Source organism: Pseudomonas sp. m6p (genome assembly GCF_055760375.1).
In genome coordinates, this window is record NZ_CM147084.1 from 5,743,644 (window position 1) to 5,968,966 (window position 225,323).

General features: G+C 57.9%; 210 protein-coding genes and 5 pseudogenes (2 of these 215 cut by a window edge). 89 read left to right on the forward strand and 126 right to left on the reverse strand.

Going from position 1 to position 225,323, the window contains the following annotated elements; translation table 11 throughout:
• From uvrD to ACYZUM_RS26265, 4 genes are all read left to right on the forward strand, one after another.
• Positions 1-811, forward strand: the final stretch of a protein-coding gene (uvrD, locus tag ACYZUM_RS26250; protein WP_041073860.1) for a DNA helicase II. The gene continues 1,373 nt to the left of window position 1, outside the view; only the last 811 of its 2,184 coding nucleotides appear in the window; its start codon lies beyond the left edge, outside the window; it ends in the stop codon at positions 809-811.
• Positions 812-952: 141 nt separating this feature from the next.
• Entirely contained in the window at positions 953-1,393 is a 441-nt protein-coding gene (locus ACYZUM_RS26255; RefSeq protein ID WP_027610340.1) for an EamA family transporter, read from the forward strand.
• A gap of 176 nt (positions 1,394-1,569) precedes the next feature.
• The gene (locus ACYZUM_RS26260; protein WP_041073858.1) at positions 1,570-2,445 is read left to right on the forward strand and encodes a Tim44 domain-containing protein; all 876 of its coding nucleotides are present in this window, start codon (positions 1,570-1,572) and stop codon (positions 2,443-2,445) included.
• 136 nt (positions 2,446-2,581) lie between these two features.
• Positions 2,582-2,989: an SMI1/KNR4 family protein gene (locus tag ACYZUM_RS26265; RefSeq protein WP_108184257.1), complete on the forward strand. Its 408-nt coding sequence runs from the start codon at positions 2,582-2,584 to the stop codon at positions 2,987-2,989.
• Positions 2,990-3,010: 21 nt separating this feature from the next.
• Here ACYZUM_RS26265 and ACYZUM_RS26270 read toward each other — a convergent pair whose 3' ends face one another.
• On the reverse strand, positions 3,011-4,774 hold the full coding sequence (locus ACYZUM_RS26270; RefSeq protein WP_041073855.1) for a cation:proton antiporter: 1,764 nt from the start codon (positions 4,772-4,774) through the stop codon (positions 3,011-3,013).
• A 282-nt stretch (positions 4,775-5,056) separates the two neighbouring features.
• Between ACYZUM_RS26270 and ACYZUM_RS26275 the strand changes: the two genes are divergently transcribed.
• A complete protein-coding gene (locus ACYZUM_RS26275; RefSeq protein ID WP_003229693.1) occupies positions 5,057-5,539 on the forward strand; it encodes an acyl-CoA thioesterase in 483 nt (160 codons plus the stop codon).
• A gap of 95 nt (positions 5,540-5,634) precedes the next feature.
• Here the strand turns inward: ACYZUM_RS26275 and pdxY are convergent, their stop codons facing one another.
• Positions 5,635-6,507: a pyridoxal kinase PdxY gene (pdxY, locus tag ACYZUM_RS26280; RefSeq protein ID WP_047297339.1), complete on the reverse strand. Its 873-nt coding sequence runs from the start codon at positions 6,505-6,507 to the stop codon at positions 5,635-5,637.
• A 117-nt stretch (positions 6,508-6,624) separates the two neighbouring features.
• On the opposite strand from pdxY, the gene ACYZUM_RS26285 reads away from it, so the two are divergent.
• Entirely contained in the window at positions 6,625-7,038 is a 414-nt protein-coding gene (locus ACYZUM_RS26285) for a DUF3301 domain-containing protein (RefSeq protein ID WP_086792506.1), read from the forward strand.
• 1 nt (position 7,039) lies between these two features.
• Here ACYZUM_RS26285 and ACYZUM_RS26290 read toward each other — a convergent pair whose 3' ends face one another.
• Complete coding sequence (locus tag ACYZUM_RS26290; RefSeq protein WP_108184258.1) at positions 7,040-8,011, reverse strand: CobW family GTP-binding protein; 972 nt, start codon at positions 8,009-8,011, stop codon at positions 7,040-7,042.
• A gap of 28 nt (positions 8,012-8,039) precedes the next feature.
• Here ACYZUM_RS26290 and ACYZUM_RS26295 point away from each other — a divergent pair, with 28 nt between their 5' ends.
• The gene (locus ACYZUM_RS26295) at positions 8,040-8,396 is read left to right on the forward strand and encodes a hypothetical protein (protein WP_047297341.1); all 357 of its coding nucleotides are present in this window, start codon (positions 8,040-8,042) and stop codon (positions 8,394-8,396) included.
• Positions 8,397-8,400: 4 nt separating this feature from the next.
• Here ACYZUM_RS26295 and ACYZUM_RS26300 read toward each other — a convergent pair whose 3' ends face one another.
• Together ACYZUM_RS26300 and zigA are read right to left on the reverse strand one after the other, a co-directional pair.
• A complete protein-coding gene (locus ACYZUM_RS26300; protein WP_108184259.1) occupies positions 8,401-9,051 on the reverse strand; it encodes a DUF1826 domain-containing protein in 651 nt (216 codons plus the stop codon).
• Positions 9,051-10,256 carry a zinc metallochaperone GTPase ZigA gene (gene zigA / locus ACYZUM_RS26305; RefSeq protein ID WP_108184260.1) on the reverse strand — a complete coding sequence of 402 codons (1,206 nt, stop codon included), beginning with the start codon at positions 10,254-10,256 and terminating at the stop codon, positions 9,051-9,053. The genes ACYZUM_RS26300 and zigA overlap by 1 nt, the downstream gene beginning before the upstream one ends.
• Before the next feature lie 233 nt (positions 10,257-10,489).
• On the opposite strand from zigA, the gene ACYZUM_RS26310 reads away from it, so the two are divergent.
• The gene (locus ACYZUM_RS26310) at positions 10,490-10,867 is read left to right on the forward strand and encodes a glutamine synthetase (RefSeq protein ID WP_108184261.1); all 378 of its coding nucleotides are present in this window, start codon (positions 10,490-10,492) and stop codon (positions 10,865-10,867) included.
• Here the strand turns inward: ACYZUM_RS26310 and ACYZUM_RS26315 are convergent.
• Positions 10,864-12,066 (reverse strand): N-acetylmuramoyl-L-alanine amidase, encoded by a 1,203-nt coding sequence (locus ACYZUM_RS26315; RefSeq protein ID WP_473061203.1) that lies wholly within the window; start codon positions 12,064-12,066, stop codon positions 10,864-10,866. The genes ACYZUM_RS26310 and ACYZUM_RS26315 overlap by 4 nt on opposite strands.
• Before the next feature lie 84 nt (positions 12,067-12,150).
• On the opposite strand from ACYZUM_RS26315, the gene folE2 reads away from it, so the two are divergent.
• Genes folE2 through ACYZUM_RS26345 form a run of 6 tightly spaced genes read left to right on the forward strand, consistent with a single transcriptional unit; the run spans position 12,151 to position 17,345 of the window.
• Positions 12,151-13,047, forward strand: a complete 897-nt coding sequence (folE2, locus tag ACYZUM_RS26320) for a GTP cyclohydrolase FolE2 (protein ID WP_108184263.1) — start codon at positions 12,151-12,153, stop codon at positions 13,045-13,047.
• Positions 13,044-13,712, forward strand: coding sequence for a metal ABC transporter ATP-binding protein (locus tag ACYZUM_RS26325; protein WP_142579864.1), 669 nt, complete (start codon positions 13,044-13,046; stop codon positions 13,710-13,712). The genes folE2 and ACYZUM_RS26325 overlap by 4 nt, the downstream gene beginning before the upstream one ends.
• A complete protein-coding gene (locus ACYZUM_RS26330) occupies positions 13,712-14,578 on the forward strand; it encodes a metal ABC transporter permease (protein ID WP_108184264.1) in 867 nt (288 codons plus the stop codon). The genes ACYZUM_RS26325 and ACYZUM_RS26330 overlap by 1 nt, the downstream gene beginning before the upstream one ends.
• An 11-nt stretch (positions 14,579-14,589) precedes the next feature.
• The gene (locus ACYZUM_RS26335; RefSeq protein ID WP_108184265.1) at positions 14,590-15,465 is read left to right on the forward strand and encodes a metal ABC transporter substrate-binding protein; all 876 of its coding nucleotides are present in this window, start codon (positions 14,590-14,592) and stop codon (positions 15,463-15,465) included.
• Complete coding sequence (locus tag ACYZUM_RS26340) at positions 15,462-16,022, forward strand: gamma carbonic anhydrase family protein (protein ID WP_108184266.1); 561 nt, start codon at positions 15,462-15,464, stop codon at positions 16,020-16,022. Before ACYZUM_RS26335 ends, ACYZUM_RS26340 begins: the two co-directional genes overlap by 4 nt.
• Before the next feature lie 3 nt (positions 16,023-16,025).
• Positions 16,026-17,345, forward strand: coding sequence for a dihydroorotase (locus ACYZUM_RS26345; protein ID WP_108184267.1), 1,320 nt, complete (start codon positions 16,026-16,028; stop codon positions 17,343-17,345).
• Between the two features lie 94 nt (positions 17,346-17,439).
• Here the strand turns inward: ACYZUM_RS26345 and ACYZUM_RS26350 are convergent, their stop codons facing one another.
• Positions 17,440-17,958, reverse strand: coding sequence for a DUF3617 domain-containing protein (locus tag ACYZUM_RS26350; RefSeq protein ID WP_027610324.1), 519 nt, complete (start codon positions 17,956-17,958; stop codon positions 17,440-17,442).
• Positions 17,959-18,090: 132 nt separating this feature from the next.
• Between ACYZUM_RS26350 and cls the strand changes: the two genes are divergently transcribed.
• On the forward strand, positions 18,091-19,530 hold the full coding sequence (cls, locus tag ACYZUM_RS26355) for a cardiolipin synthase (RefSeq protein WP_108184268.1): 1,440 nt from the start codon (positions 18,091-18,093) through the stop codon (positions 19,528-19,530).
• A gap of 42 nt (positions 19,531-19,572) precedes the next feature.
• Here the strand turns inward: cls and cfaB are convergent, their stop codons facing one another.
• The 5 genes from cfaB to hflK (ACYZUM_RS26380) all read right to left on the reverse strand — a co-directional run bounded on the left by cfaB (position 19,573) and on the right by hflK (ACYZUM_RS26380) (position 26,938).
• Positions 19,573-20,760: a C17 cyclopropane fatty acid synthase CfaB gene (gene cfaB, locus ACYZUM_RS26360; RefSeq protein WP_047297352.1), complete on the reverse strand. Its 1,188-nt coding sequence runs from the start codon at positions 20,758-20,760 to the stop codon at positions 19,573-19,575.
• A gap of 211 nt (positions 20,761-20,971) precedes the next feature.
• A complete protein-coding gene (locus ACYZUM_RS26365; protein ID WP_108184269.1) occupies positions 20,972-22,879 on the reverse strand; it encodes a heavy metal translocating P-type ATPase in 1,908 nt (635 codons plus the stop codon).
• Positions 22,876-23,937, reverse strand: coding sequence for a protease modulator HflK (gene hflK / locus ACYZUM_RS26370; protein WP_108184270.1), 1,062 nt, complete (start codon positions 23,935-23,937; stop codon positions 22,876-22,878). The genes ACYZUM_RS26365 and hflK (ACYZUM_RS26370) overlap by 4 nt, the downstream gene beginning before the upstream one ends.
• Positions 23,934-24,980 carry a protease modulator HflC gene (gene hflC, locus ACYZUM_RS26375; protein WP_108184271.1) on the reverse strand — a complete coding sequence of 349 codons (1,047 nt, stop codon included), beginning with the start codon at positions 24,978-24,980 and terminating at the stop codon, positions 23,934-23,936. Before hflC ends, hflK (ACYZUM_RS26370) begins: the two co-directional genes overlap by 4 nt.
• On the reverse strand, positions 24,977-26,938 hold the full coding sequence (hflK, locus tag ACYZUM_RS26380) for a protease modulator HflK (protein ID WP_473061373.1): 1,962 nt from the start codon (positions 26,936-26,938) through the stop codon (positions 24,977-24,979). Before hflK (ACYZUM_RS26380) ends, hflC begins: the two co-directional genes overlap by 4 nt.
• 210 nt (positions 26,939-27,148) lie before the next feature.
• Between hflK (ACYZUM_RS26380) and lpdA the strand changes: the two genes are divergently transcribed.
• Entirely contained in the window at positions 27,149-28,549 is a 1,401-nt protein-coding gene (gene lpdA, locus ACYZUM_RS26385; protein ID WP_108184273.1) for a dihydrolipoyl dehydrogenase, read from the forward strand.
• 157 nt (positions 28,550-28,706) lie between these two features.
• On the opposite strand, the gene ACYZUM_RS26390 is transcribed toward lpdA, so the two are convergent.
• Positions 28,707-29,180: an Lrp/AsnC family transcriptional regulator gene (locus ACYZUM_RS26390; RefSeq protein ID WP_007960832.1), complete on the reverse strand. Its 474-nt coding sequence runs from the start codon at positions 29,178-29,180 to the stop codon at positions 28,707-28,709.
• Positions 29,181-29,324: 144 nt separating this feature from the next.
• On the opposite strand from ACYZUM_RS26390, the gene ACYZUM_RS26395 reads away from it, so the two are divergent.
• Positions 29,325-29,954 carry a LysE family translocator gene (locus ACYZUM_RS26395; RefSeq protein WP_108184274.1) on the forward strand — a complete coding sequence of 210 codons (630 nt, stop codon included), beginning with the start codon at positions 29,325-29,327 and terminating at the stop codon, positions 29,952-29,954.
• Here the strand turns inward: ACYZUM_RS26395 and ACYZUM_RS26400 are convergent.
• The 7 genes from ACYZUM_RS26400 to ACYZUM_RS26430 are packed head-to-tail and all read right to left on the reverse strand — an operon-like array spanning position 29,951 to position 39,082.
• Positions 29,951-32,083: a hypothetical protein gene (locus ACYZUM_RS26400; protein ID WP_108184275.1), complete on the reverse strand. Its 2,133-nt coding sequence runs from the start codon at positions 32,081-32,083 to the stop codon at positions 29,951-29,953. The two genes, ACYZUM_RS26395 and ACYZUM_RS26400, sit on opposite strands and share 4 nt — an antisense overlap.
• Positions 32,070-33,260: a DUF3142 domain-containing protein gene (locus ACYZUM_RS26405; RefSeq protein WP_108184276.1), complete on the reverse strand. Its 1,191-nt coding sequence runs from the start codon at positions 33,258-33,260 to the stop codon at positions 32,070-32,072. The genes ACYZUM_RS26400 and ACYZUM_RS26405 overlap by 14 nt, the downstream gene beginning before the upstream one ends.
• 60 nt (positions 33,261-33,320) lie before the next feature.
• Complete coding sequence (locus ACYZUM_RS26410; RefSeq protein ID WP_108184277.1) at positions 33,321-34,142, reverse strand: class I SAM-dependent methyltransferase; 822 nt, start codon at positions 34,140-34,142, stop codon at positions 33,321-33,323.
• A complete protein-coding gene (locus tag ACYZUM_RS26415; RefSeq protein WP_108184278.1) occupies positions 34,136-35,290 on the reverse strand; it encodes an acyltransferase family protein in 1,155 nt (384 codons plus the stop codon). The genes ACYZUM_RS26410 and ACYZUM_RS26415 overlap by 7 nt, the downstream gene beginning before the upstream one ends.
• A complete protein-coding gene (locus ACYZUM_RS26420) occupies positions 35,287-36,177 on the reverse strand; it encodes a class I SAM-dependent methyltransferase (RefSeq protein WP_108184279.1) in 891 nt (296 codons plus the stop codon). The genes ACYZUM_RS26415 and ACYZUM_RS26420 overlap by 4 nt, the downstream gene beginning before the upstream one ends.
• Positions 36,174-37,478, reverse strand: coding sequence for a glycosyltransferase (locus ACYZUM_RS26425; protein WP_108184280.1), 1,305 nt, complete (start codon positions 37,476-37,478; stop codon positions 36,174-36,176). The genes ACYZUM_RS26420 and ACYZUM_RS26425 overlap by 4 nt, the downstream gene beginning before the upstream one ends.
• Entirely contained in the window at positions 37,472-39,082 is a 1,611-nt protein-coding gene (locus ACYZUM_RS26430; RefSeq protein WP_108184450.1) for a glycosyltransferase, read from the reverse strand. Before ACYZUM_RS26430 ends, ACYZUM_RS26425 begins: the two co-directional genes overlap by 7 nt.
• 427 nt (positions 39,083-39,509) lie before the next feature.
• On the opposite strand from ACYZUM_RS26430, the gene ACYZUM_RS26435 reads away from it, so the two are divergent.
• From ACYZUM_RS26435 to ACYZUM_RS26470, 8 genes are read left to right on the forward strand one after another with little or no spacing between them, the layout of a single operon-like run.
• Positions 39,510-40,424: a GDP-mannose 4,6-dehydratase gene (locus ACYZUM_RS26435; protein WP_108184281.1), complete on the forward strand. Its 915-nt coding sequence runs from the start codon at positions 39,510-39,512 to the stop codon at positions 40,422-40,424.
• Entirely contained in the window at positions 40,421-41,389 is a 969-nt protein-coding gene (gene gmd / locus ACYZUM_RS26440; protein WP_047297367.1) for a GDP-mannose 4,6-dehydratase, read from the forward strand. Before ACYZUM_RS26435 ends, gmd begins: the two co-directional genes overlap by 4 nt.
• Positions 41,390-41,392: 3 nt before the next feature.
• Positions 41,393-42,835, forward strand: a complete 1,443-nt coding sequence (locus ACYZUM_RS26445; RefSeq protein WP_108184282.1) for a mannose-1-phosphate guanylyltransferase/mannose-6-phosphate isomerase — start codon at positions 41,393-41,395, stop codon at positions 42,833-42,835.
• Positions 42,835-43,632, forward strand: a complete 798-nt coding sequence (locus tag ACYZUM_RS26450) for an ABC transporter permease (protein WP_041073796.1) — start codon at positions 42,835-42,837, stop codon at positions 43,630-43,632. Before ACYZUM_RS26445 ends, ACYZUM_RS26450 begins: the two co-directional genes overlap by 1 nt.
• A complete protein-coding gene (locus ACYZUM_RS26455; protein WP_041073794.1) occupies positions 43,632-44,897 on the forward strand; it encodes an ABC transporter ATP-binding protein in 1,266 nt (421 codons plus the stop codon). Before ACYZUM_RS26450 ends, ACYZUM_RS26455 begins: the two co-directional genes overlap by 1 nt.
• A complete protein-coding gene (locus tag ACYZUM_RS26460; RefSeq protein WP_086792543.1) occupies positions 44,894-46,270 on the forward strand; it encodes a glycosyltransferase family 4 protein in 1,377 nt (458 codons plus the stop codon). Before ACYZUM_RS26455 ends, ACYZUM_RS26460 begins: the two co-directional genes overlap by 4 nt.
• A complete protein-coding gene (locus ACYZUM_RS26465) occupies positions 46,254-47,384 on the forward strand; it encodes a glycosyltransferase family 4 protein (RefSeq protein WP_108184283.1) in 1,131 nt (376 codons plus the stop codon). The genes ACYZUM_RS26460 and ACYZUM_RS26465 overlap by 17 nt, the downstream gene beginning before the upstream one ends.
• Positions 47,385-48,515: a glycosyltransferase family 4 protein gene (locus ACYZUM_RS26470; RefSeq protein WP_108184284.1), complete on the forward strand. Its 1,131-nt coding sequence runs from the start codon at positions 47,385-47,387 to the stop codon at positions 48,513-48,515.
• Between the two features lie 115 nt (positions 48,516-48,630).
• On the opposite strand, the gene ACYZUM_RS26475 is transcribed toward ACYZUM_RS26470, so the two are convergent.
• From ACYZUM_RS26475 to ACYZUM_RS26500, 6 genes and pseudogenes are all read right to left on the reverse strand, one after another.
• A complete protein-coding gene (locus ACYZUM_RS26475; protein WP_108184285.1) occupies positions 48,631-50,661 on the reverse strand; it encodes a pyridoxamine 5'-phosphate oxidase family protein in 2,031 nt (676 codons plus the stop codon).
• A gap of 60 nt (positions 50,662-50,721) precedes the next feature.
• The gene (locus ACYZUM_RS26480; protein WP_041073785.1) at positions 50,722-51,348 is read right to left on the reverse strand and encodes a glutathione S-transferase family protein; all 627 of its coding nucleotides are present in this window, start codon (positions 51,346-51,348) and stop codon (positions 50,722-50,724) included.
• A 102-nt stretch (positions 51,349-51,450) separates the two neighbouring features.
• The gene (locus tag ACYZUM_RS26485) at positions 51,451-52,377 is read right to left on the reverse strand and encodes a LysR family transcriptional regulator (protein ID WP_108184286.1); all 927 of its coding nucleotides are present in this window, start codon (positions 52,375-52,377) and stop codon (positions 51,451-51,453) included.
• A 253-nt stretch (positions 52,378-52,630) separates the two neighbouring features.
• Complete coding sequence (locus tag ACYZUM_RS26490) at positions 52,631-53,023, reverse strand: DUF6957 family protein (protein WP_140396033.1); 393 nt, start codon at positions 53,021-53,023, stop codon at positions 52,631-52,633.
• 107 nt (positions 53,024-53,130) lie between these two features.
• Positions 53,131-53,690: pseudogene (locus ACYZUM_RS26495) on the reverse strand (arsinothricin resistance N-acetyltransferase ArsN1 family B).
• A gap of 141 nt (positions 53,691-53,831) precedes the next feature.
• The gene (locus ACYZUM_RS26500) at positions 53,832-54,005 is read right to left on the reverse strand and encodes a hypothetical protein (protein WP_230679402.1); all 174 of its coding nucleotides are present in this window, start codon (positions 54,003-54,005) and stop codon (positions 53,832-53,834) included.
• A 326-nt stretch (positions 54,006-54,331) separates the two neighbouring features.
• Between ACYZUM_RS26500 and ACYZUM_RS26505 the strand changes: the two genes are divergently transcribed.
• Entirely contained in the window at positions 54,332-55,657 is a 1,326-nt protein-coding gene (locus ACYZUM_RS26505; protein ID WP_042561899.1) for an OprD family porin, read from the forward strand.
• Positions 55,658-56,030: 373 nt separating this feature from the next.
• Here the strand turns inward: ACYZUM_RS26505 and ACYZUM_RS26510 are convergent, their stop codons facing one another.
• The 5 genes from ACYZUM_RS26510 to ACYZUM_RS26530 form a co-directional block, all read right to left on the reverse strand.
• On the reverse strand, positions 56,031-56,363 hold the full coding sequence (locus ACYZUM_RS26510; RefSeq protein ID WP_042561900.1) for a DUF2790 domain-containing protein: 333 nt from the start codon (positions 56,361-56,363) through the stop codon (positions 56,031-56,033).
• A gap of 151 nt (positions 56,364-56,514) precedes the next feature.
• On the reverse strand, positions 56,515-56,712 hold the full coding sequence (locus ACYZUM_RS26515) for a co-regulatory protein PtrA N-terminal domain-containing protein (protein ID WP_042561901.1): 198 nt from the start codon (positions 56,710-56,712) through the stop codon (positions 56,515-56,517).
• A 142-nt stretch (positions 56,713-56,854) separates the two neighbouring features.
• Entirely contained in the window at positions 56,855-60,022 is a 3,168-nt protein-coding gene (locus ACYZUM_RS26520) for a CusA/CzcA family heavy metal efflux RND transporter (RefSeq protein ID WP_042561902.1), read from the reverse strand.
• Between the two features lie 26 nt (positions 60,023-60,048).
• Positions 60,049-61,272, reverse strand: a complete 1,224-nt coding sequence (locus ACYZUM_RS26525) for an efflux RND transporter periplasmic adaptor subunit (protein WP_042561903.1) — start codon at positions 61,270-61,272, stop codon at positions 60,049-60,051.
• Positions 61,273-61,360: 88 nt separating this feature from the next.
• Positions 61,361-62,647 (reverse strand): TolC family protein, encoded by a 1,287-nt coding sequence (locus ACYZUM_RS26530; protein ID WP_140396034.1) that lies wholly within the window; start codon positions 62,645-62,647, stop codon positions 61,361-61,363.
• Between the two features lie 352 nt (positions 62,648-62,999).
• On the opposite strand from ACYZUM_RS26530, the gene ACYZUM_RS26535 reads away from it, so the two are divergent.
• On the forward strand, positions 63,000-63,674 hold the full coding sequence (locus ACYZUM_RS26535) for a heavy metal response regulator transcription factor (RefSeq protein WP_080896080.1): 675 nt from the start codon (positions 63,000-63,002) through the stop codon (positions 63,672-63,674).
• A complete protein-coding gene (locus tag ACYZUM_RS26540) occupies positions 63,671-65,110 on the forward strand; it encodes a heavy metal sensor histidine kinase (protein WP_042561904.1) in 1,440 nt (479 codons plus the stop codon). The genes ACYZUM_RS26535 and ACYZUM_RS26540 overlap by 4 nt, the downstream gene beginning before the upstream one ends.
• Positions 65,111-65,706: 596 nt before the next feature.
• Here ACYZUM_RS26540 and ACYZUM_RS26545 read toward each other — a convergent pair.
• Positions 65,707-66,384 carry a heavy metal response regulator transcription factor gene (locus ACYZUM_RS26545; RefSeq protein WP_047297377.1) on the reverse strand — a complete coding sequence of 226 codons (678 nt, stop codon included), beginning with the start codon at positions 66,382-66,384 and terminating at the stop codon, positions 65,707-65,709.
• 952 nt (positions 66,385-67,336) lie between these two features.
• Between ACYZUM_RS26545 and ACYZUM_RS26550 the strand changes: the two genes are divergently transcribed.
• The gene (locus ACYZUM_RS26550; RefSeq protein ID WP_155401178.1) at positions 67,337-67,480 is read left to right on the forward strand and encodes a hypothetical protein; all 144 of its coding nucleotides are present in this window, start codon (positions 67,337-67,339) and stop codon (positions 67,478-67,480) included.
• A gap of 56 nt (positions 67,481-67,536) precedes the next feature.
• On the forward strand, positions 67,537-69,222 hold the full coding sequence (locus ACYZUM_RS26555; RefSeq protein WP_047297378.1) for a phosphoethanolamine transferase: 1,686 nt from the start codon (positions 67,537-67,539) through the stop codon (positions 69,220-69,222).
• Positions 69,223-69,461: 239 nt separating this feature from the next.
• On the opposite strand, the gene rloA3 is transcribed toward ACYZUM_RS26555, so the two are convergent.
• The 4 genes from rloA3 to ACYZUM_RS26575 form a co-directional block, all read right to left on the reverse strand.
• A complete protein-coding gene (gene rloA3 / locus ACYZUM_RS26560; RefSeq protein ID WP_155416825.1) occupies positions 69,462-69,947 on the reverse strand; it encodes a retropepsin-like aspartic peptidase RloA3 in 486 nt (161 codons plus the stop codon).
• A 91-nt stretch (positions 69,948-70,038) separates the two neighbouring features.
• Positions 70,039-70,953 (reverse strand): cation diffusion facilitator family transporter, encoded by a 915-nt coding sequence (locus tag ACYZUM_RS26565; RefSeq protein WP_042561907.1) that lies wholly within the window; start codon positions 70,951-70,953, stop codon positions 70,039-70,041.
• Positions 70,954-71,111: 158 nt separating this feature from the next.
• Positions 71,112-71,468, reverse strand: a complete 357-nt coding sequence (locus tag ACYZUM_RS26570; RefSeq protein WP_080896081.1) for a TFIIB-type zinc ribbon-containing protein — start codon at positions 71,466-71,468, stop codon at positions 71,112-71,114.
• A gap of 177 nt (positions 71,469-71,645) precedes the next feature.
• Positions 71,646-73,739: a heavy metal translocating P-type ATPase gene (locus tag ACYZUM_RS26575; RefSeq protein ID WP_473061374.1), complete on the reverse strand. Its 2,094-nt coding sequence runs from the start codon at positions 73,737-73,739 to the stop codon at positions 71,646-71,648.
• Between ACYZUM_RS26575 and ACYZUM_RS26580 the strand changes: the two genes are divergently transcribed.
• Positions 73,681-74,205, forward strand: a complete 525-nt coding sequence (locus ACYZUM_RS26580) for a hypothetical protein (protein ID WP_162184570.1) — start codon at positions 73,681-73,683, stop codon at positions 74,203-74,205. The genes ACYZUM_RS26575 and ACYZUM_RS26580 overlap by 59 nt on opposite strands.
• 81 nt (positions 74,206-74,286) lie before the next feature.
• On the opposite strand, the gene ACYZUM_RS26585 is transcribed toward ACYZUM_RS26580, so the two are convergent.
• A complete protein-coding gene (locus ACYZUM_RS26585; RefSeq protein WP_042561909.1) occupies positions 74,287-74,931 on the reverse strand; it encodes a DsbA family protein in 645 nt (214 codons plus the stop codon).
• Positions 74,928-75,368, reverse strand: a complete 441-nt coding sequence (locus ACYZUM_RS26590; RefSeq protein WP_047297380.1) for a disulfide bond formation protein B — start codon at positions 75,366-75,368, stop codon at positions 74,928-74,930. Before ACYZUM_RS26590 ends, ACYZUM_RS26585 begins: the two co-directional genes overlap by 4 nt.
• A 95-nt stretch (positions 75,369-75,463) precedes the next feature.
• On the opposite strand from ACYZUM_RS26590, the gene ACYZUM_RS26595 reads away from it, so the two are divergent.
• Positions 75,464-75,871, forward strand: a complete 408-nt coding sequence (locus ACYZUM_RS26595; RefSeq protein ID WP_042562261.1) for a MerR family transcriptional regulator — start codon at positions 75,464-75,466, stop codon at positions 75,869-75,871.
• Positions 75,872-76,159: 288 nt separating this feature from the next.
• Here ACYZUM_RS26595 and ACYZUM_RS26600 read toward each other — a convergent pair whose 3' ends face one another.
• A complete protein-coding gene (locus ACYZUM_RS26600; RefSeq protein WP_080963325.1) occupies positions 76,160-76,792 on the reverse strand; it encodes an antitoxin Xre/MbcA/ParS toxin-binding domain-containing protein in 633 nt (210 codons plus the stop codon).
• A gap of 294 nt (positions 76,793-77,086) precedes the next feature.
• On the opposite strand from ACYZUM_RS26600, the gene tnpA reads away from it, so the two are divergent.
• The 3 genes from tnpA (at position 77,087) to tnpC (ending at position 79,339) form a co-directional block, all read left to right on the forward strand.
• Positions 77,087-77,419, forward strand: coding sequence for an IS66-like element accessory protein TnpA (gene tnpA / locus ACYZUM_RS26605; protein WP_108184288.1), 333 nt, complete (start codon positions 77,087-77,089; stop codon positions 77,417-77,419).
• The gene (gene tnpB / locus ACYZUM_RS26610; protein WP_042561913.1) at positions 77,416-77,751 is read left to right on the forward strand and encodes an IS66 family insertion sequence element accessory protein TnpB; all 336 of its coding nucleotides are present in this window, start codon (positions 77,416-77,418) and stop codon (positions 77,749-77,751) included. The genes tnpA and tnpB overlap by 4 nt, the downstream gene beginning before the upstream one ends.
• A gap of 61 nt (positions 77,752-77,812) precedes the next feature.
• The gene (gene tnpC, locus ACYZUM_RS26615; RefSeq protein ID WP_047297381.1) at positions 77,813-79,339 is read left to right on the forward strand and encodes an IS66 family transposase; all 1,527 of its coding nucleotides are present in this window, start codon (positions 77,813-77,815) and stop codon (positions 79,337-79,339) included.
• A 25-nt stretch (positions 79,340-79,364) separates the two neighbouring features.
• On the opposite strand, the gene ACYZUM_RS26620 is transcribed toward tnpC, so the two are convergent.
• Positions 79,365-80,327, reverse strand: coding sequence for an arsenic resistance protein (locus ACYZUM_RS26620; protein ID WP_108184780.1), 963 nt, complete (start codon positions 80,325-80,327; stop codon positions 79,365-79,367).
• A gap of 91 nt (positions 80,328-80,418) precedes the next feature.
• Between ACYZUM_RS26620 and ACYZUM_RS26625 the strand changes: the two genes are divergently transcribed.
• Both ACYZUM_RS26625 and ACYZUM_RS26630 read left to right on the forward strand, forming a co-directional pair.
• Positions 80,419-80,853, forward strand: coding sequence for a MerR family transcriptional regulator (locus ACYZUM_RS26625; protein WP_080896083.1), 435 nt, complete (start codon positions 80,419-80,421; stop codon positions 80,851-80,853).
• 170 nt (positions 80,854-81,023) lie between these two features.
• Positions 81,024-81,572 (forward strand): 3'-5' exonuclease, encoded by a 549-nt coding sequence (locus ACYZUM_RS26630; RefSeq protein WP_010565120.1) that lies wholly within the window; start codon positions 81,024-81,026, stop codon positions 81,570-81,572.
• Between the two features lie 26 nt (positions 81,573-81,598).
• Here the strand turns inward: ACYZUM_RS26630 and ACYZUM_RS26635 are convergent, their stop codons facing one another.
• From ACYZUM_RS26635 to ACYZUM_RS26690, 12 genes are all read right to left on the reverse strand, one after another.
• Positions 81,599-82,081, reverse strand: a complete 483-nt coding sequence (locus ACYZUM_RS26635) for a Mov34/MPN/PAD-1 family protein (protein ID WP_042556859.1) — start codon at positions 82,079-82,081, stop codon at positions 81,599-81,601.
• The gene (locus ACYZUM_RS26640; RefSeq protein WP_047297383.1) at positions 82,078-83,862 is read right to left on the reverse strand and encodes a ThiF family adenylyltransferase; all 1,785 of its coding nucleotides are present in this window, start codon (positions 83,860-83,862) and stop codon (positions 82,078-82,080) included. Before ACYZUM_RS26640 ends, ACYZUM_RS26635 begins: the two co-directional genes overlap by 4 nt.
• A complete protein-coding gene (locus tag ACYZUM_RS26645; RefSeq protein ID WP_047297384.1) occupies positions 83,846-85,096 on the reverse strand; it encodes a nucleotidyltransferase domain-containing protein in 1,251 nt (416 codons plus the stop codon). Before ACYZUM_RS26645 ends, ACYZUM_RS26640 begins: the two co-directional genes overlap by 17 nt.
• Positions 85,097-86,263, reverse strand: coding sequence for an SAVED domain-containing protein (locus ACYZUM_RS26650; protein ID WP_042556862.1), 1,167 nt, complete (start codon positions 86,261-86,263; stop codon positions 85,097-85,099). It lies immediately after the preceding gene.
• A gap of 354 nt (positions 86,264-86,617) precedes the next feature.
• Positions 86,618-89,761, reverse strand: a complete 3,144-nt coding sequence (locus tag ACYZUM_RS26655; RefSeq protein WP_042556863.1) for an efflux RND transporter permease subunit — start codon at positions 89,759-89,761, stop codon at positions 86,618-86,620.
• Positions 89,758-91,242: an efflux RND transporter periplasmic adaptor subunit gene (locus ACYZUM_RS26660; protein WP_042556864.1), complete on the reverse strand. Its 1,485-nt coding sequence runs from the start codon at positions 91,240-91,242 to the stop codon at positions 89,758-89,760. Before ACYZUM_RS26660 ends, ACYZUM_RS26655 begins: the two co-directional genes overlap by 4 nt.
• Positions 91,239-92,495 (reverse strand): TolC family protein, encoded by a 1,257-nt coding sequence (locus ACYZUM_RS26665; RefSeq protein WP_042556865.1) that lies wholly within the window; start codon positions 92,493-92,495, stop codon positions 91,239-91,241. The genes ACYZUM_RS26660 and ACYZUM_RS26665 overlap by 4 nt, the downstream gene beginning before the upstream one ends.
• Before the next feature lie 99 nt (positions 92,496-92,594).
• Complete coding sequence (locus ACYZUM_RS26670; RefSeq protein WP_080896087.1) at positions 92,595-92,936, reverse strand: hypothetical protein; 342 nt, start codon at positions 92,934-92,936, stop codon at positions 92,595-92,597.
• A 73-nt stretch (positions 92,937-93,009) separates the two neighbouring features.
• Positions 93,010-93,948, reverse strand: coding sequence for a copper homeostasis membrane protein CopD (copD, locus tag ACYZUM_RS26675; protein WP_042556867.1), 939 nt, complete (start codon positions 93,946-93,948; stop codon positions 93,010-93,012).
• 3 nt (positions 93,949-93,951) lie between these two features.
• Positions 93,952-94,335, reverse strand: a complete 384-nt coding sequence (gene copC, locus ACYZUM_RS26680; protein WP_042556868.1) for a copper homeostasis periplasmic binding protein CopC — start codon at positions 94,333-94,335, stop codon at positions 93,952-93,954.
• A gap of 363 nt (positions 94,336-94,698) precedes the next feature.
• Positions 94,699-96,087, reverse strand: a complete 1,389-nt coding sequence (locus ACYZUM_RS26685; protein ID WP_042556869.1) for a heavy metal sensor histidine kinase — start codon at positions 96,085-96,087, stop codon at positions 94,699-94,701.
• Positions 96,084-96,773, reverse strand: coding sequence for a heavy metal response regulator transcription factor (locus ACYZUM_RS26690; RefSeq protein WP_042556870.1), 690 nt, complete (start codon positions 96,771-96,773; stop codon positions 96,084-96,086). Before ACYZUM_RS26690 ends, ACYZUM_RS26685 begins: the two co-directional genes overlap by 4 nt.
• 204 nt (positions 96,774-96,977) lie before the next feature.
• On the opposite strand from ACYZUM_RS26690, the gene ACYZUM_RS26695 reads away from it, so the two are divergent.
• From ACYZUM_RS26695 to ACYZUM_RS26710, 4 genes are all read left to right on the forward strand, one after another.
• Positions 96,978-97,331 (forward strand): co-regulatory protein PtrA N-terminal domain-containing protein, encoded by a 354-nt coding sequence (locus ACYZUM_RS26695; RefSeq protein WP_042556871.1) that lies wholly within the window; start codon positions 96,978-96,980, stop codon positions 97,329-97,331.
• Between the two features lie 167 nt (positions 97,332-97,498).
• Positions 97,499-98,035: a cupredoxin domain-containing protein gene (locus ACYZUM_RS26700; protein WP_042556872.1), complete on the forward strand. Its 537-nt coding sequence runs from the start codon at positions 97,499-97,501 to the stop codon at positions 98,033-98,035.
• Positions 98,036-98,114: 79 nt separating this feature from the next.
• Positions 98,115-98,366 (forward strand): DUF2933 domain-containing protein, encoded by a 252-nt coding sequence (locus tag ACYZUM_RS26705; protein ID WP_080895976.1) that lies wholly within the window; start codon positions 98,115-98,117, stop codon positions 98,364-98,366.
• A 2-nt stretch (positions 98,367-98,368) separates the two neighbouring features.
• Positions 98,369-100,726 (forward strand): heavy metal translocating P-type ATPase, encoded by a 2,358-nt coding sequence (locus tag ACYZUM_RS26710; protein ID WP_080895977.1) that lies wholly within the window; start codon positions 98,369-98,371, stop codon positions 100,724-100,726.
• A 149-nt stretch (positions 100,727-100,875) separates the two neighbouring features.
• On the opposite strand, the pseudogene ACYZUM_RS26715 reads toward ACYZUM_RS26710, so the two are convergent.
• The 4 genes and pseudogenes from ACYZUM_RS26715 to ACYZUM_RS26730 all read right to left on the reverse strand — a co-directional run bounded on the left by ACYZUM_RS26715 (position 100,876) and on the right by ACYZUM_RS26730 (position 102,695).
• Positions 100,876-101,057: pseudogene (locus ACYZUM_RS26715) on the reverse strand (DUF1289 domain-containing protein).
• The gene (locus ACYZUM_RS26720) at positions 101,050-101,430 is read right to left on the reverse strand and encodes a hypothetical protein (RefSeq protein ID WP_042556874.1); all 381 of its coding nucleotides are present in this window, start codon (positions 101,428-101,430) and stop codon (positions 101,050-101,052) included. The pseudogene ACYZUM_RS26715 and the gene ACYZUM_RS26720 overlap by 8 nt, the downstream one beginning before the upstream one ends.
• A 39-nt stretch (positions 101,431-101,469) precedes the next feature.
• Complete coding sequence (gene dmeF, locus ACYZUM_RS26725; protein WP_047297385.1) at positions 101,470-102,399, reverse strand: CDF family Co(II)/Ni(II) efflux transporter DmeF; 930 nt, start codon at positions 102,397-102,399, stop codon at positions 101,470-101,472.
• Between the two features lie 20 nt (positions 102,400-102,419).
• Positions 102,420-102,695: a metal/formaldehyde-sensitive transcriptional repressor gene (locus ACYZUM_RS26730; protein WP_042556876.1), complete on the reverse strand. Its 276-nt coding sequence runs from the start codon at positions 102,693-102,695 to the stop codon at positions 102,420-102,422.
• A gap of 139 nt (positions 102,696-102,834) precedes the next feature.
• On the opposite strand from ACYZUM_RS26730, the gene ACYZUM_RS26735 reads away from it, so the two are divergent.
• Together ACYZUM_RS26735 and ACYZUM_RS26740 are read left to right on the forward strand one after the other, a co-directional pair.
• Entirely contained in the window at positions 102,835-103,047 is a 213-nt protein-coding gene (locus ACYZUM_RS26735) for a hypothetical protein (RefSeq protein ID WP_140396035.1), read from the forward strand.
• 6 nt (positions 103,048-103,053) lie between these two features.
• Positions 103,054-103,254 (forward strand): heavy-metal-associated domain-containing protein, encoded by a 201-nt coding sequence (locus tag ACYZUM_RS26740; protein WP_080895979.1) that lies wholly within the window; start codon positions 103,054-103,056, stop codon positions 103,252-103,254.
• A gap of 115 nt (positions 103,255-103,369) precedes the next feature.
• On the opposite strand, the gene flgB is transcribed toward ACYZUM_RS26740, so the two are convergent.
• Positions 103,370-103,783: a flagellar basal body rod protein FlgB gene (flgB, locus tag ACYZUM_RS26745; RefSeq protein WP_042556877.1), complete on the reverse strand. Its 414-nt coding sequence runs from the start codon at positions 103,781-103,783 to the stop codon at positions 103,370-103,372.
• A gap of 350 nt (positions 103,784-104,133) precedes the next feature.
• Here flgB and ACYZUM_RS26750 point away from each other — a divergent pair, with 350 nt between their 5' ends.
• From ACYZUM_RS26750 to ACYZUM_RS26775, 6 genes are all read left to right on the forward strand, one after another.
• Positions 104,134-104,340 carry a co-regulatory protein PtrA N-terminal domain-containing protein gene (locus ACYZUM_RS26750; RefSeq protein ID WP_042556878.1) on the forward strand — a complete coding sequence of 69 codons (207 nt, stop codon included), beginning with the start codon at positions 104,134-104,136 and terminating at the stop codon, positions 104,338-104,340.
• Positions 104,341-104,516: 176 nt separating this feature from the next.
• Entirely contained in the window at positions 104,517-106,478 is a 1,962-nt protein-coding gene (locus ACYZUM_RS26755) for a copper resistance system multicopper oxidase (protein ID WP_042556879.1), read from the forward strand.
• A 12-nt stretch (positions 106,479-106,490) separates the two neighbouring features.
• A complete protein-coding gene (locus tag ACYZUM_RS26760; RefSeq protein ID WP_176393382.1) occupies positions 106,491-106,739 on the forward strand; it encodes a hypothetical protein in 249 nt (82 codons plus the stop codon).
• Positions 106,711-107,685: a copper resistance protein B gene (locus ACYZUM_RS26765; RefSeq protein WP_042556880.1), complete on the forward strand. Its 975-nt coding sequence runs from the start codon at positions 106,711-106,713 to the stop codon at positions 107,683-107,685. The genes ACYZUM_RS26760 and ACYZUM_RS26765 overlap by 29 nt, the downstream gene beginning before the upstream one ends.
• 9 nt (positions 107,686-107,694) lie before the next feature.
• Entirely contained in the window at positions 107,695-108,510 is an 816-nt protein-coding gene (locus tag ACYZUM_RS26770; protein WP_142580102.1) for a c-type cytochrome, read from the forward strand.
• A complete protein-coding gene (locus ACYZUM_RS26775; RefSeq protein WP_042561924.1) occupies positions 108,500-108,967 on the forward strand; it encodes a DUF411 domain-containing protein in 468 nt (155 codons plus the stop codon). Before ACYZUM_RS26770 ends, ACYZUM_RS26775 begins: the two co-directional genes overlap by 11 nt.
• Before the next feature lie 440 nt (positions 108,968-109,407).
• Here ACYZUM_RS26775 and ACYZUM_RS26780 read toward each other — a convergent pair whose 3' ends face one another.
• From ACYZUM_RS26780 to ACYZUM_RS26790, 3 genes and pseudogenes are all read right to left on the reverse strand, one after another.
• Positions 109,408-110,733, reverse strand: a complete 1,326-nt coding sequence (locus tag ACYZUM_RS26780) for an OprD family porin (RefSeq protein WP_042556881.1) — start codon at positions 110,731-110,733, stop codon at positions 109,408-109,410.
• Between the two features lie 220 nt (positions 110,734-110,953).
• Positions 110,954-111,286 carry a DUF2790 domain-containing protein gene (locus ACYZUM_RS26785; protein WP_042561925.1) on the reverse strand — a complete coding sequence of 111 codons (333 nt, stop codon included), beginning with the start codon at positions 111,284-111,286 and terminating at the stop codon, positions 110,954-110,956.
• Positions 111,287-111,453: 167 nt separating this feature from the next.
• Positions 111,454-111,579, reverse strand: a pseudogene (locus ACYZUM_RS26790) (IS5/IS1182 family transposase); the annotation flags it as partial.
• Positions 111,580-111,806: 227 nt separating this feature from the next.
• Here ACYZUM_RS26790 and istA point away from each other — a divergent pair.
• Both istA and istB read left to right on the forward strand, forming a co-directional pair.
• Positions 111,807-113,492: an IS21 family transposase gene (gene istA, locus ACYZUM_RS26795; RefSeq protein ID WP_473061204.1), complete on the forward strand. Its 1,686-nt coding sequence runs from the start codon at positions 111,807-111,809 to the stop codon at positions 113,490-113,492.
• On the forward strand, positions 113,380-114,129 hold the full coding sequence (gene istB, locus ACYZUM_RS26800; RefSeq protein ID WP_003460139.1) for an IS21-like element IS1474 family helper ATPase IstB: 750 nt from the start codon (positions 113,380-113,382) through the stop codon (positions 114,127-114,129). Before istA ends, istB begins: the two co-directional genes overlap by 113 nt.
• A gap of 95 nt (positions 114,130-114,224) precedes the next feature.
• On the opposite strand, the pseudogene ACYZUM_RS26805 reads toward istB, so the two are convergent.
• The 27 genes and pseudogenes from ACYZUM_RS26805 to rpmH all read right to left on the reverse strand — a co-directional run.
• Positions 114,225-115,082, reverse strand: a pseudogene (locus ACYZUM_RS26805) (IS5-like element IS1384 family transposase); the annotation flags it as partial.
• Positions 115,083-115,314: 232 nt separating this feature from the next.
• Positions 115,315-116,946, reverse strand: coding sequence for a TnsD family Tn7-like transposition protein (locus tag ACYZUM_RS26810; protein ID WP_224450881.1), 1,632 nt, complete (start codon positions 116,944-116,946; stop codon positions 115,315-115,317).
• Between the two features lie 382 nt (positions 116,947-117,328).
• Positions 117,329-118,996, reverse strand: a complete 1,668-nt coding sequence (locus ACYZUM_RS26815; protein ID WP_042556882.1) for a TnsD family Tn7-like transposition protein — start codon at positions 118,994-118,996, stop codon at positions 117,329-117,331.
• Between the two features lie 16 nt (positions 118,997-119,012).
• Complete coding sequence (locus ACYZUM_RS26820) at positions 119,013-120,473, reverse strand: ATP-binding protein (protein WP_042556883.1); 1,461 nt, start codon at positions 120,471-120,473, stop codon at positions 119,013-119,015.
• Positions 120,470-122,638 carry a Mu transposase C-terminal domain-containing protein gene (locus ACYZUM_RS26825; RefSeq protein ID WP_042556884.1) on the reverse strand — a complete coding sequence of 723 codons (2,169 nt, stop codon included), beginning with the start codon at positions 122,636-122,638 and terminating at the stop codon, positions 120,470-120,472. Before ACYZUM_RS26825 ends, ACYZUM_RS26820 begins: the two co-directional genes overlap by 4 nt.
• On the reverse strand, positions 122,635-123,489 hold the full coding sequence (locus ACYZUM_RS26830) for a TnsA endonuclease N-terminal domain-containing protein (protein ID WP_042556885.1): 855 nt from the start codon (positions 123,487-123,489) through the stop codon (positions 122,635-122,637). The genes ACYZUM_RS26825 and ACYZUM_RS26830 overlap by 4 nt, the downstream gene beginning before the upstream one ends.
• Positions 123,490-123,770: 281 nt before the next feature.
• Positions 123,771-125,603 carry a glutamine--fructose-6-phosphate transaminase (isomerizing) gene (gene glmS, locus ACYZUM_RS26835; protein ID WP_108184344.1) on the reverse strand — a complete coding sequence of 611 codons (1,833 nt, stop codon included), beginning with the start codon at positions 125,601-125,603 and terminating at the stop codon, positions 123,771-123,773.
• 2 nt (positions 125,604-125,605) lie between these two features.
• Positions 125,606-126,382 (reverse strand): DeoR/GlpR family DNA-binding transcription regulator, encoded by a 777-nt coding sequence (locus ACYZUM_RS26840; protein ID WP_041073573.1) that lies wholly within the window; start codon positions 126,380-126,382, stop codon positions 125,606-125,608.
• Positions 126,383-126,540: 158 nt separating this feature from the next.
• Positions 126,541-127,908: a bifunctional UDP-N-acetylglucosamine diphosphorylase/glucosamine-1-phosphate N-acetyltransferase GlmU gene (gene glmU, locus ACYZUM_RS26845; RefSeq protein ID WP_108184345.1), complete on the reverse strand. Its 1,368-nt coding sequence runs from the start codon at positions 127,906-127,908 to the stop codon at positions 126,541-126,543.
• A gap of 117 nt (positions 127,909-128,025) precedes the next feature.
• Positions 128,026-128,451 carry a F0F1 ATP synthase subunit epsilon gene (locus ACYZUM_RS26850; protein ID WP_007954164.1) on the reverse strand — a complete coding sequence of 142 codons (426 nt, stop codon included), beginning with the start codon at positions 128,449-128,451 and terminating at the stop codon, positions 128,026-128,028.
• 45 nt (positions 128,452-128,496) lie between these two features.
• Positions 128,497-129,873: a F0F1 ATP synthase subunit beta gene (gene atpD / locus ACYZUM_RS26855; protein ID WP_007954162.1), complete on the reverse strand. Its 1,377-nt coding sequence runs from the start codon at positions 129,871-129,873 to the stop codon at positions 128,497-128,499.
• Positions 129,874-129,900: 27 nt separating this feature from the next.
• Entirely contained in the window at positions 129,901-130,761 is an 861-nt protein-coding gene (atpG, locus tag ACYZUM_RS26860; protein ID WP_007954161.1) for a F0F1 ATP synthase subunit gamma, read from the reverse strand.
• Between the two features lie 50 nt (positions 130,762-130,811).
• Positions 130,812-132,356: a F0F1 ATP synthase subunit alpha gene (gene atpA / locus ACYZUM_RS26865; RefSeq protein ID WP_041073579.1), complete on the reverse strand. Its 1,545-nt coding sequence runs from the start codon at positions 132,354-132,356 to the stop codon at positions 130,812-130,814.
• Between the two features lie 21 nt (positions 132,357-132,377).
• Positions 132,378-132,914: a F0F1 ATP synthase subunit delta gene (locus ACYZUM_RS26870; RefSeq protein WP_007911956.1), complete on the reverse strand. Its 537-nt coding sequence runs from the start codon at positions 132,912-132,914 to the stop codon at positions 132,378-132,380.
• A gap of 12 nt (positions 132,915-132,926) precedes the next feature.
• On the reverse strand, positions 132,927-133,397 hold the full coding sequence (locus tag ACYZUM_RS26875) for a F0F1 ATP synthase subunit B (protein WP_011336718.1): 471 nt from the start codon (positions 133,395-133,397) through the stop codon (positions 132,927-132,929).
• Between the two features lie 59 nt (positions 133,398-133,456).
• Positions 133,457-133,714: a F0F1 ATP synthase subunit C gene (gene atpE, locus ACYZUM_RS26880; protein ID WP_003097235.1), complete on the reverse strand. Its 258-nt coding sequence runs from the start codon at positions 133,712-133,714 to the stop codon at positions 133,457-133,459.
• Positions 133,715-133,847: 133 nt separating this feature from the next.
• Complete coding sequence (gene atpB, locus ACYZUM_RS26885; protein WP_047297389.1) at positions 133,848-134,717, reverse strand: F0F1 ATP synthase subunit A; 870 nt, start codon at positions 134,715-134,717, stop codon at positions 133,848-133,850.
• A 16-nt stretch (positions 134,718-134,733) separates the two neighbouring features.
• On the reverse strand, positions 134,734-135,141 hold the full coding sequence (locus ACYZUM_RS26890; RefSeq protein ID WP_003229783.1) for a F0F1 ATP synthase subunit I: 408 nt from the start codon (positions 135,139-135,141) through the stop codon (positions 134,734-134,736).
• 148 nt (positions 135,142-135,289) lie between these two features.
• Complete coding sequence (locus ACYZUM_RS26895; RefSeq protein WP_003229785.1) at positions 135,290-136,162, reverse strand: ParB/RepB/Spo0J family partition protein; 873 nt, start codon at positions 136,160-136,162, stop codon at positions 135,290-135,292.
• Between the two features lie 9 nt (positions 136,163-136,171).
• On the reverse strand, positions 136,172-136,969 hold the full coding sequence (locus ACYZUM_RS26900; RefSeq protein WP_041073588.1) for a ParA family protein: 798 nt from the start codon (positions 136,967-136,969) through the stop codon (positions 136,172-136,174).
• Between the two features lie 18 nt (positions 136,970-136,987).
• Positions 136,988-137,632 (reverse strand): 16S rRNA (guanine(527)-N(7))-methyltransferase RsmG, encoded by a 645-nt coding sequence (gene rsmG, locus ACYZUM_RS26905; RefSeq protein WP_108184346.1) that lies wholly within the window; start codon positions 137,630-137,632, stop codon positions 136,988-136,990.
• The gene (mnmG, locus tag ACYZUM_RS26910; protein ID WP_108184347.1) at positions 137,629-139,527 is read right to left on the reverse strand and encodes a tRNA uridine-5-carboxymethylaminomethyl(34) synthesis enzyme MnmG; all 1,899 of its coding nucleotides are present in this window, start codon (positions 139,525-139,527) and stop codon (positions 137,629-137,631) included. The genes rsmG and mnmG overlap by 4 nt, the downstream gene beginning before the upstream one ends.
• Positions 139,528-140,078: 551 nt before the next feature.
• Positions 140,079-141,449, reverse strand: coding sequence for a tRNA uridine-5-carboxymethylaminomethyl(34) synthesis GTPase MnmE (gene mnmE / locus ACYZUM_RS26915; protein ID WP_108184348.1), 1,371 nt, complete (start codon positions 141,447-141,449; stop codon positions 140,079-140,081).
• Positions 141,450-141,530: 81 nt separating this feature from the next.
• Entirely contained in the window at positions 141,531-143,213 is a 1,683-nt protein-coding gene (gene yidC, locus ACYZUM_RS26920) for a membrane protein insertase YidC (RefSeq protein ID WP_108184349.1), read from the reverse strand.
• Between the two features lie 2 nt (positions 143,214-143,215).
• A complete protein-coding gene (gene yidD, locus ACYZUM_RS26925) occupies positions 143,216-143,461 on the reverse strand; it encodes a membrane protein insertion efficiency factor YidD (RefSeq protein ID WP_080921994.1) in 246 nt (81 codons plus the stop codon).
• Positions 143,454-143,855 carry a ribonuclease P protein component gene (gene rnpA, locus ACYZUM_RS26930; RefSeq protein WP_218191430.1) on the reverse strand — a complete coding sequence of 134 codons (402 nt, stop codon included), beginning with the start codon at positions 143,853-143,855 and terminating at the stop codon, positions 143,454-143,456. Before rnpA ends, yidD begins: the two co-directional genes overlap by 8 nt.
• Positions 143,856-143,871: 16 nt before the next feature.
• Positions 143,872-144,006 carry a 50S ribosomal protein L34 gene (gene rpmH, locus ACYZUM_RS26935; RefSeq protein WP_003213577.1) on the reverse strand — a complete coding sequence of 45 codons (135 nt, stop codon included), beginning with the start codon at positions 144,004-144,006 and terminating at the stop codon, positions 143,872-143,874.
• Positions 144,007-144,572: 566 nt separating this feature from the next.
• Here rpmH and dnaA point away from each other — a divergent pair.
• The 4 genes from dnaA to gyrB are packed head-to-tail and all read left to right on the forward strand — an operon-like array spanning position 144,573 to position 150,780.
• The gene (gene dnaA / locus ACYZUM_RS26940; protein WP_041073598.1) at positions 144,573-146,096 is read left to right on the forward strand and encodes a chromosomal replication initiator protein DnaA; all 1,524 of its coding nucleotides are present in this window, start codon (positions 144,573-144,575) and stop codon (positions 146,094-146,096) included.
• Positions 146,097-146,135: 39 nt separating this feature from the next.
• Positions 146,136-147,239 (forward strand): DNA polymerase III subunit beta, encoded by a 1,104-nt coding sequence (gene dnaN / locus ACYZUM_RS26945; RefSeq protein ID WP_003220202.1) that lies wholly within the window; start codon positions 146,136-146,138, stop codon positions 147,237-147,239.
• A 14-nt stretch (positions 147,240-147,253) separates the two neighbouring features.
• Entirely contained in the window at positions 147,254-148,357 is a 1,104-nt protein-coding gene (gene recF, locus ACYZUM_RS26950; protein ID WP_003220208.1) for a DNA replication/repair protein RecF, read from the forward strand.
• A 5-nt stretch (positions 148,358-148,362) separates the two neighbouring features.
• The gene (gyrB, locus tag ACYZUM_RS26955; RefSeq protein ID WP_007960764.1) at positions 148,363-150,780 is read left to right on the forward strand and encodes a DNA topoisomerase (ATP-hydrolyzing) subunit B; all 2,418 of its coding nucleotides are present in this window, start codon (positions 148,363-148,365) and stop codon (positions 150,778-150,780) included.
• Between the two features lie 97 nt (positions 150,781-150,877).
• On the opposite strand, the gene ACYZUM_RS26960 is transcribed toward gyrB, so the two are convergent.
• Positions 150,878-151,597 carry a response regulator transcription factor gene (locus tag ACYZUM_RS26960; protein ID WP_108181231.1) on the reverse strand — a complete coding sequence of 240 codons (720 nt, stop codon included), beginning with the start codon at positions 151,595-151,597 and terminating at the stop codon, positions 150,878-150,880.
• Positions 151,598-151,765: 168 nt separating this feature from the next.
• Here ACYZUM_RS26960 and ACYZUM_RS26965 point away from each other — a divergent pair, with 168 nt between their 5' ends.
• On the forward strand, positions 151,766-153,298 hold the full coding sequence (locus ACYZUM_RS26965; protein WP_108181232.1) for a sensor histidine kinase: 1,533 nt from the start codon (positions 151,766-151,768) through the stop codon (positions 153,296-153,298).
• 166 nt (positions 153,299-153,464) lie between these two features.
• Here the strand turns inward: ACYZUM_RS26965 and ACYZUM_RS26970 are convergent, their stop codons facing one another.
• The 4 genes from ACYZUM_RS26970 to glyQ all read right to left on the reverse strand — a co-directional run bounded on the left by ACYZUM_RS26970 (position 153,465) and on the right by glyQ (position 157,875).
• On the reverse strand, positions 153,465-154,244 hold the full coding sequence (locus tag ACYZUM_RS26970) for a lysophospholipid acyltransferase family protein (RefSeq protein WP_108181233.1): 780 nt from the start codon (positions 154,242-154,244) through the stop codon (positions 153,465-153,467).
• A gap of 82 nt (positions 154,245-154,326) precedes the next feature.
• A complete protein-coding gene (gmhB, locus tag ACYZUM_RS26975) occupies positions 154,327-154,866 on the reverse strand; it encodes a D-glycero-beta-D-manno-heptose 1,7-bisphosphate 7-phosphatase (protein ID WP_177325594.1) in 540 nt (179 codons plus the stop codon).
• Between the two features lie 4 nt (positions 154,867-154,870).
• Positions 154,871-156,925, reverse strand: coding sequence for a glycine--tRNA ligase subunit beta (glyS, locus tag ACYZUM_RS26980; protein WP_108181234.1), 2,055 nt, complete (start codon positions 156,923-156,925; stop codon positions 154,871-154,873).
• On the reverse strand, positions 156,922-157,875 hold the full coding sequence (gene glyQ / locus ACYZUM_RS26985) for a glycine--tRNA ligase subunit alpha (protein ID WP_003187265.1): 954 nt from the start codon (positions 157,873-157,875) through the stop codon (positions 156,922-156,924). Before glyQ ends, glyS begins: the two co-directional genes overlap by 4 nt.
• 81 nt (positions 157,876-157,956) lie before the next feature.
• Here glyQ and ACYZUM_RS26990 point away from each other — a divergent pair, with 81 nt between their 5' ends.
• The 3 genes from ACYZUM_RS26990 (at position 157,957) to ACYZUM_RS27000 (ending at position 159,792) form a co-directional block, all read left to right on the forward strand.
• Positions 157,957-158,514: a DNA-3-methyladenine glycosylase I gene (locus ACYZUM_RS26990; protein ID WP_108181235.1), complete on the forward strand. Its 558-nt coding sequence runs from the start codon at positions 157,957-157,959 to the stop codon at positions 158,512-158,514.
• 40 nt (positions 158,515-158,554) lie between these two features.
• Entirely contained in the window at positions 158,555-159,442 is an 888-nt protein-coding gene (locus tag ACYZUM_RS26995; protein ID WP_041073613.1) for a lysophospholipid acyltransferase, read from the forward strand.
• A gap of 110 nt (positions 159,443-159,552) precedes the next feature.
• Positions 159,553-159,792, forward strand: coding sequence for a PilZ domain-containing protein (locus ACYZUM_RS27000; protein ID WP_041073615.1), 240 nt, complete (start codon positions 159,553-159,555; stop codon positions 159,790-159,792).
• A gap of 1 nt (position 159,793) precedes the next feature.
• On the opposite strand, the gene ACYZUM_RS27005 is transcribed toward ACYZUM_RS27000, so the two are convergent.
• The 5 genes from ACYZUM_RS27005 to def form a co-directional block, all read right to left on the reverse strand.
• Complete coding sequence (locus tag ACYZUM_RS27005; protein WP_007960748.1) at positions 159,794-160,108, reverse strand: tetratricopeptide repeat protein; 315 nt, start codon at positions 160,106-160,108, stop codon at positions 159,794-159,796.
• A gap of 167 nt (positions 160,109-160,275) precedes the next feature.
• Positions 160,276-161,652, reverse strand: coding sequence for a Trk system potassium transporter TrkA (trkA, locus tag ACYZUM_RS27010; protein WP_003220233.1), 1,377 nt, complete (start codon positions 161,650-161,652; stop codon positions 160,276-160,278).
• A gap of 22 nt (positions 161,653-161,674) precedes the next feature.
• Positions 161,675-162,985, reverse strand: a complete 1,311-nt coding sequence (gene rsmB / locus ACYZUM_RS27015; RefSeq protein WP_108181236.1) for a 16S rRNA (cytosine(967)-C(5))-methyltransferase RsmB — start codon at positions 162,983-162,985, stop codon at positions 161,675-161,677.
• The gene (gene fmt / locus ACYZUM_RS27020; RefSeq protein ID WP_108181237.1) at positions 162,982-163,941 is read right to left on the reverse strand and encodes a methionyl-tRNA formyltransferase; all 960 of its coding nucleotides are present in this window, start codon (positions 163,939-163,941) and stop codon (positions 162,982-162,984) included. The genes rsmB and fmt overlap by 4 nt, the downstream gene beginning before the upstream one ends.
• Before the next feature lie 57 nt (positions 163,942-163,998).
• Positions 163,999-164,505: a peptide deformylase gene (gene def / locus ACYZUM_RS27025; RefSeq protein WP_027610272.1), complete on the reverse strand. Its 507-nt coding sequence runs from the start codon at positions 164,503-164,505 to the stop codon at positions 163,999-164,001.
• Positions 164,506-164,664: 159 nt separating this feature from the next.
• On the opposite strand from def, the gene ACYZUM_RS27030 reads away from it, so the two are divergent.
• The 4 genes from ACYZUM_RS27030 (at position 164,665) to ACYZUM_RS27045 (ending at position 168,398) form a co-directional block, all read left to right on the forward strand.
• A complete protein-coding gene (locus tag ACYZUM_RS27030; protein ID WP_041073622.1) occupies positions 164,665-165,690 on the forward strand; it encodes a LysM peptidoglycan-binding domain-containing protein in 1,026 nt (341 codons plus the stop codon).
• Between the two features lie 79 nt (positions 165,691-165,769).
• Positions 165,770-166,870: a DNA-processing protein DprA gene (gene dprA, locus ACYZUM_RS27035; protein WP_108181238.1), complete on the forward strand. Its 1,101-nt coding sequence runs from the start codon at positions 165,770-165,772 to the stop codon at positions 166,868-166,870.
• 55 nt (positions 166,871-166,925) lie between these two features.
• The gene (gene tsaC / locus ACYZUM_RS27040; protein WP_007962683.1) at positions 166,926-167,483 is read left to right on the forward strand and encodes an L-threonylcarbamoyladenylate synthase type 1 TsaC; all 558 of its coding nucleotides are present in this window, start codon (positions 166,926-166,928) and stop codon (positions 167,481-167,483) included.
• Between the two features lie 240 nt (positions 167,484-167,723).
• Positions 167,724-168,398, forward strand: coding sequence for a hypothetical protein (locus ACYZUM_RS27045; RefSeq protein ID WP_108181239.1), 675 nt, complete (start codon positions 167,724-167,726; stop codon positions 168,396-168,398).
• A gap of 65 nt (positions 168,399-168,463) precedes the next feature.
• On the opposite strand, the gene ACYZUM_RS27050 is transcribed toward ACYZUM_RS27045, so the two are convergent.
• Positions 168,464-169,441: an NADPH:quinone reductase gene (locus ACYZUM_RS27050; RefSeq protein WP_108181240.1), complete on the reverse strand. Its 978-nt coding sequence runs from the start codon at positions 169,439-169,441 to the stop codon at positions 168,464-168,466.
• Between the two features lie 163 nt (positions 169,442-169,604).
• On the opposite strand from ACYZUM_RS27050, the gene hemF reads away from it, so the two are divergent.
• Entirely contained in the window at positions 169,605-170,519 is a 915-nt protein-coding gene (gene hemF, locus ACYZUM_RS27055; protein ID WP_108181241.1) for an oxygen-dependent coproporphyrinogen oxidase, read from the forward strand.
• Positions 170,520-170,528: 9 nt separating this feature from the next.
• Positions 170,529-171,350, forward strand: a complete 822-nt coding sequence (aroE, locus tag ACYZUM_RS27060; RefSeq protein WP_108181242.1) for a shikimate dehydrogenase — start codon at positions 170,529-170,531, stop codon at positions 171,348-171,350.
• Between the two features lie 126 nt (positions 171,351-171,476).
• On the opposite strand, the gene ACYZUM_RS27065 is transcribed toward aroE, so the two are convergent.
• From ACYZUM_RS27065 to betC, 3 genes are all read right to left on the reverse strand, one after another.
• Positions 171,477-173,045: a SulP family inorganic anion transporter gene (locus tag ACYZUM_RS27065; RefSeq protein WP_108181243.1), complete on the reverse strand. Its 1,569-nt coding sequence runs from the start codon at positions 173,043-173,045 to the stop codon at positions 171,477-171,479.
• Positions 173,046-173,249: 204 nt separating this feature from the next.
• The gene (gene choX / locus ACYZUM_RS27070) at positions 173,250-174,170 is read right to left on the reverse strand and encodes a choline ABC transporter substrate-binding protein (RefSeq protein WP_108181244.1); all 921 of its coding nucleotides are present in this window, start codon (positions 174,168-174,170) and stop codon (positions 173,250-173,252) included.
• Between the two features lie 15 nt (positions 174,171-174,185).
• Positions 174,186-175,700 (reverse strand): choline-sulfatase, encoded by a 1,515-nt coding sequence (gene betC / locus ACYZUM_RS27075; protein ID WP_108181245.1) that lies wholly within the window; start codon positions 175,698-175,700, stop codon positions 174,186-174,188.
• 114 nt (positions 175,701-175,814) lie between these two features.
• Here betC and ACYZUM_RS27080 point away from each other — a divergent pair, with 114 nt between their 5' ends.
• Positions 175,815-176,765, forward strand: coding sequence for a choline sulfate utilization transcriptional regulator (locus ACYZUM_RS27080; RefSeq protein ID WP_108181246.1), 951 nt, complete (start codon positions 175,815-175,817; stop codon positions 176,763-176,765).
• A gap of 61 nt (positions 176,766-176,826) precedes the next feature.
• Here the strand turns inward: ACYZUM_RS27080 and ACYZUM_RS27085 are convergent, their stop codons facing one another.
• Positions 176,827-177,492 carry an NAD(P)-dependent oxidoreductase gene (locus ACYZUM_RS27085; RefSeq protein ID WP_108181247.1) on the reverse strand — a complete coding sequence of 222 codons (666 nt, stop codon included), beginning with the start codon at positions 177,490-177,492 and terminating at the stop codon, positions 176,827-176,829.
• 83 nt (positions 177,493-177,575) lie between these two features.
• Between ACYZUM_RS27085 and ACYZUM_RS27090 the strand changes: the two genes are divergently transcribed.
• A complete protein-coding gene (locus tag ACYZUM_RS27090; RefSeq protein WP_108181248.1) occupies positions 177,576-177,902 on the forward strand; it encodes a DOPA 4,5-dioxygenase family protein in 327 nt (108 codons plus the stop codon).
• Positions 177,903-177,918: 16 nt separating this feature from the next.
• Here the strand turns inward: ACYZUM_RS27090 and ACYZUM_RS27095 are convergent.
• From ACYZUM_RS27095 to ACYZUM_RS27105, 3 genes and pseudogenes are all read right to left on the reverse strand, one after another.
• Positions 177,919-178,319 (reverse strand): annotated as a pseudogene (locus ACYZUM_RS27095) (GFA family protein).
• The gene (locus ACYZUM_RS27100) at positions 178,316-178,840 is read right to left on the reverse strand and encodes a hypothetical protein (protein WP_108181249.1); all 525 of its coding nucleotides are present in this window, start codon (positions 178,838-178,840) and stop codon (positions 178,316-178,318) included. Before ACYZUM_RS27100 ends, ACYZUM_RS27095 begins: the two are co-directional and overlap by 4 nt.
• Positions 178,837-179,850 carry an AAA family ATPase gene (locus ACYZUM_RS27105; protein ID WP_108181250.1) on the reverse strand — a complete coding sequence of 338 codons (1,014 nt, stop codon included), beginning with the start codon at positions 179,848-179,850 and terminating at the stop codon, positions 178,837-178,839. Before ACYZUM_RS27105 ends, ACYZUM_RS27100 begins: the two co-directional genes overlap by 4 nt.
• 415 nt (positions 179,851-180,265) lie before the next feature.
• Between ACYZUM_RS27105 and ACYZUM_RS27110 the strand changes: the two genes are divergently transcribed.
• The 9 genes from ACYZUM_RS27110 to ACYZUM_RS27150 all read left to right on the forward strand — a co-directional run bounded on the left by ACYZUM_RS27110 (position 180,266) and on the right by ACYZUM_RS27150 (position 190,788).
• A complete protein-coding gene (locus ACYZUM_RS27110; protein WP_041073646.1) occupies positions 180,266-181,573 on the forward strand; it encodes a CitMHS family transporter in 1,308 nt (435 codons plus the stop codon).
• Positions 181,574-181,643: 70 nt separating this feature from the next.
• Positions 181,644-182,411 carry a TerC family protein gene (locus tag ACYZUM_RS27115; protein ID WP_108181251.1) on the forward strand — a complete coding sequence of 256 codons (768 nt, stop codon included), beginning with the start codon at positions 181,644-181,646 and terminating at the stop codon, positions 182,409-182,411.
• Between the two features lie 379 nt (positions 182,412-182,790).
• Positions 182,791-184,449, forward strand: coding sequence for a Na/Pi cotransporter family protein (locus ACYZUM_RS27120; protein WP_108181252.1), 1,659 nt, complete (start codon positions 182,791-182,793; stop codon positions 184,447-184,449).
• 166 nt (positions 184,450-184,615) lie between these two features.
• Complete coding sequence (locus ACYZUM_RS27125) at positions 184,616-186,007, forward strand: M16 family metallopeptidase (RefSeq protein ID WP_108181253.1); 1,392 nt, start codon at positions 184,616-184,618, stop codon at positions 186,005-186,007.
• 189 nt (positions 186,008-186,196) lie between these two features.
• Positions 186,197-187,225: a DUF5924 family protein gene (locus ACYZUM_RS27130; protein WP_041073653.1), complete on the forward strand. Its 1,029-nt coding sequence runs from the start codon at positions 186,197-186,199 to the stop codon at positions 187,223-187,225.
• 54 nt (positions 187,226-187,279) lie between these two features.
• Positions 187,280-188,428: an ABC transporter permease gene (locus ACYZUM_RS27135; protein ID WP_108181254.1), complete on the forward strand. Its 1,149-nt coding sequence runs from the start codon at positions 187,280-187,282 to the stop codon at positions 188,426-188,428.
• Entirely contained in the window at positions 188,425-189,228 is an 804-nt protein-coding gene (locus ACYZUM_RS27140; RefSeq protein ID WP_041073657.1) for an ABC transporter ATP-binding protein, read from the forward strand. The genes ACYZUM_RS27135 and ACYZUM_RS27140 overlap by 4 nt, the downstream gene beginning before the upstream one ends.
• A gap of 1 nt (position 189,229) precedes the next feature.
• A complete protein-coding gene (locus ACYZUM_RS27145) occupies positions 189,230-190,168 on the forward strand; it encodes an MlaD family protein (protein WP_041073659.1) in 939 nt (312 codons plus the stop codon).
• Complete coding sequence (locus ACYZUM_RS27150) at positions 190,165-190,788, forward strand: ABC-type transport auxiliary lipoprotein family protein (RefSeq protein WP_108181255.1); 624 nt, start codon at positions 190,165-190,167, stop codon at positions 190,786-190,788. Before ACYZUM_RS27145 ends, ACYZUM_RS27150 begins: the two co-directional genes overlap by 4 nt.
• An 84-nt stretch (positions 190,789-190,872) precedes the next feature.
• Here ACYZUM_RS27150 and ACYZUM_RS27155 read toward each other — a convergent pair whose 3' ends face one another.
• From ACYZUM_RS27155 to ACYZUM_RS27175, 5 genes are all read right to left on the reverse strand, one after another.
• Entirely contained in the window at positions 190,873-192,102 is a 1,230-nt protein-coding gene (locus ACYZUM_RS27155) for a nucleoside recognition domain-containing protein (protein WP_108181256.1), read from the reverse strand.
• A 186-nt stretch (positions 192,103-192,288) separates the two neighbouring features.
• Positions 192,289-193,620, reverse strand: coding sequence for a glutamate/aspartate:proton symporter GltP (gene gltP / locus ACYZUM_RS27160; protein ID WP_047297447.1), 1,332 nt, complete (start codon positions 193,618-193,620; stop codon positions 192,289-192,291).
• Positions 193,621-194,320: 700 nt separating this feature from the next.
• On the reverse strand, positions 194,321-194,785 hold the full coding sequence (locus ACYZUM_RS27165) for an inhibitor of vertebrate lysozyme family protein (RefSeq protein ID WP_108181257.1): 465 nt from the start codon (positions 194,783-194,785) through the stop codon (positions 194,321-194,323).
• Between the two features lie 2 nt (positions 194,786-194,787).
• Positions 194,788-194,952, reverse strand: a complete 165-nt coding sequence (locus ACYZUM_RS27170; protein ID WP_003177151.1) for a DUF1328 domain-containing protein — start codon at positions 194,950-194,952, stop codon at positions 194,788-194,790.
• 72 nt (positions 194,953-195,024) lie between these two features.
• The gene (locus ACYZUM_RS27175; RefSeq protein ID WP_047297449.1) at positions 195,025-195,309 is read right to left on the reverse strand and encodes a hypothetical protein; all 285 of its coding nucleotides are present in this window, start codon (positions 195,307-195,309) and stop codon (positions 195,025-195,027) included.
• A 426-nt stretch (positions 195,310-195,735) separates the two neighbouring features.
• Here ACYZUM_RS27175 and algB point away from each other — a divergent pair, with 426 nt between their 5' ends.
• Positions 195,736-197,082, forward strand: a complete 1,347-nt coding sequence (algB, locus tag ACYZUM_RS27180) for a sigma-54-dependent response regulator transcription factor AlgB (protein WP_047297450.1) — start codon at positions 195,736-195,738, stop codon at positions 197,080-197,082.
• Positions 197,083-197,092: 10 nt separating this feature from the next.
• On the forward strand, positions 197,093-198,883 hold the full coding sequence (locus tag ACYZUM_RS27185) for a KinB sensor domain-containing domain (protein ID WP_086794093.1): 1,791 nt from the start codon (positions 197,093-197,095) through the stop codon (positions 198,881-198,883).
• On the opposite strand, the gene ACYZUM_RS27190 is transcribed toward ACYZUM_RS27185, so the two are convergent.
• From ACYZUM_RS27190 to ACYZUM_RS27220, 7 genes are all read right to left on the reverse strand, one after another.
• Positions 198,880-200,493 (reverse strand): EAL domain-containing protein, encoded by a 1,614-nt coding sequence (locus ACYZUM_RS27190; protein ID WP_198758040.1) that lies wholly within the window; start codon positions 200,491-200,493, stop codon positions 198,880-198,882. The genes ACYZUM_RS27185 and ACYZUM_RS27190 overlap by 4 nt on opposite strands.
• Positions 200,494-200,569: 76 nt before the next feature.
• On the reverse strand, positions 200,570-201,349 hold the full coding sequence (locus ACYZUM_RS27195) for an N-acetylmuramoyl-L-alanine amidase (protein WP_108181260.1): 780 nt from the start codon (positions 201,347-201,349) through the stop codon (positions 200,570-200,572).
• A 101-nt stretch (positions 201,350-201,450) separates the two neighbouring features.
• Complete coding sequence (locus tag ACYZUM_RS27200; protein ID WP_142579958.1) at positions 201,451-203,517, reverse strand: diguanylate cyclase; 2,067 nt, start codon at positions 203,515-203,517, stop codon at positions 201,451-201,453.
• Positions 203,514-204,392, reverse strand: coding sequence for an endonuclease/exonuclease/phosphatase family protein (locus ACYZUM_RS27205; RefSeq protein ID WP_047297455.1), 879 nt, complete (start codon positions 204,390-204,392; stop codon positions 203,514-203,516). Before ACYZUM_RS27205 ends, ACYZUM_RS27200 begins: the two co-directional genes overlap by 4 nt.
• Before the next feature lie 14 nt (positions 204,393-204,406).
• A complete protein-coding gene (locus ACYZUM_RS27210; RefSeq protein ID WP_007962741.1) occupies positions 204,407-205,048 on the reverse strand; it encodes a thiol:disulfide interchange protein DsbA/DsbL in 642 nt (213 codons plus the stop codon).
• Between the two features lie 200 nt (positions 205,049-205,248).
• Positions 205,249-205,860 carry a c-type cytochrome gene (locus tag ACYZUM_RS27215; protein ID WP_041073681.1) on the reverse strand — a complete coding sequence of 204 codons (612 nt, stop codon included), beginning with the start codon at positions 205,858-205,860 and terminating at the stop codon, positions 205,249-205,251.
• A 32-nt stretch (positions 205,861-205,892) separates the two neighbouring features.
• Positions 205,893-206,198 carry a c-type cytochrome gene (locus tag ACYZUM_RS27220; protein WP_041073683.1) on the reverse strand — a complete coding sequence of 102 codons (306 nt, stop codon included), beginning with the start codon at positions 206,196-206,198 and terminating at the stop codon, positions 205,893-205,895.
• A gap of 191 nt (positions 206,199-206,389) precedes the next feature.
• Between ACYZUM_RS27220 and yihA the strand changes: the two genes are divergently transcribed.
• Positions 206,390-207,034 (forward strand): ribosome biogenesis GTP-binding protein YihA/YsxC, encoded by a 645-nt coding sequence (yihA, locus tag ACYZUM_RS27225; protein ID WP_108181262.1) that lies wholly within the window; start codon positions 206,390-206,392, stop codon positions 207,032-207,034.
• Between the two features lie 409 nt (positions 207,035-207,443).
• Here the strand turns inward: yihA and polA are convergent, their stop codons facing one another.
• Complete coding sequence (polA, locus tag ACYZUM_RS27230; RefSeq protein WP_108181263.1) at positions 207,444-210,248, reverse strand: DNA polymerase I; 2,805 nt, start codon at positions 210,246-210,248, stop codon at positions 207,444-207,446.
• 74 nt (positions 210,249-210,322) lie between these two features.
• Here polA and ACYZUM_RS27235 point away from each other — a divergent pair, with 74 nt between their 5' ends.
• Together ACYZUM_RS27235 and ACYZUM_RS27240 are read left to right on the forward strand one after the other, a co-directional pair.
• Positions 210,323-210,619, forward strand: coding sequence for a DUF2782 domain-containing protein (locus tag ACYZUM_RS27235; RefSeq protein ID WP_041073689.1), 297 nt, complete (start codon positions 210,323-210,325; stop codon positions 210,617-210,619).
• Between the two features lie 62 nt (positions 210,620-210,681).
• On the forward strand, positions 210,682-211,635 hold the full coding sequence (locus ACYZUM_RS27240; protein WP_108181264.1) for a homoserine kinase: 954 nt from the start codon (positions 210,682-210,684) through the stop codon (positions 211,633-211,635).
• 83 nt (positions 211,636-211,718) lie between these two features.
• On the opposite strand, the gene ACYZUM_RS27245 is transcribed toward ACYZUM_RS27240, so the two are convergent.
• The gene (locus ACYZUM_RS27245) at positions 211,719-212,639 is read right to left on the reverse strand and encodes a zinc ABC transporter substrate-binding protein ZnuA (protein WP_108184350.1); all 921 of its coding nucleotides are present in this window, start codon (positions 212,637-212,639) and stop codon (positions 211,719-211,721) included.
• A 66-nt stretch (positions 212,640-212,705) separates the two neighbouring features.
• Here ACYZUM_RS27245 and ACYZUM_RS27250 point away from each other — a divergent pair, with 66 nt between their 5' ends.
• From ACYZUM_RS27250 to ACYZUM_RS27265, 4 genes are read left to right on the forward strand one after another with little or no spacing between them, the layout of a single operon-like run.
• Positions 212,706-213,188: a Fur family transcriptional regulator gene (locus ACYZUM_RS27250; RefSeq protein WP_041073695.1), complete on the forward strand. Its 483-nt coding sequence runs from the start codon at positions 212,706-212,708 to the stop codon at positions 213,186-213,188.
• Entirely contained in the window at positions 213,188-213,973 is a 786-nt protein-coding gene (gene znuC / locus ACYZUM_RS27255) for a zinc ABC transporter ATP-binding protein ZnuC (protein WP_041073697.1), read from the forward strand. Before ACYZUM_RS27250 ends, znuC begins: the two co-directional genes overlap by 1 nt.
• Complete coding sequence (gene znuB, locus ACYZUM_RS27260) at positions 213,966-214,754, forward strand: zinc ABC transporter permease subunit ZnuB (protein WP_042556960.1); 789 nt, start codon at positions 213,966-213,968, stop codon at positions 214,752-214,754. Before znuC ends, znuB begins: the two co-directional genes overlap by 8 nt.
• 37 nt (positions 214,755-214,791) lie before the next feature.
• Positions 214,792-215,505 (forward strand): PA5502 family lipoprotein, encoded by a 714-nt coding sequence (locus ACYZUM_RS27265; RefSeq protein WP_108181265.1) that lies wholly within the window; start codon positions 214,792-214,794, stop codon positions 215,503-215,505.
• A gap of 76 nt (positions 215,506-215,581) precedes the next feature.
• Here ACYZUM_RS27265 and katE read toward each other — a convergent pair whose 3' ends face one another.
• Positions 215,582-217,723 carry a catalase HPII gene (katE, locus tag ACYZUM_RS27270; protein WP_108181266.1) on the reverse strand — a complete coding sequence of 714 codons (2,142 nt, stop codon included), beginning with the start codon at positions 217,721-217,723 and terminating at the stop codon, positions 215,582-215,584.
• A gap of 260 nt (positions 217,724-217,983) precedes the next feature.
• Between katE and ACYZUM_RS27275 the strand changes: the two genes are divergently transcribed.
• From ACYZUM_RS27275 to ACYZUM_RS27285, 3 genes are all read left to right on the forward strand, one after another.
• Entirely contained in the window at positions 217,984-218,991 is a 1,008-nt protein-coding gene (locus tag ACYZUM_RS27275) for a methionine ABC transporter ATP-binding protein (RefSeq protein ID WP_027610230.1), read from the forward strand.
• The gene (locus ACYZUM_RS27280; RefSeq protein ID WP_041073706.1) at positions 218,991-219,665 is read left to right on the forward strand and encodes a methionine ABC transporter permease; all 675 of its coding nucleotides are present in this window, start codon (positions 218,991-218,993) and stop codon (positions 219,663-219,665) included. The genes ACYZUM_RS27275 and ACYZUM_RS27280 overlap by 1 nt, the downstream gene beginning before the upstream one ends.
• Before the next feature lie 78 nt (positions 219,666-219,743).
• Positions 219,744-220,514, forward strand: a complete 771-nt coding sequence (locus ACYZUM_RS27285) for a MetQ/NlpA family ABC transporter substrate-binding protein (protein WP_041073708.1) — start codon at positions 219,744-219,746, stop codon at positions 220,512-220,514.
• Between the two features lie 190 nt (positions 220,515-220,704).
• On the opposite strand, the gene ACYZUM_RS27290 is transcribed toward ACYZUM_RS27285, so the two are convergent.
• The 5 genes from ACYZUM_RS27290 to ACYZUM_RS27310 are packed head-to-tail and all read right to left on the reverse strand — an operon-like array spanning position 220,705 to position 224,613.
• A complete protein-coding gene (locus ACYZUM_RS27290) occupies positions 220,705-221,340 on the reverse strand; it encodes an SCO family protein (protein ID WP_007962772.1) in 636 nt (211 codons plus the stop codon).
• Positions 221,337-222,236 (reverse strand): heme o synthase, encoded by a 900-nt coding sequence (cyoE, locus tag ACYZUM_RS27295; protein WP_047297465.1) that lies wholly within the window; start codon positions 222,234-222,236, stop codon positions 221,337-221,339. Before cyoE ends, ACYZUM_RS27290 begins: the two co-directional genes overlap by 4 nt.
• A complete protein-coding gene (locus tag ACYZUM_RS27300; RefSeq protein ID WP_108181268.1) occupies positions 222,224-223,303 on the reverse strand; it encodes a COX15/CtaA family protein in 1,080 nt (359 codons plus the stop codon). The genes cyoE and ACYZUM_RS27300 overlap by 13 nt, the downstream gene beginning before the upstream one ends.
• A 10-nt stretch (positions 223,304-223,313) precedes the next feature.
• Positions 223,314-223,907 (reverse strand): hypothetical protein, encoded by a 594-nt coding sequence (locus tag ACYZUM_RS27305; RefSeq protein WP_108181269.1) that lies wholly within the window; start codon positions 223,905-223,907, stop codon positions 223,314-223,316.
• Entirely contained in the window at positions 223,873-224,613 is a 741-nt protein-coding gene (locus tag ACYZUM_RS27310; protein WP_108181270.1) for an SURF1 family protein, read from the reverse strand. Before ACYZUM_RS27310 ends, ACYZUM_RS27305 begins: the two co-directional genes overlap by 35 nt.
• Positions 224,614-224,684: 71 nt before the next feature.
• Here ACYZUM_RS27310 and ACYZUM_RS27315 point away from each other — a divergent pair, with 71 nt between their 5' ends.
• Complete coding sequence (locus ACYZUM_RS27315) at positions 224,685-224,888, forward strand: twin transmembrane helix small protein (RefSeq protein ID WP_041073718.1); 204 nt, start codon at positions 224,685-224,687, stop codon at positions 224,886-224,888.
• A gap of 7 nt (positions 224,889-224,895) precedes the next feature.
• Here ACYZUM_RS27315 and ACYZUM_RS27320 read toward each other — a convergent pair whose 3' ends face one another.
• Positions 224,896-225,323, reverse strand: the 3' end of a protein-coding gene (locus ACYZUM_RS27320) for a cytochrome c oxidase subunit 3 (RefSeq protein WP_108181271.1). The gene runs 460 nt beyond the window's last position; the window shows 428 of its 888 coding nt (coding positions 461-888); its start codon lies off the right edge, out of view; it ends in the stop codon at positions 224,896-224,898.

Genomic DNA, 225,323 nt, shown 5'->3' on the forward strand with positions numbered 1-225,323 from the left:
CGCCTTGGGGGCGTTTATCGAGCTGATCGAAAATCTCGCTGCCAAGTGCATGGAGATGCCGTTGCATTTGATGACCCAGACCGTCATCGAGCAATCGGGGCTGATCGCCTATCACGAAGCGGAAAAAGGCGAGAAAGGCCAGGCCCGGGTAGAAAACCTTGAGGAACTGGTCAGCGCCGCGCGCAACTTCGAAAACACCGAAGAAGACGAAGAGCTGACGCCACTGGCGGCATTCCTCGGCCACGCGTCGCTGGAAGCCGGCGACACTCAGGCCGACGAGCATGAAGACAGCATTCAACTGATGACCCTGCACAGCGCCAAAGGCCTGGAATTCCCTTACGTGTTCCTGGTGGGCATGGAAGAAGGCCTGTTCCCGCACAAGATGAGCCTGGAAGAACCGGGGCGCCTTGAAGAGGAACGCCGTCTGGCCTACGTCGGCATCACCCGCGCCATGCAGAACCTGGTGATGACCTATGCTGAAACCCGACGCCTGTACGGCAGCGAGACCTACAACAAGGTTTCGCGTTTCGTCCGTGAAGTGCCGAAGGGGCTGATTCAGGAAGTGCGCCTGTCGAACAGTGTCAGCCGACCGTTCGGCGGCAACCAGTCGATGAGCGGCAGCAACCTGTTCAGCGGTAGCGAGATCCCGGAAACCGGCTTCAGCCTGGGTCAGGCAGTGCGCCATTCAATCTTCGGCGACGGCGTGATCCTCAACTTCGAAGGTTCCGGCGCGCAGGCACGGGTGCAGGTGAATTTCAGCGAAGGCAGCAAGTGGCTGATGCTGGGGTACGCCAAGCTGGAAGCGATCTGACGCCGTTTTCGCTTTTCTGTGGGAGCGAGCCTGCTCGCGAATGACATCACCGTGGTTGATCTGATAAACCGCAGTGTGGCTTTCGCGAGCAGGCTCGCTCCCACAGGGGTCGGCGTTGGATGATCTAACAAGGACATATCCATGGGCTCAGGCTTCTTCTCTTCCTGGACATTCTGGGCTTTGCTCTCGGCGACGTTCGCCGCGCTGACGGCGATCTTTGCCAAGATCGGCATCGAAAACGTCAATTCTGACTTCGCCACTCTGCTGCGTACTATCGTGGTACTGGTCAGTCTGGCCTTGATTTTGTACGCGACGGGCCAATATCAGTCATTGGGATCAATTTCCGCCAAGAGCTACCTGTTCCTGCTGTTGTCCGGCCTGGGTACCGGCGCGTCGTGGCTGTGCTACTTCCGCGCGCTGAAAGTCGGCCCGGCTTCGCTGGTCGCGCCAGTGGACAAGCTCAGCGTGGTACTGGTGGCGGTGCTCGGCGTGATCCTGCTGGGCGAGAAACTCGACCTGCGCCAATGGGGCGGTATCGGCTTGATCACCGCGGGTGTAGTGATGTTGGCGTTGCGTCGATAAGCAGGTTTCCCGCTGAACCTATCCCATTTTCCTACAGACAAAAGTACATGGCCTGATTGCTTCGACGGAGCTGAACGTAACCTGTCAGGCAAAAGCCCGAAACACTCTCTCGCTAGCCAGTAACACTTCAGCTGTGCAACATGGCGCGCGTGTCTCCACAAACGGGAATTCCCTTTATGAAACGTTTTCTTAGCATCGCCATGGCGTTGTGCATCGGCCTGACGATGAGCCTCGACGCCAACGCCAAGCGCTTTGGTGGTGGCAAAAGTGCCGGCGCTGCGCCGACGCACCAGACCAGCCAGATGGCTCCTTCTTCCCCAGGCATGGGCGGCGCAGCAGCGACCGCTGGTGCAGCCGGCGCTGCCGGTGCCGCGGCCAAGGCTGGCGGCGCTTCGAAATGGCTCGGCCCTCTGGCCGGTATCGCCGCCGGTGGTCTGCTCGCGTCCATGTTCATGGGCGGCGGCTTCCAGGGCATGCAGATCTTCGACATCCTGATCATGGCCGTGATCGCGTTCGTGATCTTCCGCTTCATCGCCGCTCGTCGACGCAAGCAGCAGGAGCACCTGGCTCCGGCCGGCGCGCCGATGCAGCGTGAAGTATTCGAACAGAAGCCTGCTGCCATGGGTTCGATCTTCGGTGGTTCGGCTGCTCCGGCTGCCGCTCGTCCGGTGATCAACGCGCCAGCCTGGTTCAACGAACAGCGCTTCCTTGAAGCCGCGCGCAGCCACTTCCAGTCGCTGCAGCAGCACTGGGACGCCAACGAAATGGACAAGATCGCCGAGTTCGTGACCCCGCAGATGCTCGAGTTCCTCAAGCGTGAGCGTGCGGATCTGGGCGACGGCTTCCAGTCGACCTACATCGACAACCTGCAAGTGCAGCTGGACGGCGTGGATGATCGCGCCGACAAGACCATCGCCACCCTGACCTTCAGCGGCGTGTCGAAGACCTCGCGTTTCGACCAGGGCGAAGTGTTCAGCGAGAGCTGGAACATGGAACGTCCACAGGGCGAGAACCAGCCTTGGCTGGTGGCCGGTATCCGCCAGAACGGCTGATCCCCATCGCGTTACGCATGTGGTAATAAAACCCCGGCTCAGGCCGGGGTTTTCTATTTCGCGGTTGCATCTATAGCGAGCTACTGTATAAACCGGCCCATATAAACCGCGCCATTCAAGCAAGAGGATCCCGGACGTGGAAGAAATCATCGAACAACTGCGCGAAGCCAACGAACCCGTACCGGTTCCCCTGGAGCTGCCTGACGAAGACCAGTTGGTGGAGATCGAAGAAGAACTCTTCATCAACATCCCGTTCGTCTTCAAAGAGTTTCTGCTGACCGTCAGTGATGTGGTTTACGGCAGCCTCGAGCCGGTGACCGTCACCGACCCGCAATCGCACACCTACCTGCCGGAGGTTGCAGCCAACGCCTGGGACATCGGTGTGCCGCGCGACCTGATCCCGATCTGCCAGGACGGCGACGACTACTACTGCGTGGAGGAAGACGGCACCGTCGTGCTGTGGTCCGGCGAAGAAGAGCTGATCACCGAAGAGTCCTGGGAATCGGTGTGGCACTGGGCGCGGGACGTCTGGCTGGAAAGCTGATTCGCCAGACGCCCGGGTCGGTCAGTGCCCCGACGACTCCTTGTGATTGTCGAGGGTTTCCAGCAGGGCCACCTGCATCCGCGTGTGCACACGGATGAACCAGCGCCAGAGCAGCGCCGCCACGGCGGCAGCGACTACGGCGACCAGCACCAGCAACTTGTTGGTCGGCAGGATACTGGCCGACAAGGCTGCCAACAGCAGGAAGATCACCAGCAGCGAGAGGATCGGGATCACTTCGGAGATCACCCGCCGCACTCGCTGCGTGTGCCGTCCGGCCATCTCCGGCTTCACGCCCATCTCCGCCAGCAGCATCGACAGCGCCTTGAGCTTGCGATACGCCGCGATCAGGAACGGCAGCGACAGCAGCAGCGCCCCGCCCCAGATCAACGCCTTCTGCCAGCTCGGATCAGCGACCCAGTCCTGCATCCACTCCGACAGCCGTCCGGCAAAGAACGCACCGCTGAAGAAGATCGCGATCACCAGCGCCAGGTTGACCCCGACCTGCAACAGAATCCGCCGGATCATTGCCGCCAGCATCGCGCCCTCGCCTTGCGGCTGAATGCTGCGCAGCCACTCGCCGTACATGCCGAATACTCGGCCCAGACGCTTGGGTACCGCCGCAGAGAGTTTGATCGACAGCGGATCGGCCGCGCGGATCAGGTACGGCGTCAGCAGCGTGGTGATCACCGACACCGCCACCGCCACCGGATAAAGAAAGTTACTGGTGACCTGCAGCGTCATCCCGAGTGCGGCGATGATGAAGGAAAATTCGCCAATCTGTGACAGTCCCATCCCGACCCGCAGTGAGGTGCGTCCATCATTGCCGGCGATAAACGCCCCGAGGCCACAGGACAACATCTTGCCGAGCACCACCGCCACGGTGATTACCGCGATCGGCCAGGCGTATTGCAGCAGGATCATCGGATCGAGCATCAGGCCGATAGCGACGAAGAAGATTGCACTGAACAGGTCGCGAACCGGTTCGATCAGGCGCTCGATTTTCAGCAACTGCCGCGACTCGGCCATGATCGCGCCGATCAGGAAGGCGCCGAGCACCATGCTGTATTCGAGCTTGACCACCAACAGACAAAAACCGAAACACAGGCCGAGCACGGTGATCAGCAGCATCTCGTTGCTTTCGAATTTGGCGACGTACGCCAGCAGGCGCGGCACCAGCAGAATGCCGATCACCAACGCGACGATCATGAACAGCGACAGCTTGCCGACCGTGGAAAACACTTCGCCCGAACTGACCGTGCCGCTGACTGCGATGCTCGACAGCAAGGCGATGATGCCGATGCCGAGGATGTCCTCGACGATCAATACGCCGAAGATCAGCTGCGCGAAGCGCTCGTTCTTCATCTTCAGGTCGTTGAGCGCCTTGACGATGATAGTGGTCGAGGAGATGGCGAGGATTGCGCCGAGGAACAGCGAGTCCATGGTGTTCCAGTCGAACCAGCGGCCGATTTCATAGCCGATCCAGATCATCAGGACAATTTCGAGGAACGCCGCGATAAACGCCGTGGCCCCGACCTTGAACAACTTGCGCAGGCTGAACTCCAGCCCGAGGCAGAACATCAGGAAAATCACCCCCAGCTCGGCGAGGGTCTTGATGGTTTCTTCGTCGTGAATCAGACCGAATGGCGGGGTGTGCGGGCCGATGATGAAACCGGCGACGATGTAGCCGAGCACCACCGGCTGCTTGAAACGGTGAAACAACACGGTGACCACACCTGCGACCAACATGATCACTGCCAGGTCCTGAATAAAGCTGATGGCATGCATGGTGTGGGCTCCTTGTATGACGTGACTCGCCGTCAGACTTCAGAAAGCTCTGAGCGAGTTGGGTAAAAATCCACTTTTCGTGTAGGAATTGCCCTTGGACAGGGCCTTTTGCAGGTTAACACCGCGACTTCCGGCTGAAAGGCGGTGCAATATAAGGAAACAGATCGGTCGCGGCGTGACGGCAGCCAGCCGTCTGGCGTCCCGATAACGGTGCTTTTGAAAAAGCCACCAGGCACCCGCAGAGGTGCGTCCAGCCATCCAGCCTTGATCCGTGAGAACGTTATGGAACCCGGAAACGCCCAACTGTCGATGACGGTATTGATGACCCCCGACATGGCCAACTTCTCTGGCAATGTCCACGGCGGTACCCTGCTCAAATACCTCGACGAAGTGGCCTACGCCTGCGCGAGCCGCTATGCCGGCCGCTACGTGGTGACGCTGTCGGTGGATCAGGTGATTTTCCGCGAGCCGATCCATGTCGGCGAACTGGTGACCTTCCTCGCGTCGGTCAACTACACCGGCAACACCTCGATGGAAGTCGGTATCAAAGTGGTGACCGAGAACATCCGCGAGCGCTCGGTGCGCCACACCAACAGCTGCTTCTTCACCATGGTTGCGGTGGATGACCAGCGCAAACCGGCCGCCGTGCCGCCGCTGCAACCGCAGAACAGTGAGGACAAGCGTCGTTATATGCAGGCGCAGCAGCGTCGGCAAATTCGCCAGGAGCTGGAGAAGCGTTATCAGGAGATCAAGGGCGACGCCTAAAGCAAAAGATCGCAGCCTGCGGCAGATCCTACAGAGGATTAATGTTCACCCTGCAGGAGCTGCCGCACGCTGCGATCTTTTGAACAATAACGCGATTACAGACTGATCGCCGTCGCCTCGAACTTCACCCGCGGATGCGCGATCCGGTCCTGCGCCCGCACCAGTTGCAGCTCATAACTGGCACACGCCTGGGTCTCCAGCAGTACTTCATGCACCGCCGCTGCGGTGAACTCGAACGCCGCCACCAGGCTGTCACCCAGCAGCACCCGCGCGAGGAACAGCCCGGACGTCAGATCGCCCACGCCCACCGGCTGACGCGGAAACGCCAGCAGCGGACGACGCAAGTGCCAGCTTTCATCAGCGGTCACCAACAACATCTCGAAACCGTCCGCCGGCTTGCCCGGATAATCCAGATGCTTGACCAGCACCGCTTTCGGCCCGCGCGCCAGCAGCGCCCGAGCCATCGCCAGGCAATCGAACAGCGACTGCGGCTTGCGCCCGGAGAAGCTGTCCAGCTCCAGTTGGTTCGGGCACATGATGTCCGCCACCGCCGCGGCTTCTTCCAGCAGAAAGTCGCTGACTTCGGCCGGCACACTGCAGCCCTTCTCCGGATGGCCCATCACCGGGTCGCACAGGTACAACGCCTTCGGATTGACCGATTTGATGCGCTCGACACCACGGAGAATCGCCCGACCCTGCGCCGCGCTGCCCAGATAGCCGGAGAGCACAGCGTCGCAGTTGCCCAGTTCGCCAATGGCGGCAATGCCGTCGACCAGTTCGGGGATCTGCTGCGGCGCGAGCACTTCACCGGCCCATTGGCCGTACTGGGTATGGTTGGAGAACTGCACCGTGTTGAGCGGCCAGACATTCACCCCGACCCGCTGCATCGGAAAAACCGCAGCGCTGTTGCCGGCGTGGCCGAAGACCACATGGGACTGAATGGCGAGCAGATGAGGCGTACGTTTCATTCGGGTTATTCCGTAAAACGATTGAAATTCAAGCCGCGCAGTATGCGACGAAACACAGCCTGTACGACAGACCGGCGACGCAGTTAAGCTGAGCTTATCTTTTGGAGTTTCCTGTTGATGCTGACCCTTGAAAACATCTTCGTGCTGATGCTGTTCGCCGCTGCCGGCGCATGGCTTTGGCACAACCACGGCTTGCGCGAGCGGGCGCTGGAGCGGGTCAAGCAGCATTGCATCAACGTGGGCGTTGAACTGCTGGACGGTAACGTCGCGTTGAAAAAAATCGGCTTGATCAAGGATGCCAGCGGTCGGCGGCGTCTGGCCCGGGTTTACAACTTCGAGTTCACCGTGACTGGCGAAACCCGGCACAACGGCATCATCACCCAGTTTGGTGCGCACAGCGCTCAGATTGAACTGGCGCCCTATCCGGCGCCGTTCGACGACACGCCACCGGTGGTCGAAGTTACCCGCCCACGGGCCGAAGTGATCGAACTGAGCCAGTGGCGTCAGGAACACAATAAGTGGAAGCCGTAAGCTAATCCGCTTGAACTCGACATTGCGTCAAGCCTGACTGCAAAGCATCGATACTTCGCGCATCGGCAAAGATCAGCTCTATACGCGAATCCCGTCGCCACTCGCTGGGCTGCCAATCCAGTTCAGCGTTATCCACGGCATTGGCCGACACCCAGCCCTCGACGCTATGGATAACCAGTTTCGCCCGCCGCCAGTTCAGGCTCTGCAGCCATTGGCTCAGACGATGCGTATCGAACGTCTGCCCCGGGTGCCAACGCCAGCCGATGCTCCAACCGCCCTCTTGTGCCTGACTCAGGCAGATCGGCGATGCCGGGTCGCTCCAGAGCGCCGGAATCGGTCCCGCCCCCTGCGGCACAACAAGGTTATCCACACCCGCCATTGCTTGCGCCGTCACACCCGGCAACTCGCGTAAAGACAGGTGCGCCTGCTGCGTCCAGATCAATTTGACCGCCGGCAAACGCTCGGCGATGGTCTGCCGCACAGCCTCATCCAGACCTTCTGCCTTGTTCAGCAACAGCAGACCGGCGCTGCCCAAAGCGTCCTGCTGAGCGGGGGGCAACGCTTTCCCGGCGGCCAGCGCCTGGGCATCCAGCACTAACACGCAGGGCTGCAGCGCCAGCACACCCAACCACGGCGCCTCGCCTAACTGCTTGAGCAATTGCGCCGGATGGCCCAGTCCGGACGGCTCGATGAACAGCCGATCCGGTCTGGCCTTGCGCAGCAAACGGCCGAGGCCGATTTGAAACGGCGCACCGTTCACGCAACACAAACAGCCCCCGGCAACTTCGCCCAGTGCGATACCATCGCCATCGCGGGTCAGCAGCGCCGCGTCGAGGCCGATCTGACCGAACTCGTTGATCAGCACCGCCCAGCGCTCGCCCTCCGGCCGTTGGGCCATGAGCTGGCGAATCAGACTGGTCTTGCCGGCGCCCAAAGGGCCGGCGATGACATGGGTAGGAATGTTCTGCAACATGACTGGGCGTTTTCTGAGGGGATTGGACATGCGTTGGATGGGATGGTCGTTGCTGTTGATGTTGCTGTCGAGCGAAGCCTTGGCTCAAGCCTGCGTTGTGCACAGTCAGGGCGAGCGACTCGACGTCAAGGTTTGCCAGCAAAACCGCAGTATTCCCGAGAAGCTGTTCAGCGACGGGTTCTGCCAACCGACCCTGGCCGGGCAGAAAGTCGAGGTGCAGTACGTCGATCAATGCCCGAGCGGCGCGTTCGGCGTGTGCAGCAACGCGCAAGTCGCCAATATGCCCTATCGCCAGGATATCCACTATTACGGCGTGGCTTCAGACATGGCGTATTTGAAGCCGTATTGCGAAGGCCAGAGCCAGGGTAAATGGCTCAAGCCTTGAGCCGTCAACCGAGCCAGTCGAGCGTCAGCAGCAACCGTCGTTCACCCGCTGGCAGTTGCGGAGAACGATGGATCAGACCGAAGCCTTCGTTGCCGTGCCATTTCTCGCCTTTCAATAGCGCCACGTCGCCACTGCGCAGTTGCTGGATGTTTGCCATGTCGTTTGGCTCAGCGTTCGCCTGACCCAATTGCTCGCGGTCCATCGCGCCCTCCTTGAGCCACTGACTGCCGATTCCGCCATACGTGGTGATCAGGCGCACCGGCACATGATCGACGTGGAAACGCGGACACATGGCCTTGTCCAGCACCCGCAGGCGCAAGCCGATACGCCGTGCACCCAGCAGGCAGGCGAAGGCACTGACCAGCCATCCCAGATCAGCGACAAAGCCTTCATAGCCTTCCAGGTCACGGAACCCGGCGGCCAGTCCACTGAGATCAGGCTCGCCGTCTTCATCCGGCAATTCGAGGCAGAGCGACTGCGCCAGTGGCTCGTTGAGCGACAGCAACAACGCTGCGAAATCGGCGATGTGCAGCGGCAGTTGACGCTGCCAGACCGCAAGATTGACGTCGTCTTCGAGGATTCGCGTCAGCGTTTTCGGCGTCGCCCCCTGATGCTGATGACGTACTCGATTCTGCTGCAGTTTGAGCGCAAGCATCAGGCGGCCTCATCGTGCCAAGGGCCGAAAGGGTCCGGCAGCGTGCGCCAACGGTCTACGCCAGCAGCCATTTCTTCGTCAGTCAGCAGGCAGGCATCGAGCTCCGACTTGAGCTGTACGAAATCGATGTTCTGGCCAATGAATACCAGCTCCTGACGACAATCTCCGACACTCGGCGTCCAGTTTTCCATGATTGCTGCGGTACTGTCCTGATCCTGCGGCCATTGGTTTTTCGGCACGAAACGCCACCAGCGTCCAGCGAAACCGTGGCGCATCAGGCCGCCCGCCTGCGACCAGCTGCCCGCATCCGTGACCTTGCTGGCGAGCCAGAAAAAACCCTTGGAGCGCAGTAATTTACCGTTCGTCCATGGACGATCAATGAAGCTGTAAAAGCGCTGCGGGTGGAACGGGCGGCGTGCGCGATAAGCCGTGGAAGCAATGCCATACTCGGTGGTTTCCGGCACATGCTCACCGCGCAATTCCTGCAGCCAGCCCGGGGCTTGGGCGGCTTTGTCAAAATCGAATCGGCGCGTGTTGAGGATCTTCTCCAGCACCACCTCGCCCATCACCATCGGGATAATTTCCGCCTGGGCATTGAGGCGCTTGAGAATTGCCGTGAGTTCGTCGCGCGCCTGGTGGCTGATGAGGTCGATCTTGCTGATCAGCAATACGTCGGCGAACTCGATTTGTTCGATCAACAGGTCGGTGATCGAGCGTTCATCTTCATCGCCCAAGGTCTCGCCGCGGGACGCGAGGCTCTCGGCAGCCTGATAGTCGAGGAGAAAGTTCACGCCGTCGACTACCGTGACCATGGTGTCGAGTCGAGCAACGTCGGCGAGGCTCTGACCCAGCTCATCGCGGAAGGTGAAGGTTTCGGCGACCGGCAGCGGCTCGGAAATACCGGTGGATTCGATGAGCAGATAATCGAAACGACCTTCACGAGCAAGTTTGCTGACCTCTTCCAACAGGTCCTCGCGTAACGTACAGCAGATACAACCATTGCTCATCTCCACCAGTTTTTCTTCAGCACGGTTCAGGCGGACATCGCGCTGGACTTCGCTGCCATCAATGTTGATCTCGCTCATATCGTTAACGATGACTGCAACGCGCAAGCCTTCTCGATTACGTAGTACGTAATTCAAAACCGTACTTTTTCCGGCGCCGAGAAAGCCCGAAAGAACGGTCACGGGAAGCGGAGATGACATTGGATAATCCTCATCAGATGGTGGCCGATGGGCGTTTATGCCGGATTTGGCGTAACGCGCCGCGTTCTAGAGCTTCGAGACAGAGTGACGGCAGAAGCTGACGCTTTAAATCGGCGGACTCAGGCTCAATAAAATTGATGTTATAGTATAACAATATGAATTAGCCAGACCTGCTCTTGCCCAAACCGATAAAGAGCATGAAGCTGCATGCCATATGCCCGTCGGGAACCGTGATGAAAAATGTCCTGAAATGCTCGCTAATGAGTCTGGCATTGCTGTCGGGTGCCAACGTATGGGGACAAGCGCCGATGCTCGCCAAGTGCACACACAGCGCTAACCTGCTGGCATGTGTCGATGCGCAAGGCAACGCCTACAGCGTGAATACGGTGGGCAGCACGATTTACCTGCGCGGCTTTGAAAAGGACGGCAAACGCTACTGGGCGCAGACCAACAGTCGGTTCGGCCAACTGACGTTCTTCACCGGCATCGCCTCTGACGGCGAAGCCTGGGTCGGCTACACCCGTCGCGTTGGCTGGACGACGATCAATCGCTTCTCCAGCTCAGGCGGCAGCAGCGCGAAGTTCACCTGCAGCCGGATCACCGGCTGCTAAACCTGCACCTTTTTCTGCGTCTGCTGCCAGGCGATGTAACTATCGATTGGCGGGTTCTGCTGGAAATAGCGCTGCAATCCTTCAAACAACCCGTTAGCGATAGCCTGTTGATGTCGAGTTGTCACCAGGCGCTGGCTGTCACGCGCATTGGAAATAAAGCCGGTTTCTACCAGGATCGACGGCACATCCGGCGACTTCAGCACCGCAAACCCCGCCTGTTCCACGCGCTTTTGATGCAATGTGGTGATGCCTTGCAGACTGCCCAATATGCTGCTGCCGAGTTGCAGACTGGCGGCGATGGTGGCGTTCATCGACATGTCGAGGATCACGCCGGCGAGCATCGGATCCTTGTCCTTGAGATTAAGCAGACTGGTCGCGCCGAGCAGATCCGCGCCGTTCTCGCGCTGTGCCATGAAGCGTGCAGTCGCTGACGTCGCACCCCCTTCTGACAGGCAATACACCGAAGCTCCCGACGCCGTCAGACGCGGCGCTGCATCGGCGTGCACGGAGATAAACATGTCGGCCTTGTGCTGACGGGAAATGTCTACACGCTTGCGAAGGGGCACGAAAAAATCGTCATTGCGAACCAACTTCACGTCGAAGCCCTTCTCCTTTTTAAGACGTTTGGCGAGCAATTGTGCGATGGACAGCACCACGTCCTTTTCCCGCTCACCCTTGGCGCCGACGGCACCAGGGTCTTTACCACCGTGTCCGGGATCAACCACGACAATGATGTCGCGTTTAAGGTGATGGTTATTCGTGGATGTTTCACGTGGAACTACTGCGGTGCTCAGGACTTTATCGGCGTTCACCAGATCGAGCACCAAACGGTGGCCTTGACCATCCTGCGGTGCCAAAACAAAGCTGTTCAATAGAACGGGAGTGTTCAGATCGAGAACGATCCGGGTATCGCCTAGACCAACATGCCCGGCGCGGATCGAGCGAATGGCCGTATCTGCTAACGGCAATTGACTGAAATCACCACTCAGACTCGCCCCGGACAGGTCAATGATCAAACGCTCTGGAGCACTCAACGTGAACGTTTTGTAGCGCACCGGGCCGCTCAAATCGAAGACCAGTCGCAGCTTTTCACGCGAACGCCAGAGCCGCGCATTTCGCACTTGGGTTGCTGAGACACTGAAGGGCAGAGCCAAGGCTGCGCTGGTCAAAAACAAACTGAGCAAGTGGCGTCTGTGCATATGAAAACCCGTTCATGAAAAAAGCATCGTGATTTGAATTGTTATAATGTAACATCCAATTCAGTCAACACGATGGTTCCGAACATGAATTCGCTGACACTTCCGGATATCGCCACTCAAGCCTCTCGACAAGCATTACCGCTTGAGTGGGTGGGAATGCGCGGCATTGCCTTGCCGGTATTATTGGATGGCCAACGTCTGAGCGCGAAGGCAGATGCAGGCGTCAGTCTTGACGATGGTGAGGCGCGTGGCATTCACATGTCGCGTTTGTATCTGGCCTTGGCAAGGCTTGAGCAGCAGAACCTTTCTCCACGGGTTTTGCATCAGGTACTGGACGATTTTCTGGCGAGCCACGAGGGCTTATCCAGCAATGCTTACCTGAATATCCACAGCGAAGTGCTGCTGAAACGACCCGCGTTGGTCAGCCCACTGGCGGGGTGGAAAAGCTATCCAGTGAGCATTTCTGCCAGCCTCAAAAACAAAGTGTTCCACGTGGAACTCAAGATCGATGTGCCCTACTCCTCGACCTGCCCGTGCTCAGCCGCATTAGCAAGGCAACTGATCCAGCAGCAGTTCATCGATGATTTTGCCAATAAGCCACTGCAGCACGCTGAAGTTCTGGCTTGGCTTGGCTCAAGCCACGGCATCGTTGCCACTCCGCACAGCCAACGCAGCACCGCGCAATTGCACATGCATCTGGAGGAGTTTATCGATGAGTTGCCCCTGAGCGTGATCATCAACGACGCTGAAGCCGCACTGGGCACCGCCGTGCAAACCGCCGTGAAACGCGCCGACGAACAAGCCTTCGCGCTGGCCAACGGGCAGAACCTGATGTTCTGCGAGGACGCCGCGCGACGACTCCATCTGGCCCTGCGTCGCTGCCCTGGTGTCAGCGGGTTCCACCTGCGAGTGATCCACGCTGAAAGTCTGCACGCCCACGACGCCGTCGCCGAAAGCCACTGGCATCGAGAACACGCATGATCCGCTGCCATTCCTTGAGCTGGGGCGCCCCCGGGCAACCGCTGACTTCACCACTGACGGTCACGCTGGAAAGCGGCAGTCTGAGCGCTATCGTCGGCGCCAACGGCTGCGGTAAAAGCAGCCTGCTGAAAGTCATCGCCGGGTTGCAGAAACCCTTGAGCGGAAAAGTCGCGCTAGGCGTCCCCCGCCAAGGAGGATTGTCATTCCTGCCGCAACAGCAACACCTCGACCGACAGTTTCCCATCAGTCTAGAAGAACTGGTGGCTGCCGGGTTCTGGGGCCGTCGATTGTCGACGCAATTGCGCGCACAGCGCCTCACTCACGCACTCGACAATTGGCACTTGAGCGGACTCGAGAAACGCCCGCTGATGGCGCTCTCCGGTGGCGAACTACAACGCGCATTGCTCGCCCGTTTGAGTCTGGCTGACGCGCCGCTACTCCTGCTTGACGAACCCCACGCTGCGCTCGACGAACTGGGTCAGCAATTGCTTTGGCAACACATCCAGGCCTGGCACGCCGAAGGTCGAACCTTGTTGGTGGTCTGCCACGACCTGGCCGCCGTCCGCCAACACATCCCGCAGACACTGCTGATCAAAAACCACGAATGCGTGTTTGGCGCCAGCGTCGAACTGATCCAGCAAACACCCGGCACGCAGGTGGCTTGATGCTCACCGTCGCCCACCTTTGGCAACCGTTCAGCGAATTCCTGTTCATGCGCCGAGCGCTGCTCGGCGGATTGGTCTTGGCCTGCAGCACAGCACCGCTCGGCGTTTTTCTGATCCTGCGGCGCATGAGCCTGATCGGCGACGCCGTCGCTCACGGCATTCTTCCCGGCGCCGCATTGGGCTTCTGGTTCGCCGGTCTGAGTCTGCCCGCGCTAACGTTCGGCGGTCTGGGTGCGGGCCTGAGCATGGCCGGGCTGGCTGCGTGGATTACCCGTCGCACCGGTTTGCGCGAAGATGCCAGCCTCGCCGCGATCTACCCGATCTCACTCGCCAGCGGCGTGCTGATTCTCGGCATCGCTGGCAAACGCCTCGACTTGCTGCACTTGCTGTTCGGCTCGGCGCTCGCGGTCGACGGCCCGACCCTCAACGGCATGTTATGGGTCTCGGCCCTCAGCCTGATCGCCATGGCCGTCATCTACAAACCGCTGCTGCTCGACACCCTCGATCCTCTATTCCTGCAAACCGTCAGCCGCCTCGGCCCTCTCGCCCACGGCGTGTTCCTGACCCTGGTGGTGCTCAATCTGGTGATCGGTTTCCAGGCCATCGGCGCGTTGATGGTGGTCGGTCTGATGATGCTGCCTGCCGCTGCCTCACGGTTCTGGAGTCGTCGCCTGCCGAGCCTGATTGCCATCTCGGCGCTTATCGGCTGCCTCTCGGTGTGGTGCGGATTGTTGATCTCGTTCTACTACTCGCTGCCCAGCGGTCCGGCGATCGTGCTGGTGGCCGGTATCGGTTATCTGCTGTCCGTGGTGTTCGGACCGGTTCACGGGCTGCTGCGCCGCCCGCCTTTGCTCACATCCCAATGAGGTGTTTCCCGATGCGCGTTCTACTCGTGTTGTTCAGCTTGCTGCTGTCGATGTCGTTATCGGCGGCGGAAAAATTGCCGGTGGTCACCAGCTTCAGCATCCTCGCCGACATGGTGCATCAGGTCGGCGGCGAGCATATCCAGATCACCAACATGGTCGGCCCGGACGCCGATGCGCATACCTATGAGCCAACACCGGACGACGCCAAAGCGCTGCTCAAAGCCAAGCTGATCATCAAGAACGGCCTCGGTTTCGAACCATGGCTCGATCGACTGGTGACCAGCACCGGCACCCAAGCCCCGCTCATCAGTGCCAGCCACGGTGTGATTCCGCGCTCGCTCGATGAAGACGGTGAAACCATTCCCGACCCGCACGCTTGGCACAATCTGGCCAACACCGAGCTGTACATCGCCAACATCACCAAGGCGCTGATCGCCGCCGATCCGGCGAACAAGGCCGATTATCAACGCAACAGCCAGACCTACCTGAAACAGATCTACGCCCTGCTCGCCGAAGCCAAGACCAAGCTCGGCTCGCTGCCACCAGGCAATCGCAAGATCGTCACCAGCCACGACGCCTTCGGTTATCTCGGGCAGGCCTACGGCATCGACTTCATGGCGCCGCAAGGTCTTTCCACCGAGCGCGAACCATCGGCCGCCGAAGTCGCTGCACTGATCACGCAGATCCGTCAGGCCAAGGTCAAAGCGGTGTTCATGGAAAACATCAAGGACGCGCGCCTGCTCAAGCAGATCGCTGATGAAAGCGGCGCGCATATCGGCGGCACGTTGTACTCCGATGCCCTCGCCGCCAGAGGCCCGGCCAGCACCTTTACCGGACTGTTCGAATACAACCTCAACACCCTTTACGACGCGCTGAGCCAACCATGATCCGCAAAAATCCCTCAGGCGATTTGCCGCAAATTGCCGAGTCGGCCTACGTCGACAAAACCGCGATCATCTGCGGCAAGGTGGTCATTGGCGAGAATGTGTTCGTCGGCCCCTACGCGGTGATCCGCGCCGACGAAGTAGACGCTTCGGGCACGATGGAGCCGATCACCATCGGCGCCAATTCGAACATCCAGGACGGCGTGGTGATCCATTCGAAATCTGGTGCTGCCGTGACCATCGGCGAATTCACCTCGATCGCTCACCGCTCGATCGTGCATGGCCCGTGCGTAGTCGGCGACCGGGTGTTCATCGGATTCAACAGCGTGCTGTTCAATTGCGTGGTCGGTGACGGCTGTGTGGTGCGGCACAACTCGGTGGTCGATGGCCGCGATTTGCCGGACGCGTTCTACGTGCCCTCCACCACCCGCATCGGCCCCAGCACCGACCTCTCGCAGTTCCCGCCGGTGAGTGTCAGCGCCTCGGAGTTTTCCGAAGACGTGGCGCGCACCAATGTCGATCTGGTGCGCGGTTACAAAGCCTTGCAGAACGAGTTCTGAACCATGAGCAGCGTGTTGATTCGCAACGCCAGACTGGTCAATGAAGGGCGCGAGTTCGACGGCGATCTGTTGGTCAGCCATGGTCGCATCGTCAAGATCGCAGGCCGCATCGACGGTGAAAATGCCCGTGTGGAGATCGACGCCAATGGCCAATGGCTGTTGCCGGGGATGATTGATGATCAGGTGCATTTTCGCGAACCGGGAGCGCCGGCCAAGGGCAGTATTCACTCCGAGTCGCGCGCAGCGGTGGCGGGTGGCATCACCAGTTTCATGGACATGCCCAACACCCAACCGGCCACCCTCAATCTCGAAGCGCTGGCGGATAAAAAACGCCGGGCGGCGATCAACTCCGTGGCCAACTACGGATTTCACTTCGGTGTCAGTCAGGACAACCTCGACACCGTGGCCGCGCTCAACCCCTGCGAAGTGGCCGGGGTCAAAGTGTTCATGGGCGCCTCCACTGGCAATATGCTGGTGGATGATCCTAAGATTCTCGAACGTTTATTCGCCGAAGTGCCGACGATTCTGCTGGCGCATTGCGAACACACACCAAGCATCGAGGCCAATGCAGCACGTCTGCGCGAACGCCTGCCGGCGAATATCCATGCACTGATTCGCGATGCCGAGGCTTGCTACCGATCCTCTTCGCTGGCGGTGGAACTGGCCAGACGTCACGGCACCCGCCTGCACGTTTTGCACCTGACTACCGCTCGCGAGCTGGAGCTGTTCGAAGACAAACCTCTCACTCAAAAGCACATCAGCGCTGAAGTCTGCCTGCACCACCTGCTGTTCGATGACCGCGACTATCCAGCACTCGGCAACCTGATCAAATGCAACCCGGCGATCAAGACCCAGGCCGACCGAGACGCCTTGCGCGCGGCGCTGCTGAGCAACCGGCTGGATGTGATCGGCAGCGATCATGCACCGCATACCTGGGCGGAAAAACAGCGTCCTTACACCGAAGCACCGTCCGGGTTACCGCTGGTGCAACACGCCCTGCCGGCACTACTCGAGCTGGTGGCCGATGGCGTGCTGCCGATCACCACGTTGGTGGCGAAGACCAGCCATCGCGTGGCGGATCTGTTTGCGATTCCGGATCGGGGTTATTTGCGCGAGGGGTATTGGGCGGATCTGGTGCTGGTTGAGCCCGCGGCCATGGAGGTGTCGCGGCAACCGATTCTGTCGCAGTGCGGATGGACGCCGTTTGCTGACAAGACTTTCCGCTATCGGGTGAATACCACGTTGGTGTCGGGGCAGATTGCATGGCGGGAGCAGCGCATCAACGAAAGCTGTCAGGGGCTGCCGCTGCGGTTTATGCGTTAAATGATCAGGTGTCTGACAGAACGTCTTCGCGAGCAGGCTCGCTCCCACAAGGAGTCGCGCTGGCCCTGTGGGAGCGAGCTTGCTCGCGAAGCTTTTAAGCTCTTGGCTTCACGGTGCCGCAATCCTGACCCAACCACACCGCACGGGTTTCCAGACTGCCCTTCTGGTTGATCCCGATCGCATTGAACGTGCCGTTGGCCACGGTGGTGAACTCACGATCACTGAGGAACGTCGCGACACCCGTGCCTTGCGCTTTCGGGCAGCTGAAGCGGAATTTCCACTGGTTGCCGGTGCGCTCGGTAATCTGCTGTTTGCAGCCCGACTGCGGATCGGCCAGCGGAATATCGTTGGTCGCCACTTGCTGCGGCGTCAGACAGGCACGAATGCCCTTACCACCGATGTTGATCCCGTTCTTCTCCAGCGCCGCGCGTTGTTGCGGGGTCATCTGGCCTTGCAACTGGCCGAGGATCGATTGCACATCCATGGGCTGGTCATCGACCTTGACGTTGCTTGAGGTCATTTCCCACAACCCCGGCTGCAGCATTTGCGCCTGCGCAACCACCGGCATTGCCAAACCCAGGCCCAGCGCCAAACCCAGCAGACGAACGTTCATCGAAAAAACTCCTGATCAGTAGTGGCCGTTAGACGTCGGCCGATTGCTTCGGTTCATGCACCAATTAAATAGCGACATTCGCCTCGGAACATGGTCTGTTACGCATTGAGTCTTCAGGAGCAAGGCTGCCCCATGGATTATTTTGGACCGCACATTTTCGGCTATCTGATCGCCCTGATACATAGCCTCGGCTTGATCGCCGCGATCCACGCGGTGCTGACCGTTCGCACCGCCCAAGGCTCGATCGCCTGGGCATTGTCGCTGATTTTCATTCCCTACCTGACACTCATCCCTTATCTGGTCTTCGGCCGCAGTACCTTCGACGGCTATATCAAGGCACGGCGCCAGGCCAACGAACAGATGCGCCAGGCGATCTCCGAGTTGAACTGGCGTCCGTGGGTCGAAGAAGCCCTCACCGCCCGCGCCTCAAATGCCTATGCCTCGCTACGGGCCATGCCCAAACTGGGGCGGATGCCATGCCTGGCGAATAACGAAGTGCAACTGCTGGTGAATGGCCACGCGACCTTCGAGGCGATTTTCCAGGCCATCGATCAAGCGCGCGAAGCCGTACTGATCCAGTTTTTCATCATCCATGACGACCGCCTCGGGCAGCGCCTGCGCGATCTGTTGCTGAAGAAAGCTGCCGAAGGCGTGGCGATTCATCTGCTCTACGACCGCATCGGCAGCCACGCCCTGCCCCACAGTTATGTACAGGCGTTGCGCGATGGCGGTGTCGAGGTCAAAGCCTTCGCCACACGTAGCGGCTGGCTCAATCGCTTCCAGGTGAATTTCCGCAACCACCGCAAAATCGTCGTGGTCGATGGTGTGCTCGGCTTTGTTGGCGGGCACAACGTTGGCGATGAATACATGGGCGAGAAGCCGCCGTTGGCGCCATGGCGCGATACCCATGTGCAAGTGCGCGGGCCGGTGGTGGCCTGCATGCAGGAGTCATTTGCCGAGGATTGGTTCTGGGCCGCGCGCACATTGCCGCCGCTGATCCTGCCGGACGTTTACCCGGACGACGGCGTGCTCTGTCAGTTGCTGGCCAGCGGCCCGGCCGACGCCTACGAAACCTGTTCGCTGTTCTTCGTCGAAGCGATCCACGCCGCAACCGAGCGGGTGTGGATCACCAGCCCGTACTTCATTCCCGATGAAGCCGTGTTCGCCGCGTTGCGTCTGGCGGTGCTGCGCGGCGTCGACGTGCGCCTGCTGCTGCCATCGCGCCCCGATCACCGCATCGTCTACGCCGCGTCCAGCCTGTATGCATTCGAAGCGGTGCGCGCCGGCGTGCGGGTGTTCCGCTACGAACCGGGGTTCCTGCATCAGAAAGTGGTGTTGATCGACAGCGAAATCAGCGCCGTCGGCAGCGCCAATCTGGACAACCGTTCGTTCCGGCTGAATTTCGAAGTGATGCTACTGACCGTCGACAGCGAATTCGCCGCCCACATGGAACGTATGCTCAACGATGATTTCGAGCAGGCTTATGAGGTTGCCAAAGAAGAAAGCCGGGAGATCCACCGCCTGCAACAGCTCGGCATGCGAATCGCCCGGCTTATTTCACCGATTCTCTAGAAGCCCATCACCCTCTCCAAGGGAGAGGGCAGGGTTCAGGCATCAAGGATTGTAGATGTCGTCACGGGTCCAGGGCAGTTCATGACTGCCGTCCGGATGAGCCTTCACTGCCAGAATCTGGTGCAGGTTGATCCAACCACGCGCGAACGCGTAGGCACATCCAGCCAGATACAGCCGCCAGATACGCAACGCCTGATCCGGTACCAGTTTCCCGGCCGCTTCGAGGTTATCCTCCAGCCGCTCGCTCCAGTGATCCAGCGTGCGCGCGTAATGCAGACGCAGGCTTTCGACATCGACGATCTCCAGCCCGGCTTCGCTGATCTCGGCCGAGATCATCGCCAGGTGTGGCAACTCGCCGTTGGGGAACACGTATTTCTCGATGAAGTCGCCAGCGCCGCGTCCTACCGGACGACCATCGGTGTGTTTGGCGGTGATGCCGTGATTCATCACCAGACCGCCCTCCTTCACTGCACCGAACAGGACTTTGCAGTATTCAGCGAGGTTGGCGTGACCGACGTGTTCGAACATGCCGACGCTGACTACCTTGTCGAAACGCCCGTCCTGCGGCAGATCGCGGTAGTCGAGCAATTGCAGCTCAACCTGATCTTCCAGGCCCTCGGCCTTGACCCGCTCGCGGGCCAGTTCCAGCTGTTCCTTGCTCAGGGTGATGCCGAACACTTTGGCGCCGAATTCACGTGCGGCGTAACGCGCCAGACCACCCCAGCCGCAACCGACATCCAGCAGGTAATCGCCCGGCTGCAAACGCAGCTTGCGGCACAGATGGCGGAATTTGGCTTGCTGCGCCTGCTCCAGGGTTTCGCTGCCCGTTTCGAAATACGCGCAGGAATACGCCATGTCGCTGTCCAGCCACAGCTGATAGAACGCGTTGGACAGGTCATAGTGATAGGAAATGGCTTTGGCGTCGGTTTCCTTGTCGTGCACTGCACGCACTGGCTGAGCGCCTTCATCTTCATCGAGCAAGGCGCTGCTCAATTCGTCGCAGACCCGGATGACCTCGCTGATCGAGCCCTCCAGTTCGAGCTTGCCTTCAACAAACGCCGCCCCCAGCGCGTCGAGGCTTGGATGGGTGAACTGGGTGACCATCGTCGGGTCCTTGACCACGATGGTGACGCTGGGCGTCGGCCCCAGGTTGAACTCATGGCCGTCCCAGAGTCGCAGGCGAAGCGGAAGCTGCAGATTCTGTAAGGCCGGTGGAAGTTGCGCGAGCATGGAAAATCCCCCCTTGTTTCAGACGTCAGATCTGAGGGTAGACCATCCTTGAAAAATAGCAGGCTATCGATTTAATTAGCCGAGACTATCGTTTCAGACGCGCCAGCAGGCCGGAATGCAACCCGTGCTTTCGACACGGAAACCGGCAATGACGTGTGCGCCTTCTATATAGATGACTGCCTATTCGGCGCACAGTTCGCTGCAAATCATTTCAATGACCGTCCTTGAGCTTGAGCAATGGCTCCTGAAACCGCAGCAGCCGTCCGGCATTGCCCAACACCAGCAACGTGCTGAGGTTGTGCAGCAGCGCGGCGATCATCGCCCCGGCCGCGCCGAGCCAGCCAAATGCAGCAAAGATGACAATCGCCAAGGTCCAGCCCAGACCGATGATCACGTTAACCTGCAAGGTTCGTCGGCATTGGCGGCTGAGCCGCACACAGGTTCCGAGGCGGCGCAGATCACTGCCGATCAAGACGATATCCGCCGAGGCCAGTGCGATGTCAGCGCCGCCCGCGCCCATTGCGACACCGACCACACCAGCCTTCAGCGCCAGCGAATCATTGATGCCGTCGCCCACCACCATCGGCCGAAATCCGTTGTCGATTTCCTTCAGTACGCGGTTGAGTTTGTCCTCGGGCAGCGCCTGCGCTTCCAGCTCTTGCAGGCCGACCTCGCGGGCCAGGGTCTGCGCGACACTCAGGCGGTCGCCGGTCAACAGCAACTGGCGACCCAGACCGAGCTCGCGCAATTCGCTGAGGGCAAAGCGGGCTTCCGGTTTGACGCTGTCGGCCAGCAACAGCCAGGCGACAAATTCGCTGTTCAGTGCCAATCCGGCAATCGGCCCATCGTGCTCGGGAACGGTGGTGGTGACGATATCCAGTTGCGCGAACAACTCGGGCCGGCCCAACGCCGCCTCGCCTTGGGCAGTCGTGGCGACTACACCGAGACCCTGACGCTCATGAATATCAGTCAGCGGCAGGCTCTGTTCCTGACTGACCAGCCCAGCCAACGCGCGGCTGACCGGGTGGCTGCTGGCCGCCCCGAGGCTGGCGGCCAGTGCCATTACCGAGGCCTGATCCAGTCGTGGGCTGCTGATCGATTGCAAACGCAAGGTGCCGTAAGTCAGCGTGCCGGTTTTGTCGACCACCAGTGAAGTGAGATCTGCCAACTCCTCAAGGAACGCCGAACTGCGAATCAGAATGCCGTGGCGCGCCGCCACTGCCACGCCGGCAATCGCCGTGGCCGGTGCCGACAGCACCAAAGCGCAGGGACATGCCGCCACCAGCACCGCGAGCATCGCCTGCGCGTCATGGGTGACAAACCAGGTCACCGCCGCCAGCAGCAACACCAGCACCATGTAGCTACCGGCATAGCGCTCAAGCAGGCGCATTATGGGCGGCTTCGAGCGCTCGGCGTTCTGCATCAGCGCAATGACTTTGCCCAGCGTCGATTGATCGCCGGTACGGGTCACCTCGATGCGCAGCAAGCCGTCGAGGTTGATCGCGCCACCAAACACCGTCATGCCCACCGCCGTTTCCACCGGAACCGACTCACCGGTAATCGACGCCGTGTCAAGGCTGGCCTGGCCGAACAACACTCGACCATCCGCTGGCACCCGATCTCCGGCCCGCACCTCAACCGTGTCGCCGGGTTTCAGCGTGCCGTTATCGACTTCGATGATCGAGCCATCGGACTGAATCTTGCGCGCGTGACTGCGGGTCAACTGGCCGAGGGCGTGAATCGCTTCCTGCGAGCCGATCACGCTGCGCTCTTCCAGCACGTGGCCGAAGATCATGATGATCGGCAGCAACGCGGCGGTCAGCAGATCGCCGGTCGCCCACGCACCGAGCATCGCCAGGGCGATCAATTGATCGGTGATGCCGTGCAGGCTTGGATAGCGCAGGCTGTACCACGCCGAGCGCATCACCGGCACCGCCACCAATAGAGAAGCGAAACCCAGCAGCAACTGACTGACACCGGTTTGCTCCGGTAACAGCCAGCGCCAGAGCAGACCGAGGCCGAGCAAGCCAAGGGCGAGCATCGCCAAGGTCAATTGCCGTGCGGCGCGGCGCTGTTCGGCCGAGGACAACAGGCTCGGTGCGGCAGTGGTCGCAGTCATTTGCTGGCTCCCTGAATGATCAGGCGGGAATCGTCTTTCGGATCGACCGTGGTCACTGAACCGGCCTGGCCAAGAATCTTCGGCATGCGTTCACGGTACAGCCGCAGGAGCATCTGCGGGTCGGTACCCTGTTGTTGCGCCTTGGCCAGGCTCAGCACCGTGGCGGTATCGGCAGCGGCTTTTGCCAACCGTTCGCCGGCCTGCGCGTGGGCCACTTGCAGGATGCGGTCGGCTTGTTCGTTGGCGGTCTGGGTAAGTTTTTCTGCTTCGGTGCGTGCGTTGGCAACGGCTTTGTCGGCTTGCTGGCTGGCGGTCAGAACCGCATTGAAAGCGCTGACCGCAGGGTCCGGCAGACTCGACTGCACGTCGACCCGCGCCACTTCAATGCCGATGCCCTGCCCGCTCGCCTTCAACTCAGCCAAGCGCTTGTTGATGCCTTGCACCAGATCACCGCGCAGACGCTCACGTCTTTCGGCGGCCTGGTTATCAGTACCGATCAACTCCGGACGGGCGACCAGAATCGTGTCCAGATCCCGGGCAGCGGTCAAAGCCACAGCGCTACGGGTGACCAGCCGATCCAGTGCCGGCAGCACATGACCACCCTGCAGGACGAAGTCGTAAGGGTCGGTCACTTTGTAAAACACCCGCACATCCAGTTGCACCACGCCGGCGTCCCCCGTCAGCAAGTAACCGGAACCGGCCAATGCATCGCTTAGCGGTGTGGCGAAAGTCGCTACACGATCAGCCTTGATCGCCTCACTGCTGCGCAGCAGGTTTTCCACTCGACGCTCGATCACCCGATCCGCTGCCGGTAGTAAAACCACCTGCTCGAACGGCTGTGGCCAAGCCAGTAACAGCCCGGCATTCTGGATGCGTTCCAGTGCGCCAAAGTGCAGAACCACGGCGCGATTCTGCGGATCGATCTGCCGCACATTGGAAAACGCCCACGCCAACGCGGCCAACACCGTGACCGCGTACAAGGCAAAAAACGCCAAACGTCCGGCCTGAATCCACGGACTGCTCAGCGAATGTGTTCCACGTGGAACTTCATCACTCATGGCTGCGATCCGGATTTGTTTTCGACATTCGGCGGGCCGTCCACCAGCACGCGGAATGGCGCGGCGTCGGTGCGCAGGATTAGCTTGGTGTCCGGCGTGACGATAGTGCCCAGGGTGTCCAGCGAACGCAGCAGGTTGTACAACTGCGGCGACCCAGCGTAGGCACGGCCATAAATTTGCGCCGCTTCGACTCGGGATTGCGCTTCGATTTCTGCGGCTTTAACTGTCGCGTCAGCCTGAACAATTCGTGCATCGCGCTCGGCAGCAGAACGAATTTGTGCAGCTTCCCGCTTACCGATGGCGGTGCGTTCGGTGGCAATTGTTTCACGCTCCGCGCGCATCCGATCGACCGTGGCGGTGAGCGTGACCGAAGGCAAGGTCAGGCGTTCGATGCCCACCTGCACCACGCGCACACCGTAAGTGGCCAGCAACTGCTGGTCGATCTGCTGACGCAGTTGCGCCTCGAAATCGGCAATACGCACTTTGCCGGCATCAGTATTCACCAGATCCGCCAGGTCGAAACTGCTGGCGGTGGTTTCCAGCGCAGAGCCGACAAAGGTACGAATCTGCCGCGCCGCTTCGTCCGGCTGGTTCTGCACCGCGCGCATGAAACGCTGCACGTTATCCGGATCGCCCTGCACCTGCCACGCCACGTAGGCCTGGACGATGATGCGCAAACCGTCGCGAGTGCCGACATCCTGCAAACCGCTGGAGGTGGTGCGCAGGCGCAGATCCACCGGGATCGCCGCTTCGAACGGCGCCGGCCAGCGCCAGCTCAAACCGGGTTCAAGCAGCACCCGTGAAGGATTGCCGAAACGGGTGATGACCGTGGCTTCACCCGAGCGCACTTGCACCAGGCTCGCCGCCGCAATGGCAAACGCCACCAGCAACAGCGCCCAGCCCATCCGCCGCCAAGGGAACGGTCCCGCGTCCTCCGGCGCACCGTGGTGATGGTGATGATGCCCATGATGATGGTGATGCCCGGCGTGGCCGTGATCGTGGCCGCTGTGATCATGGGAATCGTGAGTGTGCGACTGGCTCAAGGGGCAACTCCTGGTTGAGCGGTGGTGCGCGCAGGCGTCGGATCAGCCGGCAGCGTGAACGTACGCAGGTCGATGGTCGGCGCATTGCTGCTGCCGCCTAATCGGTGGTCGAGTACCAACAGTTTGGCTTTGCTCAGACCGTGGCTAAGTTGGCTGAGGTATTGCTCCAGCACGAATGCCTGACCAGCGCTGGCATAAGCTTTCTGTTCAGCGCTGAACTTCAGGTCTGCCGCCTGCGCCGTGGCGTTGATTTCGCGAGCGCTGGCACTGGCCTGATCACGGGCAAGGCTGGCCTGCAACAACGCCTGGTTACTGGCTTCAGCCGCAGCGCCGCGCTCACGGGAGATCAACGCCTGCGCGCCGATCTGTGCCGCTTGCACACCGTGATAAGCATTGGCGGCGCCGGCTGGCGGGTGAATCGCTTCGACCACGGTGGCGAGAATTTCCACGCCGCTGTTGAGCTTCTGCAGATCGCCTTGCACCGCGCGACCGATTTCTTCGCCCAGCCCAACCCGGTCAGCACCGAGCAGACCGTCGAGGGTACGCGAGGCAAAGTTGTGCACCAGAATCCGGCTCGCGGTGCTGCGAATCAGCGTCGGCACATCGGCATTGTTGTAAGTCGCGGCCAAAGTATCCTGATCACTCAGACCAATGCGATAAACGAAGCGCACGTCCATGTTGACGATCTGAAAGCTCTGCTGATCGCCACGGCTGCTGGCGATCACTTGGGATTTGTCGTTAACGTGGCTGGCATCCCACAAGCGGTTGGCGCTCATCGGCGCCGGGCCTTCGGCGGGGTCAGCCTGTGTCGGCGCAGGCGCATCGCCGACGCTGGTTGCCAATTCGTGCACCACACCGTTCTCGACGCTCAATACACGGCCCAGTGGCCACGGCAAACCGGCGTGCAAGCCAGGGCCAAAGACTTGTACCGGTTTGCCGAAGCGCTCGTAGATACCGCGCCCTTGCAGCGGGATTTCGTGGATCCCGGTCAGCAGCCATCCGAAGGCGGCGACCAGCGCCAGCACCGGCAGAAAAGCGCGGCGCATGTAGCTGAACGCCCAGATCTGACGCAAATCGATGCCGAACCGGTTGTGCAGTTCGTGCTGCAAAGCGAGTAATGGCTGTGGTGGCCAACGCAGCATATCGGCAACAAAACTGCGCGCCAGCAGAGTCGGTTCCAGCTGCTCGCGTCGAGGGCTGAATACCGACAAAACTGCGCGCAATAGCAACTCGATCGCGATCAATCCCGGCAAGATCCCGATCAATACCGCAAGGCGCACGGGCCACACCGAAGCCTCGCTGGCGAACAGCAGGCACAACGCCCCCAGTACCAGACTGATGATCGCCACCCGCGTAAGTTGCGCAAGGGACCCGGCTTCCGGCCATTGCGCGGGGTTTTCCTGAGCCAGTTGCCGCTCCAGCACCAACAGGCCGAAACCCAACAGCAACATCAGCACGGCGCCCACCGTAGCCGACAGCCCAACCGCAGCTGGCGGCAACGCAAGGTTCCAGACTTGTTCGATGCCGATAATCACCAGCACTGACCAGCCGCCCAGCCACAACGTGGCCACGCCAATCTGACCGAGCAGGTGCAGACCGCGCTGACTCAATCGCTCCAGCACCCGTTCGTACCAGCCGTCAGGAGCGGTTTGCTCGACCTCGTTCAGCGGTTGCTGCGCCACTGGGTGCATGACCCGTGCGCGCCATTGCGTCACCCACCACGCCGACTGCAGTCCGGCGACCAGCACCAGCAACGCCGCGCCCAGATTCACCAGCAAGGCCGGCCATATCGATTGCGCGGCAAACAGCTCGACAAACAACGCCAGCACCCACCCTGCCCCGGCCAATCCACCGAGGCCAAAGGCCAGACGGCGCAATCGTCGCCCCTGCGCAGCCGCTTGCTGAAAGCGCGGCAACCCGGTCACTTGCGTGCCATCGACATCCAGATCGACTTGCATATCACCCCAAAGCCATTGATTCACCGGTCCAATCGTTACGATATAACGAAAAGCGTGAAATATTCGTACACAAATTCGCTTATCTAAAGATGCGCAACCTGTCGCTTGCCTGAAGCCTTGACCGAAATGTCCGGAAACGCACATATTACGTTCGTAATTTTAATCGCCTACTACTTTTAGCGATCCGCATCCCCAACGAGGAGCAAGAGCATGAGTCACTACGACGTGGTCATTCTGGGCGGCGGCCCCGGTGGTTATAACGCGGCGATCCGCGCCGGCCAGTTGGGCCTGAAAGCCGCGTGTGTGGAAGGCCGCGCCACCCTCGGCGGCACGTGCCTGAACGTCGGTTGCATGCCGTCCAAGGCCTTGCTGCATGCTTCGGAGCTGTACGACGCGGCCATGGGTGCGGAGTTCGCCAACCTCGGCATCGAGGTCAAACCCACGCTCAACCTCGCGCAAATGATGAAACAGAAAGACGACAGCGTGAGCGGCCTGACCAAAGGCATCGAGTTTCTGTTTCGCAAGAACAAGGTCGACTGGATCAAAGGCTGGGGCCACATCAATGGACCGGGCAAAGTCACGGTGACCGACGATCAGGGCAACAAGACCGAGCTGAGCGCCAAGGACATCATCATCGCCACCGGCTCCGAACCCACGCCCCTGCCCGGCGTCGAGATCGACAATCAGCGCATCCTCGACTCCACCGGCGCGCTGTCGCTGAGTGAAGTACCCAAGCATCTGGTGGTCATCGGTGCAGGAGTGATCGGCCTGGAGCTGGGCTCGGTCTGGCGGCGTCTCGGCGCCCAGGTGACCGTGGTCGAATACCTCGACCGCATCTGTCCGGGCGTCGATGCCGAGGCCGGCAAGACCCTGCAGCGTTCGCTGAGCAAGCAAGGCATCAGCTTCAAATTGAGCTCGAAAGTCACCCGCGCCACGACCTCGGCCAACGGGGTGCAGCTCAGCGTCGAACCTGCAGCGGGCGGCAGCGCCGAGTTACTGGAAGCCGACTACGTACTGGTCGCGATCGGCCGGCGCCCGTACACCAAAGGCCTGGGCCTGGAGAACGTCGGGCTGAGCACCGACAAGCGTGGCATGCTCGCCAACCGCCAGCACCGCACCGAAGCCAATGGCGTCTGGGTAATCGGCGACGTAACGTCCGGGCCGATGCTCGCGCACAAAGCTGAAGACGAAGCGATGGCCTGTGTCGAACAAATCGTTGGCAAGGCCGGCGAGGTCAATTACGAATTGATTCCCAACGTCATCTACACCCGGCCGGAACTGGCCAGCGTCGGCAAGACCGAAGAGCAACTGAAGGCCGAAGGACGTGCCTACAAAGTCGGCAAATTCCCGTTCACCGCCAACAGTCGGGCGAAGATCAATCACGAAACCGAAGGCTTTGCCAAAGTCCTCGCCGACGAACGCACAGACGAAATCCTCGGTGTGCACCTGGTCGGCCCGAGTGTCAGCGAAATGATTGGTGAATATTGCGTGGCCATGGAGTTCAGCGCCTCGGCCGAAGACATCGCGCTGACCTGCCATCCGCACCCGACCCGCTCCGAGGCGCTGCGTCAGGCGGCGATGAATGTCGAGGGGATGGCAACGCAGATGTAGGTGGTCACCTAAACCCTGTGGGAGCTGGCTTGCCAGCGATGGCGTCAGTCCTGTAACCGTTGCGGTCGCTGACACACCGCTATCGCTGGCAAGCCAGCTCCCACAGTTGACCGTGTTCCTGCTGGAGGACTGCGGTCGAATGTGGGAGCAACCCGCTCTACAGCGGCAGATGCCCCAACGGCAACGCACCCGGCGTCTTCACGGTGTGAATCGCAAAGTTGCTGCGAATGTCACTCACCCCCGGCAGCTTCAGCAGACAGCCGCTGAGAAAGCGGTCATACGCGCGCAGGTCCGGCACTACCACTTGCAACAGAAAGTCCGATTCCCCGGACACCAGAAACGCTGAAATCACCTCCGGCAGTGCCGTGACCGCCGCGTAAAAGGCTTCGGCCTGCTCATCGTTGTGGCGCTCGACCTTGACCCCGACAAACACCGTCAGCCCCAACCCCACCTCATCGCGATCGAGGTTGGCCTGATAGCCACGAATCACCCCGGCCTCCTCGAGCATCCGCACCCGACGCAGGCACGGTGACGCCGACAGGCCGATCTCATCCGCCAGTTCGACGTTGCTTAGCCGGCCGTTGCGTTGCAGCGCCGCGAGAATCTTGCGGTCAAAAGCGTCGAGTTTCATGGTTGGCAGATCCTGCTGGTCAAGTGGCAAAAAGAAAGCAGGTTATGCCAATCCTGTGGCTTTTTGAAGCTGACTTCGCAAGCACCTGCCCCGCCCTTGCGCCATAAACTTTGCTCACCGAATCGACAACGAAAGGGCTGCGACATGACAAGTATCTGGCTGTTTTTTCTGGCATTGGCGGTGGTCTTCCTGTTGCCGGGGCCGGACATGATCCTGTTGCTGCAAACCGGTGCCCGACAGGGTCGCGGTACGGCGCTGGCGACCGCCGTTGGCTTGGCGATCGCCCGAGGCTGTCACGTGGCATTGGCGGCATTGGGTCTGGCGGCGCTGTTCAAGGCGGCACCGTGGACGTTTGATATGGTGCGTCTGGCCGGGGCGGCGTACCTGCTGTGGATCGGCATTCAATGCTTGCGCAGCAGCTTGCTGCCGAACCTGAACACGCCTGCCGTGACACACACCCAAGGGCAATGGCGCGAGGCGATTCGCCGTGGCCTGCTGACCAATCTGCTCAACCCCAAGGCGTTGCTGTTCTGCTCGGTGCTGTTGCCGCAATTCATCGTCAATGACGGCGCAGCGGTACTGACCCAATTTGCCACCCTCGGCGTGTTGCTGGTGGGCGTCGGGCTGCTGTTCGACAGCGCCTATGCCCTGACCGGCGCGGCGCTGGGCCGTTGGCTGCAACACAGTCCAACCGCCCAACGCGTTCAGCAATGGCTGTTCGGCAGCCTGTTGATCGGCTTTGCCGTGCGCCTGACGTTTATCCAGCAGGCTTAGGGCTTGCGTGCCTTGCGCCGACGACTGAGCAACACCAAGGCGCCCGCACTGAACAGCACCAGGACACCGACCACCGGCCATTTATACGGGCGCAACGTATTGCGTACGGCATCGGTCACCTGGGTGACGTAACGCTTGTCGGCGTTTTCGAAATCCGGGTACGGGCACTGATTGCCGAAGTCCACCGCCCAAGGCACGTATGGGCCTTCGTTGACGTAGCGTCGATACAACGCGCTCTGTTCTTCAAGGCTGCTGTTGAAACCGGCGGCATTGCACAACACCGCAGCAAACGCCTGACTGGTGTGCGGCAAGTTGTCGGCAGCCCGGCTGGCCAGCGCGGTAGCGACAAAACGGTAGTGATAACGCTCGTCCGGTTGCGCCTGGCTGGCCTTCTGGCGCTGGACTTCAGCCTCGGCCACCAGCGGCCCGACTTTCAGCTCGGTGCTTTCCAGACTGTAATTGCCGCCAAACGTGGCGTAATCCGGCGCCATCTCGTAACCGAGAATGTCCATGCCCCATTCACGCGCGGTCCACGCCGCGTTGTACAAGGCGCTGGCGCGTTTGGTCGGCCACCACGCAGCGTCGGCCTTCATCCGTTGTTCGCCGTAGAGCCGGGCCTTGTGCTGCAGGTCGGGATTGTCGAAATAGCCGACCGCTTCCTCGTAATGCCCTTCACGCAGCAAGCGCCGGCCCAGCAGATTGCGCAGGCTGGCGGCGACCGGCAGCGGCACATAGTTGTCGCGCTGCTGCTGGGTCAGCGCCGGCGGCGCCGGCACGTTGTCATCGACATAGCGCTTGAGCTCATCGACCGTCAGCACGCGCTCGGCCACCGTCGCCGCGTCGAACCAGTAGATGCTGTTGCTGCGATACAACTGCACGAACGCTTGCAGGTATTCGCCACGTTGCAGCGCGAGAATCGCGCTCTCGCCTTCGACCCGGCATTTCGGCTGGACGGTTTCAAAGTCCCAGTCCGGGGTGCGCCGGTAGCCCCAATCCTCGCTCTGCGGGAAAGCCTGCGCAGCTTTGGAATAGGCGGCAGCCGCGGCATTTTTATCACCGTCACGCACCGCCAGCTTGGCCCGCAACCACCACGCCAATCCGCCATCACCGGCATTTTCAAGGAAGGCTTTGGCGCTGGCGTAATCACCTTGTTGATAGTTCATGGCCGCCAGTCGATCGGCGTTTTCCAGGCTGCCACGGGTGCTGTCCTGCAGCAGCTTGATCAGCTTCTTCTCGTTCGGCGGTTGTTCGTCGAACGACCAGCCCATCCGGCTGATCAACGAGGCGGTAACCAATTGCTGCACAGCCTTGCGCTCCAGCAACTTGGCCAGTTGCGGCTCGGGCAGTTCGGCCAGCTCATTCATCAGTTGTTTCAGCGAGGTATAACCCACGGCCGAGCCGTGCAGGTTCTGCGCTTCATACAGTTCGATGGCGCCGTTCCAGTCACCGGCGTTGCGCAGCACTCGCGCCTCCTCACCGAGACTGGCGACACCGAGTTCCAGCGGATCGCTGAAGCCATCGATGCTCAATTGTCGGGCCTGACGGAAGGCTGCGCGTGCGTCCTCCAGCACTTCAATGACATCGTCCGCCTCGGCACTCATGGCAAACCAGGCGCGGCCCAGGGAGTATGCCGCCCAAGTGCTGCGCAGCGGACGCTGATCGGCCGGCAGCGCCAGCACTTTGTTGAAGTATTCGATCGCCAGCGGATGATCGCCAGTGGCAAACGCCACCGCGCCGGCCACGTACAAGCGGATTTCCGCCGGCAGGCTGGCGCCCTGCGCCTCGACCTGACGCGCGTCGGTCAGGCCGCGCAGTTGCTTGACCAGTGCTTGCTGCTCGGCGCTCAGACCCACCTGTTCGGCTTTTTCGCGAAGCGCCGCAGGCTCGTTCTCGTCGCCGTACATGTCGTCGGGATTCTGCGTCGCGGCGGTAACGTTCTTCAGTCCGGCAATGGTTTTGCCGAGGCGGCTGATCTCGAAGTTGAAGTTGCCCTCCGGCAGCTCGGCCAGGCTTTGCCCACGATTGTCGAGCAGGCGCATCGGAAAGTCCGGGCCGCAGGCCAGCGCCGAACCCAGCGGCAGGCTGAGGCTCAGGCAGAGCAGATGGCGGGGCCAGTTACGGGTCAACATGCGAACCTCCTTGATCAATAAATGCACAGCGCGCCCAACCGATGGCACGTTGTCCACCCGCCGGCAGACGACCGTCGCGCAGGCGGGTGAAGGTAAGCAGATCCGCGCTCTGTTGCAACGCGTAACCGGCAAGCGCATCGGCGCCCTCGCAAGCGCTGGCCTTGACGGTGATGCGCGTGGGCCAGGCACTGTCGAGGTTACCGACATTGCGCAGGGCGATGTCCTGCAGGCCATCGTGGTCGCTGAACGTCAGACCGAGCCGGCTGCTCAACGTATCGCCACGGGCCACAGCGCGCAGCGTACTGAGGCTCCAGGCGCGGCGATCATTGGCCAGCGGCAGACGAAACCAGATCAACCCGGCCAGATGTTCCGGGCGATCCTCGCGCATGTCAGTGGCCAGTCGGCTCAGTTGTTGCGGATCGGCGAGCAATTCGCGCCGCTGGCCGCCGCGCTCGAGTGGCACTTCACTTTCCACCACCGGAACGCCATCGGCATCCGGCAACAGCGCCACGCCGTAGGCCGGCAGCGCCAGATAAAACGGTTTGTCGCTCACTCGCCCCCAGGCCTTGGCCCAGCGCCGCGCCTGCTCGGGGTCGAACAGACCACGACGCGGATCGCTGACCGCGTGCACCTGCAGCACACTGCTGTCGACGCTGGCCAGCAGTGCCGGCAGTTGCGAACTGTCGAGCCACGCCGGCAACGCAGTGATGCTCAGCGGCAAGTTGGCCGGCAATGCGCCACGCAGATGCACGAGAAATTCGCTGTACGCCAGCAAACGCGCATTACCGGCGTCGTGATCGATCTCGACCCCGCTTACCGTCAGGCCCTGCGCTTGCCAGTCAGCCAGCATCTGAAGGATCTGTGCGCTCACCTGTTGCTGATCGAGCGCCTTGAGCTGACCGTCGAGACGAACCACCGCAATCAGCGGTCGGCCATCGTGCTTGAGCAACGGCGCATCAATTTGCGCCCGATGCCAGCCGTCATTGGGGAATGCCTGCAAGGCCAGCACGCGCAGTGTCGAGAAACTCTCGCGGCTTTCGCGCAGGGCGGCGTCATGGGCCGGCGTCCATTGACGTTGCCAGATATAAAGTTGTTGATCGAGGGCGGGGGCATCCTGCCGCTCGCAAGCAGCGAGCAGCAGCGTTGCCGCGATCAAAATCGAAAAGCCGAACCGCATGAAATGTTTATTCCCTGCCGATGCAAAAATGCAGGGTACACAAATCCCTGGTGGAGCGACTCAAGGCTTGCGGGCAATGATTACCTGACTCTTCGCCACGACCGCGTCCAGCGCCTGCTTGATCTGCGCACCCCGGGGCGAATCGAGCACCGCTTGCCAGGTGTTGGCCCAATGCTCGAGCAACGGGTGATCCGGGTTGCTGAAATCGACCTTGGCTTCCCAGAACAACAGCATCCACATCGACCAGTAAAAACCGTACTGGCTGTGGCTGATGATCTCCAGCCCGGCGTCGCTGACCAGCGTCTTGAACTGCGCTTCGCTGATGATGCGAATGTGGTTGGGCTTCTGGAAATACTCCGGCGCCGCAATGTCCTTCTGCAAATCTTCAGAGCTTGGGTGCGGCACGCTCAGCAGGTACAGCGCACCGGACTGGCCGACCCGCACCAGCTCGGCGAGAAACTGCGCCGGGTCGTCGACGTGCTCGATGACTTCGGTGGAGACCACACGGGTAGCGGTGCCGTCGGCGATCGGCAACGGATTACAGTCAGTGACGTGGCACTCGACGCTGCGCGCCGGGGTATCGCTCAGGCGTTGGCGGGTGGCCTCGACCTTGGCGCCTTCGATGTCGGCGATGATGATCTTCGCCCCGCGCATGCCGCAAAAATGCACGTTGCCGCCGTCACCACAGCCGACATCGAGCAAGGTGTCATTGGCGGTCACCGGGAAGCCCTTGAACAGCTCGCCGGTCTCCTGGTTGAACCAGCCGCTGAGCTTGGCATCGTAGAGGCCGAGCATGTACGGATCGACCTTGTCCGCCACCGGGGCGACAGGTTGCGCGGGGGCCGGTGCAGGCGCCGTGAGTTTTTTCAATAGGCTCAGCATGAGGTGGCTCCGGGGGTTGAAACGGCAGTTCGGGACGTGTCGAGGCGCCGTACCAGGGCGGCACCGCGATTACGCATCGGCATTTCGATGAAGCGGTAGTTCAGCTCGCTGAGCAGCACGATCAGGCCGAAGGCGATCAGCACAGTCAGCATCGGGTGCCCGGCCGGGCTCGGCAAACCGGCAGCCTGCAGCCTGAAAATCAGCTCCCGCACCAGCAGATAGGCCGGGATATGAATCAGGTAAATGCCGTAGGAACGACTGCCGATCCACGCCATCAGCCGCTGCAGGTGGCCTGCCGGCAGCAGGTAATCGCGGTTGTACGAAGCGATCCACACCAGCAGCGCGCCGAGCACGGCAATCGAGCCGATGCGATAAGGCGCGAAAGTGAAACGGTCGGTGGCCATGAAACTCATCAGCAGCGCCACGCCGATCAACACTGACACGCCAGCCCACGGTCGCCGCAGAAACGTCGGCTGCCAGCGCTGGTAAGAAGGTTGCGCACTCCACAGCGCCAGCAGCACGCCGAGCGCCAGGGCATCAGTGCGCACCACCATCAGCAACGGCGTGCGCAGGGTGAAAAGTTGTACCGCCACCAGCGCCAGCAAGGCCCAGACCAGATGCTTGCGGCACAGCACAATCAGCAGCGGGAACAGCAGGTAAAACTGCTCCTCCAGCGCCAGGCTCCAGTAGACGAAACTGCTGCCGTACTCGTAATGAAAGAAACTGTCGGCAAAACGGAAATTGGCGTACTGCAACACCCCCGCCAGCGTCGCCTGCAGGTTGGCGTGCAAGCTGCCAAAGGCACCGGAGCGGTTGAGAAACACACACGCGAGGAGAATCAGCGCCAGCCACAACCAGGCCGACGGCAACAGGCGAAACACCCGGCGCAGCCAGAAATTGCGCGTCTGCTGCCAGTACTCCTGACGCGTGGTGCAGCCTTGCAGCGCGGGGATCAGGCTGCGCGCGATAACGAAGCCGGAGATCGCAAAAAACAGATCAACGCCCCACCAGGGTTGCGCCCAGGCGTGGATTTTTTCCAGCAGCGGCACGGTGTCGGTGAACAGGCTGCCCTGCAAGTGATGGAACAGCACGCCGAGCACGGCGATGGCACGCAGCACCTCGATGTCCATGATCCGCCTGGCGCTCATGGCTGGCCCCCGGTGCAGGTTTCGCCAGCCAGCGGTTTGCGGGCGATGATCACCTGGCTCTTGGGCATGAAGCGGTCGAGCATCTGCTTGATCGCCAAACCGTCAGGCTGCGCCAGCAGGTCTTGCCAGGTCCGTGCCCAGCTTTCCATCAGCGGCGGATACGGCGCCTGAATCCGGTCGCGTACCGCGCCACCGAGGTCCCGGCCAGCAGCGCGTTCGCTGGCCCAGAAGAAGATCATGCCCATCACCCAGAAGAAGCCGCTGGCCTGCCGATGCTCGATCACCAGCCCGGCGTTCTCCACCAGTTCGGCAAAGCGCTGCTCGGTGAAAATCTGCACATGATTGGGCGTCTGGTAATAACTGGCCGGGGCTATACCTTGTTGCAGGTGCTCGCCCACCGGTGCCGGCACACTCAGCAGATACTGCGCACCGGGGCGGCCCATGCGCACCAGTTCGGCCATGAACGGTTCCGGCTGATCGATGTGCTCCAGCACTTCCATGCACACCACTTTGCTCGCGCAACCAGCGGCCAGCGGCAATGGCAGGCTGTTGCTGACCAGCCCCAGATTCGGCTTTGTGCTCTGCGCCTCCACCTGCCGGGCCAGATCGCGAACCTTGTCATGTTCGCTGTCGGTGAAGATCACCGAGGCGCCCTGCCGCACAGCGAACAGCGTCGCCACGCCCTCGCCGCAACCGACGTCGAGCAAGGTGTCGTCAGCCGTGATCGCGAAGCCCTTGAGCAACTCGCCGCTGCCCGGCAAAAACCAGCCGTCGAGAATCGCGTCATGCAACCCCACATCCCGTGGCGAGACCTGCGCGCTTGGCTCAGGTGCAGGTGCAGCAGGCGACGGAGCCGGGAGCAAGCGTGCGAGCAGACGCCGGATCATGCGCCCGAGGCTTCCACGGACAACGGCTTGAGGGCCTGCGCGCGCTGCGCAAAAAACCTCCGCAGGCGTTCTTCTGCACTCGCCTGACTGCAGAACTTCTGCAGGTTGTGAACGGCATGCCCGGACATTCGCGCATAGCGTTCAACGTCGTTTTTCGCCACCTCATAACTGTCGCGGTACGCAGCGCACAACGAGTCCCAATCGGTCATGTAGCGCAAGGTACGGTAAGCCGCGCGTGGGTCGTGGGGCCATGCCGTAAGCTCGTCGGTGGAATCAACGATGAACGCGTTGTCGCTGTCGACGTAGTCGGCCATCGCCGTGTTCAGCGGGGCGATCGCCGGTTTGCCGCAGGACATGAACTCCATCAGCGGCAGGCACTGCCCTTCGCCATAGGAGCTGTTGACCACATAGCTGGTGGCCTGCACCAGCGCTTCGTAATCGGCGTCCGCCAGATAACCGTGGATCAGCACGATCCGGCACTGGTAGGACTGGTTCTTGTACAGGTGATGCAGCATGTCATTCAGGGCATTGGCGATGTCATGGTGCGTGAGCTTCAGCACCAGGGTGGCATCGGCGACGTCACGGAACGTGGTGCAGAAGGCACTGATCATGTCCTGCCAGTTCTTGCGCCCGTCGTACGGGTTGAACACCGAGGTGTAGACCACGCCGTCCAGTTGCAACTGGCAGTCCTGCGGTGGCCCGGCAAATGACATTGGCGTGCCTTCGCACAACCCCGGCGGACCGTACGCGCGCAGATCCACCGTGCGGCTGTCGAGCAACAGGCCACGCAACTTCAACTGCACCGCTTCGACCACAGGCTGCTTGCGCAACTGCGCACCGCGTGCGGCAAAACGGTCCCAGACTGGCGCGGGTATCGCGCAGATCGGATAGTCCGCGCCCATCACGTCGCAGACCGCGTTCACCGTGAAACTCGAATGGGTAATCGCCATGCCGCAGGCGTTCAACACCACGCGCCAGTCGTGACGTGGCTCGCCCTGCCAGCTCTCGGTGGGGATAGTGCTGAATTCCCAGGCAAATACCGGGATGGTCGGGCAGGCGTAATGAATCGGTGTGCGATGCGGCGGCGAGAACGACAGGAACACGCACGCTTCGCCACGGCTCAGACAATCGAAGTACAGGCGATCAACCAGTTCGTCCGGGTTGCTCACTTCAATGACTTGCCCGAGGCGCTCCAGCACCGGGCGGAATTCCTTGAGCACGAAGTAATAGCTGTACTCGGGCCGGCCGAGGTTCTGCTGGATGTTGCTCTTGTTGGTTTCCGAATGAATGATGATCAGCATGATGCAGTCCCCGCCTCGGCGATCAACTGTGGGCCTGCACTCGGCGTCAGTTGAAAAAACTGCGCCAGACGCTGCTGCACCGGGGCAAAACTGCAGTAATCGCGCATTCGCTCATTGGCCGCCAGGGCCATGGCCTGATAAGCCACCGGATCGTTTTTGGCCATGGCGTAACTGTTTTCGTAAGCGGTTTTCAACGAGCCCCAATCCGGACGATGGCGCAGGGTGCGGTAGAGGATCCGCACGTCATCCGGCCAGATCGTCGGCTCACGGCTGGACTTGACGATGAAGCCGACGCGCTCGTCGACGTAGTCGTGCATTGCCGTGTGGTCCGGCGCGATCACCGGACGAGCGCAGGACATGAATTCCATCAGTGGCAGGCACAAACCTTCGCAGCGGGACGCGTTGACGTAGAAACTGGCAGCACCGTAGAGCCTGGCGAACTCTTCGTCCTCCAGATAGCCGTGCATGACCACCACCCGGCAGGCGAAGGGCGACAGCTGCGACAACAAGGTGATCAGGTGCACGTAATAAGTCGCCAGCTCGTTCTGCGTCATCTTCAGCACCAGCGTGGCATCTTCGACATCGCGCATGGCCCAGCAGAACGCCGTGATCAGGTGATGCCAGTTCTTGCGTCCATCTTCAGGGTTGAACACGCTCACATAGACCACACCGCTGACCTCGGTCTGTACCGTGGCACTGGTGTCCGGCAGGCTGGCCTGCGGATGCTCGACCACCGGCGGTGTTTCGACGATGACGGCCGGCGGCAATGGCTCGGGGGCCGGGGTACGCAATCGGAAGAGCTGGCGGCGCAGGGCGAGCGGCAGCAAGTCGCGAACGGCTTCGCGATACCACAACAACAGATTGTGCTTGAGCAAAAACAGCGGCCCGTGGTCAGTCGGGGTCGCGGCGGCGCGATAACTTTCGCGCAGGTAGTGTTTGGTGATGAACGCACGTCGGCGCAAGGTCAGTGGCGGTAATGGCGCTGCTTCGGGCGTAACCACCGCGTCGGGCTGCGGCTCCTGCACATCGACGGCGGGTGCGATCAGCCCATCGGCGGACAAACCGAGCGTGCGGCTGTCGATGATGCAGCCCTTGATCTGCAACACCGCGCCCGGGTTCACCGCAGCAGGCGGGAACTGCCGGCGCACCCCGGCGAAGCCTTCCCACAAAGGTGTCGGCAATACCAGTACCGGGAAATCTTCGCCCATGGTCCGGCGAATGGCTTGTGCGGTGTGACTGGACAACGTGATCGCCCGACCATGGCTGGCCAGCAGCCGGCTCCAGTCGTGCCGCGTATCGTCATCGCGAGGGTCATCCGGGATCGAATCGTACTCCCACGCGATCACGCAGACCACGGGGCACTGCAGGTCGGTCGGGGTTTTATGCGGCGGCGCAAACGAAAGAAAAAGGCAGTCCTGACCGGCAAGTTGCAACTGCCGATACAACGGGTCGACTTCAGCCGCCGACGACACGACGTGCACCTGTCCAAGGCTTTCCAGCACAGGACGGTAGGCCTTGAGCACGAAGTAATAGCTGTATTCCGGACGCCCCAGACTCTGGCTGATGGAGCGGTCATTGACGTCCGAGTAAAGAATGAAATTCATGGCATCCCACGGTGACACCACCATCCCGGCAGTTTCACGCTATGACGGCCAGGCGCTGAATCGAGTCGGGATCACCGCTGCTCGTCCTTCGTCCTGAGCTCGTCTTCGTTCTTGTTTTATTGGCTGGTTTCACCCTGTTGCGCAACATCCCCGGCGAATCCGGGGAGATGGCGACGAGGGCCATTCTAAACACATCCTTTGCGAATCCGGGAACCGCCCGACAAGAATAAATAGGGCTACGCTGACGAGAACTGACCGGTCACGGTTTGCGGTGTTGAAATTGCCGAGCATTTGGCACAGATTGGTAACAAATAACTACAACAATGACTTCGCCGATTGTCCTGTCAGACTTTTTTATCCGGCCTGACGACTCCTCCCCCAAAGCCTATGGGAAAGTGGCGAATGTTAAAGACCAAGGGGTCAGTGTTTGAAAAAACGTCTGTTCATCACGGGCCTCAGTGGGTTCGTGGGACAACATCTCCAGTCGCATCTGGAACAGCCTGGCTCGACGTGGGAACTGCTGTCTGCGGCGGCGCCCTACGATCTCACGGCTGCGACCAGCCTCACCGATCTGTGGCCACAATTGCCCGACGCGGTGATTCACCTGGCCGGTCAGACCTTCGTTCCCGAAGCTTTCCGTGACCCGGGCCGAACGCTCGAAATCAATCTGCTCGGTACCCTCAATCTGTTGCAGGCCCTCAAGGCGCGCGGATTTCAGGGGACTTTCCTGTATGTCAGCTCCGGCGACGTCTATGGACAAGTCGACGAGAGCGCCCTACCCATTACCGAACTGCAACCGCCCTGCCCGCGCAATCCCTACGCCGTGAGCAAACTGTCGGCGGAATTCCTCTGCCTGCAATGGGGCCTGAGCGAAGGCTGGTCGGTGCTGGTGGCGCGGCCGTTCAATCACATCGGCAGCGGGCAGAAAGACAACTTTGTCATCGCCAGTGCTGCACGCCAGATCAACCGCATCAAACAAGGCCTGCAAGTCGCGCAACTGGAAGTCGGTGACATTGACGTCACGCGCGATTTCCTCGATGTCGGCGATGTGATCGCGGCGTATTTCGCCTTGCTGGAAAAAGGCACGCCGGGGCAGGTCTACAACATCTGCTCGGGACGCGAGCAAAGCATCCGCAGTTTGATCGAGCAAATGGCCGACCTTGCCGAGGTCGACCTGCAACTGGTCCAGGATCCGGCGCGCATGCGCCGCGCGGATCAGCGTCGCGTTTGCGGCAGTCATGCAAGGCTTGCCCAAGTCACGGGATGGGCGCCGAAAATTACAACACAACAATCCCTGCGGGCGATCCTGTCCGACTGGGAGCAGCGAGTACGACAAGAATGAAAAGTGCACTGATCACAGGGATCACCGGCCAGGACGGCGCTTATCTGGCCAGACTGCTGCTCGACAAGGGCTACAAGGTTCACGGTCTGGTCGCACGGCGCAGCAGCGATTCACGCTGGCGCCTGCGCGAGATGGGCGTCGAAGGCGACATCGTCTACCTTGACGGTGACATGGCCGATGCCTGCTCGGTGCAACGCGCGGTGATCAAGTCGGCGCCGGACGAAGTCTACAACCTGGCCGCGCAAAGCTTTGTCGCCGCGTCCTGGAATCAGCCGGTGACCACCGGTATCGTCGATGGCCTGGGCGTGACCCACCTGCTCGAGGCGATCCGCCAGTTCAGCCCGCACACCCGTTTCTATCAGGCCTCGACCAGCGAAATGTTCGGCCTGATCCAGGCTGAGCAGCAGGACGAGAACACGCCGTTCTACCCGCGCAGCCCCTATGGTGTCGCCAAACTCTACGGCCACTGGATCACCGTCAACTACCGTGAAAGTTTCGACCTGCACGCCAGCAGCGGCATCCTGTTCAACCATGAATCGCCGCTGCGCGGCATTGAATTCGTCACCCGCAAGGTGACCGACGCCGCTGCCCGCATCAAACAGGGCAAGCAGCAGGAACTGGCCCTGGGCAACATCGACGCCAAACGCGACTGGGGTTTTGCCGGTGACTACGTCGAAGCCATGTGGCTGATGCTGCAGCAGGACAAACCTGACGATTTCGTGGTCGCCACCGGCATCACCACCACCGTGCGCGAGATGTGCCGCATCGCTTTCGATCACGTCGGTTTGAACTACCGCGATTACGTGAAGATCGACCCGGCGTTCTTCCGCCCCGCCGAAGTCGAAGTGCTGCTTGGCAACCCGGCCAAGGCGCAGCGCGTGCTGGGCTGGAAACCGAAAACCGACCTCGACACCCTGATCCGCATGATGATGGATGCGGACATGAAACGCGTCGCCAAGGAGTAGGCCATGCTGATCCCCGTGATTCTGTCCGGCGGCGCCGGCACTCGTCTGTGGCCGGTGTCCCGCGAGGGCCATCCCAAGCCGTTCATGACCCTGCCCGACGGCCAGTCGCTGCTGGGCAAGACCTATCAGCGTGCCGCCGCATTGCTGGACGGCTGGGGCGACATCGTTACGGTGACCAACCGCGAATACTACTTCCAGAGCAAAGATCACTATTGCGCCGCCCACGTGTCGCGCCATCGCGGACATTTCCTGCTGGAGCCGACCGGGCGCAACACCGCCCCGGCGATCGCTGCGGCGGCCTTGTCACTGCAAGCGTTGCACGGTGACGACGCGATCATGGTGGTGATGCCCGCCGACCATTTGATCGTTAATCAGCAAGCCCTCAAAAGCGCCGTCGAACACGCGGTCAACCTGGCGAAGGACGGTTATCTGGTGACCTTCGGCGTGCTGCCGACCGCCCCGGAAACCGGCTTCGGCTACATCGAAACCGGCGCGCCACTGGATGCCAAAGGCGCGGCAAAAGTGCAGCGTTTCGTGGAAAAGCCTGACCTGCAAACCGCCACGCATTATTTGGAAAGCGGCAACTTCCTGTGGAACTCGGGCATGTTCTGCTTCACCACCGCGACCCTGATCAACGAGTTGCAATTGCACGCGCCGGAGTTGCTGGAGCAGACCCGCGCCTGCATGGAGGCCAGCGCCCCGGTGGAAACCGTCGGCTGTCTGCAACAGGAACTGTCAGCAGCGCTGTTCGCTGAGATCACCGACATCTCCATCGATTACGCGTTGATGGAACGCTCGGACAAAGTCGTGGTGGTGCCCGCCGGTTTCGACTGGAGCGACATTGGTTCATGGGGCGCCGTGGCAGCACTGGTACCGGCCGATGCCGACAACAATCGCGCCAGCGGCGAAGCGGTGTTCATCGACAGTCACAACAACTTCGTGCAGAGCGAAGGCCGGCTGGTGGCTGCCGTGGGTGTGGATAACCTGATCATCGTCGACACCGCCGATGCCGTGCTGGTGGCCCATGCCGACCGTGCCCAGGATGTGCGGCGCGTCGCCAAGCAGCTCAAGGACAAGTCCCACGAAGCCTACCGCCTGCATCGCACGGTCAGCCGTCCGTGGGGCACCTACACCGTGCTCGAGGAAGGCCCGCGCTTCAAGATCAAGCGCATCGTGGTCAAGCCCGGCGGCAAGCTGTCGCTGCAAATGCACCATCACCGCAACGAACACTGGGTGGTGGTCGAAGGCATGGCCAAGGTCACCAACAACGGTACCGGCACGCATTTGGTGGCAAAGAACGAATCAACGTTCATTGCCGCCGGGCACCGCCATCGCCTGGAAAACCCCGGCGTGATCGACCTGGTGATCATCGAGGTGCAAAGCGGCGAATACCTGGGTGAAGACGATATCGTGCGCTTCGAAGACCAATACGGCAGGACGGTTTGATGCTGCTTTCCCTGTATCGCTCGCTGCGCAGCTACCGCGGATTCATCCTCGGCAGCGTCAAGCGGGAGTTTCAGGCGCGTTATCGCAATTCGCTGTTCGGCGCGCTGTGGACCGTGCTCAACCCGTTGTCGATGATCGTCGTGTACACGGTGATCTTTTCCCAGATCATGCGCGCGCGCCTGCCGGGTGTGGATGACGGCCTGGCCTACAGTGTGTACCTGTGCGCGGGCCTGCTGACCTGGGGACTGTTCGCGGAAATCACCTCGCGCAGCCAGAGCATGTTTCTGGAAAACGCCAACCTGCTGAAGAAAATCAGCTTCCCGCGGATCTGCCTGCCGGTGATTGCGCTGCTCAACGCCGGGATCAACTTCGCGATCATTCTCGCGCTGTTCTTCGGTTTTCTGCTGATCAGCGGGCGCCTGCCCGGCATGGCCTTGCTGGCGCTGATTCCACTGTTGCTGGTGCAGGTGATCTTCGCCGCCGGGCTGGGGATGATCCTCGGCATCCTCAACGTATTCTTCCGCGATGTCGGACAGATGTTCGGCATCTGCCTGCAATTCTGGTTCTGGCTGACCCCCATCGTTTACCCACTGTCGATCCTGCCGCCGGGCATCCAGCACCTGATCAGCCTCAACCCGATGACGGCGTTGATGACCAGTTACCAGAACGTGTTCCTCTACAACCAGTGGCCAAACTGGTCATCGCTGCTGCCGTTGCTGATCCTCGGCCTGCTGTTCTGCGCCATGGCCCTGCGCCTGTTCCGGCAACGTGTCGGCGAAATGGTGGATGAACTCTGATGGGACATATACGCGTCAGTGGCCTGGGCAAGGCCTACAAGCAATACCCCAATCGCTGGAGCCGGTTGTTCGAGTGGCTGGTGCCGTTTTCCGGCACGCGGCACCACTTGCACTGGATCCTGCAGGACATCGATTTCGAGATTCAGCCCGGCGAAGCCGTCGGCATCGTCGGGGTCAATGGCGCGGGCAAAAGTACGCTGCTGAAGATGATCACCGGCACCACGCAACCCAGCTGCGGGCAGATTCAACTGCAAGGTCGCGTGGCCGCGCTGCTGGAGCTGGGCATGGGTTTCCACCCGGATTTCACCGGGCGTCAGAACGCGTTCATGGCCGGCCAGTTACTGGGCATGCAGGTCGAAGAGATCGAAGCCTTGATGCCGCAGATCGAAAGCTTTGCCGAAATCGGCGAAGCCATCGATCACCCGGTGCGCACGTATTCCAGCGGCATGCAGATGCGCCTGGCCTTCAGTGTCGCCACCGCGCGCCGTCCGGACATCCTGATCGTCGATGAAGCGCTGTCGGTGGGCGATGCCTACTTCCAGCACAAAAGCTTTGAGCGCATCCGCAACTTTCGCAAGGCTGGCACCACGCTGTTGATCGTGTCCCACGACCGTTCGGCGATTCAGTCGATCTGCGACACCGCGATCCTGCTGGAGAACGGCCGCCTGGCCATGCGCGGCAAACCCGAAGAGGTCATGGATTACTACAACGCCATGCTCGCCCAGCGCGAAGGGCAGATCGTGCGCCAGGAAATGCTCGCCAACGGCCAGGTGCAGACCATTTCCGGGACCGGTGAAGCGGGGATCGTCAGCGTGCGCCTGCTCGACGCTCAAGGGCGCAGCCTGGAAGTGGCGGAAGTCGGCCAGCCAGTGGTGCTGGAAGTGCAGACCGAGGTGCGCGAGGACATCGAGCGTCTGGTGTTGGGCTTTCTGATCAAGGATCGCCTCGGCCAGGCGATCTACGGCATCAATACCCATCGTCAGGACCAGGCAATCAGCGACCTGAGCGCCGGAGAACAGGTGACGTTCCGCTTCGCCTTCGACATGCGCCTGGGCAAGGGCAGCTATTCGGTGGCGCTGAGCCTGTCGCGTCTGGATTCGCATCTGGATCGCAATTTCGAATGGCGCGATTACGGTCTGGTCTTCCACGTCATCAACAACCGTCAGGAAGACTTTGTCGGTTGCTCGTGGCTGCAAGCCCGGACCGAGATCAGCCGCTCCAGCGAACACCCAACGCCGCAGCCAGACAGGGAGATCTCGCGATGACACGACTGTTGATGGAGTGCACCTACGTTTTCGAACACCCGTCCGCCAATTCGGGCATTCAACGCGTGGTGCGCAACGTTATTCAACAGTTGCCAGAAGCCAATGCCGAGCGCGAATGCATCCCGGTGGTGATGCTCGACGGTGCCCTGTATGAGGTGAAAAGCCTGGCGCCGATCAAAACCCCGAGAATCAATCTGACCAGCCTGCGGGTGAAGCTGGAACAGTGGGCCAACAGCTTCTGGTTGCGCCATCGCGCTCTGGAACGACGCCGGCCTTTCAGCCAGTCGCATTTCGCCCGGCGGGTGTTGTATGTGCTCTGCCGGCTCACGGCGTTTGCCTGTTTCAGCCTGCCGATGCGCGTACTCGGGCGCCTGCTCAAGGGCAAACCGATTCCGGAACGTTGCGTGCCGCTGCAACATCGGGCCGGCGATCAACTGGTGTTGCTCGATTCCTCCTGGCACGCCAACTTTTTCCCCTTGGCCGAACAACTCAAACGCGATGGCGTGGGTATCGTTTCGGTGATCTACGACCTGATCCCGCTGACCCATCCGCAGTTTTGCGACGCGGGTCTGGTCAAGGTGTTCAATGACTGGTTCGACTGGATTGCACGCACGGCCGATGGCTATGTCGCGATCTCGACCACCATTCGTGATCAGGTGCGCCAGGAGATGTTGCGCCGGATCGGCACGCAACAGGTCCAGCAGCGCTGGTTCGACTACTTCCACCTGGGTTCCGAACTGGATCTGACCGACGCCGCAGCCGAGGTCGATCGCAACCTGCTGAACCTGTTCAAGACCCCGGAGCCGGTGTTCCTGATGGTCAGCACCATCGAGCCGCGCAAGAACCACGCCTACCTGCTCGATGCGTTCGAACGTGCCTGGGCGGCTGGCTCCACAGCGCGCTTGTGCATCGCCGGGAAAATCGGCTGGAAGTGCGAAGCCCTGATCGAGCGGATTCGCCAGCACCCACAACTGAACCGTCGCCTGTTCATGTTCAACTCGCTCTCGGACAAAAGCCTTGAGCACGCCTACTCCCACGCCACCGCGCTGGTATTCCCGTCGCATGTCGAAGGGTTCGGCCTGCCTCTGGTGGAAGCCATGCAACGCGGGCTGCCGGCGATGGCCAGCGACATCCCGGTGTTCCGCGAAATCGGCGGCGATTACATGGCGTATTTCGATCTGCACAATCCGCAGAGCCTTACCGACCTGGTGCTCGGGATGGAGCGCTCGGGTGAGTTTCCGGCACCTCTGAGCCTCGACCAATGGCGCTGGCTGAGCTGGCGCGAAGCAAGCGCACAACTGGTGCAGCGCATCGAGCGCAACCTGAACCATCCACTGCCCGCATCCGAAGGCCAGCATGCGCATTGCTCTTAACGCGCGGATTCTTCAGGCGCCACGCACTGGCATCGGCCATTACGTCGCCGAACTGGTCCGCGCCCTGCGCGCCAGCACTGAAGTCGAGGTGGCGTTGTTTCACGGCTGGGGCTGGAGCTCGGCCCTGCCGGAAGCGGCCATGCCCGGCTACTCGCGCTTGACGCCACTGCTGCGGCAGATCCCCGGGGCCTATCAAGCGCGGCGCTGGCTGGAGCAGAAACGTTTCGATCAGGGCCGCACGCAAGGCATCGACCTGTATCACGAGCCGAGCCTGTGGCCGCTGGCCTTCGATGGCCCGACCGTGATCACCCTGCACGACCTGACCCATCTGCATTTCCCTGAGACCCAGCCCTTGGCGCGCCTCAAGGAAATCGAACGGCGTCTGGCGGCTGGCGTGCAACAGGCGCAACGGATCATCACCGACTCGCAGGCGATTGCCGACGAGGCGCAGGCTTATTTTGGTCTGCCGGCCGAGCGTTTCGTGGTGGCGCCACTGGGTGTGGCCGAGCGCTTCCACCCACGGCAACCCGACGCTATCGAAGCGGTGCTCAAGGCACATGCCGTTGCCCCGCGCGAATATTTCCTGTGTGTCGGTACTCTGGAGCCGCGCAAAAACCTCAGCCTGGCATTGCGCGCCCATGCCCTGCTGCCGGAGGCCGTGCGCCAGCGTTTTCCGCTGCTGATCGTCGGCATGGCCGGTTGGCAACAGGCCCAGTTCAGCGATGAACTGCGTCAGGCCCTCGCGTCGGGGCATGTGTGCCTGCTCGGCTATCTGCCGGATGAACAGGTCGCACAACTGCTGGCCGGCGCCCGGGCACTGGTGTTTCCGTCGCGGTACGAAGGCTTCGGATTGCCGGTACTGGAAGCCATGGCCAGTGGCACTCCGGTGATTCTCACCCGTTCTTCAGCCATGCCGGAAGTCGCCGGCGCGGCGGGCAACTACATTGAACCTGATGATGCACAGTGCTTGCGTGATGCGCTGATCCGCCTGATCGACGATCAAGCGCATTGGCAGGCCTGCCGAGAAGCCGGATTGCACCGGACGCGGCTATTTTCCTGGGAACGTTGCGCACAGGCCACCGCCGGTGCCTACCGCCAGGCCATGGGAGGCTGAATGCGAGTTCTTCATTTTTTCAAGACGTACCTGCCAGATTCGGTCGGCGGCATCGAACAAGTGATCTTCCAGCTCTGCGAAAGCGGCGCGCATCACGGCATCGACGGTCAGGTGCTGACCCTCAGCGCCGACCCGACCCCTCCTGTGATGCAACTCGGCTCACACGAGGTGCATCGCGCCAGACTCGACATCCAGTTCGCCTCCACCGGGTTTTCCTGGAGCGTGTTCAAACAGTTTCGCGAGCTGGCCGCCGAAGCCGATGTGGTCAACTATCACTTTCCGTGGCCGTTCATGGACCTGGTGCACTTTGCCAGCGGCCTGAACAAACCGAGCGTGGTGACCTATCACTCGGACATCATTCGCCAGAAGCATCTGCTCAAACTCTACCGCCCGCTGATGAACCGCTTCCTGGCCAGCGCCGACCGGATTGTCGCGGCCTCGCCGAACTACCTGCACACCAGCGACGTGCTGCAGCAGTTTCAGAACAAGACCCGGGTGATTCCGTACGGTCTGAACAAGGCCGGTTATCCACAGGCCGCCAGCGAACGGATGAATCGCTGGCGCCAGCAGCTTGGGGATAAGTTTTTCCTGTTCGTCGGGGTCATGCGTTATTACAAGGGTCTGCACATCCTGCTCGATGCTTTGAAGGACGTGGATTATCCGGTGGTCATCGTCGGTGCCGGGCCGCTGGAACTGGAACTGCATGCCCAGGCCGCCGCGCTGGGCCTGCGTAATATCCACTTCCTCGGGCGTCTGGGCGATGAAGACAAAGTTGCCCTGCTGCAACTGAGCTACGCCATCGTGTTCCCCTCGCATCTGCGCTCCGAAGCGTTTGGCATTTCGCTGCTCGAAGGCGCGATGTACGGCAAGCCGATGATCTCCAGCGAGATCGGCACCGGCACCAGCTACATCAATATCCACAACGAAACCGGGTTGGTGGTGCCACCGAGTCATCCACAGGCGTTTCGCGAGGCGATGCGTACCCTCTGGGAAAACCCCGAACGCGCGGCGGCCATGGGCGTCAAGGCCGAGGCGCGTTACCGGCAGTTGTTCACCGCCGACGAGATGGGCCGCAAGTGGACCGCGTTGTATCAGGAGCTGCTGGAAGAGAAAGACCTGTCTTACGCCTGATCCACCACAACACATCAATCCTCTGTAGGAGCTGCCGCAGGCTGCGATCTTTTGATTGTAAAAACCCAGTATCAAAAGATCGCAGCCTGCGGCAGCTCCTACAGGGGGAGTTGCGTTACAGATCCAGCACCAGCAATTGTTCGCTCTGCGCCGGCACCGCGCAGCAAATCAGCACCTGCCCCGCTTCCGGCATGTCCGCCGGGGGCTGTGGATAATTCACCGCGCCACTGACCAGGCGTGTCTTGCAGGTGCCGCACGAACCTCCCCGGCAACTGAACTCGGGGCGCAAGCCACGGCTTTCTGCGAGCTCCAGCAGACTGCCGCCGTCCGGCTGCCAGCGCGCCTCCTTGGCAGAACGTTCGAACATCACCGGCACTGACGTGATCGCGGCCGGTGGCTGCTCGATGACCACCGCATCCGGGTCTGGCTGGCGCTTGAGCGTTGAAGGGCCGAAGGTTTCGGCGTGAATCCGTGCGTCGCGAATGTCCAACTCCCGCAGTCCGTCGTAGACACTTTGGGTGAAAGCGCCGGGGCCACAGACGGCAAAATCGATCTGGTCGTAATCCTCGACCTCCAGCAGATCGCGCAGCAGTGCCCCGTCGACACGCCCACGGCGGTCGAAATCCACGCCTTCATGCACATCGGCTTCCGGCTGGCTGAGCAGGCGAATCACCCGAACCGCGTCGCCAGCACTGTCCAGCAAGCGATCAAGTTCCTGGCGAAACGGTTGATCGGCCAGGCTGCGCGAACTCTGCAGCAACCACGTCGGCCGAATCCGCCGGGTGCGCAGACCTTGGTACACCACCTCACGCAGCATCGACAGCAACGGCGTGATACCAACCCCCGCCGCCAGCAGCACCAGCGGCCGGTGTTCCAGCGGCGCCACTGTGAAGTGCCCCTGTGGCGCCCGTGCCTCAAGGACATCGCCGACCCGGACCTGCTGGTGCAAGTGGCCTGAAACCAGGCCCTCGCGTTTCACACTGATGCGCAGGAAATCATCCGATGGCGCACTCGACAGGCTGTAGGTGCGGATATGCGTTTCTCCACCCAGAATGAAGCGCAGCGGCAGATGCTGGCCGGCCTGAAACACTGGCATCCCTGCACCGTCGTCCGGTTGCAGATAGATCGAGCGGATGTGCTGGCTCTCCCTTTCGATACGGGTTACCCGCAGCGGCCGCCAGCGGTCACCGAGAGCCTTGGCCTGCAGACGTGCATCAGCCTGGGCCCAGGTGCCGGTCAGCAGGCTGGTGGGCGACATGCCGTCGAAGCGCCAGCGCAGGGCCAGTGCCGCCGGACGCCGCACGAGTTTCTCTACCTCGAATGTCCACAGACGCTCGGCGCCCTGGAACGCTTCAATCTGCGGCCCTTCAAGGATGATCTCGGTCCGCCCGCTCAGTTGCAGCACATCGCCTGTGGAAAAGTCGATGAACAGCAGGCCAGCCTTGGGATTGAGCAGCAGATTGCCGAGCGTGTTGAAGTGCAGATTGCCGGCAAAATCCGGGATGGTCAGGCGATGACCTTCGACCCGGACAAATCCGGCCTGCCCGCCGCGATGGGAAACATCCACCGCACGTTGTCCGTCGGTATCGACGTAACTGGCGACAAAGAAGGTGTCGGCGCTTTCGATCATCGCCCGGGCCGCGTCATCAAGACCGTTGCCGTGCTGCGCTGGCCGCGTCTGCGGATCGGTCAGCGGTACGCGCTGAAACTGGCGTAGCTGGATGTATTGCGGACAGTTGCCGAAAGCCTGATCCACGCTCACCTCGAAATCCTGCTCGGTGAGATTGGCGACATGACCGTTGAGGCGATTGCGGCGGCGGGTATGCAATTCAATGCCGAGCAACCCGATCGGTTCGCCATTGCGCAATTGCGCTGGATCATCAGCAGCGGGTTGGCTGGCGAAATGCAGATGCCCGGGATCAGGCGAATGAGCAAACCCTGGCGCGCCCTCGAGCACACTGGCCCATGGACGCCCGTCACCATCGACCGCGCCGTACAGCATGAACGGCAATTGCTCATAAAAGGCGCGGTGTTGATCCGGCATCCAGTCGCGAATCACTTTTCGGCCAAAGGCCTCCATGCGCTCGGCAACGCCGACATGGGCCTGCAGTTGTTGCTCGCCAGCGTGCCACGGTGAACGTTCCATCACGCCTCTCCCCGCGCCGCCGGCGCATTGTGGATAACTCGATCAGATCAGGGCTGAACCTCAGGCAGTCTTTTGCAGACCAGCGACCGTGCGTGGCATGCCGACAAAACCGGGCAAGGCTTCAACCCGCGCCAGCCAGGCACGCACGTTGGTGTAGTCGTCCAGCGACACGTTGCCTTCCGGCGCATGGGCGATGTAGCTGTAGGCGGACACGTCGGCGATGGTCGGCTCGCTGCCGGCCAGGTACGGGGTCTTGCCCAGTTCCACGTCCATCACTTTGAGCAGGTTGTGCGCACGGGTAATCGCTTCTTCAGCATTCAACTGTGCGCCAAACACCGTCACCAATCGGGCAGCAGCAGGTCCGAAAGCAATCGGCCCTGCTGCGGCCGACAGCCAGCGCTGAACCCTTGCAGCGCCCAGCGGATCGGTCGGCAGCCAGCGACCATTGCCATACTTGAGCGCCAGGTACACCAGAATCGCGTTGGAGTCGGCCAGCACTACACCGCCATCATCGATCGCCGGCACCTGGCCGAAGCTGTTGATCGCCAGATACGGCGCCTGCTTGTGCTCACCCTTGGCCAGATCGACCAGGATCAGTTCGGTCGGCAGTTGCAGCAGGGACAACATCAGCTCCACCCGATGGGCGTGGCCGGAACGCGGGAAGTTGTAGAGTTTGATCGCTTGCATGGTCGACTCCGCTGGAGGTGGCGCCGTTCGGGATGGCAGCGCCGATGGAGGCCATCTTCCACCCATCTTCAAAGCAACAGAATCACCAGCAATCGCAATCGATTATTTCACTGGATGAAATAACGCTGCGTTCTGCAGCGCCGGGTGCTCTCGCAAGGCTTTCACTGCATGGTCGACAAAACTGCGTACCCGCGCCGGAGCCTTGCGCCCGCCTTGATACACCACATGGATCGGCAGCGGCGGCAGTTCGAAGTCGGCGAGGACAATTTCCAGCTCACCGCAGGCCACCTTGCCGGCGACCTGATAAGACAACACCCGGGTCAGCCCCAAGCCCAGGCAAGCCGCAGTAATCGCCGCCTGGTTGGCGGTGACCACCAGCCTCGGTTCTGGCCGCACGCTGATCGCTTCGCCCTGATCCACAAACGGCCAACTGCGCAACTGGCCGATGGCCGAGGTCGCCACCACCGGCGCGCCGGCCAGCGCCTGTGGATGCTCGGGGCGGCCGTACCGGGCCAGATAAGCCGGCGACGCACAGATCACCCGCCGCACTTCGCCAACCCGGATCGCGTGCTGATTGCTGTCCGGCAACTCACCGATGCGCACCGCGACATCGATGCCCTCCTCGACCATGCTTACCACTCGATCAACCAACAGCGCATTGATCGAAACGTCCGGGTATTGCGTCAGATAACTGGTCATCAGTGGCGTGACAAACAACTCACCGAACAAAACCGGCGCAGTCACCGTCAATTGCCCACGGGGCTGGGCGTGACTGCCGGCCGCCGAATCCTCGGCTTCCTGCACTTCGGCGAGAATTCTCCGACAGTCTTCCAGATAACGCTGACCCGCTTCGCTCAGATGCACACTGCGTGTGGTACGGATCAGCAACTGCGTGCCGATACGCTGCTCCAGCGCTGCAACCGCGCGAGTGACACTGGCGGCGGACAAGCCAAGGCGTCGCGCCGCTGCCGAGAAGCCCTGCTCCTGAGCCACCGTGGCGAAGATCTGCATTTCCTGGAAGCGGTCCATGGATGCCCTCGAGTCGGATACAAAAATCGCAGCCGAGGCTGCGATTTTTGCGGGTCTGGGTACCAACAACATAGTTTGACACAACCCATCGCGTAAATCGGGGTCTGTAGGATGATTCGCGATAAAGACAACAGCAACATAGATTGACACAGATGGGCTGCGCTTCAAATACAGGGCCGGGCTGCTCCCAACATAGTGTGACACCAACAACTGAAGTAAGCGGTCAGGAGGGGAGCAGCATAATCTGCGGTCTTCAGCACAAGCTCAGTGCGATGTCTAAATCTGTGCGCAACCTACGGCCGGCTCCCATAAGCACATAAACCGTATTTTTCGTCTCAAACAAGCAGTTGTGAGTGAAGGAAACCCCCAACGTTGATCTGACCCAATCACCAGGCGCAAAACGACCTTTTCTATCTTGGATAACCGTCAATGCGTAAACCAAGGCAGGGATAAGCCCTCTATCGGTGATGGCTATTCGTTGACGTGTTGTAACTTCGAGATCCAAGATTACCCAATCAGCAACAAGGCAATATGCACGGGAAGGAAAATGCAGACCTGCGAATGTCACTGCATCTAAATCGGGGAGTGGGCACCCGTTTATGTTTTCGCCTGCGGAAAGCAGCGAGGTAAACGCCGCCAAATTCATTCATCCCTCCAGCCGGTCGGTAAACTGACTCGAACGTGAATCATCCATAAGCATAGCTCTCAGCGAACAGCCTGGTACCGATGGCGACGAATAGTAGCCAGGTCGCCTCACACCTGGTTTCTCAACTCTCCCTTTATCTCACTGAACGGGATGATTTCTATTGGCGGCGTCACAGCACAAATCGGTTTACGCCAATAATCCACGCTATGCCATTGGCCGTGCTTGAACCCAACCTCTGGGTAGGTGCCGATGTGGGTGAACCCGAGTGCTTCATGGATACCTATACTTCCTGCGTTGGGTAAGGCAATGCCGGCATAGGCTGCATGAATCCCCTGTTTCTCTAGAACTGGTAGAAGCTGCTGATAAAGCGCACGACCAACCCCTTTTCGGTGCACAGCCGGATCAACATACACGGTGACATCCGCCGACCATCGATAGGCTTCTCTCGCTCGATGCTCGCTTGCGTAAGCGTATCCAACGACGTTGCCCTCCACCTCGGCTACCAGATAGGGATGCGGCGGTAGTGTTGCGGTTATTCTTGATGCCATCTCATCAACAGTCGGTGGTATCAGCTCGAACGAGATGACTGAGTTCAAACCATTGGAGCATAGATAATCTGGATGGCAGGGGCATCAGATGGTGTAGCAACCCTCACTTTGTAATTCATGTCTTTCCTTACTGCCCCTTTAAAAAATCGCGTTTGAAAGGCTGAACCACCTTAAGGCCTAGCCCTTCAGGATGTCGCGATAGGAACGTGAACTACGCCTTGAGCGGGCTTACCGCATCCACGAACCGTAGAGAGCATCGTTCAGTGAATTGTGAGCTTTTGCTCATGGGGACTAGGCTGCGGGATATCCACGACAACGTCTTTAGCACCGAGAACCTTCGCCAGGAACAGCGCCGTTAACCCACCGAAAAACTGCGCGATGATGAACAGCGCTACGTCTGACATCCGTATCCCCGAGAATGTATTGGTGAACACGCGAGCAATCGTCACCGCCGGATTCGCACTTAAAAACCAGTCGGACCCTACGCATGCGCTTCAAGTTTAAATCATGCCGCCCGTCAGGAGACACATGCGAAGATTCGTTGTAAATAGGAGCCACTCATCGGTGGGTATGTGCCGCAGAAATATTTTTTTGAAAAAAAATACAGACATTACAGAATTGTAATTCTTCAATCATCTCCCTGTTATCTTCAAATTGCAACGATACAAGTCGGCGACGATACGAAAGCGCAACGCGCTTTCCGTAAACAATAATTCCAGCCGAAGAACTTACTAGTTCTGCCAAACCTAAGGAGTGATTAATGGATAACAATACAAAATTCTCAATGGCCGCTTTAGCGTTGGTTGTCAGTTCTGGGCCTTCCATGGCATTCGCAGAGGAAAAGACTGGGGGATTTATCGAAGATAGTAGTCTTTCCGTGCTAAATCGAAATTTCTACTTCAATCGTGACCATCGTAACGGGCAATCAAGCCCCACAGGCAATGGTTATTCAGAGACTTGGTCGCACGCGATCATCAGTAAATTTGAATCCGGTTTTACTCAAGGCACTGTCGGTGTGGGCGTCGATGCTTTCGCGATGATTGGGTTGAAGCTTGATACGGGTGACGGTCGAAATGGTGGTCGTAGTTCGTTCGATGTACTGCCTGTCAATGGCGATGGTGAGGCTCGAGATGAGTACACAAAAGTCGGTGGGGCAGCAAAGGTTCGCGCTTTTGACACAGTAGTGAAAGTTGGTGATGTTTTTCCAGCGAACCCCGTCGTGGCTTCTGGCGACTCAAGACTACTACCCGAAAGTTTCCGCGGTGTAACCGCGACCAATACCAGCATTGAAGGACTGACTGTTCAAGGTGGTCGCCTGCACGCCATGAGCCAACCAGTCTCCAGCAATATGCGCGACAACTTCGCGACATTCTATGCAGGGCCTGTTAATTCACCTTGGGTAGGCTATTTCGGCGGCGACTACAACGTTAACAAAAATATCATCGTTAGTCTCTATTCCAGTCGCCTCAAAGACGCTTGGAATCAATACTATGCGGGCACGGGATTGAATTACTCACTGTCTGATCAGCTTTCTGTATTCGGTGGCGTGAATTACTACAAGGCCGTTGATGAAGGAAAGAAACTGCTGGGAGAATTCGACAACAATATTTGGAGCGCTAAAGTTGGCGTGAAGTATGGTGCGCACTCACTTGCACTTTCTCACCAGCGAAATAATGGTAATGACGACTTCGACTATCTGCGTCAGTCGGACTCTATCTTTCTCGACAACTCGATCCAATACAGCGATTTTAACTCGCCAAAAGAACGTTCGTGGATGGTTCGCTACGACCTCGACATGAGCTCGTACGGCGTACCAGGCCTGTCGTTTATGACACGTTATGGTCGCGGCACCGACGCTGACTATTCCAACGCTAACGCAACATACATGAGGCGCGATGCAGACGGGAACCCGTTGACAGATCAGAAACGTTGGGAGCGCGACATTGAGGTGAAGTACGTCGTTCAGACAGGTTCCTTGAAAGATATGTCTTTCCGCTTGCGGCAAGCGAATACTCGCGCAACCGCTTTTGAATCGGATCTGGATGAGGTCCGTGTGATTGTTGAGTACCCACTCGCCATTCTGTAATACCTAAACGGGAAAATTCTCGGTTCTTCTAAATTGTCCCATTTTTGATTGAAAATTTCAAAATTGTAATTTTTCAATCATCTCCACGTTAACTAGGATTGCTTATAGTGAGTGGGAGTTATTAGGAATCTAGCTAGCGCATCTGGTTAGATCTCTACAGACAAGTAGCAAGCCTGTGAAAATCTGGAAACTCATTGTTGCTCAGTTAAAGCTACAATTTCACCTTTAGAAGCTCCTTCGGAAAAGGGTGAATTTTTAAGACGTCCCTCGGGACGTCTTTTTTATACCTGTTCGAAGCGAATCTAAAAAACGCCCGATTCCTATTTTTCATATCAGTCGAGCGTTATAGATTGTTCAGATAGTAGGATAGCTACTAGCCACCACGTTTGCGACACTCTCCAGCCACAGTGTACCTAATCGTATTTAGCTGCCCATTTGAATCTTCATAAGTCATGGCGGCTGGCACCACCGCGCAGACTTTTGCAGGCCGCACCACACTGATCACTTTCACAACATCCATCTTCATTCCGTACTCGTATTGTTTCGCTACAGGTGCGCTTTTCCCTTGGCTAATAGCATACTGCTCCATAGCTTTAGCATTAGCCGCCATCATTTTCTCAAAGGTTTTGTCTCCTCCCCCTTCAGCAGAGACAAGAGAGGATAACGCCAGAGTTCCAGCGAGAGTAATAATGCTCATGAATTTCATATTGAGTACCTCATATATTAACAGTTACCAGAATATCAACTAGAACATTGCGTAGGTGTGGCGCCAGGATTACCGATGTCCAATCTGCCATCCAAAAAAAACCGCAACCGGAAACCGGAAGCGGTTTTTTTTATTCAGCGTACTGCTACATTTACATTTCATCAGTCTCATCTTTAGCATCACTTGACACTACTGGCTCGATTTTTCCTTCTTTAGCCACGTACTTCTCCATTGCTAGATCATTTGCGACCATCATTTTCTCAAAGGTTCTGTCTCCGCCACCTTCGGCTAAAGCAACTGAAGAAAGGACTAAAGCACTCGCAAGAGCAAAAATTTGAGCAATTTTCATACTGACACCTCATCTAGTTGACACTCTTAGGGTATCAATTCGAACCTATCAACACGGTGGCGCCTAGATTACAGATTCGTTATGTTGCGCACATAAAAAAGCCCCCCATCGAATCTCGATAGGAGGCTTTGAGAAAACTAAATTATATGGATGCTATTTTGTCGTCTTTGGTTTCTTCCTCGTCTCGGCGGTGCACCCATTGATAAAGAGCAGGCAGTATCAGCAGAGTCAACACAGTTGAGGATAGGATTCCCCCGATTACTACGGTAGCTAGGGGTCTTTGAACCTCTGCCCCCGTTCCGGTTGCCAGTGCCATCGGAATAAACCCAAGAGAGGCCACGAGAGCTGTCATCAACACCGGACGTAAACGTGTGAGAGCCCCTTCATTAATTGCGGAACTTAAAGAATGTCCTTCCTCGCGTAGATTACGTATGAAAGCGATCATCACCAGACCGTTTAGCACCGCCACTCCCGACAACGCGATGAAACCAACACCTGCCGAGATCGATAGCGGGATGTCTCTCAGCCATAAAGCCATGACACCCCCTGTCAATGCGAACGGAATACCAGTAAACACCAGTAGGCCATCCTTGAGGTTGTTGAACATCATGAACAAGAGTGCGAACACCAGAAGCAGGGCAACCGGCACTACAATCTGTAGTCGCTTGGCAGCGGATTGGAGCTGCTCGAACTGCCCTCCCCAAGTGGTCCAGTAACCGGATGGGATTTGCACTTCCTTATCAATGGCGCTACTGGCCTCCTGTACAAAAGAGCCGATATCACGCCCACGCACGTTGGCGCTGACGATCACCAGACGCTTGCCGTTTTCTCGGCTGACCTGGTTAGGTCCCAACACTAGATCGAGGGTCGCCACCTCTGAAAGAGCTATGAATCCGATCTGGTCAGCATTGGTGTTGAGCAACGCCGGTACCGGGATTAGCAATGTGGACAATCCCTCGAGATCCTTACGCATCGCGTCGGATAAACGCACCACCATGTCAAATCGGCGGTCTCCCTCATACATCGTACCGGCTTGTCGACCGCCAACTGCCACCGCAATGGTGTCTTGCACGTCGCCTACGTTGAGTCCGTAACGGGCGGCTTTGTCGCGGTCGATGTTGATGGTCAGTACCGGCAGTCCCGACGTTTGCTCAACTTTGACCTCGGAGGCACCATTGATCTTCAGCATTGATGCGGCGATTTTTGCAGCGGTGCCGTTGAGCACCGCCATGTCATCACCGAATACCTTGACCGCCACATCACTACGTACGCCTGAAATCAACTCGTTGAAACGCAGTTGAATAGGCTGAGAAAGCTCATAGTTGCTTCCGGGCATCGCAGCTGCAGCTTTTTGAATATCGTCTATCAATGCCTCCCTTGATTTATTCGGATCAGGCCATTGACTCTTCGGCTTGAGCATCACATAGCTGTCAGAAATGTTTGGAGGCATTGGATCGGAGGCAATTTCGGCAGTACCTGTACGACCAAACATCCGTTTGACCTCCGGTACTTTTGCCAATACCAGGGTTTCAAGGCGTTGCTGCATCTCTACCGATTGCGTCAGGCTGGTACCTGGGACACGCAATGCTTGCAACGCGAAATCGCCTTCGCTGAGACTCGGCACAAACTCACTACCCATCCGACTTGCGACCACACCGCATATTGTGATCACGCCTAATGCCATGGCGAATGCCAACGATCGATGGCCCATGACCCAGTCCAAAGCTGGAGCATACATCCGGCGGGCGCCACGCATGATGACGTTTTCTTCTTCCTTGACCTTGCCGGTCACGAACATCGCAATCGCAGCAGGGACAAAAGTTACTGACAACAACATCGCCCCCAGTAAGGCGATCACTACGGTGAAGGCCATCGGGTGGAACATTTTTCCTTCGACGCCAGTAAGCGCAAAAATCGGTAGGTACACGACCATAATGATCAACTGACCGAAAATTAATGGTCGGCGTGCTTCCTTGGCAGCAGCGAATACTTCGTGAAAACGTTCAGAGCGAGTGAGGATGCGCCCGTGGTGTTGCTGCGCATGGGCCAAACGCCTGATGGCGTTTTCAACAATTACCACCGCACCGTCGACGATGATGCCAAAGTCCAAAGCCCCAAGGCTCATCAGGTTGGCGCTAACTTTATTGGTAAACATGCCGGTGAATGTGAACAACATAGCGAGCGGGATAACCATGGCAGTGATCAGCGCTGCACGTATATTTCCCAAGAACAGGAATAGAATCGCAATCACTAGGATTGCACCTTCGATCAGGTTCTTTTTTACCGTGGCAATCGCCTTGTCCACAAGATTGGTACGGTCATAGACAGTGACTGCTACAACCCCTTTTGGCAGTGAACGGTTGATTTGCTCAAGCTTGTTGGCAACGGCCTGCGCCACGGTGCGGCTGTTCTCGCCGATTAGCATGAACACTGTGCCGAGCACCACTTCACGACCGTTTTCGGTCGCTGCTCCCGTGCGCAATTCACGGCCGATATCCACGGTTGCAACATTCTTCACACGTATTGGCGTACCGTCGACATTGGCCATGACGATATTGGCGATATCGTCGGTGGTTGCTACTTGACCAGGTGCACGAATCAGTAACTGTTCGCCGCTGTGCTCGATGTAACCGGCACCGACGTTAGCGTTGTTGCGCTCCAGCGCTGTAACAAGGTCAGTCAGCGTGAGCTTGTAAGCGGCCAAGCGTTTTGGATCGGGCGCAATCTGATACTCCTTGGCAAACCCGCCAATGGTATTGATTTCGGCGACCCCAGGAACATTGCGCAGTTGAGGCTTGATGATCCAGTCTTGAATCACCCTCAGGTCGGTCGGCGTATAGGGACTGCCGTCCTCCTTGACAGCCCCCTCTTCAGCCTCGACCGTCCACAGGAAAATCTCACCAAGACCGGTTGAGATCGGTCCCATGACAGCTTCCACACCTTCTGGCAGTTGCTCTTTGGCCACCTGTAATCGTTCGTTGACCAATTGCCGAGCGAAGAAGAGGTCCGTGCCCTCTTTGAAAATAACAGTAACTTGCGACAAACCCGAGCGTGACAGCGAACGAGTTTGTTCTAGAGCCGGTAAACCAGCCATTGCTGTTTCGATGGGGAACGTGATGCGTTGTTCGGTTTCCAGTGGTGAAAAACCTGCTGCCCCCGTGTTGATTTGCACCTGGACGTTGGTGATATCGGGAACCGCGTCGATCGGCAGCTTCTGATAGCTTGCTATACCGAGGCCGGCCATGAGGAAAACCGCGAGCAGTACGATAATGCGCTGCTCGATGGCAAATTGGATCAGGCGTTCGAACATGAGAACCTTCTCGTGGAAATGGCGGATCAGTGGGCGTGTTCAGCCGAGGCTTTACCCAATTCTGATTTCAAAATGAAACTACCGGCGGCGGCGATTTGAGCTCCGGGCTCCAGGCCTTCCTTGATCTCGACCAGACCCGCCGAACGACCACCTGTCTCCACTGGCTGAGCTCTAAACCCGTCCTCCGTTCGAACGAAAACAGTTTGCTTGTCCTCGACCGTCTGAAGAGCCGCCTCTGGTACAGCGACCTTTGTCTGCCGAGTACCGGTGTCAACCTGCACGGTCACAAATAGCCCCGGACGCCATGCACCTTGTGGATTTTCCAATGTCACGCGGACCGTGGCTGTACGGGTTTGCTCGCCCAACAAACTGCCGACATAGGCCACGGTTCCAGTGACTTCAGCATTCAACTCCGGCGCACTGACCTTGACCGATTTGCCTACGAGTACCTTGTTCAAATCCTTTGGTGAGACTCCAAAGGTCACCCACACACGCGACAAGTCGGAGAGCGTAAAGGCATTGGTGGTTTCGCTGACAACTTCACCGAGGGCCAAATGTTTCTCGACTACAACCCCGTCAAACGGCGCACGCAATTCATATCGATTACCCCCGCTGGCGACCGAGCTACCACTCAGTACGCTAATTTTTTGCCGAGCATTGCTGAGAGCAATTTCAGCTTCTTGCAAAGCCTGGCGGGCTTGCAGGAAGTCCTGTTCTGCAGAGATTTTGTCCTGCCATAACTGTCGCTCTCGCTCGTAGGTAGTACGCGCCAACTCAAGACGACGTTGCGCAGCGGCTTGTTCACTGCGCTGATCAGAAATTTGTTGGCTAGCGATTACGGCCAGCAACTGACCTTTTTTCACTGGTTGACCAAGATTGGCATGAACCGACTCAACGACACCAGGTACGCGGGGCACCACGTGCGCAGTGCGGTCTTCATCAAAACGGATTTCTCCAGGAAAGGGCAATGAAAGGCTGATGCTCTGCGCTTTCGCTTCAACCAGTTGGATGCCGGCAGAGCTGATCTGCTCTTCGCTCAGAGTCAAATGACCCTCTTCAGCTTCGCCTTCTGCGTGTTCGCCCTCGGCCGGTTTTCCGTCAGCAGTTTCATCGCCGTGATCGTCATAGCCTTTGCCCTCCTGAGTCTGAGCTTCAGCTGAAGGCACCGATGGGCTTGTCATCCAAAACGAACCGATGCCTATACCTATTGCCAAGGTTAGTGCCGAGACGAGGATTAGTTTTTTATCCATGGAGACTCCCTGCGCAACCCAGTCGGCATTCACGGATTAACGTGGTATTGCGATACTGAGCAGCGGTAAAAAAAGCGTTATATGAAATTCACGGGGTACGAGTGAGAATGGCAACATCACCGAAAATTCGCTCGATACGCACCCAGGCGTCTGTCGCCTCGGCGATGGCTTGGATGTATTGCGTGCGAGCGCTAATCAATGTGCGCTGAGCATCGAGCACGTCGAGAAAGTTAAACTTACCCATTTCGAAACCTCGGGTAGCGGTATCGACGGCACTTTGCGCTGCAGGCAGGATGGTTTGATTGAACGACGCCACTTCAGTGTTAGCAGTCAGCCACTGATCTAAGGTGGTTTGGATCTCTGTGCGCAGTCGTAACTCACTGGCATTCCGAAGGTCGCGAGATTGATCGGCACGGCGGGCTGCGGCCAGTACGTTGCCTTGGTTACGGTTAAACAACGGGATGGGCATAGATAGCCCTACGACATTCACCCGCTCGCGCTCACGCTCGTCGTATTGACTCCCGATACTCACGGTCAGGTCCGGAATTCGACGAGCCTTCTCAAGACCAAGAGAGGCTTCCCGCTGATCTATTTGCAGTTTTGCTAATCGTAGCTCTGCAGTTTCACCAATTCGGCTAAACAGCAGCGACGAATCGGGCACGGTTGGCATCGACCGATTTGGATCACCTACGGACACAAATGCAGGCAAAGGCGCCCCCATGACCTGAGCGAGTCTCTGGTAGGCACTGGCCTCATCCCGCTCAGCCCGCCTCAACTCTAGGCGCACTTCTGATAGCTGAACCTCTGCGCGCGTACCTTCAACGGGTGAGGATTTGCCACTCTTGATGCGACCTTGCGCTGCACGCAAACCGCGCTCGGCGAGCTCAAGTGATTGACGTGACAGCAGCAGTCTTTGCTGAGCCGTTGAGGAACTATAAAAAGCCTGAATGACATCGGCACGCAGAACGTTACGCTTGCGCTCCAACTCAATCCCCGCTGCGTCCTGAGCTCTATTGGCCACTTCAATCCTAGCTCCACGCTTACCGCCAAGCTCTATCGGCTGGCTGATCATTACCGTCGTGGTGCGCGAGTTTCGCCGAGTATCTTCAGCCTCCCAGGAAACCTCAGGGTTTGGAATCAATCCAGCCTGCTGTCGCTCTCCCTGAGCAATACCTGTCTCCCATTGAGCGGCCGCTAGGTCTGGGTTGTTGGAAAATGCAGTTTCAAGCGCTTGATCCATTGTGAGCATTTGAGCGTTTGCGGCTAACAAAGGAGCATTCAAAAGAGCAAGGATCGAAATAAGACCTGCTTGTAGCATGGTTTTATGCGTGATTGGGTGAGCAATAAACTTTCTAAACCGAAGTAATTCCATCATTCCCCAAAACCTTTATACAAAAAGAATTTCCCATGAGGCAAATATAATTCCGTACACCTATCAACAAGGTGACTGAAGAATTACAAATACGTTATCTAACGAATAAGCCTCACTTAATGCATTAGGATTAGGGCAATAAGTGCTCGCACCAAGCGACATCCCTAGACAAAAACGGGAGGCGGCTCTTGTACTACAGGGTGACGAGGGTCGCACGAAACCTTGTTAGTTTTAAACTCTATGATCCCAGAAAATTAAAAATGCAACCAGAATCCAACGTTTAAACAGATGGTTAACTTTAAACAGATTCTACGAAAAGAGCCATTACGAACCACTTTAAGAAGGGTTAATTCCTATGCGTATTCTTGTGATAGAGGACGAGCCAAAGACTGCTGAATACTTACATCAGGGTCTAACTGAAAGTGGCTATATTGTAGATTGCGCATCGACAGGAGCTGATGGACTCCATCTGGCACGGCAGCAAGCTTATGATCTGGTATTACTTGACGTAAATCTTCCTGAAATGCACGGATGGGACGTTCTTGAAAATATTCGGCGGTCTAGCAGTACTAGGGTAATGATGCTTACTGCAAGAGGACGCTTAGAAGATAAAATTAGAGGATTGGATCTGGGGGCTGATGACTATCTTGTCAAGCCATTTGAATTTCCAGAGTTGCTGGCAAGAGTACGCACTCTAATGCGTCGTAGCGAACACATACCAATTCAAGAAGTGTTAAAAGTTGCTGATCTTGAACTTGATCAAGGAAGGCATCGCGCATTTCGCGGAAAACAACGCATAGATTTGACGACGAAAGAATTCGCACTGCTCCATCTATTAATGCGTCAATCTGGAGAGGTGTTATCTCGTACTCAGATCATTTCATTGGTTTGGGACATGAATTTTGATTGCGACACCAATGTTGTCGAAGTTTCGATACGTAGGCTCAGAGCTAAAATAGATGACCCATTTGAAACTAAATTAATCCATACGCTCCGCGGCGTAGGTTATGTACTGGAGGAGAGAAAATGAAGCAAGTCAGCCTGTCAATGCGATTGGGTTTGACAGTAAGTATAATGGGAGCAGTACTAGTAGTTTCTTTAGCGATTCTGGCCTATTTAGCGCTTACCCACGAGCTTGATTTGCGTGCAAAAAACAGCTTAGAAAAGAAAATGAATCAAATTGAGCACAGTTTACTGATGGATATCAGTACTAGCAACATGAGCCTAAAGCCACACGCACTATTAGATCAAGTGCTAGGGCATGACAATCTTAATCTCACTATTTTTGATGATGAAAATCTGAGTGTCCCTGTCCTGAGTTTTGGAGCAGATATAACCGTAGTTTCTAGGAGCAAAATCGGAGCAACCGATAGCACTAAGATTTCTTACTACTCCTCGGCACAGGAAAGCGAAAATCACATCCTCACAGCAGCGAAACTCATGAGGCTAAAAGATGGTGAATTCGTATCAGTCTTGCTGACTATGGACCGCTCGAATGATGAATCACTGTTAAGCTCTTATTTGAGTTCAACCATCGTAGCGGTTCCGCTGTTGTTGATCCTTATTGGTATCAGTGCTTGGGCGATAGTGCAACGCGGATTGTCCCCACTCCGGGAATTCTGTGAAGTTGCGGGAATGGTATCAACCCAAGATCTCAGTCACCGACTCTCCGTTGTCAATATGCCCCAAGAGATCAGTGAGCTAGCTCATGGCATAAATTTCATGCTTCACCGACTTGATAGCGGAGTCCAACAACTCACTCAGTTTTCAGATGATTTGGCGCATGAGTTGCGGTCACCGATTACGAACCTTATGGGGAAAGCACAGGTAACTCTTTCTCGTGATCGCTCAGTAAAGGAGTATAAGTCTGTACTAGAGTCTTGCACCGAAGAGTTGGGGCGAGTCACTAGAATTATATCTGATATGCTTTTTTTAGCCCAAGTAAGTCACCCAGCCGCACTTGTACCATTCGAAAACATTTTGCTGGAAGACGAAGCTTTAAAAGTAATTGATCTTTTTTCTCTTTCGGCTGAAGAAAAGTGCGTCGGCATAACCGTCAGTGGTCAGGGTAAAGTTTCAGGCGATCGACTCATGATTCAGCGCGCCATTTCGAATCTTTTATCAAACGCCATTCGTCACTGCCCGATAGAAGAGTCGGTTGTTATTTCCATTGAAACGCGAACCGAAGAAGTCTCCCTTTCAATAAGCAATCCCGGAGTGGGAATTGAACGCCATCACTTGCTTAATATCTTCGATCGTTTCTATCGAGTGGATAATAGTCGCTCACGAGCTGAAGGTGGCACTGGATTAGGATTGGCTATTGTCCGATCTATCATGAGCCTCCATCATGGAACAGCAGATGTCTTTAGTATACCAGGGCATCCGACAACCTTCAGAATTACATTCCCGAAGAACATTTCAACTAGTAACTTAAACTCTCAAAGACCGGGGGAGGTTTTTAGTTAGGATTTAATTTAATCAAAAGCAATATAAAACAGCTTGGCTGCACGAGTCAGATCACTAGGTAATATATAAGTGGGGATCGATGCTTAAAAACCCAAAGACAACATTACTCTTTTTGCTCAGCCAGAGATGAAACCGATGACTCACCAATGGATAGTGAAGATTTAATAGCCCTGTGCAAAATATAACCTTCGTCAAGATACATTACTAGTGCCCAAGAGCAATCCAACGTGAACATCTATTGGTACCGATCTTTGTGATACCCACCTATTACGCAGGTTGATCATGCCTTCATGGATAATCACTCGAGAGTGTGTGGTCTTGCAGATATAGCGTCGCAACCCCCTACTTCGGAATTAAGCTAAATTCAGCATGTTTATTCTAAACTGCAAATCGTATAGACTTTCGTGCAATCTAGATTTTAACGTTATCTTAAGCGCTTGGTGCAAAATTAAATCCCTACTGCAGAACCATTCCGCTTCCTGAGACAATTTTAGAGATTACATAACTGCTTTTCTATAATCAATATTTTCAGCGCGTTTAATTTAGTGCAATCCAATTATTTCGCACAATATCAAAATAAGAATGGCTAAACGGGGTTAATGGGCACGCGACTCAAGGACATATCCAGCACCTCGCAATGTATGGATAAGCTTGTCGTCAAAAGGATCATCAATTTTAGCTCGAAGCCTCCTCATTGCTACTTGAACAACGTTCGTGTCGCAATCACTACTCAGACCCCAGACAGAAGACTTAATCTGCGTGCGCGATAGCGTCGTGCCTGATTGACACATCAAAAAGTGTAGCAAGGCGAACTCCTTGTTAGTCAGGTCAATTCGCTGGTTAGCGCGAAAGGTCCTGTGCCTACCCAGATCGAGCTCCAAATCGCCAACGCGAAGCACATTTAGCGATGCCGACGACCCAGTTCGACGCATTAAAGTACGGACTCTAGCTAACAACTCAGGAAACTCAATTGGTTTGACCATGTAATCGTCAGCGCCTAGATCAAAACCCAAGACTTTATCCTCAACACTACCTTTCTCGGTAAGCATCATGATCGGGGTAATAATTACCTCGCGAATACTTACAAGTAGATCCCAGTCGTCACTTTGCGGGGGGTTTACGTCTAGTACTACAAGGTCATAAGCCTGTTGGGAGACTAAGTTTATGCCATCGATTCCGTTTTGTATGCAATCAACGATAAAGCCGCTTTCAGTCAGACCCTGGCGCAAATAATGAGCGGTTTTCGGATCGTCTTCTATTATCAAGATACGCATTTATTATAAAGTCTCGATACTAATTGAAAATACCACCACACTCATTTAGGCAACTTTACTCACCGGTTCACTTTAGCATCTCAACTGGATGAGTTAAGCCATTACAGAATATCGCGCATTTTTTCAGTTTCTGTTAAATGAGTGAATTGAGACACACGACCATACGGCAAATAGATTTTAGACTACTTGATGACGATAGATGGTCTTATTACAAATTTGTAATTCTTCAGTCACCCTCGCGATAACTCTTATGCAGTACATTGAGCATGCAATATATCTAAACACTCTAGACGCTGCAGATGTCCCTACTGTTAAACGATGAAAACGGCGCGCCTTGGGGGCGAAAATTTTGTGATGCCATCTCGCATTAGAAAAATGTTGTGGTCGGCTGATTCCCTGCCTCGGGAATCATTGATGACGACCGCGCATGAGCCAGCCAATGTAAGACGAGGAACAGTCACCAACCCGTATTATCAAATGAGCCAAGACTCGCAGACGCCGAGCGGGAAATACAGAATAGCGCAGCCAGGCTTTAACAGAGTTTGAACCCCGATGCCGTACTAAAAACGGCTGCCAAAGCTTTCAACGAATATTTGAAATCAACTGCAAGGCGTCGCCTGACTCCGAGGAGTGTGCGTTATGCGAGTACGGCGATGTTTCGCGCAATGAGGATTATCGGCATTCGAAAGTGGTGAACTTGGTAAGCGCATCAAGACCGCTTTGGTCTCTCATCCGCAACTAGAATTCCTTTTTAGACAACTAGTCGCGCCTATCAGAATAGTGATCTAAACAATTTCATCACCTATGCCTTCGATACTAAGACAGATGCGCAACGTCAGCAAGAAAACCATACCCCCGCGACCCAACCACCATCATTTCGCTCCAAAAAAAATTGTTTTTTAAGTCAAGTCGAGCGGATCTATCAGTACAACACTTACTTGGGGGGCATCTCATGAAAAAAATCCTCATCGGTTTTGGCGTTTTGGCGGTTTGGCTAATCGTGGAGCTTCAACCAACCGAGGAAAGCGTTGAGGGTCACTGGTGCATCCATGAATTACATCGCTCTGTTGCTGATTTTTTCTTCCCTAAAACGTAGCGGCAGTCCAGTGACAGTTTGCGCGCACGATCATGTCGAGATATTCCGAGATACCCATGAATAAAAAAATACCAATTCTGAGTACGAAAATTATACTCAGTAGCAATCAATTAATTATTGCAGTTTCAACTTGGCTTCTGTTGTTCAGTAACTGGCCATTTTGGCGAGTTGTTTGGAAAAGCGTGGGAGGCCTACAAGACGGAAGCATCTTATTTGTGCTTAGCCTGCCTTGGTTCGTGTTGATGTGGCTGTACGTGTTACTCAGCGCGATGGCTTGGGGACGCTTCATAAAGCCTGTGCTAGCCATTGTTCTGTTGGTTGCGGCAGCAGCGAGTTACTTTATGAATAGCTACGGCATTGTAATTGACTACAGCATGCTAACGAATGTTATTCAAACAGACATCTCTGAGACCACGGACCTGCTGAACTGGGAGTTACTGCGATGGATGCTGGGTTTTGGTGTTCTACCGGTGCTGCTTATCACCCGAGTCCGTTTGATACAACGATCGCGCACCCGCGCGCTTGCTCATCGATTGATGGGGCTGGCGGCAGCACTTACCTGTTTGGCAATCATCGTATTTACGCTTTACCAATCTTATGCATCGCTCGTACGTAACCATCGCGAACTCAGATTGATGTTAGTTCCTTCGAATGTGGTTTCGGCAATCCATGGGTATATGCGTCGCCAGCTAGCACAGCCCACAGAACTAAAAATCATTGGTGCTGATGCCCGCCAAGGAGAAACTACTGCGAGTGTAAAAAAATCACGCCTGACGTTGTTAATTGTGGGTGAAACCGCTAGGTCCGCGAACTTCTCGCTTAATGGCTACACACGCGATACCAATCCGGAATTGACTCGGCGTGGTGTCTTAAGTTTTACCAATGTCAGTTCATGTGGAACAGCTACGGCAATCTCCTTACCTTGCATGTTCTTGGATGCGGGTAAACAAGGCTATAAAGACGGTATGGCGTTACGGAGAGAAGGCTTATTAGACGTGTTGCAGCGGGCCGGAGTATCGGTACTTTGGAGAGATAACAATTCGGGTTGTAAAGGTATTTGTGACCGAGTAAAAAATGAGAAATTGAACAATCAGAAAACATCAGGATTATGCAGAGCAGGCGAGTGTTACGACGAAGTCTTATTGCAAGACCTGCAAGCTTACTTGGATCAACAACAGGGTGATTCAGTCGTGGTTCTCCACATGAAAGGTAGTCACGGCCCATCCTACTACAAGCGCTACCCACGCGAATTCGAGCGATTTGGTCCCGTTTGTGATAATAACCAACTAGAGCGATGTACGCGCGAGAGCATAGTCAGTGCCTATGATAACAGTATCGTCTATACAGACTATGTACTTGGACAAACGATTGACTTGCTAAAGCGCAACGCTGAGCGCTTTGATACGGCTATGCTTTACGTCTCTGATCACGGTGAGTCTCTCGGCGAGAACGGGATATACTTGCACGGACTGCCTTATGCTATGGCGCCCAAAGAGCAGACTAGCATTCCCATGGTTCTCTGGATCTCCAAAAACATGCAATCTCGTCAAAAACTAGACGTTCAATGCTTGAGGGAACAGCGAGGCGCATCACTATCCCATGACAACTTATTCCATTCGATATTAGGATTGATGAATATCCAAACTTCGGCATATCGACCTGAGCTTGATCTGTTTAGCGCATGTCAATCCAAAGCCTTGGCCTCATTAAAACTTACTTCAATGACTGGCCAGCAGCAGTAATAGCAGCCAACTAGTGGCAAGAATGAAGTCTAAAGATCATCATTAAAATTAACGCACACTCCACTCAGAGCCATTCATATTAGAATGGTAAGTTTTCAAGCATCTAAAAAAACTGCGACCGACTGTCCGTCTTTTTATTTGACGATTCAGTCGGCCTTTGCAACACTCAATACGAGTATGCCTTCCAGGTGCTTTGCAAATAAAGTAACTCTAAAACTATAATATAAATATATTTAAAATTAACTGCAGTGGGGTTCCTCGGTGAATTTGCGCGAAACATCGACCGCTCCCAAAGCTTCCAATGTTCGGCGTCCTATCAGTACGGGATAGTTCATCTCGCCTCGATCTTTCAGAGAAAATTCCTCTTTATAAATTTTATCTCCTATGCACATCGTCATCATGACGACTGGACGATGTTCAGCGCCGCCGGCACCTCTAACTTTTACATTTCGTTCAATCCGTCGTTCGAAGAGTGCGCTACTCACCTTCTTAGTTTTGGTGTCTTTGACTTTAACGTTAAACCGAATCCATTCTTCTCCATCTTTTTGGAATCTTTTTAAGTCCTTCGCATCCATGGATGACGTAAGAGCCCCAGTATCCAACTTTATTTTCACGGCGATATTTTCTGGTAAAAGTATCCCTTCTTCAATCCACCCGAATACCTTTTCTGGTCTAGCCGGGCTCGACAAAACCGGCTCTACTGTTAGAGACAAAAGCATTATCATGCAGAGCACAATTTAAAATAATTTTTTCATTTTAACTAGCCCTCTGGGGTGGATCCCCGAAATAACAACTTGTCTTAAAAGTGGAACTCAATTAGTGGACCTTGCCTTCATAATCGTCAACTAATTGGCTATGGAAATCTGCTTTTTCCATTTGTACAGTAGTATGACTGATCTGAAACTCTTCACTCATAAGCGACGTGACTTCAGTTAAAATATCTTGTTCACTGCGGGAGGTATAGTCAGCGACCAGGTGAACGCTCATTACACTCTTACCACTGGTTAAAGCCCATATATGCAAATCGTGCACATTTTTTACTCCTACGATTCCGTATATTTTCGCCTCCACCTTTTGAATATCGATGCCCTCTGGAACGCCCTGCAGTAATATATTCATGCTTTCCTTGAGCAGTGACCAAGTCCTAGGCAGCACCCAGAATCCGATACCTGCTGCAACAAGTGAATCAACCCAACTCCAACCGGTGAAGCGGATTACAAGCGCTGCAATGATGACGCCAATAGACCCCACCATATCGCTCCAAACCTCTAAATAAGCGCCCTTCACATTGAGACTTTCCCCACTAGCGGCACTCAACAGACGCATTGAAATGAGGTTAACTATCAGTCCCATCACTGCAATTACTAACATGCCCGTCGACTGAATTTCTGCGGGGGCGTTAAGTCGAAGATACGCTTCATAGACAATGTATATAGCGACTAAAAACAACAAGACAGCATTGAATGTGGCTGCAAGTATTTCGAATCGTGCATACCCGAACGTGCGCTTCCTGTCAGCAGAGCGTTTGGCAATATGAATAGCCAGCAAGGATATTGCCAAAGCCACAACGTCTGTCAGCATATGCGCAGCATCCGACAGTAAGGCTAGGCTGCCCGTGACAAAGGCTCCGATGACCTCAGCAATCATAAAACTTGTCGTCAGGGCGAGTGCGATCCATAACATCTTTTCATGACCCGCACGTACTTGACCGTGACTGTGCCCTGAACTCATGATTTTTCCCCAAATGTAGCCTAATGAAGATCCAACGAGTGGACTGTAGAATATAAAGACCTACTAGCACCCAAACCGTTCCATATCATCAAACCAATCATTCAAAGGTGGATACTGGTTTGATGTAGTATTCAGATCATAAGCGAGAAATCGCCATCTTAATCAAATAGTTCCTGCAAAAACGATTTTTTGCGACTCGGTTGTCCCTGATGCCCACTTTGACTTTGATGGCCACCTTCTTTCCATCCACCGCTGTGGCTCCCTCGATCTCCATGACCATGCTTATTCCCGTACTGGTTGTAACCAGGTTGTTCTGCTGGCGTCGAACTTTGGACAGGTGATGTGAGGTTCTGTGGAAGCAATCTAACGGTCTCTTGTCGCTGACTACGCTCAATAATCTTGTCGAGTTCACCTCGGTCAAGCCAGACACCGCGGCATTGCGGGCAATAGTCAATTTCTATGCTCTGGCGCTCAGTCATTACTAAAGCTATATCTTTGCAGATAGGACATTGCATATTTAATTCCTTATGTGAGTAATCAATTTTGACAATGTAGCTTTCGAATCAATACCGCAATAGTTGTGGTCCATTGAATACCACAAGCGGGCTCGTCCCCATATCGGCGAAAAGAGCCATCCACAAAGTTGCTTGGCCGGGCGAAGACGCTTTTATCTTTCATCCTCACCTCGCGATCTACTTCTTTAGCAATCGAAGTCCATTGAGCACGACAAGTATGCTCACTCCAACGTCTGCAAAAACAGCCATCCACATGGTGGCCAAACCCATGAGGGTGAACACAAGGAAAATGGCCTTAATACCTAAGGCGAACAAAATGTTTTGCTTAAGAATCACAGCTGTCTCGCGTGACAGGCGGACGAAGGCCGGAATCTTGCGCAGATCATCATCCATTAAAGCAACGTCAGCCGTTTCAATAGCGGTTCCCGTGCCAGCCGCGGCCATGGCGAATCCGATCTGAGACTTGGCCAATGCAGGTGCATCGTTTATCCCATCACCGACCATCCCCACCACGTGCTTACGGCCCTTCAATTGATCAATTACTGAAAGCTTGTCGCTGGGCAACAAGTTTCCCCGCGCCTCATCTATCCCAACTCGTTTGGCAATCGCATCAGCCGTGTACGAATTGTCGCCTGTAAGCATCATGGTCTTGATACCCAATGCATGCAGCTCCTTGATCGCTGTCTGGCTTGAGTCCTTTACGGTATCGGCTACAGCAAACAACGCAAAAACCTGACTGGCGCTGGTCAAGGCTACGACTGTTTTGCCTTGGCGCTCCAGGCTAGTCAGAGATTCGTCCAACTGCGAAGTACCGAGCCCCAACTCCTGGATCAGTCGGTGATTGCCCAGGTAGAAGAGCTGGCCTTCAATCATCCCCTTTACCCCGCGACCGGGAAGGGCCTCAAAACTCTCCACTTGCAGGAACGTTGATGCGTCCGAGCCTTCGTACTTGGCAATTGCCTGTGATACGGGGTGATCCGAGCGTGCACTGAGGCTGGCGGCAACAATCTGAGGATGTACCTCTGAGTCTTCGGCTACCGGAATGTAGTCTGTCTGAACCGGTTTCCCATGGGTAATGGTGCCGGTTTTATCGAGCGCGACGAAACTCAGCTTGGCGCCTATTTCCAGGTAGATGCCGCCTTTAACCAAAATGCCTTTGCGAGCCGCTACCGCCAGACCACTGACGATGGACACCGGAGTGGAAATGACCAGCGCACAAGGGCAAGCAACCACCAGAAGCACCAGTGCACGATAGATCCAGTCAGTCCACAATCCGCCCATAAACAGTGGTGGGAATACCGCAATCGCGACGGCGAAAAAGAACACCCCTGGCGTATAAATTTTGGCAAACTTATCAACGAACCGCTGGGTTGGAGCTCGCGAACTTTGGGCTTCTTCAACCGCGTGAATGATTCGAGCAAGGGTCGTATTGTTGGCCTCAGCTGTCACTCGATACTCGAAGGAGCCGGATTCGTTAATGGAGCCGGCATAGACAGGATCATCGACATCTTTTTCGATGGGCAAGCTCTCGCCCGTGATGGGCGCTTGGTTAACAGTAGAGTTACCAGAAGAGACTTTACCATCCAGGCCAATTCGTTCGCCGGGGCGGACACGAACCAAGGCCCCAATCTCGACCGTTTTTACATCGACTTCCAGCCAACTACCGTTGGGTTGGCGCACGGTAGCTCGTTCAGGGGTCAAGTCCATCAGCCCCTTGATCGCATTGCGCGCACGATCCAGCGATTTCGCTTCGACCATTTCCGCAACGGTGAAGAGAAACATGACCATCGCGGCTTCTGGCCACTGTCCGATCAACACCGCTCCGGTAACCGCGATGCTCATCAGCGCGTTGATGTTCAGGTTGAGGTGTTTGATCGAGATCAAACCCTTCTTGTAGGTCGTAGGCCCGCAGAGCACGATGGCGAACAAGGCTATGACCGCTATCACCCATTCAGGCGCGGAGTTAGTGAAGTGCAGGACTTCAGCACCCACGGCAGCGACACCGGAAAGCGCTAATGGCCACCATGTGCTCTTAGGTGATTCCGCCTGGGGAAGGACTTCTGGCGTATCTGCGCTGGTTGCATTGCCATTAGCCCTCAAAGGTTCGGCGTGCATGCCCAGCGATAGCACTGCTGCCTCGATACCCAAGGTGTCGGGTAGCTCGTGCCAGACAGCCATCGTGCGGTTCATCATGTTGAACTCGAGCTTTTGAATGCCGCTCATCTTCGCGAGCTTGTCCTCGATCATGGTCTGCTCGGAAGGACAGCACATCTGCCCAATCCTGAAACTGCTGAAACGAGTCGCTTCGTCGGTATTGGTGGGAGACACGTTTTCGATGCCGACTTTGGGACTACCCGCAGCAGATGGTGGGCAGCAAGCATCGATAAAAAGGTCATTATCAACCGTAGCAGCAGGCTGGCTCGGCTCGGCAAGGCTGTACAGGGCAGATGGCGGTGCTACGACAGCGCAGTTCGATTTACTGATATCGGAGCCGGGGGAGCAGCAACCCGCGCCCTTTACTGAAGAAGGCGCTGAGCTGACGTCCAAAGTTTTCGCGGAGCAGCAACTACTGTTGGACTGTGCTGTAGTTGTATTACACATAGTCGCGGCAGGTGCACAGCAGCCGGTCGGTGCTGCCGGGTCAAATACCTCAACGGCGGCGTCACTTTTCGGTGTTTGTTCATCACCGCAACAGCTTTTCATAAAGGCACTCTCCACAATTTATTGTGAAGAGTGAACACCCTATAGCCACTATAAGGTCAAGCGGATTGTCGAGCCCGGTGAGCTTTTTTCATTCCGCATTCCGCACGCGCCCTTATTAACGAGCTTGGTTGATTTCGCTCCAAATCAGATCGTAGAGCTGTTGAGCGCCGAAGTTAGTCAGGGGTTTACCGTTAACGAAAAATGTCGGTGTTCCCTTCACACCTACAGTTTTGGCATCAGCGGCATCTCTTTCTATCGTGGCGGTGATCTCCGGCGACATCATGTCCTCACGAGCCTTAGCCACGTCCAAGCCCGCTTGGGCCGCTACGTCCCAAGCTGCTGATGCTTTCGCATCGTCATGCCACTGCGGTTGAGCAGCGAGGACAGCTTCAAGTACCGGCACAAAAACACCCTGCTTACGTGAAGCCTCGAGCAGACGTATGGCTTCTTCAGACCCTACGTGAAGCTTCACATAGCGCAGCACTAAGCGAACATCGCCTGGGTGTTGTGACATCATCTTTTTGACGATGGGGTAGAAGGCACGGCAGCTTTCACAAGATGGATCGAAGAATTCTACGATTGTCACCGGGGCGTCGGCAGGGCCGAAGCTTGGTGAGTTAAACCGCACTAGCGCGCTGGTTTGCGGTACAGGTGCTGTAGCCTGGGGCACAGTGGCAGCACGATTGTAGAAAAATGCTGCGACGGCAAAGCCTACGATGGCTAGCACGCTGATGGAGAGGACGACGGCGCGTCTGCTCATACGGTAAATCTCCGACGGATAAGAACGAGAAAAATGATCAGCAGGCTGAACGCGCCCAGCGATAAAAGTGGCAGCGGAACACCACTGAGGATGGTCATGTCGGCACCGGAGCAGGAAGGGCCGGCCCCGCAAGGTTTGATGCTTTCAGGAATCAGTCCGAAATAAAGCAGGTTGTGATACAGAGCGATGAGCCAACCCATGACTGCTAATGGCAGTGCATAGCGCCAAACACCGGTGTCCGATAAACAGCAGGCGACGCCCAATACCAGGACGAGTGGAAACATGAAGGCTCGTTGAAACCAACAGAGCACACAGGGCAGTTGCCCCATGACTTCACCAACGAATAGCACGGCGATTGTTGATACCAGAGCAAGCAACCAGGCACAGAGCAACAGCGCCCAAGCTCCGGATTGATGTTGTTTTAAGGGGGCTTCCATAGGATTCAGTCCACTTTTCTATTGAGCGCACGCAGATTTGCTTATCGCCTAAGGCGCGTAGAATGAAGATTCTAGCAACTATAAGGTCAAGCGAAATGAGTTCGACCAAATACACAGTCGGTGATCTGGCGAAGGCGACTGATACCAAAGCGGTGACCATCCGCTATTACGAGCAGGTCGGCCTCCTGCCTTCTGCAGGGCGTTCAGCATCAGGCTATCGCTTCTACACCGACGAGGAGCGCGACCGTCTATTGTTCATCCGACGTAGCCGCACACTGGGCTTCAGCCTTGACGATGTTCGAGAGTTGCTGGGCTTTGCGGATAACCGCGACGCTTCCTGCGCCAGGGTGGACGCAAAAATCGAGGGGCAGTTAGAGCAGGTTCGAATGCGCATCCGAGACCTGCAAGGCTTGGAGGTGGAGTTGGAGCGTTTGATTGCTTGTTGCGAGGGCGGCGTGATCGAGCAGTGCCGTATTATCGAGTCGATGTCCAATCCCCGTTAAGGATGCTAACCGGCCACCCCACAATTTTGGCGGGAGTCCTGTTGAATGAACTGATCATTTATATCGACTATGTGGTGGTTTCGACTCCGTCTTGGCGGTATCAAGAGTCGCAGGTGCAATGACGTAACGCACGCCGTTGAGGGATGAACCAACGCTTGGGCTTTGATGCCTATACCGGCTAGAGCGTTTGCGTTGATCATAGTGATTGACTCTCAGATTCAGTGATAGTCATAGAAGTGGGCATGCTGCTGCCCGTTATTTCCGTCCACACTGTTAACTGTGGCAGGATTAAAATGACATGCCTTCAGACACCTGAATCAGCATTTCTTCAACTAGATGTGTGCCGTGAGACGTAGTGACCATTGCCAGTGGGCTTTTTCCCAAAAAACGGGCTTTGGGTTTGGAAAGCCATTGTTTGGCCTTCCCTTCGTCCCCGAACATGATCTCGGCCATGGCGGTAATGTGTGCGAACCGGAACAGGCGATCGCTCTCATCCGACGTTAAAAGCTGATCGCTTGCCAATTTTGTTTTGAGCGTTTTGGGGTGAATGATTATGTCGCGTTCTTGCGGATTTACGGTGCCATCAGCACAAAGCGATGAAATCAGGCCGGCCGAAAAGCCAGCTACTATCATGTCGTGAATGTCTTGATCCGAAGCGTTGGAAGGGATATGGAGATACGCAGCCAACCGCTTGCGGTAAGCATGATAGGCATCCTCACGCAGGACTCCAGCAAACATCGGCCGTACTGATATTGCACTGTTCATGGGCGTCAGCACTAATGTGCCATTCGCTATCGTTAGCTCTAAATGATCACCAACACCTAACCCCATTTGGTCAAGCAACTCTGGAGGTAGGTCAATGATGATGTCGCCAGTACCGTCCTCAGTATTCTGGCACTTGACTATCCAATGCTCGCTCATGATTGTCCGGCCCTCATCCGCGACTAGAGAATGACACACATCATTATGCTCGGGCGCAGAGCTGACCAAAGGAACGTGCACTCCTCCAGTAGACATGCACTGCCGCTGCTCGAACGCCGGATAGCGAGTGCAACAGCAAAAAATGGGGCAATGGCTTTGCCGCCTTTCCACCGTCACATGGTTACGAGCTTGGTAACCGTCCGGCCAAGTCATCTACCCAGCCCTGCAAAGCGAAGACATGGTGTGCACTTAAATTAAGTGGACACCAGTTCTAGCCTTTTAAGCGGGTATTTCATGCAGCCAACACGCCGTTCCTATTCCAAATCCTTTAAAGCCCAGATCATTCAAGAGTGCGCCCAACCAGGCGCTTCGGTTGCCAGCGTCGCGCTCGGTCATAGCCTCAACGCAAACCTCGTCCACAAATGGATTCGGCTGCAAGCGCAGAAAATCCCGGCGCCGCCACCTGCATTTATTCCGTTAGCCATGCCGCTGGCCGGGGCGAACTCCCATCCAGCATCATCGAATATCTGCGTTGAAATACAGCACCCGCGCGGCATCATCAAAGTGAACTGGCCCACTGAAAGTGCTGCCGCCTGCGCGGCTTTTCTTCGAGATATTCTGCGATGATTCGCATCGACTCTATCTGGCTCGCCACCGAACCGATGGACATGCGCGCAGGCACCGAAACGGCGCTAGCCAAGGTGATCGCGGTGTTCGGTGCGGCGCAGCCGCACTGCGCTTATCTGTTCGCCAACCGTCGCGCCAATCGCATGAAAGTGCTGGTGCATGACGGCTTCGGAATATGGCTGGCGGCGCGCCGGTTAAACCAAGGCAAGTTCCACTGGCCTGGCATTCGCCATGGTTCTGAGATGGAACTGGATGCCGAGCAACTTCAAGCATTGGTGCTGGGGCTGCCATGGCAACGCGCAGGTTCTGGAGGCTCGATCATACTGCTTTAACGGCTGCCATTAGCCTATCGGTCTATCGTCGCGAAACGCCTGCTCTGGCAAAGTCCGGCGTATGACTTCTTCGCCCAATCTCGACCAACTGTCTCCCACTCAACTGCGCGTCCTCGCAGCGCAGTTGCTCTCGCAAGTCGACACTATGGGCAAGAAAATCAACCGTGATCAAACAGTCATTGAGAAAGTGACCCATGAGATCGCCCAGCTCAAGCGTTTGAAGTTTGCCAAGCGCAGCGAGCAGATGAATCCTGAACAGGCCAGCCTGCTAGATGACCTGATCGATACTGATATCGCGGCGATTGAGGCCGAGCTTCAGGCGTTGCAAATAGCACCAACGGCGACCGAGGAAAAGCAAAAGCCCAAGCGCACGGCATTGCCGGCAGAATTTCCGCGAACGTTGATCCATCACGAACCGGACAACACTCACTGCCCATGCGGCTGCGCCCTCAAGCGCATAGGTGAGGACGTTAGCGAGAAGCTGGACTACACGCCCGGCGTGTTCACCGTCGAGCGCCATGTCCGTGGCAAGTGGGTCTGCGATAACTGCGAAACGCTGATCCAGGCACCGGTTCCGGCGCAGGTCATTGATAAGGGCATCCCGACTTCGGGCCTGCTCGCACAGGTCATGATCGCCAAGTTTGCTGACCATCTGCCGCTTTACCGTCAGGAATCGATCTTCGGTCGAGCGGGCCTGGCGATTCCACGTTCAACCTTGGCTCAATGGGTTGGCGTGACCGGAGTTCAGTTGCAGCCGCTGGTCGATGCGCTGCGCGAAGTAGTGCTTGGGCAACAAGTCATCCACGCAGATGAAACACCGGTGCAGATGCTCATGCCGGGAACAAAGAAAACCCATCGCTCCTATGTGTGGGCCTACGCTACCAGCCAGTTCTCGGATGTGGCAGCGGTGGTTTATGACTTCAGCTCCAGTCGCGCCGGAGAGCATGCTCGCAACTTCCTTCAGGACTGGAAGGGCAAGTTGGTCTGCGACGATTTTGGCGGCTACAAGGCCAGCTTTGAACTCGGCGTGACAGAGATCGGCTGCATGGCCCATACACGGCGCAAGTTCTTCGAACTGCACGCTACGAATAAAAGCACGCTCGCCGAGCAAGCCCTGCGCTATATCCAGTTGTTGTACGAAATCGAAAGAGAAGTCAGAGACCTGGAGCCGGATTTACGGCGCCGAATACGGCAAGAAAAAGCCGTACCGGTGATGGATAGGCTGCATGCCTGGATGATCGCGCAGCGTGATCTTGTGCCCGAAGGTTCGGCCATCAGCAGAGCACTCGATTACAGCCTTAAACGCTGGGCAGCGCTGTCGCGCTACCTCGATGACGGGGCGGTTCCCATTGATAATAATTGGGCGGAGAACCAGATCCGGCCATGGGCTCTTGGGCGCAAGAACTGGCTCTTCGCCGGGTCGCTACGCAGCGGAAAACGGGCTGCGGCGATCATGAGCTTGATCCAGTCAGCACGGCTGAATGGCCATGATCCGTACGCCTATCTAAAGGATGTTCTCATGCGCCTGCCGACGCAGCGCGCGAGTGAGATTAACAAGCTGCTGCCGCACATGTGGGCGCCTGTTTAATCGCGCAGGGTGTCTGCCCTGGCATCTACATTTTGCGCCACACCAAAGCAGGAATTGCTCGGATGTAAATTAGTTCGCTGACCAACTCAATCAGCGTTTGAGTAATGACTGCTGCCGCAGCGAGCCCTCTGATTTCCTCGGGCAAGGCCAATGCCAATGGCAGAACCACTAATGAGTTTCGTGTCGAACTGCTGAAAGCGACTGATCTTGCCGTGCTGGCCGGTAACTTAAACGCCCGAGCCACCAGCGCACCTACCACCGGTGCCAAGAGCGTGAAACCAATGTAGGCGGGAATAACAGGCAGCAGCTTGTCGATGTCTCTGACCACCGTTGAAATCTGAGCGCCGATCACTACGACCAATACAGCCGCCATAGCCGGTACAGGCATCCAGGCCCATGCGTTGTTCCAGCTTTCAACGATGCGTGATCTCTTTGCCCCGGCAGCTGTTGCTACCGCTAAGACCAAAGGCAAAGCGATCAGCATCACAAAGGCCTCAACAAATGGGCCTATAGAAATGACCACTGTTGAGTCGTTACCCAGCATGAAGGTCAGGTACACCGGCAGCAGCACAAGCTGCATCAAAAGAAGCAATGGGGTGGCCGCCAGAGTGAGTTTGGAGTCGCCTTTACCGATATGGGTAAAAACCACCACATAGTCGATACAAGGCGTCAGCAAGACCAACAGGGCACCCACCAAAATCGCCGGGTGATTGGTTATCCCCATCGTCAATGCCCAAACCAGCAAGGGGATGGCCACGAAGTTGGCTGTGAGCAGCGCTGCCATGAAACGCTTATTTGCGAGGCCATTACGGAGATCCAAGAACGGGATCTGTAGAAACATGGCGTACATCAGCACTGCGATGGTGGGTGTCACCGTCGACCCTAATGCTTCAGACGCATTGGGGGCGAGCAGGCCTCCGAGGGCCGCGACAATGACCGCGACGAAGTAAATGGGAATCTGGTTAGTCTCTAGCTGTTCTCTGTCCACAAAATGCCCTTCAAGCGCGTGAAATTATTTTCTGAAGACAGGTTAATATCTGTAGCTGCTACAGGTTCAAGAAAATGCTTGGGGAGTTTGCATGTCAGGAATCGGGGCGCTGTCGAAATCAACGGGTTGCCACATTGAAACGATTCGCTACTACGAGAAAATAGGCCTTTTACCTCCCGCCCTGCGGTCGACTGGGCGGCATCGAATCTATACTGAAAAGCATCGATCAAGACTCGTCTTCATCCGGCAGAATCGTGAATTGGGTTTCCCGCTCGAAGATATCCGAGAACTCATCGCGCTCGCAGCAGATGCTGATCGTCCGTGCGCTGACGCGCTTTCGGTGGTCAAGAAGCACCTAGCGGAAGTAGAGTCGAAGGTAGCAAAGCTTCAGCAAATCCGGGTAGAGCTGCTCTCAATGGCAGGTATGTGTGAGTCAACATGCCTAGGTTTGAACACTCCAGACTGCACGATTGTTGAGTCACTTTTTGAACCTGCTGCTGGGGTTCGCTCTGGTTGCTGCTCCTAGACGAGTCAAGAGCATAGGGGGAGCAAGCTGCCATCGAAACCGAATAGCGCGATAGCCTCGACAGGGTGTTTCGAGCGTCCGTCTACACCAAACGGGCTGGTACAAGATGTGTTCGGCAGACGCTTACCGAGCTTGAGCGTGATCTGGCAACTACACGAAAAGGATATGACATGAACCCTGATGAGCTTTATGTTTCCGTCGACGTCGAGACTTCTGGACCTATACCAGGCGAATACAGCCTGCTTTCCATTGGAGCTTGCCTTGTAGATCAACCTGCCACGTCCATCTATCTTGAACTACGACCTGACAGTCCAAAACACGACCCAGAAGCACTGGCAGTATCGGGGCTGAGTCTGGAGAAGCTGGAGCGCGAAGGACTCACTCCGCAACAGGCGATGCTGACATTTGGTGAATGGCTGAAATCATCCTGCCAAACGGGGCAGAAGGTCATTTTCGTAGGACTCAATGCACCGTTTGACTGGTCATTCGTCAACTACTACTTCCACAAATACTTGGAAACCAACCCCTTTGGTTTTACCGCTATCGACATGAAGGCCTACTTCATGGGAGCTGTAGGTTGCAGCTGGCAGGAAACAAAATCATCCAAGATGACCGCTGCGCTGAAGCCACTCAGCGAACCGAACCATAACGCATTGGATGATGCTCGCTTTCAGGCAGAGCTCTTCGCGCTAATGCTGGCGGGTAAGGGTAACCGCTGACGCCTCCCATGGCACTGACTTGAAGCTTATCTAAGCCAAGTTGCTTCAACATATCTGCCGCCCCTGAACGACCAAGCCTTGATGCCTTCTGGTTTTTCGGACTTGCCAACGATAACGGCTATTGGGTGCGGTAGATCCTGCGTGTAACGCGCAGCAAATCTGGAGAAACTTCCTATGTCTGCCGGAGAAATCACCGGAACAGATTGGGGATGCGTATGCCAATAGCCCACCAGACGTAACCCTTGTTCGTTGGCAGCTTGGATCTCCTGACGGCACCGCTCCGCATCCAACTCTAGCCAAGACCAGCCTGACCGATCGGCGCGATGAGGCAACGTGGCCAAGGCCAGCAGCAACCCTTTCGGATTAACCGGGTTGACGAATAACTGTCCCCCTCGCTCCACGCCAAAGAGGCCCTGCCGATGACTATCCAAGATGTCCGCGACAGCTTGCGACACCAATAGCTCGGAATCCACCTCCGCCCATCTCCAGCGCCAAGCGATATCCGTCATACCATTTCATCCTTATGTTCCGGCCATCCGCGCTCGAGTAGGAGTTGCTGCGCCCCCTCTGGAAGTTTGGGCCCATGGTATTGGCCTCCTAGGCTCGGCACATCTTCAGGCCTGTAGATACTGCTGACCCAAGATGCAGTGGTGATGTTGCAGGTCAATGCACGTAAAGCCGTGTGCGACACCATAGAGGCGATATTGGTCATCCCCAGCGATCCGCCTGGAATAAAGCTCTCCCCACAAGCGGGCAGTGGAACCACACCTCCTCCCGGCCACTCGGTAAACTTATGAAGAAAATCGCCGATGTCCGTGAATAAATGACGGCCATCAAAGGTACCGGCTGGTGCGAATAGCGCGTGGCCTACCTGGGTATACGGTTCGCTCCAGGCTTGTAAAAGTCCCCAAGAAACGCCGCTGGATTTGGCTCGCCATACAGTGACCTCCGACTGCCAGTCCGCTGTCGTAATCACCACAAGATCTGCGTTATCGAACACTTCTGGTTTGCTGCTCATAACTACTTCGGCGAAAGTCGAATAAGCGGTGCATTCTGTAGTCGGAAGATCTAACAGAATCTTGTCCCTCAACGCTGAGGCTTTCAGTCTCCCTAGGCTATCCGCTCCCAGAACGTGCCGCCCCAGATTGGCTGACACCAAAGTGTCAGGATCGATGAGGGTAAGGTGGCCGACACCGGATCGTGCCAATTGTATTGCCACCGCACTGCCTAATGAGCCAACGCCAACACAAACGACTCGAGCATTTTCAAGGTGCTGTGCAGTGCCACTTATATCGCGGGACAGAATGGACGCTCGATCAAGCACGTCCAGGGCAGTTGCGCGGACAAGTGCCGGAGGATGTGCATTTGCGATAGCTGGCCGCCGGCGCGCTGTACGCAAGCCGAATTTTGCCCCCCGCTCCTGCTGTACGCCGAGCGAGCGCACATTGAGACAATATGTTGGAGCACCTGCCCCTCCTGGAAGCTCCAGAACAATCCATCGACTCGCCAACGTTCCATGCAGCTCAAACCATGCCAGCAATTGCTCGGCATCGTCAGGTTGAAGGTGTGGCTTTAGCCACAGCAATAAATCTTCTGGATCCGGGGTGCGGATATCCGGATAAGTCTGAAGCTTGACGTAAAAACCGGGAGTTTCGGCCGCGCGAATGACAGCGGAGCGCCCGACAACCCGCCGGTAATGCCCTTTGAGTGCTGCTACATTCGATGCTAACCAAACCGTTTCCTGACCGGATGGCACAGCCCGGCGCGGATCGCTGAGCGCAAACAACTGCGAGGCAGTCTGAGGTCGATCCAACAGTAAGAGGTTCTGGAATGACTGACCGTGCTGAAACGACCAGTAGGTAGTGATCTCATTCTGAAATTCGATATCGCGCGTTGCCTGGCTTGATCCCATCTTGGACAACGAAACAATCTGGGCCAAGCGAGCAAGGCTGTCCTCTACCACGACCTCTGGGGAGCCCATGATGGGGCGTTCCTGAAAGCCATGAAGGCAAAGCCCCGACTTGGTGGCATGCGGCCAAACCAGCCATGGAGAGGGTTCGACGTTCAGCCGCAAGAGTCCACGGGGAAAGTTGGAGGGGAAACCAATACGCAGACGCCGCTCCTGCCCCGTGTAATCGATGGGCAAGGGGAAGTGAAAGCACGCCGCTTCGTCAGCCCGCATGGGTGCGAGCTGGAGCAATGCATCGGCTGCATCCTGACCTAGGGTATTTCGCAGCGCGGCGATTCCGCGCTGCAATGGCGTCTTAAGAGGATCAGCCAAGGCGTCCAACTGGCTTTACGCTCGACTGAGAGGTTCCGCCACCGCTGGCCCCTCCGAAGAGCGAACCCATCGAAGCAGAGTTTCGAGTAGTGCCATCCGGTCGGCCGGGCATAGTCCAATTCGCAGGGATCTCATTGTTCACTGCCGTAATGAATGCCGGTGCAATACCGAAATTCTTTTTCACTGCCTCGGCAAAGGAATCGTTGGATTCAAAACTTTCCAAACCCAATGAAACAGATGCACTGGCGTCCGCATGCCATTTGGCAAATGCTTGGCGATAGCCTTGCCCCTCGCCCGGTCGATTCCACTTCTCTGCAAAGTTTTCGCCGTTATCGGCAGGGTTGCAGACATAGCAGTCGCTACCTCTCTGCCCGATGTGCTGCGGCATCCTGCGAACGATTTCCAAAATTGCATCGAGCGGTGCCAGAGGCTTCGCCTGCGACTCCTTTACGACATCCAGGTATGCGTGCGTGGCCAGGGTGGTGATGACCGCAGATATTGGGCGAGTATCAGCGCTCCTTGTCTTAATGGCCCATTCATCGCGATGCCGCTTGAGCAGCTTAATGGTTGCACGCAGGGGATCTTGATCGATGTAATCCTGATAATGCGGCAAAGGATCTTGTGTCGCGGCATCAAGCATCCGCTGGCTTTTGGCAACTACCAAGCTTTCCAGAGAGATCTCTTGGGCAGAAGCAACCTGCAACCAATTCGAGTAAGGGATAGGGCTGCTTGCTTTCCACCCTGTGACCCGATCCGGAACCTCCAGCTTACCTTCGCCGTTTGCTTCGCCATTTCCGTTGATCGCGCGGGCAGGCGTGACATCGATGTGGAAACCTGGATTTTCGTCGGCATAAACGATCCGGATGCCACGACGTAATTGCTTAACTTCTTCTTGGACGCGGGAGCCTTCCCTAAAACGCTGCTCAATCGCTTCTAGAACTTCCTTCGCACTAGCGCCTTGAGCGTGAGGGAGCCAGATAATCGCGTCCGCATCAATGGTGTCCAGATCCGCAGGCGCGCCGGGGATTGGCTTGATGGTCGTTTTCAGCCGCATCGAGCCTTGCACAAAGATATGGGCCTCAGCGAGCAGCGGGTTGTCGGAAGCCGAGAGGATTTTTTCCAGTTGGGAGTAGCGGTCATTAATTTTTTCGTACTGCGCTTCCGACAGCGAGATTTCCCGCGCAGCGCGAAGCAGAAAATATTCCCAACTGCTGCGCTTGGTCTGTTCGTTGCTCAAAAGCATTTACCTAGCCTCCTGGGCCACCAAGCCCAATTGCAGTGTTTGCGTAAACCGATCTTGGTTTTCTTTGTCCCGATCGAAGATCAGGTATGTATGTTGATGCTGTGTTGTGAGCAACGCGCCAAACTCGATGGCCAATGCCGCAGGAATGGCGGCGAAGACGTGGATAGGGTCAGGAGTCAGAGCCTCAAGCTGGCTCAGTCGTATTTGAAGTGCGTCACGAAAGGCATGAATCACCCGACGGTTTTGTACCATCGCATAGCTTGGCTCTGGGATCGACAGCTCTGCAATACGTGCACCGGGCAGAGCTTCGGCCACGTCGCGAACTGGAACTTGCGCAGAAATGGAGAGCACAAGCGCCAGTGGCCCGTCGCCGTCGGGGGGAGGTGTAAACAAAAAAGCGGGCGGCTCAGCGGACTGATCTGGCCAGCGCAAAAGATGCTCGCGGTGAAAGGAGAAGATCAAGCGCTTGGAACGGTCGCCGATACTCTGGCCCAACATCATCAAAGCCGGAATGTCGGCCAAGCCGACTACTGCTAGCGCAGGCGAGTCGCCATAGGTGCCGCCGCGACGCTTGAGTTGCTGCTCCAGCTCATACTGGACGCTGTCTTTGACGTTCTGCCAATAGGTAGTGTCCCTGCCACGTGGTCCGGGCGCAGCGAAGGTGATTTTGATGCCTTGATCGAAGGCGGTTAATCCCTCGGCGGACATCGCAGTCAACAGATCGCGAACGGGGATATCGTTGATCGTCTGAAAATGCTGACTCTGGACGATGAGCGGAATGGCTCTGCCACCATCGGGGGTCGTTGCCGCGAGCCGGATGCGTTCCAGGTACGCTTGGTGTAAACCACTCAAATCATTTTCAGGATACCCATCTGCGTCACGATCAATTTTGTCATGACAACCTGGGCACAGGAGCATCAGATTAGCGGTATTGTTTGTGTGCGCCTCAGCATCATGATCCGCGCGTCCCCGAGGGCCTTTGGGACTGGCGGGCAGGATATGCGCCACTTCGCCCCATTTCATTGGCTTGCCGGCACGATAATCGAACGTCAGATCCGTGCCGCACAGTTCACAATGACCAGCGGTCTGTGTCCATACGATCCGCTTCGTCTCATCATTTGTGTTGAAGCGCCCGCTTGCGGGTTTAGCGTCTTCTTGTTCTGCCATTCCGACCTACCCCAGAGAAACATCCATGATTGAAAACGATGATGGCAAGATAAGATCATATTAAGGTCATTCGCCTCGATTTCAAGAGTGATCTGAGGGTGACGAATGCTGAGTCGGCTTTGAGCAGGATGCTGTTTGTGGCTCATCGAAACACAGTAGGGCAGCGTTCGTTTTTCTGGCAAGTGCTGGTGGGTAACGGCACTGACCACAGCGTATGTATCGAAATTAGCGAGTTTATGCAAAAGACATAAACTTGCTAATTTCGATACATACCGCGCGTAGGACTGATGAAAACGGGCTGTGCAGTTCAAACGAGGCTGCAAGCGCAGCCCCTTTTGTATGCATTTTTACGCGTCAGTGCTTGCCAGGCTCAACGGACAAGTGTCGACGACGCATGAGGTGATAGGCCGCCGGGATCACAAACAGCGATAGCAAGGGCGCCGTAACCATACCTCCAATCATCGGGGCGGCAATGCGGCTCATCACCTCGCTGCCGGTACCGCTTCCCAAAAGTATTGGCAACAAACCAGCGATAACCACCGCAACGGTCATGGCCTTGGGTCGAACGCGCTGCACAGCGCCTTCACGAATCGCGGCCATTAACCCGTGTTCTGTGTTGTCACCGAGGTCTTGACGCTCGGCCCAGGCATTTTTCAGGTAGAGCAGCATGATCACGCCAAATTCTGCAGAAACACCGGCCAAGGCGATAAAGCCGACCCCGGTGGCGACCGACAGGTTGAATCCCAACAGATAGAGAAACCATGCCCCGCCCGTGAGAGCGAATGGCAGCGTGGCCATAATCAGCAAAGCCTCATCAAGGCGTGCAAATGTCAGGTAGAGCAACACGAAGATGATCAACAGCGTGGCAGGCACCACCAGTTTGAGTCGTGCGTTGGCCCTTTCAAGAAACTCGAACTGACCTGAGTAGCTTAAGCTCATGCCGGGCTGCAACTTTACCTGCTCACTGACGACCCGGCGTAGATCGGCCACCACGGAGGCAATGTCCCGGCCATGCACGTCGATGTACACCCAGCCTGAAGGCCGTGCGTTCTCACTCTTGAGCATTGGCGGCCCGTCGTTGACCTTGATCTTCGCCACGGTGCCAAGGGTGATCTGGCTGCCTAGTGGGGTGTAGATCGGTAACTGCTCCAAAGCACCGAGCGAATCCCGCCACTCCCGAGGGTAGCGGACGTTGATTGGGAAGCGTGCAAGCCCTTCAATGGTCTCGCCGACATTTTCACCGCCGATAGCGCCGGCCACGATCGACTGCACATCGGCGATATTCAGTCCGTAGCGGGCGGCGGCTTTTCGGTCGATATCCACGTCGATGTAACGCCCACCGGTTAATCGCTCGGCCAAAGCCGAACTGACACCGGGTACGCCCTTAGCCACTCGCTCGACCGCCTGAGTCGCGGCATCAATCTCCGTCAGATTGGTGCCGGCAACTTTCACCCCAACAGGACTCTTGATCCCCGTAGCCAGCATGTCGATACGGTTGCGAATCGGCGGTATCCAGATATTGGTCAGCCCAGGAACTCGCACCACTCGATCCAGCTCTTCCACTAGCTTTTCCTGAGTCATGCCTGGACGCCAATGCTCCTGCGGCTTGAACTGGATGGTGGTTTCGAACATCTCCAACGGCGCCGGGTCGGTGGCAGTTTCAGCACGACCGGCTTTACCAAAGACATGTTCGACCTCCGGCACGGTCTTGATCAGGCGGTCGGTCTGTTGCAGCAGTTGCGACGCTTTCTGCGCCGACAATCCCGGCAGAGCCGAAGGCATATAGAGCAGGTCGCCCTCGTCCAACGGTGGAAGAAACTCGCCACCCAAGCGCGACATTGGCCATAATGCGCTGATAAAAACCAGCAACGCGACCAGCAGCGTGATCTTCGGTCGTCGCAAGACTGCATCCAGAGCCGGCTGGTAGATCCGGATGAGCCAGCGGTTCAACGGGTTCTGTTGTTCACTGGGAATTCGTCCCCGAATCCAGTAGCCCATCAACACCGGCACCAAGGTCACTGACAATCCCGCCGCCGCGGCCATGGCGTAGGTCTTGGTGAAAGCCAGCGGGCCGAATAGCCGCCCCTCTTGCGCTTGCAGGGTGAACACCGGAATGAACGACAGCGTGATGATCAACAAACAGAAGAACAGTGCTGGTCCTACCTCCGCCGCCGCTTCAGTCATCACGTGCCAATGACGTTCACCTTTCAGTTCCTCCCCAGGATTGGCCGCGTGCCAGGCCTCAACCTTCTTGTGCGCGTTTTCAATCATCACCACGGCAGCGTCGACCATGGCGCCGACGGCGATGGCAATCCCGCCCAGGGACATGATGTTGGCGTTGATCCCTTGATAGCGCATCACGATGAAGGCAATCAGTACCCCCACCGGCAGGGAGATGATTGCCACCAGAGATGAACGCAGGTGCCAGAGAAAGATCCCGCAGACCAACGCGACGACGATGAACTCTTCGATTAGCTTGTGGCTGAGATTTTCCACGGCGCGGTCGATCAGCTTGCTGCGGTCGTAGGTGGTGACGATTTCCACCCCCGCCGGCAAGCTGCTTTTCAACTCGTCGAGTTTGGTCTTGACCGCCGCAATGGTTTCGCGAGCATTCTTGCCGCTGCGCAGAATTACCACACCGCCAACCGTCTCGCCTTCGCCGTCGAGTTCGGTGATGCCACGCCGCATTTCCGGACCCAACTGGATCGTGGCGACATCGCTAAGGGTCACCGGCACACCGCCCGATCCCAGCTTGAGTGGGATCGCCCGAAAATCATTGAGCGTTTTCAAGTAGCCGGAAGCCCGCACAATGAACTCGGTCTCTGCCATCTCTAGGACGGCGCCGCCGGTTTCCTGATTGGCCTTGCCGATCGTTTCGGTCACCTCGGCCTGCGTGATACCGAGGCTGGCCAATTTGAGTGGATCAAGCTGCACCTGGTACTGCTTGACCATCCCACCCACGGTGGCCACCTCGGCAACATTGGGCAGAGTCTTGAGTTCGAACTTGAGGAACCAGTCCTGAAGTGCACGAAGTTGCGCCAGATCGTGTCCGCCACTGCGATCTACCAGCGCGTACTGGAAAATCCAGCCAACGCCTGTCGCATCTGGCCCCAACGCCGGTTTGGCGCTGGCCGGCAAGCGACTTTGTATTTGGCTCAGGTACTCCAACACCCGCGAGCGGGCCCAATACAAGTCAGTACCGTCTTCGAACAGCACATAGACAAAGCTGTCACCAAAGAAGGAGTAGCCGCGCACGGTCTTGGCGCCAGGCACCGAAAGCATGGTGGTGGCCAACGGATAGGTCACCTGGTTCTCGACAATCTGCGGTGCCTGTCCCGGATACGGGGTGCGGATGATCACCTGAACATCGGAGAGATCCGGCAGCGCATCAATGGGCGTGCTCTGCACCGACCAGATGCCCCAAGCCGTGACAAAAAGTGTCGCCAGTAGCACCAGGAATCGGTTGGCCACTGACCAGCGAATCAGGGCGGCGATCATGGCTGGCTCCCCGATTTGTCTAGACGCTCAACACGCAGGCCATCGTCGGTCTGACTCACCGCAACCCGAACCTTATCGCCCGTTTTGAGGCCCAGCATCAGCGCCGGAGTAGCGAGTGGGAACGTCATCGTCATGCCAGGCATGCCCAACGTTTTGAAGGGACCATGGGCGAGTGTGACTTCTTTGTCGTTGATCTCAACGATCTGCCCATCCGCCTCATGAAAACTGGAGACTGCTGCGCTGGGTGGTGACTCTTCCTCCGAGCTTGCAACGATGCCCTTGAGACTGGCCTCCGAGTCGAGCAGGAACTGGCCAGAGGTAACCACCTTCTGGCCCTCTTCCAGACCTTTCAAGATCGCCGTCTTGTCATCGTTTTCCTGCCCGATCAACACTTCAACAGGACGATAGCGGCCAGCGTCTTCAGCAAGCATCACCAGAGCACGTCGACCGGTGCGAATGACGGCCTCGCTCGGCACCCACAACACACTTTGCTCCGTTGAACGATTGAGGCTCACTCGTGCGGTCATACCCGGCCTGAGACGGCCTTCTGGGTTGGGTAACTCGACGCGTACGCGAAGGGTGCGGCTATCCGGATTGGTTTCCGGAAGAATCGCGCTGACGACGCCCTTGAGCACAACCCCAGGGAACGCGGGCAAATGCGCCTCTGCCGTTTGCCCCATGAGGATCGATCCAGATTCAGTCTCCGGAACGGCCAAGGCCAGCCAGACGCTACTCAAACCATTAACGCGTGCCAGTGTCTCGCCGGCGGCCACCGTCATACCCTCGCGCACATTGAGCTCTTGCAGCACACCACTAATAGGGCTGGTGAGGGTCAGGTTTGGTTGGACTTTGCCACTGCGCTCTACTTGAGCAATTGATGCCGCCGGCATCCCGGTGAGCCGCAAGCGCTGGCGAGCCACTGCCAGCAAGCCTGTATCGCCACTGCGCTTGAGTGCGAGAAATTCCTCCTGAGCCGCAGCCCACTCAGGTACAAGGATATCCGCCATGGCGGCATTGGCTTTGATCACGTCGCCAGGAGCATGGGCATACACGCGCTCGACGAAACCCGCCGTACGGGCTTGAATGACGGCGACGTCCCGTTCGTTGAAAGCCAACACTCCGACAACGTCCAGACTCGAAGCAAACACACCTCGACTGACGGTAGCCAGTCGCACACCGAGGTTCTGGGTCAGGCTTGGATCAATGCGAACAGTGTCACTGTCCCCCTTGCTATCCGCGTACTGAGGGACCATTTGCATGTCCATGAAGGGCGACTTACCCGGCTTATCGAATTTCTGTTGTGGGTACATGGGGTCGTACCAATACAGAACTTTGCGATCGACTGATGACTCAGGCTTCTGCTCCGGTGCTGCATCCGGTACCGAGCTCACCCTCGGTTGGGCCAACCAGTAACCACCGGCAACCCCCAAAGCAACTGAGATGCTGACAACAAATACCCCTTTCCGTGTTCTAGAGATCATTGAGCGGACTCCCCATAGGCGAAATACAGGCGAGCGCTGGTGAGAGCACGCTGCTCTTCAACATCAATCTGCTTGAGACGGGCTTCGATAAGCTCGCGCCGAGCAGCCACGACGGAGTTCAAATCGCCTTTGCCGGCGCGGTAGCTGGCCATGCTGAGCTCGACCTTCTCCTTGGCCAGAGGCAGCAGACTGTCCAGGGTTCGGCGAACGGCACGATTCAAGCGTTCATAATCGGCCAGATCGTCCTCCAGTTGCTGGGTATGCTTGCGTGACAGGGCTTCCCGCTCGGCCTCTAGCTGGTTGAGTTCAGCGTGCTTGGCCGCAATTTTGGGGTTTTGCCGAGAGTCAGGAAACAGTGGTAGATCCCAGGAAAATTGCACGCTGACCATGTCGCCGAACTGTCGGCCGCGATTCTGATAGTCGACTTCCCAGCTCCAATCCGACTGTTTTTCCGCTTCGGCTTCACGGACCTTGGCTTGCGCTTCGCGGGTCATTGGCGCAAAAGCTGCCAATTCTGGGTGATGTTGCAGCTTATGAGAGTAGTCAGAGGCTTCGACAGGCCATTCAGGCAAGCTGCCCACAGGTTTGTCATTGGCGGCTGGTCCAATCCAGCGCTTCAGGGCAGCTCGGGCCTGCGCTCTCTGACGAATCAGATCGTCCTGCTGCTCTTCCAGTTGTGCCGCTTCCTGTTTGGGCGTTACTGCATCAGCAGGTTGAGCGCGGCCACCGGCAATTTGTGCCCGGACGGTATCGGCCAGCAGACGGTTTTCTTTGTAGAGGTCCTGAAACAGAGTGTCTTTACGCTCAACCGAGTAGCTGTTGATCCAGGCCAACGCCGTGGCCTGACGAACCTTTAGACGTTCGACCCGGCGCTCAGCGGCGGCGCGTTCAATGGCCGCATCAGCGACCTCGATTCGGGCTTTGCGCTTAGCGCTGCTGGGCATCTCCTGACTGACTCCGACCATTCGCATAGTCATGAAGTCTTGGTCGATGCTCCAGCGATCCGGCCCCCCAATGGGGTAGTTCTGTACGCCTAGCAGCAACTTGGGATCGGGTAGTTCACCAGCGGGGATGGCCGCACTACTGGCAGCCTGAATTTTCGCGTCTTGTGCAGTCAGCGACGGCGCATTGTTTTCAGCCAGCTGCAAAGCTTCATCGAGTGTCAATGCGGCAGCGAGACTCGGCAATGCCAGTACGCTTGCCGCCAGGCCGGCCACGAGGGACCACCCTGTGCAATAGCACTTGGAGTTCATGTTCACGATTCCTGTGATGATCCACTGCGCGCTTCATCAGACATGCACGCAGATATGCCATCCCGCTAACGCGGAATGAGGCTCAGTGTGGTACAGGAATCAAATGCGGGGCGGTCGCCATACCCCTGAAGGGGTTTGGACAGGATGGGAGTCTATGGAGATGGACGCTTCGAGGGGGCTAGATAGGGGGACCAGAGGCTTGATGATAGAGACTTGCAGCATGCCGCCGGTCTTACACTCCTGGCCCGGCTTGCAGGGTTTACCATGCTCGGTGGGACTTTTCATGTCATGGCAGCAGTCTTGGCCCATGCCGTCCATCATCGCCATGCCCATGGTTTGCATGGGACACGGCTCTGTCGGCGCCTGAACACCCGCCATCCCACTGAGGGGAAGCGCCAAGCTAATCAGGAATATCAGGCAAAACCGTACATAGCGTGTCATGGACTGAAGTGTAGCCAGTAGAAATGGTGCTAACAATCCCGTTCCCGGCTTCTTGGTTAGCTGCCAGAAACCTCTATTGCGCGCTCATTTCCATTTCAGGACTTAGCGTGCCTAACCATGCGACCAGACAGATGATGAGGATTGCCATCAGGAATTCGAATTTCATGCTGCGGCGCAAGGCATTAACCGCTACAGAGTATTGACCATTGCGAACTGAGCGCTCCAACTGCGGGCTTAAGTGAAAGCGGTTCAGTGTGGCTAAAACGATCATCCCGGCAAAGAGCAGGATCTTCAAAAACAGCAGCTGACCATAGGTACTCAGCATGACCTCATCAAGGTTTGGACCGACGATGAAAAGGTAATTCACGACTCCCGTTACGCTTATGATCGCAACAATCACACCGCCGGCCGACTCAAAGCCAGTCAGCACGCGGGCAAGAATTCGTGCTTCCTCCTCGCCCTTCAGCGATTTCAACCGCAGCAGTAGAGCGAAGGCCGCTAGAGCACCCAACCAGCCACCTGCCGCTAATAAATGGAAAATATCGCTCAGAAAATGCCAGTAGCGGCGGCTGCCTTCGTCCATGGCACCGTGCCCTGTCCAGGCTAGCGTGGCCAACGCGATTGCTCCACACACGGTGACGATCCAGAGGCTGGGTGTCGGAAATCGTTTGTTCAACGCGACGCCCATAATTGCCCCAACCAAGGCGGCTATTCGGACCATCCAGGTCAACCCAACGTCGGTGCCCATGATGACCATTTCAAAAATGTGGTGATGTAGCTCCATAAGCTCCGATACACCGCTCATTGCTTTCGCAAGCAACAACATCGAGGCAAGGGACAGAGCTACACCTGCAACAGAAGTACCGTAAAGAAGCGACTCAAAATTCAAGACCGTGCCCGATACCCTTTCTTTTCCCCTGAGACTGTACAAGCCAAATATGGCCAATCCAAATAACAACATCAGGTCAAAATAGAGAGCAAAGCGAACCACAATATTTATTGAGTCGCTCATGGATCATTTCACTTTGAAGGAAAAGTTGCCGGTGATCGGGTGGGTGTCCGAGGAGACTGCACGCCATTCAACTTTGTAGGTACCGGTCGTCAGAGGTGCAGCCGGCGTAATCACCATCGTTTTCGGATCACCGCCAGCAGCGACGGCGGCCTTTACACCCATTGGAGAGTTCGGCATGCCAGGCATATCAGTCATGATCAGTTTTGCACCGGAAAACTGAGTGGTGAGATTCTCGGAAAAGTGCAGTTCAATTTTCGAAGGGGCCGCCGCATCCGAGCCTTCCGCCGGAGTGGAAGAAAGGAGCTTTGGATGTGCTTGAGCTACGGCACTCAGAAGCAAACCAGCAGTAAGTGCAACAGCTACGGTCGTAGTTTTAAGGAATGACATGCAAGACTCCTCACAGCAAGAGCTGTTGATTTGAGGTTTGTTTGGGAAGAACTAGTTTGTAATTTTCAATTTAAAACCACTGATGGTTAACTCGGAGCTTCCATCTCTAGTGCAGGTTGAACACGAAAATCTCGCTAAGCCCCAACGTCACAGTGCAAGAACACGATGCCACACGAACGCAAACTGTTCGATTACATTTCAGTCAGCTTGACACGCTGTTTGGGATCGAATTGGCGAAGGTCGCAAGTCTTAGAAACGAGACCGCACGCCGCAAATACTGGGGTATTCACTCATTCAAAAAATTACGAAACTGGATGCAGGCCCAAGTCGCGCTAACGCCGTTGATCACAAATGCGGCATTGCTCAGCTGACCTGCAAGTCAACACTAGGAAACTCGAGATGAAAGGCCGTTTTACCGTCACATGACGTACACCAGATTTTGCCATCATGCGCCTCAATAATTGATCGGGTAATCGACAAACCTAGCCCTGCGTTGCTTGGGCTTCCTTCCCTGCGCGCTGGGTCCACGCGATAAAAACGATCGAAGAGCTTTTCAAGATGTTCGGGGGCAATGGGTTCACCCTGGTTCTCCACGACGACCAATACCGACATCTCCTTCTGGAGGATTTCGACACTGATCATCTTCCCTTCCGAGGTGTAGCGAAGCGCATTAGAGAGCAGGTTAGATATAGCTCTGTGGAGCATAAGGACATCGCCTCGGACGCTGCCCCTTCCTGAAACCTTCAGTTCTATCCCTCGCTCATCTGCCAAAAGACGGTAGTATTCAAGCAGTTTCTCCACGACTTCCACCAAATCTATTGGTTTGTTCTCGTGGGTGATCAGACCATTGTCTGACTTCGCCAGAAATAGCATGTCATCAATCATCCGACTCATACGCTTCAAGTCATCAAGATTTGAGTACAGGTTGTCTTCGTAGTCTTCTATATTCCTTTTTCTTGAAAGCACGACTTCGGTGTGGGTCATCAAGTTGCTTACAGGAGTCCGTAGTTCGTGGGCAATGTCTGCGGAAAAATTCGATAACCGGACAAATGCATCGTCGAGTCTGGACAGCATTGCGTTAAAGGACAGCACCATTTGCTGAAGTTCTTTAGGAACAGGCGCTAAAGGGATGCGCTCTTTTAGTGATTTTGCTGACATAGAGGCGGCGACCCGCGTGACCTGGCGAATAGGCCGCATGCCACTGCTTGCTACCATCCAGCCAAGCGCCGCACTGACCAGCGCGCTAATTACCAGCCCTATCCAAAACCAGCGCTCAAGCGTCTCGAAAAAGGACATATGCTGAGTAACGTCAAAGATCAAAATGACTGTCAACGGCTTGTCTTGCCCCGTCACAACGGCTTGTGCTGTCACGCCACGGAACATCTGCTCTTGCTCCCGCCACTCCCAGACGTTGTTGTTTGTGGTTGTGCGGAACTCCTTCGGAATATCTACCGGACCGGGATCTGCGAACAGCAGCTTGCCTTCACCATCGATTATTAGGGCCGTCAAATCCCGGTGAGCACCCAGCAGCGCTTCCAGCTCAGGCTTAAATTCGCTGAATTGATCGATGGTGTTCAACCCGGACAAAATTCTCTGGGTCGAGTGGAGCTTTTCGTTCAATGCCTGCTGATCCAGCATCTTAAAGTGATGCCGACTGAGGTTGTTGAAACTAAGTCCGGCGACCGTAAGCACGGCCGTTACCGCGAGCATGAACATCAGACTCATGCGAGTTGTCAGGGACATCCGATTCATTCCGACTCCGAATCAGGCGCGTCTAGCATGTAACCCATTCCCCTCGAGGTATGAATCAACTTGACCTCAAAGTCGTCATCTATCTTGGCCCTCAACCGTCTAACCGCAACCTCGATAACGTTGGTGTCGCTATCGAAGTTCATATCCCAAACCTGGGAAGCGATAAGTGACTTTGGCAGCACCTCCCCACGACGTCGCAGCAACAGCTCAAGCAACGCAAACTCTTTGGCCGTAAGGTCGATGCGCTTACCTGCACGAATGGCCCGACGCTTGAGTAGGTCCACCTCCAGATCAGCCAATTTCATGTAGGTTTGCGAAGGCGCGCTGTTACCGCGACGCAGCAACGTTCTGACTCGAGCAAGCAATTCAGAAAATGCGAAGGGTTTGATCAGGTAGTCATCTGCGCCGAGTTCAAGTCCTTTAACTCGATCTTCAACGCGGTCTCTCGCTGTGAGAAAGAGTACGGGGACGTCTTTCCCGGAAGCGCGAACCTTCTGCAGAACTTCCCAGCCATCCAATCCAGGCATCATGACGTCGAGAATCAACAGGTCATACGCTTCGCTCAAAGCGTGCTGAAGCGCCTCTTTTCCATTAGTAAAACGATCAACATTGAACCCCGCCTCGGTGAGTCCTTGCTGCAAATAGATACCTATTTTTGGTTCGTCTTCAGCGACAAGAAGTCTCATGAGGTCGTTCTCTGATAGTGATGAAGCGGAGTCTGCAACGAAAACCGGCAGCCAACCAGCAACTGACAGAAAAGTAATATTGGCTTCAGGTAGATGTCAGCGAGCGCTGTCTAGGGTTCAAGCATGAGTACTTCCTAGTGCTCGACCGACTCTTCAGCATGAAACGTTTAGGAGCCGGAAAACAATTCCATAAGGAGTTGCCCCATGAATCGCCTGAAAATTCTGTTTTTTGTGAGCTCAATACTCGTCTCAGCTTCTGTATGGGCTGAAAGTGGCGGAGACCGGGTTATAGAGCGTATGGAGGGTCTGCGCAACAAGGCAGAAGCTGTCCTGATACAAGCTGAAAACGCTCCTGAAGGTCAGCGTCATGTCCACATGACTGAGCATATGAAGATGCTGGGAGAGCTCATGAGCCAACTCCATAAAGATCATCCAGACGCCTCAATGTCTCCTCAGCAGCACCTCGCCTGGATGGAAAAGCACGACAAAATCGTCGATGACGTTTTGAACCAAATGCAGCGCGAGCACAAATTGATGCTTTCAGAGAATCATCAGTGAAAACCGGCTTCCAATGGGCTTTTTGAACAGTAACGTTAAATACGGCGTCATTTGGACGCCGTGCTTTTTTGAAAACTGACAGAAATGTAGTGTTCAGGTCAGTTAACTGGCAGCTCCATGTCTTTAGCATAGCCAGTGCTCCCACTCCTCTTACTCTCGAGGTCACTATGAAAGCTAAGCTCGTTACCCCTGTCATCGCAGCAATCACTCTCCTCTTCGGTGCTACGGCTATGGCCAGCGCAGGGCATGGGAAAGAGGACATCGGCCAGCCTGGAGTCGCCTCTCAGGTTACTCGTACGGTGGAGGTCGAGATGGGCGATATTTTCTTCAAACCTGAAAGCATCGACGTTAAGCCTGGTGAAACCATTCGATTTGTCCTTCGCAATGATGGTTCGCTGCTGCACGAGTTCAACATCGGCAAAGCCTCTGCTCATGCAGCACACCAAAAAGAAATGGCAAGCATGTTCCAGAACGGGACGCTTAACCCCACCGGTACCGGAAAAACGATGAGCGGTATGAGCCACAGCATGGGTGGAATGAAGATGGTCGGAATGGAGCACAACGACCCGAACAGCGTCCTGATTGAGCCTGGCGCAACCCAAGAGCTGATCTGGACCTTCAACAACAGCACAGGCCTTCAGTTTGCCTGCAATGTGCCCGGACATTACCAATCGGGAATGGTCGGTCAGTTTGACCTGAAATAAGCCTAAGCCGGCTTCTCCCACCGCTTCGACACAGGAGTTGGCTACGCTCTGTTGCAGAGTACACAGTGAGGCTTAGATCATGAGTAACCATCAGCGCCTGGATGGAAACACCACCGCACCATATTGGAGGCGCAAAACAGGCGTTGTCCTAATCATGCTCATTGCGATTGGTGCCTTCTACGTGTTGCGGGAGCATTTCAGCCACGTTTATCCATTTTGGCCTTATCTGATTCTGTTGATCTGTCCATTAATGCATTTTTTTGGACATAGCCATGGCGGACATAGCCATGGCGATCAGGCAGCAACCCACAAGGACAAAGAAGGGAAATAGACATGCCTAACATATCGAGCCACCACGACCACAGTCACGCCCATGCTGCTCCGCTAAATGACGATGATCTACGTGACCCGGTGTGCGGAATGGCAGTCACTTCATCAAGTAAATTTGGTGAGTCTTATCAGGGACAGAAGTATCAATTCTGTAGCCTGAAATGCCAGGAGAAGTTTCGAGCTGATCCTGAACGCTTCAGCAGTAATGTTTCGAGCGCCGAGTCCCGCGTCACCACTCCAGAGCCTGCGGTACAAACAGGCACTGAGTTTACCTGTCCGATGCACCCGGAAATACGCCAGCCCGGACCCGGCAACTGCCCTAAATGTGGCATGACATTAGAGCCGGTCATACCCGCGCTCGATGAAGAAGAAAATCCTGAACTCCGGGATTTCGCCCGCCGCTTTTGGTGGTCGCTGCCATTAACCGTGATAGTGACCTTGCTCGCCATGGCGGGACACACGTTACAACTTTTCCATGGCCCGATCCAAAACTGGATCGAGCTGGCTCTGGCGACACCGGTGACCTTGTGGGCAGGTTGGCCTTTTTTTGTCAGAGGCATAGCATCTATTAGAAATCGCAGCCCAAATATGTGGACACTGATTGGGTTGGGTACCGCCGCAGCATACCTTTACAGCGTCATGGCAACGCTCTTACCTCAAAGCTTTCCGGCCACCTTCATGCAAGATGGACGCATCGGCGTCTACTTCGAAGCCGCAGCGGTCATCATCTCACTCACCTTGCTTGGGCAGATTCTTGAGCTCAAAGCACGATCGCAAACCTCCGCCGCCATCAAGTCCCTTCTCGGCCTGTCGCCCAAGACAGCACGCCGGATCAATACCGATGGACAGGAAGAAGACATTCCTCTCACCCATGTCCACCTTGGAGACCATCTACGGGTCAGACCCGGTGAAAAGGTTCCAGTTGATGGCTCAGTACTGGAAGGTGAAAGTGCGGTGGATGAGTCCATGCTTACTGGCGAACCAGTGCCGGTAATGAAGAGAGCTGGAGATAGTCTGATCGGTGCCACGCTCAATACACATGGGAGCTTAGTAATGGAGGCGCAGAAGGTCGGCGCCGAGACCATGCTGTCACAGATCGTACAGATGGTCGCTCGGGCTCAGCGATCCAAAGCACCAATGCAACGAATGGCCGACTCGATTGCCGGCTACTTTGTGATGGGTGTTATCGCGATTGCGATACTGACATTTGTTGGTTGGGGGCTTTTTGGCCCTGAGCCCAGCTGGGTGTTTGGTCTGATCAACGCTGTCGCCGTGCTGATCATCGCTTGCCCCTGTGCGTTGGGTCTTGCTACGCCCATGTCGATCATGGTTTCGACAGGTAAAGCAGCCAGCATGGGCGTGCTGTTCAGGGATGCCAGTGCCATCGAAAACCTATGCAAGATCGACACACTGATTGTCGATAAGACAGGCACCCTGACAGAGGGACGGCCAGTGTTTCACAGTGTGGAGGCCACACCCAGTTTCAATCCCCACGATGTTCTTCAGCTTGCTGCCAGCCTTGATCAGGGCAGCGAACATCCCTTGGCTCATGCAATCGTCGATCACGCCCGAACCGAGAACATTAAGCTCACCAAGCCAGGATCCTTTGAGTCTGGTTCAGGTATCGGGGTCAGTGGCATCGTTGATGGCAAGAAGATCCAACTGGGGAACACCGCGTTGATGGAAGCCGCAGGTGTCAGCACCAAGCCCCTACAAAAGCGTGCAGAGTTGTTGCGACTTGACGGCATCAGCATCATCTACCTCGCAGTCGACGGGGTATTGGCAGGGTTGTTGGCAGTATCAGATCCGATTAAGCCGACCTCCAAAGAAGCAGTCACCAAGCTCAAGGCTGATGACATCAAAATCATCATGGCTACTGGCGACGGGCTCACCACCGCTCGGGCTGTCGCCAGGGAGATGGGGATTGAAGAAGTCCACGGTGAAGTGAAACCTCAGGACAAGGAGCGTCTGGTCGCAGACCTTCAGCAAAACGGCCGGAAGGTCGCCATGGCCGGTGACGGTATCAACGATGCACCAGCCCTGGCGCGAGCAGATGTGGGCATTGCCATGGGGACAGGGACTGACGTTGCGATGAATAGCGCGCAACTCACGCTAGTAAAAGGCGACCTGATGGGGATTTTGCGAGCAAGGGCTCTTTCGGTCGCAACAGTAAAAAACATGCGGCAAAACTTGGGTTTCGCCTTTCTTTACAACTCGATGGGTATCCCCCTTGCCGCAGGCTTGCTCTATCCACTGACGGGACACCTCTTGTCGCCAATGATCGCTGCCATAGCCATGAGCGTCAGTTCTGCATCTGTAGTTTTCAATGCATTGAGACTGAGGAATACCCGAATTGACTGAACTTCAAAATTGCAGCGCACTTGCCATGCGTTTGCATAGAACCTGACCAGTCATTCGCATTTGACTGATCTGTGATTGAGAATTTGACCAACCAGACATCAAAGCTGAGGGGCTCATAACGACCCAAAGCGGTAAATCTGGGCAAGGGACTACCCATGTGTTTTCTTCAGTCCTTCAAGCGCACACTCGCCCTTTGCACAGCGGCCATTTTTTCAGGCCGCTTCATGCGTTTCCATTTTCTGATGTCTTCCTTGCTTCGCCCACAGCTCATACACAGATCACCACTGAGTTGACAAACTGAGATGCAGGGATTCTCGATTTCTTTAGCCATTGTCAGCCACCTTTGGACACACGTATTGAGTCAGGCGGGTGTTCCAGTAACCTCCGTGAGTTCGCTGACACTCCTCCTCAGAGTCGAAGTGGACGCTGTGGTCTGAAGGGGTCAGGACGATGTCGGCCTCCTTCAACGCGATAGCCGTCAGCTCAAAGATGCGCGCCTTCGCGTCAAACAAGGCGAGCTTTCTATCCGCCAAGGTTTCGAATACCCAGATGACCTTCAGGGTTTCAGCCAGCGCGTTGAGGTCAGCGGTATGGGTGAGCCAGATAAAGCCTTTGATTTCACCTTTTGCTGTTTCACACGCTTCGGTGAGCCTGGTAATCAACCGGCGTTCTATCCGCGCCAGTTCGCGTTTCCCTGGTGGCATTGCGGGTTCCTTTGGAGACAATGGAGGGCAGGCTCTGAATCAGGCCGGTCGAAACTCGACCGTCAGATGGCTGACTTCGTGAACCGGCTTGAGACGTTCACGAATGCTGTCGGCGTTCGCAGTGGCCTTACCAACGACGCTGACGATGGCCGCATGGGCTTGCGGCCCAATCCGCCAGACATGCAAGTCAGTGATGATGGCATCCCCCGGCTTCTCAACCAGTTCGCGGATTTCCTCGGCAACGTGCGCATCTGTCTGATCCAGCAGCACACCTGCGGTGCCCCCCATCAAGGTCCAGGCCCAACGCGCGATAACAATGGCGCCGATGATACCCATGACCGGATCCAGCCAAACCCAACCGAGATAACGCCCGGCGAGCAGTGCCGCAATGGCCAGAACTGAAGTGAGCGCGTCCGCGATAACGTGGACGTACGCAGATTTCAGGTTGTTGTCGTTCCCGTGACGGGCATGGGCATGGGCATGGGCATGATCATCATGGTCGTGCTCATGACTGTGCCCGTGGCCCAGCAACAACGCACTGACAATGTTGACAATCAAACCGGTAATCGCGATGAGCGTAGCGGTGCCGAACTGAACTTCCGTTGGCTGCAAGAGGCGCATGACAGACTCAATGCCAATTCCCAGGGAGACCATACCGAGAACCAGTGCCGAGGCGAATCCGCCCAAGTCTCCAACCTTTCCGGTACCGAAACTGTAGCGCTCGCTGGAAGCATGGCGTTTTGCATATCCGTAAGCGGCCGCCGCGATGCCTAATGCGCCGGCATGGGTTGCCATGTGGAAGCCATCGGCCAGTAACGCCATCGAACCCGTAATATAGCCGGCGGTGATCTCGCCGACCATCATCAGCACCGTCAGTGCCACAACCCAAAGCGTACGCTTGGCATTTTCGTCGTGCGCTGAGCCAAGGAACACGTGGTCGTGTGTGTAATTGATGTTGGTGTTGCTCATGAGTGTGTACCTAGATGCGTTCACTTAGCGTAACGGCGAATGGCTTCAAGAAGCTCTTCGACGCCCCTGTTACGCTCTTCTTCGCTGAGCGCAGGGTTCGCGACATGCTCCCGCGCGTGGTCCTCGATGATTTCCTCCATTAAGCCGTTGATTGCTCCGCGAGTGGCAGCAACAAGGTGTAATGTTTTTGCGCAATCGAGATCCGATTCCAATGCTCGTTCAACGGCTTGGATTTGTCCGGCTATGCGTTTTACGCGTTTGAGAAGATTTTCTTTGTTTGCTGCAATATGGCCCATGGGATACCCCCCCTACCTATGTATTGCGCATGATAGGCATACCCCCTATGCCTATGCAAGATCATAGAGCGGAGAGAGCATCTACAGTCCCTGGCAGAAAAGAGGCCTCAAGTGCGAGCGAGGAGCGAGAGGAGCTGTAATGTCCGCCTCTAACCGTTCTCTGCCGGCGATGGCCAAAGTCGAATACGCTGCAAATGGTTGGTCAGGTCAAATGCAAACGAGTGGTCAAGTCTGCCCAACTACCCATCACAATGACGGTCACAACCCGAAACAGATAACTGTTGACCTTGCCATCGTGTCAACGTCGATGCTGTTGGTGCGGCGAAAAGAAACCGCTCAGCTTGAGAGGTAAAAAACCATGTTCGTTTTAAATGTTTCCGGCATTGGTTGCGGCAGTTGCGTCAGCAAAATCACCAAGGCGATTCAGTCAATGGATAACGAAGCTACGGTTTCCGTGGATCGGTCAGCCGGTAAGGTGAGAGTTGAAAGCAGCGAAAGCCCAGAGCAGATTCGTAAAGCTGTCGAGGCGGTAGGTTTTCCTTGCCAGATCAGCGCTTGAAGCGCTGACAGCTGCCCCTGGTCAGACGCCCGTTGCAGGGGGGATCCACTTGGTGAACATTCAGGGATACCATAGCAGCGTCGACCACAATTACCGCTCGCAAGCCCCTGCGCTACTAATCACCTCGCAGAGCTTTGAGCAAACCTTTGAATGCTCCATTCAACCGAGTAAAAGCGGCGTCGAAACGTATTCCATTTTCTGTGTACTTTGCGACCTCAACCTGCTGATCGACAGTATTTTGGTCAATGGCAGGTTGAGCCGGTGTACTGTAAAGCAAACTAATTCCATAAATATCGCTTACGGATTCTATTCCGGCAATGTGTTTTACATTTGTTGTTTCCAAAGAAAATAGAGTGGCAGGTGTTTTTTCTATTTCGCGGGCGAGCACAGTAGAAAAATCTAAATCTCGGGCCTTGTAGTTCGGCGTATCAGCATTTGCGATGTTGTTACTCAGGATTTCGGCTCTTTGGCTACGAAGATTCAAAGCTCTTTCCGCTACGCCGACCGCTTTTTCGAAACTAATACTCAAGCAATAATCCTCAACAAGCTCACTTATTTACTACGCGATACCTCCGGATTCACATCTCCGACCAATAGAGGTTCAAAGACATAGTCACCTTGAGTAACGAAAACCTACAAAGGTTCGCCCGTTGATATTATTGGTGAGTAATATCGATGCGCGCTGGAAGACCGAGACCTTAAGGACTAAATACGATGTTCTTCAAGAGAAATATCACAACCTGACGCAACTGTAATATTGGCCTAAGCTTCCCGACAGCGGGTGACCCTTATAGTCCTATTGAGCCTAATGCTCACCCGCTACGAATCAATGCACGATTGGATTCAGGGGCGGCCAGTACTGATCTGAGGAAACCCCAAATGAACACTATCAAATCCTTGTTCGTCATCGCTGCTCTGAGCATTTCATCTTTGGCTATGGCTGAGGGCGGTGGTGATCGGACTTTCGCACGTATGGAATTGGCCAAAAATAATTCGATGGAATCGTACCAGGTAGCTCAAACGCAGAGCTCTCAACCGCCTGTCGCTGAGAGCAAAGCGAAAGCGATGGATCATAAAAACTGCTGAACGATTAGGCACGCGGCCAACCTGACAGAAATGTAATCACTAAGGTGGTTTAGATGTGGCAATTTCTGAGCTCGCTTGCTGTAAAAATTCGTCTTTTTAACGGTAAGCGAAGCTCATCTTGCCAACTCACGGGTTGTTTTGAACGGCTCCCTTTTGACTGATTGGAAATAAACGGCATGCATTCCAAAACCTCTAGACGGACATTCGTTAAAGGCCTGGCCGCCGGTGGCATCCTTGGCGGCCTTGGTCTGTGGCGCACTCCTGTATGGGCAGTGACCAGTCCAGGCTTGCCGAGCGTCCTCACCGGCAACGAATTTGATCTGTTTATTGGTGAAACCCCTGTAAACATCACCGGCTCGCCGCGCACGGCCATGACCATCAATGGATCATTGCCAGGACCCTTGCTGCGTTGGCGCGAAGGAGAGACAGTCACACTGCGTGTGAAAAATCGTTTGGACCAGGACACTTCCATCCATTGGCACGGGATCATCCTGCCGGCCAATATGGACGGCGTACCCGGATTAAGCTTCCATGGCATCGCACCCGACGGTATGTACGAGTACAAATTCAAGATCCATCAGAACGGTACGTATTGGTATCACAGCCACTCGGGCTTACAGGAGCAGGCAGGCGTTTACGGGCCAATCGTTATCGACTCGAAAGAACCTGAACCTTTTCAATACAACCGCGACTACGTGGTGATGTTGACTGACTGGACCGATGAAGATCCTAGTCGCGTCATGGCGAAGCTTAAGAAGCAATCTGACTACTACAACCACCACAAACGTACCGTTGGCGATTTCATCGACGATGTCAGCAAGCAAGGCTGGTCATCTACCGTAGCCGACCGAAAGATGTGGGCAGAAATGAAAATGAACCCCACTGACCTCGCAGACGTCAGTGGAGATACTTACACCTACCTCATGAATGGCCAGGCGCCCAACGGTAACTGGACCGGTATTTTCAAACCAGGTGAGAAGCTGCGCCTTCGTTTTATTAACGGCTCGGCGATGAGCTATTTCGACGTTCGAATTCCTGGCTTGAAAATGACCGTTGTGGCCGCCGACGGCCAACACGTCAAACCGGTCAGCGTCGACGAATTCCGCATCGCCGTAGCTGAAACGTATGACGTGATAGTTGAGCCCGCCAGTGAAGAGGCTTACACCATCTTCGCCCAGTCTATGGACAGAACCGGGTATGCACGCGGAACCCTCGCAGTTCGCGAAGGATTAAAGGCACAAGTGCCTGCGATCGACCCTAGGCCTCTTTTGTCCATGGATGACATGGGAATGGGCGGTATGGCTGGTATGGACCATGGCAGCATGGCTGGTATGGGCAGCGGCGACATGTCCGGCATGGCTGGCATGGATCACAGCAAGATGGCGGGCATGGACCAAAGTGACATGACCGGGATGACCGGCATGGACGGCGGTGATATGACTAGCATGGCTGGTATGGATCACAGCAAGATGGCTGGTATGGACAAAGGCGACATGGCCAACATGGCTGGCATGGACCATAGCAAGATGGCGGGCATGGACAAAGGCGATATGTCCAACATGGCCGGTATGGACCACAGCAAGATGGCTGGCATGGGCGGTATGGGTGGAGAAATGCAGACTCACCCAGCCTCCGAAACCAACAACCCCTTGGTTGATATGCAAGCCATGACCCCGACGCCAAAGCTAAACGATCCAGGCATCGGTTTGCGGAACAATGGTCGTCGAGTCCTCACCTATTCAGACCTGAAAAGCACTTTCGAGGACCCTGATGGCCGCGAGCCCAATCGCACCATTGAGCTACATCTGACCGGTCACATGGAAAAGTTTTCCTGGTCCTTCAACGGCATCAAATTTTCTGACGCTGAGCCCCTTCGTCTCAAGTATGGGGAGCGTCTTCGCATCACCTTGGTAAACGACACCATGATGACGCACCCCATTCACCTTCACGGAATGTGGAGCGACCTTGAAGATGAAAACGGCAAGTTCATGGTGCGCAAGCACACAATCGACATGCCACCAGGTACCAAGCGCAGCTATCGAGTCACCGCCGATGCCTTAGGTCGCTGGGCCTATCACTGCCACCTGCTTTTCCATATGGAAATGGGCATGTTCCGTGAAGTACGGGTTGATGAGTAAAGGAGACGATCTGTGAGCACATACCTAAATCGTAAATCGCTGGTCGGTTGCCTCTTTGCCGTCGGCTTGATGGGTGGACTCTCGTCCGTGGCGCTGGCAGTCGAGGATAGTAGTGTTCATTCACCTGCTACTCCTGCGGAGCCAACGAGCAAGCCTGCAACTGCGACAAAAGAATCAAAGCCCGATCACGGATCAATGGATCACAGCAAGATGAGCCATGAGTCGATGGGTCATGACCAAAAAACCAAAAAGGCAGATTGAGATCATGACCAGTAAGTTTTTACGTCCAACGTTGATGGCACTGGCAGTCTCTACCAGTCCTGCTTTCTCTTTCATGGCCCAGGCGGCAGAAGAGATGGATCACTCCAAGATGGATCGCGGCTCGATGGGAGCTATGGACCATAGCAAGATGGGGGCAATGGATCACAGCAAGATGAGCATGGACAATGGAGCAATGGACGGTATGGAAAGTATGGATGGAGGGGCTACCACCACCAGCCGAACTCCAATCCCTGTACTGACCGACGCTGACCGTGCAGCCGCGTTCCCTGATGTGGCTGGTCATGGCGTTCACGACAAGAAGGTCAACTCCTTCATGCTGCTGGATAAGTTTGAGTACCAGGATGCTGACAACGGTAGTGCGTTGGCCTGGGATGCAAAAGGATGGATCGGCGGTGACGTTGACCGACTGTGGTTGCGTTCGGAAGGCGAACGTACCAATGGCGTAACGGAAAACGCTGAACTCTCAGCCCTTTGGGGGCACTCCATCGGTCCATGGTGGGATGTCGTCACCGGCGTACGACAAGACTTCAAGCCCGGATCACCACAAACTTGGGGAGCGCTCGGTATTCAGGGCATGGCCCTCTATAACTTTGAAGCCGAAGCGACTGCCTATATCGGTGAGAACGGTCAAACCGCTGCTAGATTGGAAGGCGACTACGACATTCTGCTGACCAATCGCCTGATCTTGCAGCCAACGGCCGAAGCCAATTTTTACGGAAAAAATGATCCTCAACGCGGCATTGGGTCTGGATTGGCAAACACCGAAGTAGGGCTCCGATTGCGTTATGAGATTGTTCGCCAATTTGCCCCTTACATTGGGGTTAGCTGGAGCCGCTCCTACGGCAATACGGCAGACCTGGCCAGCGATGAAGGAGAGCATGCGAACGAGGCGCGATTTGTCGCCGGTATTCGGATGTGGTTTTAAGAGCCTGACATGAAAAGAACGTTGAAAACATTGACTGCTGCCGGGGTGGTTGCCGCAATAACAGGTGCCGGCGTGGTTTATTTTGGTGTGATCAATGTTGGGGCGGATGAACCACACTCCGATCCCGTTTACGCGCTACTTTCCACCGCTCGGGATCGCTCGATCGAAGTGCGCTCACGCGACATTAAAGTCCCCGACCTGAGCGAAGAAGCTCTAATCCGCGCAGGTGCTGGCAACTACAACTCTATGTGCATCGGTTGCCATCTCGCTCCGGGTATTGAAGGAACCGAGTTAAGTAATAGCCTTTACCCCGCACCTCCGAATCTTTCAAAACTGGGCGTTGATGGAAACCCTGCCGCAGCTTTCTGGATCATCAAGCATGGAATCAAATCCACAGGCATGCCCGCTTGGGGTAAAAGCATGGCCGATCCCTACATATGGGGAATGGTCGCATTTCTCCAGCAGCTGCCTTCAATGGATGCAGAGCAATACAAAGCTCTCGCAACCAGCAGCGGTGGTCATCAACACGGTGGCGGCGAGAGCAAAATGCATAACCATGAAGGCCAGCATGAGGGCCAAAAAGGCGCTGTCGCGGGGCATCATGATGCGGGTACAAGCGAAGAAATAGCCGAAGCAGGCGACCATCATGGCGAGAGAAACAGCGCTCATGCCCATGAGGCGGCCGAAGCGCCTTCTCAGGATGAAAGTACCGAACACGCCCATCCTCAGGTTGTGGAGGCTTCACATGACGCCCCTGCAACTCCGGCCACTCAGCCAAAAACTCATACCCACGCTGATGGGAAGGAACATACCCATGCGAAATAACTTTCTTCGTCCCGGTCGGGCACTTCGCCTCGCTGCATTTGCGGCTCTGTTTATCAGTTCAGCTGGTCATGCAGCAGAGTCGCTGACGATCGACGTCCATCGTGACGCTAACTGTGGATGCTGCAAGAAGTGGATCCAGCACCTTGAAGCTAACGGCTTCACCGTCGTTGATCATGTAGAAACCAACATGAGCGCGGTCAAGCAGGATCTCGGTGTTGCTCCACGACTCTCGTCCTGCCACACAGCAATGATCAATGGAAAGTTTGTTGAAGGTCACGTGCCCGCCGAGCAAATCATTGCGATGAGCAAACGTGACGACCTTCTCGGGATCGCCGTTCCTGGCATGCCGGCTGGATCCCCGGGCATGGAAGTCAACGGAAAACATGATGCTTACCAGGTAATCGGTTTGTCCAAAGCAGGCGCAGACCAGGTCATTGCTGAATACCCCGGAAACTAATCTGGCCCCTCAATCCTGTCCCTGCGTGGTTAGCGACATAGCCATGCAGCGGGACACATACTGTCCATTCCGCGCTCAAGTAACACGCAAAGACAATGAGCTACTGTTGGCCGTCTCTCCTGCTGTTCCCCCCAGCCCCACTCTATAACGCCCTCAGCTAAACGATGCGCACGCAGTCGAAGTGAATATCGACGATGACTCTGCACCTTCAGTCTCAGTTATGAATGGAGATTGCCTGTCAACGGATCAAAAGCTCCTAGACAGCAGGTTTGCCAAGCGGGGCGAACACAGGTACTGACAACAGGACGTCCCGCACTTATGTCAATCCACACAAAAAAAGGCGCCACTAGGGCGCCTAAGCCGCCTCCCAAACCAAAGGAGAAACAAGGAGACGGGGTGTACCTGGTAGTCGAACAATTGGTGCCGCAGGTTAGCGCTCGTTAAAGCAGTTGCAGTGGGTACTCGACAATCAGTCGGACCTCATCCAAATCAGATTCGAAATCGGTAGCACGCGTGGTTGCTTGGCGAACACGCAGCGACATGTCCTTCAGAGAGCCTGACTGGATGATGTACTTAGCCTCAATGTCTCGCTCCCAACGCTTTTGGTCTTGCAATGGCGCTCCATCTGCTCCGCGACGCATATACACGCTGTTCGCGTTGGAATAATCAGCGTCCCACCCCTTCGCGTAGCGGGTCATGAAGCTAAGGCCTGGGATGCCGAACGCTTGCATATCCAGGTCGTAGCGAAGCTGCAAGGATTGCTCTTTCGGTGAGTTGAAGTCGCTGTACTGGATGGAGTTATCCAGAAAAATCGAGTCCGATTGGCGCAGGTAATCAAAGTCGTCATTGCCGTTGCTGCGCTGATAGCCAACGGTCACCGTGTGGACGCCGAATTTAACCCCGGCTTTGCCACTCCAGATATTGTTATCAAAGCTGTCCAGGAGTTTTTTACCCTCGTCGACCGCGCGGTAGTAATTAAATCCACCGATCAACGCGACGCTCTCTGAGAGCGGGTAGCTCAGGGAAGTGCCTGCGTAATACTGATTCCAAACATCCTTAAATTGGCTGGCGTAAAGACTCACACCAACATGCTCATTAACGGTGTAATCGCCCCCAAGGTAAGCAATCCATGGAGCATCAACAGCACCGGCATAGAAAGTCGAAAAGCCGTCACGCATGCTGCTGGAGTTGGGTTGGCTCATCGCATGCAGCCGCCCCCCCTGAATGGTCAGGTCTTTAATGGTGGTGTTGGTGAACGTTGCCCCCTTAAAGCTCTCTGGCAGCAGTCGAGAATCGCCATATGCCACGACAGGCGTGGATGGAAAGACATCTCCTACTTTGACCACCGTATCCATAAAGCGAGCCTTCGCGGCTCCGCCTACTTTTGAGTAAGAGTCTTCAGGTTGGCCTTTGCTGTTGTAGGGCATGACATCCACTGAGCTTCGAGCCCCCGAGCGCCCATCACCCGAATCAAGCTTGAGTCCTACCATTGCAAATGCATCTATGCCGAACCCGACGGTGCCTTGGGTGAAGCCAGACTCAAATCGCCCGATAATCCCATGAGCCCATTCTTCAGCGTAACCATTGCCTGTGGGACTTGACTGGCCCTTTCGATTGTCACGATTGAAGTAGAGATTACGATTGAGAAGACTAAGGGAGCTCCCTTCAATGAACCCCTCAGGTTTTTGCTCAACGGCCACTGCAACTTGCCCCATGCTCATGCCAAGGGCAATGAGAGAAAGACCATAAAAGCTTTTATTGTTCATTTAACACTCCAGGCTTTTGCTTGGCAGAGTTTCTTTATGAAATATTTTTATCATTATAAAAAGCCACCGGCACATAGGGATTCCCTCTACGTGCCGACAGACATAATTTCATACAAAAGATAACTTCAGCGTGACCTGAAAATTACTTCTATGTCAGCGACCAGCAAGCATGCTTAAAAAGCGCAAATGAATGATTTGATGTAGACATGACCTTAAGGGGCTAACTCCCATGTGGGCAGTCGGTACCCATAATCTTGTATTCCACGGTATTAAGCTTGCCCGCCGAATCTTCATAGGTCATGCGCGAAGGCGCAACACTACAGTTTTTGTTGGCCTGTGTGACACTGATCACCTTCTGAATATCGAGGTTCATACCATATTCATAATGAACAACTTCAGGGACGGCCTTACCATTTCTTAAGGCATATTGCTCCATCGCCTGTTGGTTTTCTTGCATCATCCGACCATACACGCGGTCACCGCCTCCTTCAGCCATGGCTAATGAAGATAAGGTCAAAACCGAAGCGGCGCAAAACGCTTTCACTGCTGTCATTGCTTTCATGATTTTCTCCTAAGGATGGTCTGAAGTAGCCATGTATTTCCCCGGCATACCACCTAGCGCAACTTTTAAACTCGCCAAATGATCAAAAAACAATCAATTCGACGAGTATTTCTTACGTTTTCGCCACCCGGACCCCACTCCGGTGGCCATTTCCCGCATTACAGGCGCACCTCTCCTGCATTCGTCAGTAAATGTCGGCGCGCCATCCACAGGTTCGACAGAGCGAACAGTGTCACCAGTTGCGCCGTGTTTTTGGCCAAGCCGCGAAAGCGCACCTTGGTGTAACTGCGGATTTCGGAGCACCGTGACCGGCCGTTTCGGTTGATCGTGACCGCTCATTTCGCTAACGCGTGACCGCTCATTTCGGTAGCAACGTGACCGATTCTCCGCCTGTTCCGAAACAGGTGGTCACGGCTTACCGAAATCGCCGGTCACGACTTAGCGAAAGCCTTCCCCTTCGTTGCGCATGACCTGATGCGCCGCCATCCTCGACCGATTTCGGGAGAGGAAGATGGCGGCGCCGCGAGTAGCCATGCGAAACATCAAAGAATGTCTGCGCCTCAAGTTTGAGGCCGGCTTGTCCCACGAGAAGATTGCCCGTGCCTTGCAGCTGTCCAAGGGCGTGGTTAGCAAGTACATCGCGGCGGCGCGGGTGGCCGGGCTGGACTGGCCGGCGCTGGTGGCCATGGACGAGGCCGCGCTGGCGGCCGCCTTGTTTGCACCGACGTCGACGAACAAGCCGCGCGGTGAGCGAGTGCTGCCCGATGTGCTGAGCATCCACCGCGAGTTGCGACGCAAGGGCGTGACCTTGCAGCTGCTGTGGGAGGAATATCTCGCCGCGCATGCGGGCCAGCCGACCTACCGCTACACCCAGTTCGTCGAGCACTACCGGCGCTACGCCCAGACGCTCAAACGTTCGATGCGTCAGCTGCACCGTGCGGGCGAGAAGCTATTCATCGACTATGCCGGGCCGACGCTGCCGGTGGTCGACCCGGCCACCGGCGAAGTGCGCCGGGCGCACATCTTCGTCGCCGCCCTGGGCGCCTCGAATTACACCTATGCCTGCGCGACGCCAGGCGAAACCCAGGTGGACTGGCTGACCTCGCTGGGCCAGGCTCTGACCTACTTTGGCGGCGTGCCGGAAATGGTTGTGCCGGACAATCCGCGCGCCCTGGTCGCCCAGCCGGATCGCTACGAGCCGGGCCTGAACCGGGCGGCGCTGGAGTGCGCCCGCCATTACGACACCGTGATGCTGCCGGCGCGGCCACGCAAACCCCAGGACAAGGCCAAGGCCGAGGTGGCGGTGCAGGTGGTCGAGCGCTGGATCATGGCGCGGCTTCGCCACCGGCAGTTCTTCAGCCTGCATGCGCTTAACCAGGCTATCGCCGAGCTGCTGGAGGATCTGAATCGGCGCCCGTTCAAGCGGCCCGATGGCTGCCGGCGCGACTGGTTCGAGCGCCTGGATCGTCCGGCCTTGCGACCGTTGCCGGTGCATCCCTACGAGGTCGCCACCTTCAAGCGCTGCAAGGTCAGCATCGACTACCACATCGAGGTCAATGGCAGCTTCTACAGCGTGCCCTCCGCCCTGGCCCGGCAGAACGTGGACGTGCGACTGACGGCACACACCCTGGAAGTGCTGCATGGCAACCGGCGGGTGGCCAGCCACCTGCTGCTGGGGCGACGCGGCGCTTACAGTACCCAGCGCGAGCACATGCCCGCGGCGCACCAGGCGCATCGCGAATGGACGCCACAACGCCTGCTCGACTGGGGCGCGCGGATCGGCCCCTACACGCGCCAACTGATCGATCACCAACTGACCCACAAGCCGCACCCGGAGATGGGCTACCGCGCCTGCCTCGGCCTGCTCTCGCTGGCCCGGCGCTATGGCAATGCACGCCTGGAAGCCGCTGCCGAACGTGCCGTACACCTGCGCGCCTTCACCGGGCGCAGCGTGCGCAACCTGCTCCAGCAAGGCCTGGATCAACAGCCGCTGCCCCAGCGTGCCGCCGAAACGACCTTACCCGGCGACCACGAGAACGTCCGTGGCGCCGACTACTACCAACCCCCGCAACAGGAGCTGTTCGATGATGCCGCAACACACCCTGAATCAACTGCACCAGCTACGCCTGGACGGCATGGCCCGCGCCCTGGAAGAGCAATGGACGCTGCCGGCCAGCCACAGCCTGAGTTTCGATGAGCGCCTCGGCCTGCTGCTCGACCGTGAACTGGCCTGGCGTGACAACCAGCGCCTGGTACGGCTGCGCAAGAAGGCCAAGCTCAAGTACGCCAACGCCTGCCTGGAAGATCTCGACCGCCGCTCCGGACGCGCCCTGGACGAGCGTCTGATCGCCACCCTGGCCAGTGGCGACTGGATCCGCCAGCAGCACAACCTGCTGCTGACCGGCCCGACCGGTGCCGGCAAAACCTGGCTGGCCTGCGCCCTGGGCAACCAGGCCTGCCGCCAGGGCTATAGCACCCTGTACCTGCGCACCCCGCGCCTGCTGGAACAACTGCGCATCGCTCATGGCGACGGCAGCTTCGGCCGTACCCTGCAACAGCTGGCAAAGGTCGACGTCCTGGTGCTGGACGACTGGGCGCTAGCCCCGCTGGAGGAAGGAGCCCGGCATGACCTGCTGGAGGTGATCGACGACCGCGCTGGCAGCCGCTCCACCATCCTGACGAGCCAACTGCCCATCGAGCACTGGCACGGCTGGATCAACGACCCGACCCTGGCCGATGCCATCCTCGACCGCCTGGTGCACAACGCCTACCGGCTGACGATGAAAGGCGAGTCGCTGCGCCGAAAAAAAGCCGAGGAACAAGCCGCATCGTGACCGATGCGATTACAATCCAGAACCCGCGCAACCGGGGTGGAAGCACCGGTCACGTATTAGCGAAACGCTCGGTCACGTTCACCGAAATCCGCAGTGTAACCGAACTGGCGCTTGATTACCCGGAACGGATGCTCGACCTTGGCGCGCACCTGAGCCTTGGCCTTTTCAATCTTGCGCTTGGCTTTGTACAGCACGCTGCGCTTATCGAGTTTTTTGTAGGTGCTGCGGCGTGCCGCCACCTGCCAGATAACTTCACGTCCTTCATGCTCGGGCCGCTTTTCGACACCGGTGTAGCCTGCATCGGCGCAGACCACGTTTTCGTCGCCATGCAGCAATTTGTCCACCTGGGTGACATCCGCCACATTGGCCGCCGTGCCCACTACGCTGTGCACCAGACCCGATTCGTCATCGGCGCCGATGTGGGCCTTCATGCCAAAATAATACTGGTTTCCCTTCTTGGTCTGGTGCATTTCCGGGTCGCGCTTGCCGTCCTTGTTCTTGGTCGAACTGGGCGCATTGATCAGCGTTGCATCGACGATGGTGCCCTGGCGCAGCGACAGGCCGCGGTCGCCCAGATAGCCATTGATGACAGCGAGGATGCCGGCCGCCAGCTCGTGTTTCTCCAGCAAGCGGCGGAAGTTGAGAATGGTGGTTTCGTCGGGGATGCGCTCCAGGTTCAGCCCGGCAAACTGGCGCAGGATCGTGGTTTCGTACAGCGCTTCCTCCATCGCTGGATCGCTGTAGCCGAACCAGTTCTGCAGCAGATGCACACGCAGCATCGCCATCAACGGGTAGGCCGGACGGCCACCTTCACCTTTCGGATAATGTGGCTCGATCAAAGCAATCAAGCCCTTCCACGGCACCACCCGATCCATCTCGATCAGGAACAACTCCTTGCGGGTTTGCTTGCGCTTGCCAGCGTACTCGGCGTCGGCGAAGGTCATCTGCTTCATCGGGAAACTCGGTGGGTGGGGTCGCGGTATTTTGCCAAATCAGAAAGTCTTTTTCAGAGTTTCCCTAAGCTCAATTTTCTGAGTTAAAGAGTAACAAGTGAAAGCTTTCAGAAAGCTGCCGCGAAGGTTACTAATGTGAAAGGTGAACCCTACTCCGCGTTTACGCTTTCAAGCCAGATGGCATTTTTGTTATCACCAAAGGTTGGCAGACGCTGACGGAACACAGATGACCTCAAAAGCTTATTGGAACCGGTGGCCCCTCCCAATTCCTCGATACGCCGGTAGATCTGAGCAAGGCCTCCGCGTCGACTCCGGTTTTTTCCAGGCTTGTCAGATCCCACTCGAAGAAACTGGAAAATACCAGGAAAACCTTGCTTGCTACCGCTGAAGTCAATCTTACCGTCGAGTAATTCACCGGGAGCTTCATCCGGATGAGTTCAGAGACAGTCCATATCAAAGTTCTTAGACGGAAATGCCATACTGACTCTTGATGAATCTTTATCTGTTGATAAGTAAGGGGAAACCTCTGCTTGCGTAGATCCAGCTCATGAGGTAACGAACCTGGGAGTAGCGATTGCAAATTCCGAATATTCACTCTCTTCGGATCTTTCGTAACTTTATATAGCTCATCTACGCCCGCTTCGATAAGGGCCGCATACGCGCCGTCTCTTGAGTCGACAGACTTTTCGACCGTAACTGCAATTTTTTTAGGTGCACGGAGTTTTGCCATTAACCATGCGTTATCATGTTCTAGAATCCATTGCGTAGGTTTGTACGCCTTCTTCCAGAGGTACTCGACATCGGCGTCGTTACGTAGCGCTAAAAGCAACTCAATTTTTTGGCGATACCTAGTTTTTTGGCTAGGATGCGATTCTTCAACTTTGGACGCTCGCGGAGAAACAGAGGCACTCAGCAGAATAGACTCATTCTTCAGAGCCTCTTCAAAGTCATCTGCACTGGAAAACAAATGAAGAGCAATGATCAAATGCCTCGCGAGCGGCATATTTAGCTGACCTTTGTCTGATTTGAGCCGGATCCATTGCTCATGTTTCCCGGTGTTATAGGCTGGATCAATCTGCGACAAAAGCTCATCACCGTAAGCGCTTTGGATGCTGTCGAATAGTTTTGCGATACCTGCATTTTTTCCGAAAATATATCCGCGTTTCTTGCATTGGCGGACGTAGCAAGAACTTAATACCGTACTGCCTATCGGAGGAATATTGCGTTGCAAGATATCGTGTGCGAACAGGGCGACTTTCTGTTCCAGTTTTGAGCCCTTGTGAGTCGCTGCGCTGTTTAAGGGGCTCCAACCGCATGCGCATGGCTCAGTCAGATTGGGAAGTAGCTTCAATTTTCGGTAGAACGGGCGAGAGCACTCGGGGCAGGCATGGATCAATGTGTCGCCATGACGCCAACAGACGGCAACACCGGGTATTTGGTGAGATCGATGCCAGTAGGCAGAACCCCGATCAATCAAATCCTCCTGAACGCAGGTAGGACAAAGCTTAGCCTTGCCATGGGTGGACTCCTCTCTGCGGGGCACCCGTACCACCCCGTCATAACCCAGCGGACCTACGTTGTTCTCCGGACCCTGCTTAACCCCAAGAAAAGGCCGGTAAGCAGGAAAAGTGGTATTGCTACTGATCAGCTCTGCGAGATTGCTCTCCGATTGCCCCGGCAGTCTGTGGGCGAGCCTCTCGATCTGATTGGGTACGATGCCACCAATGCAAAAGGGTTTCGATGCGAACAAATCGCGGTAGGTTTCTGTCGCGGTTCTGTTGCCTGACAGATAGTGATATCGGGTGACACGAGAGTGCAGCATTTCATCCGGCATCGACACGGGGAAAAACAATAGATCAGACATCATTTACCGATTAAAGGTAGGGCTCGAAGAGAATATGCATCCGGGGGCAGTATATATGCAACCCGTCAAATTCTGTATCCGGTATCGATTTGGAAATGATACCCAGCCGCTCAACTTTTAACCGTAGTGAATTCATCTAAGCCCTGCCGCGATCGTACTCTTGAATACAAAACACGTATCGATAACCTGCGCAGGTCAGCCCATGGCAATTGCAAAACTATTTCTGTTGATCGCGGGTTAGTACGTTTTACTTGCTGATCGTGGTCATCCAGCGTATGCCGTAGCTATTCTGGAAGGTGCAAATATTCATTAACAGAAAAATAATGTGTTTACGTTGAATTAAATTCAGAACTTTTTTAGATCGAGGGAATGGCTGGCTGGATTACAGCGTGGGCCGAATGCTCGCGACCCTGTAAAGCGAAGAACGTGATATAGGCTTGCCCTCCGAGAGCAATTTGCTTCTAGCCCATCGCAGACGCCTATCGTGGAAGCCTTCGATTGATTCACATACTTTGTCGAGCATTGCTGCACAGAGAGGAAGCTTGCAGAGCTGCTTTTCGAAGCGAGACAGAACATGAAGCTCCCGGCCAATTCTGGTACGCGAGATGCGGACAGGCTTACCCGCAAGAGCATAAAGCGCTTCAGCACACTGACGGACTTCGCCGGCCAGTCTCGCATCGAGGGCAGCGAACATTTCGGCGCTATTTAGACGGGGCGTACGATGGGGGCTTGGGTTTACAGTTGACTCCGAAAGCCACCGCCTATCGTGGCGATACAGCCACGCATACCCCCTGCATGCATGTGCTTTGTAAAAACGATAATCAGCCTCGAAAGCCGTGCGTCTTGCGCATAGCTCAATGTGAAATCTTGCCTCACTCCAAGCACCTTGCCCGCCGGCTACATTTCGGATGTGACGATAGACATACGCCAATGAAACGCCTAGAACGGCAGCGATCTTTTTGGCATCAGCGCCCTCAAGAGCATGTTTCCACACAGCGGCTGACGAACAGTCCATGCCTTCACCGGGCATCACCGGAGAAAGGCGCGTGTGAAGTTGAATGTGAGCTATCGGACCACACGCCACCGCCTGTTTCACCGGGCGTTGACCATGCAGCAAGTTCACCATGTCAATGCCCAGAGCACCGGCCAATAAAATGTATTTGAGCGGGTGGTGGGAGGTTATTGGCGTACGAAGCAGCTTCGTGACCCACGAGGCGGGTGTACCTGCACGAACTTCTCCGAGTATGGAAAATTCCCATTCTTGCGGGAGTGCGGCAAAAAAATCGGCCATGTGCTGCGCCAGCATGTGCATGTGCAAGCGATGGTTATCAGAGGCAAGGTTAAGCTGCGTTGCCCTTTGTAAAAACGTGTAGCGCACCGCCTCCGCTGACAAAGCACTGACTTCAGACTCGATGACCTGAAGTGAGCGCAACGCTATTTCGTGAAGCGGCGGCATGCTCAGCGACGGGGTATCGAGACGTAACGTGTGAGCTTGCACATTCTCATCACTCGGCAGATTGAGTTGTCGAGAGCTGCGGCTGGACCAGCGAGGATCAAGGATACTAAGTGACGTCCCGTGATGCGGACATACCAGCACGCCTGGAAGCATGTGAACCCTGTGCCAGTAAGCAACTCCCCGTTGGGCCTGATCTTGGGCGATACATTCTGGGCATAACCGCACTCGGGAGGCGAATCCAATACGGCTCGCGTTGACGCCCAGCTTCAACATCAAACCCTTCCCATCGGCAGTCATCAGCGTCCGAGCGTGTTCTACCTGGCTCATAGTCAAAAACGGCGCATAGTAGGGTAATAGCGTGTGACGCATAAGGACCTCGGCTATCGATAGCTCGGTACCGCTGGGTAGCGCGTCGACAAACTCCCCTAAATGACTTGGGAATGCCACATTTTGCGAAAATGCTGCCGCCGATTTCAGGCCGGCAAATGCTGCTTGGCAATTACGAACACCGCAAAGACGGGCATAGCGAGATATCACGCTGTGCAGCGTCTCATCGGGGAACGCGGTGGGGAAGAAATGGAGTTTAAGGTGCACTTCGCCACCCCCCGACTCACGCTTTGTGATACATCGGTGAGAACTCAAACAAGTCCTCGTTGAGCCAGCCCGCAGCTCGCAGAGCATCGAGGGGAGCGTCCTGTTCGCTTAGGGCTTTAGCCTCTGAGTTTTCCACACCAGTTGCAATAGGCGATGGGTGATCCTTCGCAAGAATGGTTGGAGATTGGTCTGCCGGCTTCTCACGGGACACAACGCTTCGAAGCAAGGCGAGGCGATCCTCTCGTGCCAAACCGTCGAAGACCATCATTTCGCTCAGTTGATCCTCAATCGGCAGCAAATCGTCGAACTGCCGCATCCGCTTCGGATCTCGGCTACGCAGAGCTGAAAGGGCTGGCTTTAGAATCTGCATTTTTGAGTTGCTTACCTTCACCAGGACCTCGGCAGTCAAACACTCCGAGCCACTCTGGACCGCATAACGCTGACTCAATACCAGCAGCTTGACCAGGAAATCTGTGACGCCTTGAGTGTGCTCATACAGCGTGTCGAAAATCTCGTCAGTCAGCTCAGCAGTCTGCTTGCACCACTGATAGCTCCAGAGATTTTCGACTAACAACCGCCACTCCTCATCCTCTTTTTCGAATCGTTTGAATTCCAGCGTACCGGCACCACAGACTCGGCGGGCAGTCCGCATGGCTTCTGAGAACAGGCTAATCGTAGAGTTCGTGCCACTGAAAACGACCGGGATACCAATGTTGTTAACCAAGTGCAGAAAGAAATTCAGCATGCTCTCCTTACCACCGGTTTTCGCCAGGTGGAGGTTTTGCAGCTCGTCGATTAACAAGGCGCCGATGAAAAACGTGCTGGCCACCTGCTCCATCTGTTGCAGCGCATCATTGATATTTCGATGCCTGTAGCGCTTGTGATAGTCCTTGTCTCCTAGAGCGTCACCAACCGCATAAAAAAACTGCTGGCAAAATCCAGCCAGCGATCCATCCCGAGGGCAGTCAAGCTTCAGCCAAGTGATTTGGGTATGAACAAACTGCTTTCCCTCATAGCGCTCATGACGGATTGTCTGTGGATAAAGGCTCAAAATGGCGTGGAGTGCCGTCGACTTGCCAATACCGCTCAGGCCGACGACGGTAAACGTTTCAGCAGTGGACTTGAACGCATCGTGGTAACGCTGAGCCCCCGATAAAGAATGCAAATGCCGGACGGTAGCGGGCGACATCGGGTTACGCCCAACATACCCTCGACGGATGAGCAGTGAAAACAGGGCCTCCAGTTCCAGGTGTAACAAAAACGGCTGTACCACGGTTCTTAATCGGTCGATACAGTGAATTCGAGTGGATCCTTCGAGGGTCAGCTCTTTCGGATCCACCGGCTGAGGAAAATTCGAGATCAGCTCAATAGCCGCCGCCTCCGACAATATAGGAGGCAAAGCTTCGATAAGCGGATTGCCCGCATACTCACTTATGTCCTGTTTGACGTAATTGGCAAACGTCTGCGCACCTTTCATTTTGCCTGTCCTGGCCGAATTCTTTTGAGCAAATCGATAACTTGCGCAGTGCGCTCGCCGGCATATGAGTCATGCGCTTTCGGTGTCGATTCAGATTGAAGTGAAGCTGGCTCCGCCCTGACGCCTTCAGGAACAGCCGCATTTTCACGCTCACGGAGACGTTCTTCTGCGCGGTTCTCGCGGATGTTTCCAGTGGCCTCCGCCTTGGTGGGCGGAGCAGGTTCCAATTTTCGTTCTGCGAGCGCATGGCTGATGATCTGGTGGACCTGATCGCTAAGCTGCACACGGCTTTCCAGCTCGGCTCGCCGGTGAGTAGGCGGTTTTTGGCGATAGGCTTCGAGCAGATCAAAAATCTCGTCCGAGCGGTAATTCGCGTAACCGGCATCCGATCGTCGAAGATCACAGCGGATAAACTGCTTGGCCTCTCCCTGGATCCAGATGTGCGCCGCAGAGTTCGGATCGAACCAACACTCTATTGACCAAACGCCCCCTTTGCGAGCCTTGGCAAACCAATCTTTCTCTATGGCCATATCACAAACGTAGTGCATGCCGCGAAACATCACGCCGCCCTTTTGAACGGTCGCGCGCTCGCGCGGCAAGAGATGGAGGTAAACCAGCTCGTCGGGACGTTTGTTGGATTCGATCAGGTCGTTTTCGCAGGCCCAATTCCATATCCCGTTGGGCGTAGGTTCAACACCGTCATTCATCATCGCCTGAGTCAGTCGGTCAGGCTGTCGATGGTGCCGGTTATAGTGGAGCACGCAATTGATGAGGATCTGGGTGAACTCTTTGAGGTTTAGCGTGGCATCGAGCCGGTAATCTCGCTCGCCTCGCTCTTTGTCTCGCGCAGCTACCCCGCCAGGTAGCCATCTGATACCCGTCAAATCATTCAAAATGCCAAACCGACTTTCTACCATAGGCTTCCAATCAGGCCGATAAGGCGGAGCCGTGCCCATCTCAATTCCCAAGCCTGACGATAGCCCCTCTGCTGCCAGTGACAACATCTCTCCCCTGTCGGCGTAAATCTGGTGGGGCAGGTGGTGACAATTCCAATCATCTGAATTGATTTCAACGCCGTTCTGAGCGCAGAACTCGACTTTGGGGGTAAACGCGTTGAACAGCGCTTGCCTCGCCCCGTTCCAACTGGGACCTTCCAATCCTACATAGAGGCCAACAATCATTCCGGAGAAACTATCCACAACGATATAAACTACGGGCCGGCCAATAAGCATCCGTCTAGAGTAGCTATTGACCAAATAAATATCGGCAATAGTTGCGTCGATTTCAAACTGATGACACGGTCCACGCAGCCAATCGCGAACGGTACCTGAAAGCGGACGGCAGTCCTTTAACCACTTCCTCAACCCTTTACGGCCACGCTCGGTTTCAATTTCGTCGAAAAAAATCTGTCCCCAATATCTGAATTGCCTCAGGCTGGGCAGCTCTAAGCTAGGTAGCAAACGAAGCTCTTCTTCACTGTTTTTAGAGATGTCTCGAACCGAGTAGAATCTTCTCAACATTTCGTCATATGCGCTCGAAATAGAAGATTTCTTATCTTTTACATAAAGGGCATATCCAACTCGTATGCATCGTTTATCAACCGCACTGAGCATCTTGGAAGGCGCAGTGAGAACGCCTTGAAACGTAGGTTTTCGCCCTGGAGGCCTACTCGGATCATATTTTCTATCGGCAACTCCTACCGCCGAGTAATTATTAAGTAATGAGTTTCGAACTTGACCATAAAACCAATATCGGTAAAGAAGCCGATAGATCGTTTTTCGCTGAATTCCGAGCTCTGACGCCCGTTTGGTAACAAGCCGGCCTAACTCTCCCCGTACAAATATTTGTCCTGGATATTCAGGATCTAGCAGCGGGGCTATGACCGCCCACTTTTCGTCCCGGCCTTGCTTGGCTCTCTCATCCAGCTGGTCCTCAAGCACAAGCATAAACTCGGGTGTGGTAATGGCTGCTGGTTTCGTGTGACCAGACGCTAACGAACGACGCAACTCTTCGAGACCAATGGCGTAGGGCTGCCGGGGTGGGTCTGCTAGATCTATCACCACAGCCAAGTCATGCGTTTCATCTTGGTAAATGAGCCTAGCTATCGTAGCGATGACCGACAGATCGGTAACAGGCTCAAAAACCTCATTAACGAGGACAGTCATGACATTTTCTCCTTCAACGATCCTTGGACAGGGATCTGGAAAACTTCGAATTCAGGAACTAGACTAGTAAGGTGGAGAGGAGTGTTAATCAAATCTATTTTCAGTACCTTGTTCCAAACCAGATGGAAGAAAATTGCCTGAGCGTCTAGATAAGAGATGGACAGAAGGGACGCTATTTTTCTTAGACAGGTGGCCAAAGTCCACGAATATTCCCGGCTGTTTGCTAGGCACTCGATAAAACTCGAATGCAAAGGGACTTTCATTAAATCGCGAGGGAGCTTCGAGTATTTTCTGATTAGTCCAAGATTTTTTATCAAATCTCGTGTAAAAAATTCATCTGTGACGATTTTCCAATCAACACCTTGGCTTTGCCAAAAGCGCTTTTCAATCTCAAGTTTTTCAAGCGTGCGGTTACTTCCTTTGCCAACTAGGTCGGATCGATACTTCACCGTTCTAGCTACCGACTTAAAGTTTCCGCTCAAGTCCTTAACGGTTAGCAGGAAATCTGTTGTCATTACATAGGGCAGTGTCGTTCTAGGGTATCTGGGATAACGTACATCTATTGCCGACGCTATCGCTTGCGCGCGCTCTGTGGGTAGTAACGGATATTGCTCACGGATATCCACGACGTCTTCAGAAAATTCACACACAAGGAAGTACGAACGCTCGAGATCTGACAGTAGGTGATGAATCCTCTCGATCTTCACACCTTGGATTTTGTGCGAACGACCTATCGACGGGACATCTTGTACCCGCAGCCAAGGCACGTAGCTTGCCCCGGCGCCTTCGCCAAATCCATTTGCAATGTGCCGTTCAATGTCCTGCTGTGATGCAAACTTACGACCTCGCAACCCACGCCTCCTCAGTCGATGCGGACCGCTTCACCTCACGCCGAGAAAAGTCGTAGAAGAACACGACCGCCGTAGCGGCCATATTCAAAGCATTTTCTAGACTACACCCGCAGAGAGTTGAAGCGATGAATCCAGACCAAAGGGAAAGCCTGGAAAGGAAAAACCCCCGTAGATACGGGGGTTTGAGCCTTGTGTCAATCTATGTTCATGAGTGTCAAACTTTATTGTTTTGTGTCAATCTTTATTGTTCAAAGCCAGGGTCAATGTCAGCTGTGGATAACTTATTCCACCGTCACCGACTTCGCCAGGTTGCGTGGCTGGTCGACGTCGGTGCCCTTGAGCACGGCGACGTAGTACGACAGCAACTGCAGCGGGACGGTGTAGAGGATCGGCGAGAGGATGTCGTGGATGTGCGGCATCTGCACCACGTGGGTGCCTTCACCATTGGTCATCCCGGCTTTTTCGTCAGCGAACACGATCAGTTCACCGCCACGGGCACGGACTTCCTGCAGGTTGGACTTGAGCTTCTCCAGCAGTTCATTATTCGGCGCCACAGTGACCACCGGCATGTCGTTATCCACAAGCGCCAGCGGGCCGTGCTTCAGTTCACCGGCCGGGTAGGCTTCGGCGTGGATGTAGGAGATTTCCTTGAGCTTCAAGGCACCTTCCATCGCCACCGGGAACTGCGCGCCACGGCCAAGGAACAGGGTGTGGTTCTTCTCGGCGAACAGCTCGGCGATTTTTTCCACGGTGCTGTCCATGGCCAGTGCCTCACCCAGACGGGTCGGCAGGCGACGCAACTCTTCCACCAACGTGGCCTCAACGCCTTTGCCGAGCGTGCCGCGTACCTGACCCAGCGACAGGGTCAGCAGCAACAGGCCGACCAGTTGTGTGGTGAACGCCTTGGTCGAGGCTACGCCGATTTCGCGACCGGCCTGAGTCAGCAGGGTCAGGTCGGACTCACGCACCAGTGAGCTGATGCCGACGTTGCAGATCGCCAGGCTGGCGAGGAAGCCCAGCTCTTTGGCGTTGCGCAGCGCGGCCAGAGTGTCGGCGGTTTCGCCGGACTGCGAGATGGTGACGAACAGGGTGTCAGGCTGCACCACCACCTTGCGGTAGCGGAATTCGCTGGCGACTTCGACCTGGCACGGAATGCCGGCCAGTTCTTCGAGCCAGTAACGCGCAACCATGCCGGCGTGGTAACTGGTACCGCAGGCGACGATCTGCACATTGCGCACTTTGGCGAACAATTCGGCAGCCTGTGGGCCGAAGGCCTGCACCAGCACTTGATTGTTGCTCAGGCGGCCTTCGAGGGTACGCTGCACCACGATGGGCTGTTCGTGGATTTCCTTGAGCATGTAATGGCGGAATTCGCCCTTGTCGGCGGCTTCGGCGCCATCGCTGTACTGCACGGTCTGGCGTTCGACGGCGTTGCCATTGACGTCCCAGATCTGCACGTTATCGCGGCGAATTTCGGCGATATCGCCTTCTTCCAGATACATGAAGCGGTCAGTGACCTGACGCAGGGCCAACTGGTCGGACGCGAGGAAGTTCTCACCCAGGCCCAGACCGATCACCAACGGGCTGCCACTGCGCGCGGCCACCAGACGATCCGGCTGTTGTGCGTTGATCACGGCCAGACCGTAGGCGCCGTGCAGCTCTTTGACGGTGGCTTTCAGCGCAACGGTCAGGTCAGGCTGATCCTTGAGTTTGTGGCTCAGCAGGTGCGCGATGACTTCGGTATCGGTGTCCGAAGTGAACACGTAACCCAGCGCTTTCAGTTGCTCACGCAGGGCTTCGTGGTTCTCGATGATGCCGTTGTGCACCACGGCGATATCACCGGAGAAATGCGGGTGCGCGTTACGCTCGCATGGTGCACCGTGGGTCGCCCAACGGGTGTGGGCGATACCGAGACGGCCGGCCAGCGGCTGTTCGGCCAGCGCAGTTTCCAGTTCGCTGACCTTGCCCGGACGACGCATGCGCTCGAGCTTTGCATCGTTGGTGAAAACCGCTACACCGGCGCTGTCATAGCCGCGGTATTCAAGGCGCTTGAGGCCTTCGAGCAGGATGGCGGTGATATTACGTTCAGCAACTGCGCCGACAATTCCACACATGCTTATTTCTCCTGACTGACAGCCGCGCAAATCAATGTGATACCGCGGGCCTGAATCTGATCGCGGGCCTCTTGTGGCAGGCGATCATCGGTAATGAGGGTATGGACGCTGCTCCACGGCAGCTCCAGGTTGGGGATCTTGCGGCCGATCTTGTCGGCCTCGACCATCACGATCACTTCCCGCGCCACTTCCGCCATCACCCGGCTCAAACCGAGCAACTCGTTGAATGTGGTGGTACCGCGCACCAGATCGATGCCATCGGCGCCGATAAACAACTGGTCGAAGTCGTAAGAGCGTAGTACCTGCTCCGCCACCTGGCCCTGGAAGGACTCCGAATGCGGATCCCAGGTGCCGCCAGTCATCAGCAGCACCGGCTCGTGCTCGAGTTCGCTCAAGGCGTTGGCGACATGCAGGGAGTTGGTCATGACGACCAGACCCGGCTGCTGGCCCAGCTCGGGGATCATGGCGGCGGTGGTACTGCCGCTGTCGATGATGATACGGGCGTGCTCGCGGATACGTTTGACGGCAGCGCGGGCAATCGCCTGTTTGTACTTCGAAACGCTTTGGCCGGGTTCCGCCACCAGCTCCTGCGGCATCGTGATTGCCCCGCCGTAACGGCGCAGCAATAGACCATGGCTTTCCAGCGCAGCCAGATCCTTGCGGATCGTAACTTCCGAGGTTTCGAAGCGCTTGGCCAGTTCATCCACACTGACTTCACCCTGCTCGTTGAGCAAGGCGAGAATGTTGTGGCGGCGCTGGGGTGTATTGCGTTTCGACATGGCGGCTTAAGTTTCGTTTCGAAAGATAACGTAAGCAATCAAAACCTATTGCCCTTCAATCGTCAAGCTCAGGCCATAAAAAAATCGCAGCCCCCGGCATCCTCTATAGGAGTTGCCGAAGGCTGCGATCTTTTGATGTAAAAACTGCTGTGGAAAACTCAGCTCTTCTTGATTTTCTCCGGCCGCTTCCAGCCATCGATATTTTTCTGCCGCGCCCGACCCACGGCCAACTGCGCGTTATCCACATTCTGGGTAATGGTCGAGCCAGCCGCCGTGGTTGCACCGGACGAGATATCCACAGGCGCGACCAGCGAGTTGTTGGAGCCGATGAATACATCTTCGCCCAACACGGTTTTCCATTTGTTGGCGCCATCGTAGTTACAGGTGATGGTGCCGGCGCCAATGTTGGTGCGTGCACCGATTTCCGCGTCGCCCAGGTAGGTCAGATGCCCGGCCTTGGCGCCCTCGCCCATGCGCGCGTTTTTCAGTTCGACAAAGTTACCCACATGCGCGCGCGCTTCCAGAACCGTGCCGGGACGCAAACGGGCGAAAGGACCGGCATCGCTGCCTTCACCCAACACCGCACCTTCGATGTGGCTGTTGGCCTTGATCACCACGCCTTTACGCAGGGTGCTGTCCTTGATCACGCAGTTCGGGCCGATCACCACGTCGTCCTCGATGACAACATTGCCTTCGAGAATCACGTTGACGTCGATCAGCACATCGCGACCGACGGTGACTTCGCCACGCACATCGAAACGCGCCGGGTCACGCAGGGTCACGCCTTGCGCCATCAGGCGGCGGCCGGCGCGCAGCTGGTAATGACGCTCCAGTTCCGACAGTTGCTTGCGATCATTGGCGCCTTGCACTTCCATCGGGTCGTGTGGCTGCTCGGTGGCCACCACCAGACCATCGCTGACCGCCATTTCGATCACGTCGGTCAGGTAGTACTCGCCTTGCGCGTTGTTGTTTGACAGGCGGCTCATCCAGTCGGCCAAACGATTGGCCGGGACAGCGAGAATGCCGGTATTACCTTCGGTGATCGCGCGCTGGGCTTCGCTGGCATCTTTGTGTTCGACGATGGCAGCGACCTTGCCGTCAGCGCCGCGCACGATGCGGCCGTAACCGGTCGGGTCTTCCAGCTCAACGGTCAGCAGGCCCATCTGCCCAGGTACGACGTGCTTGAGCAGACGCTGCAGGGTTTCGACTTCGATCAAAGGCACGTCACCGTAAAGGATCAGTACGGTATCAGCACTGATGAACGGGACCGCCTGAGCCGTGGCATGTCCAGTGCCCAATTGCTTGTCCTGCAGCACGAAATTCAGGTCGTCAGCCGCCAGACGTTCGCGCACCATGTCGGCACCGTGGCCGATCACCACATGAATGCGCTGTGGATCGAGCTGTCGTGCGCTGTGGATAACATGCCCAAGCATGGAATTGCCGGCAACCGGGTGCAGCACTTTCGGCAACGCCGATCGCATACGGGTGCCTTGACCGGCCGCGAGAATAACGATTTCGAGAGACATGACTGGCTACCAATCCTGGGCGGTCAGCAACTGCGACCGGGTTGTAAAAATCGGAAAAGAAAAAAGGGTAGCCGAGGCTACCCTTTTTTATCAATCGCACAACAAGTGGCTGACGGATTAACCGCCAAACTTCTTGCGGATCTGCTGGACGGTGCGCAGCTGAGCTGCAGCCTCGGCCAGACGTGCGGACGCAGCTCCGTAATCGAAATCTGCGCTCTTCTCGTGCAGAGCAGCTTCGGCAGCCTTGAGGGCTGCTTGAGCCTGAGCTTCATCCAGGTCGGCGGCACGTTGCACGGTATCGGCAAGCACCTTGACCATGTTCGGCTGAACCTCGAGGAAACCACCGGAGATGTAGAACACCTCGGCTTCCCCGCCTTGCTTGATCAGGCGGATCGGACCTGGCTTCAGATTAGTGATCAGCGGCGCGTGACCCAGAGCGATACCAAGATCACCCAGTGCACCGTGCGCAATCACCATCTCGACCAGGCCGGAAAAGATTTCCCCTTCCGCGCTGACGATATCGCAATGGACTGTCATAGCCATCTGATTGCCTCAACCTAAATTAGCGCCCGTTGCCGGGCGCCGGGATTACAGTTTCTTGGCTTTCTCGATCGCTTCTTCGATGCCGCCAACCATGTAGAACGCTTGTTCTGGCAGGTGGTCGTAGTCACCGTTGAGGATGCCTTTGAAGCCAGCAATAGTGTCTTTCAGGGAAACGTATTTACCCGAAGCACCGGTGAAGACTTCAGCCACGAAGAACGGCTGCGACAAGAAGCGCTGGATCTTACGAGCACGGTTTACCAACTGCTTGTCGGCTTCCGACAGCTCGTCCATACCCAGGATCGCAATGATGTCCTTCAGCTCTTTGTAGCGCTGCAGCACGTACTGAACACCGCGAGCGGTTTCGTAGTGGTCGTTGCCGATCACGTTCGGATCCAGCTGACGCGAAGTCGAGTCCAGTGGGTCTACCGCTGGGTAGATACCCAGGGAAGCGATGTCACGGGACAGAACGACAGTGGCGTCCAAGTGGGCGAAGGTGGTCGCTGGCGACGGGTCAGTCAAGTCGTCCGCAGGTACGTATACCGCCTGGATCGAAGTAATCGAACCTTGCTTGGTCGAAGTGATGCGCTCTTGCAGCACGCCCATCTCTTCAGCCAGAGTCGGCTGGTAACCTACTGCCGAAGGCATACGGCCCAGCAGTGCGGATACTTCAGTACCGGCCAGGGTGTAACGATAGATGTTGTCGACGAACAGCAGAACGTCGTTACCTTCGTCACGGAACTTCTCGGCCATGGTCAGGCCGGTCAGTGCTACGCGCAGACGGTTTCCCGGCGGCTCGTTCATCTGACCGTAAACCAGGGCCACTTTGTCCAGAACGTTGGAGTCCTTCATCTCGTGGTAGAAGTCGTTACCCTCACGAGTACGCTCACCCACACCGGCGAACACGGAATAACCGCTGTGCTCGATGGCGATGTTACGGATCAGTTCCATCATGTTTACGGTTTTGCCTACACCGGCACCACCGAACAGACCGACTTTACCGCCCTTGGCGAACGGGCAAACCAGGTCGATAACCTTGATGCCGGTTTCCAGCAGCTCGTTGCCGCCAGCTTGTTCAGCGAAGGAAGGAGCGGCGCGGTGAATACCCCAGCGCTCTTCTTCGCCGATCGGGCCAGCTTCGTCGATCGGGTTGCCCAGTACGTCCATGATCCGGCCCAGAGTCGCTTTACCGACCGGTACGGAGATGGCTGCGCCAGTGTTGTTGACGTCCAGACCGCGCTTCAAGCCTTCGGTCGAGCCCATCGCAATGGTACGTACCACGCCGTCGCCCAGCTGCTGCTGAACTTCCAGAGTGGTTTCGGCGCCTTGAACCTTCAAGGCGTCGTAGATGCTCGGTACGCTGTCGCGTGGGAATTCCACGTCGATAACGGCGCCGATGATTTGAACGATACGTCCGCTACTCATAGCTGGATCCTCTGAATATTTGAACCGTTAAACCGCGGCAGCGCCGCCGACGATTTCCGAGATCTCTTGGGTGATCGCAGCCTGACGCGCCTTGTTGTAGATCAGCTGCAAATCGCTGATCAAATCACCGGCGTTGTCGGTAGCGTTCTTCATCGCGATCATCCGCGCAGCTTGTTCGGCCGCGTTGTTCTCGACCACCGCCTGGTACACCTGCGACTCCACGTAGCGCACCATCAAGCCGTCTAGCAGCTCTTTGGCGTCTGGTTCGTAGAGGTAGTCCCAGTGGTGCTTGAGTTCTTGATCCGGGGTCGCCACCAGTGGAATCAACTGCTCCACGGTAGGCTGTTGCGTCATGGTGTTGATGAACTTGTTGGATACCACGGACAGGCGGTCAATACGGCCGTCCAGGTAGGCATCCAGCATCACCTTGACGCTGCCGATCAGATCATTGATCGACGGCTCTTCACCCAGGTGGCTGATAGCTGCAACGACGTTACCGCCGAAGTTGCGGAAAAAGGCCGCACCCTTGCTACCAACAACACACAGATCAATCTCGACGCCGTTTTCGCGGTTTACCGCCATGTCCTTGACCAGGGCCTTGAACAGGTTGGTGTTCAAGCCGCCGCACAGACCACGGTCACTGCTCACTACGACATAACCGACGCGCTTTACTTCACGGTCGATCATGAACGGGTGGCGGTATTCCGGGTTGGCGTTGGCCAGATGCCCAATTACCTGGCGGATACGTTCCGCATAAGGACGGCTAGCAGCCATGCGCATTTGTGCCTTGCGCATTTTGCTGACCGCCACTTTTTCCATGGCGCTGGTAATTTTTTGCGTGCTTTTGATGCTCGCAATCTTACTGCGAATCTCTTTTGCGCCTGCCATGTAACACCTATCAGGTTAGCAAGCGGGAGCCTTGCGGCTCCCGCTGCGGCTTACCAGGTTTGGGTGGCCTTGAACTTCTCGATACCGGCTTTGAGGCCAGCGTCGATTTCGTCATTGAAGTCACCTTTAACGTTGATCTTGGCCATCAAATCGGCGTGATCGCGGTTGAAGAAAGCAATCAGCGCTTGTTCGAAGCTGCCGATCTTGGCGATTTCAATGTCAGTCAGGAACCCACGCTCAGCGGCATACAGCGACAGCGCCATGTCAGCGATCGACATCGGTGCGTATTGCTTCTGCTTCATCAGCTCGGTAACGCGCTGACCATGCTCAAGTTGCTTGCGGGTCGCTTCGTCCAGGTCAGAAGCGAACTGGGCGAATGCTGCCAGTTCACGGTACTGAGCCAGAGCGGTACGGATACCACCGGACAGCTTCTTGATGATCTTGGTCTGAGCGGCACCACCCACACGGGATACCGAAACACCGGCGTTCACTGCAGGGCGAATGCCCGAGTTGAACATGGCCGATTCCAGGAAGATCTGACCGTCGGTGATGGAAATCACGTTGGTCGGAACGAACGCGGAAACGTCGCCAGCCTGGGTTTCGATGATCGGCAGTGCGGTCAGGGAACCGGTTTTGCCGGTCACTGCGCCGTTGGTGAACTTCTCAACGTACTCTTCCGAAACGCGGGATGCGCGCTCCAGCAGACGGGAGTGGAGATAGAACACGTCGCCTGGGTAAGCTTCACGGCCTGGTGGACGGCGCAGCAGCAGGGAAATCTGGCGGTAAGCCACTGCTTGCTTGGACAGATCGTCATAAACGATCAGCGCGTCTTCACCGCGGTCGCGGAAGAATTCACCCATGGTGCAACCGGAGTACGGAGCCAGGAATTGCAGTGCTGCAGATTCCGAAGCGCTCGCTGCAACGATGATGGTGTTAGCCAGTGCACCGTTTTCTTCCAGCTTGCGAACCACGTTGGCGATGGTCGACTGCTTCTGACCGATTGCCACGTAGACGCAGAAAATGCCGCTGTCTTTCTGGTTGATGATCGCGTCGATCGCCAGAGCGGTTTTACCGATCTGACGGTCACCGATGATCAGCTCACGCTGGCCACGGCCGACAGGGATCATGGCATCGACAGCCTTGTAGCCAGTCTGTACAGGCTGGTCTACCGACTTACGCCAGATCACGCCCGGTGCAACTTTCTCGACCGCGTCGGTCTCGGTGTTGCCCAGTGGACCTTTGCCGTCAACAGGGTTACCCAGTGCGTCGACTACGCGACCCAGCAGTTCCTTACCTACCGGAACTTCGAGGATGCGGCCGGTGCACTTGGCGCTCATGCCTTCAGCCAGACTGGTGTATGCGCCCAGTACAACGGCACCTACGGAGTCTTGCTCCAGGTTGAGGGCCATACCGTAGACGCCGCCCGGAAACTCGATCATCTCGCCGTACATGACGTCGGCCAGACCGTGAATCCGCACGATGCCGTCAGATACGCTGACGACAGTGCCTTCGTTACGGGCTTGGGAGGTCACATCGAGCTTTTCGATGCGGCCCTTGATAATTTCACTTATTTCGGAAGGATTGAGTTGCTGCATTGCTCTGCTGCCCCTTCAAACTCAAGATTTCAATGCTTCGGCAAGTTTCGCGATTTTGCCGCGAATCGAGCCATCGATAACCAGGTCGCCGGCGCGGATAACGACACCACCTATAAGGGCAGCATCCTCCGCAACTTGCAGGCGCACTTCCCGGTTGAGTCGTGCACTGAGAACCTTGGCGAGTTTGTCTTGCTGTTCTTGGTTCAATGCAAAAGCACTGGTCACTTCAACGTCTACCGATTTCTCTTGCTCGGCCTTGTACAGGTCGAAAAGAGCGGCGATCTCCGGCAGAAGCGGGAGACGGTCGTTTTCGGCAACGACATTGATGAAATTCTGTGCCTTGGCATCGAACTTGTCGCCGCACACGTCAATGAACGTGGCGGCCTTTTCTGCGCTCGTCAGTCGCGGGGCCTTGAGCACGCGCTGCATGGTGTCGTCTTGCGACACCGCTGCTGCCAGGCCGAGCATGGCTGACCAATTGGCCAGTTGCTGGTGGGCCTGAGCGTGCTCGAAGGCCGCCTTAGCGTAAGGTCGGGCCAACGTGGTCAGTTCTGCCATGATCGCCCTCGCTTAGATTTCAGCAGCCAGTTGGTTAACTAGCTCTGCGTGCGCGTTTTGATCGATTGTGGCACCCAGGATCTTCTCGGCGCCGCCGACAGCCAGCAAGCCCACTTGGGCGCGCAGCTTGTCTTTGACACTGTTCAGTTCCTGTTCGATCTCGGCTTGAGCCTGAACCTTCACACGGTCAGCGTCGATACGGGCTTTTTCAACAGCCTCTTCAACGATCTGGTTACCGCGTTTCTTGGCTTGCTCGATGATTTCAGCTGCCTGAGCTTTCGCTTCGCGCAGTTGCTGACCCGCTTTCTCTTGGGCCAACTCCAGGTCGCGAGCTGCTCGGCTGGCAGCGTCCAGACCATCAGCGATCTTCTTTTGACGTTCGTGCAGTGCCGCAATGACCGGAGGCCATACGAACTTCATGCAGAACAGTACAAAAATCAGGAACGCAACGGACTGGCCAATCAGGGTCGCATTAATGTTCACGCCAACACCTCGCAGTTACGTTGTCCATCACATCAAATTACTCGGAAGAATCCGGGTAATTAGCCAGCGATCTGACCAACGAACGGGTTCGCAAAGGTGAAGAACAGAGCGATACCAACACCGATCATGGTTACGGCGTCGAGCAGACCGGCAACGATGAACATTTTAACTTGCAGCATTGGAACCATTTCTGGCTGACGCGCTGCGCCTTCCAGGAACTTGCCGCCCAGCAGGCCGAAACCAATTGCGGTACCCAGTGCGCCCAGGCCGATCAACAGTGCAACAGCGATAGCGGTTAGACCAACTACAGTTTCCATCTTTCCTCCCGACTTTTACGTCGTATGGTTTAGGTTTTTTAGATTAAAGCGGTAAAACAAATCGTTTCAGAGGCCCGGTTAGGAGCCCCCTCCCGTTTGACCGGGAAGGACATCAGACTAGTCGAGACTCGTCTTAATGGTTTTCTTCGTGCGCCATCGACAGGTAGACGATGGTCAGCATCATGAAGATGAACGCCTGCAGGGTGATGATCAGGATGTGGAACACAGCCCACGCCCACTGCAGAACAACGCCCAGGCCGCTCAGCCAGAGCAGGCCGCTGCCGAACATCACAGCGATCAGAATGAACACCAGCTCGCCGGCATACATGTTGCCGAACAGACGCAGAGCCAGAGAGATCGGCTTGGCGATCAGGGTCACGAATTCCAGCAGGAAGTTCACCGGGATCAGCAGGGCCTGAACGAAGATGTTCTTGCTGCCGAACGGGTGCAGGGTGAGTTCGCCGATGAAACCGCCGATGCCCTTGACCTTGATGCTGTAGAAAATGATCAGCGCGAAAACCGAGAACGCCATGCCCAGGGTCGCGTTCGGGTCGGTTGTCGACACGGCGCGGAACGGGATGTGGTGGTCACCGGAAATCAGGATGGCCAGCTGAGGAATCCAGTCGACCGGTACCAGGTCGACGGCGTTCATCAGGAACACCCAGACGAAGATGGTCAGTGCCAGCGGTGCAATCACCGGGCTACGGCCATGGAAGCTGTCTTTCACGCTGCCATCGACGAATTCGACCAATACTTCAACGAAGTTCTGCAAAGCACCCGGCTGACCCGAAGTCGCTTTCTTTGCCGCCATGCGGAAAAGAAAAACGAAGATCAGACCCAGCGCGACCGACCAGCCGAGGGTATCGACGTGGAAAGCCCAGAAGCCCATTTCCTTGGCTTCTGCTGCGGAATGGGCAAAGCCCCAGCCGCCGTTAGGTAGCTGACCGAAGGTCAGGTTCTGCAAGTGGTGCTGGATATAGCCCGAAGCGGTTGTTTCTGCCATGGTTGCCTCAAACGCCCTAAGGTCTCGAAAGTCTTGTTCTCATCAGCAGGGGAGCGAACCAGCTGACCGACTGAGTCAGCACGAAGGCGCCGAATACTGCGATCGGCGCCAATGGCTTCACACCTGCAAACACCAGTGCAAACAGCACTGCTGTCAAAATCAGTTTGCCTGCCTCGCCGGCATAAAATGACCGGACGATGGACTGGGCTGCTCGGGCGCCGGAAAACCGAAATGCCTTGTGAGCGAAATAAACATTGGGCAGCAAGGCTATCAGGCCTCCGCAAAGTCCCGAGTATCCGGCAACGACTCCGTGCCATTGCCAGAGCGCCAAAGCGGCAATGAGCAAAATGACAAATTGAGCCATCAACACCGGAAAAACCGCCAGGCGATGGAACGGCAGGCGGTTTGGCTTGCGGGTTTCCATCACGTTTGCTCTCCAATGGTCGGCTGCCGAAATTCAATAACTTGGCATAATTTGTGCCGACAAAATGCGCGCAGAGTATAGGGGCGGTTCTGCCCCTATTCAACTGTCAGGTAGTGATTTCCGACTGCGCGCTACATGAGGAAATGTTTCAGCGGATGTGTGCGAGCACACCTTGAAGCTCATCGAGGGAGTTGTAACCGATCACCAACTGCCCTTTTCCCTTCTTCCCGTGGCGGATCTGCACCGCAGAGCCTAGGCGCTCGGCCAGACGCTGTTCGAGCCGGGCGATATCCGGGTCGGGTTTGGCCGCTTCCACAGGCTCCGGTTTGCCACTCAACCACTGGCGAACCAGTGCCTCAGTCTGGCGCACAGTCAGGCCGCGTGCGACAACATGTCGCGCCCCTTCCACCTGCTGATTGTCCGGCAGACCGAGCAAAGCACGGGCATGACCCATTTCCAGGTCACCGTGGGACAGCATGGTCTTGATGACTTCCGGCAGTGCAATAAGTCGCAACAGGTTAGCCACAGTCACGCGGGACTTACCCACAGCCTCGGCCACCTGTTGTTGTGTGAGCTGGAATTCCTGTTGCAGACGCTGCAAGGCGACGGCTTCTTCGATCGGGTTCAGGTCTTCACGCTGAATGTTCTCGATCAGCGCAATGGCGATCGCGGTTTCATCCGGCACATCACGGACCATCGCCGGGATGGTTTCCTGGCCGGCCTGCTGGCTGGCGCGCCAGCGGCGTTCACCGGCGATGATTTCGAAGCGGCCGCCGCCAATCGGGCGCACCACGATCGGCTGCATCACGCCTTGCGACTTGATTGACTGCGCCAGCTCTTCCAGTGCCTGCGGGTCCATGTCGCGGCGTGGCTGGTATTTGCCGCGCTGCAGCAGGTCCAGCGGCAAGTGTTGCAGTTCACGGGTATCGGCCTGCGCCGCCTGTTCTTCCAGCGCGCTGACGGTCGGACCACTCAGCAGTGCATCCAGTCCACGTCCGAGACCTCGTTTCTTGACGGCCATGGGGATTCCTTAAGTTGGCTGGGCAGCGGCGATACGTGAATTTTTGCGCTGACGGCGAACCATTTCGCCCGCCAGAGCCAGATAGGCCAGCGCGCCGCGCGATTGCTTGTCGTAGGCCAGTGCCGGCATACCGTAGCTCGGCGCTTCGGCCAGACGGATGTTGCGCGGGATCACTGTGTCGTACAACTGTTCGCCAAAGTGTTCCTTGAGCTGGGCCGAGACGTCGTTCATCAGACTCAGCCGCGGGTCGTACATGGTGCGCAGCAAACCTTCGACCTTGAGGTTGGGGTTCAGCAGTTCGGCGATGCGCTTGATGTTATCCACAAGGTCGCTCAAGCCTTCGAGCGCAAAGTATTCGCATTGCATGGGGATAATGACCCCATCGGCGGCAACCAGAGCGTTCAACGTGAGCATCGACAGCGACGGCGGGCAGTCGATCAAAATGTAATCGTAGTTTTCACGGATCGGCGCCAGCGCGCTGCGCAGACGGCTTTCCTTCATCTGCATTTCCAGCAGCACCACTTCGGCCGCCGTCAGATCCCGGTTGGCCGGCAGCAGTTGATAACCGCCATGTTCCGAGAAGTGCATGGCCTGGGCCAGATCGCATTCGCCGATCAGCAGGTCGTAGACCGAGTTTTCCAAGCCGTGTTTATCCACACCGCTACCCATGGTGGCGTTGCCCTGTGGATCGAGATCGATCAACAGCACCCGGCGCTTGGTCGCGACCAGGGATGCTGCGAGGTTGATACAGGTGGTGGTTTTGCCCACACCACCCTTCTGGTTCGCTATCGCGAATACCTTAGCCATTCTTGCTTGTGTTCCCAATCATGCCGTGCGGCGCAGTATCAGCAGATGGCGTTGGCCTTGGCAACCGGGGACGGCCAGGGCGTGTTCGCTATCGAGTTTGAAGTCTGCCGGCAATGCTACCAGCTCATCGGCCGGATGAACGCCCTTCATTGCCAGCCAGCGCGTGTCGGCATCGCCCAGATGGCGAGTCCAGTTGGTGAAGTTCTCCATGCTGCTGAACGCTCGGGAGATGATCCCGTTAAATGGCTGAGCAGGCTGGAAAGCTTCGACACGACTGTGGATAACTTGCAGGTTATCCAGTTTGAGTTCGAGTTTGACCTGAGTCAGGAAGCGGGTTTTCTTGCCGTTGCTGTCCAGACAAGTCACTTGCGAGTCCGGATACAGGATCGCCAACGGGATCCCCGGCATGCCGCCGCCGCTGCCGACGTCGAGCCAGCGACCGTTTTCGATAAACGACATCACGCTCAGACTGTCGAGCAGATGCCGCGAGACCATCTCGTCCGGGTCGCGCACTGCAGTCAGGTTGTAGGCCTGGTTCCATTTGATCAACAGGGCCAGGTAACCCAGCAGCAATTCGTGCTGGGCTGCGCTGAGATCGACACCGAGCGCGCGGGCTCCTGTGGATAACTCTTCGGCGTGTTGCGAAGTGACCTTAGAACTCAAGCGCTTTGCTCCAACTGACGGCCCGCGCCGCGTTTTTTCAAATGAATCATCAACAGCGAAATCGCTGCCGGGGTCACGCCCGGAATCCGCGAAGCCTGGCCGAGCGTCTCCGGACGCGTCGCACCGAGCTTGCTCTGGATCTCCTTGGAGAGACCGGAAATGTTGGTGTAATCGATATCCACAGGCAGTTTCGTGTCTTCACTGGCGCGCAGACGGGCGATCTCGTCCTGTTGACGGTCGATGTAACCGGCGTATTTGGTCTTGATTTCAACCTGTTCGGCGACCTGTGGATCTTCGGCGCCCTGCCCGGTCACTTCGACCAGACCAGCGTAGTCGATTTCCGGACGGCTCAAGAGGTTGAGCAAGTTGTATTCGTGAGTCAGCGGTGTGCCGAATTTTTCCGCAATCGCATCGCCCTGCTGCGTGCCCGGGCGAACCCAGGTGCCTTTCAGGCGCTGCTCTTCCAGTTCGATGTTTTCGCGCTTCTTGCAGAACGCCGCCCAACGCGCGTCATCGACCAGACCCAGTTCGCGGCCTTTTTCGGTCAGACGCAGGTCGGCGTTGTCTTCACGCAGGATCAGGCGGTACTCGGCACGGGAAGTGAACATGCGGTACGGCTCTTGGGTACCGAGGGTGATCAGGTCGTCGACCAGTACGCCGATGTACGCCTCATCGCGGCGCGGGCACCAGGCTTCTTTGCCCTTGGCGCGCAGCGCAGCGTTGGCCCCGGCGAGCAAACCTTGCGCACCGGCTTCTTCGTAACCGGTGGTGCCGTTGATTTGCCCGGCGAAGAACAGACCGCCGATGACTTTGGTTTCCAGGCTGTACTTCAGGTCGCGCGGATCGAAGTAGTCGTACTCGATCGCATAACCGGGACGCACGATGTGCGCGTTTTCCATGCCGCGAATCGATTGCACGATCTGCAATTGCACGTCGAACGGCAAGCTTGTGGATATCCCGTTCGGATACAGCTCATGGGTGGTCAGGCCTTCCGGCTCGATGAACACCTGATGGCTTTCCTTGTCGGCAAAGCGGTGGATCTTGTCTTCGATCGACGGGCAATAGCGTGGGCCGATGCCTTCGATTTCACCGGCAGCGGAATACATCGGCGAACGATCGAGGTTCGCCGCAATGATTTCGTGGGTGCGGGCGTTGGTGTGAGTAATCCAGCAACTGACCTGGCGTGGATGCTGTTCCTTGTTGCCCATGAACGACATCACCGGGATCGGCGTATCGCCTGGTTGCTCGGTCATCACCGAGAAATCCACAGACTTGCCATCAATGCGCGGTGGGGTACCGGTTTTCAGGCGACCGACACGCAGCGGCAGTTCACGCAGACGATGTGCTAGGGCAATCGATGGCGGATCACCGGCACGACCGCCGGAGAAATTCTGCAAACCGATGTGGATAAGTCCACCGAGGAACGTTCCGGTTGTCAGCACCACGGAATCGGCGAAAAAGCGCAGACCCATTTGTGTGACCACACCACGCACCTGTTCCTGCTCGACGATCAAGTCGTCAGCAGCCTGTTGAAATATCCACAGGTTCGGCTGGTTTTCCAGGATTTCGCGGACAGCGGCCTTGTACAGAATCCGATCTGCCTGGGCACGGGTTGCACGCACGGCCGGGCCTTTACGGCTGTTCAACACACGAAACTGGATACCGCCCAGATCGGTAGCCACGGCCATCGCGCCGCCGAGGGCATCGATTTCCTTGACCAGATGGCTTTTGCCAATGCCACCGATGGCCGGGTTGCAGCTCATGGCACCGAGGGTTTCCACGTTATGCGTCAGCAACAGGGTTTTTGCCCCCATACGTGCTGAGGCCAGTGCTGCCTCGGTACCGGCATGACCGCCGCCGATGACGATCACTTCAAAACGGGAAGGGAAATCCACCACGCACCTCGTGCCTGCTTAAGTAGGTCATTCAGGAATAGTTTGAGATCAGGTTTCTGAACCTGGTCGACAAGTATAGGGACTTCGCCCTTCCTAAAGAACCCTTTGCACAAAATTTAACCAGCTGTGGAGAACTCGAGATCAAAAGAATAAAAAAGAGAGAAATTTATAAAACCTTTGTTTTTATGTTTATTCTTACTGACCATCCTTTCTGTGGATAGATCGCTACAGGCTATATATTTCAATATGTACAGCGTTTCAAAACCCTGTGACCAGGTGCCAATGAGGCCCTTGGATAACCGCTTTAAGCCTGTGGATGAATGAGGTGGTTATCCACAGAGGCAGTTATATTCAGTTTTGGAGCCCTGTTATCAACTGCCCTCAGCGGCAGTTATTCACAGGGCTTAATCCACAGAAATCCGCTGAGTGACTGTACGACGGCCGAGGGAAATCCGCTGAGGGAGAGGGAATCTGCCCGGCACTGGAGAAAGGAATTGGAAATGAGGGTGCAGACAGGCCGCGAATGGGCCTGTCTGCTTACAGCAGAGGGCTTATTTACCGATACAGAAGCTGGAAAAGATCCGGCCGAGCAGGTCATCGGAGCTGAATGCCCCGGTGATTTCGCCCAGTGAGTGCTGTGCCTGACGCAAATCTTCGGCCAGCAGTTCACCGGCACCTGCCAGCGTCAGCTGTGCACGACCATGTTCCAGCGCTGCACTGGCGTGGCGGAGGGCCTCCAGATGGCGGCGACGGGCACTGAAGCTGCTTTCCGAGGTTTGCTCATAGCCCATGCAGGCCTTGAGGTGGTCGCGCAGCAATTCCAGACCTTCGCCGGCGGATTTGGCGCTGAGGCTGATGGTCACGTGGCCATCGTCACTGACTTCCAGGGCAATCGTCTCACCCGTCAGGTCAGCCTTGTTGCGGATCAAGGTGACTTTGGCCGGATCTGGCCGGGTTTCGAGGAATTCCGGCCACAGGGCAAACGGATCCGCCGCTTCCGGCGCAGTGGCATCGACCACCAGCAACACCCGGTCGGCTTCAGTGATCGCCTTCAGCGCTCGTTCAACACCAATCTTTTCCACTTGATCATCGGTATCGCGCAGACCGGCGGTGTCCACCACGTGCAACGGCATGCCATCAATGTGGATATGTTCGCGCAGAATGTCCCGCGTGGTACCGGCGATCTCAGTCACGATCGCGGCTTCGCGGCCAGCCAGGGCATTCAACAGGCTGGACTTGCCGGCATTCGGACGACCGGCAATCACCACGGTCATACCGTCGCGCAACAAGGCACCCTGTCCGGCTTCTCGCAGCACAGTGGATAACTCTTCACGTACCTTGTCGAGCATGCTCAACACATGGCCATCGGCAAGAAAGTCGATTTCCTCTTCCGGAAAGTCGATGGCAGCTTCCACGTAGATGCGCAGGCCGATCAGTTGTTCAGTGAGGTTATGCACACGCTGGGAAAACGCTCCCTGCAGCGAGCGCAAGGCATTGCGTGCAGCCTGTGCAGAACTGGCTTCGATCAGATCGGCAATCGCCTCGGCCTGAGCCAGGTCGAGTTTGTCGTTGAGGAACGCGCGCTCGCTGAATTCACCGGGGCGGGCCAGACGGCAACCCAGTTCCAGGCAACGCTTGAGCAACATATCCAGAACAATCGGGCCGCCGTGGCCCTGCAGTTCCAGCACGTCTTCACCGGTGAACGAGTTCGGCCCCGGGAAATACAGGGCCAGTCCTTCGTCCAGCACTTGCTGATCATCACTGAAAAACGGACCGTAATGCGCGTAACGCGGTTTCAGTTCACGGCCGCTGATGGCTTTGGCTGCGACGCTGGCCAACGGCCCGGAAATACGGACGATGCCGACACCGCCGCGACCTTGAGCGGTGGCGACAGCGGCGATGGTTTCACGAGGTGCGCTCATAAACCGGAATCCAGACAAAAGTGGCAGATAGCAAAACGCCCCACTAGGGGGCGTTTTGAGTGGTGTTATCCACAGAGTAAGTTACGCCTCGGCTTTTTTCGTCGCCGCTTCGATCTTACGCGTGATGTACCACTGTTGGGCAATCGACAGGCAGTTGTTCACAACCCAGTACAGCACCAGACCAGCCGGGAACCACAGGAAGAAGAAGGTGAAGATGATTGGCATCATTTTCATGACCTTCGCCTGCATCGGATCCGGTGGAGTCGGGTTCAGACGCTGCTGAATGAACATGGTCGCGCCCATGATGATCGGCAGGATGAAGAACGGATCCTTGATCGACAGGTCAGTGATCCACAGCATGAATGGCGCTTGGCGCATTTCCACGCTTTCCAGCAGAACCCAGTACAGCGAAAGGAAAACCGGCATCTGCACGAGGATCGGCAAGCAGCCGCCCAGCGGATTGATCTTCTCTTTCTTGTACAGCTCCATCATGGCTTGCGACATTTTCTGCCGGTCATCGCCATGTTGCTCTTTCAATGCAGCCAGTTTCGGCGCAACGGCACGCATGCGCGCCATGGATTTGTAGCTGGCGGCCGACAATGGGAAGAAGATCCCTTTGATCAGCATGGTCAGGAAGATAATAGACCAGCCCCAGTTACCCACAATCGCGTGAATGTGTTGCAGCAGCCAGAAGATCGGTTGAGCGATGAACCACAGAATGCCGTAGTCGACCGTCAGTTCCAGACCTGGGGACAACTGTTTCAGCACGGCCTGGCTTTTCGGACCGGCGTACAGAATGGCGCTGGTTTCAACTTTCGCACCCGGTGCAGCGGTCAGCGAAGGACCGGTGTAACCGATGATGTAGTTGCCTTTGCTGTCTTTACGCGTCTGAACGATGTTGTTTTCGCCTTTCGGCGCAACCCACGCAGTCACGAAGTAGTGCTGCAGCCAAGCTACCCAGCCACCGGTGACGGTTTCCTTCAGCTGACCTTTGTCCATGTCTTTCATGGACACTTTCTTGTACGGCTCGGAACTTGTCCACAGGGCAGCGCCCAGGTAAGTCGCAGTGCCGGTGGCAGTGGTCGACGAAGGGTCGGCACTGGCATCGCGCTTCAGCTGGGCGAACATCGAACCCGACCAAGGCTGAGCGCTCTGGTTATCCACAAGGTAGGTCACGGTCACGTCATACAGGCCGCGTTTCAGAGTGAAACGCTTGATGTAATTGACGCCGTCCTTGCTGAACTTCAGGTCGACAACCAGTTGATCCTGACCGTCAGCCAGTTGATAACTTTTCTTCTCCGAGGCGTAAACCGGACGACCGGCCGGGCTTGCGTCCGGACCGTTGGTGCCGATCAGGCCGCTTTGTGCCAGATAAGTACGCTCGCCGCCGTTGTCGAACAGTTGAAACGGCACATCAGGACGGTCCTGACGACGTGGATACAGTGGCAAAGTCAGTTGAGCAACGTCACCGCCCTGTGGATCGATCGCCAGATCGAGCACGTCGGTTTTGACCTGGATCAGATCCTTGCTGGCAGCGACTGGCGTTTCCACAGGTGCGCTGGTATCGCTGGCGGCACGCGGAATATCGTCACTGGCGGAAGCGTTATTGCCAGGAACGGTGTCCGGCAAACCGGATGCAGTCGTACTGGTAGCAACATTCTGAGTCGGCAGGGCAGCCTGGCCATAATCCTGGTTCCATTTAAGAACCATGACGTAGGACACGATTGCCAGGGCGACGATCAGGATCGTGCGTTTGATATCCATGATTACTCGGCCATCGAAGAAGAACGGGAGGTAGGGATAGGTGGAACCGGGTCATAACCACCGGGATTCCACGGATGACAGCGACCTAAACGACGAAAGGTCAGCCAGCCACCGCGCAGAAGGCCATGATTTTCGATGGCTTCATACGCGTAGCAAGAACAACTGGGGTAGAAACGACAGTGATTGGCCATCAAAGGACTAATGGCGTAGCGATAAAACTGGATCGGAACGAGGGCCAGTTTACGCATCTGGACTGTCTACCCCTACAGTTTCGGTTTTGACTGCTGAAACTGGCTTGTTACGGGCCAGGCGCTTCCAGAGTTTGCCGAAATGCTGAATCAATTCGGGGTTTTCTACGTCGCCCAAACCTTTGCGCGCGACGATAACGATGTCCCAGCCGACCAGAGAATCCTGGTGCAGACGGAACGATTCGCGCATCAGACGTTTGAGGCGATTGCGCTCAACGGAGAGCTTTACGCTCTTTTTCCCGATAACCAGCCCGAGACGGGGGTGATCAAGATCGTTGTTGCGCGCAAGGAGCAGGAGATTTTTCCCCGGAACCTTGCCGGTAGGGGAGTCAAAGACTGCCTTGAAATGCCGGGGGGTAAGCAGACGCTTTTCCCGACTGAAGTCCTGACTCACCTCCAGTACCGGATTATCAAACTGCCAGACGCGCACGACCTTTGGCGCGACGACGCGACAGGACAGCGCGACCGTTCTTGGTAGCCATGCGAGCACGGAAACCGTGGGTACGAGCGCGTTTGATAGTGCTTGGTTGGAAAGTACGTTTCATGTCGTGTTACCTGGTTCGTCCACAACGGGCCGGAATGGCCCCCGTTTTAAGAGACCGGGGATTCTAGAGAAAGCAAGCCCTCAGGTCAATTTCCAACCAGCGTTTCCTTATAAATAGATCTCTGGAGCTTGCGGAAGCGAAATCCTGTTTGCCAGACATAAAAATAAAGAAGGGAATTATTTAAAGCTTTTCTGTAAAGCTTGTAAAAGCTAGGGTGCCCCTCTTCTGTGGATAACCATGCTCAGCCCTTATAAAGCTTGATGTACAGAGAATGACAACTACAGTGGAAAACCGTGTTCAGCCTGTGCTGCGCTGTCGGATAACCTGTGTGTGGAATGGCCTGTTATCCACAGGCTGGTTATCCACCGAGTTCCACCCCCAGTTGTCCAGTGCCCTCAGAGGCGGTTATCCACAGAGCTTATGCACACACCGTTGGTCGCCTTTTTACCGGTTAACGCATTGATTAATCATGGTCACCACACAACCTGCATGTGGATAACTGGACGGCTCGCCGCTACAATGGCCGCTTGTTTTTGCCTCACCGGCTTTCAACTTAGGGGATATCCGTGTCAGTGGAACTTTGGCAGCAGTGCGTGGAGCTTTTGCGCGAAGAGCTGCCTGCCCAACAATTCAACACCTGGATCCGTCCACTACAGGTCGAAGCCGAAGGCGACGAGTTGCGCGTCTACGCACCGAACCGTTTTGTGCTGGACTGGGTCAACGAAAAGTACCTCGGTCGCGTCCTTGAACTGCTGGATGAGCACGGCAACGGAATGGCGCCAGCGCTTTCCTTATTAATAGGCAGCAAACGCAGCTCGGCACCGCGTGCCGCGCCTAATGCGCCGTTGGCCGCTGCGCAGGTGTCCCAGGCGCAGGCCAATACCGCGCCGGCCAGCGCGCCAGCCCCGGCTCCAAGTGCAGCCCCGGCCAAGCGCTCGACGCAGAAAACCGAGGAAGTCAGTGAAGAGCCGTCCCGCGACAGCTTTGACCCGATGGCCGGTGCGGCCTCGCAACAGGCCCCGGTTCGCGCCGAACAGCGCACGGTGCAGGTGGAAGGCGCGCTCAAGCACACCAGTTACCTGAACCGCACCTTCACCTTCGAGAATTTCGTCGAGGGCAAGTCCAACCAGCTCGCCCGCGCGGCAGCCTGGCAGGTGGCGGACAATCCCAAGCACGGTTACAACCCGCTGTTCCTGTATGGCGGCGTCGGCCTGGGTAAAACCCACTTGATGCACGCGGTGGGTAACCATCTATTAAAGAAGAACCCGAATGCCAAGGTCGTGTACCTGCATTCCGAGCGTTTCGTGGCCGACATGGTCAAGGCGCTGCAACTGAACGCGATCAACGAATTCAAGCGCTTCTACCGTTCGGTGGACGCTCTGCTGATCGACGATATTCAGTTCTTCGCCCGTAAAGAGCGTTCCCAGGAAGAGTTTTTCCACACCTTCAACGCCCTGCTTGAAGGTGGCCAGCAAGTCATTCTCACCAGTGACCGCTACCCGAAAGAAATCGAAGGCCTTGAAGAGCGCCTGAAGTCCCGCTTCGGCTGGGGCCTGACGGTTGCCGTTGAGCCGCCGGAGCTGGAAACCCGCGTGGCGATCTTGATGAAGAAGGCTGATCAGGCCAAAGTCGAGTTGCCTCACGACGCGGCGTTCTTCATTGCCCAGCGAATTCGTTCCAACGTCCGCGAGCTGGAAGGTGCGCTGAAACGCGTGATCGCTCACTCGCACTTCATGGGCCGTGACATCACCATCGAGTTGATTCGCGAATCCCTGAAGGACTTGTTGGCACTGCAGGACAAATTGGTCTCTGTGGATAACATTCAGCGCACCGTCGCCGAGTACTACAAGATCAAGATTTCCGACCTGCTGTCCAAGCGCCGTTCGCGCTCGGTGGCACGTCCGCGTCAGGTGGCCATGGCATTGTCCAAGGAACTGACCAACCACAGCCTGCCGGAAATCGGCGATGTGTTTGGTGGTCGCGACCACACGACGGTGTTGCACGCCTGCCGCAAGATCAACGAACTTAAGGAATCCGACGCGGACATCCGCGAGGACTACAAGAACCTGCTGCGTACACTGACCACTTGATGAACACCAGCGCAGCTTATTAAGGCAAGGGACTAGACCATGCATTTCACCATTCAACGCGAAGCCCTGTTGAAACCCCTGCAACTGGTCGCAGGCGTCGTCGAGCGCCGACAGACCTTGCCGGTACTGTCCAACGTGCTGTTGGTCGTCGACGGCCAGCAACTGTCGCTGACCGGTACCGACCTGGAAGTCGAGCTGGTCGGTCGCGTGCAACTCGAAGAGCCGGCCGAAACCGGTTCCATCACCGTCCCTGCGCGCAAGCTGATGGACATCTGCAAGAGCCTGCCCAATGACGCGCTGATCGACATCAAGGTCGACGAGCAGAAACTGGTCGTAAAGGCCGGCCGTAGCCGTTTCACCCTGTCGACCCTGCCGGCCAACGATTTCCCGACGGTTGAAGAAGGCCCGGGTTCGCTGACCTGCAGCCTGGAGCAGAGCAAACTGCGTCGTTTGATCGAACGCACCAGCTTCGCCATGGCCCAGCAGGACGTGCGCTACTACCTCAACGGCATGCTGCTGGAAGTCTCGGCTGGTGTGATCCGTGCTGTGGCCACCGACGGTCACCGTCTGGCGATGTGCTCGATGCAGGCCGATATCGGTCAGCCGGATCGCCACCAGGTGATCGTGCCGCGCAAAGGTATCCTCGAACTGGCGCGTCTGCTCACCGAGCCGGACGGCAACGTCAGCATCGTTCTGGGTCAGCACCACATCCGCGCCACCACCGGCGAATTCACCTTCACTTCGAAGCTGGTCGACGGCAAGTTCCCGGATTACGAGCGCGTTCTGCCGAAGGGCGGCGACAAGCTGGTATTGGGCGATCGTCAGGCACTGCGTGAAGCCTTCAGCCGTACCGCAATTCTGTCCAACGAGAAATACCGTGGTATTCGTCTGCAACTGGCTAACGGTCAGTTGAAGATCCAGGCCAACAACCCGGAGCAGGAAGAAGCGGAAGAAGAAGTGGGCGTTGAATACAACGGCGGTTCGCTGGAAATCGGCTTCAACGTGAGCTACCTGCTCGACGTGCTGGGCGTGATGACCACCGAACAGGTTCGCCTGATCCTGTCCGACTCCAACAGCAGTGCGCTGGTGCAAGAGTCCGACAATGACGACTCGGCTTATGTTGTCATGCCGATGCGTCTGTAATCAGCTGATCCTGGATGTCGTTAAGTCGTGTTTCGGTCACCGCGGTGCGCAATCTGCACCCGGTGACCTTCTCCCCCTCCCCCCGCATCAACATTCTTTACGGCGCCAACGGCAGCGGCAAAACCAGTGTTCTGGAAGCCATTCATCTGCTGGGGCTTGCCCGTTCGTTTCGTAGCACGCGGCTGTTGCCGGTCATCCAGTACGAGCAACTCGCCTGCACGGTGTTCGGTCAGGTCGAGTTGGCCGAGGGTGGCCACAGTGCGTTGGGCATATCTCGCGACCGTCAGGGTGAGTTTCAGATTCGCATCGACGGGCAGAACGCCCGCAGCGCTGCGCAATTGGCCGAGATCCTGCCACTGCAGTTGATCAACCCCGATAGCTTCCGGCTGCTCGAAGGTGCGCCGAAGATTCGCCGGCAGTTTCTGGATTGGGGTGTGTTTCATGTCGAGCCGCGTTTCATGGCGACCTGGCAGCGTTTGCAGAAGGCCTTGCGCCAGAGAAACTCCTGGCTGCGGCATGGTACACTTGACGCCGTTTCGCAAGCGGTTTGGGACAGGGAACTGTGCCAGGCCAGCGCTGAAATCGATGAATACCGCCGCGCTTACATCAAAGCCTTGAAGCCAGTCTTTGAACAAACCTTGAGCGAACTGGTTGAGCTTGAAGGTTTGACGCTCAGCTATTACCGAGGCTGGGACAAGGACCGGGAATTGAGTGCCGTACTGGCTGGCTCCGTGCAACGGGACCAGCAAATGGGTCATACCCAGGCCGGACCGCAACGGGCTGATTTGCGTCTTAGATTGGGCGCACACAATGCCGCGGACATCTTGTCCCGGGGTCAGCAGAAGCTGGTGGTTTGTGCCTTGCGAATTGCCCAGGGGCATCTGGTGAGCCAGGCCCGACGCGGCCAGTGTATTTATCTGGTGGATGACTTGCCGTCCGAGCTGGACGAGAGCCACCGTCGCGCGCTGTGCCGCTTGCTGGAAGACTTACGCTGCCAGGTTTTCATCACCTGTGTAGATCACGAATTATTGAGGGAAGGCTGGCAGACGGAAACGCCAGTCGCTCTGTTCCACGTGGAACAGGGCCGTATCACCCAGACCCACGACCATCGGGAGTGAAGGCATTGAGCGAAGAAAATACGTACGACTCAACGAGCATTAAAGTGCTGAAAGGCCTGGATGCCGTACGCAAACGTCCCGGTATGTACATTGGTGACACCGACGATGGCAGCGGTCTGCACCACATGGTGTTCGAGGTGGTCGACAACTCGATCGACGAAGCCCTCGCCGGCCACTGCGACGACATCAGCATCATCATCCACCCGGATGAGTCCATCACCGTCAAAGACAACGGCCGTGGCATCCCGGTAGACGTGCACAAAGAGGAAGGCGTTTCCGCCGCCGAGGTCATCATGACCGTCCTCCACGCTGGCGGTAAGTTCGACGATAACTCCTACAAGGTCTCCGGCGGTCTGCACGGTGTAGGTGTGTCGGTCGTGAACGCCCTTTCCGAAGAGCTGGTACTGACCGTACGCCGCAGCGGCAAGATCTGGGAACAGACCTACGTTCACGGCGTGCCTCAGGCACCGATGGCGATCGTTGGCGACAGCGAAACCACCGGCACCCAGATCCACTTCAAGGCGTCCAGCGAAACCTTCAAGAACATTCACTTCAGCTGGGACATCCTGGCCAAGCGCATTCGTGAACTGTCCTTCCTCAACTCCGGTGTCGGCATCGTCCTCAAGGATGAGCGCAGCGGCAAGGAAGAGCTGTTCAAGTACGAAGGCGGCCTGCGTGCGTTCGTTGAATACCTGAACACCAACAAGACTGCGGTCAATCAGGTGTTCCACTTCAACATCCAGCGTGAAGACGGCATTGGCGTGGAAATCGCTCTGCAGTGGAACGACAGCTTCAACGAGAACCTGTTGTGCTTCACCAACAATATTCCACAGCGCGATGGCGGTACTCACCTGGTGGGTTTCCGTTCCGCACTGACGCGTAACCTGAACAACTACATCGAGCAGGAAGGTCTGGCGAAGAAGCACAAAGTCGCCACCACCGGTGACGATGCCCGTGAAGGCCTGACCGCGATCATCTCGGTGAAAGTGCCGGATCCGAAGTTCAGCTCGCAAACCAAAGACAAGCTGGTGTCTTCCGAAGTGAAGACCGCGGTCGAGCAGGAGATGGGCAAGTACTTCTCCGACTTCCTGCTGGAAAACCCTAACGAAGCCAAGCTGGTCGTCGGCAAGATGATCGACGCGGCGCGTGCCCGTGAAGCGGCGCGCAAGGCCCGTGAGATGACCCGCCGCAAAGGCGCGCTGGACATCGCCGGCCTGCCGGGCAAGCTCGCTGACTGCCAGGAAAAAGACCCGGCGCTGTCCGAACTGTACCTCGTGGAAGGTGACTCCGCGGGCGGCTCTGCCAAGCAGGGACGTAACCGCAAGACCCAGGCGATCCTGCCGCTGAAGGGCAAGATCCTCAACGTCGAGAAAGCACGCTTCGACAAGATGATCTCGTCCCAGGAAGTGGGCACCCTGATCACCGCACTGGGCTGCGGCATCGGTCGCGAAGAGTACAACATCGACAAGCTGCGCTATCACAACATCATCATCATGACCGATGCTGACGTCGACGGTTCGCACATCCGTACCCTGCTGCTGACTTTCTTCTTCCGTCAGTTGCCGGAGCTGATCGAGCGCGGTTACATCTACATCGCCCAGCCGCCGCTGTACAAGGTCAAGAAAGGCAAGCAAGAGCAATACATCAAAGACGACGACGCCATGGAAGAGTACATGACGCAGTCGGCCCTGGAAGATGCAAGCCTGCACCTGAACGAAGAGGCCCCGGGCATTTCCGGTGAAGCGCTCGAGCGTCTGGTGAACGACTTCCGCATGGTGATGAAAACCCTCAAGCGTCTGTCGCGCCTGTACCCGCAGGAGCTGACCGAGCACTTCATCTACCTGCCGGCCGTGAGCCTGGAAATGCTCGGCGACCACGCCAAGATGCAAGACTGGCTGGCCCAGTACGAAGTGCGTCTACGCACCGTCGAGAAGTCGGGCCTGGTCTACAAGGCCAGCCTGCGTGAAGACCGTGAACGTGGCGTGTGGCTGCCGGAGGTCGAGCTGATCTCCCACGGTCTGTCGAACTACGTCACCTTCAACCGCGACTTTTTCGGCAGCAACGACTACAAGACCGTCGTCACCCTCGGCGCTCAACTGAGCACCCTGCTCGACGAAGGCGCGTACATCCAGCGCGGCGAGCGCAAGAAAGCGGTCACCGAGTTCAAGGAAGCCCTCGACTGGCTGATGGCCGAAAGCACCAAGCGCCACACCATCCAGCGCTACAAAGGTCTGGGCGAAATGAACCCGGATCAGCTGTGGGAAACCACCATGGACCCAAGCGTGCGCCGCATGCTGAAAGTCACCATCGAAGACGCCATTGGCGCAGACCAGATCTTCAACACCCTGATGGGTGATGCGGTCGAACCTCGCCGTGACTTCATCGAAAGCAATGCGTTGGCGGTATCCAACCTGGATTTCTGATCCCGGTTGGCGTCAAACAAAAAGGCCAACGCTCATGCGTTGGCCTTTTTATTGGCCGATCAAAAGATCGTCCGAACGCGGTCCGATCTTTTGATTTTTACTCGGATGCAACCGTCACACTCTCCAACCGATACCCATACCCATAAATCGTCAGCAACTGCCAACCTCGATCTGCCGTCAGCCCCAGCTTGTTGCGCAGGCGATAGATGTGCGTATCCAGCGGCCGTGATGACGCGACTTCTTCATGCGGCCAGAAGCGTTCGTACAGATACTCCCGCGATAACGGCCGACCCAGGTTACTGAACAGGCACCGCGCCAGGCGGTACTCACGTTCGGTCATGACGACTGACTTTCCCTCGCGGGTGACACTCAGTTCGGCATCGTCGAAGGTCAGGTCATAGAAGGTCAGGACTTCGCCAGCACTGCTGCGTGGCTGGCTGTGCCGGCGCAGGACGGCGGCGACTCGGGCTTTCAGCTCGTTGGGGCGGAAAGGCTTGCTGACGTAATCGTCGGCACCGGCGTTCAGCGCCTGGACGATATCGCTTTCGCCGTCGCGGCTGGTCAGCATGATCGCGGCGGGCGGCGACTCCATGTGTTCGCGGGTCCAGCGCAGCAGCGCCAGGCCAGTGATGTCGGGCAGTTGCCAGTCGAGGATCAGCAAGTCGAAGGTGTCCCGACGCAACTGGCGCAACAGGTCCTCACCCCGTTCAAAGCTGTGCAGCGACCAAGGCTGCTCTCCCACTGCAGCCATCTGCTGCAGGGTTTGCTCGACCCGACGCAGTTCGGCGGGTTCATCATCCAGTATCGCAACGCGCATACGCGTGGGTTCCTTGTTGCTTGGGCAGTGGCCGGCCACGTTAACGGCTCGGCCTGAGCAATAAAAGTAAGCCGTTCACCATCGGTCGACGTCCGCTATGATTCTTCGGATCTACATCCTCAGACCTGTGGCCCATGAAACCATTCACTGTCCCCTGCCCTGTTTGTCATGATTAGCCCGCGTCGGCGTGAAAGCCGCGAGCCGAGTCAGGTTCAGCGCCTGTTTCGGCGATTGGTGCGTGAGTGGTTGTGGATAAGTCTAGTGCTGTTGCCGCTGACTGCCCTGTTGTCGTATCGCGCGCAGATTAATCTGCACGATGCGTCACCGGTTTGGAGCGCGTTGCTTTCGGCGGGATGGGTGGCGGTTGTCCTCGGTTTGCTGCCGTGGCGTCCGCGCTGGGCGATCTGGGTAACGCTGGGTGGGGTGGCGGGTGTGTTGCTCACCAGCGCCGCACTAGCGGAAGTTCGTCACTGGTGGTCACCGACGCCGGCAGCGCTCGGCATATTGTTCGGCTACCTGGTCTGGAACTGGCGGCGCCTGAGCGTGGTGCTGACGTACTTTGGCTGGGAGCTGGCACGGCTGGACCGCGAGCCGAAAGTATTCCCGGAACGGCGCCGCGCGCAATTCACCAGCGCTGACCAGCTGCAGGGCCAGATCATGGCGCTGGAGCAAGCCATGAGCCGCACGCGCGATACCCGGCGCTTCATTGCCGACGGTCTGGAGTACCTGCCGGTGGCGACGCTGATCAGCGATCCCAAGGGGCAGATTCTGCTCGGCAATCGCAAGGCGCGGGTATTGTTTGATCACCCGCTGGTTGGCGACGACGTCCTCGAGCAACTGGCCCGCCTCGGTTATCCGGAGTTGTCCACAGAACCGCGTCCGGCGCTTTCCACCCTGGCGCTGCTGGAGTTTCGCGATCACAAGGAACGCAGCTTGCGTCTGGAACGGGCGGCTTTGCTGCCGGTGGATGGCGATACCCCCATCGGCTGGCTGCTGAGCCTCACCGACCTGAGTGCCGAACGCGCCGCCGAAGAGCAGCGTGGGGTCTTGTTGCGGTTTCTTTCCCACGACCTGCGCGCCCCACATTCAGCGATTTTGGCCCTGCTCGATGTGCATCGCCATCAAGCCGGAGCGGACTCACCGCTGTTCGAACAGATCGAGCGCCAGGTACGCCGCGCGTTGGAATTGACCGATGGTTTCGTGTTGCTGGCCCGTGCGGAATCCGAGGCTTACCAGTTTCAACCCAGTCTGTTCGCGATGCTGGTGCTGGACGTGCTGGATCAGGCGCTGCCCATTGCTCAGCAGAAAAGCATCAAACTGTTGCACGCGATGGATGAGCAATCCCAGGAACGCCTGATCAGCGCGGATCAAGGCCTGTTGACCCGGGCCTTGTTCAACCTGTTGGAAAACGCCATCAAGTACAGCCCGCCAGGCGCCACGATTCAGTTGAGCGTCAGTTGCCAAGGCGAGTGGCTGTGCTGTGAATTGACTGATCAGGGCAAAGGCATTGCCGCCGAGGAACTGCCGGATCTGTTCACTCAATACCGACGATTTTCATCGGCGCAGGGAATTGATGGTATCGGTCTGGGGCTGTCGATGGTCAAGGCAGTGATTGATCATCATGGCGGTCGCATCGAGTGCCATAGCATCGTCGATCAAGGCACTACGTTCCGGCTGCAGCTACCGTTGATGGCCGAGTGAACAGGCACAAAAAAACCGGCTATATCAGCCGGTTTCTTTACTTCCGAAAAAAACTTATGCACCTTTTATGGTGTTTTATGAGCTTGAGAAATATATAAGTAAATCAATAAGTTAATTTCATATTCAGGCTTTTTCTACAAAACCGTACACAGGTTATCCACAAATTTCAGACAGCTACCTGATCATTCGCGGCAGGTGCCTGCGGCGCCGGTGGCAGCGAACCCATTTCGCGCTGAGTCTGTTCATTCCAGGCCTGTACCCGGTCGTTCAGATCGGCAATGGCGCGAGGTCCAGTGCCTTCGGCGTACATCGGCTGACCGATGACCACGGTGATCACACCCGGCGTCTTGCCCCAGCCGATTTTTGGCCAGAACTTGCCGGCATTGTGTGCAATCGGCAGGACCGGAAGCGCCGCATTCACCGCCAAGGCGCTGCCACTGCGCGAGAACTTGCCAATAGTGCCGTGGGGAACGCGGGTGCCTTCCGGAAAGATCAATACCCAGACGTTGTCCTTGAGCAGCTCATCGCCTTTGGCTGCGACTTGCTTGAGTGCGGCTTTCGGGTTGTCGCGGTCAATCGCGATCGGCCGCAGCATGGCCATGGCCCAGCCGAAGAACGGCACGTACAGCAATTCACGCTTGAGCACCTGGCTCAAGGGCGAGAAATAAGCGGAGAGAAAGAACGTCTCCCAGGTGCTCTGGTGGTTCGACTGAATCACGCAGGGCCGATCCGGCACGTTTTCCGCACCTTTGATCTCGTAACGAATGCCGAGAAACACCTTGGTCAACCACAAGGCGCAACGGCACCAGTACACGTTGATAAAACGATAACGCGCCTTGAACGGCAGAAAGGGCGCGATAAAAAAGCTCAGGCTGCACCACAGCAAGGCAGTGGTGCCCAGCAGCAGGTAAAAGAGAAAAATTCTGATGGCCTGCAGTATCGACATGGCGACGTTTACCGTTACGGGCGATGCCCGACTGTTCAAGCGCACTCCCGATCAATCCCTGGTCAGGAACTTCAGAAGCACTCTAGTTGTGGATAAGTTCTGCGGCAATCGCCGCCAGATCGTCAAAAATCAGGGTGCCGACCGGAAGGGTCTTGCCCAGAGTTTTTTCGCCTTTCCCGGTCTTTACCAAAACGGGCTGTGAATCGACGGCTTTGGCGGCCTCCAGGTCACCAAGGCTGTCGCCGACGAACCAGACATTCGTCAGCGCCACGTTGTAATGCGCCGCGATGGTTTGCAACATCCCCGGCTTCGGCTTGCGGCAATCGCAACCCTCGTCCGGACCATGCGGGCAGTACACGATCAGCCCGACTTCACCGCCCTGCTCTGCCACGAGCGTGCGCAGGCGCGCGTGCATGGCGTCGAGGGTGGCAAGGTCGTAATAGCCGCGAGCAATGCCCGACTGGTTGGTGGCCACCGCCACCGTCCAGCCGGCCTTGCTCAACTGCGCAATCGCCTCGATCGAGCCGGGCAGTGGAATCCACTCCTCCACCGACTTGATGTAAGCGTCGGAGTCGTAATTGATCACTCCGTCCCGATCGAGAATCAGCAGTTTCAACAGCAGTCCCTCAACCCAGCAGCGAAATGTCGGCAACCCCGAGGAACAGGCCACGCAGACGCGCCAGCAGCGCGTAGCGGTTGGCCCGGACCTTGGCGTCTTCGGCATTGACCATGACGGCATCGAAGAACGCATCCACCGGCTCGCGCAATGCCGCCAGACGCGCCAGCGATTCGTTGTACTGACGCGCTGCGGCCATTGGCTGCACTGCCTGATCCGCTTGCTGGATCGCCGAATACAGCGAGAACTCGTTGGCGTTGTCGAAGTATTTGGCCTCGACCACGGTCGGCACCGAGCCTTCAACCTTGCTCAACAGGTTCGATACACGCTTGTTGACCGCCGCCAGCGCTGCCGCTTCCGGCAGTTTGCGGAAGGCCTGAACCGCTTGCACACGCTGGTCGAAGTCCAGCGCCGAACCTGGCTTCAGGGCACGGACCGACAGGTAAGTGGCGACATCGACGCCTTCGTCTTCATAACGCGCCCGCAGACGGTCGAAGATGAACTCCAGCACCGAATCGGCCAGGCCGGCAGCCTTGACCTTGGCGCCGAACGCAGTCACGGCGAAGGCCACGGCGTCGTTCAAGTCCAGATCCAGTTGTTTCTCGATCAGGATGCGCAGCACACCCAGCGCCGCACGGCGCAGGGCATACGGGTCTTTGCTGCCGGTCGGCAACATGCCGATGCCGAAGATGCCGACCAGGGTGTCTAGCTTGTCGGCGATGGCCACTGCCGCACCGGTCAGGGTCGCCGGCAGTTCAGCACCGGCACCGCGTGGCATGTACTGCTCGTTCAGCGCCAGTGCGACGTCTTCCGGCTCGCCGTCATTGAGCGCGTAGTAGTAACCGGCGACACCTTGCATCTCCGGGAACTCGCCGACCATTTCGGTGGCCAGGTCGCACTTCGACAGCAGGCCGGCACGGGCCGCCCACGAAGCGTTGCCGCCGATGCGCGCGGCAATGTATGCCGCCAGTTTCGAAACGCGCTCGGCCTTGTCGTAGACGCTGCCGAGTTTTTCCTGGAACACCACGTTCTGCAGGCGCAGGTTGAAATCTTCGAGTTTCTGCTTCTTGTCTTGCTTGAAGAAGAACTCGGCGTCGGTCAGACGTGGGCGCACCACTTTCTCGTTACCGGCGATGATCTGCTGCGGGTCTTTGGATTCGATGTTCGCCACGGTGATGAAACGCGGCAGCAACTTGCCCTCGGCATCCAGCAGGCAGAAGTACTTCTGGTTGTCCTGCATGGTGGTGATCAGTGCTTCCTGCGGCACGTCGAGGAAACGTTCCTCGAACGAGCACACCAGCGGCACCGGCCATTCAACCAGCGCGGTCACTTCGTCGAGCAGCGCCGGCGGCACGATTGCCGTGCCTTCCTGACGGGTCGCCAGTTCTTCGGTACGCTTGCTGATGATCTCGCGACGCTCGTTGGCGTCGGCCAATACATAAGCAGCACGCAGGTCGGCCAGGTAGCTCGACGGCGAACCGATGCGCACGTTTTGTGGATGGTGGAAACGGTGACCACGGGAGTCGCGGCCCGCTTTCTGCGCAAGGATGGTGCAGTCGATGACCTGGTCACCGAGCAGCATCACCAGCCACTGGGTCGGACGCACGAACTCTTCCTTGCGCGCTCCCCAACGCATGCGTTTCGGGATCGGCAGGTCGTTCAGCGAATCTTCGACGATGGTCGGCAGCAGGCTCGCGGTCGGCTTGCCGGCGATGTTCTGGCTGTAGCGCAGTTTCGGACCGCTCTGGTCGATTTCGCTCAGCTCGACGCCGCACTTCTTGGCGAAGCCCAGGGCGGCCTGAGTCGGGTTGCCTTCAGCGTCGAAAGCGGCCTGACGTGGCGGGCCGTCGAGGTTGATGCTGCGATCCGGCTGCTGGGTGGCCAGTGCCGTGATCAGCACGGCCAGGCGACGCGGCGCGGCGTAGACGGTTTTGCTTTCGTAGCTCAGGCCGGCAGCTTGCAGGCCCTTGTCGATACCGGCGAGGAACGCTTCAGCCAGGGTGTTCAGGGCTTTTGGCGGCAGTTCTTCGGTGCCCAGTTCAACCAGAAAATCTTGAGCACTCATTGTGCAGCCTCCAGCTTGGCCAGTACTTCGTCACGCAGGTCCGGGGTCGCCATCGGGAAGCCCAGCTTGGCGCGCGCCAGCAGGTAGGCTTGCGCAACGGAACGCGCCAGGGTGCGAACGCGCAGAATATATTGCTGACGCGCGGTCACCGAGATCGCCCGGCGCGCATCCAGCAGGTTGAAGGTGTGCGAGGCCTTCAGGACCATTTCGTAGCTTGGCAACGGCAGCGGCTGGTCGAGTTCGATCAGGCGCTTGGCTTCGCTTTCATAGAAGTCGAACAGTTCGAACAGTTTGTCGACGTTGGCGTGTTCGAAGTTGTAGGTGGACTGCTCCACTTCGTTCTGGTGGAACACGTCGCCGTAGGTCACTTTGCCGAACGGACCGTCAGCCCAGACCAGGTCGTAGACCGAATCCACGCCCTGCAGGTACATGGCCAGACGTTCCAGACCGTAAGTGATCTCGCCGGTCACCGGGTAGCACTCGATGCCGCCAGCCTGCTGGAAGTAAGTGAACTGAGTCACTTCCATGCCGTTGAGCCAGACTTCCCAGCCCAGACCCCAGGCGCCGAGGGTCGGCGATTCCCAGTTGTCTTCGACGAAGCGAATGTCGTGGACCAGCGGGTCCAGGCCGACATGCTTGAGCGAGCCCAGGTACAGTTCCTGGAAATTGTCCGGGTTCGGCTTCAGGACCACCTGGAACTGATAGTAGTGCTGCAGACGGTTCGGGTTTTCCCCGTAGCGGCCGTCAGTCGGACGGCGGCTTGGCTGCACGTACGCGGCGTTCCAGGTTTCCGGGCCGATGGCGCGCAGGAAGGTCGCGGTGTGGAAAGTGCCGGCGCCTACTTCCATATCGTAGGGCTGAAGTACCACACAACCTTGCTCGGCCCAGTATTGCTGGAGCGCGAGGATCAAGTCTTGGAAGGTACGCACGGCTGGCGTAGGCTGGCTCACGAAATTCACCTGTTTCTTGGGCTGCGATTTAAAGAGCGGGAGTATACCCGATTCAGTCGCACCTCCACCCCCTGGAGCCTTATGCCACGCTGCTTTTGGTGTACCGAAGATCCACTGTACATGGCTTATCACGATCAGGAGTGGGGCACGCCGCTACGCGATGCGCAGGGTTTGTTCGAGTTGCTTTTGCTCGAAGGGTTCCAGGCTGGCCTGTCGTGGATCACCGTACTGCGCAAACGCGAGCGCTACCGCGAGGTGTTGTACGGCTTCGACGTGCAGCGTGTGGCGCAGATGAGCGACGCCGAAATCGCTGAATTGATGCTCGATCCGGGGATCATCCGCAACCGCCTCAAACTCAATGCCGCCCGGCGCAATGCCCAGGCCTGGCTGGCGCTGGAAGACCCGGTGGCCTTTCTCTGGTCGTTTGTCGGCGACCGCCCGATCATCAATCATTTCAAGGATCGCAGCGAAGTCCCGGCGATCACGCCCGAAGCGCTGGCCATGAGCAAGGCCCTGAAAAAGGCCGGCTTCACCTTCGTTGGCCCAACCATTTGCTACGCACTGATGCAGGCTTCGGGCATGGTCATGGATCACACTCAGGACTGTGACCGCTACGCGCAGCTGGTCAACGGCGGTTAGAATGGCCGCCTCGCGCACAGCACAAAATCAGGAGTGACCTGTGGAAAAGTTTAAAGGCGCCTTGCTGGTAGGCGCTCTGCGGCTGTTTGCCCTGCTGCCATGGCGGGCCGTGCAGGCCGTGGGTTCGGCGATCGGCTGGATCATGTGGAAAACCCCCAACCGTTCCCGCGACGTGGTGCGGATCAACCTTTCCAAATGTTTTCCACAGATGGACCCGGCCGAGCGCGAGCGCCTGGTCGGCCAGAGCCTGAAAGACATCGGCAAATCCCTGACCGAAAGCGCCTGCGCCTGGATCTGGCCGGCTCAGCGTTCGATCGATCTGGTGCGCGAAGTTGAGGGCCTCGACATCCTCAAGGAGGCGCTGGCCTCGGGCAAAGGCGTGGTCGGCATCACCAGCCATCTGGGCAACTGGGAAGTGCTCAACCACTTCTATTGCAGCCAGTGCAAACCGATCATTTTCTACCGCCCGCCAAAGCTCAAGGCGGTGGATGAATTGCTGCGCAAGCAACGCGTGCAACTGGGCAACAAAGTCGCTGCTTCCACCAAGGAAGGCATCCTCAGCGTGATCAAGGAAGTGCGCAAAGGTGGTGCAGTGGGCATTCCGGCTGACCCGGAACCGGCCGAGTCCGCCGGGATTTTCGTGCCGTTCTTCGCCACCCAGGCGCTGACCAGCAAATTCGTGCCGAACATGCTCGCCGGCGGCAAAGCGGTCGGCGTGTTCCTGCATGCCCTGCGTCTGCCGGACGGTTCCGGCTACAAAGTGATCCTCGAGGCGGCGCCCGAAGCCATGTACAGCACCGATACCGAGGAGTCCTGTGCGGCCATGAGCAAAGTGGTCGAGCGCTATGTCGCGGCGTATCCGAGCCAGTACATGTGGAGCATGAAGCGCTTCAAGAAACGCCCGCCGGGCGAAGCGCGCTGGTACTGAGCAAGTTGGCACACTCTGTGGATAACCTGCAGGAGCTGCCGCAGGCTGCGATCTTTTGATCCAGCTTCTGCGGCTTATCCACAGCCTCGTTCATACAAGGGCGCATAAAGATGTCCGAACAACGCAAATCCTTCCGCATCAAGATCACCCACGACAGCTTCGGTGAGTGCCTGGGGCAGACGCGCAATCTGTCGGCCACCGGCGTGTATGTCCAGCATCCAGGCCTGGCTTCGTTGCCCAAAGGCGCGGTGGTTTATGGTCAGGTGCAGGGTTTACCCACCGGCGCGCCACGGGTGCGAATGGAAGTGGTCACGGTGGATGCCGAGGGCATCGGCCTGCGCTATCTCTAGCTTATTGCGCCTGGCGGTCGAGCTTCTTCAGAAACACGGTCATTTCCTTCTCCGCCTGCTTGTCGCCATGGGCGCGGGCGGCTTCCAGACCTTGCTCCCACGCCTGCCGCGCGGCGGCGTGCTCGCCCAGTGCGAGCTGAGCCTTGCCCAATAGCTTCCACGCCGCCGAGTACTTCGGATCGAAGCCGACGCAGCGCTGAAAATGTTCGGCAGCCTTGGCGTTCTCCCCCAGATCCAGATAACCCTTGCCCAGGCCGAAGCGCAGCAATGAGTTATCCACACCCTTGGCGAGCATTTTTTCCAGGGATTCGAGCATGGGTGGAGTCCTTTTCTAGTGCTTCAGAAAGATCTGCGGTGCCGCCATCGCTGGCAAGCCAGCTCCCACAAGGATCTCGGGTGCACATCACATTTGTGAACAACCGAAAAACCCGTGGGAGCTGGCTTGCCAGCGATGGGGCCAATGAAGGCACCGCTCATTCAGGATCAGAAGAAGCTCAGACCCACATGAAACAGCTTCTCCACATCGCGGATATGCTTTTTATCCACAAGGAACAGAATCACATGGTCACCCGTTTCGATCACCGTATCGTCGTGGGCGATGATCACTTCTTCGTTGCGGATGATCGCACCGATTGTGCTGCCCGGCGGCAGGCCGATTTTCTCGATCGGCCGGCCGATGACCTTGCTCGACTTCGCATCGCCGTGGGCAATCGCCTCGATGGCTTCCGCCGCACCCCGACGCAGTGAGTGCACGCTGACGATATCGCCACGCCGTACGTGAGCGAGCAAAGTGCCGATGGTCGCCAGTTGCGGACTGATGGCGATGTCGATGTCGCCCCCCTGAATCAGGTCGACGTACGCCGGGTTGTTGATGATCGTCATCACCTTCTTCGCCCCCAGCCGTTTGGCCAGCAGCGACGACATGATGTTGGCTTCGTCATCGTTGGTCAGCGCCAGGAAGATGTCGGCGTCTGCAATGTTCTCCTCCAGCAGCAGATCACGGTCCGACGCACTGCCCTGCAGCACCACGGTGCTGTCGAGGGTGTCGGAGAGATAGCGGCAGCGTGCCGGGTTCATCTCGATGATCTTCACTTGGTAGCGGCTTTCGATGGCCTCGGCCAGACGCTCGCCGATCTGCCCGCCACCGGCAATCACGATGCGCTTGTAGGTTTCGTCGAGACGGCGCATTTCGCTCATCACCGCGCGAATATTCTCACGGGCGGCGATGAAGAAAACTTCGTCATCGGCCTCGATCACCGTATCGCCCTGAGGCAGGATCGGTCGGTCACGGCGGAAAATAGCCGCGACACGCGTCTCGACATTCGGCATGTGCTCGCGCAACTGGCGCAGTTGCTGGCCCACCAGCGGTCCGCCGTAATAGGCGCGCACCGCCACCAGTTGCGCCTGGCCTTCGGCGAAATCGATCACTTGCAGCGCGCCCGGATGCTGGATCAGGCGCTTGATGTAGTTGGTCACCACTTGCTCGGGGCTGATCAGCACGTCGACCGGAATCGCTTCATTCTGGAACAGCTGTTCTTCGCGATTGAGGTAGGACGCTTCGCGCACCCGGGCGATCTTGGTCGGGGTGTGGAACAGCGTGTGCGCGACCTGGCAGGCGACCATGTTGGTTTCGTCGCTGTTGGTCACCGCCACGAGCATATCGGCATCGTCGGCGCCGGCCTGACGCAATACCGACGGCAGCGAGCCGCGGCCCTGAATGGTGCGGATGTCGAGACGGTCGCCGAGGTCGCGCAGGCGTTCGCCGTCGGTATCGACCACGGTGATGTCGTTGGCTTCGCTCGCCAGGTGTTCGGCCAGCGAACCGCCGACCTGCCCCGCGCCGAGGATGATGATTTTCATCCAGTCACTCCGTTGAATCCGTTTAGCCGCGCGCGGCAGCGATCTTGATCAGCTTGGCGTAGTAGAACCCGTCATGCCCGCCCTGCTGGGCCAGCAATTGGCGACCGTGGGGCTGTTTGATCCCGGCGGTGGTCGCCAGATCCAGTTCGCGGGCACCCGGCGTGCGCTCGAGAAACGCGGCGATGACGTCGGTGTTCTCGGTTGGCAAGGTCGAGCAAGTGGCGTAGAGCAGCATGCCGCCGACTTCGAGGGTTTTCCACAGGGCGTCGAGCAGCTCGCCTTGCAGCTGCGCGAGGGCAACGATGTCTTCCGGCTGACGGGTCAGCTTGATGTCCGGGTGGCGGCGGATCACCCCGGTGGCCGAGCATGGCGCGTCGAGCAGGATGCGCTGGAACGGTTTGCCGTCCCACCACGCGGCGGTGTCGCGACCGTCGGCGGCAATCAGCTCGGCGCTCAGGCCCAGCCGCTCAAGGTTCTCCTTTACGCGCACCAGACGCTTGGCTTCCAGATCCACGGCCACCACGCCGGCCAGCGCCGATTCGGCTTCGAGGATGTGGCAGGTCTTGCCACCCGGAGCGCAGCAAGCGTCGAGTACGCGCTGGCCGGGGGCGAGATCGAGCAGATCGGCGGCCAATTGCGCCGCTTCGTCCTGCACGCTGATCCAGCCTTCGGCAAAACCCGGCAGGCTGCGCACGTCGGTGGCGGCTTCGAGGACGATGCCGTCGCGGCTGTAAACGCATGGCGCCGCAACGATACCCGCTTCAGTCAGCAAGCCGAGGTAGGCGTCGCGGCTGTGATGCCGGCGGTTGACCCGCAGGATCATCGGTGGATGCGCGTTATTCGCCGCGCAGATCGCTTCCCACTGCTCAGGCCAGAAGGCTTTCAGGGATTTTTGCAGCCAGCGCGGGTGGGCGGTGCGCACCACCGGATCGCGCTCAAGCTCGGCGAAAATCGTCTCGCTTTCGCGCTGGGCGTTGCGCAGCACGGCATTGAGCAACCCCTTGGCCCACGGCTTTTTCAGCTTGTCGGCGCAACCGACGGTTTCGCCGATGGCCGCGTGCGGCGGCACGCGGGTGTAGAGCAGTTGATAGAGACCGACCAGCAGCAACGCCTCGACATCGGCGTCGGCAGCCTTGAACGGTTTCTGCAAAAGTTTTTCCGCCAGTGCCGACAGCCGTGGCTGCCAGCGCGCGGTGCCGAACGCCAGATCCTGGGTGAAACCGCGATCACGGTCTTCGACCTTATCCAGTTGCGTCGGCAGGGAGCTGTTCAGCGATGCCTTGCCACTGAGCACGGCGGCGAGTGCCTTGGCGGCGGCCAGACGCGGGTTCATTGCGCGTCCACCGCTGCACCCAACACAGTGCCGACGGCAAATTTCTCGCGGCGGCTGTTGAACAGATCGGCGAAGTTCAGCGCCTTGCCGCCGGGCAGTTGCAGGCGGGTCAGGCACAGTGCCTGCTCACCGCAGGCGACGATCAGGCCGTCCTTGCTGGCGCTGAGGATTTCACCCGGTGCGCCATTGCCGTCAGCCAGCGTGGCGGCCAATACCTTCAGCGCTTCGCCATTGAGGGTGCTGTGGGTGATCGGCCATGGGTTGAAAGCACGCACCAGACGCTCCAGTTCGACCGCCGGACGGCTCCAGTCGAGGCGCGCTTCGTCTTTGTTCAGTTTGTGGGCGTAGGTGGCGAGCTCGTCGTTCTGCACTTCGCCTTCGAGGGTTCCGGCGGCCAGACCGGCAATTGCCTGGACCACGGCGGGCGGACCCATTTCGGCGAGGCGGTCGTGCAGCGTGCCGCCGGTGTCGTTGGCGCTGATCGGGGTCACGACCTTGAGCAGCATCGGTCCGGTGTCGAGGCCCGCTTCCATGCGCATCACGGTCACGCCGCTTTCGGCATCACCGTGTTCCACGGCGCGCTGGATCGGCGCCGCACCGCGCCAGCGTGGCAGCAGCGAAGCGTGGCTGTTGATGCAGCCCAAGCGCGGAATATCCAGCACGGCTTGCGGCAGGATCAGGCCGTAGGCGACCACCACCATCAAGTCCGGCTTCAGTGCGGCGAGTTCAGCCTGAGCCTCAGCGTTGCGCAGGGTCGGCGGCTGCAACACCTGGATATTATTTTCCTGCGCCAACTGCTTAACCGGGCTCGGCATCAGTTTTTGCCCACGACCGGCCGGACGATCCGGTTGGGTGTAGACCGCAACGATCTCGTAAGGGCTGTTCAGCAGGGCCTTGAGATGTTCGGCGGCGAATTCCGGGGTGCCGGCAAAAACGATGCGCAGTGGCTCAGTCATGAAAGGAGTCTCATAAAAAGAAAAAGGCTTGCCGCAGCAAGCCTTTGAAGAGGGGCATCAAGCGTTCTGGCGGTGCAGCTTTTCCAGTTTCTTCTTGATCCGGTCGCGTTTGAGCGTGGACAGGTAATCGACGAACAACTTGCCATTGAGGTGGTCGCACTCGTGCTGGATGCACACCGCGAGCAGGCCTTCGGCGATCAGTTCGTAAGGCTGGCCATCGCGGTCCAGTGCCTTGATTTTGACCTTCTGCGGGCGGTCGACGTTTTCGTAGAAACCCGGCACCGACAGGCAGCCTTCCTGGTATTGATCCATCTCGTCGGTCAGCGATTCGAACTCGGGGTTGATGAACACCCGGGGTTCGGTGCGGTCTTCGGAAAGGTCCATCACGACGATACGTTTGTGCACGTTGACCTGGGTCGCGGCGAGGCCGATGCCCGGCGCTTCATACATTGTTTCAAACATGTCATCGACCAACTGACGCACTTCGTCGTCCACTACAGCCACAGGCTTGGCGATAGTACGCAGACGCGGGTCCGGGAATTCGAGGATGTTTAAAATGGCCATAGGCTGATTGCTGCACGTATTGAGTAAAGTCGGGTCGATGGCCTGGCAGGTCCGAAGATGCAGGCTACCGTTGTGAAGCGTAGCTAATGCAATTTGCAGTAGCGAGCCACGGGGGCTCTGACGGTTCACGCGAACGCACATGATAAAGGGATTCGCTGCATGAGGAAAACACTACTCGCCCTGCTGCTTCTGGCTTCGGCCGCGGCAGCGCAAGGGCAAGTGCAACTCAGGGATGGTTTTCCACAGCAATACACGGTGGTTTCGGGAGACACCCTCTGGGACATTTCCGGAAAATACCTGCGCGAGCCCTGGCAATGGCCACAGCTGTGGCGGGCCAATCCGCAAATTGAAAACCCCAACCTGATCTACCCCGGCGACACGCTGACGCTCAGTTACGTCAACGGCCAGCCGCAACTGACGCTCAAGCGCGGCGAGTCACGGGGCACCATCAAGCTGTCGCCACGCATCCGCACCAGCCCGGTGGCCGAGGCGATTCCGAGCATTCCGCTGAAATCGATCAACAGCTTTCTGCTGAGCAACCGCATCGTCGACAAGGTCGAGGACTTCGACAAGGCGCCGTACATCGTCGCCGGCGATGCCGAGCGCGTGTTGAGCGGCACCGGTGACCGAATCTTCGCTCGCGGGCATTTCGACCCGAATCAACCGGTGTACGGCATCTTCCGCCAGGGCAAGGTCTATACCGACCCGCAGACCAAGGAGTTCCTGGGGATCAACGCCGACGATATCGGTGGCGGTGAAATCGTCGCCACCGAAGGCGACGTCGCCACCCTCGCCCTGCAACGCACCACTCAGGAGGTGCGTCTGGGCGACCGCCTGTTCAGCGGCGAAGAGCGCTCGGTCAATTCGACCTTCATGCCCAGCGCCCCGAGCACCCACATCAATGGACTGATCATCGACGTGCCGCGTGGTGTCACGCAGATCGGCGTAATGGACGTGGTCACCCTGAACAAGGGCAGGCGCGACGGCCTCGCCGAAGGCAATGTGCTGGTGGTGATGAAAACCGGGGAAACCGTGCGTGACCGGATCACCGGCCAGCCGCTGAAAATTCCTGACGAACGGGCCGGTCTGCTGATGGTGTTCCGCACCTACGACAAGCTCAGTTACGGCCTCGTACTCAACGCATCACGCTCGTTGGCGGTGCTCGACAAGGTGCGAAATCCTTAGCAGGCTTAACAAGTTACCAACAGAGTTATCCACAGCTTGTTCCGAATGGTTCGGGACTTATAACGATCAAGGATGATCCATGATGCTGTCTGCCAGTACCTCCATTTCCCCTGCGGAACTGGAAGCGCGTTTGCGCCTGCACCGCTTGCCGGAAATCGGCCCGAAACGTTTTGCCAAGCTGCTTGAAGCCTTCGGCTCGGCGTCAAAAGCCATCAGTGCGCCAGGCAGTGCCTGGCGTGCGCTGGGTTTGCCGGCGGCGTGCAGTGACGCTCGGCGCAGTTGCGAAGTGCGCGATGGCGCGAGCCATGCATTGCGCTGGCTAGAGCAGCCGCAGCAGCATGTGCTGATGTGGGATCAAGCAGATTACCCGGCGCTGCTGGCGCAGATTCCCGACCCGCCACCGCTGTTGTTTGTGGCCGGCGATCCGCTGATTTTGGAAAAACCGCAACTGGCGATGGTTGGCAGTCGACGTGCTTCACGTCCGGGAATGGACACCGCCGCAGCGTTTTCCCGTAGCCTGGCCGGGGCCGGTTTTGTCATCACCAGTGGTTTGGCGTTGGGTATCGATGCGGCGGCCCATCAAGCGGCGCTGGACGTCGGCGGACAAACCGTCGGCGTGCTTGGCACGGGACTGGAAAAAATTTATCCACAGCGCAATCGACGCATTGCCGATGCAATGATCGCCTCCGGCAGTGCGGTGCTTTCAGAGTTTCCCCTGGACGCCGGCCCGACGGCGAGCAATTTTCCCCGACGCAACCGGATCATCAGCGGTCTGTCCCTGGGCGTGCTGGTGGTCGAGGCCAGTGTCGCCAGCGGTTCGCTGATCACCGCGCGACTGGCGGCGGAACAGGGTCGCGAGGTCTATGCGATTCCTGGCTCGATTCACCACCCCGGCGCGCGTGGTTGTCACCAGTTGATCCGCGACGGTGCGGTGCTGGTGGAAACCATCGAACACATCCTCGAAGCCCTGCGCGGCTGGCAGCGGCTGCCTTTATCCACAGAGATGCCGGAGGCCGGACACCCGTTACTTGCCTTGCTGCATGCAGCGCCGCACACCACTGAGGCTTTGGCCGACAGCTGTGGCTGGGCGTTGCCCAAAGTGCTGGCGGCGCTGACCGAACTGGAAATGGACGGCCGTGCGGTGTGTGAAAACGGTCGCTGGCTGGCCAGGACACGCTAGGTTTTACAGGGAAGATCGGTAAACTGCGCAAAACCTGTTTGCGGAGAGTTTTTTCATGGTCAACAGTTGGCGTGTGCAACAAGCCGCACGAGAGATTCGCGCCGGGGCGGTGATTGCCTATCCAACCGAAGCCGTCTGGGGGCTGGGTTGCGACCCGTGGAATGAAGAGGCGGTGGATCGACTGCTGGCGATCAAGAACCGTTCGGTGGACAAGGGCCTGATCCTGGTCGCCGACAATATCCGTCAGTTCGACTTCCTGTTCGAAGATTTCCCGCAAGAATGGATCGACCGCATGGCCAGCACCTGGCCGGGGCCGAACACCTGGCTGGTGCCGCATCAGAACCTGTTGCCGGAATGGGTGACGGGCGTGCACGACACCGTGGCTTTGCGGGTCAGCGATCATCCGCAGGTGCGGGATCTGTGCTCGATGGTCGGGCCGTTGATCTCGACTTCGGCCAACCCGCAGGGGCGGCCGGCGGCGCGCACGCGGTTGCGCGTCGAGCAGTATTTCCGTGGGCAGATCGATCTGATCCTCGGCGGCCAACTGGGTGGGCGCAAGAACCCCAGCGTGATCCGCGATCTGGCAACCGGCAAGGTCATTCGTCCCGACTGATCCTGCGTTGAAAACCTTTACCGTGAGTCTTCCTCGCCTGGATGGCGAGGAAGACTACGCGTGCCTGCGATTTATCCTGCAATGACGCTGTTTTCCATGTCGGAAAAGTCTCCAAGTGTCCGTATTCATTGATATTTCCCACTTGATTATCAGACTTTCTGGCGTGGCGGAATTGCCAAAAGCAACCATCCTTTCCCTGCACTTGAAACACTTCGATAAGTTAAGGTCTGCGGAGAAAGAATGGACACTACGAATTTGCAACTCACGGATTACCTGCGGGCGCTTCAGGTGACGTTGAAGAGTCACCATGACGGGTGTCGCATCGTGATGCTTGAGGCGGGGGCGGATACTCAGGAGTTCGACCGGTTTATCGATCGACAATTTCGGCTTCGGCTGCAGCATTACATGCTGACTTCACGGGCGCGGATGCTCGAAACCAGACTGGCGATAAAGTCGCGCAGTACTCACTTTCTGCTGTATCGCCACGATCAACTGCTGGCGGTACTGAGGGCGACTCCGGCACCGTTCGAATGGGTATCGCTGGCGCAGCAACACGTTTCTCCCACGGCGGCGCTGTCGCGCCATGTCGAATTCAGCCGCTTGATCTCCTACACACCCAATCAGCTACCCATCGCGGTCAATGGTCTGTTGGCAGCCGCTACCGAATGGGCCATCAAACGCGGCTATAAGGGCGTGACCGCGTTGTGCAGATCGCAACAGCTGCGCTTTTACCAGCGTTTCGGGCTGATGCCGATCGCCTCCAACGCGCTGCACATCGAACAGCGCGCACGCGGCGATTACTGGGTGGTGTCAGCCGAATGGCGGCAAATCCTCGCGGCGGTTCAACCGCCGGATCACGCGACGGTTGGCCATTTGGTGCAGAAACCGCTGGAGTGTCATCTGCCGAGGTGTTGAACGCGTTCGAACGGTGTTGCCAGCCAGGAAGTTGCAACCCTGACTGGCAAGCCGCCGAAGGTGGATCAGGGCAGCAGGATGGTCGAGCCGGTGGTGCGTCGCGCCGCCAGTTCGGTCTGCGCCTTCGCTGCATCAGCCAGTGAATAGCGCTGGCTGATGTCGACCTTGAGCTTGCCGCTGATGATCATCTCGAACAGCTCGTCGGCCATGCGCTGCAGGTTCTCGGCGTTGTTGGCGTAGGTCGCCAGGGTTGGCCGGGTCACGTACAGCGAACCCTTGGCCGCGAGAATCCCCAGATTGACCCCGTCCACTGCACCGGAGGCGTTGCCGAAACTCACCACCAGTCCGCGCGGCGAGACGCTATCGAGCGAGGTCAGCCAGGTGTCCTTGCCGACGCCGTCGTACACCACCGGGACTTTCTGGCCATCGGTCAGCTCCAGCACCCGCTCTGCCACGTTTTCGTGGCTGTAATCGATGGTCGCCCAGGCGCCGTTGGCCTTGGCCAGTTCGGCTTTTTCCTTCGAACTGACCGTACCGATCAGTTTCACGCCCAGCGCCTTGGCCCATTGACAGGCCAGCGAACCGACACCCCCGGCAGCAGCGTGGAACAGAATGGTTTCGCCGCCCTTGAGTTCATAGGTCTGGCGCAGCAGATACTGTACGGTCAGGCCCTTGAGCATGACCCCGGCAGCGGTCTCGAAGCTGATCTCGTCCGGCAGCTTCACCAGATTGGCTTCGGGCAGGGTGTGCAAATCGCTGTAGGCACCCAACGGGCCGCTGCCGTAGGCGACGCGGTCGCCGACCTTGAACCGGGTGACGTCGCTGCCCACCGCATCGACGATGCCGGCACCTTCCGCGCCCAGGCCGGACGGCAAGGCTGGCGGGGCATACAGACCGCTGCGGTAATAGGTGTCGATGAAGTTCAGGCCGATCGCCTTGTTGGCCACCCGCACCTGATTCGGGCCGGGCGCGGCGGGCTGGTAGTCAACATACTCGAGCACTTCGGGACCGCCATGGGCACGGAACTGGATACGCTTTGCCATCTGCCTGCTCTCCTTGGGTCGTTTGTAAGCCCCCTATCCAACTCCCCTGCTTGATCTTCGTCAACTGCGGCACGCTTGCCTGCGGTGTTATGCTACGCGCCCATTTGCGCCGCCCCCTGCCTGCGGGGTGTGCGCGTAGTTATGCCCGATTCAAGGTGAAGCCATGACGACCCGCACCGACGCCGTAAAGGCCTATCTGCTCGACCTGCAAGACCGCATCTGCGCCGCGCTGGAAACCGAGGACGGCGGCACGCGCTTCGTCGAAGACGCCTGGACCCGGCCTGCCGGTGGTGGCGGTCGTACCCGCGTGATCGAGAACGGTGCGGTGATCGAAAAGGGTGGTGTCAACTTTTCCCACGTGTTCGGCAGCGGTCTGCCGCCGTCGGCCAGCGCCCATCGTCCGGAACTGGCCGGTCGCGGTTTCGAAGCCCTCGGCGTATCGCTGGTGATCCACCCGCACAATCCACATGTGCCAACGTCCCACGCTAACGTGCGCTTTTTCATCGCCGAGAAGGAAGGTGAAGAACCCGTCTGGTGGTTCGGCGGCGGCTTCGACCTGACCCCGTATTATGGCAACGAAGAAGACTGCATCCACTGGCACCGCGTCGCCGAGCAAGCCTGCGCGCCGTTCGGGGCGGACGTCTATCCGCGTTACAAGGCGTGGTGCGACACCTACTTCCACATCAAGCATCGCCACGAACCGCGGGGCATCGGCGGCCTGTTTTTCGATGACCTGAACGAGTGGGACTTCGACACCAGTTTCGCCTTCATGCGCGCCATCGGTGATGCCTACATCGACGCTTACCTGCCGATCGTGCAGCGCCGCAAGCACGAGGCGTTCAGCGCCAAACAGCGTGAATTCCAGGAATTCCGCCGTGGCCGTTACGTCGAGTTCAACCTGGTGTACGACCGTGGCACGCTGTTCGGCCTGCAATCGGGCGGGCGTACCGAGTCGATTCTCATGTCGCTGCCGCCGCAAGTGCGCTGGGCCTATGACTTCAAGGCCGAGCCCGGTAGCGAGGAAGCGCGCCTGACCGACTACTTCCTGCAAGACCGCGACTGGCTGGCCCAGGCCTGAGGACTGTTGATGGATCGTTACGTCGTTTTCGGTAACCCGATCGGCCACAGCAAGTCGCCGATGATTCACAAACTGTTCGCCGAACAGACCGGGCAGCGCCTGGACTACAACACCCTGCTGGCGCCGCTGGACGGCTTCAGTGCCTGCGTCACGGCGTTCTTCCAGGAAGGTCGTGGCGCCAACGTCACCGTGCCGTTCAAGGAAGAGGCCTATCGTCTGGCGAACAGCCTGACCGCCCGTGCACAACGCGCTGGTGCGGTGAACACCTTGAGCAAACTGGCCGACGGTTCGCTGCTGGGCGACAACACCGACGGCGCCGGTCTGGTCCGTGACCTGACGGTGAATGCCGGGTTCAGCCTGACCGGCAAGCGCATTCTGCTGCTCGGCGCTGGCGGCGCGGTGCGCGGCGCTCTGGAGCCGTTGCTGGCGGAAAAACCGGCGTCGGTGATTATCGCCAATCGTACGGTGGACAAAGCCGAGCTGCTGGCGGAGTTGTTCTGTGATCTGGGGCCGGTATCGGCCAGCGGTTTCGACTGGTTGCGGGAGCCGGTGGACGTGATCATCAACGCCACCTCCGCCAGCCTCACCGGTGACGTGCCGCCGATTGCCGCGAGTCTGATCGAGCCGGGCCAGACCCTGTGCTACGACATGATGTACGGCAAGGAACCGACCGCGTTCTGCCGTTGGGCCAGCGAGCATGGCGCGGCGGTGTCGATGGATGGTCTGGGGATGCTGGCCGAGCAGGCAGCCGAGGCGTTTTTCCTGTGGCGCGGGGTGCGTCCGGATACAGCGCCGGTATTGGCCGAGCTGCGCCGCCAGTTGGCGCAATAACAGAGCCTTTGTGGCGAGGGCGCTTGCTCCCGCTCGGGTGCGAAGCGTCCGCAACCGGCTTTGGGCTGCTGCGCAGCCAGCGGGAGCAAGCTCCCTCGCCACAGAGGTCTGGAAGTGGCCGGCAGGTCAGTCCTCAAACCGGATCGGACACTTTTCCGGCCCTTCGAGCTTCCGCAACTCCTCGACCACCTGCGGCCGCGCCCGGCGCAGGGTCAGGCTGCGATCCTGACGCAGCAGGCGCCGCGCCTCCTGATGCAGCATCTCCACCCCCGAATAATCGATGAAGTTGATCTGCTGCGCCTCGATCACCACCCGCGTACCGTGCAGCCGTTGCAGGCGCACTTGCAGGTAATGGCTGGCGCCGAAAAAGATCGAGCCACCGACCCGCAGCACGTCCTCTTCGCCCTCGCGCCAATGCTGCACCCGCGGTTGTGAAGTGCGTTTGAGGTAGAAGAACAGCGACGCCAGCACCCCGGCGTAGATTGCCGTCTGCAATTCCAGCAGCAGCGTGGCAAGGCAGGTCAGCGCCATGACCACGAACTCGGCGCGACTGACCCGCAGCAATGAGCGGATCCCGCGATGATCCACCAGTCCCCAGGCGATCAGCAGAATGCTCCCGGCCATGGCCGGAATGGGAATGTGTGAAATCAGTCCGGCGCCGAAAATCGCGAACAGCGCGACCCAGATCGCCGAAAACACCCCGGCCAGCGGCGAGCAGGCACCCGCTTCGTAACTCAGGCCCGAGCGGGTGAACGAGCCGGCCGACAACGATCCGGAAAAGAACGCCCCGACAATGTTCGATAAACCTTGCGCGCGGACTTCCTGATTGGCATCGAGCAACTGCTGCGAACGCGCGGCAATCGAACGGGCAATCGACAAGCTGGTGACCAGCCCGAGCATGCCCACCGCCACGGCGCTCGGCAGTAAGCGCAGGATCAGATCCAGATCCAGTGGCAAGCCACTGAACGGCGGCAAGCGCCCGACAAAGGCGCTGACCCGATGTACATGGCCAAACATTGATGGCCACAGCCACACCAGCAGGCTGGCCAACACCAACGTAATCAACAACGTCGGCCAGCGCGGCAGCAGTTGTTTCAGCACCACGCCAACCGCCACGGTGGCCAGGCCGAGCAGCAAAGAGGGTTTATCCACAGCCCTGAGGTGGTTCAACAAATCCATCAGACTGGCCAGCGCCGTGGCTTTGGCCGGCAGATCCAGCCCCAGCAGATTGGGTAACTGGCCGATGGCAATCACGACTGCCGCGCCGAGGGTGAAACCGAGCACCACTGAATGCGAGACAAAATTCACCAAAGCGCCGAAGCGCAGCAACCCCAGCAGCCACTGAAAAATTCCCGCAAGGAAGGTCAGCAGCAGAATCAGCGTGATGTAGTCCTGCGACGCGGGCACGGCCAAGGGACTGACGCTGGCATACAGCACAATCGAGATCGCTGCGGTTGGGCCGCAAATCAGATGCCACGACGAGCCCCACAGACAGGCGATCAGCACCGGGATGATCGCGGCGTAGAGGCCGTATTCCGGGGGCAGGCCGGCGATCAGCGCGTAGGCGATCGACTGTGGTAGCGCGAGAATGGCGCCGCTGAGGCCAACGACCAGATCCCGGCCGACGCTGGCGCGGGTTTGCCGCGGCAGCCAGGTCAGGAAGGGGAAGAGTGAGTGGCGACTGGGCAGGGCCATGGGTCCTCGCGGTTGGGGATTCAGGTAAAGCCTAACAGGACAGTACGGTCATTGTGGTGAGGGGATTTATCCCCGATGGGCTGCGAAGCAGTCCTGAATCCACTAGTCGCGGTAGATCTGACATACAGTGAATTCAGATTTAAGGGCCGCTTTGCGGCCCATCGGGGATAAATCCCCTCACTACAAGAAGCGGGTTGGACTGGATCAGAGTTTGGCCTTCACCGCTGGCAAAGCATCCTTGCCATCGACGGTCTTCACCCCCTCCAGCCACTTGTCCAGCACCGCCGGATTGGCCTTGATCCATGCCTTTACCGCATCGGCATTGCTGACTTTCTTGTTCACCACCTCGGCCATGATGCTGTTCTCCATGTCCTGAGTGAAGGACAGGTTGGTCAGCAACTTGCCCACGTTCGGGCAAGCCTCGGCGTAGCCCTTGCGCGTCAGGGTGTAGACGCTGCCGGTGTCGCCGAAATACTTCTCGCCGCCCTTGAGGTAATGCATCTTCAACTGCACGTTCATCGGGTGCGGGGTCCAGCCGAGGAAGGTGACGAATTTCTGCTTCTTCACGGCCCGCGAAACTTCGGCGAGCATCGCTTGTTCGCTGGATTCGATCAGCTTCCACTGGCCGAGGTCGAAGTCGTTCTTCTTGATGATTTCCTGCAGCGAAATGTTCGCGGGTGCACCGGAGCCGATGCCGTAGATTTTCTTGTCGAATTTGTCCGCGTATTGGTTCAGGTCGGCAAAGTTATGCACACCGGCGTCCCACACGTAATCCGGAACAGCGAGGGTGAATTCGGTGCCGTCGAGGTTCTTCGCCAGTTGCGTGACGTCTCCGGTGGCGACGAACTTGTCGTAGAAACCCTGCTGCGCCGGCATCCAGTTGCCGAGAAAGACATCCACCTGGCCGTCCTTCAAACCGCCGAAGGTGATCGGCACCGCGAGGGTATCGACCTTGGCCTTGTAGCCCATGCCGTCCAGCAGAAACCCTGTGATGGCGTTGGTCGCGGCGATGTCACTCCAACCCGGGTCGGCCATTTTCACGGTGTCGCAGCTTTGCTCGGCAAATGCCGAGGCGCTGCCCAGAGCCAGCAGGCCTATCGTCAGTGCTGTGGATAACTTGCGCATGGACTTCCCCTTACATTATTGGTTTTGGCAGGGTTGTGGATAACGGGCCTTGCGTTCCAGATCGTCGAGGTCGATGTGGTTGCGCATGTACTGCTGACTGGCGTCCACCAGCGGCTGGTGATCCCAGCTCTTCAGCTTGCCGATGGTCAGGGCATCGGCGACAAAACGACGACGGCGCTGGCTGGCGAGGACCTCGCGGTGAATGGCCGGCATGTCCCATTTGGCCCGCGCTTCGGCGAGAAAATCGTCGAACAGTTGGCGATGTTGCGGCGACTGGCTGAGTTCTTCGAGTTCACGCGGGTCGTTGTGTACATCGAAGAGTAGGCAAGGGTCGCTTTCGCTGTAGATAAATTTGTACGCGCCACGGCGGATCATCATCAGCGGGCTGACCGTGCCTTCGGCCATGTATTCGCCGAACACTTCGTCATGCCCGCCCTGCCCTTGCAGGTGCGTCAGCAGCGAGCGGCCGTCCAGCGGCAGATTCGGCTCCAGGCTGCCGCCGGCCAGTTCGACGAAGGTCGGTAACAGGTCGGCAGTGGAGACGGCAGAGCTGACACGGCCCGATTTGAACTGACCGGGTGCACTTATCAACAGGGGCACGCGAGCGGCCATCTCGAACCAATGCATTTTGTACCAGAGGCCCTTTTCGCCCAGCATGTCGCCATGGTCGCCGGAGAAGACGATGACGGTGTCGTCCATCAGCCCACAATCTTCGAGGGTTTTCAGGAGTTTGCCGACGTTGGCATCGATATAGCTGCAAGCACCGAAGTATGCTCGCCGTGCGTCGCGGATTTTATCCACAGGCAGTGGCTTGTCCCACAGGTCATAGACCTTGAGCAGGCGTTGCGAGTGTGGATCGAGGGAATGTGGATCCGGTGTCGTCGGAAGCGGGATATCTGCATCGTCGTACAAATCCCAGAACGCCTTGGGAATGGTGTACGGGTCATGTGGGTGCGTCATCGACACGGTCAGGCAGAACGGTTGGTCGCCGTCCTCGCGAATGTGGTCAAACAGGTATTGCTGGGCCTTGAACACCACCTCTTCGTCGAAGTCGAGCTGATTGGTGCGCACGCACGGCCCGGCCTGCAACACCGACGACATATTGTGATACCAGCTCGGGCGCACGTCCGGTTCGTCCCAGTTCACCGCCCAGCCGTAGTCGGCCGGGTAGATGTCGCTGGTCAGACGCTCTTCGTAGCCGTGCAATTGGTCCGGGCCGCAGAAATGCATCTTGCCTGACAGCGCGGTGCGGTAGCCGAGGCGGCGCAGGTAGTGGGCGTAGGTCGGAATGTCGGCGGGGAAGTCGGCGGCGTTGTCGTAGGCGCCGATCTTGCTCGGCAGCTGGCCGCTGACCAGGGTGAAACGCGACGGCGCGCACAGCGGGCTGTTGCAGTAAGCAGCATCGAACACCACGCCCTGAGCGGCAAGGCGCGAAAGATTCGGCAGTTTGATCGGCGACGGGCCGTAGATCGGCAACATTGGCGCGGCCATTTGATCGGCCATGATGAAAAGAATGTTCTTGCGCTTCATGTGATCGCGGCATTCCATAGTGAATAGTTATGCGACATTGCTGCGATCGAGCATGGAGTCCATGCTCTGTCGGGTAAAGCCCGCGCCGGACAATGACTAGGATAAGCACAGCTTATGTATGAAGCCCTCGGCAATCTGTCTCTCGACCTGTTGCGCGCTTTCGAAGCGGCGGCCCGTCATCGCAGTTTTACTGCGGCGGCGGTTGAGCTGGGCACCACGCAGCCAGCGATCAGCCAGCAGATCAAGCGCCTGGAAGAACAGCTGGGAGCACGACTGTTTGACCGGATCTATCGCGGCATCGAACTGACCGAGGGCGGCGCGATCCTGTTCGAGCAGGTTCAGCTCGGTTTGCAGAATATCGACGCAGGATTGAGTGCGATCAGTACGCAGCAACAACACGAGGTATTGCAGGTCGCCACCGATTTCGCGTTCGCCGCCTACTGGCTGATGCCGCGCCTGCACCGCTTCCACGAAGCCAACCCGAACGTCGATGTCAGCCTGGTCACCAGCGAGCGCAACCACAACATGCTGCGCACCGACATCGACGTGGCGGTGCTGTTTGGTGACGGCCGATTCAAACAGGGCGAAAGCCATTGGCTATTCAGCGAAGAAGTGTTCCCGGTGTGCAGCCCGCAACTGCTCAAGGAACGCGCCCTGCCCTTGCCCGCCCAGACGTTGCTGGAGTTCCCGCTGCTGCATCTACGGGGGGAAAACAGCAGCAACTGGTTTGACTGGAGCGGGCTGTTTCGCGAACTGGGCATCACTACCCCGCCGGCGCCGGGGCAATTGCGCTTCGACAACTACACGCTGTTGATTCAAGCGGCGATTGGCGGCCAAGGCGTGGCCATCGGCTGGCGCCACCTTGTGGATAACTTGCTGACCCAGGGCTTGCTGTGTCGGCCGATCGCCGAGACCACGTTGTCGCGCCTGGGTTATTACGTGGTGCTGCCGCAGCGCAAACGCCGGGGCGCGTTGATTCAGCAGTTTGTCGACTGGTTGATGGCCGAACAGGCGAGCAGTGCCGAATCTCTGACTGGATTGGGGTTACCTTCGATTGCGGTGTGAATAGAAAAAGATCGCAGCCTGCGGCAATTCCCTGTAAGAGCTGCCGCAGGCTGCGATCTTTTTACGTATCTGACGTCGCGACAAAATTCACATGCTGCCCCACATGCAGATTCAACTGCAGCTCATCGGCAATCCCCACCGCGACCCGGTTCAGCCGTTCCAGCGGCTCCGCCAGACCCGGCTCGAGATTGCCGCCGACCTGGCTGAAATGCTCGATGGTCAGCCCCGCCACGCCGTGAGGCGCGTTCACCAGTGTCCACTGCAATGGACTGCTTTGCAGGGCTTCGCGGATTTCTTCGGCAGCGTGGCGTTGCAGGCCGTCGTCCAGTTCCGGCTCGTCGAGCACGGCAAAATTCCCCACCAGAAACAGCCGTGAAACATTGGCTGCCTGCAGGCCGTCGACCAGCGCATCGACCGCCAGCACTTGTTCCACCGGCCCAAGCACCACCGACCGTTCCACATGGTCGCTGCTGAACGGCAAGCCCGGTGCATCAAGCAGACAGATCACTGCCGAGCTGCCCGCTACGCTTTGCTTGACCCGCTCGGCATCGAACAAATCGCCGCTTTTGGTGCGCAGGCCGGGACGTGGCGCGAGTACGTTCAAATCGTCGAGAATCGTGATGACTTCGTGCTGGCGTCGCAGCAACTCAGCCATCAACGCACCGCCCAGGCTGGCCATGGCACCATAGAGCACCACTTTCACCGTTGGGGTTTCGGCATTTTTCATGGCTGATCCTTTTTATAATCCCTTGTATGGCGTGTGACATATGGGCAACGCCCAGGGTTCGAACCGATTTCCGAGGGTTTCCAATGCCAGCGATCAAGGGCTACCACGCCCACGTCTATTTCGATGCCGATACCATCGATCAGGCACGCGCGTTGTGTGAGCAAGCCGCGCAGTTGTTTCCATTGAAGATGGGCCGCGTCCATGAACGCCCGGTCGGCCCGCACCCTGACTGGAGCTGCCAGCTGGCCTTCGGCCCGCAGATGATCGGCGAGGTATTGCCGTGGCTGGCGCTCAATCGCAAGGGCCTGGTGGTGTTCCTTCACCCCGACACCGGTGACGATTTGCTCGATCACACCGAGCACGCAATCTGGATGGGCGCGATGCGACCACTGGACCTGTCTGTTTTTTGATCAGGCTTTTGTAAACCTACAGGGTTTCTTCCGTCTCACCCGGCTGATGCTCGTCCAGATGCAGCCAGGGCAATTGGCTGTCCGTCCAGATGTGCCGCTCGGCCGGCGTCCGCTCCGGGTGATTCAGCGTGGCGATGGTCACATCGATGCTCACGGGACTGAGTTGCGTCACCAACGCTAATTGCGCGCCACAACGCGGACAGAAATACCGCGCGCAACTGCTCGACGAGTCAAGCGCGATGGCGTGCCGCTCAGCCACTGGAAGCTGGCCGCCGCCACGGTAATCCACGTACTGACGATCCCGCCGCTGACCTTACGGCAGATCAAGCCGTGGCAGTGGGCAATATCTTGCAACGGCCCGCTGAACTGATAGCGAATATGTCCGCAGTGGCAGCCACCGCTGTGCGATGAAGTCATCGTCTGCCCTCTTGGTTACTTATCAGATTCCTGGCCCGTGCCATTTCATCATTAATGACGACGACTGAGCCCGGTTTTAGCCCGAGAGTCTTCGCTAAAGAGTTCATTGCCTTATTCAGCGCGTCACGTAGTCCGACCATCCATTCCTTTGGAAATTGGTTTATCACCAGAATGCATTTTATGGCGCAGTTCGCGAGATCAAGATTCAAGAAACCTGCTGGAAGGTGTTCCTCACTGTGAGGGTGCCGCCTAAGGCAAGCCGCAAGCGTCAATTGCACTGAGTTGGTGAATTTTTGCCTGATTTCTTCTACGAAGACTTCGGTCTGCCGAGGAGCACTTGATTTTGCCTCTACAAACCAGACTTCCTGAGGTTTGTCCTGAAGATCGCGAAGTAGAACAAACTCGGCGACCTTGATGCCGTCTCCTATTTTTTTGGAAAGTGGACTGTTTTCGATTGGAAAAAGCTGATCCTCTGAAAACGGCCCGAAAATCATCCCTGATTCTTCGATTGAAATAGTCATCCCAGAGCCAGCTCCACTTCCTCTTCATAAAGACGAATGGACTCATCGACGATGGGGTTGTCCGGCATACCTTTGAGAAGATCATCACCGATCCATTCGCCGCCAATTGACGAGAGAACAGGGATCGACATGTTCTGTTTTTGCGCCGCGAGATACAGCGCTTTAATGACGAAATACGAGTGGCTGGCTATGAAAAACTGAATCCCGCTTGCGGCCAGAGACACAATGATATCGACGAGCCTGGTGATGGCTACCGGATGCAAGGCCGACTCGGGTTCGTCGATGAATACCATGGAATCTTTGGTCAGGAATCGATTGCCCAGCAAGGTGTCGAGAATCGCAATTTTCTTGATGCCCTCAGCAGTAGAGCCAATCTGGAACTTCTGATTGCCTTTTTTGAATTGCCAGCGATTTGTACTGCTGTCGAATTCCACCTTGCCGCCGAACATCTCTTCCAGATTCTCCCTAGCCTTTGCGAAGTGAGCGTGGTTTTTTCCTTTCGTCGGTAGGAGACGGAGAGCTTTCGCCAGATCGTAATAGGTGTCGTCGAAACCGAAGTCTTTATCGATGTCACGGCTTTTCAGAATGATGTGTTGCAGGGAAAGTACTTCCTTGGGAGGAAGAAATATTGAGTTGCTGCCTCGTGGAGGGACGTGATTTTCTAACGTGGCAATGTTCTTTGTCGTGTCTTTGCCGAAGCCGTACCGAAACGCTCGAGAGTCAACGTTGACCTTGCACATCAACGGACCGTCTGCACTTTTTGTTACCAGGTCGCCAATCTTGTCTGCCTGAAACGTCCAGTAAAGTTTGTCTGCCAATATCTCCGCGGCGGAACGTTGTTCATTTCCACGCTGGTACTCTTCGAGCGTGCGCATCGTGCAGTAAAGCGCTTTGAGCAAAAACGTCTTGCCGCTGCTGTTTGCTCCGATAATCAGATTCAAGTTTGAGAGCTTGCCCCAGCGGATTTTTTGTAGCGGGCCGAAATTATCTAATTCAACGCTATTGAGCATTGGTTGGAGCTCCTCTCAAACATTGCAGTGGCGCAAGCCTAGCATTGCGTTTCCCTTCCATACAGCGGGTGAAGACGCTCCCTCAGAAACTACAGAAAGGTCTTACGACGTTCATCGTTGTATCTGCTTCCAGTCGCATGAAAGTGGCCGCGCCTCTCGTCAGACCTTTCATCCGCGAAAGGTAGCTGAAAGGTTGCCCGATTAGGATCGCCGCCACTACCGGCAACAGACCGGTTGGCCAACGCGTGTGATCGCTCGCACGTCAGGCCCAATTAACAACAACAATGGTGATTCTGATGTCCTCTGTAGCCCGCCTTCTCGCTGAAACTCCGCCCGTACGTCTCGTGCTTCCCGTTCTGCGCTGATCCCTCCGATCCGCTCACTCAATTAGCCGCGCTACGCCTGGAGTAATCCCATGCTGACTTTCCTTGGCTTCGCCATGGTCATCACGTTCATGTTCCTGATCATGACCAAGCGCCTGTCTGCGCTGATCGCCCTGATCATCATCCCGATCCTGTTCGCCCTGTTCGGTGGTTTCGCGCCGAAGATCGGCCCGATGATGCTCGAAGGCATTACCAAGCTTGCGCCGACCGGCGTGATGCTGATGTTCGCCATTCTGTACTTCGCCCTGATGATCGACTCCGGCCTGTTCGACCCGGCCGTGCGCAAGATCCTCAAACTGGTCAAGGGCGACCCGCTGAAAGTTTCGGTCGGTACCGCCGTGCTGGCGCTCGTCGTCTCCCTCGATGGTGACGGCGCGACCACTTACATGATCTGCGTGGCCGCCATGCTGCCGCTGTACAGCCGCATCGGCATGAGCCCGCGGATCATGGCCGGTCTGATCATCCTCGCCGGTGGCGTGATGAACATGACCCCGTGGGGCGGCCCGACCGCTCGTGCCGCCAGTGCGCTGCACGTCGACCCGTCGGACATCTTTGTGCCGATGATCCCGGCGATGGCCGCCGGTGTGGTGGCGATCCTGATCATTGCCTACTTCTACGGCAAACGTGAGCGTGCGCGTCTGGGCGAGCTGCACCTGATCGGCGACGAGATCGATCACAGCGAAATCAGCGTCTCGCAGTTCCCCGATGCCCGCCGTCCGAAGCTGATCTGGTTCAACGGCCTGCTGACCCTGGCGCTGATGTGCACCCTGATCGCCGGCCTGCTGCCGCTGCCGGTGCTGTTCATGGTGGCGTTCAGCATCGCGATGATCGTCAACTACCCGTGCCTGCAAATGCAGAAGGACCGCGTGGCGGCCCACGCCGGCAGCGTGCTGTCGGTGGTCAGTCTGATTTTCGCTGCGGGTATCTTCACCGGTATCCTGTCCGGAACCGGCATGGTCGACGCCATGTCGAAAAGTCTGCTGGCAGTGATTCCGGACTTCCTCGGGCCGTACCTGGCCGTGATCACGGCGCTGGTGAGCATGCCGTTCACCTTCTTCATGTCGAACGACGCGTTCTACTATGGCGTGTTGCCGGTGCTCTCCGAAGCGGCCAGCCATTACGGCATCACCGCGGTGGAAATGGCCCGTGCCTCGATCGTCGGTCAGCCCGTCCACTTGCTCAGCCCGCTGGTGCCGTCGACGTACCTGCTGGTGGCGCTGGCCGGTATCGAGTTCGGTGACCACCAGCGTTTCACCCTGAAGTGGGCAGTGCTGGTCTGCCTGTGCATACTGGTGGCCGCCTTGCTGCTGGGGACATTCCCGCTGTTCAGCACGATGTAACGGCATTCACTCACCATGACGCCAGCTGCTTGCTGGCGTCATGGTTTAACACTCGCTCAAAGGAATACACATGGATTGGCTGACCAACCCCGAAATCTGGGTTGCCTTCTTTACCCTGACCGCCCTGGAAATCGTTCTGGGCATCGATAACATCATCATGATTTCGATCCTGGTCAGCCGCATGCCCAAGCACATGCAGCAGCGCACGCGGATCTTCGGCCTGGGTCTGGCGATGATCACGCGGATCCTGTTGCTGCTGTCGATCACCTGGGTCATGCGCCTCACCGCCGACCTGTTCGTGGTGTTCGGCCAGGGCATTTCCGGGCGCGACCTGATCCTGTTCTTCGGTGGTCTGTTCCTGCTGTGGAAGAGCTCGCAGGAGATGTACCACGCGCTCGAAGGCGAAGACGAAAGCGGCGACGAGCCTTCGGGCAAGGGCGGCAATTTCCTCTACACCATCATCCAGATCGCGATCATCGACATCGTGTTCTCGCTGGATTCGGTGATCACCGCCGTCGGCATGGTCTCCCATGTGCCGGTGATGGTCGCGGCCATCGTCGTCGCGGTGCTGGTGATGATGGCGGCCTCGGGCAAGATCAGCGAGTTCATCGACAAGCACCCGTCGCTGAAGATGCTGGCACTGTCGTTCCTGCTGGTGGTCGGTACCGTGCTGATCGCCGAGTCGTTCGACGTACACGTGCCGAAAGGCTACGTCTACTTCGCCATGGCGTTCTCGCTGGCGGTGGAAGCGATCAACATCAAGATGCGCACCGCGATCGCCAGGAAGAAAAAACAGCAGGACCCGGTGAAGCTGCGCAAGGATATTCCGGGGCAGTAACCCGGTAGTTCGATAGCAATACAAAACCTGTGGGAGCTGGCTTGCCAGACTCCTACAGGTTTTTTTGTTCCAGCGGATTTTGAACTCGTACACAAACCCTGTGGGAGCTGGCTTGCCAGCGATAGCGGCGTGTCAGGCAAGATCAATGTCGCCAGTGCTGCCGTCATCGCTGGCGAGCCAGCTCCCACAGGGATTTGGGGTGATTGCGCGGGGTGTGGATAAAGCTGTTTTCATGACACTTTTGTTTCAATCCGCACTTTAGCTGTGCAATGCTGGCGCCCAGTCCGTTAGCCAACTACAGCTTAAGTATCAAAAACGTAGAAACCGCGCGGTACCGTCAACTTGCCCCTTTGGGGCGCTGCTACTACAGGGGGTCTGCATGCTCACCCTGCTCAATTTGCTGTCTGCCGTGGCCCTGCTGATCTGGGGTACGCACATCGTCCGAACCGGCATCCTGCGGGTGTACGGTACCAATCTGCGCCATGTGATCGGCCAGAACATGTCCAAACGCTGGCTCGCGTTCGTCGCCGGCATCGTCGTGACCGCGATGGTGCAGAGCAGCAACGCCACGGCTATGCTCGTCACTTCCTTCGTCGGTCAGGGCCTGATGGCGCTGACCCCGGCACTGGCGACCATGCTCGGTGCCGACGTCGGTACCGCGCTGATGGCGCGGGTGCTGACCTTTGACCTGTCGTGGCTGTCGCCGCTGCTGATTTTCCTCGGGGTGATTTTCTTTCTGTCGCGCAAACAGACGCGCCTCGGGCAGATGGGCCGGGTCAGCATCGGTCTGGGCCTGATCATTCTCGCCTTGCAATTGATCGTCGAAGCCGCCGCACCGATTACCCACGCCCAAGGCGTGAAGGTGATTTTTGCTTCGCTGACCGGCGACATTCTGCTCGACGCCCTCGTCGGTGCGTTGTTCGCGATGATTTCCTACTCCAGCCTCGCTGCCGTGCTGCTGACCGCGACGCTGGCCGGCGCCAGCGTGATCAGCCTGCCGGTGGCGATCGGTCTGGTGATCGGCGCCAACATCGGCAGTGGCGTGCTGGCGTTCATGAGCACCAGCATGCAGAACGCCGCCGGGCGGCAAGTGGCGCTGGGCAGCCTGTTGTACAAACTGATCGGGCTGTTGCTGATCATTCCGGTGCTCGATCCGCTGGTGCACTGGATGGACGGGCTCGACTTCAGCCCGCAGGAAATGGTCATCGGGTTCCACCTGCTCTATAACACCGCGCGCTGCCTGATCCTGCTGCCCAGCGTCGCCCCGATGGCGCGGCTGTGCGCCTGGTTGCTGCCGGAGCGCCCGGAGGTCAACGGCACCGCCAAGCCGCGTCACCTTGATTTGACGGCACTGTCGACACCGAGCCTGGCGCTGGCCAACGCGGCCCGCGAGACCCTGCGCATGGGCGATCTGATCGACAACATGCTCGACGCGATGCTCGATGTGTTGCGTGGCAAGCAGACCGCCGTGACCCAGGAGATGCGTCGTCTGACCGATGACGTCGAAGCGCTGTACAGCGCGATCAAGCTGTACCTGGCGCAAATGCCCCGCGAAGATCTCGGCGAGCAGGACAGTCGGCGCTGGGCGGAGACCATCGAACTGGCGATCAACCTGAAACTGGCCAGCGACCTGATCGAACGCATGCTGCGCAAAGTGCAGCAGCAGAAGACTTCCCAGCGTCGGTCGTTTTCCGAAGAAGGCCTGGAGGATTTGGCCGGGTTGCATCAGCAACTGATCGCCAACTTGCGCCTGGGCCTGTCGGTGTTCCTCAGCGGTGACAAGGAAAGTGCCCGTCAGCTGTTGCGCGAGAAACGTCGCTTTCGCGCACAGGAACGGCGTCTGGCCCATGCCCATGTCAGCCGTTTGCAACGTAAGATCGTGCAGAGTCTGGAAACCAGTTCGCTGCACCTGGAGCTGATTGCCGATATGAAGCGCTTGAATTCGCTGTTTTGCAGCAGTGCTTACGTGGTGCTGGAAACGGCAGATACCGGAGCGCTGGAAGCGGATGATATTGCCGACATTACACATTCGCCTTGAACGTCTGGGGCTGGGGTCAGTCAGTAACATTGATTCAGCCTTAAGACCTTCGCGAGCAAGCTCGCTCCCACATTTGAAATGCATTCCCCTGTGGGAGCGAGCTTGCTCGCGAATGCCGGCCTGAATAGCGACACGGATCTCCAAATCAGCCGTACGGAAGCCTGTTATGCGTTGCCTGTTGTTCGCCTGTCTGTTGCTCGGTTCCCTGCCCGCTTTTGCCGTTGATCGCTTTCAGGTCGAAGGCTATGCGCTGCCCAACGGATTGCAGCTGTTGCTCAAACCCGGCACTGAACGCGGGCATGTGGCGATTCGTCTGGTGGTCGGCGTCGGCCTCGACGATTTCGATTGCGATGAGAAAGAGCTGCCGCACCTGCTCGAGCACCTGTTGTTCAGCGGTGTCGACGCCACTGGCGAAGGTGGCCTTGAGGAGCGCATGCAGGCGTTGGGCGGTGAGTGGAACGCGTTCACCAGCAACGCCGACACCACGTTCGTCATCGAAGCCCCGGCGAAGAATCAGCGCAAAGTGCTCGACCTGCTGCTCGGTCTGCTGACCCAGACCCGCATTGACGACAATGCGATCAACGCCGCCAAACGCGTGGTCGAGCGCGAGGACGGTGGCCATTACACGCGTCTGCAACGTTTTCTCGACCGCCAAGACCTGGGCCACACCGCCAGCAATCAGCTGGCGGTGGAGCTGGGCCTGAAATGCCCGCAACGCGCCGAGGTCGGGCACCTGACCCAGCAGCAACTGGAGAAGGTGCGCAAGACCTGGTACGCGCCGAACAACATGACGCTGATCGTCGTCGGTGAACTCGACAAACTGCTGCCGGCCTATCTGGAACGCACTTGGGGCGCGCTCGAAGCGGTGGATCCGGCCGAGCACCGTGAGCTGCCGGACATCCGCACCAGCGCCGCCCATGAACGCACCCTTACCCGCGGCTTCATCGGCGACAGCGCCAAATTGCACTGGCTGGTGCCGGAGCCGATGCTCGACGATCAGTACGACGAGACTTTCGACATCCTCAAGGACTACCTCGACTGGGCACTGTACCGGCAGATTCGCCTGAACCATGGCTTGTCCTACGGGCCGTGGGCCGAGCGTGAAGTGTTCGGCGGGGTCGGTTTCATGAGCCTCAATGCCGATGTTGATCGCGATGATCTTGTCGAGGCCAAACAGGTGCTGGAAGACCTCAAGGCCGACCTGCTGAAAAACGGCCTCGACCCCGACACCTTCGCCCGGATCAAACAGGCCGCCATCGCCCATCAGGCCTGGGCGGTACAGGGCAACAGCGCGATGGCGGACTACTACTGGAGTGCGCTCGGCGATTACGAGGACGGACGCTTTGCCAACCCTGCCCGCGAGTTGCAAGGCGTGACCCTGGAAACGGCGAACAAGGCCATGCGCGAGTTGCTGTTGCAACCGGGGTATCTGCGGATCGAGAAGCCGTTGCTCAGTGATGATGAAGTGTTATGGCTGATTGCCGGTGGTCTCGGGGTTCTGCTGTTGATCTTGATCGGCTGGCGTCTGCATCACCGCCGAAAACCCGTCGAACACTGACCCTGTGGGAGCGAGCCTGCTCGCGAAGGCGTCGTGTCAGTTGATGCAATGTTGTATGACCCACCGCATTCGCGAGCAGGCTCGCTCCCACAGGGGGCTGCGTGATTTTACTGACCGGGAGCCTCGCCACCTCGCCCGGCGGACGGTACTCTGTCGAGGTTTTTCCCTATCCAGTCGTGAACCGCCACCATGCAGAAAATCCCCCTCCTGATCCAGCGCATCCTCGAATTGATGAAGCGCTATCCCGGGGTCATTGCGCTCGGCGGTTTCATCTCCGGGGTCGGCAGTTTCATTTTGGTCGATCGCCAGCAAGGGCTGGCGAGCTGGATCACCATCATCATGCTGCTCAGCTGGATCTGGCTGATGCTGGAAAACACCCTGACCGGCCTGTTCACGCGCATCTTCAAGCGGGAAATCCCCCAGCCGCTGCTGCGCTACGCGACGCAGATGATCCACCAGGAAAGTCTGTTTTTCGTCCTGCCGTTCTTCTTCATCACGACTACGTGGAACAGCGGCCAACTGATCTTCACCGGCCTGCTGTGCATCGCCGCGCTGATCTCGATTGTCGACCCGCTCTACTACAAATGGCTGGCGCCACGGCGCTGGGCGTTTCTCGCGCTGCACACCCTGACCCTGTTCGCCGCCCTGCTCACTGCGCTGCCGGTGATCATGCACCTGACCACCGCACAGAGTTTCAAATGGGCACTGGGTACGGCGGTGGTGCTGTCGTTCCCGAGTCTGGCGTCGATCTTCCCGATCCGCACCGTGCGCAATGCGTTGGCCATTCTGTGCATCACCGTCGGCATCGGCGCGGTCGGCTGGACCCTGCGCTCGTGGGTGCCGCCAGCGACGCTGTGGATGACCGACGTGGCGATCAGCACGCAGTTGCAGGACCGCACGCCTGGCGCCAGCCTCGACGAGGTCAGCGCCGAGCAGATCCGCAATGGCGGCCTCTACGCCTACACCGCGATCAACGCGCCGCGCGGGCTGGATGAGCGGATCTACCACGTGTGGCAGTTCAACGGCCAGGAAGTCGACCGCATCGCCCTCGACATCCACGGCGGGCGCAAGGAAGGCTACCGTGCCTGGACCCACAAGCAGAACTTCCCCGGCAACCCGGCAGGCAAGTGGCAGGTGCGGGTGCTGACTGAAGACGGTCAGGTGATCGGCGTGCTGCGTTTCAAAGTGACAGACAGCACAGCGATCAAAGAAAAGTAATCCGGTTCGTGCTATTACGTTAGTTCGCTTAATAGCCGAACAAGCACGGAGCTTATGATCAGCAGCTCAATGAGCGGTAATGCCCAGCTGGACACGTCAATCAGCCCTGCCCGCCTGCGGGTTTCCGGGGACTGGACGCTTGCCCATTACGCCGACCTCAAGCATCTGACCGAACAACTGACCGGCCAGTACGACGCCAACACCGTGGTCGACCTCAACAGCCTCGGTGCCCTCGACACTGCGGGCGCTTCGTTGCTGGTGGAGCTGCTCGGTTCCGAGCGTCTGGGCCGCTCCGCCGAACACCCTGACTGCACGATTTCCCAGGCTGACCGCGCGCTGCTGCAAACGGTGTATCGCTCGCTGACCGACTTCTGTGTGCCGATCAAGGAGCCGGAAGTCAGCGTCAGCGTGCAACTGCTGACCCGCATCGGGCGCGCGGTGGAAGCGGTCTGGCAGGACACCCTGCAAGTGCTGGGTTTCATTGGCCTGATCCTCGAAACCATTGCCCGCAGCCTGTTTCGTCCCAAGCGCTGGCGCATCACCCCCGTCGTCGCCCACATCGAACAGACCGGCCTCGACGCCGCGCCGATTGTGGCGCTGCTGACCTTTCTGGTGGGCGCGGTGGTCGCGTTTCTCGGTGCCACGGTGCTGGCCAGTTTCGGTGCGACGATCTTTACCGTGGACTTGGTGGGCTTCTCCTTCCTGCGTGAGTTCGGTGTGCTGCTCACGGCAATCCTGATGGCCGGACGCACCGCCAGCGCGTTTACCGCGCAGATCGGTTCGATGAAGGCTAACGAAGAGATCGACGCAATCCGCACCCTCGGCCTCGATCCGATGGAGCTGCTGGTAGTGCCGCGGGTATTGGCGATGCTGGTGGCGCTGCCGATGCTGACGTTTCTGGCGATGCTCTGCGGGATCATTGGCGGCGGCGTGGTGTGCGCGGTGTCGCTGGGGATTTCGCCGGCGATGTTCCTCTCGCTGTTGCAAAGCGACATCGGCATTCAGCACTTTCTGGTTGGTCTGGTGAAAGCGCCGGTGTTTGCCTTCCTGATTGCAACCATTGGTTGCCTGGAAGGCTTCAAGGTCAGTGGCAGCGCCGAATCGGTCGGCGCGCACACCACGTCCGCCGTGGTGCAGTCGATTTTCGTGGTGATCGTGCTCGACGCGGTGGCTGCGCTGTTCTTCATGGAGATGGGCTGGTGAGTCGTTTACCCCGTGCGCCCTCGGAGGCGGTGATCGAAGTCCGTGGCCTGTGCAATCGCTTTGGCAGCCAGAGCGTGCACGAGAACCTCGATCTGGATCTGTACAAGGGCGAAATCCTCGCCGTGGTCGGCGGATCCGGTAGCGGTAAATCGGTGCTGCTGCGCAGCATTGTCGGCCTGCGCCGGCCCAGCGAGGGCAACGTGAAGGTGTTCGGGCAGAACCTGCCGAGCCTGTCCGAGCATGAGCGCTCACTGGTCGAGCGGCGTTTCGGCGTGCTGTTCCAGAAAGGCGCGTTGTTTTCCTCGCTGACGGTGACCGAGAACGTCGCCCTGCCGCTGATCGAGCACGCCGGTCTGAGCCGCAACGACGCTGAGCATCTGGCGGCGGTGAAACTGGCGCTGGCCGGGCTGCCGCTGTCGGCGGCGGACAAATACCCGGCGTCGCTGTCCGGCGGGATGATCAAGCGCGCCGCGCTGGCCCGGGCGCTGGCGCTGGACCCGGACATCCTGTTTCTCGACGAGCCCACCGCCGGCCTCGATCCGATTGGCGCGGCGCAGTTCGATCAACTGATCCTGACCCTGCGCGATGCGCTGGGCCTGAGCGTGTTTCTGGTGACCCACGACCTCGACACGCTCTACACCATCACTGACCGTGTGGCAGTGCTGGCGCAGAAGAAGGTATTGGTCGCCGGCCCGATCGACGTGGTCTCGGAAACCGATGACGCGTGGATTCACGAATACTTCCACGGCCCGCGTGGCCGCTCGGCGCTGGACGCCGCCAAATTGCTCAACGAGGTCTGACATGGAAACCCGAGCCCATCATGTGTTGATCGGCCTGTTCGCCGTAATTGTCGTCGCGGGCGCCCTGCTCTTCGGTCTGTGGCTGGCCAAGTCCAGCGTCGACAGCGAGTTCAAGGATTATGAAATCGTCTTCAATGAGGCGGTCAGCGGTCTGTCCAAGGGCAGCCCTGTGCAGTACAGCGGGATCAAGGTCGGTGACGTGGTCAGCCTGCGCCTCGACCCGAAAGACCCGCGCCGGGTGCTGGCGCGGATTCGTCTGGGTGGTGACACCCCGGTCAAGGAAGACACCCAGGCCAAACTGGCGCTGGCCGGGATCACCGGCACTTCGATCATCCAGCTCAGCGGCGGCACCCCGGAGAGCCCGAAACTGCGCGGGCACGACGGCGAATTGCCGACCATCGTCGCGGCGCCCTCGCCCATTTCCCGGCTGCTTAACGACAGCAACGACCTGATGACCGGCGTCACCGCCCTGTTGAACAATGCCAACCAGATGTTTTCCCCGGAGAACGTCGAGCGCGTCAGCAACACCCTGGCGCATCTGGAACAGACCACTGGTTCGATCAACGATCAGCGCGGCGACTTGCGTCAGGCCATGCAGCAACTGGCGAGCGTCGGCAAGCAAGCCGGCAGCATGCTCGAGCAAACCTCGGCGCTGATGCGCAACGCCAACGGCCTGCTCAACGATCAGGGCAAGCAGGCGCTGGGCAGTGCCGAGCAGGCGATGAAGTCGCTGGAGCAAAGCAGCGCCACCATCAACGGCCTGCTGAGCAAGAACCAGAACTCGCTCGACAACGGTATGCAGGGCCTCAATGGCCTGGCGCCGGCGATCCGCGAACTGCGCGAAACCCTGACCTCGCTGCGCGGCATTTCCCAACGCCTTGAGGCCAACCCCAGCGGCTACCTGCTGGGCAGTGACAAGAACAAGGAATTCACCCCATGAAGCTGACTCACTTCGCCTTCCTCGCCAGTTTTACCCTGCTCTCGGCGTGTTCGATCCTGCCCAAGGCCGAACCTTCGGATGTCTATCGCCTGCCCGCCGCGCAAGCGCCCGCCTCGGCCAGTTCGGCGGCGACCCAGCACTGGTCGCTGCGCCTGAACAAATTGCAGGCCAGCGAAGCGCTGAACCGGCCGAACATCGCGGTGATTCCACAGGGTGACGTGATCAGCAGCTACAAAGCCTCGCGCTGGAGCGATCCGGCGCCGGTGCTGGTGCGTAATCGGCTGCTCGATGGTTTTGCCCGCGATGGTCGGGTGACATTGCTCAGCACCGATGACAGCAACTTCGCTGCGGATCTGGAACTGGGCGGCAGCTTGCAGGCGTTTCAGACCGAGTATCAGGGCAATCAGGCCAGCGTCGTGGTGCGCGTCGATGCGCTGCTGGTGCGTGGCTACGACCAGAAGATTCTCGCCAGCCGCCGCTTTGAAGAGCGCCAGCCGTTGAACGATGTGCAGGTGCCAGCGGTGGTGGCCGGGTTTGGACAGGCCAGTGATCGGCTGACGGCCAAGGTGGTTGCGTGGGCTGTTCAGCAAGGCCAGCAATTGGCTCCAGTTAAACCCTGAAGTCGCCAGGATCGCAGCCTTCGGCAGCTCCTACAGGGTTATGCGTGCCTTTGTAGGAGCTGCCGAAGGCTGCGATCTTTTGCTTCAACCAAAGAACCAGTAGCACACGCCAATGGCGCCGAGTACGCCGGCCAATTCAGCCAGCAGCGCGCATCCAACGGCGTGCCTTGCGCGCTGAATCCCCACCGCACCGAAATACACCGCCAGCACATAGAACGTGGTTTCGGTGCTGCCCTGAATTGTCGCCGCCACCAGCGCCGGGAAGCTGTCGACGCCGGAGGTCTTCATGGTCTCGATCAGCATCGCCCGTGCGGCGCTGCCGGAAAACGGTTTGACCATCGCCGTCGGCAACGCGTCGACAAAACGCGTGTCCCAACCGGCCCACTGCACCAGATGGCGGATGCCGTCCAGGCCAAAGTCCAACGCTCCGGAAGCGCGCAGTACGCCAATCGCACAGAGCATCGCCACCAGATACGGCAGCAGGTTCCTGGCGACGTCGAAGCCCTCCTTCGCGCCCTCGACGAACGCTTCGTAAACCTTGACCTTGCGTAACGCGCCGATCACCAGGAACAGCATGATCAGGCCGAACAGCGTCAGGTTGCCAAGGATCGACGACAGCCCGGCCAGCGCCGTGGCCGACATCGTCGCCAGCAGCGCCATGAAGCCGCCGAGGATCAGTGCGCCGGGAATCAGATAGGCCAGCACCACCGGGTCCCAGATGCGCAGGCGTTGCATGAACGCCACCGAAAGGAAGCCGACAATAGTCGAGCAACTGGTCGCCAGCAGAATCGGCAGGAATACCAGGGTCGGATCCGGCGCACCTTGCTGGGCGCGGTACATGAAGATGGTTACTGGCAACAGGGTCAGCGATGAGGCGTTGAGCACCAGAAACAGGATCTGCGCGTTGCTGGCGATGGTCGCGCTGGGGTTGAGCTCCTGCAGCGCCTTCATGGCCTTGAGGCCGATCGGGGTGGCGGCGTTGTCCAGGCCCAGGCCGTTGGCGGCGAAGTTCAGGGTGATCAAACCGAGCGCCGGATGCCCGGCCGGGACTTCCGGCATCAGCCGCAGGAACAGCGGGCCCAGCACTTTCGCCAGCCACTCGACGATCCCGGCTTTTTCGGCGATGCGCAGAAAGCCCAGCCACAGGGTCAGCGTGCCGAACAGCAGCACCATGACCTCGACCGAGAGTTTGGCCATGGCAAAAATGCTTTCCACCATCGCCGCGAATATCCCGGCGTTGCCGCCGACCAGCCACTGCACCAGCGCAGATATTGCTGCCACGACGAAGAAGCCAAGCCACAGGCCATTAAGCATCAGTCAAATCCCCCGGAAGATGCGGCGAATGATAGCGGGCTCGCCAGAAACGACAAACCCCGGATTGCGCCGGGGTTTGTCGGTAAGGCTTGCCTCAATCACCTGTAGGAGCTGCCGAAGGCTGCGATCTTTAAAAGCAAGATCAAAAGATCGCAGCCTGCGGCAGCTCCTACAGAGGTTCAGCGATCAGTTCTTGGAAATTTCACCAGCCGGCAGTTTTTCCTTGCTGCGCCAGTGCGGCAGGGAGTTCCAGTAGCGCTGGCCCTTGGCGTCGTCGTACATGCCTTCCCAACGTGCGATAACCAGTACCGCCAGGGCGTTGCCGATCACGTTCAGTGCGGTACGCGCCATGTCCATGATGCGGTCGACACCGGCGATGAACGCCAGGCCTTCCAGCGGGATACCGACACTGCCAAGCGTCGCCAGCAGCACCACAAAGGACACGCCTGGTACGCCGGCGATGCCTTTGGAAGTGACCATCAGGGTCAGCACCAGCAGCAGTTGCTGGCTGATCGACAGGTCGATGCCGTACAGCTGGGCAATGAAGATGGCGGCGATCGACTGATACAGCGTCGAACCGTCGAGGTTGAACGAGTAGCCAGTCGGGACCACGAAGGAGCAGATGGCTTTCGGTGCGCCATAGGCTTCCATCTTCTCGATGACGCGTGGCAGCACGGTTTCCGAAGAGGCGGTGGAGTAAGCCAGGACCAGTTCATCCTTGAAGATGCGCATCAGCTTGATCACCGAGAAGCCGAACAGCTTGGCGATCAAGCCCAGCACCACGAAAGCAAAGAAAGCGATGGCGACGTAAACCAGGATCACCAGTTTGGCCAGCGGCAGCAGCGAGGCGAAACCGAAGTTGGCCACGGTCACCGCGATCAGGGCGAACACGCCGATCGGGGCGTAGTTCATGATCATGTGGGTGACTTTGAACATGCTTTCCGAGACGCCCTGGAACATCTTCACCAGCGGCTCGCGCAGGTCCGACTGCAGGCTCGACAGACCGAGACCGAACAGTACGGAGAAGAAAATGATCGGCAGCATTTCGCCGCGGGCCATGGCCGCGAAGATGTTCGACGGGATCAGGTTGAGGATCGTCTCGATGAACGCGTGTTCATGTTGTACTTCGGCGGCGGTCGCCTGGTACTTGGAGATATCCACGGTGCCCAGGGTGCTCATGTCGATGCCGGCACCCGGGTGGAACAGGTTGGCCAGCAGCAGGCCGACGATGATCGCGATGGTGGTGACGACTTCGAAGTAGATGATGGTCTTCAGGCCGATACGCCCGAGTTTCTTGGCGTCGCCCACGCCGGCGATGCCGACGATCAGGGAGGAGATGACGATCGGAATCACGATCATCTTGATCAGACGGATAAAGATATCGCCTGCCGGTTGCAGGACGTTGCTGATCCACCAGGCTTTTTCGGCACTGAAGTGGTTGAGCAACGCACCAATTGCAATCCCTAAAACCAGACCGATGAGGATCTGCCAGGCGAGGCTGAGTTTTGCCTTCTTCATTATCTTTACCCTTACTTGCGTTTGACTCAGGCACATGCAGCAACTGGAACGCTCTTTAGCGGAAAAGTCTGTGCATCTGCCTCCGTATAAGGTGCCCCGAAGCGCGTATTTACGGCTCTTCGGCAGGCGAAAAAAGGCGCAACTATTCCGATGCAAGGTTGCGCCGTCTAATGCCGTAAACGCCTACCCTATGCCGAATCGGCATGAGATTTTTTAAATGAAACTGGCGTCCCAAGCGGTTCGATTACGACATTTCAGCCGGCATAAGTGCCGTGAACCGGCCATTTCAGCTTGGGTTGGTTGTTTTTTGAACGAGTGAATTCATCGAAAAATTCAGGAAAAAGCCTACATTTGCAGACTAGAAGTCCCACAGTTTAAAGGGGCTCTTTCTCGATATACGGTCGCCAGGAAACACGGCGAAATGTTTTCGCGCGCAGTCTGAACCATAAAAAGGCGAGCAGGACGCTCTGGATCAATGTTTTGTATCGCGCAAAGCTCAGCGCAAGTCCGTCGAGCCGCTGAGGGTCGGCGAACCTGCGTCGCAGCTTTTACCCTGACCCGGCCCTCGCGCAGGCACTCCCTGTACCCGTAGGTCACTCCGACCCTGTAACAGTCAGAACGTCCCGGCCCCCTGGTCATGCGCCGGCCTTCCTCGGGCAGGCGCAATAAAGGGCAGCGGGGCGCTGCCCTCATGTTCGAATCAGTACCAGTTCGGATCTTTCTTCAGCGTTTCCATCAGCAGGCTCTGCATGCCCTGATTCGGTTTGCCGAGGAAGCGGTAAGTGGCATGTCGCGTTGGCGACTTGTCGGCCGGCAGTCCTTCGGGCACATCGACGAGCATGGCGTAGGCATCTTTCTTGTCGAAGCTGAACGCTACGATCAAGCGGTGGTTCAGGCACTTGTCTGCGGATTCGCAGAGCGGGCCGACCAGATACTTGTCGCCATCTTCGGTCACGGCATTCATCTGCTGCTCTGGCGTACCGGACAGGTTCATCACCCATTCCGGGAGGCGCTCTTCATGCTTCACAACGCCTTGCCAGGTTTCCCGGTATTGCGGGTCGGAGCTGAGCAGCTCGTTGACCCGCGCCTGGCCATCATTGGCCGCGATCGCCATGGCACTACCGCCCAGAAGCAGGGCGGCTGCCAGTGTCTTTAACGCAATCATCGTTAACCTCGGCCGCGACGGCCAAAGAAGAAGGAAGCGATGAACATCACCAGGAACACGACAAAGAGAATCTTGGCGATACCCGTGGCGGTGCCCGCGATACCACCGAAGCCCAGGACGGCGGCGATGATGGCAATGATCAAGAATGTAATTGCCCAACTCAACATGGTGATTCTCCTTACTTCTCTATTTAGGGATATTGCGTGTCCTGGCGCCAGGCGCCCGAATTCGTTGGTTCGTCAGAAAACCCAGCGCTCTTCACGTGGCAGTTGATCCAGCGGCTGCGGCTGATCGACATCCATCATGCGCATCGAGGCGCTTTCGGCCTGACTGCTGCTGACGGCGCTGAAGTGCGTCTGCGTGCTGTGTTGAATCGAGATCAGCGGCTCAGGCTTCTGGCTGTTTTCCCAGCTCAGGTATTGCTGGCAGGCGATCAGGGTGATCAACAGTGCAAGCACGCCAAACAGGCCTTGCTGGATATGCAGGGGCGAGATACGCACTTGGGCGGCACGTTGGCGAGTCATCCTGGGTTCCTCACTCTTATTCGGTTGGGGCAGTGGAATCTGCCCGGGCTGAAAGAGGTATTGCAGGCTGCATGCCAGTTTTTTATTTGAAAAATATTCAATAAAATCAATTAGTTACTGACGAGTGAAATTCAGCGACGGACGCATCCTGCACGATGGGTCGTCTACGGTCGTGCGGAATGCACGATTATTTCGTATGAGATTTCATTCTTATGGAATTGAGAGCACGTCCTGGATGTCAGAAATGTACGCAGGGTTACCCCCGCGAATCAGTGATTGTTTAAAAACTCAACAAAATCAATGGATTGGCCGTTAAGGCAGGAGAGAGCTACCCTCCTATGGCTCGCATCGTTCAGAATCAACCATGCAACTTGCCCGATTTTTCCGGGACTAACCCAAGATCAATCACTATGGAGCGTAGGAAAAATGGAATCTGCCACTGAGCATCAAGGCCGCATTCTGCTGGTGGACGATGAGTCCGCCATCCTGCGAACCTTTCGCTACTGCCTCGAAGACGAAGGTTACACAGTGGCCACCGCCAACAGCGCGGCTCAGGCCGAGGCATTGTTGCAACGTCAGGTGTTTGACCTGTGCTTCCTTGATTTGCGTCTGGGTGAAGACAACGGTCTCGACGTTCTGGCGCAGATGCGCATTCAGGCGCCATGGATGCGCGTGGTCATTGTCACCGCGCACTCGGCGGTTGATACCGCGGTGGACGCGATCCAGGCGGGCGCCGCCGATTATCTGGTCAAACCGTGCAGCCCCGACCAGTTGCGCCTGGCCACCGCCAAGCAACTGGAAGTGCGTCAGCTCTCGGCGCGTCTGGAAGCTCTCGAAGGCGAGATCCGCAAACCCAAGGACGGCCTCGACTCCCACAGCCCGGCGATGAAAGTCGTGCTGGAAACTGCGCGGCAGGTCGCCGGTACCGACGCCAACATCCTTATTCTCGGCGAATCCGGCACGGGTAAAGGGGAACTGGCTCGGGCCATCCATGGTTGGAGCAAGCGCGAGAAGAAGTCCTGCGTGACCATCAACTGCCCGTCGTTGACTGCGGAACTGATGGAGAGCGAGCTGTTCGGCCACAGTCGCGGTGCGTTTACCGGCGCCAGTGAGAGCACTTTGGGTCGAGTTAATCAGGCGGACGGCGGCACGCTGTTTCTCGACGAGATCGGCGATTTTCCGCTGACTTTGCAACCCAAGTTGCTGCGTTTTATTCAGGACAAGGAATACGAGCGGGTAGGGGACCCAGTGACCCGTCGTGCCGATGTGCGGATTCTCGCCGCGACCAACCTTAATCTCGAAGACATGGTGCGCGACGGGCGCTTCCGTGAAGACCTGTTGTATCGCCTCAATGTGATCACCCTGCATCTGCCGCCATTGCGCGAACGTGCCGAGGACATCCTGACCCTGGCCGACCGCTTCCTCGCGCGCTTCGTCAAAGAGTACGCGCGCCCGGCACGGGGCTTTAGTGACGAGGCGCGCGAAGCGCTGTTGGGTTATCGCTGGCCGGGCAACATTCGAGAGCTGCGTAACGTGGTGGAACGGGCCAGCATCATCTGCCCGCAGGAACGCGTGGAAATCAGCCACCTCGGGATGGCCGAGCAACCGGCGAACAACGCACCGCGAGTCGGTGCCGCGCTGAGCCTCGATGAACTGGAAAAAGCCCACATCGGCGCGGTGCTGGCAACGGCAGGCACCCTTGATCAGGCGGCGAAAACCTTGGGCATCGACGCGTCGACCCTGTATCGCAAGCGCAAGCAGTACAACCTGTGAGCGCCCGACGATGAAACTGGCGATGAAGTTGCGCACTCGCTTGTTTCTGAGCATCTCTGCGCTGATCACGGTCGCCTTGCTCGGGCTATTGCTCGGGCTGGTCAGCGTGATGCAGATGGCCGGTACTCAGGAAGCAACGATCCGCAGCAACTTCGTGACCCTCGACCTGGGGCTCAAACTGCGCCAGACCCTCGGCGATCAACTGGTGCTGATGCTGGCCGAAAAGCCCGACCCGGCCGCGTTCGAAGCGTCAAAGCAGCACTACCTGCAATTGCTGGATGAAGGCATTTCCCAAGAGGCAGAAAGTGATGGCCGACAATACGGGTTTACCCAGGCCAAGGCTGACTACCTGAGTTTTCTCCAGGCGTTCGAGATGTCGCGTGATCCGGGCAATGTGCTCAGTGGCAACAGCGACCTCAGGGAACGCTTCAACACCTTGCGCAACGGTTTGATTACCGAGCACAAGCACGCACTGGACAACATCAACGCCGTGCAGCATGACGCCCGGGAAAGGGCACTGCTGGTCTCCGGTCTGCTCGGGCTGGTGGGATTGGCGGTGCTGATTATCGGCTTCGTCACCGCGCACGCCATTGCCCGTCGTTTTGGCGCGCCCATCGAGGCGCTGGCCAAGGCGGCGGACAACATCGGCCAAGGCAATTTCGAAGTGACGCTGCCGATTTCCTCGGCGATGGAAATGAATCAGCTGACCAAGCGCTTCGGGCTGATGGCCGAGGCGCTGCGCGAGCATCAGGCGACCAACGTGGACGAATTGCTGGCCGGTCAGCAACGCCTGCAGGCGGTGCTCGACAGCATCGACGACGGCTTGTTGATGATCGACCGTGAAGGGCATCTGGAACACCTCAATCCAGTGGCTCAGCGTCAGTTGGGTTGGGACAGTGACCGTCTCGGCCAAGGCCTGGGCACCGCGCTCGAGCGCCCGGAGCTCGACGCGCAACTGCAACTGGTGCTGCGCGGCGGCACCCTTGAGCGCGCCCCGGAAGATTTGAGCATTGAGGTCGATGGCGAATCGCGCTTGCTGACCTACAGTTTGACCCCGGTCAGTCACATCCAGGGGCATATTCTGGGGGCGGTGATGGTGCTGCACGACGTCACCGAGCAACGCGCCTTCGAGCGCGTGCGCAGCGAGTTCGTGCTGCGCGCCTCCCACGAACTGCGGACGCCGGTCACCGGCATGCACATGGCGTTCGGCCTGTTTCGCGAACGTGCGAAGTTCCCCCCGGAGTCACGCGAGGCGGACCTGCTCGACACGGTCAACGAAGAAATGCAGCGCTTGATGCAGTTGATCAACGATTTGCTCAACTTCTCGCGCTATCAGAACGGCTTGCAGAAACTCACCCTGGCGCCGTGCTCCATCGAAGATTTGCTGGAGCAGGCGCAGTCGCGCTTCGCCGATTGCGCTGCGGGCAAAGGCATTGCCCTGAGCGTCGAAGTGCAAGGGCCGTTGCCGCGTCTGCAGGCCGATCAGGCACAGCTTGAGCGGGTGCTCGACAACCTGATCGACAACGCTCTGCGCCATACCGCCCGCGACGGCCAGATTCGCCTGCAGGCGCGGCGGCATGGCGAACGGGTGATCATCAGCGTCGAAGACAACGGCGAAGGCATTGCCTACGGTCAGCAGGGGCGGATATTCGAGCCGTTCGTGCAGGTCGGGCGCAAGAAGGGTGGCGCCGGGCTGGGTCTGGCGCTGTGCAAGGAAATCGTCCAGCTGCATGGCGGGCGGATGGGCGTCTATTCGCGGCCGGGGCAGGGCACGCAGTTCTACATGGCGCTGGCGGTCTAGGCTTCGTCGTCCAGGCGGCGCCCGGTGAGGCGCCGCCCACGGGTGATCAGTTCGATGAACTGCACCGCACTCAGGGCCTGGGCGAACAGCCAGCCCTGACCGAACTTGACCCCCTCACTGCTGAGAAACACGGCTTGCGCTTCGTGCTCGATGCCTTCGGCAATCACCTTCAACTCCAGAGCCTGCGCCATGTGAATGATGTGCGGCGCAACGCCGCTGCTGGCCGCATCATGGCCGAGCGCGTCGATGAAGGCCTTGTCGATCTTCAGGCAATCCACCGGCAGCGTCTGCAGGTAGGCGAGGCTGCAATAACCGGTACCGAAATCATCGATCAGCACTTGATGGCCGACATCGCGCAAGGCTTGCAGGTTCTCCCGCGCCACCACCACGTCGATCAGTCCGCGCTCGGTGACTTCAAAGGCAATCTGTCGCGCGGCGACCCGGTGCAGCGTCAGCAGCCTGGCCATGACCTGGCCGATGCGCGGCACCATCACGTCGCAGGCGGCGAGGTTGACCGAAATGTACAGCTGCGGATTGGCGCGCAGCACCGGTCCCAGTTGTTCCAGCAGCCGTTGCAGGACAAAGTCTGTCATCTGCCGGATCTGCCCGGTGTTTTCCGCCAATGGAATGAACAGGTCGGGACTGGTCAGCGTGCCGTCCGGGCGACGCCAGCGCAGCAGGGCTTCGGCGCCCACGCAATTGCGGCTATCGAGATCGAAGATCGGCTGATACAGCACTTGCAGCTCGCCACGTCGAATGGCGCCCTGGAGTTCGGCGTCCAGTGACTGGCGCTGGCGCACCAGCAAAAATATAAAGAACCCGACAAACGCCCCCAGCAGCAGGCAGATCGGCACCATCCACCACCAGACGCTGGGAATATGCATGCCGCTGCGCGGGGTGATCAGCACCAACTGGTATTCCGGATTGTTGGTTGGCATGCGGTAGATCAGCCGTGACTGGGTGACTTGCAGGGGCGCGCGGCTTTTGGGTGGCCACGCTTCGGTTGGTGGCCACGTCTGCGCGGTGCCCAGCACCGGAATCGCCCGTTTGCCGTGGTCCAGCACCACCAGAAGGCTGCTGTCCGGCGGCAGGTCGACCATGTCGGTCAAATGCCCGCGTGATGTCGCCACGCGAAAATTGCCGCGCCCGAGCATCAGCGCAGCACGGTTTTCATCCGGTTCGGTGGTGGTGTTGAGCCAGTAGCTGTAGGTCGGTCCTTTGATATCCGGTGCGCGAACCACCGACAGTCCTTCCTGGCGGGGCCGGTTGGAGCATATCCGCGCACCATCCATGTAGGCCGCTTCATAGACGAAGCGATAGTTGAAGGTGACTTGTTGCAGCGTGGCGATCATTTCCTCGTCGCAACTGCGCAGCGGCTGCGCTTCGAGGTCATCGAGACTTTCGCGCAGTTGTCCGAACAGCTGCTCAAGGCGTGCCAGAAAGCGCTCGCCCTGGGTGTTCATTTCCTGGCTTTCGTTCTGTTCGATCTGGCGCATGGCGACGAACATTCCGCCGGCTATCAGCAATCCAGCACTGAAGACAGCCGCGATCATCGCCAAAAACCACGGGCGATAAAACCAGCTACGCAGCGTCGCTCGGGTAGCAACCATCATGGAATATCCGAAGAATTACCAATGAGTTATAGCTGCTGATTACGCTTTCGCCCTGACCGTCGGGCGGGCGTCATTATTTTGTCTGATTGAGGACCTGCAACAACGCTGCTGTTTGCGCGTCCGGTGTACCGTCGAAGCGTGAAGGGCGAAAGTGCATCTGGAACGCTGCCAGGACATGGCGAGTCGCGACGTCCAGCTCGCCGGTCTGCGGGGTGTCATAACCCACGCGCGCCAGTTGTTCCTGAAACCAGCTGATGCTGGGCAATTCGGCGTTGAACTGCACTTGCTGCCGAGCCACCGCTTGTTCATTGGGCCATACGCCCAGGCCTTCGGCGGCCAGGCGTTTCCATGGGAACAGCGGGCCGGGGTCGAGTTTGCGCAGGGGCGCGATGTCGCTGTGGCCGATGATATGGCGCGGGCTGATGCCTTGGCGCTTGCTGATGTCCTTGAGCAGAACGATCAGCGATTGAATCTGCGCTTCACTGTACGGGAACCACAGGCGCCCGGTCGGCGTGTCCTTGAAGCCCGGATTGACGATTTCGATGCCGATCGAGCTGGAGTTTAGCCAGGTACGGCCCTGCCACTGGCTCTCGCCGGCGTGCCAGGCGCGCTGGTTTTCATCCATCAGTTTGTAGATGGTGCCGCCCTTGTCGTCGCCGATCAGATAGTGGCTGCTGACTTCGCCGTGGGTCAGCAGTTGCAGCGAACGGGCGAGGGAAGCGGAGGTGTAGTGCACGATCACGAACTGCACGCGGCTGTCGTGATTGGCCGAAGGATGGCTGGTGTCATAACGCGGGCCGCTGGCACAACCGGCCAGAACGAGCAGCGACGCGAGGAGGGCGAAAAATTTCATGGCAGAAGGCAGTACACGCAAGACAATAATGCAACAGTGTAACGTACTGCCTTGCGTATCGACGCCTGACGGGCCGATTTAAACAAAATGGAACAACTTGCTCAGCCCAGTTCGACTCGGTTGCGTCCGCCGTTTTTCGCTCGGTACAACGCCTGATCGGCTCTTTTAAGCACCAGATCGCTGTGTTCTCCCGGCTTGAACGACGCCAGTCCCATGGAAATGGTGATCGTCACTCGTTCACCTTTGAAGTGAAACGGGCACGCTTCGATGGCCGCTCGCAGGGTTTCCAACAATTTGGCGCCGACGGCCGGCGTGGTGGCTGGCAGCAGCAAAACGAATTCCTCTCCGCCGAAGCGAGCAATGAAATCCGCCCCACGCAGACGTTTGCGCAGCACCGTGGCGATGATTTTCAATACCTTGTCGCCCGCCAGATGGCCGTAGTTGTCGTTGATGCGCTTGAAATGATCGAGGTCGAGCATCGCCAGGCTCAAGGTGTTGCCGTGTTGTTGCCATTGCCTGATCTCGTGTTCCAGCCGTTCGCTCCAGGCAGCGCGGTTGGGCAGGCCGGTCAACGGGTCGATCAGGGCTTTCTGTCGCTGTTCTTCCAGATGTTCGCGAAAGCCCAGGGCTTCCTGCTCCATGTGCGCCACACGTTCGGCCAGGCCTTTGAGACGTGCCGCCACTTCCTGCTCGCGGGCATCGCGTTGTTGCTGATGCTGATCCATGGTACCGAGCAGGCCTTCGAGATGGTTCTCCAGCACTCGCTTGAGATCATCCAGATCGGCCGCTTCCTGCACGCTGGTCTGCAAGCCGTCGACTTGCTCGCGAATCTGCGTGTCCATCGCCCGGGCTGCCGAGCTGTTGTCGGCATGGCCCTCGCTCGCGGCCTGCAAATTGCTCTGGAATGCTTCGAGGCGTTCGTTGAGCCGCTGCAGATAGGCTTCGAATTCGTGTTGGCCGCTGTCGGTGATTGCCAGCATCAAGGTGGCAAGGTCGTCGAGAATGGGCAGGAGTTCGTACCAGTTCAGACCATTTTTCAAGCGATCACGCATGGCCTCGGCTTGCGGGCGATGGCGCTCCGGCAAGGTCAGATCGTCGAGCAGCCCGATCAGCGTGTCTTCGATGTGTTTGGCCACCGAGCTGTAGGACGGCTCCGGCGAATCGGGCAGGGCGTAAAGAATGTCTTGCTCGGGCTGCTCCGGATCGATGGCAGCCAAGGCTTGGGCAATCGGGGCGGGCAGGGGCAGGCTGTCGAGGAGCAAGGGGGCCGGGGCGTCGCCCGGGTGGATCAATTCGTCAGGGTTGATCGCCGCTATGAAGGCTGGTGGCGCAAGCGGCGGGGCCAGAGGTTCGAGGGGCGGTTTGAGTTCAGGCAGTGGTTCGGGCGCCGTCTCGATGGCAATGACCGGCGGCACAAGCGAAACCACAGGCGATTCGGCCTGCGGTTGCGCTGCAGGTGCTTGTTGAGGGCTTGCCTCTGCCGGTTGCAATAGAGTCGCGGCGCTGACCGGTGCCGGAGTCGGTTCGCCTGTTGGCGTCTGTGCGGGCTCGACTTCAGGTTCAGTGTTGGCTGATGGCGGCGCTGGTATTGGCGCAGGCGCTTGAGCTTGCTCCGGGCCCTGCGTCCCTGGCGTTTCTTCGGTTTCGCGATTGCCAAACAGGCGTTGCAGAAGGCCCGGGCGTTCTGGCGCGGGTGGGGTTTCCAGCTGGCTCAACGCTTTGCCCTGCAAACCGCTGAGTTCACTCAGCAGCAGCGGCATTTCCCGCGCCTGGCCGACCCGACTGTCCAGTTGCTTGGCGAATTTCTTCAGCGGCTGGGCGACTTCCCGCGGCAGCGGCAACGCTTGCAGTTGGGTAACCAGCGCGGTCAACGCGGTGCTGACCTGATCAATGCGGGTCTCGCGGCGCTGTTCGGAGTCGAGTACGGCTTTCTCCAGGCGCGGCAGCAGGGCGGCGAGACCGGCATCCATGTCGTCGGTGCGCACCACGTCGCGCATCTCTTTCATGCACTGATCAACGACCTTGTCGGTGCCTTCAGCGGCCAGCGTACTGCGTACCAGACCGCGGCGCAGCAAGTCGAGACGGGCGGCCCAGCGCCGTTCGAGCTTGTCCTGCTGTTCGATACTTTTGAGGTACTTCTCTTTCCAGCGCTGGGCGTCGTCGCTCATTCAGGGGTTCCGCGAGGGGCAGGACTCAACGCGGGCAATGCATCGGCCGTGAGCGAACCCGGCAGACGAATCTCTACCGCGACCGGCAGGTGATCGGAAATGGGTTGGGCCAGCACTTCGACCTTTTCCAGAGTCAGGGTCGGGCTGAGCAAAATATGATCCAGGCAACGCTGCGGCCGCCAGCTGGGAAACGTGGCTTGCATCTGCGGGGCCAGCAGGCCGAGATCGCGTAACGGTGACTGTTGTAGCAGATCGCTGGCATGGGTGTTCATGTCGCCCATCAATACCTGGTGCTTGTAGCCACCGATCAGGTCCCGAATGTAGGCCAGTTGCAGGCTGCGCACCCGGGCGCCGAGGGCCAGGTGCATCATCACCACCACCAGCGCTTCCGGGCCTTCGCCAAAGCGCAGCAGGATTGCGCCGCGACCTTTCGGGCCCGGCAGCGGATGGTCTTCGATCGCCCACGGTTTCAGTCGGCTGAGCACGCCATTGCTGTGCTGGGCCAGCCGGCCGAGGTTGCGATTGAGTTGTTGATACCAGTAAGGGAAGGCGCCGAGGTGGGCCAGGTGTTCGACCTGATTGACGTAGCCTGAGCGCAGGCTGCCGCCATCGGCTTCCTGCAGGGCGACCAGGTCGAAGTCGCCAAGCAGGTCGCCGATCTTCTGCAGATTGCCTGAGCGCCCGGTGTGCGGCAGCAGGTGCTGCCAGCTGCGGGTCAGGTAATGCCGATAGCGTTCGGTGCTGATGCCGACCTGGATGTTGAAGCTGAGCAAGCGCAGACGATGGTCTGCGGGCAGGCCCGTGGACTCCAGGTGATGCTCGTTGACCTGCGGATCATGCAGGCCAACGATGCGTTCGGTGCCCCAGCGGCGCATGGCAATGACCGCGCTTAGTTGGCAGCTGCCTTGTTGGCCGCTCGCTCTTTGGCGACCAGTTGATCAGCCAGCTTCAAGGCTTCTTCCGCACCACCGGCAGAGCCGATGTCGAAGCGGTATTTGCCGTTGACGATCATGGTTGGCACGCCAGTGATTTCATATTTCTTGGCCAGCTCACGCGCCTTGACGATCTGCCCTTTGATCGCGAACGAGTCAAAGGTGGCGAGGAACTTGTCCTTGTCCACGCCTTGTGTGGCGAGGAAGTCAGCCATGTCGTTCTTGTCGGTCAGCTTCTTGTGTTCTTTCTGGATCGCATTGAATACCGCAGCGTGAACCTTGTGCTCGACGCCCATTGCTTCCAGGGTCAGGAACATTTGACCGTGAGCATCCCACGGGCCGCCGAACATGGCAGGAATGCGTACGAAGTTGACGTCGGACGGCAGTTTTTCAACCCAGGGATTGATCACTGGCTCGAACGCGTAGCAATGCGGGCAGCCGTACCAGAACAGCTCCACGACTTCGATCTTGCCAGGCTCTGCCACCGGCACCGGGTTGGCCAGTTCGACATAAGGGGCAGCGGGTGCTTCGGCGGCCTGGGCGGTCACGCCGAACAGGCTGGCAGCGACGAGAGCGGCGCTGATGATCAGATTACGCATGCTTTACTCCTGGACAATTTTGGTCGCCTCGCGCGACCTGTTTTCAGACAGATCCTGGCGGGCATGAGTTCTGTAGTGTAACGGCAGCGGCCACAAAAAAGGGCGGCCAAAGCCACCCTTTTTATACTTGCTGCGATGGATTAATCGAGCGTTAACGTTGCAGGAGATGTCCATCACCGGTAACGCTCGATGCAGGGCGGTTAGTGCAGGCCCTGAATGTAGCTGGCGACCGCAGCAATGTCTTCGTCGCTGAGTTTGCGTGCGATGGTGCGCATCGGCATGGAATCGCCGTCGTTGGCGCGACCGCCTTCTTCCTTGCGGAAGTCGGTCAGCTGTTTGGCGATGTATTGAGCGTGTTGGCCTCCCAGGTGCGGGAAGCCGGCGGCGGCGTTGCCGGCACCGTTCGGCGAGTGGCAGCCGGTGCAGGCTGGCAGGCCTTTGTCCAGGTTGCCGCCACGGAACAGGGCTTCACCACGGGCGACGATTTTTGGATCGGCGGCGCCGACGCTGCCCTTCTGACTGGCAAAGTAGGCGGCAATATCGGCCAGGTCCTGATCGCTCAGGTTGGTCAGCAGGCCGGTCATTTCCAGAACCTGGCGTTTGCCCGACTTGATGTCATGCAACTGCTTGTCGAGGTAACGTTCACCTTGACCGGCCAGTTTCGGGAAGTTGGGTGCCATGCTGTTCCCGTCCGGGCCATGGCAGGCTCCGCACACGGCAGCTTTTGCCTGGCCGGCTGCTGCATCACCTGCAGCATGGGCGATGCCGGAGATTCCCACGGTCAACAGCAGACTCACGATCAATTTGTTCATCAGCTAATCCAACTACGGCTAAGGGTTAAGAGTTATGGACCGGGTTTACTCTCGCTCATCCAAAGGATGATGGCCTGGTAATCCTCGGCACTGCAGTCCATGCACAAACCACGCGGCGGCATCGCCTTGAAACCCTGGGTCACGTGTTGCACCAGCGTCTCCATACCTTTCGCCAACCTCGGCGTCCAAGCTGCCTGATCGCCTCTTTCGGGCGCCATGGGTAGTTGGCCGGAATGACAGGCACCACAAACACGGTTGTACACGGCTTCCGGTTCCTGTGTAGCCTGTGCGCCGCAAAGCGGTATCAGGACTCCGGCAGCCAGCAGCCATTTCGTCATAAAACGACCTTTTCAGGGTTGAGAGCGTTCTGCGTTCTGATGCGCAATCAAGGTCTTTGGCTCTCGTGAACTTCATCCTTCGCTGGGACAAAGCACACACAAAATCTGCGGCATTATATACTGGCGTCACTGAAACGGAAGCGACACCGCGTTCCGCGCCCAATCCCGGCGCCGCCCACATCGGAAATCCCATGCAACTCAAGAATCCCATCCTCGGCCTGTGCCAACAGTCCACGTTCATGCTCAGTGCCGCCAAAGTCGATCAATGCCCTGACGACGAAGGCTTCGAAGTGGCGTTCGCCGGTCGTTCCAACGCCGGTAAATCCAGCGCGCTGAACACCCTGACTCACGCCAGCCTGGCGCGCACCTCGAAAACTCCGGGTCGCACACAGCTGTTGAACTTCTTCAAGCTAGACGATGAACGGCGTCTGGTCGACCTGCCGGGCTACGGTTATGCAAAAGTACCGATCCCGCTCAAGCAACACTGGCAGCGTCACCTCGAGGCGTACCTCGGTGGCCGCGAGAGTTTGAAGGGTTTGATTCTGATGATGGACATCCGTCATCCAATGACCGACTTCGACCTGTTGATGCTCGACTGGGCCGTCGCCGCCGGCATGCCGATGCACATTCTGCTGACCAAGGCCGACAAACTGACCTACGGTGCCGCCAAGAACACGCTGCTCAAGGTGCAGTCGGAAATCCGCAAGGGCTGGGGGGATCGGGTGACGATCCAGCTGTTTTCCGCGCCAAAACGCATGGGCCTGGAAGAGGCCTACACTGTGTTGGCAGGCTGGATGGAACTGGCGGACAAAGGTGCAGAAGCCGCAGCAGAGTAAGGGATTGCAAAACTGTCTGTGGTGCTGCAAGGCAAGGCAAAAGTGCTGGTAAAAAGCGGAGTTTAGGGAACCTAAATGAGCATTTTTAACTGCGCTTTTAACGCAGCATGGCTGCGCCACAGGCAGTTTTGAGGCAAAAAAAGCCCCGGACTTCATATGGGGAGGGAGAAGTTCCGGGGTTTAAGTTCCGAACCGCTAGGGCGGGGTTCAGATATCTGCCAACACTTAACACAACATAGGAGCATCGAAGGGCTTCACCAGCCATTCAGTATCTCTGAGTAGTGAGTTGTCAGATTAGTTCAGATTTTTTTCAAAAAGCTTTGGAATAAGCCCAAGCGCGATTCGAAATAAGGCCATTCCGGGCATTTGCCGCGACAGTGTGTCGCGGCAAATGCCCGGTCCAGACGCCTTAGTGCGCCTCATCCCAGTTGTTGCCGACGCCGACTTCCACCAGCAACGGTACGTCCAGTTTCGCCGCTTCGCTCATATGCAGGCGGATTTCCTGACTCACCTGCTCAACCAGATCCTCGCGAACCTCCAGCACCAGTTCGTCGTGCACCTGCAGGATGACCTTGGCGTCCAGCCCGGACGCTGTCAGCCAGTTATCCACCGCCACCATGGCTTTCTTGATGATGTCGGCCGCGGTGCCTTGCATCGGCGCATTGATCGCCGTGCGTTCGGCGGCGGCGCGTTCCTGCGGCTTGTTCGAGTTGATTTCCGGCAGGTACAGGCGTCGACCGAAGAAGGTCTCGACGTAACCCTGATCCGCCGCCTGCTTACGGGTGCGCTCCATGTATTCGCGCACACCGGGGTAGCGGGCGAAGTAGGTGTCGATGTAGGCCTTGGCGGTCTTGGTGTCGACGCCGATGTCCTTGCCGAGCTTCTGCGCGCCCATGCCATAGATCAGGCCGAAGTTGATCGCCTTGGCGCCACGGCGCTGGTCGGAGGTCACTTCGTTGAGCTCGACCTTGAATACTTCGGCAGCGGTGGCGGTGTGCACGTCCAGATTGTTGCGGAAGGCGTTCATCAAGCCTTCGTCCTTGGACAAGTGGGCCATGATCCGCAGTTCGATTTGCGAATAGTCCGCCGCCAGCAACTTGTAGCCTTTCGGCGCGACGAACGCCTGACGAATGCGGCGGCCTTCAGCGGTGCGCACCGGAATGTTCTGCAGGTTCGGATCGCTGGAAGACAAACGCCCGGTGGACGCTACAGCCTGATGGTACGAAGTGTGGATACGTCCGGTGCGCGGGTTGATCTGCTCCGGCAGGCGGTCGGTGTAAGTGCTTTTCAGCTTGCTCATGGAGCGATGCTCCATCAGCACTTTCGGCAGTCGATGATCGTCTTCGGCGAGTTTCGCCAGCACTTCCTCGGCGGTCGATGGTTGGCCCTTGGCGGTTTTCTTCAAAACCGGTAGGCCGAGCTTCTCGTAGAGGATTACGCCCAACTGCTTCGGCGAGCCGAGGTTGAATTCTTCGCCGGCGATCTCGAACGCTTCGCGCTCCAGTGCGACCATTTTGTTACCCAGCTCGATGCTCTGGATGCCGAGCAGTTCAGCGTCGACGAACGCGCCCTGACGCTCGATGCGCGCCAACACCGGTACCAGCGGGATTTCGATGTCGGTCAGGACGCTGGCCAGGCTCGGGATCGCGCTGAGTTTTTCAAACAGAGTCTGATGCAGACGCAGGGTGATGTCGGCGTCTTCGGCGGCATACGGGCCGGCCTGCTCCAGAGCGATCTGGTCGAAGGTCAGCTGTTTGGCGCCTTTGCCGGCGATGTCCTGAAAACTCACAGTGGTGTGATCCAGGTACTTCTGCGCAAGGCTGTCCATGTCGTGGCGGGTGGCGGTGGAGTTGAGCACGTAGGACTCAAGCATGGTGTCGAAGGCAATCCCGCGCACATTGATGCCTTGGCTCTGATCGCCGCCAATGGCGCAGTTGGCCAGAATGTTCATGTCGAACTTGGCGTGCTGGCCGACCTTGAGTTTGTTCGGGTCTTCCAGGATCGGCTTCAGCGCGCGCAGCACAGTGTCGCGATCCAGTTGCTCGGGTACGCCGATGTAGGAATGGGTCAGCGGGATGTACGCCGCTTCGTTGGCCTGCACCGCGAACGACAGGCCGACCAGTTGCGCCTGCTGCGCGTCGATGCCTGTGGTTTCGGTGTCGAAGGCGAACAGCTTGGCGTTGTTCAGTTTTTCCAGCCAGACATCGAAACGCGCCTGATCGAGGATGGTTTCGTAAGCGGCTTCAGCAGGGGCGGCGGGCACTTCGGCTGGCGGCGCGCTAAACAGATCGCCAGCCGGCGCAGGCTCGGCGGCCGCGCTCAGCTCCTGGCGCTTGGCGTCGCGATCAAGGTCATTCAGCCAGCTCTTGAATTCCAGCAGGGTGTACAACTCGTAGAGCTTGGCCGGGTCTTCCGGGCCCATTTGCAGGTCATCGAGGCCAATGTCCAGCGGCACGTCGACCTTGATCGTTGCCAGTTGATAGGAGAGGAAGGCCATCTCCTTGTGCTCTTCAAGCTTGGCCGGCAGAGTCTTGGCCCCGCGAATCGGCAGGGTCGGGACGATGTCGAGGTTTGCATAAAGCTCGGTGAGGCCGCCGTTAACGCCGACCAGCAGGCCGGACGCGGTCTTCGGGCCGATGCCGGGAACGCCCGGGATGTTGTCGGAAGAATCGCCCATCAGCGCCAGATAATCGATGATCTGCTCCGGAGCGACGCCGAATTTCTCCTTTACGCCCTCAACGTCCATCGAGCTACCGGACATGGTGTTGACCAAGGTAATGTGGCCGTCGACCAATTGCGCCATGTCCTTGTCGCCGGTAGAGATGATCACCGGGCGAGCGGCTGCCGCGCTGCTGCGGGCGAGGGTGCCGATCACGTCGTCTGCCTCGACGCCCTCCACGCACAACAGCGGGAAGCCAAGAGCAATCACGCTCTGGTGCAGCGGCTCGATCTGCACGCGCATGTCGTCGGGCATGCTGGGGCGGTTGGCTTTGTACTCGGCGTACATCTCATCGCGAAACGTCCCGCCCTTGGCATCGAAAACCACGGCGAACGGGCTGTCGGGATACTGCTTGCGCAGACTCTTGAGCATGTTCAGCACACCTTTGACCGCACCGGTCGGCAGGCCTTTGGAGGTGGTCAGCGGTGGCAGTGCATGGAAAGCGCGGTACAGGTAAGACGAACCGTCCACCAGGACGAGGGGGGCTTGGCTCATGAGCAGAATCAACCTTTTCGGCGGGCCCGGCGCTAGAATAGCGGGACCGTTGACGACAAAGGGACAAGGTTATCATGCGTACGTTAAATCGCTTGCTGCTGGTCGGTTTGATTGCTGTCTCACCATTGGCCGCGATGGCGGCGGATGATGCGCCGTCGAAGGAGCCGGAAGTTACCATTAACACGCACACCGAGGGCGACAAGGTCATTCAGGAATACAGCCGCAGTGGCTTCGTGTATGCGATCAAAGTCACGCCGAAGGGCGGCAAACCGTATTTTCTGGTGCGCGCCGATGGTTCGGACGTGAACTACATCCGTTCCGACCAGCCGGATATGCTGATTCCGTCGTGGGAAATCTTTACCTGGAAGTAAGATTCCTGACTTTTTAATCGGCGCCGCTTGATCGCGGCGCCCGAACTGAGCAGTTTTTAACCATGTCTGTGTTCACCCCCCTGGCTCGGCCAGAGCTGGAAACCTTTCTTGCCCCTTACGGGCTTGGCCGTCTGCTTGATTTCCAGGGGATCGCCGCCGGCAGCGAAAACACCAACTTCTTTATCAGTCTGGAGCAGGGCGAATTCGTCCTGACCCTGGTCGAACGTGGCCCGGTGCAGGAAATGCCGTTTTTCATCGACCTGCTCGACGTGTTGCACGAGGCTGATCTGCCGGTGCCTTACGCGCTGCGCACCACTGACGGCGTGGCGTTGCGTGAGCTCAAGGGCAAGCCGGCGCTGCTGCAACCACGGCTGTCCGGCAAACACATCAAGGTCGCCAACGCCCAGCATTGCGCGCAGGTCGGCGAGTTGCAGGCGCATCTGCACCTGGCGACCCAGGGCGAGCGCATGATCAAGCGCAAGACCGATCGTGGCCTGGACTGGATGCTGGAGGAGGGTAACGAGTTCCTCTCGCACTTGAGCGACGAGCCGCGTGCGCTGCTGCACAAGGCACTGGATGAAATCACCGTGCAGAAAGACAAAATTCTCGCGCTGCCACGGGCCAACATTCACGCCGACCTGTTCCGCGATAACGCGATGTTCGAAGGCACGCACCTGACCGGGTTGATCGATTTTTACAACGCCTGCTCGGGGCCGATGCTCTACGACGTGGCGATCGCCTTGAATGACTGGTGTTCGGACGAGGATGGCCTGATTGATGGTCCGCGTGCCCGCGCATTCCTTGGCGCCTATGCGGCGCTGCGTCCGTTCACTGCTGCTGAAGCTGAACTCTGGCCGACCATGCTGCGCGTGGCCTGTGTGCGGTTCTGGCTGTCACGGTTGATCGCCGCCGAGCAGTTTGCCGGGCAGGACGTGCTGATTCACGATCCGCGGGAGTTCGAGCAGCGACTGGCGCAGCGGCAGCAGGTTCATACGCCGTTGCCTTTCGCCCTTTAAAATCAAAAGATCGCAGCCTTCGGCAGCTCCTACACAGTAAACCCTGTAGGAGCTGCCGAAGGCTGCGATCTTTTGCTTTGGGGTTACAACGATTCCAGGCAGTCGGCCAAATCGTTGCCCAACTTCTCCAGCACCTGCTCATACCCCTGAGCGGTCGCTGGCGTATAGCCGCCCAGCGCATCCAGCTCCGCCAGCTTCACCGGCAGGCCCGCCACCAGGGTTTCCGCCAGGCGTGGACGCAGTGGCGGTTCGCTGAACACACAGGTCTTGCCCACTTCCTGCAGGCGTTTGCGCATCGCGGCGACATGTTGCGCGCCCGGTTGTACTTCGGCGGCCACGCTGAACACGCCAGTGTGTTTCAGGCCGTAAGCATCTTCGAAATAGTCGAAGGCTTCGTGGAATACGAAATACGGCTTGCGTTCAACGCTGGCCAGACGCTGCTTCAGCCGCGCGTCCAACGCATCGAGACGCTCAGCGAAGGCCTTGGCGTTGCGCTGATAGCGTTCGGCGTTGGCCGGATCGGCAGCGCTGAGGTCGGCAGCCATTTTCCCGGCAATGACTCGGGCGTTGACCGGCGATAGCCACAAATGCGCGTCCAGCGTACCCGGACGATGATCGTGATCATGCTCGTCGGCGTCTTCGGCGTGGGAGTGGCTGTCTTCGGCGAAGCGGCGCAGTTTCATACCCGGCAGATCCTGCACGGCCACGCTTGGCAGCGTTCGACCGTTGAGCACACGCGGCAGGAAACCTTCCATATCCGGGCCGATCCAGTACAGCAGGTCCACCGATTGCACCTTGCGCACGTCGGACGGGCGTAGTGCGTAGTTATGCGGCGAGGCACCCGGTGGCAGCAGCACTTCCGGGATGGCCACACCGTCCTGGACCGCTGCAGCGATCAACTGCAACGGTTTGATGCTGGTGAGAACCTTGACCTCGGCCTGAGCCGAACCGATCAGCAGAAAACTGGCGACAAAAGCCACAAAAACAGAAAAAAGTCGGGACACGATGACCACTCAAGGAGGCGAGAACGGGTAACATAATAACGTCTCTATCAAAACTCGTCGCCGCCCATGCCTATTACACCGATTGCCAGCCGTCCCCACGACCACTCTCATTGCGTGCACAGCGCACTGACCGAGGCCGATACCTTGTGCGCCCAGAAAGGCCTGCGCCTGACTGCGCTGCGCCGGCGGGTGCTGGAACTGGTGTGGCAGAGCCACAAGCCACTGGGCGCTTATGACATTCTCGCGGTACTGAGCGAGCAGGACGGCCGTCGCGCCGCGCCGCCAACCGTTTACCGCGCGCTGGATTTCCTGCTGGAAAACGGTTTGGTGCACCGCATCTCTTCACTCAACGCCTTCGTTGGCTGTGTGCATCCGGAGCATGCGCATCAGGGCCAGTTCCTGATCTGCCGCGAGTGCCACGCCGCGATCGAGCTGGAACAGAAAGCCATCAGCGACGCGATTATCCACAGCGCCAAAGATGTCGGGTTCATTGTCGAAGCGCAGACCGTCGAAGTGGTCGGCCTGTGCGCCGGTTGCCAGGGGGCTTGATGAGCAACCCGTTGATCCGTCTTCAGCACGTTGCTGTCACGTTTGCCGGGCAGACCGTGCTCGACAACATCGAGCTGAGCGTCGAGCCGGGGCAGATCGTCACCCTGATCGGCCCCAACGGCGCCGGCAAGACCACCCTGGTGCGCGCCGTACTCGGGCTGCTGAAGCCGGACAGCGGCAGCGTCTGGCGCAAGCCGAAACTGCGCGTTGGCTACATGCCGCAAAAGCTGCACGTCGACCCGACCTTGCCGCTGTCGGTGCTGCGCTTCCTGCGCCTGGTGCCCGGTGTAGACCGCCCGCGCGCGTTGGCGGCGCTGAAAGAAGTCGGCGCCGAACACGTCATCGACAGCCCGGTGCAAAGCGTTTCCGGCGGTGAAATGCAGCGCGTGCTGCTGGCCCGGGCGCTGCTGCGCGAGCCGGAGCTGTTAGTGCTGGATGAGCCGGTGCAGGGCGTCGATGTCGCCGGACAGGCCGAGCTGTACAGCCTGATCACCCGCCTGCGCGACCGTCACGGTTGCGGCGTGCTGATGGTGTCCCACGATCTGCATCTGGTGATGAGCACCACTGATCAGGTGGTGTGTCTGAATCGCCACGTCTGCTGCTCCGGGCACCCCGAGCAGGTAAGCGGCGATCCGGCGTTCGTCGAGCTGTTCGGCAAAAATGCGCCGAGCCTGGCGATCTATCACCACCATCACGACCACGCCCATGACCTGCACGGTTCGGTGGTCAAGGCGCCCGGTGCGGGCCACACCCATGTTCACGGAGACCACTGCAAGCATGGCTGATTTTCTGTTGTATGCCCTGCTTGCAGGTCTGGCACTGGCGGTGGTCGCCGGGCCGCTTGGTTCGTTTGTGGTCTGGCGGCGCATGGCCTACTTCGGCGACACCCTGTCCCACGCCGCGTTGCTGGGCGTGGCGCTGGGCTTTCTGCTGGATGTCAGCCCGACGGTCGCGGTGACCGTCGGCTGCCTGCTGCTGGCAGTGTTGCTGGTGACCTTGCAGCAGCGTCAACCGCTGGCCTCCGACACGCTGTTGGGGATTCTTGCACCGAGCACGCTCTCTCTTGGTCTGGTGGTACTAAGCTTCATGCATGAAGTGCGGATCGACCTGATGGCCTATCTGTTCGGCGACCTGCTGGCGATCAGTCCGACCGACCTGGCGTGGATCCTCGGCGGCAGCGCGGCAGTGCTGGTGTTGTTGGTGACGCTGTGGCGACCGCTGCTGGCGATCACCGTGCATGAAGAATTGGCCAGAGTCGAAGGCCTGCCAGTGGCGGGCCTGCGCATGGCGCTGATGCTGTTGATTGCGGTGGTGATCGCGGTGGCGATGAAAATCGTCGGTGTGTTGCTGATTACTTCGCTGCTGATCATCCCGGCGGCTGCGGCACAGCGTCACGCCCGTTCGCCGGAGCAGATGGCGCTGGGCGCGAGCCTGCTGGGCATGCTCGCGGTGTGTGGCGGGCTGGCGCTGTCATGGTTCAAGGACACCCCGGCGGGGCCGTCCATCGTTGTGACGGCGGCCGCACTGTTTCTGCTGAGTTTTGTTCTGCCCCGTCGAGGGGTGTAGACTTGCTCGCTTTTTGCGCAATTAGAGAGTCGCAGGAATGAAGCCGTTCGCCTCCCGTTATCTGCTCCTTGTCGCATTTTCCGTGCTGCTGGGCGCCTGCCAAAGCACGCCGCCGGTGGCCGAAGCCCCCGACGCGCGGGCCACGGCCATCGCACAGCTGGAGCAAAGCCTGGCCAGCAGCGAACTGGCCACCGCCGAAGACCAATTGGCCGCCTTGCAAATACAGAACCCCAACGATCAGTCCCTGGAGCAATACCAGCGCCAGCTGGCCGAAGCCTACTTGCGCCGCAGCCAGATCGTATTGCAGAAAGGTGATGTGAATGCGGCAGCCACCGCGCTGAGCCGCGCCCGCGCCCTGATGCCCAAAGCCCCGGCACTGACCGGTGGCGTCAATGGCGCCATCACCGAAGCGCGCAAAGCCGAGCTGGAAAAAGCCGAAGCGGCGCTGCTGGCGGCCGAGGCCAAACCGAAAGCCAAGGTCATCGACCCGACGGCGGAAAGCACGACGGTTGCACTGAACATCAACGACAGCCGCAAATTTCGCCGGCAACTGGATGCGATCGCCGCCGATGTGGTGAATTACGAGTGTGCTGTGAGCATTCAGGCGCCGCGGACCCAGGATTACCCTTGGCTGGCGACGTTGCTGAAAAAACGTGTGAAGAAATTGAATCCGGATTTCGAGCTGAAGATTGAGAAACAGATCCTGCGCACCGTGCCGGCGCAGATGGTCTTGATTCCAGCCAAACCCTAAAAGATCGCAGCCTCCGGCAGCTCCTACAGGTGCAAGTAAACCCTGTAGGAGCTGCCGAAGGCTGCGATCTTTTGCTTTAGGCTGGAATGGCCTTGGCCTTAGGCTCCCGCGCCCAAACCCGATGCTGCCCGATCGCCGCAAAGAACGGCTTGGTCAATCCCGGCACATCCTTGCCCTGCAGCAACCCTGCATCCGCCTCCAGCTTCAGCAGATCCTGCAACTGTTTGGCATCGCCGTGCAGCGCAATCGCCTTCAGGTGCTTGTACGCCTCCAGCAGGTAGTGCAGCGCCACGCCATCAGCGCTCAACGCCTTGATCGACGCCGCGCCACCCGGCACGAACACCGCATCGAAGATCACTGAAGGCATGCCTTCCATGGAGGCGTCCACTGGCAGGGCTTTGCCGTCGGCAGTCTTCACCGGTGCCGACGTCGGGCCGAGCAGCTTGGCGTGCGCACCTTGTGCAGCCAAGGCCTTCTTCATCGCATCGATCGCCGCACCATCGACGCCGTTAGCGGCAAGAATCGCCACTTTCCGAGTTTTGATGTCCTCTGGCAGCAGATTCGCCTGGCTCAGCGCCGGCGAATGATCGAACGAAGTCTTGCGCACCTCGACCGTGCCTTTGCTCGGCGCCGGTAACCCGAGGTTGGCCGCCACGCGCTTGGCCAATTCCAGGTCAATGTTGGCGAGAATCTCATTCACCTGCCGTGCACGGATGAACTCGCGTTCGACCTTGCCCAGCTCGAAGCTGTAGGCGGCAATGATGTGCTCCTTCTCGTGCTCACTCATGCTGTTGAAGAACAGCCGCGCTTGCGAGAAGTGATCGCTGAACGACTCGCTGCGCTGGCGGATCTTGTTCGCATCGATGCGTTCCGGGTAACTCTCGAAGCCGCCGTCTTTAGCCGCCGGTGGGGTTTCCTTTGGCCAGCCGCCATCAATCGAGTTCGGCTCGTAGGACGCGCGCCCCTTGTCGATCACCGTGCGGTGTTGGGCATCGCGCTGGCCGTTGTGGAACGGTGCCACCGGGCGGTTGATCGGCAACTCATGAAAGTTCGGCCCACCCAGTCGGCTGATTTGCGTGTCGGTGTAGGAAAACAGCCGGCCTTGCAGCAGTGGGTCATTGGAGAAGTCGATGCCGGGCACGATGTGGCCGGGGCAAAACGCGACCTGCTCGGTCTCGGCGAAGAAGTTGTCCGGGTTGCGGTTCAGGGTCATCTTGCCCAGCGGGGTGATCGGCACGATTTCTTCGGGGATCAGCTTGGTCGGGTCGAGAATGTCGAAATCGAAGTCGTGTTCGTTTTCCTCCTCGATGATCTGTACGCCCAGCTCCCATTCCGGGTAGTCGCCCATCTCGATGGCTTCCCACAGATCGCGACGGTGGTAGTCGGTGTCTTTACCGGCGAGCTTCTGCGCCTCGTCCCACACCAGTGAGCAGGTGCCGGCGGTCGGGCGCCAGTGGAATTTGACGAAGCGCGATTTGCCCTCGGCATTGATCAGGCGGAAGGTGTGCACGCCAAAGCCCTGCATGCTGCGCAGGCTTTTCGGAATCGCCCGGTCGGACATGGCCCAGATCACCATGTGCGCCGATTCCGGCACCAGCGAGACAAAGTCCCAGAACGTGTCGTGGGCCGAGCCGCCGGTCGGGATCTCATTGTGCGGCTCGGGTTTCACCGCGTGGACGAAGTCGGGAAACTTGATCGCGTCCTGAATGAAGAACACCGGCATGTTGTTGCCGACCAGGTCGAAGTTGCCTTCGTCGGTGAAGAATTTCACCGCGAAACCGCGCACGTCACGCACGGTATCGCCGGAACCACGCGGCCCCTGCACCGTGGAAAAGCGCACGAACACCGGAGTCTTTTTCCCCGGGTCCTGCAGGAAACCGGCCTTGGTCAGCGCCGAATGGTTCTCGTAGGCCTGAAAGAAACCGTGAGCGCCCGTACCGCGGGCATGGACGATGCGCTCCGGAATGCGTTCGTGGTCAAAGTGCGTGATTTTCTCACGCATGATGAAGTCTTCCAGCAACGACGGCCCGCGCGGTCCGGCCTTGAGGGTATTCTGGTTATCGGCGACCTTCACCCCCTGATTGGTGCGCAGGGCCTGGCCGGTAGCGTCGGAGCGAAACTTCTCCAGGCTGTCGAGTTTGGCGTTGGTGTTGGCGCGATCCTTGGTATCGGTTCCGGCCAGCTGGCTTTTGTCGGTGGTAGGTTTCTTGCTGCTCATCAGACGTAAACTCCTCGGTTGACCCCGTTTCCACGGGGACTCTTGAGCGTTTCCGGGCACGGTTACCCAGGGTTTCAAGTCGCTGAACTAGTGACCAATGAGCAGGAACGAGCGTTCCTTTTTTATGACCTTTGATCTTGTTATTGCCAAATCGAAGGTTAATTGCGAAATAAATGCTAAGAACCTCTATACGGACAGGCTAAAATGCGCGCCCGGCTAACCGCTGATCCTTTTCTAACGCGCCCCACAAGGTTCGCTACGTGATCGAGTTTCAAAACGTCCACAAAACTTACCGCGTCGCCGGTAAGGACATCCCCGCCCTGCACCCGACCAGTCTTTCGATTGAAAACGGTCAGGTCTTCGGCCTGATCGGCCATTCCGGTGCGGGAAAAAGTACCCTGCTGCGTCTGATCAATCGCCTGGAAGATTCCAGCGGCGGCAAGATCATCGTCGACGGCGAAGAAGTCACCGCGCTGGACGCCAACGGCCTGCGCCGATTCCGCCAGCAAGTCGGGATGATCTTCCAGCACTTCAACCTGCTCGCCTCCAAGACCGTGGCCGACAACGTTGCGCTGCCGCTGACCCTGGCCGGCGAACTGTCGAGCAGTGAAATCAATCAACGCGTCGCCGAGCTGCTGGCGCGGGTCGGTCTGTCTGATCACGCCAAGAAGTACCCGGCGCAGTTGTCCGGCGGCCAGAAGCAGCGCGTCGGCATCGCCCGCGCTCTGGCGACCAAGCCGAAGATTCTGCTGTGCGACGAGGCCACCAGCGCCCTCGACCCGCAGACCACCGCGTCGGTTCTGCAACTGCTGGCCGAGATCAATCGTGAACTGAAGCTGACCATCGTCCTGATCACCCACGAGATGGATGTGATCCGTCGGGTCTGCGATCAGGTGGCAGTGATGGACGCCGGGGTGATCGTCGAGCAAGGCTCGGTGGCCGATGTGTTCCTGCATCCGCAGCACCCGACCACCAAGCGTTTCGTCCAGGAAAGCGAGCAGATCGACGAAAGCGAACAGCGCGACGACTTCGCTCACGTGCCGGGTCGCATTGTGCGTCTGACCTTCCAGGGCGAAGCGACCTACGCGCCGTTGCTCGGTACCGTTGCCCGGGAAACCGGGGTCGACTACAGCATCCTCGCCGGTCGCATCGACCGCATCAAAGACATTCCTTACGGGCAATTGACCCTCGCCGTCACCGGTGGCGACATGGAAGCGGCTTTCGCCCGCTTCACCGCCGCTGACGTTCATATGGAGGTGCTGCGTTAATGGAAATGCTTAAGGCTTTCTTCGAAAACATCGATTGGCTGGAAATCTGGCTGGCCACGGGCGACACCCTGCTGATGCTCGGTGGTTCGCTGCTGTTCACCGTATTGCTCGGCCTGCCGCTGGGCGTGCTGCTGTTCCTCTGCAGCCCGCGTCAGTTGCTGGAAAACCGTGGCTTCTACGCCTTCATGTCGTTGGCGGTGAACATCCTGCGTTCGCTGCCGTTCATCATTCTGCTGATCGTGATGATTCCGTTCACCGTGCTGATCACCGGCACTTCGCTGGGCGTGGCCGGTGCGATTCCGCCGCTGGTGGTGGGTGCGACTCCGTTTTTCGCGCGTCTGGTGGAAACCGCGCTGCGTGAAGTCGATCGCGGCATCATCGAAGCCACTCAATCGATGGGGGCGACCACCCGGCAGATCATCATGAACGCCTTGCTGCCGGAGGCCCGTCCAGGCATCTTCGCCGCGATTACGGTGACCGCGATTACTCTGGTGTCCTACACGGCAATGGCCGGTGTGGTCGGCGCCGGTGGTCTGGGTGACCTGGCGATCCGTTTCGGCTACCAGCGTTTCCAGACTGACGTGATGATCGTCACCGTGGTGTTGCTGCTGATTCTGGTACAAGTGCTGCAAATGGTGGGCGACCGTCTGGTCGTGCATTTCTCGCGCAAATAACCGGTTTTTGTAATCAAGAGATGAGCCGGCCATTCGCTGGCAGGCGCCACACGGGCGCTTTGAAAAGGAGTTAGCTGAATGAAAAAACTGATCGCTGCTTTCGCTGCCGTAGCCGCTTTTTCGGCCCACGCTGAAACCCTGACCGTTGCCGCCACCCCGGTGCCGCACGCGGAAATCCTCGAATTCGTGAAGCCGGCCCTGGCCAAGGAAGGCGTGGATCTGAAGGTCAAGGTCTTCACCGACTACATTCAGCCGAACGTACAGGTGGCCGAGAAGCGCCTGGACGCCAACTTTTTCCAGCACCAGCCGTACCTCGATGAGTTCAACAAGGCCAAGGGCACCAGCCTGGTGGCGGTGACCGGCGTGCATCTGGAGCCGCTGGGCGCCTACTCGAACAAGATCAAGGATCTGAAGGACCTGCCAAGCGGCGCCAACGTGGTGATTCCGAACGACGCCACCAACGGCGGCCGCGCGCTGTTGCTGCTGGCCAAGGCCGGCCTGATCACCCTGAAGGATCCGACCAACATCCTGTCGACCCTGAAAGACATCGCGCAGAACCCGAAAGACCTGAAAATCCGTGAACTGGAAGCCGCGACCATCCCGCGCGTGCTGACCCAGGTCGATCTGGCGCTGATCAACACCAACTACGCGCTGGAAGCCAAGCTCGATCCGTCCAAGGATGCGCTGGTGATCGAAGGCAACGACTCGCCGTACGTGAACATCCTGGTGTCCCGTGCGGACAACAAAGACAGCGACGCGATGCAAAAACTGGCGGCTGCGCTGCACAGCCCGGAAGTGAAGAAATTCATCACCGAGAAGTACAAAGGCGCGGTATTGCCGGCGTTCTGATACAGGACCGGACAGGCGCAATAAAAAGGCGATCCCTCGGGATCGCCTTTTTTATGGGGCAAATTCCCCTGTAGGAGCTGTCGAGTGGAACGAGGCTGCGATCTTTTGATCTTGCTGTTGAAGATCAGAGCAAAAGATCGCAGCCTTCGGCAGCTCCTACAGAGAAATGTTTACCCCTGCAGGCACTGCATTATTTGCGGTTGAGCATTACTGGCAGCTGCGCCACCAGTTTGGCGTTGTTCAGCGGCGCCCGGATGAACCCGCGCTGGGTGCCGTCCGGGCCGATCACCGCGAGGTTGCCGCTGTGATCCACCGTGTAATTCGGCTTGCTGGTGTCGGCCGGAATGAACGGAATACTCACCGCATTCGCGACTTTCTGCAGCTCTTCGATCGACTTCGGCGTCAGCCCCACAAACTGTGGATCGAAGTAACCCAGGTACTGCTTCAGCTGCTGCGGGTTGTCGCGGTTCGGATCGACGCTGACCAGCACGATCTGCAACTTATCCACAGCATCCTTGGGTAACTCGCTCTTGATCTGGCGCAGTTGGGCGAGGGTGGTCGGGCAGATGTCCGGGCAGAAGGTGTAGCCGAAGAACAGCAGGCTCCATTTGCCTTTCAACTCGTCGATGGCGACCGGTTGGCCGTCCTGATTGGTCATGGTCACGCCCGGCAACGTGCGGCTCTGCGGCAGCAGGATAATGCCGGCGTCGATCAGCGCGGTGGGGTCGCCCTGGCCCTTGCCGCTGAGTACTTTGTTGACGGTCAGTCCCAGGATCAGCGCGATCACGGCGACGAGGATGAAGACGGTTTTCTGGGTTCGAGTCATAGGTTCAACAGTAAGTAGTGGTCTACGAGCAGGGCGATGAACAACAGGAACAAGTAATAAATAGAGTACTTGAAGGTGTTGATCGCCGCGTGCGGCCGAGTGCCACGGTACAGCACCACGGCCCATTGCAGAAACCTTGCGCCGAGGGCGAGGGCGCAGATCAGGTAGAGCACGCCGCTCATGTGGATTACGTATGGCAGCAGGCTCACCGCGAGCAGGGCAAAGGTGTACAGCAGAATATGCACCTTGGTGTAGTGCTCGCCGTGGGTGACCGGCAGCATCGGGATGTCGGCCTTGGCGTATTCCTCCTTGCGATGGATTGCCAGCGCCCAGAAGTGCGGCGGGGTCCAGGCGAAGATGATCAGCACCAGCAGCAACGGTTCGGCGCTGACATGGCCGGTAGCGGCAGTCCAGCCGAGTAGCGGTGGGGCGGCGCCAGCGAGGCCGCCGATGACGATGTTCTGTGGCGTCGCGCGTTTGAGAAAACCGGTGTAGATCACCGCGTAACCCAGCAGCGAAGCCAGTGTCAGCCATGCCGTCAGCGGATTGGTGAACGTCAGCAGCATCGCCTGCCCGAGCAGCGCCAGCACCAGCGCAAAGGTCAGCGCCGCCGCCGGTGAAACCCGGCCCTCGGCCAACGGTCGTTTGTGCGTGCGTGCCATCACCGCGTCGATGCGCCGGTCCACCACATGGTTGACCGCTGCTGCTCCGCCGGCACACAGCGCGATCCCCAGGTTGCCGAACACCAGCACCGTCCATGGCACCCCGGCGCGGGTCGCGAGGAACATGCCGACCAGCGAGGTGATCAGCATCAGCACCACCACTTTCGGCTTGGTCAGCTCCAGATAGTCACGCCACAGCGCTTGCGCGGGACGTTCGCCGATCAGAAGCGCCATGGCGTTTCTCCTTTTATCGTGATGGGCGCAGCCGAATGTTTACGCGGGCTCAGACGCCAGCGCGCCAACATCGGCTGTTTGACCCGAACCAGACTGGTGCGCGCGTGGTAGTTGACCAGCACCATGGTCAGCAGCAGCGCGGCGCCACCGGCGTTGTGCGCCACGGCCACCGGCAGCGGCAGATGGAACAACACGTTGCTGATGCCAAGGGTGATCTGTGCGCCGAGGGCGACCAGCACCAGCCCGGCGAGCCGGGTCATGCCGACGGCCCTGAGTTGCCAGGCCAGACCGAGCAGCACCAAGGTCACCAACAGCGCGCCGATACGGTGAGTCAGGTGAATCGCCGTGCGCGCATCGCTGTCGAGTTGCCCGCCGAGGTAGTTCGGGCCGATGTGCTGGGTCAGGTGAAAGCCGTTGGCAAAGTCCGCCGGCGGCAGCCATTGGCCGTGGCAGGTCGGGAAGTCGATGCAGGCCACCGCCGCGTAGTTGGAGCTGACCCAGCCGCCGAGGGCAATCTGGCCGATCACCAGCAACAACCCCGCCGTCGCCCAATACTGCAAGCGCTTGGGCACGGTCAGCGCCGGCAGCACGCCGGACAGCCTCAACGTCAGCAGGAACAGCAGACTCAAGGTCGCAAAACCGCCGAGCAAATGCCCGGTGACCACTTGCGGCCAGAGCTTGAGCGTCACCGTCCACATGCCGAATGCCGCTTGCGCGAACACCACTGCCAGCAGAAACAGCGGCAGCTTCAGCGGCTGTCCCGGATGGCGGCGATTGACCCAGGCGCGCCCGGCCAATACCGAAATCAGCAGGCCGAGGGTCCCGGCGAAGTAACGGTGGATCATTTCGTTCCAGCCCTTGTGCGCCACCACCGGCGAGTCGGGGTAATGCAGTTCGGCATGGGCCAGTTGGGCTTCGCTTTTCGGCACGCTGATAAAGCCGTAGCAGCCCGGCCAGTCCGGACAGCCCAGGCCGGCGTGGGTCAGGCGGGTGTAGGCGCCGAGCAGCACGACGATCAGTGCCAGCAGGGTGGCAAACAGCGCGAGGCGAAATCCAGGTTTGGCCATGACGATGCCCTTATCCGATGTTCGACAGTTTCAGCAGGTGGCGCAGGTCGTTGAGCAGATCCTTGCCCTTCACGCTCGGGTCGTAGCGCAGCACCAGGTTGCCGTGCGGGTCGATGATCCACAGCTGCGGTACGGCCTTGTCGCCAGTGGCTTTGCTCAACGCTGCAGTGTCCAGCGGGTAGCGTTGCAGTTGCGGGTATTCGCGGCTCAGCTTGGCTTCGTAGTCGCTGCTCAACGGTTGGGCAGCGGCGAGGGCATGGCTGGCACGTCCGGCATCGCGACCAAGACCGATCTGAATCTGCCGGGCGAGGTACACCAGTTGCTGACAGTCCACTGCGCAATCTTTCGGCGCGGTCACTAACATCTGCCAGCGTTGCTCATCGGCCTGCACGCCGAGGTCGGCGCGGGTCTGGCCGTTGCCGATCAGTTCGCCGTGATAGCTGCGACCTTCCGGCACCCAGAACTGCAATTTGTACATGCCGGTGGCGAGAATCATCGGGCCGACCACGCCGAGCACAATCAGCAACAGCTGGATCCGTCCACGGCGGCGGGTGGCCGGGGTTTTCGCCTCAGACATGCTGGGTGGATTCATGGCCGTTCCCATGGTGGTTCTCCTTTGCGTTGTGCAATCCAAGGTAGAGGTAGAGACCGAGCAGGGCGGTGGCCATGGCGAACCACTGCACGGCGTATCCAAGGTGTTTTTCCGGACCCATGGCCACCACCGGCCAGTCGGCCTCGTAACTGGCAGGACCAGGTTCGGCGCGAAGTTCGTAGGCGAAGCCGTCGCGTTCGAGGGTTTTCCACAGCTTGGCCGGCTCGACGGCGGTGACGGTTTGCGGCCAGGTGCTGCTGGCGGGGTCGGCGTGCAACTGGAAGGTCGCGCCGGGGGCGACGTACACCCAGGCATCGATATTCACGGCATCGGCCGGGGTTTTGAATTGCGGGGTAATGCGGCGGTCCGGCCAAGCCAGCCAGCCGCGATTGACCAGCAGCCACAGGCCGCTGGCCCGATCCTGAAACGGTTGCAGCAACTCGATGCCAACCTTGCCGTTACGCTGACGGTTGTCCAGCAGCAGGCTGTGAGCGCTATCGAACTGACCATATAGATGAACGCGGCGAAAGGCCGGGTCGGCGCTGTGCAGCAATTCGCTGCTGGCCATCGGCTCGGCCGCACGGCGTTCGGCGTAACTGGCGAGCAGGGCGGTTTTCTCCGCGCCCCTACCGAGCTGCCAGAAACCCAGCGACACCAGCAACGGCAGCAACAGCGCCACCACCACGGTCGGTATCACGCCCGGGCGAAAGCGCTTCATGGCCGCGCCACAAAGTCAGTCGTCGCGCTCGCTATACTCAACTGCATCGCCTGTCCCCCGGAGTTCTTCCCATGCTCAAAGCAGCCATTGTCGTGCTGCTGATTGCCACGGTGATCAGCCTGTTCAGCGGCCTGTTTTTCCTGGTCAAGGACGACAGCAGCTCCAATCGTCTGGTAATCGCCTTGAGTGTTCGGGTGGCCCTGGCCGCTGCCACCGTCGGCTTGATTGCCTGGGGCTTCTACAGCGGCCAACTGGTGTCGCACGCGCCTTGGTGATCAGTGCTCAAAGCACATAAACGAAGATGAACAAGCCGATCCACACCACATCGACGAAGTGCCAGTACCAGCTCGCCGCCTCGAAGCCGAACTGATGCTCGGCATCGAAATGGCCCTTCATGATGCGCATCAGCATCACGAACAGAATGATCGTGCCGATGGTCACGTGGGCACCGTGGAAACCGGTGAGCATGAAGAACGTCGCGCCGTAGATGCCCGAACCCAGGGTCAGGCCCAGTTCGTGGTAGGCGTGCATGTATTCCTCGGCCTGCAAGGCAAGGAAGCCGCAGCCCAGCAGCACGGTGATCGCCAGCCAGATTTTCAGCGCGCCGCGATGGCCCTTCTTCAAGGCATGGTGGGCGATGGTGATGGTCACACTGGAGCTGACCAGCAGAATCGTGTTGATCAGCGGCAGGCCCCACGGGCTGATGACTT

What these genes read in the sequence shown, in the direction of transcription:
- ACYZUM_RS26255 (WP_027610340.1), top strand. Translation starts at nt 953, where the DNA reads ATGGGCTCAGGCTTCTTCTCTTCCTGGACATTCTGGGCTTTGCTCTCG.
- ACYZUM_RS26260 (WP_041073858.1), top strand. Translation starts at nt 1,570, where the DNA reads ATGAAACGTTTTCTTAGCATCGCCATGGCGTTGTGCATCGGCCTGACG.
- ACYZUM_RS26270 (WP_041073855.1), bottom strand. Translation starts at nt 4,774, where the DNA reads ATGCATGCCATCAGCTTTATTCAGGACCTGGCAGTGATCATGTTGGTC.
- ACYZUM_RS26275 (WP_003229693.1), top strand. Translation starts at nt 5,057, where the DNA reads ATGGAACCCGGAAACGCCCAACTGTCGATGACGGTATTGATGACCCCC.
- pdxY (WP_047297339.1), bottom strand. Translation starts at nt 6,507, where the DNA reads ATGAAACGTACGCCTCATCTGCTCGCCATTCAGTCCCATGTGGTCTTC.
- ACYZUM_RS26285 (WP_086792506.1), top strand. Translation starts at nt 6,625, where the DNA reads ATGCTGACCCTTGAAAACATCTTCGTGCTGATGCTGTTCGCCGCTGCC.
- ACYZUM_RS26290 (WP_108184258.1), bottom strand. Translation starts at nt 8,011, where the DNA reads ATGTTGCAGAACATTCCTACCCATGTCATCGCCGGCCCTTTGGGCGCC.
- ACYZUM_RS26295 (WP_047297341.1), top strand. Translation starts at nt 8,040, where the DNA reads ATGCGTTGGATGGGATGGTCGTTGCTGTTGATGTTGCTGTCGAGCGAA.
- ACYZUM_RS26300 (WP_108184259.1), bottom strand. Translation starts at nt 9,051, where the DNA reads ATGCTTGCGCTCAAACTGCAGCAGAATCGAGTACGTCATCAGCATCAG.
- zigA (WP_108184260.1), bottom strand. Translation starts at nt 10,256, where the DNA reads ATGTCATCTCCGCTTCCCGTGACCGTTCTTTCGGGCTTTCTCGGCGCC.
- ACYZUM_RS26310 (WP_108184261.1), top strand. Translation starts at nt 10,490, where the DNA reads ATGAAAAATGTCCTGAAATGCTCGCTAATGAGTCTGGCATTGCTGTCG.
- ACYZUM_RS26315 (WP_473061203.1), bottom strand. Translation starts at nt 12,066, where the DNA reads ATGCACAGACGCCACTTGCTCAGTTTGTTTTTGACCAGCGCAGCCTTG.
- folE2 (WP_108184263.1), top strand. Translation starts at nt 12,151, where the DNA reads ATGAATTCGCTGACACTTCCGGATATCGCCACTCAAGCCTCTCGACAA.
- ACYZUM_RS26325 (WP_142579864.1), top strand. Translation starts at nt 13,044, where the DNA reads ATGATCCGCTGCCATTCCTTGAGCTGGGGCGCCCCCGGGCAACCGCTG.
- ACYZUM_RS26330 (WP_108184264.1), top strand. Translation starts at nt 13,712, where the DNA reads ATGCTCACCGTCGCCCACCTTTGGCAACCGTTCAGCGAATTCCTGTTC.
- ACYZUM_RS26335 (WP_108184265.1), top strand. Translation starts at nt 14,590, where the DNA reads ATGCGCGTTCTACTCGTGTTGTTCAGCTTGCTGCTGTCGATGTCGTTA.
- ACYZUM_RS26340 (WP_108184266.1), top strand. Translation starts at nt 15,462, where the DNA reads ATGATCCGCAAAAATCCCTCAGGCGATTTGCCGCAAATTGCCGAGTCG.
- ACYZUM_RS26345 (WP_108184267.1), top strand. Translation starts at nt 16,026, where the DNA reads ATGAGCAGCGTGTTGATTCGCAACGCCAGACTGGTCAATGAAGGGCGC.
- ACYZUM_RS26350 (WP_027610324.1), bottom strand. Translation starts at nt 17,958, where the DNA reads ATGAACGTTCGTCTGCTGGGTTTGGCGCTGGGCCTGGGTTTGGCAATG.
- cls (WP_108184268.1), top strand. Translation starts at nt 18,091, where the DNA reads ATGGATTATTTTGGACCGCACATTTTCGGCTATCTGATCGCCCTGATA.
- cfaB (WP_047297352.1), bottom strand. Translation starts at nt 20,760, where the DNA reads ATGCTCGCGCAACTTCCACCGGCCTTACAGAATCTGCAGCTTCCGCTT.
- ACYZUM_RS26365 (WP_108184269.1), bottom strand. Translation starts at nt 22,879, where the DNA reads ATGACTGCGACCACTGCCGCACCGAGCCTGTTGTCCTCGGCCGAACAG.
- hflK (WP_108184270.1), bottom strand. Translation starts at nt 23,937, where the DNA reads ATGAGTGATGAAGTTCCACGTGGAACACATTCGCTGAGCAGTCCGTGG.
- hflK (WP_473061373.1), bottom strand. Translation starts at nt 26,938, where the DNA reads ATGCAAGTCGATCTGGATGTCGATGGCACGCAAGTGACCGGGTTGCCG.
- lpdA (WP_108184273.1), top strand. Translation starts at nt 27,149, where the DNA reads ATGAGTCACTACGACGTGGTCATTCTGGGCGGCGGCCCCGGTGGTTAT.
- ACYZUM_RS26390 (WP_007960832.1), bottom strand. Translation starts at nt 29,180, where the DNA reads ATGAAACTCGACGCTTTTGACCGCAAGATTCTCGCGGCGCTGCAACGC.
- ACYZUM_RS26395 (WP_108184274.1), top strand. Translation starts at nt 29,325, where the DNA reads ATGACAAGTATCTGGCTGTTTTTTCTGGCATTGGCGGTGGTCTTCCTG.
- ACYZUM_RS26400 (WP_108184275.1), bottom strand. Translation starts at nt 32,083, where the DNA reads ATGTTGACCCGTAACTGGCCCCGCCATCTGCTCTGCCTGAGCCTCAGC.
- ACYZUM_RS26405 (WP_108184276.1), bottom strand. Translation starts at nt 33,260, where the DNA reads ATGCGGTTCGGCTTTTCGATTTTGATCGCGGCAACGCTGCTGCTCGCT.
- ACYZUM_RS26410 (WP_108184277.1), bottom strand. Translation starts at nt 34,142, where the DNA reads ATGCTGAGCCTATTGAAAAAACTCACGGCGCCTGCACCGGCCCCCGCG.
- ACYZUM_RS26415 (WP_108184278.1), bottom strand. Translation starts at nt 35,290, where the DNA reads ATGAGCGCCAGGCGGATCATGGACATCGAGGTGCTGCGTGCCATCGCC.
- ACYZUM_RS26420 (WP_108184279.1), bottom strand. Translation starts at nt 36,177, where the DNA reads ATGATCCGGCGTCTGCTCGCACGCTTGCTCCCGGCTCCGTCGCCTGCT.
- ACYZUM_RS26425 (WP_108184280.1), bottom strand. Translation starts at nt 37,478, where the DNA reads ATGCTGATCATCATTCATTCGGAAACCAACAAGAGCAACATCCAGCAG.
- ACYZUM_RS26430 (WP_108184450.1), bottom strand. Translation starts at nt 39,082, where the DNA reads ATGAATTTCATTCTTTACTCGGACGTCAATGACCGCTCCATCAGCCAG.
- gmd (WP_047297367.1), top strand. Translation starts at nt 40,421, where the DNA reads ATGAAAAGTGCACTGATCACAGGGATCACCGGCCAGGACGGCGCTTAT.
- ACYZUM_RS26445 (WP_108184282.1), top strand. Translation starts at nt 41,393, where the DNA reads ATGCTGATCCCCGTGATTCTGTCCGGCGGCGCCGGCACTCGTCTGTGG.
- ACYZUM_RS26450 (WP_041073796.1), top strand. Translation starts at nt 42,835, where the DNA reads ATGCTGCTTTCCCTGTATCGCTCGCTGCGCAGCTACCGCGGATTCATC.
- ACYZUM_RS26455 (WP_041073794.1), top strand. Translation starts at nt 43,632, where the DNA reads ATGGGACATATACGCGTCAGTGGCCTGGGCAAGGCCTACAAGCAATAC.
- ACYZUM_RS26460 (WP_086792543.1), top strand. Translation starts at nt 44,894, where the DNA reads ATGACACGACTGTTGATGGAGTGCACCTACGTTTTCGAACACCCGTCC.
- ACYZUM_RS26465 (WP_108184283.1), top strand. Translation starts at nt 46,254, where the DNA reads ATGCGCATTGCTCTTAACGCGCGGATTCTTCAGGCGCCACGCACTGGC.
- ACYZUM_RS26470 (WP_108184284.1), top strand. Translation starts at nt 47,385, where the DNA reads ATGCGAGTTCTTCATTTTTTCAAGACGTACCTGCCAGATTCGGTCGGC.
- ACYZUM_RS26475 (WP_108184285.1), bottom strand. Translation starts at nt 50,661, where the DNA reads ATGGAACGTTCACCGTGGCACGCTGGCGAGCAACAACTGCAGGCCCAT.
- ACYZUM_RS26480 (WP_041073785.1), bottom strand. Translation starts at nt 51,348, where the DNA reads ATGCAAGCGATCAAACTCTACAACTTCCCGCGTTCCGGCCACGCCCAT.
- ACYZUM_RS26485 (WP_108184286.1), bottom strand. Translation starts at nt 52,377, where the DNA reads ATGGACCGCTTCCAGGAAATGCAGATCTTCGCCACGGTGGCTCAGGAG.
- ACYZUM_RS26490 (WP_140396033.1), bottom strand. Translation starts at nt 53,023, where the DNA reads ATGAATTTGGCGGCGTTTACCTCGCTGCTTTCCGCAGGCGAAAACATA.
- ACYZUM_RS26505 (WP_042561899.1), top strand. Translation starts at nt 54,332, where the DNA reads ATGGATAACAATACAAAATTCTCAATGGCCGCTTTAGCGTTGGTTGTC.
- ACYZUM_RS26510 (WP_042561900.1), bottom strand. Translation starts at nt 56,363, where the DNA reads ATGAAATTCATGAGCATTATTACTCTCGCTGGAACTCTGGCGTTATCC.
- ACYZUM_RS26515 (WP_042561901.1), bottom strand. Translation starts at nt 56,712, where the DNA reads ATGAAAATTGCTCAAATTTTTGCTCTTGCGAGTGCTTTAGTCCTTTCT.
- ACYZUM_RS26520 (WP_042561902.1), bottom strand. Translation starts at nt 60,022, where the DNA reads ATGTTCGAACGCCTGATCCAATTTGCCATCGAGCAGCGCATTATCGTA.
- ACYZUM_RS26525 (WP_042561903.1), bottom strand. Translation starts at nt 61,272, where the DNA reads ATGGATAAAAAACTAATCCTCGTCTCGGCACTAACCTTGGCAATAGGT.
- ACYZUM_RS26530 (WP_140396034.1), bottom strand. Translation starts at nt 62,647, where the DNA reads ATGATGGAATTACTTCGGTTTAGAAAGTTTATTGCTCACCCAATCACG.
- ACYZUM_RS26535 (WP_080896080.1), top strand. Translation starts at nt 63,000, where the DNA reads ATGCGTATTCTTGTGATAGAGGACGAGCCAAAGACTGCTGAATACTTA.
- ACYZUM_RS26540 (WP_042561904.1), top strand. Translation starts at nt 63,671, where the DNA reads ATGAAGCAAGTCAGCCTGTCAATGCGATTGGGTTTGACAGTAAGTATA.
- ACYZUM_RS26545 (WP_047297377.1), bottom strand. Translation starts at nt 66,384, where the DNA reads ATGCGTATCTTGATAATAGAAGACGATCCGAAAACCGCTCATTATTTG.
- ACYZUM_RS26550 (WP_155401178.1), top strand. Translation starts at nt 67,337, where the DNA reads ATGAAAAAAATCCTCATCGGTTTTGGCGTTTTGGCGGTTTGGCTAATC.
- ACYZUM_RS26555 (WP_047297378.1), top strand. Translation starts at nt 67,537, where the DNA reads ATGAATAAAAAAATACCAATTCTGAGTACGAAAATTATACTCAGTAGC.
- rloA3 (WP_155416825.1), bottom strand. Translation starts at nt 69,947, where the DNA reads ATGATAATGCTTTTGTCTCTAACAGTAGAGCCGGTTTTGTCGAGCCCG.
- ACYZUM_RS26565 (WP_042561907.1), bottom strand. Translation starts at nt 70,953, where the DNA reads ATGAGTTCAGGGCACAGTCACGGTCAAGTACGTGCGGGTCATGAAAAG.
- ACYZUM_RS26570 (WP_080896081.1), bottom strand. Translation starts at nt 71,468, where the DNA reads ATGCAATGTCCTATCTGCAAAGATATAGCTTTAGTAATGACTGAGCGC.
- ACYZUM_RS26580 (WP_162184570.1), top strand. Translation starts at nt 73,681, where the DNA reads ATGCCGCTCATCTTCGCGAGCTTGTCCTCGATCATGGTCTGCTCGGAA.
- ACYZUM_RS26575 (WP_473061374.1), bottom strand. Translation starts at nt 73,739, where the DNA reads ATGTGCTGTCCTTCCGAGCAGACCATGATCGAGGACAAGCTCGCGAAG.
- ACYZUM_RS26585 (WP_042561909.1), bottom strand. Translation starts at nt 74,931, where the DNA reads ATGAGCAGACGCGCCGTCGTCCTCTCCATCAGCGTGCTAGCCATCGTA.
- ACYZUM_RS26590 (WP_047297380.1), bottom strand. Translation starts at nt 75,368, where the DNA reads ATGGAAGCCCCCTTAAAACAACATCAATCCGGAGCTTGGGCGCTGTTG.
- ACYZUM_RS26595 (WP_042562261.1), top strand. Translation starts at nt 75,464, where the DNA reads ATGAGTTCGACCAAATACACAGTCGGTGATCTGGCGAAGGCGACTGAT.
- ACYZUM_RS26600 (WP_080963325.1), bottom strand. Translation starts at nt 76,792, where the DNA reads ATGAGCGAGCATTGGATAGTCAAGTGCCAGAATACTGAGGACGGTACT.
- tnpA (WP_108184288.1), top strand. Translation starts at nt 77,087, where the DNA reads ATGCAGCCAACACGCCGTTCCTATTCCAAATCCTTTAAAGCCCAGATC.
- tnpB (WP_042561913.1), top strand. Translation starts at nt 77,416, where the DNA reads ATGATTCGCATCGACTCTATCTGGCTCGCCACCGAACCGATGGACATG.
- tnpC (WP_047297381.1), top strand. Translation starts at nt 77,813, where the DNA reads ATGACTTCTTCGCCCAATCTCGACCAACTGTCTCCCACTCAACTGCGC.
- ACYZUM_RS26625 (WP_080896083.1), top strand. Translation starts at nt 80,419, where the DNA reads ATGTCAGGAATCGGGGCGCTGTCGAAATCAACGGGTTGCCACATTGAA.
- ACYZUM_RS26630 (WP_010565120.1), top strand. Translation starts at nt 81,024, where the DNA reads ATGAACCCTGATGAGCTTTATGTTTCCGTCGACGTCGAGACTTCTGGA.
- ACYZUM_RS26635 (WP_042556859.1), bottom strand. Translation starts at nt 82,081, where the DNA reads ATGACGGATATCGCTTGGCGCTGGAGATGGGCGGAGGTGGATTCCGAG.
- ACYZUM_RS26645 (WP_047297384.1), bottom strand. Translation starts at nt 85,096, where the DNA reads ATGCTTTTGAGCAACGAACAGACCAAGCGCAGCAGTTGGGAATATTTT.
- ACYZUM_RS26650 (WP_042556862.1), bottom strand. Translation starts at nt 86,263, where the DNA reads ATGGCAGAACAAGAAGACGCTAAACCCGCAAGCGGGCGCTTCAACACA.
- ACYZUM_RS26655 (WP_042556863.1), bottom strand. Translation starts at nt 89,761, where the DNA reads ATGATCGCCGCCCTGATTCGCTGGTCAGTGGCCAACCGATTCCTGGTG.
- ACYZUM_RS26660 (WP_042556864.1), bottom strand. Translation starts at nt 91,242, where the DNA reads ATGATCTCTAGAACACGGAAAGGGGTATTTGTTGTCAGCATCTCAGTT.
- ACYZUM_RS26665 (WP_042556865.1), bottom strand. Translation starts at nt 92,495, where the DNA reads ATGAACTCCAAGTGCTATTGCACAGGGTGGTCCCTCGTGGCCGGCCTG.
- ACYZUM_RS26670 (WP_080896087.1), bottom strand. Translation starts at nt 92,936, where the DNA reads ATGACACGCTATGTACGGTTTTGCCTGATATTCCTGATTAGCTTGGCG.
- copD (WP_042556867.1), bottom strand. Translation starts at nt 93,948, where the DNA reads ATGAGCGACTCAATAAATATTGTGGTTCGCTTTGCTCTCTATTTTGAC.
- copC (WP_042556868.1), bottom strand. Translation starts at nt 94,335, where the DNA reads ATGTCATTCCTTAAAACTACGACCGTAGCTGTTGCACTTACTGCTGGT.
- ACYZUM_RS26685 (WP_042556869.1), bottom strand. Translation starts at nt 96,087, where the DNA reads ATGAATCGGATGTCCCTGACAACTCGCATGAGTCTGATGTTCATGCTC.
- ACYZUM_RS26690 (WP_042556870.1), bottom strand. Translation starts at nt 96,773, where the DNA reads ATGAGACTTCTTGTCGCTGAAGACGAACCAAAAATAGGTATCTATTTG.
- ACYZUM_RS26695 (WP_042556871.1), top strand. Translation starts at nt 96,978, where the DNA reads ATGAATCGCCTGAAAATTCTGTTTTTTGTGAGCTCAATACTCGTCTCA.
- ACYZUM_RS26700 (WP_042556872.1), top strand. Translation starts at nt 97,499, where the DNA reads ATGAAAGCTAAGCTCGTTACCCCTGTCATCGCAGCAATCACTCTCCTC.
- ACYZUM_RS26705 (WP_080895976.1), top strand. Translation starts at nt 98,115, where the DNA reads ATGAGTAACCATCAGCGCCTGGATGGAAACACCACCGCACCATATTGG.
- ACYZUM_RS26710 (WP_080895977.1), top strand. Translation starts at nt 98,369, where the DNA reads ATGCCTAACATATCGAGCCACCACGACCACAGTCACGCCCATGCTGCT.
- ACYZUM_RS26720 (WP_042556874.1), bottom strand. Translation starts at nt 101,430, where the DNA reads ATGCCACCAGGGAAACGCGAACTGGCGCGGATAGAACGCCGGTTGATT.
- dmeF (WP_047297385.1), bottom strand. Translation starts at nt 102,399, where the DNA reads ATGAGCAACACCAACATCAATTACACACACGACCACGTGTTCCTTGGC.
- ACYZUM_RS26730 (WP_042556876.1), bottom strand. Translation starts at nt 102,695, where the DNA reads ATGGGCCATATTGCAGCAAACAAAGAAAATCTTCTCAAACGCGTAAAA.
- ACYZUM_RS26735 (WP_140396035.1), top strand. Translation starts at nt 102,835, where the DNA reads ATGTCCGCCTCTAACCGTTCTCTGCCGGCGATGGCCAAAGTCGAATAC.
- ACYZUM_RS26740 (WP_080895979.1), top strand. Translation starts at nt 103,054, where the DNA reads ATGTTCGTTTTAAATGTTTCCGGCATTGGTTGCGGCAGTTGCGTCAGC.
- ACYZUM_RS26750 (WP_042556878.1), top strand. Translation starts at nt 104,134, where the DNA reads ATGAACACTATCAAATCCTTGTTCGTCATCGCTGCTCTGAGCATTTCA.
- ACYZUM_RS26755 (WP_042556879.1), top strand. Translation starts at nt 104,517, where the DNA reads ATGCATTCCAAAACCTCTAGACGGACATTCGTTAAAGGCCTGGCCGCC.
- ACYZUM_RS26765 (WP_042556880.1), top strand. Translation starts at nt 106,711, where the DNA reads ATGACCAAAAAACCAAAAAGGCAGATTGAGATCATGACCAGTAAGTTT.
- ACYZUM_RS26770 (WP_142580102.1), top strand. Translation starts at nt 107,695, where the DNA reads ATGAAAAGAACGTTGAAAACATTGACTGCTGCCGGGGTGGTTGCCGCA.
- ACYZUM_RS26775 (WP_042561924.1), top strand. Translation starts at nt 108,500, where the DNA reads ATGCGAAATAACTTTCTTCGTCCCGGTCGGGCACTTCGCCTCGCTGCA.
- ACYZUM_RS26780 (WP_042556881.1), bottom strand. Translation starts at nt 110,733, where the DNA reads ATGAACAATAAAAGCTTTTATGGTCTTTCTCTCATTGCCCTTGGCATG.
- ACYZUM_RS26785 (WP_042561925.1), bottom strand. Translation starts at nt 111,286, where the DNA reads ATGACAGCAGTGAAAGCGTTTTGCGCCGCTTCGGTTTTGACCTTATCT.
- istA (WP_473061204.1), top strand. Translation starts at nt 111,807, where the DNA reads ATGGCGGCGCCGCGAGTAGCCATGCGAAACATCAAAGAATGTCTGCGC.
- istB (WP_003460139.1), top strand. Translation starts at nt 113,380, where the DNA reads ATGATGCCGCAACACACCCTGAATCAACTGCACCAGCTACGCCTGGAC.
- ACYZUM_RS26810 (WP_224450881.1), bottom strand. Translation starts at nt 116,946, where the DNA reads ATGTCTGATCTATTGTTTTTCCCCGTGTCGATGCCGGATGAAATGCTG.
- ACYZUM_RS26820 (WP_042556883.1), bottom strand. Translation starts at nt 120,473, where the DNA reads ATGAAAGGTGCGCAGACGTTTGCCAATTACGTCAAACAGGACATAAGT.
- ACYZUM_RS26825 (WP_042556884.1), bottom strand. Translation starts at nt 122,638, where the DNA reads ATGACTGTCCTCGTTAATGAGGTTTTTGAGCCTGTTACCGATCTGTCG.
- glmS (WP_108184344.1), bottom strand. Translation starts at nt 125,603, where the DNA reads ATGTGTGGAATTGTCGGCGCAGTTGCTGAACGTAATATCACCGCCATC.
- ACYZUM_RS26840 (WP_041073573.1), bottom strand. Translation starts at nt 126,382, where the DNA reads ATGTCGAAACGCAATACACCCCAGCGCCGCCACAACATTCTCGCCTTG.
- glmU (WP_108184345.1), bottom strand. Translation starts at nt 127,908, where the DNA reads ATGTCTCTCGAAATCGTTATTCTCGCGGCCGGTCAAGGCACCCGTATG.
- ACYZUM_RS26850 (WP_007954164.1), bottom strand. Translation starts at nt 128,451, where the DNA reads ATGGCTATGACAGTCCATTGCGATATCGTCAGCGCGGAAGGGGAAATC.
- atpD (WP_007954162.1), bottom strand. Translation starts at nt 129,873, where the DNA reads ATGAGTAGCGGACGTATCGTTCAAATCATCGGCGCCGTTATCGACGTG.
- atpG (WP_007954161.1), bottom strand. Translation starts at nt 130,761, where the DNA reads ATGGCAGGCGCAAAAGAGATTCGCAGTAAGATTGCGAGCATCAAAAGC.
- atpA (WP_041073579.1), bottom strand. Translation starts at nt 132,356, where the DNA reads ATGCAGCAACTCAATCCTTCCGAAATAAGTGAAATTATCAAGGGCCGC.
- ACYZUM_RS26870 (WP_007911956.1), bottom strand. Translation starts at nt 132,914, where the DNA reads ATGGCAGAACTGACCACGTTGGCCCGACCTTACGCTAAGGCGGCCTTC.
- atpE (WP_003097235.1), bottom strand. Translation starts at nt 133,714, where the DNA reads ATGGAAACTGTAGTTGGTCTAACCGCTATCGCTGTTGCACTGTTGATC.
- atpB (WP_047297389.1), bottom strand. Translation starts at nt 134,717, where the DNA reads ATGGCAGAAACAACCGCTTCGGGCTATATCCAGCACCACTTGCAGAAC.
- ACYZUM_RS26890 (WP_003229783.1), bottom strand. Translation starts at nt 135,141, where the DNA reads ATGGAAACCCGCAAGCCAAACCGCCTGCCGTTCCATCGCCTGGCGGTT.
- ACYZUM_RS26895 (WP_003229785.1), bottom strand. Translation starts at nt 136,162, where the DNA reads ATGGCCGTCAAGAAACGAGGTCTCGGACGTGGACTGGATGCACTGCTG.
- ACYZUM_RS26900 (WP_041073588.1), bottom strand. Translation starts at nt 136,969, where the DNA reads ATGGCTAAGGTATTCGCGATAGCGAACCAGAAGGGTGGTGTGGGCAAA.
- mnmE (WP_108184348.1), bottom strand. Translation starts at nt 141,449, where the DNA reads ATGAGCGCACCTCGTGAAACCATCGCCGCTGTCGCCACCGCTCAAGGT.
- yidC (WP_108184349.1), bottom strand. Translation starts at nt 143,213, where the DNA reads ATGGATATCAAACGCACGATCCTGATCGTCGCCCTGGCAATCGTGTCC.
- yidD (WP_080921994.1), bottom strand. Translation starts at nt 143,461, where the DNA reads ATGCGTAAACTGGCCCTCGTTCCGATCCAGTTTTATCGCTACGCCATT.
- rpmH (WP_003213577.1), bottom strand. Translation starts at nt 144,006, where the DNA reads ATGAAACGTACTTTCCAACCAAGCACTATCAAACGCGCTCGTACCCAC.
- dnaN (WP_003220202.1), top strand. Translation starts at nt 146,136, where the DNA reads ATGCATTTCACCATTCAACGCGAAGCCCTGTTGAAACCCCTGCAACTG.
- recF (WP_003220208.1), top strand. Translation starts at nt 147,254, where the DNA reads ATGTCGTTAAGTCGTGTTTCGGTCACCGCGGTGCGCAATCTGCACCCG.
- ACYZUM_RS26960 (WP_108181231.1), bottom strand. Translation starts at nt 151,597, where the DNA reads ATGCGCGTTGCGATACTGGATGATGAACCCGCCGAACTGCGTCGGGTC.
- ACYZUM_RS26965 (WP_108181232.1), top strand. Translation starts at nt 151,766, where the DNA reads ATGATTAGCCCGCGTCGGCGTGAAAGCCGCGAGCCGAGTCAGGTTCAG.
- ACYZUM_RS26970 (WP_108181233.1), bottom strand. Translation starts at nt 154,244, where the DNA reads ATGTCGATACTGCAGGCCATCAGAATTTTTCTCTTTTACCTGCTGCTG.
- glyS (WP_108181234.1), bottom strand. Translation starts at nt 156,925, where the DNA reads ATGAGTGCTCAAGATTTTCTGGTTGAACTGGGCACCGAAGAACTGCCG.
- ACYZUM_RS26990 (WP_108181235.1), top strand. Translation starts at nt 157,957, where the DNA reads ATGCCACGCTGCTTTTGGTGTACCGAAGATCCACTGTACATGGCTTAT.
- ACYZUM_RS27000 (WP_041073615.1), top strand. Translation starts at nt 159,553, where the DNA reads ATGTCCGAACAACGCAAATCCTTCCGCATCAAGATCACCCACGACAGC.
- ACYZUM_RS27005 (WP_007960748.1), bottom strand. Translation starts at nt 160,108, where the DNA reads ATGCTCGAATCCCTGGAAAAAATGCTCGCCAAGGGTGTGGATAACTCA.
- trkA (WP_003220233.1), bottom strand. Translation starts at nt 161,652, where the DNA reads ATGAAAATCATCATCCTCGGCGCGGGGCAGGTCGGCGGTTCGCTGGCC.
- rsmB (WP_108181236.1), bottom strand. Translation starts at nt 162,985, where the DNA reads ATGAACCCGCGTCTGGCCGCCGCCAAGGCACTCGCCGCCGTGCTCAGT.
- fmt (WP_108181237.1), bottom strand. Translation starts at nt 163,941, where the DNA reads ATGACTGAGCCACTGCGCATCGTTTTTGCCGGCACCCCGGAATTCGCC.
- def (WP_027610272.1), bottom strand. Translation starts at nt 164,505, where the DNA reads ATGGCCATTTTAAACATCCTCGAATTCCCGGACCCGCGTCTGCGTACT.
- ACYZUM_RS27030 (WP_041073622.1), top strand. Translation starts at nt 164,665, where the DNA reads ATGAGGAAAACACTACTCGCCCTGCTGCTTCTGGCTTCGGCCGCGGCA.
- dprA (WP_108181238.1), top strand. Translation starts at nt 165,770, where the DNA reads ATGATGCTGTCTGCCAGTACCTCCATTTCCCCTGCGGAACTGGAAGCG.
- tsaC (WP_007962683.1), top strand. Translation starts at nt 166,926, where the DNA reads ATGGTCAACAGTTGGCGTGTGCAACAAGCCGCACGAGAGATTCGCGCC.
- ACYZUM_RS27045 (WP_108181239.1), top strand. Translation starts at nt 167,724, where the DNA reads ATGGACACTACGAATTTGCAACTCACGGATTACCTGCGGGCGCTTCAG.
- ACYZUM_RS27050 (WP_108181240.1), bottom strand. Translation starts at nt 169,441, where the DNA reads ATGGCAAAGCGTATCCAGTTCCGTGCCCATGGCGGTCCCGAAGTGCTC.
- hemF (WP_108181241.1), top strand. Translation starts at nt 169,605, where the DNA reads ATGACGACCCGCACCGACGCCGTAAAGGCCTATCTGCTCGACCTGCAA.
- aroE (WP_108181242.1), top strand. Translation starts at nt 170,529, where the DNA reads ATGGATCGTTACGTCGTTTTCGGTAACCCGATCGGCCACAGCAAGTCG.
- ACYZUM_RS27065 (WP_108181243.1), bottom strand. Translation starts at nt 173,045, where the DNA reads ATGGCCCTGCCCAGTCGCCACTCACTCTTCCCCTTCCTGACCTGGCTG.
- choX (WP_108181244.1), bottom strand. Translation starts at nt 174,170, where the DNA reads ATGCGCAAGTTATCCACAGCACTGACGATAGGCCTGCTGGCTCTGGGC.
- betC (WP_108181245.1), bottom strand. Translation starts at nt 175,700, where the DNA reads ATGAAGCGCAAGAACATTCTTTTCATCATGGCCGATCAAATGGCCGCG.
- ACYZUM_RS27080 (WP_108181246.1), top strand. Translation starts at nt 175,815, where the DNA reads ATGTATGAAGCCCTCGGCAATCTGTCTCTCGACCTGTTGCGCGCTTTC.
- ACYZUM_RS27085 (WP_108181247.1), bottom strand. Translation starts at nt 177,492, where the DNA reads ATGAAAAATGCCGAAACCCCAACGGTGAAAGTGGTGCTCTATGGTGCC.
- ACYZUM_RS27090 (WP_108181248.1), top strand. Translation starts at nt 177,576, where the DNA reads ATGCCAGCGATCAAGGGCTACCACGCCCACGTCTATTTCGATGCCGAT.
- ACYZUM_RS27100 (WP_108181249.1), bottom strand. Translation starts at nt 178,840, where the DNA reads ATGACTATTTCAATCGAAGAATCAGGGATGATTTTCGGGCCGTTTTCA.
- ACYZUM_RS27105 (WP_108181250.1), bottom strand. Translation starts at nt 179,850, where the DNA reads ATGCTCAATAGCGTTGAATTAGATAATTTCGGCCCGCTACAAAAAATC.
- ACYZUM_RS27110 (WP_041073646.1), top strand. Translation starts at nt 180,266, where the DNA reads ATGCTGACTTTCCTTGGCTTCGCCATGGTCATCACGTTCATGTTCCTG.
- ACYZUM_RS27115 (WP_108181251.1), top strand. Translation starts at nt 181,644, where the DNA reads ATGGATTGGCTGACCAACCCCGAAATCTGGGTTGCCTTCTTTACCCTG.
- ACYZUM_RS27120 (WP_108181252.1), top strand. Translation starts at nt 182,791, where the DNA reads ATGCTCACCCTGCTCAATTTGCTGTCTGCCGTGGCCCTGCTGATCTGG.
- ACYZUM_RS27125 (WP_108181253.1), top strand. Translation starts at nt 184,616, where the DNA reads ATGCGTTGCCTGTTGTTCGCCTGTCTGTTGCTCGGTTCCCTGCCCGCT.
- ACYZUM_RS27130 (WP_041073653.1), top strand. Translation starts at nt 186,197, where the DNA reads ATGCAGAAAATCCCCCTCCTGATCCAGCGCATCCTCGAATTGATGAAG.
- ACYZUM_RS27135 (WP_108181254.1), top strand. Translation starts at nt 187,280, where the DNA reads ATGATCAGCAGCTCAATGAGCGGTAATGCCCAGCTGGACACGTCAATC.
- ACYZUM_RS27145 (WP_041073659.1), top strand. Translation starts at nt 189,230, where the DNA reads ATGGAAACCCGAGCCCATCATGTGTTGATCGGCCTGTTCGCCGTAATT.
- ACYZUM_RS27150 (WP_108181255.1), top strand. Translation starts at nt 190,165, where the DNA reads ATGAAGCTGACTCACTTCGCCTTCCTCGCCAGTTTTACCCTGCTCTCG.
- ACYZUM_RS27155 (WP_108181256.1), bottom strand. Translation starts at nt 192,102, where the DNA reads ATGCTTAATGGCCTGTGGCTTGGCTTCTTCGTCGTGGCAGCAATATCT.
- gltP (WP_047297447.1), bottom strand. Translation starts at nt 193,620, where the DNA reads ATGAAGAAGGCAAAACTCAGCCTCGCCTGGCAGATCCTCATCGGTCTG.
- ACYZUM_RS27165 (WP_108181257.1), bottom strand. Translation starts at nt 194,785, where the DNA reads ATGATTGCGTTAAAGACACTGGCAGCCGCCCTGCTTCTGGGCGGTAGT.
- ACYZUM_RS27170 (WP_003177151.1), bottom strand. Translation starts at nt 194,952, where the DNA reads ATGTTGAGTTGGGCAATTACATTCTTGATCATTGCCATCATCGCCGCC.
- ACYZUM_RS27175 (WP_047297449.1), bottom strand. Translation starts at nt 195,309, where the DNA reads ATGACTCGCCAACGTGCCGCCCAAGTGCGTATCTCGCCCCTGCATATC.
- algB (WP_047297450.1), top strand. Translation starts at nt 195,736, where the DNA reads ATGGAATCTGCCACTGAGCATCAAGGCCGCATTCTGCTGGTGGACGAT.
- ACYZUM_RS27185 (WP_086794093.1), top strand. Translation starts at nt 197,093, where the DNA reads ATGAAACTGGCGATGAAGTTGCGCACTCGCTTGTTTCTGAGCATCTCT.
- ACYZUM_RS27190 (WP_198758040.1), bottom strand. Translation starts at nt 200,493, where the DNA reads ATGGTTGCTACCCGAGCGACGCTGCGTAGCTGGTTTTATCGCCCGTGG.
- ACYZUM_RS27195 (WP_108181260.1), bottom strand. Translation starts at nt 201,349, where the DNA reads ATGAAATTTTTCGCCCTCCTCGCGTCGCTGCTCGTTCTGGCCGGTTGT.
- ACYZUM_RS27200 (WP_142579958.1), bottom strand. Translation starts at nt 203,517, where the DNA reads ATGAGCGACGACGCCCAGCGCTGGAAAGAGAAGTACCTCAAAAGTATC.
- ACYZUM_RS27205 (WP_047297455.1), bottom strand. Translation starts at nt 204,392, where the DNA reads ATGCGCCGCTGGGGCACCGAACGCATCGTTGGCCTGCATGATCCGCAG.
- ACYZUM_RS27210 (WP_007962741.1), bottom strand. Translation starts at nt 205,048, where the DNA reads ATGCGTAATCTGATCATCAGCGCCGCTCTCGTCGCTGCCAGCCTGTTC.
- ACYZUM_RS27215 (WP_041073681.1), bottom strand. Translation starts at nt 205,860, where the DNA reads ATGAACAAATTGATCGTGAGTCTGCTGTTGACCGTGGGAATCTCCGGC.
- ACYZUM_RS27220 (WP_041073683.1), bottom strand. Translation starts at nt 206,198, where the DNA reads ATGACGAAATGGCTGCTGGCTGCCGGAGTCCTGATACCGCTTTGCGGC.
- yihA (WP_108181262.1), top strand. Translation starts at nt 206,390, where the DNA reads ATGCAACTCAAGAATCCCATCCTCGGCCTGTGCCAACAGTCCACGTTC.
- polA (WP_108181263.1), bottom strand. Translation starts at nt 210,248, where the DNA reads ATGAGCCAAGCCCCCCTCGTCCTGGTGGACGGTTCGTCTTACCTGTAC.
- ACYZUM_RS27235 (WP_041073689.1), top strand. Translation starts at nt 210,323, where the DNA reads ATGCGTACGTTAAATCGCTTGCTGCTGGTCGGTTTGATTGCTGTCTCA.
- ACYZUM_RS27240 (WP_108181264.1), top strand. Translation starts at nt 210,682, where the DNA reads ATGTCTGTGTTCACCCCCCTGGCTCGGCCAGAGCTGGAAACCTTTCTT.
- ACYZUM_RS27250 (WP_041073695.1), top strand. Translation starts at nt 212,706, where the DNA reads ATGCCTATTACACCGATTGCCAGCCGTCCCCACGACCACTCTCATTGC.
- znuC (WP_041073697.1), top strand. Translation starts at nt 213,188, where the DNA reads ATGAGCAACCCGTTGATCCGTCTTCAGCACGTTGCTGTCACGTTTGCC.
- znuB (WP_042556960.1), top strand. Translation starts at nt 213,966, where the DNA reads ATGGCTGATTTTCTGTTGTATGCCCTGCTTGCAGGTCTGGCACTGGCG.
- ACYZUM_RS27265 (WP_108181265.1), top strand. Translation starts at nt 214,792, where the DNA reads ATGAAGCCGTTCGCCTCCCGTTATCTGCTCCTTGTCGCATTTTCCGTG.
- katE (WP_108181266.1), bottom strand. Translation starts at nt 217,723, where the DNA reads ATGAGCAGCAAGAAACCTACCACCGACAAAAGCCAGCTGGCCGGAACC.
- ACYZUM_RS27280 (WP_041073706.1), top strand. Translation starts at nt 218,991, where the DNA reads ATGGAAATGCTTAAGGCTTTCTTCGAAAACATCGATTGGCTGGAAATC.
- ACYZUM_RS27285 (WP_041073708.1), top strand. Translation starts at nt 219,744, where the DNA reads ATGAAAAAACTGATCGCTGCTTTCGCTGCCGTAGCCGCTTTTTCGGCC.
- ACYZUM_RS27290 (WP_007962772.1), bottom strand. Translation starts at nt 221,340, where the DNA reads ATGACTCGAACCCAGAAAACCGTCTTCATCCTCGTCGCCGTGATCGCG.
- cyoE (WP_047297465.1), bottom strand. Translation starts at nt 222,236, where the DNA reads ATGGCGCTTCTGATCGGCGAACGTCCCGCGCAAGCGCTGTGGCGTGAC.
- ACYZUM_RS27300 (WP_108181268.1), bottom strand. Translation starts at nt 223,303, where the DNA reads ATGGCCAAACCTGGATTTCGCCTCGCGCTGTTTGCCACCCTGCTGGCA.
- ACYZUM_RS27305 (WP_108181269.1), bottom strand. Translation starts at nt 223,907, where the DNA reads ATGGGAACGGCCATGAATCCACCCAGCATGTCTGAGGCGAAAACCCCG.
- ACYZUM_RS27310 (WP_108181270.1), bottom strand. Translation starts at nt 224,613, where the DNA reads ATGAAGCGCTTTCGCCCGGGCGTGATACCGACCGTGGTGGTGGCGCTG.
- ACYZUM_RS27315 (WP_041073718.1), top strand. Translation starts at nt 224,685, where the DNA reads ATGCTCAAAGCAGCCATTGTCGTGCTGCTGATTGCCACGGTGATCAGC.